The 184,279-nt window shown below is 73.2% G+C and carries 165 protein-coding genes and 3 pseudogenes; 91 read left to right on the top strand and 77 right to left on the bottom strand.

Annotated features, from left to right (window positions below):
- Positions 1 to 333 precede the first annotated feature (333 nt).
- From ACFYOJ_RS11105 to ACFYOJ_RS11130, 6 genes are all read left to right on the top strand, one after another.
- Entirely contained in the window at positions 334 to 1,545 is a 1,212-nt protein-coding gene (locus ACFYOJ_RS11105; protein WP_356551624.1) for an ROK family transcriptional regulator, read from the top strand.
- 133 nt (positions 1,546 to 1,678) lie between these two features.
- Positions 1,679 to 2,782: a sugar ABC transporter substrate-binding protein gene (locus ACFYOJ_RS11110; RefSeq protein WP_356551895.1), complete on the top strand. Its 1,104-nt coding sequence runs from the start codon at positions 1,679 to 1,681 to the stop codon at positions 2,780 to 2,782.
- A 160-nt stretch (positions 2,783 to 2,942) separates the two neighbouring features.
- On the top strand, positions 2,943 to 3,734 hold the full coding sequence (locus ACFYOJ_RS11115; RefSeq protein ID WP_356551626.1) for an ATP-binding cassette domain-containing protein: 792 nt from the start codon (positions 2,943 to 2,945) through the stop codon (positions 3,732 to 3,734).
- Complete coding sequence (locus ACFYOJ_RS11120) at positions 3,731 to 5,035, top strand: sugar ABC transporter permease (RefSeq protein ID WP_356551628.1); 1,305 nt, start codon at positions 3,731 to 3,733, stop codon at positions 5,033 to 5,035. Before ACFYOJ_RS11115 ends, ACFYOJ_RS11120 begins: the two co-directional genes overlap by 4 nt.
- Before the next feature lie 204 nt (positions 5,036 to 5,239).
- Complete coding sequence (gene dxs / locus ACFYOJ_RS11125) at positions 5,240 to 7,171, top strand: 1-deoxy-D-xylulose-5-phosphate synthase (protein WP_356551630.1); 1,932 nt, start codon at positions 5,240 to 5,242, stop codon at positions 7,169 to 7,171.
- Between the two features lie 136 nt (positions 7,172 to 7,307).
- Positions 7,308 to 8,831 (top strand): amino acid permease, encoded by a 1,524-nt coding sequence (locus ACFYOJ_RS11130; RefSeq protein ID WP_356551632.1) that lies wholly within the window; start codon positions 7,308 to 7,310, stop codon positions 8,829 to 8,831.
- 190 nt (positions 8,832 to 9,021) lie between these two features.
- Here ACFYOJ_RS11130 and ACFYOJ_RS11135 read toward each other — a convergent pair whose 3' ends face one another.
- Complete coding sequence (locus ACFYOJ_RS11135; RefSeq protein WP_388596726.1) at positions 9,022 to 9,432, bottom strand: NTP pyrophosphohydrolase; 411 nt, start codon at positions 9,430 to 9,432, stop codon at positions 9,022 to 9,024.
- Between the two features lie 86 nt (positions 9,433 to 9,518).
- Between ACFYOJ_RS11135 and ACFYOJ_RS11140 the strand changes: the two genes are divergently transcribed.
- The gene (locus ACFYOJ_RS11140; RefSeq protein WP_356551634.1) at positions 9,519 to 10,535 is read left to right on the top strand and encodes a hypothetical protein; all 1,017 of its coding nucleotides are present in this window, start codon (positions 9,519 to 9,521) and stop codon (positions 10,533 to 10,535) included.
- A 189-nt stretch (positions 10,536 to 10,724) separates the two neighbouring features.
- On the opposite strand, the gene ACFYOJ_RS11145 is transcribed toward ACFYOJ_RS11140, so the two are convergent.
- Positions 10,725 to 11,807, bottom strand: coding sequence for an LCP family protein (locus tag ACFYOJ_RS11145; protein ID WP_356551635.1), 1,083 nt, complete (start codon positions 11,805 to 11,807; stop codon positions 10,725 to 10,727).
- 315 nt (positions 11,808 to 12,122) lie between these two features.
- Between ACFYOJ_RS11145 and ACFYOJ_RS11150 the strand changes: the two genes are divergently transcribed.
- The 6 genes from ACFYOJ_RS11150 to ACFYOJ_RS11175 all read left to right on the top strand — a co-directional run bounded on the left by ACFYOJ_RS11150 (position 12,123) and on the right by ACFYOJ_RS11175 (position 22,687).
- Positions 12,123 to 13,238 (top strand): hypothetical protein, encoded by a 1,116-nt coding sequence (locus ACFYOJ_RS11150; RefSeq protein WP_356551899.1) that lies wholly within the window; start codon positions 12,123 to 12,125, stop codon positions 13,236 to 13,238.
- Positions 13,239 to 13,531: 293 nt separating this feature from the next.
- Positions 13,532 to 15,352 (top strand): stealth family protein, encoded by a 1,821-nt coding sequence (locus tag ACFYOJ_RS11155; RefSeq protein ID WP_356551900.1) that lies wholly within the window; start codon positions 13,532 to 13,534, stop codon positions 15,350 to 15,352.
- 95 nt (positions 15,353 to 15,447) lie between these two features.
- Complete coding sequence (locus ACFYOJ_RS11160; RefSeq protein ID WP_356551636.1) at positions 15,448 to 16,314, top strand: hypothetical protein; 867 nt, start codon at positions 15,448 to 15,450, stop codon at positions 16,312 to 16,314.
- A gap of 8 nt (positions 16,315 to 16,322) precedes the next feature.
- On the top strand, positions 16,323 to 19,199 hold the full coding sequence (locus tag ACFYOJ_RS11165; RefSeq protein WP_356551638.1) for a stealth conserved region 3 domain-containing protein: 2,877 nt from the start codon (positions 16,323 to 16,325) through the stop codon (positions 19,197 to 19,199).
- Between the two features lie 63 nt (positions 19,200 to 19,262).
- Positions 19,263 to 21,263 (top strand): PIG-L family deacetylase, encoded by a 2,001-nt coding sequence (locus ACFYOJ_RS11170; RefSeq protein ID WP_356551640.1) that lies wholly within the window; start codon positions 19,263 to 19,265, stop codon positions 21,261 to 21,263.
- Between the two features lie 35 nt (positions 21,264 to 21,298).
- Positions 21,299 to 22,687: a GDSL-type esterase/lipase family protein gene (locus tag ACFYOJ_RS11175; RefSeq protein WP_356551642.1), complete on the top strand. Its 1,389-nt coding sequence runs from the start codon at positions 21,299 to 21,301 to the stop codon at positions 22,685 to 22,687.
- Positions 22,688 to 22,741: 54 nt separating this feature from the next.
- On the opposite strand, the gene ACFYOJ_RS11180 is transcribed toward ACFYOJ_RS11175, so the two are convergent.
- Positions 22,742 to 24,871 carry a 3-hydroxyacyl-CoA dehydrogenase NAD-binding domain-containing protein gene (locus tag ACFYOJ_RS11180; protein WP_356551644.1) on the bottom strand — a complete coding sequence of 710 codons (2,130 nt, stop codon included), beginning with the start codon at positions 24,869 to 24,871 and terminating at the stop codon, positions 22,742 to 22,744.
- Positions 24,868 to 26,085, bottom strand: coding sequence for an acetyl-CoA C-acyltransferase (locus tag ACFYOJ_RS11185; protein ID WP_356551645.1), 1,218 nt, complete (start codon positions 26,083 to 26,085; stop codon positions 24,868 to 24,870). Before ACFYOJ_RS11185 ends, ACFYOJ_RS11180 begins: the two co-directional genes overlap by 4 nt.
- Before the next feature lie 263 nt (positions 26,086 to 26,348).
- Between ACFYOJ_RS11185 and ACFYOJ_RS11190 the strand changes: the two genes are divergently transcribed.
- Both ACFYOJ_RS11190 and ACFYOJ_RS11195 read left to right on the top strand, forming a co-directional pair.
- Complete coding sequence (locus tag ACFYOJ_RS11190; RefSeq protein WP_356551647.1) at positions 26,349 to 26,909, top strand: PadR family transcriptional regulator; 561 nt, start codon at positions 26,349 to 26,351, stop codon at positions 26,907 to 26,909.
- 60 nt (positions 26,910 to 26,969) lie between these two features.
- Positions 26,970 to 28,706, top strand: coding sequence for an acyl-CoA dehydrogenase family protein (locus ACFYOJ_RS11195; RefSeq protein ID WP_356551902.1), 1,737 nt, complete (start codon positions 26,970 to 26,972; stop codon positions 28,704 to 28,706).
- Between the two features lie 187 nt (positions 28,707 to 28,893).
- On the opposite strand, the gene ACFYOJ_RS11200 is transcribed toward ACFYOJ_RS11195, so the two are convergent.
- Positions 28,894 to 29,295, bottom strand: a complete 402-nt coding sequence (locus tag ACFYOJ_RS11200; protein WP_356551649.1) for a RidA family protein — start codon at positions 29,293 to 29,295, stop codon at positions 28,894 to 28,896.
- Between the two features lie 100 nt (positions 29,296 to 29,395).
- Between ACFYOJ_RS11200 and ACFYOJ_RS11205 the strand changes: the two genes are divergently transcribed.
- On the top strand, positions 29,396 to 29,779 hold the full coding sequence (locus tag ACFYOJ_RS11205) for a helix-turn-helix domain-containing protein (protein ID WP_356551651.1): 384 nt from the start codon (positions 29,396 to 29,398) through the stop codon (positions 29,777 to 29,779).
- Positions 29,780 to 29,959: 180 nt separating this feature from the next.
- Here ACFYOJ_RS11205 and ACFYOJ_RS11210 read toward each other — a convergent pair whose 3' ends face one another.
- From ACFYOJ_RS11210 to ACFYOJ_RS11220, 3 genes are all read right to left on the bottom strand, one after another.
- A complete protein-coding gene (locus ACFYOJ_RS11210; protein ID WP_356551652.1) occupies positions 29,960 to 31,252 on the bottom strand; it encodes a ribonuclease D in 1,293 nt (430 codons plus the stop codon).
- A 144-nt stretch (positions 31,253 to 31,396) separates the two neighbouring features.
- Complete coding sequence (locus tag ACFYOJ_RS11215; protein ID WP_030249151.1) at positions 31,397 to 32,059, bottom strand: response regulator transcription factor; 663 nt, start codon at positions 32,057 to 32,059, stop codon at positions 31,397 to 31,399.
- Between the two features lie 405 nt (positions 32,060 to 32,464).
- On the bottom strand, positions 32,465 to 33,142 hold the full coding sequence (locus ACFYOJ_RS11220) for a DUF3000 domain-containing protein (protein ID WP_356551655.1): 678 nt from the start codon (positions 33,140 to 33,142) through the stop codon (positions 32,465 to 32,467).
- Between the two features lie 182 nt (positions 33,143 to 33,324).
- On the opposite strand from ACFYOJ_RS11220, the gene hemE reads away from it, so the two are divergent.
- Complete coding sequence (gene hemE / locus ACFYOJ_RS11225) at positions 33,325 to 34,392, top strand: uroporphyrinogen decarboxylase (protein ID WP_356551656.1); 1,068 nt, start codon at positions 33,325 to 33,327, stop codon at positions 34,390 to 34,392.
- Between the two features lie 34 nt (positions 34,393 to 34,426).
- Here the strand turns inward: hemE and ACFYOJ_RS11230 are convergent, their stop codons facing one another.
- Positions 34,427 to 34,849: a hypothetical protein gene (locus ACFYOJ_RS11230; RefSeq protein WP_356551658.1), complete on the bottom strand. Its 423-nt coding sequence runs from the start codon at positions 34,847 to 34,849 to the stop codon at positions 34,427 to 34,429.
- A 96-nt stretch (positions 34,850 to 34,945) separates the two neighbouring features.
- Here ACFYOJ_RS11230 and rfbB point away from each other — a divergent pair, with 96 nt between their 5' ends.
- Entirely contained in the window at positions 34,946 to 35,944 is a 999-nt protein-coding gene (rfbB, locus tag ACFYOJ_RS11235; RefSeq protein ID WP_356551660.1) for a dTDP-glucose 4,6-dehydratase, read from the top strand.
- A gap of 7 nt (positions 35,945 to 35,951) precedes the next feature.
- On the opposite strand, the gene ACFYOJ_RS11240 is transcribed toward rfbB, so the two are convergent.
- The 3 genes from ACFYOJ_RS11240 to ACFYOJ_RS11250 all read right to left on the bottom strand — a co-directional run bounded on the left by ACFYOJ_RS11240 (position 35,952) and on the right by ACFYOJ_RS11250 (position 39,269).
- The gene (locus tag ACFYOJ_RS11240) at positions 35,952 to 36,770 is read right to left on the bottom strand and encodes a rhomboid family intramembrane serine protease (protein WP_356551661.1); all 819 of its coding nucleotides are present in this window, start codon (positions 36,768 to 36,770) and stop codon (positions 35,952 to 35,954) included.
- Between the two features lie 93 nt (positions 36,771 to 36,863).
- The gene (locus ACFYOJ_RS11245) at positions 36,864 to 38,270 is read right to left on the bottom strand and encodes an FAD-dependent oxidoreductase (RefSeq protein WP_356551662.1); all 1,407 of its coding nucleotides are present in this window, start codon (positions 38,268 to 38,270) and stop codon (positions 36,864 to 36,866) included.
- A 27-nt stretch (positions 38,271 to 38,297) separates the two neighbouring features.
- Positions 38,298 to 39,269 (bottom strand): DUF4349 domain-containing protein, encoded by a 972-nt coding sequence (locus tag ACFYOJ_RS11250; RefSeq protein ID WP_356551663.1) that lies wholly within the window; start codon positions 39,267 to 39,269, stop codon positions 38,298 to 38,300.
- 185 nt (positions 39,270 to 39,454) lie between these two features.
- On the opposite strand from ACFYOJ_RS11250, the gene hemG reads away from it, so the two are divergent.
- Together hemG and hemQ are read left to right on the top strand one after the other, a co-directional pair.
- A complete protein-coding gene (gene hemG / locus ACFYOJ_RS11255) occupies positions 39,455 to 40,933 on the top strand; it encodes a protoporphyrinogen oxidase (protein WP_356551664.1) in 1,479 nt (492 codons plus the stop codon).
- A 4-nt stretch (positions 40,934 to 40,937) separates the two neighbouring features.
- Complete coding sequence (gene hemQ / locus ACFYOJ_RS11260) at positions 40,938 to 41,669, top strand: hydrogen peroxide-dependent heme synthase (protein WP_356551665.1); 732 nt, start codon at positions 40,938 to 40,940, stop codon at positions 41,667 to 41,669.
- Positions 41,670 to 41,805: 136 nt separating this feature from the next.
- On the opposite strand, the gene ACFYOJ_RS11265 is transcribed toward hemQ, so the two are convergent.
- From ACFYOJ_RS11265 to zapE, 12 genes and pseudogenes are all read right to left on the bottom strand, one after another.
- The gene (locus ACFYOJ_RS11265) at positions 41,806 to 42,600 is read right to left on the bottom strand and encodes a TIGR04222 domain-containing membrane protein (protein ID WP_356551666.1); all 795 of its coding nucleotides are present in this window, start codon (positions 42,598 to 42,600) and stop codon (positions 41,806 to 41,808) included.
- 101 nt (positions 42,601 to 42,701) lie between these two features.
- Positions 42,702 to 44,009: a DUF692 domain-containing protein gene (locus tag ACFYOJ_RS11270; protein ID WP_356551668.1), complete on the bottom strand. Its 1,308-nt coding sequence runs from the start codon at positions 44,007 to 44,009 to the stop codon at positions 42,702 to 42,704.
- A gap of 128 nt (positions 44,010 to 44,137) precedes the next feature.
- Positions 44,138 to 44,887: a peptidyl-tRNA hydrolase gene (locus ACFYOJ_RS11275; protein WP_356551670.1), complete on the bottom strand. Its 750-nt coding sequence runs from the start codon at positions 44,885 to 44,887 to the stop codon at positions 44,138 to 44,140.
- Between the two features lie 28 nt (positions 44,888 to 44,915).
- Positions 44,916 to 45,113, bottom strand: a complete 198-nt coding sequence (locus ACFYOJ_RS11280; RefSeq protein ID WP_356551672.1) for a hypothetical protein — start codon at positions 45,111 to 45,113, stop codon at positions 44,916 to 44,918.
- A gap of 40 nt (positions 45,114 to 45,153) precedes the next feature.
- Positions 45,154 to 46,032 (bottom strand): polysaccharide deacetylase family protein, encoded by an 879-nt coding sequence (locus tag ACFYOJ_RS11285; RefSeq protein WP_356551674.1) that lies wholly within the window; start codon positions 46,030 to 46,032, stop codon positions 45,154 to 45,156.
- A gap of 76 nt (positions 46,033 to 46,108) precedes the next feature.
- Positions 46,109 to 47,632 (bottom strand): FAD-dependent oxidoreductase, encoded by a 1,524-nt coding sequence (locus ACFYOJ_RS11290; protein WP_356551676.1) that lies wholly within the window; start codon positions 47,630 to 47,632, stop codon positions 46,109 to 46,111.
- Positions 47,633 to 47,687: 55 nt separating this feature from the next.
- Positions 47,688 to 49,055, bottom strand: a complete 1,368-nt coding sequence (locus ACFYOJ_RS11295; RefSeq protein WP_356551678.1) for a PhoX family protein — start codon at positions 49,053 to 49,055, stop codon at positions 47,688 to 47,690.
- Between the two features lie 112 nt (positions 49,056 to 49,167).
- Positions 49,168 to 49,944, bottom strand: a complete 777-nt coding sequence (locus ACFYOJ_RS11300) for a slipin family protein (RefSeq protein WP_356551679.1) — start codon at positions 49,942 to 49,944, stop codon at positions 49,168 to 49,170.
- A 137-nt stretch (positions 49,945 to 50,081) separates the two neighbouring features.
- Positions 50,082 to 51,551, bottom strand: coding sequence for a SulP family inorganic anion transporter (locus ACFYOJ_RS11305; protein ID WP_356551903.1), 1,470 nt, complete (start codon positions 51,549 to 51,551; stop codon positions 50,082 to 50,084).
- A 68-nt stretch (positions 51,552 to 51,619) separates the two neighbouring features.
- A pseudogene (locus ACFYOJ_RS11310) lies at positions 51,620 to 51,937 on the bottom strand (carbonic anhydrase); the annotation flags it as partial.
- A gap of 75 nt (positions 51,938 to 52,012) precedes the next feature.
- Positions 52,013 to 52,423, bottom strand: a complete 411-nt coding sequence (locus tag ACFYOJ_RS11315; protein ID WP_356551683.1) for a hypothetical protein — start codon at positions 52,421 to 52,423, stop codon at positions 52,013 to 52,015.
- Between the two features lie 194 nt (positions 52,424 to 52,617).
- Positions 52,618 to 53,739: a cell division protein ZapE gene (zapE, locus tag ACFYOJ_RS11320; protein ID WP_356551685.1), complete on the bottom strand. Its 1,122-nt coding sequence runs from the start codon at positions 53,737 to 53,739 to the stop codon at positions 52,618 to 52,620.
- A 212-nt stretch (positions 53,740 to 53,951) separates the two neighbouring features.
- On the opposite strand from zapE, the gene ACFYOJ_RS11325 reads away from it, so the two are divergent.
- The 11 genes from ACFYOJ_RS11325 (at position 53,952) to ACFYOJ_RS11375 (ending at position 65,810) form a co-directional block, all read left to right on the top strand.
- On the top strand, positions 53,952 to 54,737 hold the full coding sequence (locus tag ACFYOJ_RS11325) for a pyrimidine reductase family protein (protein WP_356551686.1): 786 nt from the start codon (positions 53,952 to 53,954) through the stop codon (positions 54,735 to 54,737).
- Positions 54,738 to 55,000: 263 nt separating this feature from the next.
- On the top strand, positions 55,001 to 55,456 hold the full coding sequence (locus ACFYOJ_RS11330; RefSeq protein WP_356551687.1) for an indole-3-glycerol phosphate synthase: 456 nt from the start codon (positions 55,001 to 55,003) through the stop codon (positions 55,454 to 55,456).
- A 107-nt stretch (positions 55,457 to 55,563) separates the two neighbouring features.
- Positions 55,564 to 56,955 carry a UDP-N-acetylmuramate--L-alanine ligase gene (gene murC / locus ACFYOJ_RS11335; protein WP_356551688.1) on the top strand — a complete coding sequence of 464 codons (1,392 nt, stop codon included), beginning with the start codon at positions 55,564 to 55,566 and terminating at the stop codon, positions 56,953 to 56,955.
- 6 nt (positions 56,956 to 56,961) lie between these two features.
- On the top strand, positions 56,962 to 57,369 hold the full coding sequence (msrB, locus tag ACFYOJ_RS11340; RefSeq protein ID WP_356551690.1) for a peptide-methionine (R)-S-oxide reductase MsrB: 408 nt from the start codon (positions 56,962 to 56,964) through the stop codon (positions 57,367 to 57,369).
- 231 nt (positions 57,370 to 57,600) lie between these two features.
- On the top strand, positions 57,601 to 58,770 hold the full coding sequence (locus ACFYOJ_RS11345) for an ABC transporter ATP-binding protein (protein WP_356551692.1): 1,170 nt from the start codon (positions 57,601 to 57,603) through the stop codon (positions 58,768 to 58,770).
- Positions 58,767 to 59,501, top strand: a complete 735-nt coding sequence (locus tag ACFYOJ_RS11350; protein WP_356551694.1) for an ABC transporter permease subunit — start codon at positions 58,767 to 58,769, stop codon at positions 59,499 to 59,501. The genes ACFYOJ_RS11345 and ACFYOJ_RS11350 overlap by 4 nt, the downstream gene beginning before the upstream one ends.
- A complete protein-coding gene (locus ACFYOJ_RS11355) occupies positions 59,498 to 60,163 on the top strand; it encodes an ABC transporter permease (RefSeq protein WP_356551696.1) in 666 nt (221 codons plus the stop codon). The genes ACFYOJ_RS11350 and ACFYOJ_RS11355 overlap by 4 nt, the downstream gene beginning before the upstream one ends.
- 74 nt (positions 60,164 to 60,237) lie before the next feature.
- On the top strand, positions 60,238 to 61,197 hold the full coding sequence (locus ACFYOJ_RS11360; protein WP_356551697.1) for an ABC transporter substrate-binding protein: 960 nt from the start codon (positions 60,238 to 60,240) through the stop codon (positions 61,195 to 61,197).
- A gap of 186 nt (positions 61,198 to 61,383) precedes the next feature.
- On the top strand, positions 61,384 to 62,031 hold the full coding sequence (locus ACFYOJ_RS11365) for a ScbR family autoregulator-binding transcription factor (RefSeq protein WP_356551698.1): 648 nt from the start codon (positions 61,384 to 61,386) through the stop codon (positions 62,029 to 62,031).
- Positions 62,032 to 62,190: 159 nt separating this feature from the next.
- A complete protein-coding gene (gene cyc2 / locus ACFYOJ_RS11370) occupies positions 62,191 to 64,374 on the top strand; it encodes a germacradienol/geosmin synthase Cyc2 (protein WP_356551700.1) in 2,184 nt (727 codons plus the stop codon).
- 305 nt (positions 64,375 to 64,679) lie between these two features.
- Complete coding sequence (locus ACFYOJ_RS11375; RefSeq protein WP_356551701.1) at positions 64,680 to 65,810, top strand: aminopeptidase P family protein; 1,131 nt, start codon at positions 64,680 to 64,682, stop codon at positions 65,808 to 65,810.
- A gap of 30 nt (positions 65,811 to 65,840) precedes the next feature.
- On the opposite strand, the gene treZ is transcribed toward ACFYOJ_RS11375, so the two are convergent.
- Complete coding sequence (treZ, locus tag ACFYOJ_RS11380; protein ID WP_356551703.1) at positions 65,841 to 67,586, bottom strand: malto-oligosyltrehalose trehalohydrolase; 1,746 nt, start codon at positions 67,584 to 67,586, stop codon at positions 65,841 to 65,843.
- A 176-nt stretch (positions 67,587 to 67,762) separates the two neighbouring features.
- Here treZ and ACFYOJ_RS11385 point away from each other — a divergent pair, with 176 nt between their 5' ends.
- Together ACFYOJ_RS11385 and ACFYOJ_RS11390 are read left to right on the top strand one after the other, a co-directional pair.
- Positions 67,763 to 68,314 (top strand): DUF1707 and FHA domain-containing protein, encoded by a 552-nt coding sequence (locus ACFYOJ_RS11385; RefSeq protein WP_356551704.1) that lies wholly within the window; start codon positions 67,763 to 67,765, stop codon positions 68,312 to 68,314.
- Between the two features lie 203 nt (positions 68,315 to 68,517).
- Entirely contained in the window at positions 68,518 to 69,843 is a 1,326-nt protein-coding gene (locus ACFYOJ_RS11390; protein WP_356551706.1) for a M14 family zinc carboxypeptidase, read from the top strand.
- Positions 69,844 to 69,924: 81 nt separating this feature from the next.
- Here ACFYOJ_RS11390 and treY read toward each other — a convergent pair whose 3' ends face one another.
- Together treY and glgX are read right to left on the bottom strand one after the other, a co-directional pair.
- On the bottom strand, positions 69,925 to 72,306 hold the full coding sequence (gene treY / locus ACFYOJ_RS11395; RefSeq protein ID WP_356551708.1) for a malto-oligosyltrehalose synthase: 2,382 nt from the start codon (positions 72,304 to 72,306) through the stop codon (positions 69,925 to 69,927).
- Between the two features lie 127 nt (positions 72,307 to 72,433).
- Entirely contained in the window at positions 72,434 to 74,551 is a 2,118-nt protein-coding gene (gene glgX / locus ACFYOJ_RS11400) for a glycogen debranching protein GlgX (RefSeq protein ID WP_356551710.1), read from the bottom strand.
- A gap of 345 nt (positions 74,552 to 74,896) precedes the next feature.
- Between glgX and ACFYOJ_RS11405 the strand changes: the two genes are divergently transcribed.
- Together ACFYOJ_RS11405 and ACFYOJ_RS11410 are read left to right on the top strand one after the other, a co-directional pair.
- On the top strand, positions 74,897 to 76,144 hold the full coding sequence (locus ACFYOJ_RS11405) for an SAV2148 family HEPN domain-containing protein (protein WP_356551711.1): 1,248 nt from the start codon (positions 74,897 to 74,899) through the stop codon (positions 76,142 to 76,144).
- Positions 76,145 to 76,259: 115 nt separating this feature from the next.
- Complete coding sequence (locus tag ACFYOJ_RS11410; protein ID WP_356551713.1) at positions 76,260 to 76,982, top strand: 3'-5' exonuclease; 723 nt, start codon at positions 76,260 to 76,262, stop codon at positions 76,980 to 76,982.
- A 61-nt stretch (positions 76,983 to 77,043) separates the two neighbouring features.
- On the opposite strand, the gene ACFYOJ_RS11415 is transcribed toward ACFYOJ_RS11410, so the two are convergent.
- A complete protein-coding gene (locus ACFYOJ_RS11415; protein WP_356551715.1) occupies positions 77,044 to 77,907 on the bottom strand; it encodes an aminoglycoside phosphotransferase family protein in 864 nt (287 codons plus the stop codon).
- 311 nt (positions 77,908 to 78,218) lie between these two features.
- Between ACFYOJ_RS11415 and ACFYOJ_RS11420 the strand changes: the two genes are divergently transcribed.
- From ACFYOJ_RS11420 to ACFYOJ_RS11435, 4 genes are all read left to right on the top strand, one after another.
- A complete protein-coding gene (locus tag ACFYOJ_RS11420; RefSeq protein WP_356551716.1) occupies positions 78,219 to 79,154 on the top strand; it encodes a sugar ABC transporter permease in 936 nt (311 codons plus the stop codon).
- The gene (locus ACFYOJ_RS11425) at positions 79,151 to 79,984 is read left to right on the top strand and encodes a carbohydrate ABC transporter permease (protein ID WP_356551718.1); all 834 of its coding nucleotides are present in this window, start codon (positions 79,151 to 79,153) and stop codon (positions 79,982 to 79,984) included. Before ACFYOJ_RS11420 ends, ACFYOJ_RS11425 begins: the two co-directional genes overlap by 4 nt.
- Entirely contained in the window at positions 79,984 to 81,270 is a 1,287-nt protein-coding gene (locus ACFYOJ_RS11430; RefSeq protein ID WP_356551719.1) for a sugar ABC transporter substrate-binding protein, read from the top strand. Before ACFYOJ_RS11425 ends, ACFYOJ_RS11430 begins: the two co-directional genes overlap by 1 nt.
- Before the next feature lie 120 nt (positions 81,271 to 81,390).
- Positions 81,391 to 82,593: a glycosyltransferase gene (locus tag ACFYOJ_RS11435; RefSeq protein ID WP_356551721.1), complete on the top strand. Its 1,203-nt coding sequence runs from the start codon at positions 81,391 to 81,393 to the stop codon at positions 82,591 to 82,593.
- Positions 82,594 to 82,665: 72 nt separating this feature from the next.
- On the opposite strand, the gene ACFYOJ_RS11440 is transcribed toward ACFYOJ_RS11435, so the two are convergent.
- On the bottom strand, positions 82,666 to 84,912 hold the full coding sequence (locus ACFYOJ_RS11440; protein WP_356551723.1) for an MMPL family transporter: 2,247 nt from the start codon (positions 84,910 to 84,912) through the stop codon (positions 82,666 to 82,668).
- A 255-nt stretch (positions 84,913 to 85,167) separates the two neighbouring features.
- On the opposite strand from ACFYOJ_RS11440, the gene ACFYOJ_RS11445 reads away from it, so the two are divergent.
- On the top strand, positions 85,168 to 85,722 hold the full coding sequence (locus tag ACFYOJ_RS11445) for a DUF1697 domain-containing protein (RefSeq protein ID WP_356551724.1): 555 nt from the start codon (positions 85,168 to 85,170) through the stop codon (positions 85,720 to 85,722).
- 23 nt (positions 85,723 to 85,745) lie between these two features.
- On the opposite strand, the gene ACFYOJ_RS11450 is transcribed toward ACFYOJ_RS11445, so the two are convergent.
- The 15 genes from ACFYOJ_RS11450 to ACFYOJ_RS11520 form a co-directional block, all read right to left on the bottom strand.
- Positions 85,746 to 86,534 (bottom strand): sirohydrochlorin chelatase, encoded by a 789-nt coding sequence (locus tag ACFYOJ_RS11450; protein WP_356551725.1) that lies wholly within the window; start codon positions 86,532 to 86,534, stop codon positions 85,746 to 85,748.
- 8 nt (positions 86,535 to 86,542) lie between these two features.
- Positions 86,543 to 87,439, bottom strand: coding sequence for an ABC transporter permease (locus ACFYOJ_RS11455; protein ID WP_356551727.1), 897 nt, complete (start codon positions 87,437 to 87,439; stop codon positions 86,543 to 86,545).
- Positions 87,426 to 88,220 carry an ABC transporter ATP-binding protein gene (locus ACFYOJ_RS11460; protein WP_356551729.1) on the bottom strand — a complete coding sequence of 265 codons (795 nt, stop codon included), beginning with the start codon at positions 88,218 to 88,220 and terminating at the stop codon, positions 87,426 to 87,428. Before ACFYOJ_RS11460 ends, ACFYOJ_RS11455 begins: the two co-directional genes overlap by 14 nt.
- 36 nt (positions 88,221 to 88,256) lie before the next feature.
- On the bottom strand, positions 88,257 to 89,360 hold the full coding sequence (locus ACFYOJ_RS11465) for an aliphatic sulfonate ABC transporter substrate-binding protein (RefSeq protein ID WP_356551731.1): 1,104 nt from the start codon (positions 89,358 to 89,360) through the stop codon (positions 88,257 to 88,259).
- Positions 89,361 to 89,593: 233 nt separating this feature from the next.
- Entirely contained in the window at positions 89,594 to 90,949 is a 1,356-nt protein-coding gene (locus ACFYOJ_RS11470; RefSeq protein ID WP_356551732.1) for a GTP-binding protein, read from the bottom strand.
- 2 nt (positions 90,950 to 90,951) lie between these two features.
- Positions 90,952 to 91,890 carry a sulfate adenylyltransferase subunit CysD gene (cysD, locus tag ACFYOJ_RS11475; RefSeq protein ID WP_356551734.1) on the bottom strand — a complete coding sequence of 313 codons (939 nt, stop codon included), beginning with the start codon at positions 91,888 to 91,890 and terminating at the stop codon, positions 90,952 to 90,954.
- Positions 91,887 to 92,456: an adenylyl-sulfate kinase gene (gene cysC / locus ACFYOJ_RS11480; RefSeq protein WP_356551736.1), complete on the bottom strand. Its 570-nt coding sequence runs from the start codon at positions 92,454 to 92,456 to the stop codon at positions 91,887 to 91,889. The genes cysD and cysC overlap by 4 nt, the downstream gene beginning before the upstream one ends.
- A 1-nt stretch (position 92,457) precedes the next feature.
- Positions 92,458 to 93,168, bottom strand: a complete 711-nt coding sequence (locus ACFYOJ_RS11485; protein WP_356551738.1) for a phosphoadenylyl-sulfate reductase — start codon at positions 93,166 to 93,168, stop codon at positions 92,458 to 92,460.
- Positions 93,165 to 93,344, bottom strand: coding sequence for a hypothetical protein (locus ACFYOJ_RS11490; protein WP_356551740.1), 180 nt, complete (start codon positions 93,342 to 93,344; stop codon positions 93,165 to 93,167). The genes ACFYOJ_RS11485 and ACFYOJ_RS11490 overlap by 4 nt, the downstream gene beginning before the upstream one ends.
- Entirely contained in the window at positions 93,341 to 95,038 is a 1,698-nt protein-coding gene (gene sirA, locus ACFYOJ_RS11495; protein ID WP_356551742.1) for a sulfite reductase SirA, read from the bottom strand. Before sirA ends, ACFYOJ_RS11490 begins: the two co-directional genes overlap by 4 nt.
- Positions 95,039 to 95,218: 180 nt before the next feature.
- Positions 95,219 to 95,302 carry a putative leader peptide gene (locus tag ACFYOJ_RS11500; protein WP_310591794.1) on the bottom strand — a complete coding sequence of 28 codons (84 nt, stop codon included), beginning with the start codon at positions 95,300 to 95,302 and terminating at the stop codon, positions 95,219 to 95,221.
- Positions 95,303 to 95,429: 127 nt separating this feature from the next.
- On the bottom strand, positions 95,430 to 96,002 hold the full coding sequence (locus ACFYOJ_RS11505) for a GNAT family N-acetyltransferase (protein ID WP_356551743.1): 573 nt from the start codon (positions 96,000 to 96,002) through the stop codon (positions 95,430 to 95,432).
- Between the two features lie 137 nt (positions 96,003 to 96,139).
- A complete protein-coding gene (locus ACFYOJ_RS11510) occupies positions 96,140 to 97,465 on the bottom strand; it encodes a hypothetical protein (protein ID WP_356551745.1) in 1,326 nt (441 codons plus the stop codon).
- 181 nt (positions 97,466 to 97,646) lie between these two features.
- Entirely contained in the window at positions 97,647 to 98,951 is a 1,305-nt protein-coding gene (locus ACFYOJ_RS11515) for a GAF domain-containing protein (protein WP_356551746.1), read from the bottom strand.
- 367 nt (positions 98,952 to 99,318) lie between these two features.
- Positions 99,319 to 100,959, bottom strand: coding sequence for an acyl-CoA dehydrogenase family protein (locus ACFYOJ_RS11520; RefSeq protein ID WP_356551747.1), 1,641 nt, complete (start codon positions 100,957 to 100,959; stop codon positions 99,319 to 99,321).
- A gap of 99 nt (positions 100,960 to 101,058) precedes the next feature.
- Between ACFYOJ_RS11520 and ACFYOJ_RS11525 the strand changes: the two genes are divergently transcribed.
- Entirely contained in the window at positions 101,059 to 102,192 is a 1,134-nt protein-coding gene (locus tag ACFYOJ_RS11525) for a YihY/virulence factor BrkB family protein (RefSeq protein ID WP_356551749.1), read from the top strand.
- A 131-nt stretch (positions 102,193 to 102,323) separates the two neighbouring features.
- Positions 102,324 to 103,007, top strand: a pseudogene (locus tag ACFYOJ_RS11530) (helix-turn-helix domain-containing protein); the annotation flags it as partial.
- On the opposite strand, the gene ACFYOJ_RS11535 reads toward ACFYOJ_RS11530, so the two are convergent.
- Positions 102,993 to 103,397 (bottom strand): VOC family protein, encoded by a 405-nt coding sequence (locus ACFYOJ_RS11535; RefSeq protein WP_356551905.1) that lies wholly within the window; start codon positions 103,395 to 103,397, stop codon positions 102,993 to 102,995. The pseudogene ACFYOJ_RS11530 and the gene ACFYOJ_RS11535 overlap by 15 nt on opposite strands.
- Positions 103,398 to 103,572: 175 nt before the next feature.
- On the opposite strand from ACFYOJ_RS11535, the gene ACFYOJ_RS11540 reads away from it, so the two are divergent.
- From ACFYOJ_RS11540 to ACFYOJ_RS11550, 3 genes are all read left to right on the top strand, one after another.
- Positions 103,573 to 104,241 (top strand): hypothetical protein, encoded by a 669-nt coding sequence (locus ACFYOJ_RS11540; protein WP_356551750.1) that lies wholly within the window; start codon positions 103,573 to 103,575, stop codon positions 104,239 to 104,241.
- 189 nt (positions 104,242 to 104,430) lie between these two features.
- Positions 104,431 to 104,838 (top strand): YciI family protein, encoded by a 408-nt coding sequence (locus tag ACFYOJ_RS11545; protein ID WP_356551752.1) that lies wholly within the window; start codon positions 104,431 to 104,433, stop codon positions 104,836 to 104,838.
- Positions 104,839 to 104,846: 8 nt separating this feature from the next.
- Positions 104,847 to 105,986: a DUF6596 domain-containing protein gene (locus ACFYOJ_RS11550; RefSeq protein WP_356551906.1), complete on the top strand. Its 1,140-nt coding sequence runs from the start codon at positions 104,847 to 104,849 to the stop codon at positions 105,984 to 105,986.
- A 99-nt stretch (positions 105,987 to 106,085) separates the two neighbouring features.
- On the opposite strand, the gene ACFYOJ_RS11555 is transcribed toward ACFYOJ_RS11550, so the two are convergent.
- Positions 106,086 to 106,445, bottom strand: coding sequence for a hypothetical protein (locus tag ACFYOJ_RS11555; RefSeq protein WP_356551753.1), 360 nt, complete (start codon positions 106,443 to 106,445; stop codon positions 106,086 to 106,088).
- Positions 106,442 to 106,921, bottom strand: a complete 480-nt coding sequence (locus tag ACFYOJ_RS11560; protein WP_356551755.1) for a hypothetical protein — start codon at positions 106,919 to 106,921, stop codon at positions 106,442 to 106,444. The genes ACFYOJ_RS11555 and ACFYOJ_RS11560 overlap by 4 nt, the downstream gene beginning before the upstream one ends.
- 282 nt (positions 106,922 to 107,203) lie before the next feature.
- Here ACFYOJ_RS11560 and ACFYOJ_RS11565 point away from each other — a divergent pair, with 282 nt between their 5' ends.
- Positions 107,204 to 107,830, top strand: coding sequence for a hypothetical protein (locus ACFYOJ_RS11565; protein ID WP_356551756.1), 627 nt, complete (start codon positions 107,204 to 107,206; stop codon positions 107,828 to 107,830).
- 58 nt (positions 107,831 to 107,888) lie between these two features.
- Positions 107,889 to 108,431, top strand: coding sequence for a DUF1707 domain-containing protein (locus ACFYOJ_RS11570; protein ID WP_356551758.1), 543 nt, complete (start codon positions 107,889 to 107,891; stop codon positions 108,429 to 108,431).
- Positions 108,432 to 108,499: 68 nt separating this feature from the next.
- On the opposite strand, the gene mmuM is transcribed toward ACFYOJ_RS11570, so the two are convergent.
- Positions 108,500 to 109,408 (bottom strand): homocysteine S-methyltransferase, encoded by a 909-nt coding sequence (gene mmuM, locus ACFYOJ_RS11575; RefSeq protein WP_356551759.1) that lies wholly within the window; start codon positions 109,406 to 109,408, stop codon positions 108,500 to 108,502.
- Between the two features lie 162 nt (positions 109,409 to 109,570).
- Between mmuM and ACFYOJ_RS11580 the strand changes: the two genes are divergently transcribed.
- The 5 genes from ACFYOJ_RS11580 to ACFYOJ_RS11600 all read left to right on the top strand — a co-directional run bounded on the left by ACFYOJ_RS11580 (position 109,571) and on the right by ACFYOJ_RS11600 (position 114,491).
- Positions 109,571 to 110,410, top strand: a complete 840-nt coding sequence (locus ACFYOJ_RS11580) for a CPBP family intramembrane glutamic endopeptidase (protein ID WP_356551761.1) — start codon at positions 109,571 to 109,573, stop codon at positions 110,408 to 110,410.
- Positions 110,407 to 111,657 (top strand): histidine kinase, encoded by a 1,251-nt coding sequence (locus ACFYOJ_RS11585; protein ID WP_356551763.1) that lies wholly within the window; start codon positions 110,407 to 110,409, stop codon positions 111,655 to 111,657. The genes ACFYOJ_RS11580 and ACFYOJ_RS11585 overlap by 4 nt, the downstream gene beginning before the upstream one ends.
- Positions 111,654 to 112,313 carry a response regulator transcription factor gene (locus ACFYOJ_RS11590; protein WP_356551765.1) on the top strand — a complete coding sequence of 220 codons (660 nt, stop codon included), beginning with the start codon at positions 111,654 to 111,656 and terminating at the stop codon, positions 112,311 to 112,313. The genes ACFYOJ_RS11585 and ACFYOJ_RS11590 overlap by 4 nt, the downstream gene beginning before the upstream one ends.
- A gap of 143 nt (positions 112,314 to 112,456) precedes the next feature.
- Positions 112,457 to 113,455: a glycoside hydrolase family 43 protein gene (locus ACFYOJ_RS11595; RefSeq protein WP_356551767.1), complete on the top strand. Its 999-nt coding sequence runs from the start codon at positions 112,457 to 112,459 to the stop codon at positions 113,453 to 113,455.
- Position 113,456: 1 nt separating this feature from the next.
- Positions 113,457 to 114,491 carry a rhamnogalacturonan acetylesterase gene (locus tag ACFYOJ_RS11600; protein ID WP_356551768.1) on the top strand — a complete coding sequence of 345 codons (1,035 nt, stop codon included), beginning with the start codon at positions 113,457 to 113,459 and terminating at the stop codon, positions 114,489 to 114,491.
- Between the two features lie 10 nt (positions 114,492 to 114,501).
- Here ACFYOJ_RS11600 and ACFYOJ_RS11605 read toward each other — a convergent pair whose 3' ends face one another.
- The gene (locus ACFYOJ_RS11605) at positions 114,502 to 115,038 is read right to left on the bottom strand and encodes a hypothetical protein (RefSeq protein ID WP_356551770.1); all 537 of its coding nucleotides are present in this window, start codon (positions 115,036 to 115,038) and stop codon (positions 114,502 to 114,504) included.
- Positions 115,039 to 115,278: 240 nt separating this feature from the next.
- Between ACFYOJ_RS11605 and ACFYOJ_RS11610 the strand changes: the two genes are divergently transcribed.
- Genes ACFYOJ_RS11610 through ACFYOJ_RS11620 form a run of 3 tightly spaced genes read left to right on the top strand, consistent with a single transcriptional unit; the run spans position 115,279 to position 117,270 of the window.
- Positions 115,279 to 115,692 carry a hypothetical protein gene (locus tag ACFYOJ_RS11610; protein ID WP_356551908.1) on the top strand — a complete coding sequence of 138 codons (414 nt, stop codon included), beginning with the start codon at positions 115,279 to 115,281 and terminating at the stop codon, positions 115,690 to 115,692.
- Positions 115,689 to 116,438 carry an isocitrate lyase/phosphoenolpyruvate mutase family protein gene (locus ACFYOJ_RS11615; RefSeq protein WP_356551772.1) on the top strand — a complete coding sequence of 250 codons (750 nt, stop codon included), beginning with the start codon at positions 115,689 to 115,691 and terminating at the stop codon, positions 116,436 to 116,438. The genes ACFYOJ_RS11610 and ACFYOJ_RS11615 overlap by 4 nt, the downstream gene beginning before the upstream one ends.
- A gap of 34 nt (positions 116,439 to 116,472) precedes the next feature.
- A complete protein-coding gene (locus ACFYOJ_RS11620) occupies positions 116,473 to 117,270 on the top strand; it encodes an SAM-dependent methyltransferase (RefSeq protein ID WP_356551774.1) in 798 nt (265 codons plus the stop codon).
- A gap of 35 nt (positions 117,271 to 117,305) precedes the next feature.
- Here ACFYOJ_RS11620 and ACFYOJ_RS11625 read toward each other — a convergent pair whose 3' ends face one another.
- Positions 117,306 to 117,878: a TetR-like C-terminal domain-containing protein gene (locus tag ACFYOJ_RS11625; RefSeq protein WP_356551776.1), complete on the bottom strand. Its 573-nt coding sequence runs from the start codon at positions 117,876 to 117,878 to the stop codon at positions 117,306 to 117,308.
- Between the two features lie 150 nt (positions 117,879 to 118,028).
- Between ACFYOJ_RS11625 and ACFYOJ_RS11630 the strand changes: the two genes are divergently transcribed.
- The gene (locus ACFYOJ_RS11630; protein WP_356551778.1) at positions 118,029 to 119,750 is read left to right on the top strand and encodes a PHP domain-containing protein; all 1,722 of its coding nucleotides are present in this window, start codon (positions 118,029 to 118,031) and stop codon (positions 119,748 to 119,750) included.
- Entirely contained in the window at positions 119,747 to 120,274 is a 528-nt protein-coding gene (locus ACFYOJ_RS11635) for a hypothetical protein (protein ID WP_356551780.1), read from the top strand. The genes ACFYOJ_RS11630 and ACFYOJ_RS11635 overlap by 4 nt, the downstream gene beginning before the upstream one ends.
- 64 nt (positions 120,275 to 120,338) lie before the next feature.
- Here the strand turns inward: ACFYOJ_RS11635 and ACFYOJ_RS11640 are convergent, their stop codons facing one another.
- Positions 120,339 to 121,595, bottom strand: coding sequence for a D-arabinono-1,4-lactone oxidase (locus ACFYOJ_RS11640; RefSeq protein ID WP_356551782.1), 1,257 nt, complete (start codon positions 121,593 to 121,595; stop codon positions 120,339 to 120,341).
- Positions 121,596 to 121,743: 148 nt separating this feature from the next.
- Here ACFYOJ_RS11640 and ACFYOJ_RS11645 point away from each other — a divergent pair, with 148 nt between their 5' ends.
- Both ACFYOJ_RS11645 and rsgA read left to right on the top strand, forming a co-directional pair.
- Positions 121,744 to 123,063, top strand: a complete 1,320-nt coding sequence (locus ACFYOJ_RS11645; RefSeq protein ID WP_356551784.1) for a radical SAM protein — start codon at positions 121,744 to 121,746, stop codon at positions 123,061 to 123,063.
- 336 nt (positions 123,064 to 123,399) lie between these two features.
- The gene (rsgA, locus tag ACFYOJ_RS11650) at positions 123,400 to 124,503 is read left to right on the top strand and encodes a ribosome small subunit-dependent GTPase A (protein WP_356551786.1); all 1,104 of its coding nucleotides are present in this window, start codon (positions 123,400 to 123,402) and stop codon (positions 124,501 to 124,503) included.
- 231 nt (positions 124,504 to 124,734) lie between these two features.
- Here the strand turns inward: rsgA and ACFYOJ_RS11655 are convergent, their stop codons facing one another.
- Positions 124,735 to 125,217 carry a DUF456 domain-containing protein gene (locus ACFYOJ_RS11655; protein ID WP_356551788.1) on the bottom strand — a complete coding sequence of 161 codons (483 nt, stop codon included), beginning with the start codon at positions 125,215 to 125,217 and terminating at the stop codon, positions 124,735 to 124,737.
- A 99-nt stretch (positions 125,218 to 125,316) separates the two neighbouring features.
- Positions 125,317 to 126,300: a helix-turn-helix domain-containing protein gene (locus tag ACFYOJ_RS11660; protein WP_356551910.1), complete on the bottom strand. Its 984-nt coding sequence runs from the start codon at positions 126,298 to 126,300 to the stop codon at positions 125,317 to 125,319.
- Between the two features lie 294 nt (positions 126,301 to 126,594).
- Here ACFYOJ_RS11660 and ACFYOJ_RS11665 point away from each other — a divergent pair, with 294 nt between their 5' ends.
- The 3 genes from ACFYOJ_RS11665 to ACFYOJ_RS11675 all read left to right on the top strand — a co-directional run bounded on the left by ACFYOJ_RS11665 (position 126,595) and on the right by ACFYOJ_RS11675 (position 130,493).
- Positions 126,595 to 128,166 (top strand): protein phosphatase 2C domain-containing protein, encoded by a 1,572-nt coding sequence (locus ACFYOJ_RS11665; protein WP_356551790.1) that lies wholly within the window; start codon positions 126,595 to 126,597, stop codon positions 128,164 to 128,166.
- A gap of 27 nt (positions 128,167 to 128,193) precedes the next feature.
- Positions 128,194 to 129,936 carry a pyruvate dehydrogenase gene (locus ACFYOJ_RS11670; RefSeq protein ID WP_356551792.1) on the top strand — a complete coding sequence of 581 codons (1,743 nt, stop codon included), beginning with the start codon at positions 128,194 to 128,196 and terminating at the stop codon, positions 129,934 to 129,936.
- Between the two features lie 158 nt (positions 129,937 to 130,094).
- The gene (locus ACFYOJ_RS11675) at positions 130,095 to 130,493 is read left to right on the top strand and encodes an ATP-binding protein (protein ID WP_356551794.1); all 399 of its coding nucleotides are present in this window, start codon (positions 130,095 to 130,097) and stop codon (positions 130,491 to 130,493) included.
- A 68-nt stretch (positions 130,494 to 130,561) separates the two neighbouring features.
- Here ACFYOJ_RS11675 and ACFYOJ_RS11680 read toward each other — a convergent pair whose 3' ends face one another.
- On the bottom strand, positions 130,562 to 131,614 hold the full coding sequence (locus tag ACFYOJ_RS11680; protein WP_356551796.1) for a DUF2637 domain-containing protein: 1,053 nt from the start codon (positions 131,612 to 131,614) through the stop codon (positions 130,562 to 130,564).
- Between the two features lie 300 nt (positions 131,615 to 131,914).
- Positions 131,915 to 132,760, bottom strand: coding sequence for a (2Fe-2S)-binding protein (locus tag ACFYOJ_RS11685; protein ID WP_356551798.1), 846 nt, complete (start codon positions 132,758 to 132,760; stop codon positions 131,915 to 131,917).
- A gap of 167 nt (positions 132,761 to 132,927) precedes the next feature.
- Here ACFYOJ_RS11685 and ACFYOJ_RS11690 point away from each other — a divergent pair, with 167 nt between their 5' ends.
- Positions 132,928 to 133,764 (top strand): GntR family transcriptional regulator, encoded by an 837-nt coding sequence (locus ACFYOJ_RS11690; protein ID WP_356551800.1) that lies wholly within the window; start codon positions 132,928 to 132,930, stop codon positions 133,762 to 133,764.
- A 66-nt stretch (positions 133,765 to 133,830) separates the two neighbouring features.
- On the opposite strand, the gene secD is transcribed toward ACFYOJ_RS11690, so the two are convergent.
- From secD to ACFYOJ_RS11710, 4 genes are all read right to left on the bottom strand, one after another.
- Complete coding sequence (gene secD, locus ACFYOJ_RS11695; protein WP_356551802.1) at positions 133,831 to 136,218, bottom strand: protein translocase subunit SecD; 2,388 nt, start codon at positions 136,216 to 136,218, stop codon at positions 133,831 to 133,833.
- Between the two features lie 78 nt (positions 136,219 to 136,296).
- Positions 136,297 to 136,650 carry a hypothetical protein gene (locus tag ACFYOJ_RS11700; protein ID WP_356551804.1) on the bottom strand — a complete coding sequence of 118 codons (354 nt, stop codon included), beginning with the start codon at positions 136,648 to 136,650 and terminating at the stop codon, positions 136,297 to 136,299.
- Positions 136,651 to 136,941: 291 nt separating this feature from the next.
- On the bottom strand, positions 136,942 to 137,637 hold the full coding sequence (locus ACFYOJ_RS11705) for a response regulator transcription factor (protein WP_356551806.1): 696 nt from the start codon (positions 137,635 to 137,637) through the stop codon (positions 136,942 to 136,944).
- Between the two features lie 2 nt (positions 137,638 to 137,639).
- Entirely contained in the window at positions 137,640 to 138,605 is a 966-nt protein-coding gene (locus tag ACFYOJ_RS11710; protein WP_356551808.1) for a sensor histidine kinase, read from the bottom strand.
- Between the two features lie 373 nt (positions 138,606 to 138,978).
- Between ACFYOJ_RS11710 and ACFYOJ_RS11715 the strand changes: the two genes are divergently transcribed.
- From ACFYOJ_RS11715 to ACFYOJ_RS11730, 4 genes are all read left to right on the top strand, one after another.
- On the top strand, positions 138,979 to 139,308 hold the full coding sequence (locus ACFYOJ_RS11715) for a TraR/DksA C4-type zinc finger protein (RefSeq protein ID WP_356551810.1): 330 nt from the start codon (positions 138,979 to 138,981) through the stop codon (positions 139,306 to 139,308).
- A gap of 45 nt (positions 139,309 to 139,353) precedes the next feature.
- Positions 139,354 to 139,725: a TraR/DksA C4-type zinc finger protein gene (locus tag ACFYOJ_RS11720; RefSeq protein ID WP_356551812.1), complete on the top strand. Its 372-nt coding sequence runs from the start codon at positions 139,354 to 139,356 to the stop codon at positions 139,723 to 139,725.
- Positions 139,722 to 140,579 (top strand): hypothetical protein, encoded by an 858-nt coding sequence (locus ACFYOJ_RS11725; RefSeq protein WP_356551814.1) that lies wholly within the window; start codon positions 139,722 to 139,724, stop codon positions 140,577 to 140,579. The genes ACFYOJ_RS11720 and ACFYOJ_RS11725 overlap by 4 nt, the downstream gene beginning before the upstream one ends.
- A 285-nt stretch (positions 140,580 to 140,864) precedes the next feature.
- Positions 140,865 to 141,500, top strand: a complete 636-nt coding sequence (locus ACFYOJ_RS11730) for a hypothetical protein (RefSeq protein ID WP_356551816.1) — start codon at positions 140,865 to 140,867, stop codon at positions 141,498 to 141,500.
- 69 nt (positions 141,501 to 141,569) lie between these two features.
- Here ACFYOJ_RS11730 and ACFYOJ_RS11735 read toward each other — a convergent pair whose 3' ends face one another.
- On the bottom strand, positions 141,570 to 142,358 hold the full coding sequence (locus ACFYOJ_RS11735; protein WP_356551818.1) for a hypothetical protein: 789 nt from the start codon (positions 142,356 to 142,358) through the stop codon (positions 141,570 to 141,572).
- A 150-nt stretch (positions 142,359 to 142,508) separates the two neighbouring features.
- Positions 142,509 to 144,212, bottom strand: a complete 1,704-nt coding sequence (locus tag ACFYOJ_RS11740; protein ID WP_356551820.1) for a PucR family transcriptional regulator ligand-binding domain-containing protein — start codon at positions 144,210 to 144,212, stop codon at positions 142,509 to 142,511.
- Positions 144,213 to 144,581: 369 nt separating this feature from the next.
- On the opposite strand from ACFYOJ_RS11740, the gene ACFYOJ_RS11745 reads away from it, so the two are divergent.
- Positions 144,582 to 146,039: an NCS2 family permease gene (locus tag ACFYOJ_RS11745; RefSeq protein WP_356551822.1), complete on the top strand. Its 1,458-nt coding sequence runs from the start codon at positions 144,582 to 144,584 to the stop codon at positions 146,037 to 146,039.
- A gap of 61 nt (positions 146,040 to 146,100) precedes the next feature.
- Positions 146,101 to 147,252, top strand: coding sequence for an XdhC/CoxI family protein (locus tag ACFYOJ_RS11750; protein WP_356551824.1), 1,152 nt, complete (start codon positions 146,101 to 146,103; stop codon positions 147,250 to 147,252).
- A gap of 12 nt (positions 147,253 to 147,264) precedes the next feature.
- On the opposite strand, the gene ACFYOJ_RS11755 is transcribed toward ACFYOJ_RS11750, so the two are convergent.
- The 8 genes from ACFYOJ_RS11755 to ACFYOJ_RS11790 all read right to left on the bottom strand — a co-directional run bounded on the left by ACFYOJ_RS11755 (position 147,265) and on the right by ACFYOJ_RS11790 (position 155,389).
- Positions 147,265 to 147,810: a YciI family protein gene (locus ACFYOJ_RS11755; protein WP_356551825.1), complete on the bottom strand. Its 546-nt coding sequence runs from the start codon at positions 147,808 to 147,810 to the stop codon at positions 147,265 to 147,267.
- Between the two features lie 104 nt (positions 147,811 to 147,914).
- Positions 147,915 to 150,344, bottom strand: a complete 2,430-nt coding sequence (locus ACFYOJ_RS11760) for a glycoside hydrolase family 3 N-terminal domain-containing protein (RefSeq protein WP_356551827.1) — start codon at positions 150,342 to 150,344, stop codon at positions 147,915 to 147,917.
- Entirely contained in the window at positions 150,341 to 151,159 is an 819-nt protein-coding gene (locus ACFYOJ_RS11765) for a carbohydrate ABC transporter permease (protein WP_356551829.1), read from the bottom strand. The genes ACFYOJ_RS11760 and ACFYOJ_RS11765 overlap by 4 nt, the downstream gene beginning before the upstream one ends.
- Positions 151,156 to 152,112 carry a sugar ABC transporter permease gene (locus ACFYOJ_RS11770; protein ID WP_356551831.1) on the bottom strand — a complete coding sequence of 319 codons (957 nt, stop codon included), beginning with the start codon at positions 152,110 to 152,112 and terminating at the stop codon, positions 151,156 to 151,158. Before ACFYOJ_RS11770 ends, ACFYOJ_RS11765 begins: the two co-directional genes overlap by 4 nt.
- A 10-nt stretch (positions 152,113 to 152,122) precedes the next feature.
- Positions 152,123 to 153,427, bottom strand: a complete 1,305-nt coding sequence (locus ACFYOJ_RS11775; protein ID WP_356551833.1) for an extracellular solute-binding protein — start codon at positions 153,425 to 153,427, stop codon at positions 152,123 to 152,125.
- 306 nt (positions 153,428 to 153,733) lie between these two features.
- Entirely contained in the window at positions 153,734 to 153,994 is a 261-nt protein-coding gene (locus ACFYOJ_RS11780) for a hypothetical protein (protein WP_356551835.1), read from the bottom strand.
- 37 nt (positions 153,995 to 154,031) lie between these two features.
- Positions 154,032 to 154,472: an SRPBCC family protein gene (locus tag ACFYOJ_RS11785; RefSeq protein WP_356551837.1), complete on the bottom strand. Its 441-nt coding sequence runs from the start codon at positions 154,470 to 154,472 to the stop codon at positions 154,032 to 154,034.
- A 116-nt stretch (positions 154,473 to 154,588) separates the two neighbouring features.
- The gene (locus ACFYOJ_RS11790; RefSeq protein WP_356551839.1) at positions 154,589 to 155,389 is read right to left on the bottom strand and encodes a hypothetical protein; all 801 of its coding nucleotides are present in this window, start codon (positions 155,387 to 155,389) and stop codon (positions 154,589 to 154,591) included.
- 98 nt (positions 155,390 to 155,487) lie between these two features.
- Here ACFYOJ_RS11790 and ACFYOJ_RS11795 point away from each other — a divergent pair.
- Positions 155,488 to 155,694 (top strand): annotated as a pseudogene (locus tag ACFYOJ_RS11795) (transcriptional regulator); the annotation flags it as partial.
- Positions 155,695 to 155,737: 43 nt separating this feature from the next.
- Here ACFYOJ_RS11795 and ACFYOJ_RS11800 read toward each other — a convergent pair.
- Positions 155,738 to 156,571, bottom strand: a complete 834-nt coding sequence (locus ACFYOJ_RS11800; RefSeq protein WP_356551841.1) for a polysaccharide deacetylase family protein — start codon at positions 156,569 to 156,571, stop codon at positions 155,738 to 155,740.
- Positions 156,572 to 156,723: 152 nt separating this feature from the next.
- On the opposite strand from ACFYOJ_RS11800, the gene ACFYOJ_RS11805 reads away from it, so the two are divergent.
- From ACFYOJ_RS11805 to ACFYOJ_RS11860, 12 genes are all read left to right on the top strand, one after another.
- Complete coding sequence (locus ACFYOJ_RS11805) at positions 156,724 to 157,701, top strand: UDP-glucuronic acid decarboxylase family protein (protein WP_388596672.1); 978 nt, start codon at positions 156,724 to 156,726, stop codon at positions 157,699 to 157,701.
- Positions 157,702 to 157,966: 265 nt separating this feature from the next.
- Positions 157,967 to 159,607: a carbamoyltransferase C-terminal domain-containing protein gene (locus ACFYOJ_RS11810; protein ID WP_356551843.1), complete on the top strand. Its 1,641-nt coding sequence runs from the start codon at positions 157,967 to 157,969 to the stop codon at positions 159,605 to 159,607.
- Entirely contained in the window at positions 159,604 to 160,623 is a 1,020-nt protein-coding gene (locus ACFYOJ_RS11815) for a glycosyltransferase (protein WP_356551845.1), read from the top strand. Before ACFYOJ_RS11810 ends, ACFYOJ_RS11815 begins: the two co-directional genes overlap by 4 nt.
- A complete protein-coding gene (locus ACFYOJ_RS11820; RefSeq protein ID WP_356551847.1) occupies positions 160,620 to 161,240 on the top strand; it encodes an HAD family hydrolase in 621 nt (206 codons plus the stop codon). Before ACFYOJ_RS11815 ends, ACFYOJ_RS11820 begins: the two co-directional genes overlap by 4 nt.
- Positions 161,237 to 162,226, top strand: a complete 990-nt coding sequence (locus ACFYOJ_RS11825; RefSeq protein ID WP_356551849.1) for a glycosyltransferase family 9 protein — start codon at positions 161,237 to 161,239, stop codon at positions 162,224 to 162,226. Before ACFYOJ_RS11820 ends, ACFYOJ_RS11825 begins: the two co-directional genes overlap by 4 nt.
- Positions 162,223 to 163,173, top strand: a complete 951-nt coding sequence (locus ACFYOJ_RS11830; RefSeq protein WP_356551851.1) for a glycosyltransferase — start codon at positions 162,223 to 162,225, stop codon at positions 163,171 to 163,173. Before ACFYOJ_RS11825 ends, ACFYOJ_RS11830 begins: the two co-directional genes overlap by 4 nt.
- A complete protein-coding gene (locus ACFYOJ_RS11835) occupies positions 163,170 to 164,387 on the top strand; it encodes a glycosyltransferase (RefSeq protein ID WP_356551853.1) in 1,218 nt (405 codons plus the stop codon). The genes ACFYOJ_RS11830 and ACFYOJ_RS11835 overlap by 4 nt, the downstream gene beginning before the upstream one ends.
- The gene (locus tag ACFYOJ_RS11840; protein WP_356551855.1) at positions 164,387 to 164,986 is read left to right on the top strand and encodes an SIS domain-containing protein; all 600 of its coding nucleotides are present in this window, start codon (positions 164,387 to 164,389) and stop codon (positions 164,984 to 164,986) included. The genes ACFYOJ_RS11835 and ACFYOJ_RS11840 overlap by 1 nt, the downstream gene beginning before the upstream one ends.
- An 8-nt stretch (positions 164,987 to 164,994) precedes the next feature.
- On the top strand, positions 164,995 to 166,365 hold the full coding sequence (gene rfaE2 / locus ACFYOJ_RS11845; protein WP_356551857.1) for a D-glycero-beta-D-manno-heptose 1-phosphate adenylyltransferase: 1,371 nt from the start codon (positions 164,995 to 164,997) through the stop codon (positions 166,363 to 166,365).
- Entirely contained in the window at positions 166,362 to 167,486 is a 1,125-nt protein-coding gene (locus tag ACFYOJ_RS11850; protein ID WP_356551859.1) for a glycosyltransferase family 9 protein, read from the top strand. Before rfaE2 ends, ACFYOJ_RS11850 begins: the two co-directional genes overlap by 4 nt.
- Entirely contained in the window at positions 167,483 to 168,439 is a 957-nt protein-coding gene (locus ACFYOJ_RS11855; RefSeq protein WP_356551861.1) for a glycosyltransferase, read from the top strand. The genes ACFYOJ_RS11850 and ACFYOJ_RS11855 overlap by 4 nt, the downstream gene beginning before the upstream one ends.
- Positions 168,436 to 169,332, top strand: a complete 897-nt coding sequence (locus ACFYOJ_RS11860; RefSeq protein ID WP_356551863.1) for a glycosyltransferase — start codon at positions 168,436 to 168,438, stop codon at positions 169,330 to 169,332. The genes ACFYOJ_RS11855 and ACFYOJ_RS11860 overlap by 4 nt, the downstream gene beginning before the upstream one ends.
- Before the next feature lie 85 nt (positions 169,333 to 169,417).
- Here the strand turns inward: ACFYOJ_RS11860 and ACFYOJ_RS11865 are convergent, their stop codons facing one another.
- Entirely contained in the window at positions 169,418 to 169,726 is a 309-nt protein-coding gene (locus ACFYOJ_RS11865) for a DUF3040 domain-containing protein (RefSeq protein WP_356551864.1), read from the bottom strand.
- Between the two features lie 63 nt (positions 169,727 to 169,789).
- Positions 169,790 to 170,677 (bottom strand): polysaccharide pyruvyl transferase family protein, encoded by an 888-nt coding sequence (locus ACFYOJ_RS11870; protein ID WP_356551866.1) that lies wholly within the window; start codon positions 170,675 to 170,677, stop codon positions 169,790 to 169,792.
- 319 nt (positions 170,678 to 170,996) lie between these two features.
- Here ACFYOJ_RS11870 and ACFYOJ_RS11875 point away from each other — a divergent pair, with 319 nt between their 5' ends.
- The 3 genes from ACFYOJ_RS11875 (at position 170,997) to ACFYOJ_RS11885 (ending at position 173,926) form a co-directional block, all read left to right on the top strand.
- Positions 170,997 to 171,830 carry an alpha/beta hydrolase gene (locus ACFYOJ_RS11875; RefSeq protein ID WP_356551868.1) on the top strand — a complete coding sequence of 278 codons (834 nt, stop codon included), beginning with the start codon at positions 170,997 to 170,999 and terminating at the stop codon, positions 171,828 to 171,830.
- Between the two features lie 141 nt (positions 171,831 to 171,971).
- The gene (locus tag ACFYOJ_RS11880) at positions 171,972 to 173,642 is read left to right on the top strand and encodes an AMP-binding protein (RefSeq protein WP_356551870.1); all 1,671 of its coding nucleotides are present in this window, start codon (positions 171,972 to 171,974) and stop codon (positions 173,640 to 173,642) included.
- A gap of 89 nt (positions 173,643 to 173,731) precedes the next feature.
- Positions 173,732 to 173,926, top strand: a complete 195-nt coding sequence (locus tag ACFYOJ_RS11885) for a hypothetical protein (protein ID WP_356551872.1) — start codon at positions 173,732 to 173,734, stop codon at positions 173,924 to 173,926.
- A gap of 25 nt (positions 173,927 to 173,951) precedes the next feature.
- Here ACFYOJ_RS11885 and ACFYOJ_RS11890 read toward each other — a convergent pair whose 3' ends face one another.
- Entirely contained in the window at positions 173,952 to 174,644 is a 693-nt protein-coding gene (locus ACFYOJ_RS11890) for a hypothetical protein (RefSeq protein WP_356551874.1), read from the bottom strand.
- A 188-nt stretch (positions 174,645 to 174,832) separates the two neighbouring features.
- On the opposite strand from ACFYOJ_RS11890, the gene gcl reads away from it, so the two are divergent.
- The gene (gcl, locus tag ACFYOJ_RS11895) at positions 174,833 to 176,617 is read left to right on the top strand and encodes a glyoxylate carboligase (protein ID WP_356551876.1); all 1,785 of its coding nucleotides are present in this window, start codon (positions 174,833 to 174,835) and stop codon (positions 176,615 to 176,617) included.
- A 95-nt stretch (positions 176,618 to 176,712) separates the two neighbouring features.
- Here gcl and ACFYOJ_RS11900 read toward each other — a convergent pair whose 3' ends face one another.
- The 4 genes from ACFYOJ_RS11900 to ACFYOJ_RS11915 all read right to left on the bottom strand — a co-directional run bounded on the left by ACFYOJ_RS11900 (position 176,713) and on the right by ACFYOJ_RS11915 (position 181,308).
- Positions 176,713 to 177,342 carry a TIGR04222 domain-containing membrane protein gene (locus ACFYOJ_RS11900; RefSeq protein WP_356551878.1) on the bottom strand — a complete coding sequence of 210 codons (630 nt, stop codon included), beginning with the start codon at positions 177,340 to 177,342 and terminating at the stop codon, positions 176,713 to 176,715.
- A gap of 526 nt (positions 177,343 to 177,868) precedes the next feature.
- Entirely contained in the window at positions 177,869 to 179,332 is a 1,464-nt protein-coding gene (locus ACFYOJ_RS11905) for a catalase (RefSeq protein WP_356551880.1), read from the bottom strand.
- A gap of 197 nt (positions 179,333 to 179,529) precedes the next feature.
- Positions 179,530 to 180,420, bottom strand: a complete 891-nt coding sequence (locus ACFYOJ_RS11910) for a 2-hydroxy-3-oxopropionate reductase (RefSeq protein WP_356551882.1) — start codon at positions 180,418 to 180,420, stop codon at positions 179,530 to 179,532.
- Between the two features lie 48 nt (positions 180,421 to 180,468).
- Positions 180,469 to 181,308 (bottom strand): TIM barrel protein, encoded by an 840-nt coding sequence (locus tag ACFYOJ_RS11915; protein WP_356551884.1) that lies wholly within the window; start codon positions 181,306 to 181,308, stop codon positions 180,469 to 180,471.
- 140 nt (positions 181,309 to 181,448) lie between these two features.
- On the opposite strand from ACFYOJ_RS11915, the gene ACFYOJ_RS11920 reads away from it, so the two are divergent.
- The 5 genes from ACFYOJ_RS11920 (at position 181,449) to pucL (ending at position 184,199) form a co-directional block, all read left to right on the top strand.
- Entirely contained in the window at positions 181,449 to 181,700 is a 252-nt protein-coding gene (locus ACFYOJ_RS11920; RefSeq protein ID WP_356551886.1) for a hypothetical protein, read from the top strand.
- Positions 181,697 to 182,065, top strand: a complete 369-nt coding sequence (locus tag ACFYOJ_RS11925) for a helix-turn-helix domain-containing protein (protein ID WP_356551887.1) — start codon at positions 181,697 to 181,699, stop codon at positions 182,063 to 182,065. Before ACFYOJ_RS11920 ends, ACFYOJ_RS11925 begins: the two co-directional genes overlap by 4 nt.
- Positions 182,066 to 182,214: 149 nt before the next feature.
- A complete protein-coding gene (uraD, locus tag ACFYOJ_RS11930) occupies positions 182,215 to 182,721 on the top strand; it encodes a 2-oxo-4-hydroxy-4-carboxy-5-ureidoimidazoline decarboxylase (RefSeq protein ID WP_356551889.1) in 507 nt (168 codons plus the stop codon).
- A gap of 133 nt (positions 182,722 to 182,854) precedes the next feature.
- On the top strand, positions 182,855 to 183,256 hold the full coding sequence (gene uraH / locus ACFYOJ_RS11935; RefSeq protein WP_356551891.1) for a hydroxyisourate hydrolase: 402 nt from the start codon (positions 182,855 to 182,857) through the stop codon (positions 183,254 to 183,256).
- Positions 183,257 to 183,263: 7 nt separating this feature from the next.
- Positions 183,264 to 184,199: a factor-independent urate hydroxylase gene (gene pucL, locus ACFYOJ_RS11940; protein WP_356551892.1), complete on the top strand. Its 936-nt coding sequence runs from the start codon at positions 183,264 to 183,266 to the stop codon at positions 184,197 to 184,199.
- The last annotated feature ends 80 nt before the right edge of the window (positions 184,200 to 184,279 follow it).

A 184,279-nucleotide genomic window follows, 5' to 3' on the forward strand; every position in this document is an offset into this window, starting at 1 on the left:
CCGCGCCCCCCCCCCCCCCCCCCCCCCCCCCCGCCGCCCCCCCGCCCCGCCCCCCCCCCCCCCGCCCGGCGGCCGCCCCCCCCCCCCCCCCCCCCCCCCCCCCCCCCCCCCCCCCCCCCGCCCGGCGCCCGCGCCCCCCCCCCCCCCCCCCCCCCCCCCCCCCCCCCCCACCCCTGTGGTGTACCGCCGGTAGCCGGCCGTGGACACGGCCTGGAACCGATTTCTGTCAAGGTCTTGACGTCACTGGGCGATTCAGCGGAGCTTGGAGTTCATAACTTGTACAAGGCCCGGTCGCCCCAGGGTGACGTGGGCCAGGGATGAGGGTGAGAGTCAATGGAGACTCCGGGTTCGCAGTCGTCGCTGCACCGAGCCAACCTGGAAAGGGTCGTACGAGCGGTACGGCTCGCAGGGTCGCTCACGCAGGCGGAGATCGCGAGGACGACGGGTCTGTCGGCGGCGACGGTCTCCAACATCGTCCGGGAACTGAAGGAGGGCGGGACCGTCGAGGTCACGCCCACCTCGGCCGGCGGCCGCCGCGCGCGCAGCGTCTCCCTGAGCGGGGACGCCGGCATCGTCATCGGCGTCGACTTCGGGCACACGCACCTGCGCGTCGCGGTCGGGAACCTCGCCCACCAGGTGCTGGCCGAGGAGTCCGAGCCGCTCGACGTCGACGCGTCCTCGGCCCAGGGCTTCGACCGGGCGGAACAGCTGGTCAACCGGCTGATCGCGGCCACCGGCGTCGACCGCTCCAAGATCGCCGGCGTGGGTCTCGGCGTGCCGGGCCCGATCGACGTGGAGTCCGGGACGCTGGGCTCGACCGCCATCCTGCCCGGCTGGGGCGGCACCAGGCCCGCCGAGGAGCTGCGGGGGCGGCTCGGCGTGCCCGTGCACGTGGACAACGACGCCAACCTCGGCGCCCTCGGCGAGCTGGTCTGGGGCAGCGGCCGGGGGGTGCGCGACCTGGCGTACATCAAGGTCGCCAGCGGTGTCGGAGCCGGCCTGGTGATCAGCGGCAGGATCTACCGCGGACCCGGCGGTACGGCGGGTGAGATCGGACACATCACCCTCGACGAGGCCGGCCCCGTCTGCCGCTGCGGCAACCGCGGGTGCCTGGAGACCTTCGCCTCCGCCCGCTACGTGCTCCCGCTGCTCCAGCCGAGCCACGGCACCGACCTGACCATGGAGGGTGTCGTACGGCTGGCACGGGACGGAGACCCGGGCTGCCGCCGGGTGATCGCCGACGTCGGCCGCCACATCGGCAGCGGCGTCGCCCACCTCTGCAACCTGCTCAACCCCAGCCGCGTGGTCCTCGGCGGCGATCTCGCCGAGGCGGGCGAGCTGGTGCTCGGCCCCATAAGGGAGTCCGTCGGCCGCTACGCCATCCCCAGCGCGGCGCGTCAGCTCTCCGTGCTCCCCGGTGCCCTGGGAGGCCGTGCGGAGGTCCTCGGAGCGCTCGCCCTCGCCCTGAACGAGATGGGCGATTCGACACTCTTGGACGGAAGTGTGAACGGGTCTCTGTCCATGGCCGCTCCTGCCTTCACTTAGAGAACGGATGGCACCGTTGCCATCTCGTTAAGGATTTACTTCTTGACGTCGCACGTGTGGCCGAGTTGACTTCCAGCCACCTCGGCCGCAACGACGCGGCCACGTCAGGGAGGTTTCTGAAGTGAACACGCGTATGCGTCGTGCCGCCGTCGCCGTCGCCGCCACCGCGATGGCCGTCTCGCTCGCCGCTTGCGGCAGCGCCAAGGAGGCCGGCGACAAGGCCGACTCGTCCGAGCCCGCCGCCGAGAAGGGCGACGCGATCAAGATCGGTCTGCTCCTTCCGGAGAACCAGAACGCGCGGTACGAGAAGTTCGACAAGCCCTTGATCGAGAAGAAGGTCAAGGAGCTCACGGACAACAAGGGCGAGGTCGTCTACGCCAACGCCAAGCAGGACCCCACCCTGCAGGCGCAGCAGGTCGACACGATGGTGACCAACAAGGTCGACGTGCTGATCCTGGACGCGGTGGACTCCAAGGCCATCGCCGGCTCGGTCAAGAAGGCCAAGGACCAGGGCATCAAGGTCGTCGCCTACGACCGCCTCGCCGAGGGCCCGATCGACGCCTACACCTCGTTCGACAACGTGACCGTCGGCAAGACCCAGGGCGAGGCCCTGCTGAAGGCGCTGGGCGACAAGGCCAAGGACGGCCAGATCGTCATGATGAACGGCTCCTCCACCGACCCGAACGCCAAGCAGTTCAAGGAGGGCGCCCACTCCGTCCTCGACGGCAAGGTGAACATCGGCCGCGAGTACGACACCAAGGAGTGGAAGCCGGAGAACGCCAACGCCAACATGGAGGGCGCCATCTCCGCCCTCGGCAAGGACAAGATCATCGGCGTCTACTCCGCCAACGACGGCATGGCGGGCGGCATCATCACCGCCCTGAAGGCCGCCGGCATCGGCAACATCCCGGTCACCGGCCAGGACGCCGAACTCGCGGGCGTGCAGCGCATCCTCACCGGCGAGCAGTACATGAGCGTCTACAAGTCCTACCCGCAGGAGGCCACGGTCGCCGCCGAGATGGCCGTCGCCCTCGCCCAGGGCAAGAGCCTGGACTCCATCGCCAAGGACAAGGTCGACAGCGCGACCACCAAGGGCGTCCCGTCCGTCCTCGTCCCGGTCGTCTCGCTGACCAAGGACAACATCAAGGACACGGTCGTGAAGGAAGGCTTCTACACGATCGACGAGATCTGCGCCGGCAAGTACAAGGCCGCCTGCGACAAGGCCGGCCTGAAGTAGGCAGCCCCCGCTCCCGTACCGCCGCACGCGCGTACGGGACCGGCTGCACGCAGCGTCCTCCGGCGCACCGCACCATCAGCCCCGCAGGCCACGCGGGGCGCCGGACGGAACACCCCCCAAACTTCTGCACAACCTCCCGCCGGGTCAGGCGGCGAAGGAGATGGTTCACGTGTCCGCTACGCCCGTGCTGGCGTTGCGCGGGGTCTCCAAGCGATTCGGTGCCGTCCAGGCGCTCACCGATGTAGAGCTCGAGATCCACGCCGGTGAAGTGGTCGCCCTGGTCGGCGACAACGGTGCCGGAAAGTCCACGCTGGTCAAGACGATCGCCGGCGTGCACCCCATCGACGAGGGCGTCATCGAGTGGGACGGCAGGGCCGTCACCATCAACAAGCCGAACGACGCCCAGAACCTCGGCATCGCGACGGTCTACCAGGACCTCGCGCTGTGCGACAACATCGACGTCGTCGGCAACCTCTACCTCGGCCGGGAGATCCGCAAGCGCGGCGTCCTGGACGAGGTGGAGATGGAGCGCCGCTCCCGCGAACTGCTGGACACGCTGTCCATCCGCATCCCCAGCGTCCGCATCCCGATCGCCTCGCTCTCCGGCGGTCAGCGCCAGGTCGTGGCGATCGCCCGCTCCATGCTCGGCGACCCCAAGCTGGTCATCCTCGACGAGCCCACCGCCGCCCTCGGCGTCGAGCAGACCGCGCAGGTCCTCGACCTCGTGGAGCGGCTGCGCGAGCGCGGTCACGCCGTCATCCTCATCAGCCACAACATGGCCGACGTCAAGGCGGTCGCCGACAAGGTCGCCGTCCTGCGCCTCGGCCGCAACAACGGCGTCTTCGAGGTCAAGTCGACCTCGCAGGAAGAGATCATCTCCGCCATCACGGGCGCCACGGACAACGCCGTCACCCGTCGTGCGGCGCGCACCCACGGGGAGACGAAGAAGTGAGCATCGACAAGACCTCCACCCCCGCCGGGAACGACGCGGCCGGGAACGCGGCCGGGAACCCGGAGGCCGCGGCCGCCGCGGTCCCCACCGTGGACCCGCGCCTGCTGGTGCGCGAGCAGGGACTCGCGGGCTACGTCGGCGAGTTCAAGCGGAAGATGAAGGCGGGCGACCTCGGCTCCCTCCCGGTCGTCGTCGGCCTGCTGATCATCTGGGCCATCTTCACCAGCCTGAACTCCAACTTCCTCACCGCCGGCAACTTCTCCGACATGTCGGTCGCCATGGTCGGCACCGGCATGATCGCCGTCGGCATCGTCTTCGTGCTGCTGCTCGGCGAGATCGACCTGTCGGTCGGCTCGGTCAGCGGTGTCGCGGGCGCCGCCTTCGCGGTGCTCAGCGTCACGCACGGGATGAACGAGATACTCGCCCTGGTGCTGGCCGTCCTCACCGGCACCGTGGCCGGCGCCCTCCACGGCTTCGTCTTCGCGAAGATCGGTGTCCCGGCCTTCGCCGTGACCCTGGCCGGCCTGCTGTTCTGGCAGGGCTTCATGCTGCAGATCCTCGGCAGCAACGGCACCATCAACCTGCCCGCCGACGGCGTGGTCGCCAAGCTGACCAGCTACTACTTCAGCGACGTGGCCGCCGCCTACGGCCTGGCGGTCGTCGTGACCGCGGGATACTTCCTCACCGCGTTCTTCGACAACCGCCGCCGTGCGGCCGCCGGGGTGCCGTCCCGGCCGCTGAACGAGATCATCGTGCGCACGGTGCTGCTCGCCGTGCTGGCCTTCGCCGTGGCGATCGTCTTCAACCAGTACAAGGGCCTGCCCCTGGCCGTGGTGATCTTCCTGGCGTTCCTGGCGCTCACCGACTTCGTGCTGCGCCGCACCGCCTACGGCCGCAAGGTCTACGCGCTCGGCGGCAGCGTCGAGGCGTCCCGCCGGGCCGGTATCAACGTGGACCTGGTCCGCATCTCGGTCTTCGCGATCGCCGGCACCTTCGCGGCGATCGGCGGTCTCTTCGTCGCCTCGAAGATCGCCTCCGCCAACCAGGGCGCGGGCACCGGTGAGTTCCTGATGAACGTCATCGCCGCCGCCGTGATCGGCGGCACGTCCCTCTTCGGCGGCCGCGGCCGCACCTGGGACGCGCTGCTCGGCGTCATGGTCATCATCTCGATCCAGTACGGCCTCGCCCTGCAGGGCATCGCCTCGCCGGTCCAGTACATGATCACCGGTGGCGTCCTGCTGGCGACCGTCGTCATCGACGCGGTCACCCGCAGGACACAGAAGACGGCCGGCCGCGCCTAGCGCGCACCGACGGCCGACGACGGTCCGCCCGCCCCGCCCATCCGAGCCATGGGCGGGGCGGGCGGACCGCTGCGTGGGGTAGAACACGCCGATGCCGGGTACGGCCGAACGCGTGACGCACGACGCACAACCCGGACACGTTCCGCCGGAGCGGAACATTAGACTCGACGAGCCCGGCAACAGCTCTACTGCAAGGAGGCACGGGTGCCGCTGCTGACCCGCATCACGGGACCGCGCGATCTGGACCGGCTCAGCCTGGAAGAGCTGGACCGGCTGGCAGAGGAGATCCGGACCTTCCTCGTCGACGCGGTCTCCAAGACCGGCGGCCACCTCGGCCCCAACCTCGGCGTGGTGGAACTGACCCTCGCCCTGCACCGCGTCTTCGACTCCCCGACCGACAAGGTCCTGTGGGACACCGGCCACCAGTCCTACGTGCACAAGCTGCTCACCGGACGCCAGGACTTCTCCCGGCTGAAGATGAAGGGCGGCCTGTCCGGCTACCCCTCGCAGGCCGAGTCCGAGCACGACGTCATCGAGAACAGCCACGCCTCCACCGTCCTCGGCTGGGCCGACGGCATCGCCAAGGCCAACCAGGTCCTCGGCCGCGACGACCGGCACGTCGTCGCGGTCATCGGCGACGGCGCGCTGACCGGCGGCATGGCCTGGGAGGCGCTGAACAACATCGCCGCCGCCAAGGACCGCCCCCTCGTCATCGTCGTCAACGACAACGAGCGCTCCTACGCTCCCACCATCGGCGGCCTCGCCAACCACCTGGCGACCCTGCGCACCACCGACGGCTACGAGCGTTTCCTGGCCCGCACCAAGGAGGTCCTGGAGCGCACCCCGGTCGTCGGCCGCCCGCTCTACGACACCCTGCACGGCGCCAAGAAGGGCCTGAAGGACTTCATCGCCCCGCAGGGCATGTTCGAGGACCTCGGCCTCAAGTACGTCGGTCCCATCGACGGCCACGACATCGAGGCCCTGGAGTCCGCTCTCACCCGTGCCAAGCGCTTCGGCGGTCCGGTCATCGTGCACTGCCTCACCGAGAAGGGCCGCGGCTACCAGCCCGCCCTCGCCGACGAGGCCGACCGCTTCCACGCCGTCGGCAAGATCCACCCCGACACCGGCCTGCCCATCTCCACCTCCGGTGCCGACTGGACGTCCGTCTTCGGCGACGAGATGGTCAAGCTCGGCGAGGAGCGCGAGGACATCGTCGCCATCACCGCGGCCATGCTCCAGCCGGTCGGCCTCGACAAGTTCGCCAAGGCCTTCCCGGACCGCGTCTACGACGTCGGCATCGCCGAGCAGCACGGCGCCGTCTCCGCCGCAGGCCTCGCCCACGGCGGCGTCCACCCGGTCTTCGCCGTGTACGCCACCTTCCTCAACCGCGCCTTCGACCAGGTCCTGATGGACGTGGCCCTGCACAAGTGCGGCGTGACCTTCGTGCTGGACCGCGCCGGCGTCACCGGCACCGACGGCGCCTCCCACAACGGCATGTGGGACATGTCGATCCTCCAGGTCGTCCCCGGCCTGCGGCTCGCCGCCCCGCGCGACGCCGACCAGGTCCGCGCCCAGCTGCGCGAGGCCGTCGAGGTGGACGACGCGCCGACCGTGGTCCGCTTCTCCAAGGGCGCCGTCGGCCCCGCCGTACCGGCCGTCGGCCGCGTCGGCGGCATGGACGTGCTGCGCGCCCCCGGCACCGAGACCCCCGACGTCCTGCTGGTCTCCGTCGGCGCCCTCGCCCCGATGTGCCTGGAGGTCGCCGACCTGCTGACCCGGCAGGGCATCACCACCACCGTCGTCGACCCGCGCTGGGTCAAGCCCGTCGACGAGGCCATGGCCCCGCTCGCCGAGCGCCACCGCGTGGTCGTCACCGTCGAGGACAACTCCCGCGTCGGCGGCGTCGGCTCCGCCGTCGCCCAGGCCCTGCGCGACGCGGGCGTCGACGTACCGCTGCGCGACTTCGGCATCCCGCCGCGCTTCCTCGACCACGCCTCCCGCGCCGAGGTGCTCGCCGAGATCGGACTCACCGCGCCGGACATCGCCCGCCAGGTCACCGGCCTGGTCGCCAAGCTCGACGGCCGCTACGAGCGCACGGGCTCCGACGTGGACCCGGTGGAGGCCGCGCGCGACTGACGCAGGGCCGGATGGGCAGGTTCTCCACTCGTTGCAGTGGCGAAACCTGCCCATCCGCGTGAATCCGCTCACGCCCGGGCATACGCACTACGCCCCCTCACGATCATGTCGAGGCCGACAAGCGTCGGAGGTACCCGTGAGCAGCAGTATCTTCAGGACAAAGAACATCGAGCAGTCCATCCAGGACACGGAGGAACCGGAGCACGCGCTCAAGAAATCCCTGTCCGCGCTGGACCTGACGGTCTTCGGCGTCGGTGTCATCATCGGCACCGGCATCTTCGTGCTGACCGGCACGGTCGCCAAGAACAACGCCGGGCCCTCCGTGGCCCTGGCCTTCGTCGTCGCCGGCGTCGTGTGCGCGCTCGCCGCGCTCTGCTATGCGGAGTTCGCCTCCACCGTGCCGGTGGCCGGCTCCGCGTACACCTTCTCCTACGCCTCCCTCGGTGAACTGCCCGCCTGGATCATCGGCTGGGACCTGGTCCTGGAGTTCGCGCTCGGCACGGCGGTGGTCGCCGTCGGCTGGTCGGGCTACATCCGTTCGTTCATGGAGAACGCCGGCTGGAACTTCCCCGAGGCCCTCGGCGGCCGGGACGGGGCCGACGGCTTCGGCTTCGACATCCTCGCCGCCGCCCTGGTGCTGGTGCTCACCGGCATCCTCGTCCTCGGCATGAAGCTGTCGGCCCGCATCACCACCCTCGTCGTCGCCGTCAAGGTGACCGTCGTCCTCATCGTGATCATCGTGGGCGCCTTTTTCGTCAAGGGATCCAACTACGACCCGTTCGTGCCGAAGGCCCAGCCGGTGGAGGCCGGGGGCGGTCTGCACTCACCACTGATCCAGCTGCTGTTCGGATGGGCCCCGTCAAACTTCGGCGTGATGGGCATCTTCACCGCCGCGTCGGTCGTCTTCTTCGCCTTCATCGGCTTCGACATCGTCGCCACGGCCGCCGAGGAGACCAGGAACCCGCAGCGCGACATGCCCCGCGGCATCCTCGGCTCCCTGCTCATCTGCACCGCCCTGTACGTCGCCGTGTCGGTCGTCGTCACCGGCATGCAGCACTACACGAAGCTGTCCGTCGACGCCCCGCTCGCCGACGCGTTCAAATCCACCGGGCACCCCTTCTTCGCCGGCGTGATCAGCTTCGGCGCCGCCGTCGGCCTGACCACGGTCTGCATGATCCTGCTGCTCGGGCAGACCCGGGTGTTCTTCGCCATGAGCCGCGACGGGCTGCTGCCCCGCTTCTTCTCCCACGTCCACCCCAAGTACCGCACCCCGTACCGGCCGACGATCCTGCTCGGCGTGATCATCGCGATCGTCGCGGGCTTCACCAGCCTGAGCGAGCTGGCCGAGCTGGTGAACATCGGCACCCTGTTCGCCTTCGTCGTCGTCGCGATCAGCGTGATCATCCTGCGCCGCACCCGCCCCGACCTGCCGCGCGCGTTCCGCACCCCGCTGGTCCCGCTGCTGCCGATCGTGTCGGTGGCCGCCTCGCTGTGGCTGATGCTGAACCTGCCGGCCGAGACCTGGGTCCGGTTCGGCATCTGGATGGCGATCGGCTTCGCCCTCTACTTCCTCTACGGCCGCTCCCACAGCGGCCTGGCCCGGGGCAAGGAGGCTCCCGCCGGCACCCCGGCCGGGCCGACCGGCGGCGACACCCCGTAGCAGGCGCCACGCGCGCCGCCCGGCCCCGTACGCCCCCTTCGCCGGGGGCCGCGGGGCCGGGCGGCGTACGGTCCCGCCGCCTCCGCCCCGCGTGACGCCGTGCCCGGCCCGGCCGTATGCCGGGGCACCGCGCTGCAGCGGGGCCGGACCAGGAACGGGGCCGCCGGGACGGGGCCGCCTGCCGCGCCCCTCAGACCGGCCTGACCGACCGGGGGCCCGCCACCTCCGCTCCCCGCTCCGTCACCCGGCGGCGCAGCTCGCGGTCCGCCGTCACCACCAGGACGGGACGGCCACCGGCCCCGGCGACCAGCTCCACGATGTGGTCGTCCCCGCTGCCCGGCGCGGTCTCCACCCGTACACCGGGCACGGAGTCCACCCCGCGGGCCGCGCCCTCGACCACGAGCACGATCTCCACCGGCCCGGCTCTCCCCGGCACGCCGTCCGCCGCCAGCCGGTCGCGCAACCGCTCCGCGGCACCCCGCCGGTCCCGCCACCATCCGTCGGGCACGGACCCCACGACGTTCGCACCGTCGACGATCACGAGGAGGGGTGCGCTGCCGTCCAGGGGGCTGGGGTCGTCCAGGTGGCCGGGGCCGTTCATGGAGCCGGGGTCGTTCATGGGGCCAGGGTCGCACGCGGCCCCACCCGGCCGGAGCGGCCCGGCGGACCACGTCATAAAATGATCAGGTGAATGGCGAGTGGCTCATACGTGGCAGGGACGGCCGGCTCAGTGTCTACCTGGCCGCCCAGGACGCTGTCCTGTGCCGTGCGGAGCAGGTGCCCGGCGGGGCCTGGGACGTCCCGCGCAGGACGGGCGGGGAGCAGCGGCTGCACCCGGGCCTGGCGGTCGGTCAGGGGAGCGACTCCTACGCGCACCTGGTCGCCTGGCGGCCCACGACGCCCGGCGAGTCCGGACTGGTGCACTCCACCCATTTCCGGCCGTTGCTGGCCGCCCTGGACTGGGAGCCCGTCGGCCACCCGAACGGCAAGGGGGACCGCACCGGCAAGCCCGCCGTCGCGGTCGACGGCCAGGGCCGCGCGCATGTCTTCGTGCGCAACGGCGGTGGCGGACTCAGCATGCGGGCCCAGAAGCAGAAGGGCGGCTGGGGCCCGTGGCGCGACCTCAAGGGCGCCCAGATCCAGGACTCGCCCGTCGCGGTGGCGGGCAGGGCCGGCCACATCGAGGCGTACGCGTCCCGCCCCGGAAGGATCATGTACTGGCGCCAGGACGAACCCGGGGCCGATCCCCGGATGGCGGACACGGCGGACACCGAGGTCCGCCCGGGCACCCTGCGCGCCCTGGCCACCTCCGACGAGAACACCACGCTCTTCTTCACCGACACGTCCGGCACGCTGTGCGCCTGGCGCCCCGGCGCCGACCCGGTGCCCCTGCTCCCCGCGGCGGGCCCCGGCCCGGTCGCGGCCGTCCGCTGCGAACTCGACGGCCGGGACTGCACGCTGCTGGCCCAGCGCTCGTCCTCCGGCCGGGCCGCCTTCGCGGCGTATCCCGCCGAGCAGGAGACGGCGGGCGCCTGGTGGACCGAGTCCGGGCCGCAGCTGCCCGCCGACGCCGAGATCTCCCTCGCCCCGGACGCCGGGGGCCGGGTGGTCGCGGCGAGCCTGTCCCCGTCGACCGGACAACTGCTGCTGGCGCGGCAGACGGAGGAGGCAGGTCTGGCGCTGGGGGCGTGGCAGGAGGTGTGAGGGATCCCGCGGCGCGGCCCGGAGGCACTCGGCACGTGGTCCGCGCGGCTCGACTCGCCGGGCCGTGGTGCGGGAGTTCCGCAGAGCCTGTCAGTTCCCGGCACTCTCAGGTCCTGTCAGGTCCTGTGTCCTCACGGCGCGTCAGGCCGCGCTCCCCACGGTGAGTCAGGCCCCGCACCCCGCGGCGAGTCAGGAGCCGCCGCCCGCAGGGGACTTCTTGGCCGACTCCGGGATCTCCTGGTCGCTGCGGATCGCCTTCCACAGGGTCGACGCCTGCGGCTCCGCGGCCACGACCCGGTTCTTGTCGATCTTGTCGTACGCCACCGGCAGCATGATCGTCTCCATGGAGGCCGGGTCGACGCCGTTCAGGCTGCGGCCGAAGTCCGCGAGGGCGGTGAGCGAGGCCAGCTCGGAGTCGGTGGTGAGGGCCGCGGTGAGCGTGTCGGCGATCTTGTACGACTTGGCCGGGCTGCCCAGCAGGTCCTGCTTCTTGACCTCGCTCAGCAGGGCCATCATGAACTCCTGCTGCAGGCCGATGCGTCCGAGGTCGCTGCCGTCGCCGACGCCGTGGCGGGTCCGGACGAACTGGAGGGACTCCGTCCCGTTCAGCCGGTGCGTGCCGGCGGTCAGGTCGAGCCCGCTCGAGGGGTCCTTGATGGCCTGGTCGAGGGTGATGGTGACCCCGCCTATCGCGTCCACCAGGTCCTTGAAGCCGGCGAAGTCGATCTCGACGTAGTGGTCCATGCGGACCCCGGACATCTTCTCCACCGTCTTGACCACGCAGGCCGGTCCGGCTTGCGAGTAGACGGAGTTGAACATCACGCGCTCGGCCGAAGCCAGCTCGGAGCCGTCCGCCTTGGTGCACTCGGGACGCGTCACCAGGGTGTCGCGCGGGATGCTGACGGCGACGGCCTCGGTGCGGCCCTCGGGGATGTGCATCACCAGCGCGGTGTCGGACCGGGCTCCGGAGACCTGGCCGGTCTTCAGCTCGGCGTTGTCGCCCGCGCGCGAGTCGGAGCCGAGGATCAGGATGTTCTGCCCGGAGGTGGGCAGCTTCTCCGGCCGGTCCTTTCCGATGGCGTCGTTGATGTCGACGCCCTTGATGTTGCCGTTGAGGTCGGAGTAGAGCCAGTAGGCGGTACCGGCTCCGGCGGCGACGAGCACGGTCAGCGAGAGCAGGATCCACCGGCCGGTGCGCCGCCGTCGGCGGGGTGCCTCCCGCCGGCGGGATCGGTGCGATCTGCTCGGGCGGGCGTCGACTGGGGTCGTCATCGGGGCGGTGTCCTCGTCTTTTCTTGCCAGGTCTGCTCGTGCTGCGTACGGTCGGCCCCTGTGCCGAGGCCGTGGCGTGTTCGGGTGATCGGGGAGACCGGCGACCGGCTTCGGGCGTTGTACGACAGTGACTCACCTCACAACAGTGGCCAGAGGAAGTTCTGGTGACACGGTGTGAGGGAGAGGCGTTGCGTGCATGCGGTGTCGGCGTACCGACCCCTGGGGGCACGGGGAGTGTATGCAGTGTGCATATCATGTGATGATTTCAGTCCCGCGTCCAGATCGGGTGAGTTCTCCAGGGAGTCCGTCATGGTGATGCGGGACCGGTCCGCACGTGCCCTGCGGCGCCGCCGTTCCGGTGAGGCCGTCCCCGCCGGGCCGCGGCCGTCGGCGAGCGGTACCGCCGCGGGTTCCTGGCTGGTGCGCGGCAAGGACGGCCGGCTCACCGCGTACCTCCCCGGCGACGGCGGCCTCTTGCGCTGGACCGAGACCAGGCCGGGCGGTCCCGGCTGGTCCGGTCCCGATTTCTTCCCCGTGCCGGACCTGACCCACTTGAGTGTGGCTCAGGGCGCCGACTCCTACGTGCACTTCCTCGGGCGTCGTGAACGGCGGCGTGACGGCGGAGCCGTCGAGGTCGACGTCGTGCACGCGATCCAGTACCAGACCGGGCGGCCGGTCACGGAATGGCGTTCCCTGGGAAATCCGCACCGGGAGCCGGACCGGGCGGTGCGTCTCGGAGCGCCGAGGGCCGCGGTCGACGTGACGGGGACCGTCCACGTCTTCGCGCGCAACGCGGGCGGCGGGCTGATGATGCGCCGCGAGGACAGAAGCGGCAGGTGGGAACCCTGGGCCGACCTGAGGGGGTCCGGCCTCCTGGACGGCCTCGCCACCGCCGCCGCCTCCACGGGGCGGGTCGAGGTCTTCGCCCCGGCCGGCGGCGCGGCGCTGCACTGGGTCCAGTCGGAGCCGGGCGCCGTTCCGCAGCGCTCCCACGACGTGCGGCCGGGCCCGCTGCCCGGGTCGGTCGCCGCACTGGAGACCGCTCCCGGCCGGCTCACCTGGTTCTGGACGGACGCGGCCGGCGCGGGCCTGGTGTGCCGGCGGCTCGGCGGCTGGTCCGTCCCGCTGGGCGGCGCGCCCGGGGACGGGGCCAACGCGGTACTGCGCGCAGCCCTCGACGGGTACGACTGCACGGTGATCGCGCACCGCGGTGCGGCCGGAAACGTGCTGGTCGGTGTCTGCGGTACCGAGGGGGAGTCGTCCGGCCTGTGGTGGGCGGACACCGGGCAGCCGTGCGCGGGCGACCCGGCCCTGGCGCTGGACGCGAGGGGCCGGGTGGTGCTGGCCGCGTTGGCGTCCGACGGGTCGCTGCGCGTGGCGCGGCAGGAGCCCGGGCCGGGACTGGTCTTCGCGGACTGGACGTGGGTCTGACGGAGCGGTCGCGCACGCGGATCGCGCGGTTCCCGGAATGGTTGCCCGGATGTGGCATGTATGACAGACGTTTTCCGAAAACCGCTTACTTCTGGACACTTAGAGGTTGTGATGTAAACATTCTGTCTGGTCGGTGAGCGCCAGATGAATCTCGACTGTGGTTCAGGTGAAGGGGGAGGGTGGCGCGGGCCGGTTCCGGAACGGCTGCGCATGGGGGTGTGTGTGCCGACCAGGGTGGGGATTTTCAGTTGCCGGAGCCGTCGCTCCGGCCTTGATGCGGATGGTGCGGAAGTCTGGTGAGCCTCAACAATCCCGAGGCGAGCGCGCTCGTATCGACATATCGATCTTTGGTGCCGGCGGGGGCGCGGCGCAGGATCGTGCGGCGGGTTCCGGGAGTCCTGCGCACCTCGGTGAAGCGCTCACTCGCCTCCGCCGACGCCGTGCGGTCCGCGATGGTCGTCCGGGCCCTGGGCGGGCACCGGAAGCCGGGCAAGCACACGTCCGACCTGCCGGTGCGGGTCGTCCGCGTGGCCGGCAGGCATCTGCGCGCCGTCGAGGTGCCCGGAGCCACCGCCTGGGCCGCGCGCGCCCGCAACCTCCACATACTCGTCTCCCTGCTGGAGGAGGCGGGGATCGACCACTTCTGCGTCCGCGGCACCGGGTCCCCGGTGCCGTGCGTGGCCGTCCCCGAAGGGTGGCGCTCCGACGTCGAGGAGCTGCTGCAGCTCGCCTGCGCCCACACCCCCGGTTACCTCGGGGCCGACGCCCGGGGACAGGTGCGTCCCGGCGCCGCCCCCGCTGCATGGCGCGCCCTGCGCGGCGAGCGGGTGCTGAGGGTGACCTGGGTCGTGTGCGACCCCACCGGGAACCTGGTCTTCGGCCCCGAGTACGGCTGCGACATCGAGTTCTGGGCTGAGCGGGACGGCCGCCTGGCCGCGCCCCGGCCGAACAAGGTCGTGACCGAGATCCCGGTGGACGCGGGCCGCTGCTGGGCCGAGCAGAGCCGGTTCAGTCCCGTGCCGGCCGCCTACACCACCGGTCGCACCCGCACTCTTCCGGAGTTCGCCGCCGCACTGCCCGACGACCACCTCTTCCCGATCGACGTCGTCTACACCTGGGTGGACGACTCCGATCCGGTGTGGCGGGCGAGCAAGGACGCCGTACGCGGCCGGCTCACCGGCGCACCGGGCGGCGGCCTGCACGAACAGGCGGCCAACGACGCCCGCTACACCAGTCGTGACGAGCTGCGGTACTCGCTGCGCTCGATCCACCAGTACGCCCCGTGGGTGCGCAACATCTTCCTCGTCACCGCCGGTCAGGTGCCGTCCTGGCTCAACACCGACTTCCCCGGCCTCCGGGTGGTCGACCACCGCGAGATCTTCTCCGACCCCGGCGCGCTGCCGACGTTCAACTCCCACGCGATCGAGAGTCAGCTGCACCACATCCCCGAACTCGCGGAACACTTCCTCTACCTGAACGACGACGTCTTCTTCGGCCGTCCCGTGCAGCCGGGGCTGTTCTTCCACGCCAACGGACTGACCAAGTTCTTCCAGTCCAAGGCGCTGATCCCGTCGGGCCGGGCGAGCACCGAGGACCTGCCCGTCAACGCGGCCGGCAAGAACAGCCGCGGCCTGATCGCGCAGCAGTTCGGCACCGTCATCTCCCAGAAGATGAAGCACACCCCGCACGCCCTGCGGCGCAGTGTGCTCGCGGAGATCGAACAGGTCTACGCGAAGGCGCACTGGGTGACCCAGCACTCCAGGTTCCGGTCGCCCAACGACGTACCCATCACCTCCTCGCTGCACCACTACTACGCCTACCAGTCCGCCCGCGCGACGGCCGGCGACATCCGCTACGTCTACATCGACCTCGCCGACGACCTGGCGCAGCGCCGGCTGAACAACCTCCTGGCCCGGCGCAACTTCGACACCTTCTGCATGAACGACACCGTCACCGCCGCCGACCCGGCGGCCCAGGCCCGGATGGTCGCCGACTTCCTGGAGGCCTACCTTCCGGTGCCCAGTCCCTTCGAGACCGCTTCCGGTATCGTCGCGCCGCGCCGGCCCGCCGAGCCGGCCGATCGCCAGGCCGAACTGGGGTACGCCGGCATATGAGCCCCAGAACCAGGAGTTCCGTCACGGCAGGTGGCGGGACCGGCCGACGACGCTCCGGGCCGCGTGCCCGCGCCGCAGGGCTGCGCAACCGCCTCATGCAGCGCTTCTTCCTCCCCCTGCGCAAGGACCGCACCGTTCAGCTCCGCTACGCCGCCATCCTCGACGGCCAGACCGTCAACCTGCACGGCAGGCTGCCGGCTTCCGCGCGGCTGCCCGAGCGGGCCGAGGTGGTGCTGCGCCGCGGACGCCGGCACTTCACGGCCGAGGCCCACGTCTACGAAGGCCCCGACGGTGAACTCCTCGTCGATGCCGCCGTCCTGCTCGGCGCGGACATCGGTGGCGTACCCGTGGACAGCGGGCGCTGGCGGCTGCGCCTGCGCCTGGGGTCGGGGCGCCGCTCGCGCGTCCTCTCCTTCCTGCTGCTCCAGCCGCCGGTGCCGTACGAGGGGCCGACCAAGCCCATGACCATCTCGCCGGTGACCGGCGAACGCCACCGGATCGGCCGCTCCTTCCGGGGCAGCGCGCGCGTCATCAGCACCGGCGCCCGTCCCTCCGTCGAGGTGACCAAGGTCCATCTGACGCACGCCGGTGTCACCGTCGACGTCCGGCTCCTGGGCGTCCGGGTCGAGGAGCCGTGGGCCGAGTTCGTCGCCTCCGGACGCCGGATAGAACAGCCCGTCACCGCGCTGACGGAGGACGTTTTCCGGGTGGAGGTACCACTGGACCGGATGCCCCCGCGCGGCAGCCGGCCCGAGCACTGGGACGTCGTCCTGCACGACCGCACCGGGCGGTCGCTGCGCCCGGGACGCCGGCTGCACGACGTACGCAACCCCCTGCGCGTCTTCGCCATGCGCAGCCTTGCGATCACCCCGCAGGGCCTTCCCCCCATGATCGTCCAACCGCGCTACACCCCCGCAGGAAATCTCCGGGTCACCTGCACGCGCATGCCCGAGGCAGGCTGAACCGACCGATGAAGATCACTTTCCTGCTGACCACGGCCGACGCGGTCGGCGGCACCGAACGGGCGGTGTTCAACCAGGCGTCCGAACTGGCCGCCCGCCACGACGTGCGGGTGCTCAGCGTCTTCAAGAGCAAGACCGAACAGTTCTTCACCCCGCACGAACGGGTCCGGGTCGACTACCTGATCGACCTGACCTACGCCGCCCCCCGCCCCCTGCGCGCCGCCGGCATCGACGACTCGGTGTGGCCCGCTCTGGCCGCACAGCCCAGCCAGATCGTCGACCGGTCCTGGGAATCGGCCTTCAACCGGCTCTCCGACCTGGAACTCGAAATCGCCCTCCAGGACACGGACACCGACGTCCTGGTCACCACCACCCCGGCCCTGATGGCGCTGGCCGTCCAGCTGGCACCGGCGCACGTCATCACGGTCCACCAGGAACACCGGGTCTCCGAACTGCGCGGCACCAGCGGGGAACCGCTGCGCCGGTACGCGGCCCGGCTGGACGCGCTGGCCGTGCTCAGCGAACGCACCCGGGACTGGTTCGCCGAGACCCTCGGTGACGCCGCGCCCCGTCTCGAAGTCGTCCCCAACGCCCTGCCCAGCGGCTTCCGGCCCCGCTCCACCCTGCAGACCCGCACCGTGGTCATCGCCGGGCGGCTCGTCGCCGAGAAGCAGATCGACCACGCCGTGACCGCCTGGGCCACCGTCGCCCGCCACCACCCCGACTGGCAGCTGCGGATCTTCGGCGACGGACCGCTCAGCGGCGCCCTGCGCCGGCAGATCGACATGCTCGGACTGCACGACTGCGTCCAGCTCAACGGCAACTCCAGGCACCTGGCGGAGGAGTGGGCCAAGGCCAGCATCGCCACCCTCACCTCGCGCAACGAGGCGTTCGGCCTGGTGCTCGCCGAGGCGCACGCGGCCGGCGTGCCGGTGGTCTCCTACGACTCGCCCAACGGGCCCCGCGAAGTGGTCATCGACGGGCAGACCGGCATCCTCGTCCCGCCCGGTGACACCGACGCCCTCGCGTCGGCCCTGATGCACCTGATCCAGGACACCCACCTGCGGCAGCGGATGGGCGCCGCGGCCCTCGCGTCCGTCAACCGCTTCTCGCCCGGCGTGGTGACCGCCGCCTGGGAGCGGATCTTCCACGAACTGGTCGCCGAACGCGACAGCGGCCGCCGCACCGCGGCCAAGGCCGCGCGTCAGGCCATGCACGCCTACTACAGCGACGCCGATGGCATCGTCCCCGCCGCCGCGCCGGCACCCGCCACCACCGTGCGCACCTCGGACCAGCGGGCTCTGGAACAGCAGCTGCTCAAGCAGCGCGGGCTGGTGAAGTCCGGCGGACAGGTCTGCCGCCTGCTGGACTGGGAGTCCCCGTGGGACATCGTCCAGCGCAACCTGTCCCTGGTGGCGGACGCTCTCGAGGGCGCCGACATCCCCTACCTGGTCGTGCGCGACAACCTCGTGAGGCACACCGTGGCGGTGCACGCCGTGTACCGCGAGGCGGTGTTCAAGGCACTGTCCGACCGGTTCGCGCGGGAGGCGGTGTACGCCGCCGTACTGAACGAGGGGCAGCAGACGGTGGCCACCGTCCTGGCCGGCCTCGTGGCGCCGTACGCCGGCACCCCCTCCTCCGGAGTGCGGGTGTACCAGACCGTCGTCTCCCACTCGAACATCCTGCGCCTCGGGGCCGTCTACGGATGCACGGTCTCCTTCTGGGACGTCGACCCCGACGACGAGACCCAGTCCCATCTCAAGGCACCCGCCCGCACCCTGATCGGCGACCGGGTCCCCAGCAAGGCCCTCTACCGGGCCCCCCTCGTGCTCGGCAACCGTCAGTACCCGACGATCAGCGCCTTCCAGCAGGTGCTGCACGGAGACATCCCCTTCCCCGTGGACGCCGTCTACACGTGGGTGAACGGTGCCGACGTCGCATGGCTGGAACGCAAGAACGCCGTACTGGCCGCCATGGGCATGGAGACCGAGGACGCGGCGACCAGCGCGGCACGCTTCCGGGACCGGGACGAACTGCGGTACTCGCTGCGCTCCATCGACATGTACGCCCCCTGGATCCGCAACATCTACCTCGTCACCGACCAGCAGGTGCCGCACTGGCTGGACCTGTCCCACCCGCGGGTGCGGGTCGTGGACCACACGGAGATCTTCGGCAACCGTGGTGCGCTGCCCACCTACAACTCGCACGCCATCGAGAGCCAGCTGCACCACATCGACGGACTGGCCGAGCACTTCCTGTACTTCAACGACGACGTCTTCGTCGGACGGACGCTGACGCCCGGCATGTTCTTCCTCGGCAACGGTCAGGCCAAGCACTTCATGTCGCCCACCGCCGTGCCGATGGCCCCGCCCTCCTACGAGGACGAGTTCAACATCAGTGCCGCCAAGAACAACCGGACGCTGATCGAGCAGTCCTTCGGGCAGACGCTCGTGCACTCCTTCCTGCACGCTCCGCACCCGCTGCGGCGCAGCGTCCTGGCCGACATCGAGCAGCACTACCAGCACGCCGTGGCGACCACCGCGCACAACCGGCTGCGCAGCCACAGCGACGTCTCGGTGGCCTCCTCCCTGCACCACTACTTCGGCTTCCACACCCTGCGCAGCGTCCCCGGCAGCATCTCCTGCGGCTTCGTCAACGTCGGCCTGAGCGACCACGCCTCCCGCCTCAACCGCATCCTCAGCGTGCGTCCGCACGACGTGTTCTGCCTGAACGACTACCACGACGGAGACGTCCCCGAGGACGAGCAGGACGCCATTCTCTCCGCGTTCCTGCCCAGCTACTTCCCGGTGCCGAGCCAGTTCGAGACCGGCTCGCAGCGCAACCAGCTCGCCCACGCGGGCCGGTTGCCCGGCTGGCCGCTGTGACGCGGACAGCCGGGGACCCGCACCGGCGTCCGCACGCCCGTCCGCACCCGAGGGGAAACCGTCATGCACTCCGCTGAAGGCACCACGTCGCACGCATCACTGGTCCAGGTCCTCGCGCACCCGGACGACGACCTGTACTTCATCAACCCCGACCTGCAGCGCGCGCTGGAGGCGGGCCACCAGGTCACCAGCGTCTACCTGACGGCGGCGGAGGCCGACGGACGCAACATCGACACCCGCGATCCCCACCGGCTGGAGAGCCCGCCGGACTACGAGGGGTACGCGGAAGCACGGCAGCACGGGCTGCGCGCCGCCTACGCCGTCATGGTGACGGGCAAGCGCGACAGCGAGTGGGCCCGCGACGTCGTCTCCTTCTCCACCGGTGTGATCGCGGAGCGCTCCACCTTGCTGGCCGCGCCCCACGTGCAGCTGTTCTTCTTCGGACTGCGTATGGCCGACCCCGACCACGGTTTCCCCGCCGATGTGCCACCGGCCCGGCTGGCCACGCTGTGGACCGGCCAGGCGGTCGTCCAGCCCACCCTGATCGCCGCCGAGTCACCGCTGCGCACGCCCCAGGAGATCGGCCGGGACACACTGCTGCGCTCGCTGGCCGAGTTGCTCCACTACACACGGCCCACCCAGTTCTGGACCATGGACCCGGACCCGTGGCACACCGCCTGGGACGAGCAGCGCGGCCCCACCTCCAGCGACCACCAGGACCACACCGCGACGGCACAGTTCGCGCTGGCCGCCCTGGAGCAGTACGTCTCCGAGGGAGGCGTGCCCCCGCTCGTGGATCACTGCGTCGGCTACGGCAACAAGCTGTGGCCCAGCAACCTCACGGAACACGCCTGGGACGAGAAGAAGCGTGTCATCGAGGTGTACACGTCCGCCGACGGTCACGACTGCCACCACCGCTACTGCGGTGACAGGCAGTTGTCGGACGGCTCCGACATCCGCCGCTACGGCTGGAGCACCCGGCCCCGGTACGAGGGCGGTACCGACTGGCTCCACCTGCAGGCCGACGGCCGGCTCGCCGCCTACGCGGTGCTCGGCGGGAGACTGGCGGTCTGGACCGAGAACGAACCCGGCGGCGGGTGGGGCCGCCCGGCCCTCCTGCCCGGCACCGGGCTGACCCCGGCGCTGTCCGTGGCCCCGGACCGTACCGGCGGGGTGCACCTGGTCGGCATGCGCCGTACCTCCGGACCGGACGGCCGGGTGGATGTGGAGGCCGTGCGGATGTGGCGGCAGGCGCACACCGGCTCGGCGACCCCCTGGGAGAGCGTCGGCAACCCCAACGAGCGTTCCCAGGACTGGCGTCGCTGCCGGGAGGTCGGTGTTCCGGAGGCGGTGGTCGACCCCTCGGGCCGGCTGCACGTGTTCCTGCGCAATTTCGGGTCCGGTGTCAGCGCCCGCCGGGAGACCGGTGAGGGCTGGGGTGCCTGGGAGGATCTGGGCGGTCGGGGCATGCAGGACTGCCTGACCGCCGTGCTGAAGTCCACCGGACGCATCCAGCTGTTCGCCGCCAACCGCACCGGCGGCGTGCACTGGTACCAGGACGACGTCTACGGCCCTTACAAGCTGCAGGACGGTGTGACCGCGGCCGACCAGGACGCCTGGCGGCCTGTCGGCGGCCTGACCCCGCTGCAGATCGGCCGCTCCCGGATGGCGGTGTTCTACCGCGAGGAGGAGTCCGGCGAGGTGCTGTGCGTACGGCAGCGGCCGGACGGACGGTGGAACGAGCGCGTCGAACGGCTCGGCGGGCACGGGGGAACCGGCCGTGTCGCGGCGCTGCGGCAGCTCACCGACCGGCGCGACTCCGTCGTCCTCGCCCGCCGCGACGCGCGCAACCGCCTCAGCGTCGCCGTCTTCGACACCGCTGACCGGACGCCGGCACCGGAGTGGGTCGAGTACGACGTCCTCGCGGCCCGGCCGCCGGCCCTCGCCCTGGACCAGGCGGGCCGTGTCGTGGTGGCGGTGCTGGGCACGGACTCCCGGCTGAGGGTGATGCGGCAGAACGCACCGGACGTCACCAGCGGTTTCGGACCCATGACCGTGGTGTGATCCGGTCCCCGCCGACCGGGAGGAGTGAGGAAGACATGAAGAAGTTCTGCATCATCGGCAACTCGGTGGCCGCGTCGCGTACCGCGGAGGAAGCGCCGCTGGCGGGCTGGGGACAGTACCTCGGCGAGTTCCTGAACGGGGGGTACGAAGTACGCAACTACGCCCGTGACGCGATGACGCTGCGCGGCTACTACACCGAGCGGTTCGCCACCCTCCTCACCACGCTCGCCCCCGGCGACCTGGTGCTCGTCGCCTTCGGCACCGTCGAGCAGCGCATCAATCAGCTCAACCGCTACCACGGACCGCGCGAGTACAGGGAGTACCTGCGCCTGTACACCGACGCGATCCGCGCGGAGGGCGCCGTCCCGGTCCTGGTCACCCCGGCCGCCCGCTGCGCCTTCGACGAGGCGGGGAACGTACTCGACACCCACGACGGTTACCCGGAACTCACCCGGCAGGCCGCCGCGGAGACCGGCACCCCCCTGCTCGACATGACCGTCTTCACGACGGCCATGCTCGCCGAGCTCGGCCCCACACGGGCCCGCCGCCTCTACCGCTGGCTGGACCCGGGGGAGCACCCGAACCACCCGGAAGGCATCGTCGACGCCAGTCACTTCAACGAGGAGGGAGCCCGCGAGGTGGCCCGCCGGCTCGCGATGTGCCTCCTCGACACGGCGGAACTGCCCCGGGACCTGGTCGACTCGCAGAGTCTGGCGCCGGGCACGATGCCGTCGGTGCTCGCCGAGTTCACCGTGAGCAACCCCGAACTCGCCCTCACCATGGCACCGAGCGTGCCGGAAGCGCCCGTCTTCGCCTCGCCCGCCCCCGGCGAACTCGTCGGCGCCGCCCGCAGGATGACCGGGAAGGCACCCGCCGGTACCGATTACGTGCTCTTCTACGAACAGGGCAGGTACCTCGGGGGCACCACCGTCTCCGCCTCCGGCGGGTGGCAGTGGCGCCGGGTGGTGAACTGGCCGGCCGGTCCGCACACCGTCGAGGTGCTCGGCGTCATGGCGAACAACGTCTCGCAACGGTCGGTGACGGACTTCCACGTCCTCGACCGCCTCGACCCGCCCGAGGTGATCGGCCCGCGTCCGAACGCCTGGTGCGGTCCGCGCCCCCGTTTCTCCGGCAAGGCGTCCAGGGGAACGGAGAAGGTCATGGTTCTGGAGCAGGGCAGGCTGATCGCCGAGGCCCCGGTCCAGGAGGACGGCACCTGGCGGGTCACGCACGCCCACGACTGGCGGCCCGGCACCTACGAGGTCGAGTTCGTCGCGGTGTTCAGCGCCATCCGCTCGGCGTCCGTCTCCCTGACGCTGCGTGTCCACGGCATCCCCGAGGACAACTGGCTGCACACGTCGCTGGCGTCCCGTGAATCCTGCTCCGGTGCCTGCGACCACTATCCGGCGATGCCCGCCTGGTGACGCCGAAGAGGGCCCCCGCACCCCGCGGAGGCCCTCCTCACGTGTGCCGGAACACTACGCCGGAACCGACGCCACCCCCGGCTCGAGGAACCGCTTGCCGTTCACCCGCTCGGAGACGCCCTCGCGGTCCAGGTACGGCGTGATGCCGCCCAGGTGGAAGGGCCAGCCGGCGCCGGTGATCAGGCACAGGTCGATGTCCTGCGCCTCGGCGACGACGCCCTCGTCGAGCATCAGGCCGATCTCCTGGGCCACCGCGTCCAGGACGCGGGCGCGGACCTGCTCCTCCGTCAGGACGGTGTCGCCCTGCTTGAGGAGCGCGGCGACCTCCGGGTCCAGCTCGGGCTTGCCGCTGTCGTAGACGTAGAAGCCGCGCTTGCCCGCCTCGACGACCGCCTTGAGGTTCGGGGAGACCGTGAAGCGGTCCGGGAACGCCTTGTTGAGCGTCTCGGAGACGTGCAGGCCGATCGCCGGGCCGACCAGCTCCAGCAGGACCAGCGGCGACATCGGCAGGCCGAGCGGCTCGACCGCCTTCTCCGCCACCGCGACCGGCGTGCCCTCGTCGATGACGTTCTGGATCTCGCCCATGAAGCGGGTCAGGATGCGGTTCACGACGAACGCCGGGGCGTCCTTGACCAGGACCGCGGTCTTCTTCAGCTTCTTGGCGACGCCGAACGCCGTCGCGAGCGACGCGTCGTCGGTCTTCTCGCCGCGGACGATCTCCAGCAGCGGGAGGACCGCGACCGGGTTGAAGAAGTGGAAGCCGACGACCCGCTCGGGGTGCTTCAGCTTCGACGCCATCTCCGTCACGGAGAGGGACGAGGTGTTCGTCGCGAGGATCGCGTGCGCCGGGGCGACCGCCTCGACCTCCGCGAACACCTTCTGCTTGACGCCCATCTCCTCGAACACGGCCTCGATGACGAAGTCCGCGTCCGCGAAGCCCTCGGCCTTGTCCAGGACACCGGTCACCAGCGCCTTGAGGCGGTTGGCCTTGTCCTGGTTGATACGGCCCTTGCCGAGCAGCTTGTCGATCTCGGCGTGGACGTAGCCCACACCCTTGTCGACGCGCTCCTGGTCGATGTCGGTCAGGACGACCGGCACCTCCAGGCGGCGCAGGAAGAGCAGCGCGAGCTGGCTGGCCATCAGGCCGGCGCCGACGACGCCCACCTTGGTGACCGGGCGGGCCAGCGACTTGTCCGGGGCGCCGGCGGGACGCTTGGCGCGCTTCTGCACCAGGTTGAAGGCGTAGATGCCGGAGCGCAGCTCGCCGCCCATGATCAGGTCGGCCAGCGCCTGGTCCTCGGCGTCGTAGCCCTGCTGGAGGTCGCCGTTCTTGGCGGCGGCGATGATGTCCAGCGCGCGGTAGGCGGCCGGGGCCGCGCCGTGCACCTTGGAGTCGGCGACGAAGCGGCCGCGTGCGACCGCCTGGTCCCAGGCCTCGCCGCGGTCGATCACCGGGCGCTCGACGGCGATCTCGCCCTTGAGGACGGACGCCGTCCAGGCCAGCGACTGCTCCAGGAAGTCCGCGCCCTCGAAGATCGCGTCCGCGATGCCCAGCTCGTGGACCTGCTTGCCCTTGAGCTGCTTGTTCTGGTTGAGGCTGTTCTCGATGATGACCGAGACGGCCTTGTCGGCGCCGATCAGGTTCGGCAGCAGCGTGCAGCCGCCCCAGCCGGGGACCAGGCCGAGGAAGACCTCGGGCAGGGAGAAGGCGGGGAGCGCCGCGGACACCGTGCGGTAGGTGCAGTGCAGGCCGATCTCCACGCCGCCGCCCATGGCGGCGCCGTTGTAGTACGCGAAGGTCGGCACGGCCAGCTTCGCCAGGCGCTTGAAGACGTCGTGGCCGCCCTTGCCGATGGCCAGCGCGTCCTCGTGCCGCTTCAGCAGCTCGACGCCCTTGAGGTCGGCGCCGACCGCGAAGACGAACGGCTTGCCGGTGACGCCGACGCCGACGATGTCGCCGTCCGCGGCCTCCTTCTCGACCCGGTCGATCGCGGCGTCGATGTTCGCCAGCGACTGCGGGCCGAGCGTGGTCGGCTTGGTGTGGTCGTGGCCGTTGTCCAGGGTGATCAGGGCGAAGCGCCCCGCGCCCAGCGGCAGGTCGAAGTGGCGTACGTGCGCCTGCGTGACGACCTCGCCGGGGAACAGCTCGGCCGCACCCTTCAGCAGCTCTGCGGTGGTGCTCACTTGTCCCCCTCGAAGTTCGGGTTCTCCCAGATGACCGTCGCGCCCATGCCGAAGCCGACGCACATGGTGGTCAGGCCGTAGCGGACGTGCGGCTGCTCCTCGAACTGGCGGGCCAGCTGCGTCATCAGACGGACGCCGGAGGAGGCCAGCGGGTGGCCGAAGGCGATGGCGCCGCCGTACTGGTTGACGCGGGCGTCGTCGTCGGCGATGCCGTAGTGCTCCAGGAAGGCGAGGACCTGGACGGCGAAGGCCTCGTTGATCTCGAACAGGCCGATGTCGGAGATCGACAGGCCCGCCTGCGCGAGGGCCTTCTCCGTGGCGGGGATCGGGCCGTAGCCCATGACCTCCGGCTCGACGCCGGCGAAGGCGTACGAGACCAGACGCATCTTGACCGGCAGGCCGTTCTCGCGGGCGAAGTCCTCGCTCGCGATGATCGACGCGGTGGCGCCGTCGTTCAGACCGGCCGCGTTGCCCGCGGTGACCCGGCCGTGGACGCGGAACGGCGTCTTCAGGTTCGCCAGGTTCTCCAGCGTGGTGCCCGGGCGCATCGGCTCGTCGGCGGTGACCAGGCCCCAGCCCGTCTCGCCGCCCTCGGGGTTGGTGCGGCGCACCGAGACCGGCACCAGGTCGGCCTGGATCTTGCCGTCGGCGTACGCCTTGGCGGCCTTCTCCTGCGAGCGCACGGCGTACTCGTCGGCGCGCAGCTTGGTGATCGACGGGTAGCGGTCGTGCAGGTTCTCCGCGGTCATGCCCATGAACAGGGCGGACTCGTCGACCAGCTTCTCGCTGACGAACCGCGGGTTCGGGTCGACGCCCTCGCCCATCGGGTGGCGGCCCATGTGCTCGACACCGCCCGCGATGGCGACGTCGTACGCGCCGAAGGCGACCGAGCCGGCCACCGTGGTGACGGCGGTCAGGGCGCCCGCGCACATGCGGTCGATGGAGTAGCCCGGGACCGAGGTGGGCAGGCCCGCCAGGATGCCGGCGGTGCGGCCGATGGTCAGGCCCTGGTCGCCGATCTGCGTGGTCGCGGCGACGGCGACCTCGTCGATCTTCTTCGGGTCGAGACCGGGATTGCGGCGCAGCAGCTCCCGGATCGCCTTCACGACCAGGTCGTCGGCGCGGGTCTCGTGGTAGATGCCCTTCGGGCCCGCCTTGCCGAACGGGGTGCGGACGCCGTCTACGAAGACGACGTCCCTGACGGTACGAGGCACGATGGCTCTCCTCCAGGTACGGGATGCTGAGCGCTTGCTTAAGCACCATGCTACTTATGGGTAACGTAGCTGCCCAGCCCTGGGGCGGCGAGCGGCGAAGGTCACACGGAAGGCGCCGGTCCGGTGCGGGCCCCGAAGGGGGCGCCGGGCCGTACCGGTGTGCGGCTCCTGCGTGGATCCGCGGGGTGTCACTGCGGGTGAGCCGTGTCTCACCGGGAAAGACATTCTTGCCTATGCAACGAGTTGCATAGCAGCATCGGCGCATGGCCCTCGACCACGCGATCCTCGTCTCCCTGCTGGAGAAGCCGGGCTCCGGCTATGAGCTGTCCCGGCGCTTCGAGCGGTCCATCGGATACTTCTGGACCGCCACCCACCAGCAGATCTACCGCGTGCTCAAACGCATGGAGAGCGACGGCTGGGTCGATGTGCGCGAGGTGCCGCAGGAGGGCCGCCCGGACAAGAAGGAGTACTCCGTCTCCGCCGCCGGACGCGACGCCCTGGCCCGGTGGCTGCACGAGCCGATCGAGCCGGAGAGCATCCGGCACGACCTCGCCGTGAAGATCCGCGGCGCCGCGTTCGACGACCCGGCCGCACTGATCGCCGAGGTCGAGCGTCATCACACGGTGCACAGCGAACGGCTCGCGCACTACCTCGCCGGGGAGCACCGCGACTTCACCGGCCCACAGGCGCCGGCCGGGCCCGACGCCGGACGCGAACTCCAGCACGTCGTGCTGCGCGGCGGCATCGCCTACGAGCGGATGACCCTCGCCTGGCTCGACGACGTCCTGGCCACGCTCCGCCGCCTCGGCCCCACCGGGCGCTGACCCGCCCGCCTGTTCTCCACCCTCACCCTCGACCCCCACGCCGGAAAGGCGATGACGACGATGACGGACCCGCTGGTGTTCAACCCGCGCACCTACGACCCGGCCCACTTCGACCCCGAGACCCGGCGGCTGCTGCGCGCCACCGTCGACTGGTTCGAGGACCGCGGCAAGCGCAGGCTGATCGAGGACTACCGCTCCCGTGCCTGGCCGGCGGACTTCCTCGCCTTCGCCGCGAAGGAGGGCCTCTTCGCGACCTTCCTCACCCCGGCCTCCGCCGCCGCTGGACAGGACGGCGGGCAGAGCGGGGACAAGCGCTGGGACACCGCCCGGATCGCCGCCCTCAACGAGATCCTCGGCTTCTACGGCCTCGACTACTGGTACGCCTGGCAGGTCACCATCCTCGGCCTCGGCCCGGTCTGGCAGAGCGACAACGCCGCCGCCCGCACCCGCGCCGCCGAACTCCTCGACCAGGGCGAGGTGTTCGCCTTCGGCCTGTCCGAGAAGGCGCACGGCGCCGACATCTACTCCACCGACATGCTGCTGGAGCCCGACGGCGACGGCGGCTTTCGCGCGACCGGCTCCAAGTACTACATCGGCAACGGCAACGCGGCCGGCCTCGTCTCCGTCTTCGGCCGCCGCACCGACATCGAGGGCCCCGACGGCTACGTCTTCTTCGCCGCCGACAGCCGCCACCCGTCGTACCACCTGGTGAAGAACGTCGTCGACTCCTCCAAGTACGTCAGCGAGTTCCGCCTGGAGAACTACCCGGTCCGCCCCGAGGACGTCCTGCACACCGGCCGCGCCGCCTTCGACGCCGCGCTCAACACCGTCAACGTCGGCAAGTTCAACCTGTGCACCGCCTCCATCGGCATCTGCGAGCACGCGATGTACGAGGCGGTCACCCACGCCCACAACCGCATCCTCTACGGGCGCCCCGTCACCGCCTTCCCGCACGTGCGCCGGGAGCTGACCGACGCGTACGTCAGGCTCGTCGGCATGAAGCTGTTCAGCGACCGCGCCGTCGACTACTTCCGCTCCGCCGGGCCCGACGACCGCCGCTACCTGCTCTTCAACCCGATGACGAAGATGAAGGTGACCACCGAGGGCGAGAAGGTCATCGACCTGATGTGGGACGTCATCGCCGCCAAGGGCTTCGAGAAGGACAACTACTTCGCGCAGGCCGCCGTCGAGATCCGGAGCCTGCCGAAGCTGGAGGGAACGGTCCACGTCAATCTCGCGCTGATCCTCAAGTTCATGCGCAACCATCTGCTGGCCCCGGCCGAGTACGCGCCCGTGCCGGCCCGCCTCGACGCGGCCGACGACGCGTTCCTCTTCCGGCAGGGACCGGCCCGCGGCCTGGGCTCCGTACGCTTCCACGACTGGCGCACCGCCTACGACGCCTTCGCCCACCTGCCGAACGTCGCCCGCTTCCGCGAACAGGCGGACGCCCTGTGCGAGTTCGTCACCACGGCCGCCCCCGGCGAGGAGCAGAGCCGCGACCTCGACCTGCTGCTCGCCGTCGGCCAGCTGTTCGCCCTGGTGGTGCACGGCCAGCTGATCCTGGAGCAGGCGCGCCTGACCGCCCTCGACGAGGACGTGCTGGACGAACTCTTCGCCGTCCTGATCCGCGACTTCTCCGCCCACGCGGTGGAGCTGCACGGCAAGGACTCGGCGACCGAGGCCCAGCAGACGTGGGCCCTGGGCGCCCTCCGCCGCCCGTCCGCCGACGAGTCCCGCTCGCAGCGGGTGTGGGAGCGCGTCGAGGCGCTGTCGGGCGCATACGAGATGAAGCCGTAGTTCCGGCTTCTGCGGCCCGCCCGAGGGGCGCGGGGAACGTGCGACCGGCCACGACGGAGCCGCACCCGCCCGGCAGCCTTCCCCGCCCCCGACGGCCTCACCGCCCCTTTCCTCCCCGACGCACCGGGCGCTCGATCGCCGAGCGGTCAGCGCCCGGTGGGGGATCAGCCTCCTGCCGGGGGGTGGTTCAGGCGGGCAGCTTCGTGTCGACGACGAGGCTGATCTCGACGAGCTGGCCGGGGAAGGTCAGCGCGGTGACACCGACGACCGTGCTGGCCGGACGGTGGTCGCCGAAGTACGCGAGATTGCCCTTCGCCGTCGCCGCGGCGTTCTGCCGCAGGTCCACCACGTACAAGGTCTGCGAGACGACCTGGTTCCGGGTGGCGCCGTAGTGGTCCAGGATCTTGTCCATGTTGGCGTAGGTCCGCTCCAGCTGGGCGGTGAAGTCGCCCGCGTGGAGGAACTCGCCCGCGTCGTCGAGCGAGAGCTGTCCGGAGACGTGGATCAGCTCGCCGGACTTGATCGCCTGCGAATAGCCGAAGTCGTCCTCGGCCGGCACGCCGTGGTGGAAGACATCGATGACGGTCATGGGAGCGCCTTTCTGATCTGCTCTCTTGTGGTTACTCAGGAACTGTAGGAGAGTGACGCCTGACCTGGAAGAACGCACTTTTCGGTGACTGGGGAACCTTATGGTGACCAAGCAACTGCTCAAGAACCTGCCCGAGGACGCCGATCTGAGGCGCGCGGACTCGCTGGCACGGGAGATCTTCTCGGACGTCGCCAACAAGTGGGCGTTGCTGATCATCGAGGCGCTCGGTGAGCGCACCCTGCGCTTCGGCGAACTGCGGGGCGAGGTCGAGGGCATCAGCCACAAGATGCTCACCCAGAATCTGCGCATGCTGGAACGCAACGGCCTGGTCGACCGGAAGGTGCACCCCACCGTGCCGCCGAAGGTGGAGTACACCCTCACCGAGCCGGGCCGGGCACTGCGGACCACGGTCGACGCCATCTGCGGCTGGACCCACCAGTACCTCGGTCACATCGAGAGCGCGCGCCGCCGCTTCGACGACTGACCGGCACACGGCAACGCGCTTTCCGCCGTGTGCGGGGCACGCGGACGCGGGACATCACCGTTCGGCGGGTTCTCCCGGGAGGGCACCCCCTCACACGCCCGGCGGCGTGCCGGTGAGCCCGCACGGCCGTGGGGCCGGGGGCGCCGTCGGTGTCCGGTGCCGTCGGGACGGCACCGGAGATCACTTCCCGGGTGCCGTCGCCGACAGCGCCTCCACCAGCACCGGGGTGACCTGTTCCACCTGCCACGCCCGAGCCCCGTACGCCGCGAGCGCGGAGGCCACGGACTCCGGGCCCACGACCGCGGGAGGCTCCCAGCACACCCTGCGAACCGTGTCCGGAGTGATCAGATTCTCCTGGGGCATGTTCAGTCGCTCGGCGAGCTCGCCCACGCCCGCCTTCGCCGCCGCGAGGCGGGCCGCGGCGGCCGGGTCCTTGTCCGCCCAGGCGCGCGGCGGCGGGGGACCGGTCACCGGCTGGCCCGGCTGCGGCAGCTGCGACTCGGGCAGGGCCTTCGCCCGGTCGACCGCGGCCTGCCACTGCTCCAGCTGACGGCGGTTCACCCGCCCGAAGCCGCTGAGCGCGGCGAGCGCGTGCGCGTTGGGCGGCAGCGCGAGCGCCGCCTCGACGATGGCGGCGTCACCGAGCACCTTGCCCGGCGAGACGTCCCGGCGCTGCGCGATGCGGTCCCGGGTCTGCCACAGCTCCCGCACGACGGCGAGCTGCCGGCGCCGCCGCACCTTGTGCATGCCGGAGGTGCGGCGCCAGGGGTCCTTGCGGGGCTCGGGCGGCGGGGCCGAGGCGATCGCGTCGAACTCCTGCCGGGCCCAGTCCAGCTTGCCCTGCCGGTCCAGCTCCTTCTCCAGCGCGTCGCGCAGGTCGACCAGGAGCTCGACGTCGAGCGCGGCGTAGCGCAGCCAGGGCTCGGGCAGCGGGCGGGTGGACCAGTCGACGGCGGAGTGGCCCTTCTCCAGGACGAAGCCCAGCACGTTCTCGACCATCGCGCCGAGGCCGACCCGGGGGAAACCGGCGAGCCGGCCGGCCAGCTCGGTGTCGAAGATGCGGGCGGGCACCATCCCTATGTCCCGCAGACAGGGCAGGTCCTGGGTGGCGGCGTGCAGCACCCATTCGGCGTCGGCGATCGCCGCGCCCAGCTCCGAGAGGTCGGGGCAGGCCACGGGGTCGACGAGCGCGGTGCCCGCGCCCTGGCGGCGCAGCTGCACCAGGTAGGCACGCTGGCCGTAGCGGTAACCGGAGGCGCGCTCGGCGTCGACGGCGACGGGGCCGCGGCCGGCGGCGAAGGCGGCGGTCACCTCGGCGAGGGCGGCGGCGTCGGCGATCACCGGCGGAACGCCTTCGCGTGGTTCGAGCAAGGGGGTCGGCGCCTGCATCGCAGAAGATCCGGCGTCGTCCGGAGGAGCGCCTCCGGTGGTTCGCAGGGGACGGTCTGCTGCGGTTTCGTGGGCGTCGGTCACCGGACAAGGGTATCGGTGTATGCGCCGCGCCCGCCGACGGAACGTTCCGTCGGCGGGCGCGGGTGGGTCGTGCACCGGTCGGGTCAGGGAGGGACGGAGTGCACGGCGGGGGAGGGGGGCGGGGGAGCGGTCGGGTACGAGTGGTCAGTGGATGATGCCGGTCCGCAGGGCCACCGCCACCATCCCGGCGCGGTCGCCCGTGCCGAGCTTGCGGGCGATGCGGGCCAGGTGGCTCTTGACGGTCAGTGCGGACAGGCCCATGGAGACGCCGATCGCCTTGTTCGACTGGCCCTCCGCGACCAGCCGCAGCACCTCGACCTCGCGGCCGGAGAGCTCGCGGTAGCCGCCCGGGTGGCTCGGGGCACCCGGGGGGCGGCGGTGCAGTCGGGCGGCGGCGGCGCCGATGGGGGCGGCACCGGGCCGGGTGGGGAGCCCGATGTTGGTGCGGGTGCCGGTGACGACGTAGCCCTTGACTCCGCCGGCGAGGGCGTTGCGTACGGCGCCGATGTCGTCGGCGGCGGACAGGGCGAGGCCGTTGGGCCAGCCCGCCGCGCGGGTCTCCGACAGGAGGGTCAGACCGGAGCCGTCGGGGAGGTGGACGTCTGCGACGCAGATGTCGCGGGGGTTGCCGATGCGGGGACGAGCCTCCGCGACGGACGAGGCCTCGATGACATCGCGCACACCGAGCGCCCACAGATGGCGGGTGACGGTGGATCGGACGCGCGGGTCGGCCACGACCACCATGGCGGTCGGCTTGTTCGGGCGGTAGGCGACCAGGCTTGCGGGCTGCTCGAGGAGAACGGACACCAGGCCTCCTGGGGTGCGGGACGGGACCGGCTCCTGGGGGCGAAGCCGGGACGAACCGTGCTTTCAAGGTCACAGTCGTCTTCGGCACCGGGTGCGTCCGCCTTTAGAGGATGATCACGATCTAGTGAGTAACAATCCGAGCAATTCGGACACGCGGTCGATCATTCGAAGATCGAACGGTTTCAGTCTGTGTCGATACGGGGCCGAAAGTGGCCGTATCGACAAAGTGACCGACGGAGTCCGTGCGTACCGTCCGATGATCCTGCACGCGTGGAGAGAGGTGTGGCCGCGGACGTGGTGGACACCGGGGCGGGGCATGAGAAAAGGGGCCCGGCGCTCCCGCCCCGGGAAGGGGAGGGGAGCGCCGGGCCCCGTGTCAGGGGTGCGGCCCGGCGGACGGAGCCGCTAGCGCGACTGCGGGCCGCGCCGCTGCGGCAGCGTGACGATCGAGGCGTCGCCCGGGCCGGCCGGGGGCAGACCCGCGACCTGGGCCAGCAGATCGCACCACGAGGCGAGATGGGCCGCGGTGTCGGGCACCCCGCCCAGGCCCTCGCGGGGCGTCCAGGACGCCCGGATCTCGATCTGCGAGGCCGGCGGGCGCGCCGACAGCCCGCCGAAGTAGTGGGAACTCGCCCGCGTGACCGTGCCGCTGGGCTCGCCGTAGGCCAGGCCGCGGGCCTGGAGGGCGCCGGTGAGCCAGGACCAGCACACGTCCGGCAGCAGCGGGTCCGCCGCCATCTCCGGTTCCAGTTCGGCCCGGACCAGCGTCACCAGACGGAAGGTGCCCCGCCAGGCGTCGTGACCCGCCGGGTCGTGCAGCAGCACCAGACGCCCGTCGGCCAGGTCCTCCTCGCCGTCGACGACCGCGGCCTCCAGCGCGTAGGCGTACGGGGCGAGCCGCTGCGGCGCGCGCGTCGCCTCCACCTCGACCTGCGGGCGCAGCCGCGCGGCCCGCAGCGCGTCGACGGCGGCCGTGAACGCGGGCGGTGCCCCGCCGCCCGGTTGCCGCACGCCCTCCCCGGCACCCTTCGGTTCGTCCATTCCGCCAGCGTCGTCCGACAGTCGTCCCTGAGCCGCAGCCATGCCGGGAAGATTAAGCGGAACGGCGCCGCGACGCAGGGAGAGACACCCGCGCGCGGGTGCGATGTCCGGATCACGCCGTGCCGAGGGGGCGCGCCGGGGCTCGGGAACGGGGTGCGCGCCCCGCTCCGAGGTGCCCGCACCCGAGGTCGGGGCCCGTTCGGAGGGCATGCGAGACTTGCCGTGTGAGTGCCAACCAGAGCCCCGCGGGCAAGCAGCCGACCGCCACGTACGACTCCGCCTTCCTCAAGGCGTGCCGGCGTGAGCCGGTGCCGCACACGCCCGTGTGGTTCATGCGACAGGCCGGCCGCTCCCTGCCGGAGTACCGCAAGGTGCGCGAGGGCATCCCGATGCTCGAGTCCTGCATGCGGCCGGAACTGGTCGCCGAGATCACCCTCCAGCCGGTGCGCCGGCACGGTGTGGACGCGGCGATCTTCTTCAGCGACATCGTCGTCCCGCTCAAGGCCATCGGCATCGACCTCGACATCAAGCCGGGCGTCGGCCCGGTCGTCGAGCAGCCGGTCCGCACCCGCGAGGACCTCGCCCGGCTGCGCGACCTGACCCCCGAGGACGTCTCCTACGTCACCGAGGCGTACGGCCTGCTCACCCGCGAGCTCGGCGCCACCCCGCTGATCGGCTTCGCGGGCGCCCCCTTCACCCTCGCCAGCTACCTCGTGGAGGGCGGCCCGTCCCGCAACCACGAGCACACCAAGGCGCTCATGTACGGCGACCCCGGGCTGTGGGCCGACCTGCTGGACCGGCTCGCCGACATCACGGCCGCCTTCCTGAAGGTGCAGATCGAGGCGGGCGCGAGCGCCGTCCAGCTCTTCGACTCCTGGGTCGGCGCCCTCGCCCCCGCGGACTACCGCCGCTTCGTGCAGCCCGCCTCCCGCAAGGTCTTCGACGCCGTCGCCGGGTACGGCGTGCCGCGCATCCACTTCGGCGTCGGCACCGGCGAGCTCCTCGGCGACCTGGGCGAGGCCGGCGCGGACGTCGTCGGCGTCGACTGGCGCGTCCCGCTGGACGAGGCCGCCCGCCGCGTCGGCCCCGGCAAGGCGCTCCAGGGCAACCTGGACCCCGCCGTCCTCTTCGCGCCGGCCGAGGCGGTCGAGGCCAAGGCGCGCGAGGTCCTGGACGCGGCGGCCGGCCTGGAGGGCCACGTGTTCAACCTCGGCCACGGCGTCCTGCCGTCCACCGACCCGGACGCGCTGACCCGGCTCGTGGAGTACGTCCACACGCAGACCGCGCGCTGAGTCCGGACGCCCCGCGCCGCCTCCCGGTCAGGCGTCAGGCGGCGAGCAGCTGGGCGAACACCTGGGCCAGCAGCAGACCCCCGTAGAAGCACGCGGGAGTGGGGGAGAGCGCCGCTCTCACCACTCCCGCGCGCTCCCGGCCCGGCTCCACGTCCATGGCGAACGGCTCCACCGCCGCCTCCGGGCGCCGCACCCGGTCGTACAGGCGCCGGTAGAGGCGCTCCCGGTACATGAAGTAGGCGTCCAGGAGCCAGAACGCCAGGACCGGCAGCAGGCCGACCAGGGCGACGGCCCGGTCGTTGCTGCGGACGGCGAACGCGAGCAGCGCGCCGGTGACGGTCAGCGACCAGCCCTTGATCAGGAACGAGTTGTTGCCCATCCGGGCCACGATCATCTGGATCAGTTCCAGATGCTTGATCCGGCCCTCGTCCAGCACCGCGCCGTCCCCCGCCGTCATCGTCCCCCCAGCCCGTCGACATGTCCGCCCCGGAGCCTACCCACCGGCGACCGCCGCCCGGGAGAGCACGTCGGGGCACTGGTTAGCGTGGATGCCATGACCTCTCTCCTCGTGACCGGCGCCGCGGGCTTCATCGGCTCGCACTTCGTGCGGTACTGGCTCGGGCAGCACCCCGGGGACACCGTGGTGGCACTGGACGCCCTGACCTACGCGGGCACCCTCACCAGCCTCGCCGACGTACGCGACGACATCGTCTTCGTGCACGGCGACATCGGTGACGCCCCGCTGGTGCGGCGGCTCCTCGAGGAGCACCGGGTGGAGACGGTGGTCAACTTCGCCGCGGAGTCCCACAACAGCCTCGCCGTGCTCGACCCCGGGCGGTTCTTCCGCACCAACGTGCTCGGCACGCAGACCCTCCTGGAGGCCTGCCGGCGGGCGGGGGTGGAACGCTTCCACCACATATCGACCTGTGAGGTCTACGGCGACCTGTCGCTGCGCTCCACGGAGAGCTTCACCGAGGCCAGCCCCTACCGGCCCCGCACCCCCTACAACGCCAGCAAGGCCGCGGCCGACCACGCCGTACGCGCCTACCACGAGACGTTCGGCCTGCCCGTCACCCTCACCAACTGCGCCAACAACTACGGCAGCCACCAGTTCCCGGAGAAGGTGCTGCCCCTGTTCACCACCCGTGCGCTGGACGGCCGGCCGCTGCCGCTGTACGAGTCGAGCGAGAACCGGCGCGAGTGGATCCACGTCCTCGACCACTGCCGGGCCGTGGAGACGGTGCTGCTCGAGGGCCGGGTGGGGGAGACCTACCACGTCGGAACGGGCGTCGAGGCCAGCGTGGAGCAGCTGGCCGACCTCGTACTGGACGAACTGGGACTGCCGCACACGCTGAAGCGGCGGGTCCCCGACCGGCCGGGCCACGACCGCCGTTACCTGCTGGACTCCGGGCGGATCGGCCGCGAACTGGGATGGCGGCCGCGGATCCCCTTCGAGGAGGGCGTGCGGAAGACGATCCGCTGGTACGCCGACAACCGCGACTGGTGGGAACCGCTCAGGGAACGCAGTCCCGTGGCCGAGGAAGCCTGGTGAGAGGCGGTCACCAGCCCGGCCGCGCGCGGCGGCCGAAGAGGAGACCGGGTGGCTCCGGCGGGGGAGGGGTGCCGGGCCGCAGCGGCAGGGCGATCAGCATGCCGGCCAGGAAACCGACCACGTGCGCCGCATAGGCCACGGTACCCGCGTCGGAGACGGCCGCGCCGGACGAGTAGACCGCCTGCAGCCCGAACCAGAAGCCCAGCACGATCCAGGCCGGCAGCCGCAGGGGCAGGAAGATCAGGAAGGGGACGAGGACCCAGACACGGGCCCTCGGGTACAGCACCAGGTAGGCGCCGAGCACCCCGGCGATCGCGCCCGACGCGCCGATCAGAGGGGAGCCGGAGTCGCTGTCGAGGAGGGCGAAGCCGTACGTCGCCGCGTAGCCGCACACGCCGTAGAAGAGCAGGTAGCGCAGGTGGCCCAGGCGGTCCTCGACGTTGTTGCCGAAGATCCACAGGAAGAGCATGTTGCCCAGCAGGTGCAGCCAGCCGCCGTGCAGGAACATCGCCGTCAGGACACTCAGCTCGGGGGACTTGTCGTAGTCCGGCGGACCGATCACGCAGCCCGGCCCCTGCGGGCCGATCCCGGTCTCGCCGGTCGGCACCAGCCTGGGCATCCTGTGGTGCAGCAGCTCCTGCGGCACCGCCGCGTACTGGTCCAGGAAGGCCTGGAGACGGCACATCTGCGCGAGACCGCCCTCGCCCGTCACCGAACCGGTCATGCCGGGGGTGAACAGGAAGACCAGGACGTTCGCGAGGATCAGGGCGTACGTCACCCAGGGCGTGCGGCGCGCCGGGTTCACGTCATGGACGGGGATGACCACGGGTCACTACTGCCCGCCTGACGGACGGTGAATCGGCGCGCCCGCCGAACGCCCCCCGTCCGGGTCTGCGGGACGGCGCGGGGCAAGCGGGCCTCAGCGGTGCTGCTCCACCGCCCTCGCCGCCTTGCGGGCCGCCACCAGCACGGGGTCCCACACCGGGGAGAACGGCGGCGCGTAGCCCAGGTCCAGGGCCGTCATCCGCTCCACCGTCATCCCGGCCGTGAGGGCCACCGCGGCGACGTCGACCCGCTTGCCCGCGCCCTCGCGGCCGACGATCTGCACCCCGAGCAGCCGCCCGGTGCGCCGCTCGGCCAGCATCTTCACCGTCATGGGCGAGGCGCCCGGGTAGTAACCGGCGCGGCTGGTCGACTCCACGGTGACGGACACGAACCGCAGCCCCGCCCGCAGCGCGTCCTTCTCGCGCAGCCCGGTCCGCGCGATCTCCAGGTCGCACACCTTGCTGACCGCGGTGCCGACCACGCCCGGGAAGGTGGCGTAACCGCCGCCCGCGTTGGTGCCGATGACCTGCCCGTGCTTGTTGGCGTGCGTGCCGAGCGGGATGTGGCGCTCCTGCCCGGAGACCAGGTCGAGCACCTCCACGCAGTCGCCGCCGGCCCAGATGTTCTCGTGGCCGCGCACCCGCATGGCCAGGTCGGTCAGCAGCCCGCCGTGGGCGCCGAGCGGCAGGCCGGCCGCGGCGGCGAGCGAGGTCTCGGGGCGCACACCGATGCCGAGCACCACCACGTCCGCCGGGTACTCGGCGTCCGCGGTGGCCACCGCCCGGACCCGGCCGTCGTCCCCGGTGAGCACCCCGGTGACCTCGGCGTCGTTCACCATGGTGATGCCGAGGCCCTCCATCGCCTCGTGCACCAGGCGGCCCATGTCCGGGTCGAGCGTGGACATCGGCTCCCGGCCGCGGTTGACGACCGTCACCCCGTAGCCGCGCCTGATGAGCGCCTCGGCCATCTCCACGCCGATGTACCCGGCGCCGACGACCACCGCGTGCCGGCCCCGGGTGCGGTCCAGCGTGTCGAGCAGCGCCTGCCCGTCGTCGAGGGTCTGCACCCCGTGCACGCCGGGCGCGTCGATCCCCGGCATGCCGGGGCGGACCGGCCGGGCGCCGGTCGCGATCACGAGCTTGTCGTACGGCGTCCAGCTCTCGGCCCCCGAGTCGACGTCGCGGGCGCGCACCCGGCCGCCGTCGACGTCGATCTCCGTCACCTCGGTGCGCATCCGCAGGTCGATGCCGCGCGCCCGGTGCTCCTCGGGGGTACGGGCGACGAGGTCGTCCCGTCCGGCGACGTCGCCGCCGACCCAGTACGGGATGCCGCACGCCGAGAACGAGCTGAAGTGGCCGCGTTCGAACGCCACGATCTCCAGCTCGTCCGGGCCCCGCAGCCGGCGTGCCTGCGAGGCCGCGGACATCCCGGCGGCGTCGCCGCCGATCACGACCAGCCGCTCCCGCGTTCCGCCCGCCCTGTTCGCGCCGCTCATGCTCATGGGGACACGCTACGCGGGCGCCGCGGGTCAGTTCCGCTCGCCCGTCCCTCCGGCGGGCGGGTGCTCCGGGACCGGCCGGGCCGCCGGCAGCGGGCCGACCGCCGTCGGCACCGGCGGGGTCTTCGGGCGGCGCGGCAGCCGGGGCCGTACGACCCGCAGCCACAGCAGCGCGAGCAGCGCCGCCACCGCGGCGAACGGCAGGATCGCGCCGCACACGACCGCGACCCAGCGCAGCATCGTCACGAACGCGTGCCAGCCGCCCGCCAGCGCGTCCAGGAACCCCGGGTCGTCGTCCCCGGCGGCCTCCTGCCTCACCGGTGTCTCGGACAGGGAGAGGGTGATGGTGGCCAGGCCGGTGCGATCCTTCAGCGACGCCTGCCGGGCGAGCAGCGCCTCCAGCTCGGCCTGACGGGAGCTCAGTTCGCCCTCCAGCGTCACCACGTCGCTCAGCTTCTCGGCCCGGTCCATCAGCTCGCGGACGCGGGCCACGCTGGCGCGCTGCGAGGCGATGCGGCTCTCCACGTCCACGACCTGGTCGGTGACGTCCTCGGCCTTCGCGTTGCGCTCCAGGAGTTCGCCTGCGCCCTCCAGTTCGGCCAGGACGCCCTCGTAGGCGCCTACGGGCACGCGCAGGACCAGCCGGGTCCGTTCGTGGCCGTCCTCGTCCCGGCTGGTGGTCTCGTCGCCGACGTAGCCGCCCGCCTTCTCGGCCGCGTCGCGTGCCTCCTGAAGGGCTTCGGGGACGTTCTTCACCCGCACCGTCAGGGAGGCGGTGCGGATGACGTGGCTCGCCGCGGTCTTCGGCGGCGCGGTCTTCCCGGCGCGGTCCGCGCCCGCGCCCGCCGCGCCCTTGCCGTCGCTCACCGGGGCTTCCGCCTTGGCTCCGTTCGCGGCGCCGGAGTCGTCGGCGCCGGAACTGCATCCGGTCAGTGCGAGGGCCGCGGCCAGCAGGACGGCGGCCGCGGCCGGAACGGCTCGCGGAGAAGGTGGTGTACGCACGGGGCCCCCGGGGCGGTGTCGGCTGTCGTTCCCTGTCGTTGTCCTGTCGTCCCTAGGACGCCGCGGAGGGCCCGGGCGACGGCGCGGAACGGTCCCGAAGAGGTCACGGTCCGGACTCACCGGCCGGGCACCCGGCGCCCGGCCCGGCAGCCGCGCCGACGACGGTGTCTGAGAGGCTTGGGGGCATGTGCGCAAGCAGGATTTCCGCGGACGGGACCGGCGCGGACACGGGTCATGTCGTCGTCATCGGGGCCGGCATCGCCGGACTGGCCGCCGCCCACCGGCTGCTGGAGCGCGGGGCCCGCGTGACCGTGCTGGAGGCCTCGGACCGGGTCGGCGGCAAGCTGCTGCCGGGCGAGATCGCCGGGGCCCGTGCCGACCTCGGCGCCGAGTCGGTGCTGGCCCGCCGCCCCGAGGCCGTCGGCCTGGCCCGTGAGGCCGGTCTGGGCGACCGGCTCCAGCCGCCGGCCACCGCCTCGGCCTCCCTGTGGACCCGCGGCGCGCTGCGCCCCATGCCCAAGGGCCACGTCATGGGCGTCCCCGGCACCGCCGCCGCCCTGTCCGGCGTCCTCTCCGACGAGGGTCTCGCCCGCATCGAGCGCGACGCCGAGCTGCCCCGCACCGAGATCGGCGACGACGTGGCCGTCGGCGAGTACGTGGCGGCCCGTCTCGGCCGCGAGGTCGTCGACCGGCTCGTCGAACCGCTGCTGGGCGGCGTCTACGCGGGCGACGCCTACCGCATCTCGCTGCGCTCGGCCGTGCCCCAGCTCTTCGAGGCCGCCCGCGCGCACACGTCCCTGACCGAGGCGGTGCGCGCCGTCCAGGGCCGTACGGCCGCCGCGCCGCAGCACGGCCCCGTCTTCATGGGCATCGACGGCGGCATCGGCACCCTCCCGCTCGCGGTCGCCGACTCGGTGCGCGCCCGGGGCGGCGAGATCGTCACCCGGGCGCCCGTCACCGAGCTGCGCCGCACCGCGCCGGACGGCTGGCGGGTCGTCGCCGGCGACCGGGTGCTGCACGCCGGCGCGGTCGTCGTCGCCGTCCCCGCGCCCGCCGCCGCCGCGCTGCTGCGCGCCGAGGCCCCGGCCGCCGCCGCCGAGCTGGCCGCCGTCGAGTACGCCTCGATGGCCCTGGTCACCCTCGCCTACCGGCGCTCGGACGCCGCCGTGCTCCCCGAGGGCAGCGGCTTCCTCGTACCGCCGGTCGACGGGCGCACGATCAAGGCGGCCACCTTCGCCTCCCGCAAGTGGGGCTGGATCGCCGACGGGGCGCCGGACCTGGTCGTCGTGCGCACCTCCGTGGGCCGGTACGGCGAGACGGAGATCCTCGGCCGTGACGACGGGGACCTCGTCGCCGTGTCCCGGCACGACCTGGCGGAGGCCACCGGCCTGAGCGCCGCGCCGGTCGCCACCCGGGTCACCCGCTGGCAGGACGGCCTGCCCCAGTACCCCGTAGGCCACCACGCGCGCGTGGCCCGCGTCCGCGAGCACGTCGCGAAGCTCCCCGGCCTCGCCGTGTGCGGCGCCGCCTACGACGGCGTCGGCATCCCGGCGAGCATCGCCAGCGCGTACGCGGCCGTCGACCGGATCCACGGGGACCCGCGCGGTGTGGAGCGGCTCACCGCCCACCCGGTGCAGAGCCTGCACGGCGGAGCGGGAGAATAGGGCCATGAGTGACGAAGCCTCCACCCCCGCCGCCCAGCGGATCCCCAACAAGGGCAAGCTGGCCAAGGACCTCAACGAGGTCATCCGCTACACCCTCTGGTCCGTCTTCAAGCTCAAGGACGTGCTGCCCGAGGACCGCGCGGGCTACGCCGAAGAGGTCCAGGAGCTGTTCGACCAGCTCGCCGCCAAGGACGTGACGATCCGCGGCACCTACGACATCTCCGGGATGCGCGCCGACGCCGACCTGATGATCTGGTGGCACGCCGAGACCAGTGACCAGCTGCAGGAGGCGTACAACCTCTTCCGCCGCACCAAGCTGGGCCGCGCGCTGGAGCCGGTGTGGTCGAACATGGCGCTGCACCGCCCCGCCGAGTTCAACCGCTCGCACATCCCGGCCTTCCTCGCCGACGAGACGCCGCGCAACTACGTCAGCGTCTACCCGTTCGTGCGCTCCTACGACTGGTACCTGCTGCCCGACGAGGACCGCCGCCGCATGCTCGCCGACCACGGCAAGATGGCCCGCGGCTACCCGGACGTGCGCGCCAACACGGTCGCCTCCTTCTCGCTCGGCGACTACGAGTGGATCCTCGCCTTCGAGGCCGACGAGCTGGACCGCATCGTCGACCTCATGCGCCACCTGCGCGGCTCCGAGGCCCGCATGCACGTCCGCGAGGAGATCCCCTTCTACACGGGGCGCCGCAAGGACATCGCGGAGCTGGTGGCGGGGCTCGCCTGAACGACGGGGCGGGTGTCGGACCGGCCGGGGGTCCGGGGGTTGTCCCCCGGGGGATGCGGCACGGGGCGCCGCAAGGACATCGCGGAGCTGGTGGCGGGGCTCGCCTGAACGGCCGGGCGACGGGGGCGGCACGGGTTCAGCCCTGCCGCTCCCGGTGCTCCCCGAAGTGCTCCTCCCGGTGGGCGAAGGCCGCCCGCAGGTCCGGCCCGCCCGCCGCACGGACGCCGCGCACGGCGACGGAGGTGAGGTAGGAACGCTCGTCCGCCGCCTCGCCGGCCTGCCGGACGAGGGCGCCGAGCAGCCGCTGCCCGGCCGGTGAGGCCCAGCGCGCGTACGGGTGGACCTCCATCCGCGAGATGACGAGGCAGCCGAGGGTGAGCATGAGCGGCAGGGAGAACCACAGGGCGATCAGGTGACGCGGCACGCCGGCCGGCGCGGGCAGCGCCAGTGCGGCGGCGCCCAGCGCGCACACGGTCACCGCGGCGAGCCGTACGCGCCGCACCCCGGCCGCGACGCTGCGGGTGTCGTCCGCGACGGCGAGGCCCGCGCCGACCAGCCGGTCGGCCAGCCCTCGCACCGAGTCGGCGGCGGCAGCGGCGGCGCGCACGGGGGCTATCCGGGACTGCCCGCCGGGGCCTATCGCCCCGATGACCGTCCGCTCCATCTCGTCCCGCCCGTGCGGATCGACCACGGTCGCCCAGCCGGTGTGGGCGAGCAGCAGGCGGCGCTGGCGTGCCATGGACACCAGCGTGAGGTCGGCGACCCGCCGGGGACCGCCGGACAGGAACGCCGCCTCGTACAACGTCAGCGTGTGCCCGCGGTCGGCGGTGCTCGCCTCGGCGGTCGCCGCGCGCACGGCGGCCAGGCACAGCCGTGTGCACGCGAGGCCCGCGACGAGCCAGGCCAGCAGCAGGAGGAGGACCCAGAGCATGCCCGTACTTCTATGCCAGAGGGTCACTCCGGCGCCATGCCCTTTTCACATACCGGGACGCGCTGTCGCGGACATGTGACGTTCCGTGCCCCGAGGGGCGTTCAGCGGCGCGTCAGCACCCGCCGCGCCGCACGCGTCAGCGGTCCCCCGGACCGCCCCGGGGGCGGCGTCGGCCCGGACCGCTCCCGCCACCACTTCCGCAACTCCCGGCGTACGGCGGTGTCCTGGAGCCGGCCGTCCCGCAGCAGCCGCTCGGCGAAGTCCAGGGCGTCCCGCCGGTGGCCGCCGGTCATCGGGTGCCCCTTGGCGTACGCGAGGAAGGCGGGCCGGTACCGCGCGCCGAGGATCAGCGGCAGCTCCGGGGCGACCTTCGCGACGACGTCCGCCCGCTTCGCGGCCAGCGACCGCGCCTGCACGCCGAGCCGTACCCGGTCGAATCCCTCCGGCGCGGGCGTGCCGGCGACCAGGGCGGACAGCAACGCGGTCTGCGCGAGGGCGAGACGCTGCCGTACGGTGCCGGGGACGGCGGGGACCGCTTCCCCCGGCGGCGCGGGTGCGGTACCGGCCGGCACCGTGCCCGGCGCCCGCCCCTCGGCGACCGCCGCCCGGATCGCCTCCACCTCGCCCTCCAGCTCGGCGCCGTCGGGGAAGTTCTCGTCGCGTTCCAGCAGCACCCCGGGCGGGGCGACGAGCGAGGCGAGGTCGGCCAGGATGTCCAGCACCGGCCGCGGCACCGGGTGGGCGTGACTGTCGTGCCAGACGCCGTCCCGCTCGAAGCCGCCCGCGACATGGACGTAGGCGATGGCCTCCACGGGCAGTTCGCGCAGCGCCTTCGCGGGGTCCTCGCCGCGGTTGACGTGGTTGGTGTGCAGGTTCGCCACGTCGATCAGCAGCCGTACGCCGGTCCGCTCGACCAGCTCGTACAGGAACTGTCCCTCCGTCATCTCCTCGCCGGGCCAGGAGAGGAGCGCGGCGATGTTCTCCACGGCGAGGGGCACGGGCAGCGCGTCCTGGGCGATGCGCACGTTCTCGCACAGCACGTCGAGGGCGTCCCGGGTGCGCGGCACGGGCAGCAGGTGGCCCGCCTCCAGGCGTGGGGAGGCGGTGAGCGGCCCGCCGGCCCGGACGAACGCGATGTGCTCGGTGACCAGCGGCGAGCCCAGCGCCTCGGCCCGCTCGGCCAGCGCGGCGAGCCGTCCCGCGTCGGGCCGGCCGGCGTCGCCGAGGCCGAGGGAGACGCCGTGCGGCACGACGGTCACGCCGCGCTCGCGCAGCCGCAGCAGCGAGTCGGGCAGGTGGCCGGGGCACAGGTTCTCGGCCACGGCCTCGACCCAGTCGATGCCGGGCATGCGCTCCACGACGTCCGCGATCTCCGGCCGCCACCCGATGCCGGTCCCCAGTCGCTCCATGGCCGTCCGTCCTTCCCCCGTCGGTTCGACGGGGTTATGGCCTCCGGGGCCCGGCCCGAACCCCGGTCAGGCCATGTTCAGAGCACTATCTGAGGTTTCGCGGTGACGGCGGTGACGACGAGCCCCGTCTACGCGGGGGCGGGGCGGCCCGGGACGTCCGGGCGCAACGCCGGATGGTCCGCGACCACGGTGCAGGAGCCCGGCGCGATCTCCGTGAAGCCGGCGTCGCGGACGACCGGAAGGCCGCTCGTCGTCAGGCCGGCCCAGCGGGCGGGGTCCGCGGTGCGCACCGCCAGCGGGAAGCCCGCGTCGCGCCAGGCGGCGCGCTCCTCGCCGGTCAGCTCCCACCAGGCGAGCTGGGCGCCGTGGCCGGCCTGGGCCATCGCCTTGCCGGCCGACATGTCCAGGCCGGGGTTCAGCCACAGGACGGGGGCCGCCGGGCCGGCGCCGGCCGGGGGTTCCGGGTCGTCGAGGTCGGTGCCGGAGACCTGGAGGCGGGCCAGGTCCTTGGGCCAGCCGTCCAGCGGGACCGGCGGGAAGACCCGCACCTCGGCCGTCCTCCCGGTCACCGTGATGCCGGGCAGCGCCCCGGCCCGCCGCCACTCGGCGCCGCGCGCCCGCCGCACGACCTTGCGGATGCGGGTGTCCTGCCAGTCGCGCATCGCCTGCGCCCACTCGCCGTCGCCGGCCGACCGGTCGTCGCCGAGCATCACCAGCACCGCGCGGGCCGCGGTCTCCAGCGCGTCCGTGCGGGCCGGGGGATCGGCCCGTTCGATGCGGACGACCAGCGGCAGCACGAACTGCGGTGCCAGGTCGCGGTCGCCGGGCTCGGGGCGGAAGGGGCTGTCGGGGGCGGGCGTCGTCACGTCGTTGCTCACGCCCCCAGTCTGCCAATCCGCCCGCGGGTCACCCCGAGCAGGCCGTGCGCTGGGCCTCCTGCCATTCGCACCGGGGGCACAGGGTGATCCCCTTGTACGACTCGGGGTGCTCCGTCGGCTCCCGGCACAGCACGCACTCGGCGTACGGCGGGCCGTCGGCCAGGGGTGGCCGGGTCGCGTCGATCAGACAGTAGTCGTCGGTGCCCCGGTCGTCGTCGCTGCTCATGTCTCCAGCGTAGGACGGCGCGTGCCGTCCCGCGGAAGGGTCAGTGCCGTCCGTTCGCGGCGCCGATCAGCTCGGAGACCTTGACGAAGCGGTAGCCGCGTTCGCGCAGCTCGGGCACGATCGTGCGCACCGCCCGCTCGGTCGCCGGGGCGGCGCTGAGGGTGCAGTGCATGACGACGACCGACCCCGGGCGGACGCCGTCCAGGACCTGCCGGGCCACCGCGTCGGCGTCCGTCGCGAACGCGTCCCCGCTCACCACGTCCCACTGCACGGCGGTGACGCCCGCGGGGGTCAGCGCCTTCAGGGCCGCCTTGTCGTAGCAGCCGCCGGGGAAGCGGAAGTACGGCATCGGGTCCGGCACCCCGGCCTTCCTGAACGCCGTGTAGGCCCGTTCCACGTCCGTGCGCATCCGCTCCGGGGACACGGTGGGCAGGCCGTAGCAGCCGGACCGGTAGGCGTAGTGGCTGTAGGAGTGGTTGGCGATCTCGAAGCCGGGGTCGCGGCCGATGGCGCGGGCCTGTTCCGGGTACTCCTCGGCCCAGCGTCCGGTCATGAAGACGGTGGCCGGCACCTTCAGTTTCCGCAGGGTCGCGATCAGTCCGGGGTTGTCGAAGCGTTCGCCCGCCGCGGCCCGGGGGCCCTCGTCGGCGGTCATGTCGGCGTCGAAGGTCAGGGCGACGGTCCTGTCCCCGGTGCGCGGGCCGTGCTCGAAGACGGGGGTGTGGCCCGCCGGCCCGGGAGCGAGGGTGGGCGCCCCGGCGGGCTCGGCGGGCGCGGCGGGGCGGGACGCGGCGGCGGAGGGTGCGGACGGTGACGGTCGGGGCGTCTTCCCGGCCTCGGTCGTCCCGCAGGCGGCGAGGGCGACGGAGGCGGCGGTCAGGGCGCAGAGTGCGGTGGCGCGGCGTACGAGAGTGGTCACCGCACGAACGTATGAGCATGATGTTCGGCTTGTATGAATATGTGTCGTGTCGTGTCCGGGGGGTCACCCTCCCGGGTCAGATGTCCCGCCGCTCCAGCGGCTTGGTCGCCGGGCCCTGGATCACCGTGCCGTCCGTGGCGAAGCGGGACCCGTGGCAGGGGCACTCCCAGGCGCGCTCCGCCGCGTCGAAGGCGACCAGGCAGCCCAGGTGGGTGCAGCGCGGCGACAGCGCGTGCAGCGCGCCCGCCTCGTCCCGGTAGACCGCCAGCCGCTCGTCGCCGGTCCGGACGACGGCGCCCTCGCCGGGCGGCAGGGCGTCCACCGGCGGCGCGGGACGCAGCCGGTCCCCGACGAAGTGCCGGGCGACCTGTGCCTGCGCCTTGAGGAACGCCGGCGCCTCACGCACCGCCGTGCGCAGCCGCCGCGGGTCGTACAGTTCGCTCCACGCGCACTCCTCGCCGGTGATCAGCGCGGTCAGCAGCCGGCCCGCCATCATGCCGCCGCTCAGTCCCCAGCCGCCGAAGCCGGTCGCCACGTACGCGTGGCGCGCACCCTGGTGCAGCGGCCCCACCAGCGGCACGGTGTCCGTCGGGTCGATGTCCTGGGTGGCCCAGGACCAGGTGAGATCGACGCCCGGGAAGTGCTCGCCGGCCCAGGCGGACAGGCGCGCGAAACGCTCCCGGGTGTCGCCCGTGCCGGGGGTGAAGTGCTCACCGGTGACGATCAGCAGCCGGCGGCCCGTCTCGTCCAGCGGCGCCGTGCGCACCGAGCGGGTGTTCTCGTCCGGCGTGATGTACATGCCGTCCACGTCCCGGTCCGCCTCGACGCTCCCGGCGACGACCAGCTCGCGGCGCGGGGTGAGCCGGGTGAACAGCAGGGCCCGGTCGAAGATCGGGTAGTGGGTGGCGACCACGACGTCCCGGGCGGTGACCGTCGCCCCCGTGCCGGTGGACACGCGGCACGGCTCGCCCTCCTCCAGACCGTGCACGGTGGTGTTCTCGAAGATCCGCCCGCCGCGCCTCTCCAGGTCCGCGGCGAGGGCCAGCAGGTACTTGCGCGGATGGAACTGGGCCTGCCCGGTCACCCTGACGGCGCCCGCGACCGGGAACGGCAGCCCGGTCTCCGTCACGAACGACGCCGGCAGCCCCGCCTCCTTCGCGGCGGCGGCCTCGGCCCGCAGCTCGTCCACGCGGCCCGCGTCACGGACGTAGGTGTAGGCGTCGCGGGTCTCCCAGTCGCAGTCGACGCCCAGTTCCGCCGCCACCTCGGCGGCGTGCTCGATCGCCTCGGACTGCGAACGGGCGTACAGCCGGGCGGCCTTCGGGCCGCGGGTGCGGCGCAGCCTGTCGTAGACCAGCGTGTGCTGGGCGGTCAGCTTGGCGCTGGTGCGGCCGGTGACGCCGGCCGCGATCCGCCCCGCCTCCAGCACCGCCACGCTGCGCCCCGCGCGGGCCAGTTCCCAGGCGGTGCTCAGCCCGGCGACGCCGGCGCCGATCACGGCCACGTCGACGCCGAGGTCCTCCGTCAGGGCGGGGCGCGGCGCACCGCCCGGTGCCGTCCGAAGCCAGTACGAGCCGTCGGCCTGCGCTTTCTCCGTCATGCGGCCTCGGGTACCCCGTCGCCGGCGCTTCAGTGACCGGGCGGTGCGCCCTCGGCTACCTGCGCCAGGGGCCGGTCACCGCGAAGGTGGTGCCCGGGGTGTAGCAGTTGACGTACATGGTGTCGCCGTCGGGGGAGAAGGCGACACCGGCGAACTCGCCCCACTCGGGCTCGTCCTCCGTCCCGATGTTCTGCCGGCCGCGGGCCATCGCGTACACCTCGCCGCGCCGGGTCACGCCGTAGACGTGCTGGGCGCCGTCGCCGTCCTCGCAGACCATGAGGCCGCCGCTGGGCGCCAGGCAGATGTTGTCCGGGGACTCGCCGGGCAGCCGGACGTCGGTGTCGGGGCCGAAGACGATCACCAGGGTCAGGCGGCACCGGTCCGGGTCGTAGCGCCAGATCTGCCCGTAGTGGTCGCCCGCCGAGCCCTCGGCGCTGCGCGCGAAGGACGACACGAAGTACACGCTGCGCCCGCCCCAGTAGCAGCCCTCCAGCTTCTGCGCGTGGGTGACGCCGCCGCGGCCGAAGTCCTGGTGGCGGATCGGCGTCGTGGTGGCCAGCGGGTCGGGTACGTCGACCCACTCGACGCCGTCGAACCCGGTGCCCGTCTCCTGGATCGAGGACAGGTCGGGCACGCCGGGCACGCGCATCGCCTGGAGCCGGCCGCCCGCGCGCAGCGAGCCGGTGCCGCCCAGCGGCTTCTCGGGCAGGAAGCGGTAGAAGAGCCCGAAGGGCCGCTGGAAGGCGTCCTCCGTCTCGTAGACGACGCCCCGCTTCGGGTCCACGGCGACCGCCTCGTGCTGGAAGCGGCCCATCGCGGTCAGCGGCACCGCGCCGGTGCGGCGCGGGTCCGCCGGGTCGACCTCGAAGATGAAGCCGTGGTCCTTGGCGTAGCCGTTGGTGCCCGCCTTGTCCTCGGTCTCCTCGCAGGTCAGCCAGGTGTGCCAAGGGGTGGGGCCGCCCGCGCAGTTGACGGCCGTACCGGCGATCGCCACCCGCTCGTCGAGGACGCGGTTGCGGGAGTCCAGGGTCAGCGCCGTACAGCCGCCCTTGCCCGCCGGGTCGTACGTCAGTCCCTCGACCGTGGGGACGGGGATTCTGCCGGTGGCGCGGTTCTCGTGGTTGCGGACGAGGTGGACGCGGCCGCGGCTGCCGGGGAAGGCCGCCATGCCGTCGTGGTTGGACGGGACCAAGCCCTCGCCGGAGCGCATCCGCTCGCCCTCGCGGGACAGGACCCGGTAGCGGAATCCTTTCGGCAGGTCGAGCAGGCCGTCGGGGTCGGGGACCAGGGGGCCGTAGCCGGAGTGGCCGAGCGGCTGCGCGGCGGCGGTGCCCGCGAAGAGTTCGGAGAGGGCTCCGGTGAAGGCGATGCCGGCTCCGAGCGCACCGGAACGGGCCAGTACCTGACGTCGTGTTGCGGACATGGGGCAACCTTCCTGCTGGCGGACAGGACAGTGACCCCGCTGTGTCTATCACCTGGCAGGAGTCCCGGGAACCACGCGCGTAAGCACATGTCACCGCTTCCGCCGACGGCCCTCACCGCGCGACGGGCCGTTCCTGCGCCTTCTCCAGGAACCGCAGCAGCTCCACCGGGAAGGGCAGCACCAGCGTCGAGTTCTTCTCGGCGGCCACGGCCACCACCGTCTGCAGCAGCCGCAGTTGCAGCGCCGCGGGCTGCTCGGACATCTGCTCCGCCGCCTCGGCGAGCTTCCTCGACGCCTGCAGTTCGGCGTCGGCGTTGATGATCCGGGCCCGCCGCTCCCGGTCGGCCTCGGCCTGCCGCGCCATCGACCGCTTCATCGTGTCGGGCAGTGAGACGTCCTTGATCTCGACCCGGTCGATCTGCACGCCCCAGCCGACCGCCGGGCTGTCGATCATCAGCTCCAGGCCCTGGTTGAGTTTCTCCCGGTCGGAGAGCAGGTCGTCCAGGTCGCTCTTGCCGATGATCGACCGCAGCGAGGTCTGCGCCATCTGCGAGACGGCGAACCGGTAGTCCTCGACCTTGACGAGGGCGCTGGCCGCGTCGACCACCCGGAAGTACACGACCGCGTCGACCCGCACGGTCACGTTGTCGCGGGTGATGCCCTCCTGCGCGGGCACCGGCAGCGTGACGATCTGCATGTTGACCTTGTGCAGCCGGTCCACGAACGGGACCACCGTCGTGAACCCGGGCGGGCGCACGTCCCCCGCGAGCCGCCCGAGCCGGAAGACCACCCCGCGCTCGTACTGCTTGACGATCCGCGCCGCCGCGGCGACGTAGAGCACCCCGGCGCTTCCGGTGGCGGCCAGCGCGGTCAGCAGCTCCTGGAGCATGGCGGCCTCCTCGCCCAGAGGTCCGAATCAGCCGGAAGCCTGATTCGCCTGCTTATGCAACGATATGCCCGGTGTCCGTCCCGGGGCCATGCCCGGAACGGGCACCGGTCACATGCGCCGGGGGCGCCGGACAGGCGCTACGCCGGGACCCCGGCCCGCGCCGTGACCTTCACCGGGTCGGTGCCGGCCGCGCTGTGCCGCTCGGCCCAGTTCTCCAGCGCCGTACGGCAGGCGTGGTCCAGGTGGTGCAGACGGGACAGGTCCAGCTCGACCGGGCGGTCCTGCGGGAGCGCCTCCAGGTCCTCCAGTATCTTCGGCAGCCGCAGGAAGGTCGCGTTGCCCACCAGGTACGCCTGGACGGGACCGGCGCCCTTGTCGACGACCTCCAGCCGGAGGTGCGAGGTCTCCCACGCGGTCTTGGCCACGGACAGCGCCAGACCGATCAGCACGCCCTCGAACATGTTCACCGCGACGATCGACACGGCCGTGACCACCAGGATCAGCGCCTCGCCCCGGTGCCCGCGCCACAGCGACACGATGCCCCGGAACGGGATCAGCTTCCAGCCCGCGTGGACCAGGAGCCCGGCCAGCGCGGGCAGCGGGATCAGGGCCAGCGCGGACGGCAGCAGCGCGGCGAACAGCAGCAGCCACACGCCGTGCAGCACCCGGGACGCCTTGGTGCGCGCGCCGGCGCTCACGTTCGCGGAGCTGCGCACGATGACCGCGGTCATCGGCAGCGCGCCGAGCAGACCGCACACCGTGTTGCCCGCCCCCTGCGCCATCAGCTCCTTGTCGTACTCGGTGCGCGGGCCGGTGTGCAGCCGGTCCACCGCGGCGGCGCTGAACAGGCTCTCCGCCGAGGCGATCAGGGTGAAGGCGACGATCGTGCCGAGCAGGCCCACGTTCGCCAGCTCGCCGAAGGCGTCGGCGCCGGGCGGCTGGATCACGTCCAGCAGGCCGCTCACCTCGACGGTCGCGACCGACAGCCCGGACACCGCCGTGACGGCCGTCGCCAGGCCGACCGCGGCCAGTGCGCCCGGCACGGCCCGTGCCCGCTCCGGCAGCCGTTTCCACAGCACCATCACCGCGACGGTGCCCGCGCCGAGGGCGAGCGAGGTGAGCGCCTCGGTGCTGCCCAGCGCGTCGGCGGCGGCCCCGGGCAGCCCGATGATCTTGTCGATGCCGGAGGCGGGCGCCTCCAGCCCGGCCGCCGAGTACAGCTGGCCCGCGATCAGCACGAGGCCGATGCCGGCCAGCATGCCCTCGACGACCGAGAGCGAGATCGCCCGGAACCAGCGGCCCATCCTCAGGGCGCCCATCGCGAGCTGGATCAGCCCGGTGACCAGCACGATCACCCCGAGGGCGGCCAGTCCGTACGAGTCGACCGCGCCGAAGACCAGCACGGTCAGACCGGCGGCCGGACCGGACACCTGCAGACTGCTGCCCGGCAGGAGACCGGTGACCAGACCGCCCACGATGCCGGTGACCAGGCCGAGCTCGGCCGGCACCCCGGAGGCGACGGCGACGCCCACGCACAGCGGGAGGGCGACCAGGAACACGACGAGCGAGGCGGTGAGGTCCTGCCGCCAGTACGGGAACTTGGACATCGCGTTCACGGCGCTCCTCGCAGGGTCTCGAACGCGTCGGTGTCCGCGCGGTGCCCGCGCACGGTCCCGGCGTGGGCCGGCCAGTCGCGCACGGCGGGTACGGCAGGCACGGCGCTCAGGCCGTCGCCGCGCACCAGCGCGCCGACGGCGTACTCGGCGGTCGCCGGCTCGCCGCTGGGGCGTCCGGTGCCGTACGGCGGGACGATGCCGCCCGCGGTGCGCGGCTCGAAGAGCCGGCCGGGCCGGGCGCCCGTGATCAGGGCCGGGACGACCCGGGAGTCGGAGCAGGTGAGGAACAGGACTTCGGGCGACCGGCCTTCGGCGTGCCCGGCGAACTCCTCGGGGCGCCGGCCGAACGTGCGGGCATGGTCGATGAGGGACTGCATGATCAGGTCATTCCTCCTGGCGCGCAGTGGGGGCGCGTCGGACCGGTGTGGACGGAGCGGGGGGTGCTCCGTCGGTCAGCAGCGGAAGACCTGGAGGGCCGCGCGGGAGTGGTCCGCGGCGGATCTCGAGCGGCGCTCGTGCGCGCGGCCGGGCGGCACCGGACCGGGGGCGGTGGAGGCGTGCTGCGGGGACAGCGGACGCTCGGGAGCTCCGGGCTCGGGCGCCGTGGTGGCGCGGTGCCGGTCGCGGACGCGGGCGGGGCCGTGCGTGTTCCCGGAGTGTCCGGGCTCGTGACAGTCGACGGTCTCGTCGTACCGCGCCGTACCGGAGGGGACGGGGCCGGTGAACCCGGACTGGGTATTGGCCACGACGTCACGGCTCGTGTGCGCGGATGCGAAGGAAGGCGCGGGTGCGAAGAACTGGAGGGCGAACAGGACGGCGGCGAGGAACGGGAGCAGGGCACGGGCCGTCGTACCTCGGAACATGCGCCCCCCTCCTGGCGGTTCCCGCCTCACGCGCACATCAAGACTTGGTCAACGCCTGGTCAAGAAACACGTTAACCCCGCAAATGGATTTGCAGGGTCAACGGGGCGTCACGAGGCGAAGAGAGCCCGAAAATCGAGGGTCGGACGGCGAGAAACGGACGGTGCTCCGGGGCGCCGGGGGTGTCGGCGGTGCGTCAGTCCGCGTCGACGAGGCGCGCCGCGTCCCGGGCCAGGGCGGTGAGCCGGGAGATCGCCCGGAAGTACTTCTTGCGGTAGCCGCCCTTCAGCATCTCCTCGCTGAACAGCCGGTCGAAGGGCAGCCCCGAGGCCAGGACGGGCACCTCACGGTCGTAGAGCCGGTCGGCGAGGACGACGAGCCGCAGGGCCGTCGACTGGTCCGGCACCGGGCGGACGCCGGTGAGGCACACGGCCGAGACGCCGTCGGTCAGGGCGCCGTAGCGGCTGGGGTGGACGCGGGCCAGGTGGTCGAGGAGCGCGGGGAACGCGTCCAGGGACGCGCCGTCCGTCTGCCGCGCCGCCCGGGTCACCTGCTCGTCGGAGTAGGGCGCCGGGGCCTCGGGCAGGCCGCGGTGGCGGTAGTCCTCGCCGTCGATGCGCAGGGCGCGGAAGTGGGCCGACAGGCCCTGGATCTCGCGCAGGAAGTCGGCCGCCGCGAAGCGGCCCTCGCCGAGCTTGCCCGGCAGTGTGTTGGAGGTGGCGGCCAGCGCGACGCCGGCCTCCACGAGCCGGGCGAGCAGGGTGGAGACGAGGACCGTGTCACCCGGGTCGTCGAGCTCGAACTCGTCGATGCACAGGAGACGGTGCCCGGAGAGGGTCTGCACGGTCTGCTGGAAGCCGAGGGCGCCGACGAGGTTGGTCAGCTCGACGAAGGTGCCGAAGGCCTTGCGGGAGGGCTCGGCGGGGGTGGCGTGCCACAGGGAGGCCAGCAGGTGCGTCTTGCCGACGCCGTAACCGCCGTCGAGGTAGACGCCGCGGGGGCCGGCGGGGGGTTTGGGCGCCTTGCTCCGGCCGAAGCCGAGGAAGCCGCGCCTGCCGCCGCCCGTGCCGGGGGCCTCGCCCAGCCCGGCGGCGAAGCCCTCCAGGACCCGGACGGCCTCGCTCTGGCTGGGCTGGTTCGGGTCCGGGATGTACGTGCTGAAGCGCACCGAGTCGAAGCGCGGGGGCGGCACCATCTCGGCGACCAGGCGGTCGGCGGGGACGTGCGGCTCACGGGCGCACAGCGACAGCGGGGCCGCGCCGGCTATCGGGGTGGAGCCGGAGGGGGTGGAACCGGGGGCGGGGGAGGAGGACGACACGGTGGTCCATGGTAGGGCCTGTGCGGTGAGTGTCTGTGCCTGTGCCTGTGCCTGTGCCTGCAGCTGCGGGTGCCGGGTGCCGGGTGCGGTGCGGTGCGGTGGGGTGGGTGCCCGGTGTTTGCCGGGTGCCCGGTGCGGGGGTGGGGCGCGCGCTCGGCGCCGGCGGGGGGAGGGCGGGGTTTGCAGGGAGGCGGCGTGGAACACTGCTCGGCATGCGACGTCTGTTCCCTGTGACCGATCGGACAGCAGAGCGGGACTTTGCCGGGGCCGGCCGGGAGTGGAGCCTCGCCGAGCTGGCCGCCGCCTACGCGTACCCGGAGCCGGACGGCCGGACGGGGGCGTGGCTGCGGGCCAACATGGTCTCCACCCTCGACGGGGCCGCCCAGCACGACGGCCGCTCGCAGCCCATCTCCAGCGCGGCCGACATGCGGATCTTCGGCACCCTGCGCGCGCTCGCCGACGTGGTGATCGCCGGCGCCGAGACCGTACGGCAGGAGGGGTACCGGCCCGCACGCGCGCGTGCGGAGTTCGCGGAGCTGCGGCGGGCGGCCGGGCAGGGGCCGGCGCCGGCGATCGCGGTGGTCAGCGCGAGCCTGGAGCTGGACTTCTCCCTGCCGCTGTTCACCTCGCCGCTGGTCCCCACTCTCGTCCTGACCGGCGCCGCGGCGGCCCCGGACCGGGTGGCGGCCGCCGAGCGGTCCGGGGCCCGCGTCGTGATCGCCGGGGACGGCGTCGGGATCGACCCGGCCCGTGCCGTCGAGGCGCTCGCCGGGCTGGGGCACACCCGGCTGCTGACCGAGGGCGGTCCGCGGCTGCTGGGCCAGTTCGTGGCGGCCGGGGTCCTGGACGAGCTGTGCCTGACCGTCTCCCCGATGCTCACCGCGGGGGACGCGCAGCGGATCGCGGGCGGGCCCGCGGTCGAGGTGCCCCGGCGGTTCGCGCTGGCGTCCCTGCTGGAGGAGGAAGGTTTCCTCTTCAGCCGTTACCGGCGCGACTGAGGCGCGGCCGGGACGGGCCCGGGGCGCGGCCGGGGCGCGGCCGGGACGGTCCGGCGCGGGCCGTACAGAGGTTCGAGCGTTAGCGCGCAGCCGGGAACCATATGCGGAATCAATCGTTCCGTTCCGGCCGTGCCGGGCAGACTGAATCCGGCAGTACCCGTGCGATCACGGGGAAGGATGGTTTCTGCAGGTTCCGGCAAGCCTGCGGAGGGCGGGCCCGCGGGCCCCCGAGGAAAGGGCGCCTGGTGTTCACGAGCGTTTTGATGATTGAGAAGGCACTGACGTCCGCCGACGTGGAGTTCGTCACCACCCTGCACGGCGACGAGGAGGTCGCCTTCCACGTGCTGCTCCAGCCGCGCGGCGACCAGGCCGACCGGCTGCTGCGGGCCATCGACGACATCGCGCTCGGCGAGCTCGACGACGCCGTGCGCGAGGGGGAGACCCCGGAGGGCGAGGAGGCGCTCAGCGTCGGGCAGCGGGCACTGGAGGTGTCCCTGGCGGCCCTGCGCGCCTCCGGCGCCTCGGCCGTGGGCAGCCTGATCGAGGACCACCCGCTGGACGCGCTCAAGTCCCTCGTCCAGGAGACCGGCGCCGACGAGGTGATCGTCCTGACCGACCCGCACTACGTGGAGGAGTTCTTCCACCGGGACTGGGCCTCCCGGGCACGGCACAAGGTCGGCGTACCGGTCCTGAAACTGTTCTCCCACAGCAAGGCATAGGCTGGGGCCGCGCCCCCGGCGGGGGCGCGCTCACCGCCGTACCGGACGCCGGCGTCCGCCGGCATCCACGTCGTACCCACCCGTGACACCTCTGGGGAGAACAGCGCATGGCACCCGGCCTTCCTACCGCCATGGACCGACCGCACTTCATCGGCATCGGCGGCGCCGGGATGTCGGGCATCGCCAAGATCCTCGCCCAGCGCGGGGCCGCGGTGGCGGGCAGCGACGCCAGGGACTCCGCCACCGCCGAGGCGCTGCGCGCCCTGGGCGCCACCGTGCACATCGGGCACGCCGCGGAGCACCTCGCCGACGACGCGAGCTGTGTCGTCGTCTCCTCGGCGATCCGCGAGGACAACCCGGAGCTGGCCCGCGCGGCCGAGCTCGGGATCCCGGTCGTGCACCGTTCCGACGCCCTCGCCGCCCTGATGGAGGGCCTGCGCCCGCTCGCGGTGGCCGGCACCCACGGCAAGACCACCACCACCTCCATGCTGGCGGTCTCGCTGTCCGAGCTGGGCCTGGCCCCGTCGTACGCGATCGGCGGCGACCTGGACGCGCCCGGCTCCAACGCCCTGCACGGCGACGGCGAGATCTTCGTCGCCGAGGCCGACGAGAGCGACCGCAGCTTCCACAAGTACGCCCCCGAGGTCGCCATCGTCCTCAACGTGGAGCTGGACCACCACGCCAACTACGCGTCGATGGACGAGATCTACGAGTCCTTCGAGACCTTCGCCGGGAAGATCGTGCCCGGCGGCACGCTGGTGATCTCCGCCGACCACGAGGGCGCCCGGGAGCTGACGCGCCGGCTGGCCGGCTCGGTGCGGACGGTGACGTACGGCGAGGCCGAGGACGCCGACGTACGCGTCCTGTCGGTCGTCCCGCAGGGCCTGAAGAGCGAGGTCACCGTGGTGATGGACGGCACCGAGCTGACCTTCGCCGTCTCCGTCCCCGGCCGCCACTACGCCCACAACGCCGTCGCCGCCCTCGCCGCCGGCGCCGCCCTCGGCGTCCCCGCCGCCGAGCTGGCCCCCGCCCTCGCCGCGTACACCGGCGTCAAGCGGCGCCTCCAGCTCAAGGGCGAGGCGGCGGGCGTGCAGGTCGTCGACTCCTACGCCCACCACCCCACCGAGATGACGGCCGACCTGGAGGCCATGCGCGCCGCGGTCGGCGACGCCCGCATCCTGGTCCTCTTCCAGCCGCACCTGTTCTCCCGCACCCAGGAGCTCGGCAAGGAGATGGGCCAGGCGCTCGCCCTGGCCGACGCGTCGGTGGTCCTCGACATCTACCCGGCCCGCGAGGACCCGATCCCCGGTGTCACCAGCGAGCTGATCATCGAGGCCGCCCGGGCGGCGGGCGCGGACGTCACGCCGGTCCACGACAAGGAGACGGCGCCGGCGGTGGTCGCGGGAATGGCGAAGGCCGGTGATCTCGTTCTCACCATGGGCGCGGGCGACGTCACCGACCTCGGACCGCGCATCCTGACCGAACTCGCGAAGGACTGAGAACTCATGGCGTACGACGTCGAGAAGCCGGACGAGCAGTGGCGGGCGGAACTGGCACCGGCCGAGTACGCCGTGCTGCGCCAGGCCGCCACGGAGCCCGCCTTCACCGGTGAGTACACCGACACCACGACCAGAGGTGTCTACTCCTGCCGTGCCTGCGGCGCCGAGCTGTTCACCTCGGAGACGAAGTTCGCCTCGCACTGCGGCTGGCCGTCCTTCTTCGACCCGAAGGACACCGACGCGGTCGAGCTGATCGAGGACCGCTCCCACGGGATGGTGCGCACCGAGGTGCGCTGCGCCCGCTGCGGTTCGCACCTCGGGCACGTCTTCGAGGGCGAGGGGTATCCGACCCCGACCGACCAGCGGTACTGCATCAACAGCATCGCGCTGCGGCTGACGCCCGCGGAGGGCTGACGCCGCACGCCGGGGAACGCCCGGGCGGGGCTCACGGTGAATTCCGTGGGCCCCGCCGCCGTGTTCGCGAAGGGGCCGGGCGGAACGCCGGTGTGAACTCCCGGGCCGGGGGAAGGAGTCGCCCGAACCGGAGGGCCTCGCGAAGCCGCCGTCTACACTCGACCGGCGACGGCCCCACCGACCGTGGCCGGAGCGGGCAGCTTCTGCCAGACCCGAAGGGCATTCGGCGCTTTGATACGGATGGAATCAGTCACCAAGCGGTATCCGGACGGCACGGTGGCGGTCGACCGGCTGTCGCTGGAGATCCCGGACCGCTCGATCACCGTCCTCGTCGGCCCCTCGGGCTGCGGCAAGACGACGACCCTCCGCATGATCAACAGGATGGTCGAGCCGACCGAGGGCACCATCCTCCTCGACGGCACGGACATCCAGCGCCGGCCGGTCACCGAACTGCGCCGGTCCATGGGGTACGTCATCCAGAACGCCGGTCTCTTCCCGCACCGGACGATCCTCGACAACATCGCCACCGTGCCCCGCATGCTCGGCTGGGGCAAGCAGAAGTCCCGTGCGCGGGCGGCCGAGCTGATGGAACGGGTCGGACTCGACACCTCCCTCGGCAAGCGGTACCCGTACCAGCTCTCCGGCGGCCAGCAGCAGCGCGTCGGTGTGGCACGGGCCCTCGCCGCCGACCCGCCGGTACTCCTCATGGACGAGCCCTTCTCGGCCGTCGACCCCGTGGTGCGCAAGGGGCTGCAGGACGAACTCCTCCGGATCCAGGAGGAATTGGGCAAGACCATCGTCTTCGTCACGCACGACATCGACGAGGCCGTCAAGCTCGGCACCATGGTCGCGGTGATGCGCACCGGCGGCCGGCTCGCCCAGTACGCGACACCCGCCGATCTGCTCTCCGACCCCGCGGACGCCTTCGTCGAGGACTTCCTCGGCGCCGACCGCGGCATCCGCCGGCTGTCCTTCTTCCCTTCCGCCGCGCTGGAGCTGACGACCGACGCCGTCGTCCCGGTCGACGCCGGCGCCGAACGCCTCGCCGTGCCGGACGTCCCCTACCTCCTCGTCACCGACGCCGACGGAAGGCCCCTCGGCTGGGGCGAGCCGCACGACCTGACCGCCGGGAGCATCACGCCGGACGTCCTCCTGCCGTACGGGCGGCCGTTCGTCCCCGGCACCGACTCGCTGCGGGCCGCCCTCGACTGCGCGGTGCTCTCGCCCACCGGCTGGGCCGTCGCCGTGGACACCGACGGACGGGTGACCGGCGTCGTCTCCCAGCAGACCATCGGCGAGGCCATCCGCAGCGCCCACGCCGCGGGCCGCTCCGGCGCCGTGCCGGAGGGCGACGCGGAGACCGGCGACGTGAAGGCCGATGACGTGAAGGCCGCCTCGTGAACGGCTTCTTCGACATCCCGAGCGACCTGCAGAACACGTACGCCGGACTGATCGGCCTGCACCTGCGCGAGGCGCTGCTGCCGGTCCTGGCCGGGCTGCTGCTCGCGCTGCCCCTCGCCCAGCTCTGCGTGCGCTTCCGCTGGCTGTACCCGCCCGTGCTCGGCGTGACCACCGTGTTCTACGCCGTCCCGTCGCTGGCCGTCTTCGTCGTCCTCATCGACTACACCGGCCAGACCGAGCTGACGGTGATGATCCCGCTGGCCGTCTACAGCCTGGTCGTACTCGTCCCGGCCATCGTCGACGGCGTGCGGTCCGTGCCCCGGGAGACCCTGGCCGCCGCCACCGCCATGGGCTTCGGACCCGTACGGCGCTACCTCCAGGTGCAGTTGCCGATCGCCGTGCCCGCGATCCTCGCCGGGCTCCGGGTGGCCACCGCCTCCAGCATCTCCCTGGTCAGCGTCGGCGCCCTGATCGGCAACCAGGGCGCCCTCGGCAACCTGCTCGCGGACGCCCAGAAGTACGGCCGGCCCGAACTCGCCGTCAACTCGGTCCTCACGACGGCCGTCCTGGCCATCGCGTGCGACGCGGCCCTGGTCCTCGCCCGCACGTTGCTGACCCCGTGGATGCCGCGCGGCACCCGCCCGCGGCGCGCCGCCGAAGCCGCCGCGGGTCCGGCCGATCCGGCCGATCCGGCCGGACGGCCCGCGGTGAAGAAGGAGGCGGCCCGGTGAACGTGCTGGACTTCGCCCACGCCTTCTTCAGCGACAGCGCCCACTGGCACGGCTACGACGGCATCCCGCAACGCCTGCTGGAACACGTCCGGTACACGCTCCTCGCACTCGCCCTCGCCGCCGCGATCGGCCTGCCCGCCGGACTGCTCACCGGGCACACCGGCCGGGGCGGCAACGCCGTCGCCTTCATCGCCACCGCCGCCCGCGCCCTGCCGAGCTTCGGCCTGCTGGTGCTGATCGCGGTCGTGGTGGGCATCGGCCTGCTGCCCGTGATGATCCCGCTGGTGGTGCTCGCCGTCCCGCCGATCCTGGTCACCACCTACGAGGCGGTCCGCTCCGTCGACCCCGCCCCGGTGGACGCCGCGCGGGGCCTGGGCATGCACGAGACGCGCATCCTGTTCCAGGTCGAACTGCCGGTCGCCCTGCCGCTGGTGCTCAGCGGACTGCGCTCGGCGGCCGTCCAGGTCGTCTCGACGGCGACCATCGCCGCGTACGTCAGCCTGGGCGGGATCGGCCGGTACATCATCGACGGGCTCTACCAGCGCGACTACGAGAAGGTGGTCGGCGGCGCCACTCTGGTGGCCCTCCTGGCGCTGGCCACGCTCGCCCTGTTCTGGGCGGCGGGCCGGCTCGTGGTGTCGCCGGGGGTACGACGGCGCTGACGTCCCCGGCCGGACGGGAAACCGTGACCCGGCCGTTGTTGACGGACCGACAGACGGCTCGTTTGGATCGGTGGATGACTTCTACCGTGAAGAGCAGCAGGACCAGGACGAGGCACACCGGCGCGACGGCCGTCGCGCTCACCGCCGCAGTGGCGCTCCTCGCGGGCTGCGGTTCCTCCGGCGACACCTCCGACAACCCGCTGGCCGGGGAGAAGGCCGAGGCCGGCACCGTCGTCGTCGGCTCCAACAACTTCGCCGAGAGCACCCTGCTCGCCGACATCTACGGCGAGGCGCTCAAGGCCAAGGGGATCGAGGTCACCTACCAGCACAACATCGGCAGCCGCGAGACGACGTACGGCCTGATGAAGAACGGCTCGGTCACGGTGCTGCCCGAGTACAACGGCTCGCTGCTCGCCTATCTCGACCCGAAGGCCGGACAGACCTCGCCCGACGCCGTGAACGCCGCGGTGAAGGCCGAGCTCGACAAGAACCTCACGCTGCTGAAGTCGTCACCGGCCGAGAACAAGGACTCGGTCAGCGTCAACGCCGAGACCGCGAAGAAGTACGGCCTCACCGCCGAGTCCACCCTCGCCGACCTCAAGGACATCGCGCCGGACCTGGTGATCGGCGGCTCGCCCGAGTTCCAGACCCGGCAGCAGGGACTGAAGGGACTGGAGTCCGTCTACGGCCTGAAGTTCAAGTCCTTCAAGGCGCTCGACGCGGGCGGCCCGCTGACCCAGTCGGCGCTGACCAGGAACACCGTGCAGGCGGCGGACATCTTCACCACCGACCCGACCATCGTGAAGGAGAAGTTCGTCGTCCTGAAGGACCCGGAGAACCTCTTCGGATTCGCCAACGTGACACCACTGGTCAACAAGGAGGGCCTGACCCCGGAGGGAGTCGCCGCGCTCGACGCGGTCTCCGCCGCGCTGGACACACAGACCCTCCTCGACCTGGACGCCCAGGTCCAGCTGGACAAGAAGGACCCGCTGGACGTGGCGAAGGCCTGGCTGAAGTCCGCGGGACTCGCCTGACGTCCGCGGCGCCCGTCCCGCGCGGCACACGCCGTCGGTCCACAACTCTGCAGACCCGTCGGCCCGCTCACCTGCCCGCCTGCCCTTCGCGGGCCGGAGGGCGGGCGCCGGCCGTGAGTTATCGTGTACAGAGGGTCGAGGAAGACGGCATGGCCTGTTGAGTTCCGTCCCAGGAGTGTTCAGCCGATGGCGAGGCAGTTACGCGCCGAGCGGACCCGCGCGACCATCCTCGGGGCCGCAGCCGACCTGTTCGACCGTCACGGCTACGAGTCGACCACCCTGAGCGAGATCGTGGCGCACGCCGGCGTGACCAAGGGCGCTCTCTACTTCCACTTCGCGGCCAAGGACGACCTGGCCCACGCCATCATGGAGATCCAGTCCCGCACCTGGCGCCGGCTGGCGACGGAGCTGGACGGCCGGGGCCACACCGCCCTGGAGGCTCTGATGCGTCTGACGTTCGTCATGGCCCGGCTCTCCGCCGAGGGGCCGCTGCTGCGGGCCGGGCTGCGGCTCGCCACCGCGGGAGTGCCCGTGCGCCCCCCGCTGCCGCACCCGTTCACGGAATGGATGGACATCGCCACCACCCGGCTCCTCGAAGCCGTCCGGCAGGCCGACCTCCGTCCGGAGGCCGACGCCGAGTCCGTCGCCCACACCATCGTCTGCTCGTTCGTCGGCGCCCGCGTCGTGGGCCGCACCCTCGATCCCCCCTCCCGGCAGCCCCGCCGGATGGCCGAGATGTGGCACGTACTGATCCGGGGCACCGTGCCGGTGACCCGGCGCGCCCGCTACCTCGGTCTCGCCGCGCGTCTGGAGAAGGAAGCCGGCGCGGCCTGACCGGCCCCGTCCCGCCGCTGTCCCGCCGCCGTCCTGCGGAAGCGCGTCCAGGGGACACCGGACCGGCGAAAGTTCCCGGATTCCGCTCCGTTTCACGCGATGGTGTGGTCGTGCACCGCCCCGTGGATGCCCCGAAAGGCCCATGGGTAGTGCCCGGCCATGACGCAACAGCCCTTCGAACTGCCGCACTTCTACATGCCGCACCCCGCGCGGCTCAACCCGCATCTCGACGAGGCCCGCGCCCACTCGTCGGTGTGGGCGCGGGAGATGGGCATGCTGGAGGGCTCCGGGGTCTGGGAGCAGGCCGACCTCGACGCGCACGACTACGGCCTGCTCTGCGCCTACACCCACCCCGACTGCGACGGACCGGCGCTCTCCCTCATCACCGACTGGTACGTGTGGGTCTTCTTCTTCGACGACCACTTCCTGGAGAAGTTCAAACGCAGCCAGGACCGGGACGGCGGCAAGGCCCACCTGGACCGGCTGCCCCTGTTCATGCCGCTCGACCTCGCCGCCGGCATGCCGGAACCGGAGAACCCGGTCGAGGCCGGCCTCGCCGACCTGTGGGCGCGCACGGTGCCGGCCATGTCGGCCGGCTGGCGCCGCCGCTTCGCCGTCGCCACCGAGCACCTGCTCAACGAGTCCCTGTGGGAGCTGTCCAACATCAACGAGGGGCGGATCGCCAACCCCGTCGAGTACATCGAGATGCGCCGCAAGGTCGGCGGCGCCCCCTGGTCGGCCGGGCTCGTGGAGTACGCGACCGCCGAGGTGCCCGCCGCCGTCGCCGGCACCAGGCCGCTCAGGGTCCTGATGGAGACGTTCTCCGACGCCGTGCACCTGCGCAACGACCTGTTCTCCTACCAGCGGGAGGTCGAGGACGAGGGCGAGCTGAGCAACGGGGTGCTGGTCCTGGAGACCTTCTTCGGCTGCACCACCCAGCAGGCCGCCGACATGGTCAACGACGTCCTCACCTCCCGGCTCCACCAGTTCGAGCACACCGCGTTCACCGAGGTGCCCGCGGTGGCCCTGGAGAAGGGACTCACCCCGTCCGAGGTCGCGGCCGTCGGGGCTTACGCGAAGGGCCTGCAGGACTGGCAGTCCGGCGGCCACGAATGGCACATGCGCTCCAGCCGCTACATGAACAAGAGAGCCCGGCACACAGCCCCCTGGCAGGCGCCGACCGGGCCCGGCACCTCCGCCGCGGACGTCGGCGCGCTGCTCGCCGCGGCCGCCGCCGAGCGGGCCCGCCCCTACACGTACGTGCCCTTCCGGAAGGTCGGCCCCTCGATCATCCCGGACATCCGCATGCCGTTCCCGCTGGAGCTGAGCCCCGCCCTGGACGGCGCCCGGCGGCACCTGTCCGAGTGGGCGCGGGAGATCGGCTTCCTCGGCGAGGGCGTCTGGGACGAGGACAAGCTCGAGAGCTGCGACCTGCCCCTGTGCGCCGCCGGCCTCGACCCGGACGCCACCCAGGAGCAGCTGGACCTCGCCTCCGACTGGCTGGCCTTCGGCACCTACGGCGACGACTACTACCCGCTCGTCTACGGACACCGGCGCGATCTGGCCGCCGCCCGGCTGACCACGGCCCGCCTCTCGGCCTGCATGCCGCTCGACGACGAACCCGTCCCGCCACCGGCCAACGCCATGGAACGCGCCCTGGCCGACCTGTGGGCCCGCACCACGGCCGGCATGACACCCGAGCAGCGGCGCCCGATGAAGTCGGCCGTCGACACGATGACCGAGGCATGGGTGTGGGAGCTCTCCAACCAGATCCAGAACCGCGTCCCCGACCCGGTGGACTACCTGGAGATGCGGCGCGCCACGTTCGGCTCCGACCTGACCCTGAGCCTGTGCCGCGCCGGTCACGGCCCCGCGGTGCCCCCGGAGATCTACCGCAGCGGTCCCGTCCGTTCCCTGGAGAACGCGGCGATCGACTACGCGTGCCTGCTCAACGACGTCTTCTCGTACCAGAAGGAGATCGAGTACGAGGGGGAGATCCACAACGCGATCCTCGTCGTGCAGAACTTCTTCGGCGTCGACTACCCCTCCGCCCTCGGTGTCGTCCAGGACCTGATGAACCAGCGCATGCGCCAGTTCGAGCACGTCGTCGCCCACGAACTGCCCATCGTCTACGACGACTTCCGGCTGTCCGGCGAGGGCCGCGAGATCATGCAGGGTTATGTGACCGACCTGCAGAACTGGATGGCCGGCATCCTCAACTGGCACCGGAACGTCCCGCGCTACAAGGCCGAGTACCTGGCCGGCCGCACCCACGGTTTCCTCCCCGGCCGGAGCCCGGCCGTGCCCTTCCCGAGGAACGCCGCTCTGCCGGCACCCGCCTGACCCGCACGCCGCCACCGGCCGGGCCCGCCGCACGCCCCGGGAGCGGGAACCGCCGCGACCGGCGGCCGCAGCGGGCGGTGGTGATCCCGGCCGGAGGTGACGCGAGGGGTGTCCCGGCAGGGAGGTGACCCCGGCAGGGAGGCGAGGCGAGCGGTGGGCGGTCGCCGTGGGGCGGTCCTAGGATCGGTGCCGGTGGGGCGGTGCCCGCCGGAGCGGGCCCGAGCGGCCCGCGGCCCGGCCCGCGTCGCCTCCCCGCCGCGGGCAGGACGCTGCCCGTGCCCCCTTCGCCCGCCCAGGAGGACCGGATGACCGGCAGCACCCCCGCCGCTCCCTTCACCGCCGACGACTACCGGGCCCGTATGGAGCGCGCCGCGCGTACCGCCGCCGAGGCCGGACTGGCCGGGCTGCTGGTCGCGCCCGGCCCCGACCTCGTGTGGCTCACCGGCTACGCGCCCACCGCGGACACCGAACGCCTCACCCTGCTCGTCCTCGCCGCGGGCCGGGCCCCCGTCCTCGTCGTGCCGACGCTCGAGGCCCCCGACGCCGAGAAGGCCGCCGGCGCGCCCGCCCTGACCCTGCGCGACTGGACCGACGCCAAGGACCCCTACGCCGTCACCGCCGCACTCCTCGACGGCTCCGGCCGCTTCGGCGTCAGCGACAACACCTGGGCGATGCACCTGCTCGCCCTCCAGCGGGCGCTGCCCGGCACCTCGTACGCCTCCCTCACCGAGGCGCTGCCGATGCTGCGCGCCGTGAAGGACGCGGCGGAGCTGGAGCTGCTCGCGGCGGCCGGCGCGGCGGCGGACGCGGCGTTCGAGGAGATCCGCAACGTCACCTTCGGCGGGCGCCGCGAGTCCGAGGTCGCCGCGGACCTCGCCGGCCTGCTGCGGCGTTTCGGCCACTCCCAGGTCGACTTCACGATCGTGGCCTCCGGGCCGAACGGTGCCAACCCGCACCACGAGGCCGGCGACCGCGTCATCGAGGACGGCGACATGATCGTCCTCGACTTCGGCGGGCTGAAGGACGGCTACGGCTCCGACACCTCCCGCACGGTCCACGTCGGCGAGCCCACCGACGAGGAGCGCCGGGTGCACGACCTGGTCCGCGAGGCGCAGGAGGCCGGTTTCCGGGCGGTGCGGCCCGGCGCCGCCTGCCAGGACGTCGACCGGGCCGCCCGCGCGGTCATCACCGACGCCGGGTACGGGGAGTACTTCATCCACCGCACCGGACACGGCATCGGCGTCACCACGCACGAACCGCCCTACATGATCGAGGGCGAGGAACAGCCGCTCGTGCCCGGCATGTGCTTCTCCGTCGAGCCCGGCGTCTATCTGCCCGGCCGGTTCGGCGTGCGCATCGAGGACATCGTCACCGTCACCGAGGACGGCGGCCGGCGACTCAACGACACGACCCGGGAGATGGTCGTCGTGCGGTGAGCCCCGGCTTCCCCGCCCCGCGGCCGCCGTTCATTCCTGCAGGAGCACCACGCTCGACTCGCCCGGCACCCGCAGCACCCCGTCCTCGCCAGGCCCCTGGACGGGCTCCCAGGCCGCGAGCACCCGCGCGGGCCGGGAACCCAGCGGGATCGCCACCGGCCCGGGACCCAGGTTGACGGCCACCCGGATGTCCCCGCGCCGGAAGGCGAGCCACCGCGCCTCCCCGTCGTACGCCACCCTGATGTCGGCCAGGTCGGGGTCGGTCAGGTCCGGCTGCTCGTGCCGCAGGGCGATCAGCCGGCGGTACCAGGCCAGCACGCGCGCGTGCGGCTCACGCTCCGGCTCCGACCAGTCGAGGCAGGAACGGTCCCGCGTCGCCGGGTCCTGCGGGTCGGGGACGTCCTCCTCCTTCCAGCCGTGCGCCGCGAACTCCCGCCGCCTGCCACGCCGTACGGCCTCGGCGAGGTCCGGGTCGGTGTGGTCGGTGAAGAACTGCCACGGCGTGCCCGCCGCCCACTCCTCGCCCATGAACAGCATCGGCGTGAACGGAGCCGTCAGCGTCAGCGTGGCCGCGCACGCCGCCAGGCCGGGGGAGACCAGGGAGCACAGCCGGTCTCCCAGGGCGCGGTTGCCGACCTGGTCGTGGGTCTGGCTGTAGCCGGTCAGCCGGTGCGCGGCCGTGCGCTGCCGGTCCAGGGGCCGGCCGTGCCCGCGGCCCCGGAAACTGGACCAGGTGCCGTCGTGGAAGTACCCCCGCGTGAGGGTCTTGGCCAGTGCCGCCAGCGGGTCGCGCGCGAAGTCGGCGTAGTAGCCCTGCGACTCCCCGGTCAGCGCGGTGTGCAGGGCGTGGTGGAAGTCGTCGTTCCACTGTGCGTGCACGCCCAGGCCGCCCTCCTCGCGCGGGGTGATGATCCGCGGGTCGTTCAGATCGGACTCGGCGATCAGGAACAGCGGCCGGTCCAGCTCGGCGGCCAGGTGGTCCACGGCCGCCGACAGCTGTTCCAGGAAGTGGCAGGCGCGCGTGTCCACCAGGGCGTGCACCGCGTCCAGGCGCAGACCGTCGATCCGGTAGTCGCGCAGCCACGCCAGCGCGCTGTCCACCAGGTACGCCCGCACCTCGTCGGAGCCGGGCGCGTCCAGGTTGACCGCGGCGCCCCAGGGCGTGTGGTGGGTGTCGGTGAAGTACGGGCCGAAGACGGGCAGGTAGTTGCCGGACGGGCCCAGGTGGTTGTGCACCACGTCCAGCACGACGCCCAGGCCGAGTTCATGGGCCCGGTCGACGAACCGCTTCAGCGCCTCCGGCCCGCCGTACGGCTCGTGCACCGCCCACAGCGACACGCCCTCGTACCCCCAGCCGTGCCGGCCCGGGAAGGGGCACAGCGGCATCAACTCGACGTGGGTGACGCCCAGTTCCGCCAGGTGCTCCAGGCGCGCGGCGGCGGCGTCGAGCGTGCCCTCGGGCGTGTACGTGCCCACGTGCAGCTCGTACAGCACCGCGCCGGGCAGCGGCCGCCCGGCCCACTCGACGCGCCACGCGTACCTCCCGTGGTCGACGACCGCGCTCAGCCCGTCCGGGCCGTCCGGCTGCCGCCGCGAGCGGGGGTCCGGCCGCACCGGCCCGTCGTCCACCGCGAAACCGTAGCGCGAGCCCTCCCGGGCCTCGGCCGCACCGCACCACCACCCCGGCCGCTCCGGATCGCGCTCCATCGCGTGCGTGACGCCGTCGCACTCCAGTGTCACGCGGCCGGCCTGCGGTGCCCACACCTCGAACTGCACGGACGGTTCCCCTTCGTCTGCTCACCGTGACGTAGTCCGTCCATCGTCCTGCAAAAGTGATCGATCCGCCGGGGAACGCCGCTGTTCGCGGCGGGTGTCGTGACAACACGCGGGTGCGGGGCGGCCGTTTCGCGGATTTCTGGACACTCCGGCGCCGCTGACCGACAATCACGAGCGTGACGTCGTCCTTCGAGTTCCCCGTACACCCCGCGCGGCTGTCCGACGCGGAGCGCGACAAGGCGCTGAAGGCGCTCCGGGACGGCGTCGCCCTGGGCCGGCTGTCGCACGACACCTTCCTCCGCCGCATGGAACTGGCGCTGGCCGCCCACCACTCCCACGAACTCGCCGCGCTCACCGCCGACCTGCCGACGGAGGGCCGGGTCTCGCGCCTGGTGTTCGGCACCGTCGAGGCGGTGTCCGGCTTCGGTGTCCGGCTGCGCAGGGCCTGGCAGGCCGAGCGGCTGCCCAAACTGCTGCTGCCGCATCCCGGCACCGGCCACCCGCTGCGCATAGGGCGCGACCCGGTGAACGGGCTGCGGCTGACCCACGAGACGGTGTCCCGGGTGCACGCCGAACTCAGCCGCCAGGGCGGCATGTGGGTGCTGCGCGACCTCGGCTCGACCAACGGCACCACGGTCAACGGACGGCGGGTCATCGGCGCGGCCGTCGTCCGCGAGGGCGACCAGATCGGCTTCGGGCAGATGACGTTCCGCCTCTCCGCCGGCTGACCCGCCCACGACCCCGCCGCACAGCCCTGGCCTGGGCATCACGTCGTGTCGCCCGCCTCGAAGCGGGGCAAACGCCTTTGCCCTTCCCGGTGTTGACGTACCCCTGAAGTCGTGACTGACTGTGCGTACACCGCTCACGACAGGTGAACCGACGGGCCCCACCGAGGAGGTGTGTCCTGCCGCCCCTCCTGCGCTATCCGACCGTGGACGAACTGGCCGTCCGGGCCGCCGCGCTCGTCGCCCGCCACCCCCGCGACGCCCGGCTGCGCCGCGTCGGCGCCTCCCGCGCGGGCACCCCCCTGCTGCTGCTCTCCGTCGGCCACGGCTCCCGGCAGGCCCTGGTCGTCGCCGGACCGCACGCCAACGAGCCCGTGGGCGGCGCCACCGTCCTGCGGCTGGCCGAGCGGGCCCTGGCCGACCCCCGGCTCACCGAGGGCACCGACGCCACCTGGAACCTGCTGCTGTGCGCCGACCCCGACGGCCTGCGCCGCAACGAGGGCTGGCTGTCCGGCCCGTACACCCTCGGCCGCTACGCCCGGAACTTCTTCCGCCCCGGCTTCCTGGAACAGCCCGAGTGGCTGCCCGACGGCCCCGACCGCGCCACGCTGCCGGAGACCCGCGCCCTGCTCGGCCTCCAGGACGAGCTGCGCCCCTTCCTGCACTGCTCCCTGCACGGCGTCGACGTCGGCGGCGGCTTCGCCGAACTCACCCACGACCTGCCCGGCCTCGCCCAGCACATGGCCCGCGCCGCGGCCCGCCTCGGCATCCCCCGCGAACTCGGTGCCTACGACGCCCTGTACTGGCCCGCCCTCGGCCCCGCCCTCTACCGGATACCGCCGCCCCGCCCCGGTGACCTGACCCGCGCCATCACCGAGGCCGCCGTCGACTCGACCTGGTGCCACCCGCGGCGGTACGGCACCGTCACCGCGGTCGTCGAGGCACCCATGTGGGGCGTGGCCGCCGTGGCGGACGACTCGCCCCCGGCCGACCGGGACGCCGCCCTGCGCTCCGCCAGCCGCACCCTGCGCGACGACACCCGCCGCCTGCACCGCGTCCTCGCCCGGCTCCGCCCCCACGCCACGGGCCCGGACGCGGCCCGCCTGCTCGCGCCGGTCGACGACTACCTGCTGGTCTGCCCCGCCCTCGCCGACGCCTGGGACCCCGACACCGACGACGGGACCGGCCGCCCCCTGCCGCCGATGAGCACCGCCCACCTCGTCGCCGTGCGCATCGCCGGCCGGCGTCTCGCCCTGCGCACCGCGGGGCTGCTGCACCAGCTGGTGACCCGCGGCGGAAACGATCCGGCAGGGGTGCTGCCCGAGCTGGACCACCTCGTCGACGAGTGGTGCGCCGACTACCGCGACGGCTGCGGCGCCCGCTGGATACCGGTCGAACGCCAGGTCGAGTACCAGACCCGGGTCGTACTGGCCGCCCTGGAACTGGCGGGACGGAACCCGGCCGCGTCCTCCCGCCCCACCGAGCCGGACCGGGACACCGAACCCGCCGCCGTACCGATGCACCAGGACTGACCCGTCCCCCCTCGCCCCTCGGGGGACGAGGGGACTTCTCGGCGCGCCGGCGCCCGGGAGGGTGCGCGGCGCGGCCCTCCGTCAGCCGCCGTCCCCCTCCGTCGCCACCCGCTCCAGCAGCGCCACCGGCAGGTTCGTGAAGAGTTCCGCCACGCGGACGTGGCCCTGGAACTCGCGGCCGGGGGCGAGCGCGTCGGTCCAGCGGCCCGGGGGCAGGGGGAGGACCGTGTCGCGCCAGCCGCCCGACTCGGACAGCCGCAGCGACAGCCGGGTCACGGCCGTGACGACCTCGCCGGAACGGACGAACGCCACGCAGTGCGCCGCGGCGGGCCCCTCGGCGGGCAGCGCCTCGTACGTCGCCGTGCGGCCGAAGGCGGCGGGGCGGCGCCCACGTACGGCCAGCGCCGCCCGGGTCACCGCGTCCTTGTCGCCGGCGGCCGCGGGCGGGAAGGCGGCGGGGCGCCGGTTGTCCGGGTCCACCAGCGCCCGGTACTCGCCCTCCGTGCCCTGGTAGAGGTCCGGCACGCCCGGCATCGTCAGATGGACCAGGGCCGTGCCCAGGACGTTCGCCCGGATGTGCGGCTCCAGACCGGCCCGGAAGGCGGCCACCCGCTCGCCCGGCGCCCCGCAGGGCCCCGCCGTCACGAACCGGTCCACCGCCTCCTCGTACGACGGGTCCTGCTCGGTCCAGCCGGTGTGCGTCCCCGCCTCGCGCACGTGCTTCAGCATCGCCTCCCGCACGCGTCCGCCGTCCGCCGGTCCGAGGCCGAACACCGTCTGCCAGGCCGCCCACGCCAGCTGCCCGTCGGGCGCCTTCCCGCAGTCGCCGGACACCTCCGTGACCAGGTCCGCCCAGCGGTCCGGGCACTCGGTGAGCACCGCCAGGGCGGCCCGCACGTCGGCGCTGCGCTTGGTGTCGTGGGTCGACACGACGGTGCCGGTCACGGGCCGGTCGCGCTGCACGCGCGCGCAGTGGGCGTGGAACTCCCCGGGCGACAGCGCGGGCCTTCCCGGGTCACCGCCCACCTCGGTCGCCGACAGCAGCGGCACGTAGCGGTAGAACGCCTTGTCCTCGACCGACTTGGCGCGCAGCGCCGACGCCGTCTGGGCGAACCGCGTCCGCAGCTCCACGTGGTCCGGCCCCTCCCCGTACCGCCCCAGCAGCAGATCCCGTACGACGTCCACCGCACCGGCCTCCTCCGGCACCGTGAAGGCGCGCCGCGCCTCGGCGGCCGCCTCCTCGGTGACGACCGACGCCACGTCCGCCGAGGTGTACGGCCGGTACACCTCCAGCCGCACCAGCAGCTCCCGCAGGGCCGTGCGCAGCGCCCACGGGGCCCGGTCGCGCAGCGCGGCGTCGGGGGAGGCGACGCACAGGCGGTGCGCCACCCGGGTCAGCCGGTCCGTCTCGGCGGCCAGCTCGTGCGTGAGCACCTCGTACGCCGCCCGCCGCACCGTCGCCTCCCAGTCGCCGCCCCGGTCCGGCGGCGGGGCGGCGAACACGCGGTACCGGCCGACGAGTTGTTCGTGGCCCGCGGGGTCGGTGAACAGTCCGTCGATGTGCCGCAGGGCGTCGTAGCCGGTCGTGCCGGCGACGGGCCAGACGTCCGGCAGCCGCTCCCCGTCGGCGAGGATCTTCTCCACGACCGTCCACCGCCCGCCGCTCGCCCCGTCCAGCCGCCGCAGATAGGTGCCGGGGTCGGCGAGTCCGTCGGGGTGGTCGACGCGCAGCCCGTCGAGCACGCCCTCGCGCAGCAGCCGCAGGACCGTGGCGTGCGTGGCCTCGAACACCTCCGGGTCCTCCACCCGCACCCCGATCAGCTCGGAGATGCTGAAGAAGCGCCGGTAGTTCAGCTCGGTGCGGGCCAGCCGCCACCACACCGGCCGGTACCACTGGGCGTCCAGCAGCTGCGGCAGCGGCAGGTCCCCGGTGCCCTCCCGCAGGGGGAAGGCGTGGTCGTGGTAGCGCAGCACCTCGCCGTCGACGCGGAGGTCGTCCAGCACCTCGCCGACGGGGGCGCCGAGCACCGGCAGCAGCACCTGCCCGCCCTGCGCCTCCCAGTCGATGTCGAACCACCGCGCGTACGGCGACTTCGGTCCCTCCCGCAGCACCTCCCACAGGGCGTGGTTGTGGCGGGGGGACATCGCCATGTGATTGGGCACGATGTCGGCCACCAGACCGAGCCCGTGCTCCCGGGCGGTACGGGACAGGTCGCGCAGTCCCTCCTCGCCGCCCAGTTCCGCGCGCACCCGGGTGGGGTCGGTGACGTCGTAGCCGTGGAGCGAGCCCGGGACCGCCTCCAGGACGGGGGACAGGTGCAGATGGCTCACACCGAGCGAGGCCAGGTAGGGCACGGCCGCCGCCGCGGCGCGGAAGGGGAACGCCGGCTGCAGCTGCAGCCGGTACGTGGCGAGAGGAGCGGAGGGGGACGCGGGCACCGGGTCGGGTCGCTCAGGTGTCATGGAAACCTACGTACCCGCCCCGCCGCCTTTCCTGACATCGGGACCCGGGCCGGACGGGGGGGTCCCCCGGACGGGTGAACGGCGGGCGCGTGCCGGATGCGCGCGCCCGCGCCTTCCCGTACCGCCGCTACACGGGCCGCTGCAGCACCGTCAGGCTGCGGTCGACCAGCGTCAGCCGGTCGCCCGCCTGCACCTTCGTCCCGGACGGGGGAGGTGCGCCCCCGGGGAGGGCGGTGTCGACCACCACCTCCCACTGCCGTCCGTGGTCGACCGGCACCACGAAGTCCAGCGTCCTCGGCGAGGCGTTGAACATCAGCAGGAAGGAGTCGTCGGTGATGCGCTCGCCGCGCGGGCCCGGCTCGGAGATCGCGTTGCCGTTGAGGAACACCGTCAGCGCCGAGGCGCGCGCCGAGTTCCAGTCCCGCTGGGTCATCTCCGCGCCCTCCGGGGTGAACCAGGCGATGTCCGACAGCTCGTCGTGGGTGCCCTCCACGGGACGGCCGTGGAAGAAGCGGCGTCTGCGGAAGACCGGGTGGTTCCTGCGCAGCCACACCATCGCGCGGGTGAACTCCAGCAGCGTGGTGTCGGCGTCCTCGTCCTCGGGCCAGGACAGCCAGGCCAGCTCGTTGTCCTGGCAGTAGGCGTTGTTGTTGCCCCGCTGGGTGCGGGCGAACTCGTCGCCGTGGCTGATCATCGGCACGCCCTGGGAGAGCAGCAGCGTGGCGATGAAGTTCCGCATCTGCCGCGCCCGCAGCTCCAGCACCGCCGGGTCGTCGGTGTCGCCCTCGGCGCCGCAGTTCCAGGACCGGTTGTGGCTCTCGCCGTCCCGGTTGTCCTCGCCGTTGGCCTCGTTGTGCTTGCCGTTGTAGGAGACCAGGTCGTGCAGGGTGAAGCCGTCGTGGCAGGTGACGAAGTTGATGGAGGCCAGCGGGCGGCGGCCGTCGTCCTGGTAGAGGTCGGACGAGCCGGTCAGCCGGGACGCGAACTCCGCCAGGGTGCGCGGCTCGCCGCGCCACAGGTCGCGCACCGTGTCCCGGTACTTGCCGTTCCACTCGGTCCACAGCGGCGGGAAGTTGCCCACCTGGTAGCCGCCCTCGCCCACGTCCCACGGCTCGGCGATCAGCTTCACCTGCGAGACCACCGGGTCCTGCTGCACCAGGTCGAAGAAGGACGACAGCCGGTCCACCTCGTGGAACTGGCGCGCCAGGGTGGCCGCGAGGTCGAAGCGGAACCCGTCGACGTGCATCTCGGTGACCCAGTACCGCAGCGAGTCCATGATCATCTGAAGGACGTGCGGGGACCGCATGAGCAGCGAGTTCCCCGTGCCCGTGGTGTCCATGTAGTACCGGGGGTCGTCGGTCAGCCGGTAGTACGACGGGTTGTCGAGGCCCTTGAAGGACAGCGTCGGACCCAGGTGGTTGCCCTCGGCGGTGTGGTTGTAGACCACGTCGAGGATGACCTCGATGCCCGCCTCGTGCAGCGCCTTCACCGCCGACTTGAACTCCAGCACCTGCTGGCCGCGGTCGCCCCAGGAGGCGTACGCGTTGTGCGGGGCGAAGAAGCCGATCGTGTTGTAGCCCCAGTAGTTGTTCAGCCCCATGTCGACCAGGCGGTGGTCGTTGACGAACTGGTGCACGGGCATCAGCTCCAGCGCCGTCACCCCCAGTTCCGTCAGGTGTTCGACGATCGCCGGGTGCGCGAGGCCCGCGTAGGTGCCGCGCAGCTCCTCGGGGAGCCCCGGGTGACGCATGGTGAGGCCCTTGACGTGGGCCTCGTAGATCACCGTGTGGTGGTACTCCGTCCGGGGGCGCCGGTCGTCGCCCCAGTCGAAGTACGGGTTGACCACGACCGACGACATCATGTGCGGCGCCGAGTCCAGGTCGTTGCGCCGTTCCGGGTCGTCGAAGTGGTAGCCGTACACCTCCTCGCCCCACTGGACCGAGCCGCTGATCGCGCGCGCGTACGGGTCGAGGAGCAGCTTCGCGGAGTTGCAGCGCAGCCCGCGCTCCGGCGCGTAGGGGCCGTGCACGCGGTAGCCGTACCGCTGCCCCGGCATCACGCCCGGCACATAGGCGTGCCGTACGAACGCGTCGCTCTCCCGCAGTTCCACCGCCGTCTCCGAGCCGTCGTCGTGCAGCAGACACAGCTCTACTCGGTCCGCGGCCTCCGTGAAGACCGCGAAGTTGGTACCGGCGCCGTCGTACGTGGCGCCGAGCGGATACGCCTCTCCAGGCCAGACCTGCATGGGCACGACTCTTTCAGGTGTGCGGCGCCGGTGCGGGCGCCTTGGCTCCGAGTCTCCCCGAAAGTGAGGCGACCACATAGCACTCACGTGCCTCTTACCCGCCTCACGCCGATCCGTTCCCGGCGGAGTCCGGGCCGCCGGTGCCGCGCCGTACCACGTCATCGCTATGAAACCGCTCACTCCCCGGGGGAGGGAGGCCCGGAACGTCCCCGCGGCCAAGGGCCGTTGACGAAACCAGCCTGCCCATCGGGCTGCACCGCACACCCCTCGCGGAGTACCCTTCCTTGATCGTTGGGACGGGGTCTCCCCGGTGGTGCTCCGGGGGAGCTGGAAGGCGGTGCGCGGGTGGGCTCGGGAGGGCTGGAGCTGCCCCCTGGTGACGAGGGTCACGAGGGAACCTCCACGGACGTCCCGCCCGGTGCGGTGTCGCTGGCGCGGCCCATGAACGCGGGCGCGATCGGTCCGGAACTGGACTGGGACGCCGACGCCTGGCACGAGGTGCGCACGCGTGCGCAGCGGGCCGGCCGGGCCTACATCTGGCTGAACCTCGTCGAACAGCGGCTGCGCGCCGTCGTCGCCGCCGTGCTGCGGCCGGTCTACGAGCCCGTCCACGGCGACGACTGGGTGGTCGCCGCGGCCGGGCCCGCCGGGCAGGAGTGGGTGCAGCGCGCCGTCGCCGTCCGCGAGGTCAGCCGCCGCAAGGGCTACCTCCTCGACCCCGCGGACGACAACGTCCTCAGCTTCCTCACACTGCCGCAGCTGCGCGAGCTGATGGTCCAGCACTGGCCCTGCTTCGAGCCCTACGTCGACGAACGCCGCGACGTGGAACTCGCCCTGGACGAGCTGGAGGTCACCCGCAACGTCGTCTCCCGCAACCGGGCGCTGTCCGAGGCCGTTCTGAACCAGGCCGAGCGGGCCTCGGCGCGGCTGCTGGAGGTCCTCGGCACGGGCAGCGACCTGCCGTCCACGCGCCGGCTGCCGGTCGACGCGGTGGAGGACCTGGTCGGCGACCGGTACGCCGACGTGGTCGCCGTGCACCCGGACCGGGTCCGGCTGCTGCGCCAGTTCCCCGCGGAGGACATCTTCGGCAGCGCGCGCCGCGTGGACGCCGTCGGCATCGGCCTCAACCTGCTCGTGCAGAACTTCTCCGGCCGCCGCCTGCTGCGGCTGGCCGAGTCCGGCGGACGGGTGCGGCTGCTGTTCCTGAACCCGGCCTCCGGCGCCATCAAGCGCCGCGAGAAGGAACTGGGCATCAAGCGGGGCGAGCTGAGCCGCGCCGTCGAGACGAACATCCTGCACATGCGCCGGGTGCGCTCCCGGCTGCGGGACCCGGGCGCCTTCGAGATCCAGGTCTTCGACGACACCCCCCGCTTCACGGCCTACTTGGTGGACGGGGACGGCGCCGACGGCATCGCGGTCGTGCAGTCCTACCTGCGCCGGACACGGGGGATGGAGGCGCCGGTGCTCGTCCTGCGCAACGGGCGCAACGGCGGGAAAGTGGTGAAGTCGGACCAGGTGGAAGAAGGCGGTCTTTTCCCCACCTACCGTGAGGAGTTCGAGCTGATGTGGGCGGATTCACGACCGGTCTCCTGAGCGCCCGCGCGGTGCCGGGGCCCGGTACGAGCGGAAGGCGACCCTCCGGTTGTCAGTGGCCCGTGCGAAGGTGGGAACCACTGGGGGAACGCACCACCGAGGAGGGGGACCGCCCATGGGCTGGCACCGGGAGCTGCTGATCGGCTTCGACCTGGAGACGACGGGCACCGACCCGCTCGACGCGCGCATCGTCACGGGCGCTGTGATCGAGGTCAGGGACGGGGAGCCGCTGGGCCGCCGGGAGTGGCTGGCCGACCCCGGCGTGGAGATCCCGGCGGACGCGGTCGCGGTGCACGGCATCAGCAACGAGCGCGCGTCCGCCGAGGGCCGCCCCGCCGACCGGGTCGCCGACGCCATCGCCCGCGTCCTCGCGGACCACTGGAGGGCGGGTGTCCCGGTCGTCGCCTACAACGCGGCCTTCGACCTCACCCTGCTCAGCGCCGAACTGCGGCGCCACGGGCTGCCGTCCCTGCGCGAGCGCCTGGACGGCCTGGACCCGGGGCCCGTCATAGACCCGTACACCATCGACCGCTCCGTGGACCGCTACCGGCGCGGCAAGCGCAATCTGGAGGCGGTCTGCCGGGAGTACGGCGTCCCGCTCGACGACGCCCACGACGCCGCGGCCGACGCCCTCGCCGCGGCCCGGCTGGCCTCGGCGATAGCCGGCCGCCACCCCACGGTCGCGTCCCTCGCGCCGGCGGAGCTGCACCGCCGCCAGATCGCGTGGTACGCCGAGTGGGCGGCGGACTTCCAGAGCTTCCTGCGCCGCAAGGGCGACGCCACGGCGGTCGTCGACGGGACCTGGCCGGTGCGTGTGCCGGCCGGCGAGCGGGTCTGACCGTCCCGTCCTGGTCCGCCGTGCCCTGTCCCACCCGTCGCGTCGGGGGCGGGGGCCCGGATCAGAAGGGGTGCCAGCGCACGGTCGGGTCCCCGTCGCGCAGTGACGCCACCCGGCGTTCGAACTCGGCCAGGGCCTTCGGGTTGCCCGGGGCGTGCTGGGCCACCCAGGCGCAGCTCGCCGTCTCCCGCGCCCCGCGCAGCACCGCGCAGCCGTCCCAGTCGCGCACGTCCCAGCCGTAGGTGGCGGCGAAGGCGTCGTACGCCTCGGCGGGCAGCCCGTACCGGTCGCGGCTGAGTGCCATCACCACCAGGTCGTGCTCGCGCAGGTCGGCGGAGAAGGTCTCCAGGTCGACCAGGACCGGCCCGTCGGGACCGACGTGGACGTTGCGGGGCAGCGCGTCGCCGTGGATGGGGCCCGGCGGCAGATGAGGGGTGAGTGCCGCGGCCGCCGCCGCGAAGCCGTCCCGGCGCTCGCGCAGATACGCCGCGTCCGCGGGGTCGATCACGTCGCCCGCGAGCCGCAGCCAGCGTTCCACCCCGCCCAGCAGCTCGCGGGGCGGCAGCTCGAAGGAGGGGGAGGGCAGCGCGTGGACGAGCCGGAGCAGTTCCGCCACGTCCCGGGGCTCGGTGGGCCGCACCGCCTCGGGCAGCCGGTGCCACACGGTCACGGGATGACCGTCGACCGTCAGGGCCTCCGCCCGGGCCGCCCGCACCGCCGGTACACCGGCCTCCTCCAGCCACACCGCGACGGCCAGTTCCCGGCGCGCCCGGGCGAGGAGGCCTGCGTCCCGGCCCACCTTGACCGCCAGGTCACCGGCGGCGAAGACCGCGTTCTCGCCGAGGGCGAGCAGCCGCGCCTCCTCCGCCGGGCCGGGCAGCACCCCCGCCGCGGCCAGCACCTCCCGCGCCCGTGCCTCGTCCATCGTCCGCCCTCCGTGTCCGTCCTGAAGCGTTGTCGCCGATCCCGCCGCCCGGACCACCCGGGTCACCCGGGTCACCCGGACCGGCCTGGGCCGCTCGGGTCGCTCCGGCCGCCGGGGACGGCCGGACCGCCCGGCGCCCGTCCGCGCCGCGTCGTCCGCGCGCGTCCACCGTCGGGATCCGGCCACCCGTGGGCCAGTGTCGCATTCCCACAGGTGGAGGCGTGTGCGAGGTGTCTTGACGGGGCACAGCGCCTTGACGACCATGACCGGGCCCGTCCGAGCCGTCCGAGCCGCGCGAAGGGGCCGCCCACGTGACATCGGTGACCGAGGTGAGAGAACCGGCGCGTCGCGCGCCCGGCGGGGAGCGGCCCCGGCACGGCCCCGGTCACGGCGCCTGGTTCCTGGTGCTGCCCGCGCTGATCCCCATCCTGGTGCTCAGCGTCGGACCGCTGCTCCACGGCGTCCTGCTGGCGTTCACCGACGCCCAGTCGGGCCGTACCGAGCCCACCCGCTGGATCGGCGCGCTGAACTTCCGGGACCTGATGCACGACACCCTGTTCTGGGAGTCGTTCCGGATCGGGCTGGTGTGGGCCGTCGGCGTGACCGTGCCGCAGTTCCTGCTCGCCCTCGGCCTCGCCCTGCTGCTGAACCAGAACCTGCGGTTGCGCTGGCTGGCCCGTGCCCTGGCGATCGTTCCCTGGGCGATGCCCGAGGTCGTCGTCGGCATCATGTGGCGGCTGGTCTACAACCCGGACGCGGGCATCCTCAACGAGACGCTGCGCGACCTCGGCCTCGGCGACGGCCGCGACTGGCTCAGCGGCCTCGCCACCGCGCTGCCCGCCGTCATCGTCGTCGGCGTCTGGGCCGGCATGCCGACGACGACGGTCGCGCTGCTCGCCGGCCTGCAGAACACCCCGCGCGAGCTGCACGAGGCCGCCGCCGTCGACGGAGCCGGGGCCTGGCGCCGTTTCCGCACCGTCACCTGGCCCGCGCTGAAACCGGTCGCGCTCGCCGTCACCGCGCTCAACCTCATCTGGAACTTCAACTCCTTCGCCCTGGTCTACGTGCTGACCAGCGGCGGTCCCGGTGGCCGGACCCGGCTGCCCATGCTCTTCGCCTACGAGGAGGCCTTCCGCTACGGGCAGTTCGGCTACGCGGCGGCGATGGGCTGCGTCATGGTCGCCGTGATCGCGGTCCTGCTGGCCGTCTTCCTCGTCGGCCGGCTCAGGGGAGGTGACGAGTCGTGAGGACCTCGACCGGGGCCCGCGCCGGCCAGTACGCCGCGCTGCTCGCCTACCTCGTCTTCCTGGCCTTCCCGTTCCTCTGGCTGATCTCCACCGCGTTCAAACCGCCGCGCGAGCTGGGGAGCCTGCACCCCACCTGGATCCCGAAGGACCCCACCCTCGACAACTTCCGGCAGGCCTTCGACGAGCAGCCCCTGCTGCAGGCCGCCCTCAACTCGCTGGTGGCGGCGCTCGGCGCCGCGGTGATCGCCGTGCTGATCGCGACGCCGATGGCGTACGTCATGGCCCGCCACCGCGGCCGGCTCGCGCGGGCGGCCACCGGATGGGTCGTGGTCAGCCAGGCCTTCCCCTTCGTCCTGCTGATCATCCCGCTCTTCCTGGTCCTGAAGAACCTGCGGCTGATCAACTCCGTGCCCGGACTGGTGATGGTGTACGTCGTGTGGTCGCTGCCGTTCGCCCTGTGGATGCTCGCCGGGTACGTCCGCGCCGTGCCGGCCGAGCTGGAGGAGGCCGCGGCGGTGGACGGGGCCGGGCGGCTGCGCACCCTCGTCTCGGTGACGGCGCCGCTGCTCGCGCCGGGGATCGTGGCGACGGCGCTGTTCGCGTTCGTCACCGCGTGGAACGAGTTCTTCTTCGCGCTGGTGCTGCTGAAGACACCGGAGAAACAGACCCTGCCCGTGATCCTCACCCACTTCATCGGCGCCGAGGGCGTCGCCGACCTCGGCCCGCTCGCCGCGGCGGCGTTCCTCGCGACCCTGCCCTCGCTGGTGGTCTTCGCGATCGTCCAGCGGCGGATCACGGGCGGCATGCTCGCCGGGGCGGTGAAGAGCTGATGCGGACCAGGACCCTCACCACCCTGCTCGTCTCCCTCGCCCTGCTGCTCGCGGGCTGCGCGGGCGGCGGCGACGGCTCCGACGACGGCCGGATCGTCCTGCGCTTCCAGTCCCTGGCCTGGCAGGAGGAGTCCGTGAAGGCCAACAGGGAACTGGTGGAGGAGTGGAACGCCGCCCACCCGGACGTGCGCGTCGAGTACGTCCAGGGCAGCTGGGACAGCGTCCACGACCAGCTCCTCACCTCCTTCGAGGGCGGCGAGGCACCGGACGTCATCCACGACGCCTCCGACGACCTCGCGGACTTCGCCCACGGCGGCTATCTCGCCGACCTGACCGGCCTGCTGCCCGAGCGGCTGAAGCAGGACATCCCGCGGCACAGCTGGGAGACGGTCACCTTCGGCGACGGCGTCTACGGCGTTCCCTTCCTCCAGGAACCACGCGTCCTGATCGCCAACGCGACCCTGCTGAAGGAGTCGGGCGTCCGCGTCCCCACCCCCGGGCACCCGTGGACCTGGGACGAGTTCCGGCAGGTGACCGAGCGGCTGAGCGGCGACGGGAGGTACGGGGTGGCCTGGCCGCTGAAGGAACCCGTCTCCGCCACGCTCAACCTCTCCCTGTCCGCCGGCGGGCGGCTGTTCCACCGCGGCGCGGACGGCAAGGTCACCGTCCGCTTCGAAGAGGCCGACGAGGTGGTGCCGCGCACCGTCCGCGACCAGGTCGGCAGCGACCGCAGCGCCCCGGCCTCCACCCTGGGCAGCGGCGGCTCCGACACCCTGCCCGGCTTCTTCGCGGGCAAGTACGCCATGGTGCCGCTCGGTTTCTCCTACCGGCAGCAGATCGAGCAGCAGGCCCCCGAGGGCTTCGACTGGCAGGTGCTGCCCGCGCCGGCCGGGGCCGAGGGGCTCGCCCAGGGCGTCAGCCCCCAGACGCTGTCGGTCGCCGAGGACAGCCCGCACAAGAAGGAGGCCGTCGCGTTCGTCGACTTCCTCCTGAGGCCGGACAACATGGTGCGCCTCGCCCTCGGCGACTGGATGCTGCCCACCGGCACCCGGGCCCTCCAGGACCCCGCCCTGCGCACCCCCGAGCGCGGCTGGGCCGTCGGCACCGCGCTCGCCGCCCATCTGCGCCCGGCCCCGGCCCAGTCCGTCCGGGGTTATCCCGAGTGGAAGGACAAGGTGGCGACCCCCGCGTTCCAGGAGTACTACAGCGGGGCGATCGGCACGGACGAGCTGCGCAGACGGCTGGAGGAGGACGGGAACCTCGTCCTCGCCCGCTACCAGCGCTGACGTCGCCGCGCCGCCGCCGCCGGCGGCGACGCGGCCTCGCGGTTCCGCGACGGCACGGCGGCGCGGAACCGCACCGGAAAAAAGTTGCACGAGACGTCTCGTCTCGCCTATGGTCGTGGCATGACCTCTCCCGCGCACATCGCCATGTTCTCCATCGCCGCGCACGGCCACGTGAACCCCAGCCTGGAGGTGATCCGCGAGCTCGTCGCCCGGGGACACCGGGTGACGTACGCGATCCCGCCGCTCCTCGCGGAGAAGGTGGCCGAGGCGGGCGCCGAACCCAGGCTGTGGAACAGCACCCTGCCCGGCCCCGACGCCGACCCGGAGGCGTGGGGCACCACCCTGCTGGACAACGTCGAGCCCTTCCTCGACGACGCGATCCAGGCACTGCCCCAGCTCGCCGAGGCGTACGAGGGCGACGAACCGGACCTCGTCCTGCACGACATCGCCTCCTACCCGGCCCGGGTCCTCGGCCACCGCTGGGGCGTGCCCGTGATCTCCCTCTCGCCCTGCATGGTCGCCTGGGAGGGGTACGAGCAGGAGGTCGCCGAGCCGATGTGGGAGGAGCCGCGGAGAACCGAGCGCGGGCGGGCGTACTACGCCCGTTTCCAGGCCTGGCTGGAGGAGAACGGGATCACGATGCATCCCGACCCGTTCGCCGGCCGCCCCGACCGCTCCCTGGTGCTGATCCCCAGAGCGCTCCAGCCCCACGCCGACCGGGTCGACGAGACCACGTACACCTTCGTCGGCGCCTGCCAGGGCGACCGCACCGCCGAGGGGGAATGGCGGCGACCCGAGGGCGCCGGGAAGGTCGTCCTGGTCTCCCTCGGCTCCGCCTTCACCAAGCAGCCCGCCTTCTACCGGGAGTGCGTCGAGGCCTTCGGCGGCCTGCCCGGCTGGCACGTGGTGCTCCAGATCGGCCGGCACGTCGACGCCACCGAGCTGGGCGACGTACCGGACAACGTGGAAGTGCGGTCGTGGGTGCCGCAGTTGGCGGTGCTCCAGCAGGCCGACCTGTTCGTCACCCATGCGGGCGCCGGCGGCAGCCAGGAGGGTCTGGCCACCGCCACGCCGATGATCGCCGTACCGCAGGCCGCGGACCAGTTCGGCAACGCCGAGATGCTGCAGGCGCTCGGTGTCGCCCGGCACCTGCCCGCCGAGGAGGCCACCGCCGAGGCGCTGCGCACCGCCGCCCTAGCCCTGGTCGACGACCCGGAGGTGGCCCGGCGTCTGGAGGAGGTCCAGGCAGGCATGGCAGCGGAGGGCGGTACCCGGCGCGCCGCCGACCTCATCGAGGCCGAGCTGGCGGCGGCCAGGACCTGACCGCGCCCCGGTCACGACGAGGGCCCGTCGGTTCCCCCGAACCGACGGGCCCTCTGGCTCTCCCGGGACCGCTCAGACCCCGACCCGCTCGCCCTCGTCGTCCCGCACCGGCGCGTCGACCGCCCGCGGACTCTCGTCGTGGGTGAGGTCGGGCAGCCGGTGCAGCCACTTCGGCAGGTACCAGTTCCGTTCGCCGAGCAGCGCCATCACGGCCGGCAGCAGCACGCCCCGGATGACCGTCGCGTCGATCAGCACCGCCGCCGCCAGACCCACGCCCATCTGCTTCATCGACTGCATGGAGAGCGTGCCGAAGATGGCGAACACGGCGACCATGATGACCGCGGCACTGGTGACGACGCCGGCCGTGGTGACCACGCCGTGCTGGATGGCGTCCCTGGTCGGCCGGCCGCGCAGCCGCGCCTCACGGATCCGCGAGACCACGAACACGTGGTAGTCCATCGACAGGCCGAAGAGGATCACGAAGAGGAACAGCGGCAGCCAGGTGACGATGGCGCCGACCCCCTCCGCGCCCACCAGCGAGGCGCCCCAGCCGTGCTGGAAGACGGCGACGAGGATGCCGTACGCCGCGCCCACCGACAGCAGGTTCAGCACGATCGAGGTGGCCGCGATCGTCAGGGAGCGGAACGACAGCAGCATCAGCAGGAAGGCGAAGACCACGACGAAGGCGAAGACCGGCACGACCGAACCGACGAGCTGGTCGTTGAAGTCCTTGTTGCCGGCCACCTGCCCGGTGATCGGCGCCTCGACGCCGTCGACCTTGCCGAGCGTGGCGGGCCGTACGTCGTCGCGCAGCTTGTCCAGGCTCTCGCCCGCCTTGTCCTGGTCGGAGCCGCCGACCAGCGGGACGTGGATCAGGGCGACGTTCCGCTCGTCGTGCACCGTGATGTCCACCGGGCCGCGCGAGGCACCCGAACCGACCGCCCGCTCCCGGAACTCGGCGAGCGCGGACCGCACCTCGGGCGCGTTGATGTCGTCGGCCCTGACCACCACCTGGGCCGGGTCGGAACCGCCGGGGAAGGCCTCGTTGAGCCGGTTGTACGTCTGCACGATGGGCAGCGAGTCGCCGAACTCCTGGTCCAGCGTGAGGTTCTGCGTCTTCATGCCGAGCGCGGGCGCGGCGACGGCCAGCAGCGCGCCGGCCGCGACCACGGCGGCGAGCACCGGCCTGGCGAGCACGCGCCGCAGGACCGCCGTCCAGAACCGGCTGCCCTCCTGCCCGGTGCGCGGCCGGCGGCGCAGGAACGGGACGCGGCCCTTCTCCACCCGCTCGCCCAGCAGGGACAGCAGCGCCGGCAGCACCGTCACCGAGCCGACCATGGCGACCGCGACCACCATCAGCGAGGCCAGGCCCATCGCCTCGAACTCGGCGATGCCGGTGAACAGCATGCCCGCCATCGCCACGCACACCGTCACACCGGAGACGACGATCGCCCGGCCGCTGGTGGCGGCGGCGATCCGCAGCGCCGTCTGCGCGTCCCGGCCCGCGGCCCGCTCCTCGCGCTCGCGGCGCAGGTAGAACAGGCAGTAGTCGACGCCGACGGCCAGTCCGACCAGCAGCATCACGGAGTTGGCGGTGTCGCTCATCGGCTGGAAGTGGCTGACGAGGCCCATCAGGCCCATCGTCGCCATGATCGCGGTGATCGCCAGCGCCACCGGGACCAGCGCGGCCACCAGCGCGCCGAACGCGACGAGCAGGATGCCGAGGGCCACCGGCACCGCGGAGTACTCGGCCTTCTTGAAGTCGTCGCCGAACGCGTCGTCGTACGTCTTCGACATGCTGGCGCCGCCGATCTCCTCGATCCGCAGCGACGTGTGCTCCTTCTGGACCTCCTCGACGGCCTTCAGGACCGGCTCGACCCGCTCGCTCGCGGTGTCGGCCTCGCCGCGCATGTCGAACTGGACCAGCGCGCTGCGGCCGTCCTTCGAGACCGTCCCCGCGTCGTACGGCGAGACCACGCCCGTGACCTCACCGGTGCCCTCCACCGCCCTCACGACCGCAAAGACGGCGGCGCGGAACTCGGCGTCGGTGGCCTTCGGCCCGCCGTCCTTCGCCTGGATCAGGACGGTCTCGCCGGCGGGTTCGTCGATCCCCGCGTCCTCGATGATCCGGGCGGCGGTGCGCGTCTCGCCGCCCATCTGCTCGCTGTCCTTGACGTCGACCCGGCCGGCCGCCGAACCGAGCCCCATCGCCAGGGCGACGAACAGTACCCAGATACCGACGGCGGCCCATCGGTGCCGGGCGCTCCAGCCGCCGGCCCGCGCGGCTATGCCCCGCACCCGTGTGTCTCCGTTCCCCATGACGGGCCTGCCCCCTCGTTCTCGGCGCCGGCCCCCTGCCGCCACCTACCGAATCGACGGTATGGCCCGGACGGGGCGGTCTCCTCGTACTGACCGGTGAAGTGCCACCGGCCCCGCTCATCCCCTCGTACGCCCGGCCTCACCGCTGGGGAGGACAACGGTCCCTTACATCTATCCCGGTCCCTCGGGGGCGGTGATCAGGGTCCGTCGCCGTACCAGCCCCCAGGAGAGCGACGGCCGTTCTATGGTGTGGGCATGGCGAAGACGTATGCGGCGCTGCTGCGCGGGATCAATGTGGGCGGCTCCAGGAAGGTCCCGATGGCCGAGCTGCGCGCGCTCCTGGAGAGCCTCGGCCACGACGCCGTACGCACCCATCTGCAGAGCGGGCAGGCCGTGTTCACCTCCGGACACGGCGACGAGGACTCCCTGGCCGCCGAGTTGGCGCAGGCGGTCGGGGAACACTTCGGTTTCCCGGTGGACGTGATCGTGCGCGACCACGCCTACCTCCGGTCGGTCGTCGAGGACTGCCCCTTCCCCGCCGCCGACCTCGAGGCCAGACAGCTCCACGTCACCTACTTCTCCGCACCGGTCACCGAGGACCGCTTCGCGACGGTCGACCGGGCCGCCTTCCTCCCCGAGGAGTTCCGGCTCGGCGACCGCGCCTTGTACCTGTACGCGCCGGACGGCCTGGGCCGCTCCAGGCTCGCCGAGGCCCTCTCCCGGCCCCGCGTCAACAAGGGCGTGATCGCCACCAGCCGCAACTGGAACACGGTCGTCAAGCTGAGGGAACTGACCGCGCCCCAGGCCTGAGCCGGCCCGGTGGGGCGGCGGCCTCAGGCCCCGGCCGCCACCAGCGTCCGCTCGGGTGCCCGCACCTCGTCGTACCGCCGCAGCAGCAGGCGGGCCACCTCCGGTGCCGGGCCCAGGACGTCGGCCAGGACGTCCGCCCCGGCCGCACCCCGCGCGATGCGGTCCGGCAGGAAGCCGGGGGCCAGGACGTACGGGGCGACGGCGACGCGGGCGCAGCCGGCGGCGCGCAGCTCCCGCACCGCGTCCTCGGTGCGGGGAAGGGATGCGGAGGCGAACGCGGGCCGCACGGCGCACCAACCGGTGTGCCGCCACTCCCGCGCGATTTCTGCGATCACCGCGATCGCCTCCGGGTCGGAGGACCCCGCCGAGGCCAGCACGACCCCGGTCGAGGACTTGTCGGCGGGCGTCAGGCCCGCCTCGTACAGGCGCCGCTCCAGCGCCGACAGCAGCAGCGGGGAGGGGCCGAGCACCTCCGCCTGCCGGATCCTGAGCCGGGCCGGCGCGTCCGCGAGGACGGCCGGGATGTCGGCCTTGGCGTGGAAGGCGCGGGTCAGCAGCAGCGGCAGCGCCACCACGTCCCGCACCCCCTCCGCCGCCAGCCCCTCCAGCACTCCTTGCACGGAGGGGACGTTGAAGTCCAGGAAGCCGGTCTCCACCCGTACGTCCGGGCGCATCGCCCTGACCCGGCGGACCAGGGCGTGCACGGCCTGGGCGTGCCGCGGATCGCGGCTGCCGTGGGCGACGACCAGCAGGACGGGACGGGCGGCACGGGCCGCGCGGACGTGGCGGGCGGGGCGGAGCGGACGGCGCATGAGGTGTCTCAGCTCCTCACCAGCAGGCCGCGGCTGCGCAGCACCCACCGCTCCAGCGGGCTGAAGATCAGCAGGTCGATGGCGATGCCGACGATCAGGATCAGCAGGATGGCCTCGAAGACCATCGCCATGTCGCTGGCGTTGCGGCCGTTCTCCAGCAGCTGGCCGAGGCCCACGCCGAGGTCGGGGAAGGACGCGATGATCTCCGCGGCCATCAGGGAGCGCCAGGAGAACGCCCAGCCCTGCTTCAGCCCGGCCACGTAGCCCGGCAGCGCGGCCGGCAGCACGATGTGCCAGGTGCCCTTCAGCCCCGTCGCGCCCAGCGTGCGGCCCGCCCGCAGGAACAGCGGGGACACCTGGTCCACGCCGGACACCAGACCGTTGGCGATGGACGGCACCGCGCCCAGCAGGATGACGGCGTACATCATCGTGTTGTTCAGGCCCAGCCAGATCACGGCCGGCGGCACCCAGGCCACCGACGGCAGCGACTGGAGGCCGGACAGGATCGGGCCGATCGCCGCCCGCACGAACTTCACCCGCGCCACCAGCAGCCCCAGCGGGGTGCCGATCAGCAGCGCCAGCAGGAAGCCGGACAGGCCGCGCGAGACGCTGGTCCAGATGTAGCCGAGCAACTCGCCCTGCAGCCACGCCTGGTGGACGACGTCCCACACGTCGGAGGGGGCGGGCAGCTTGGTCGGGTCGTCGACGACGCCGAAGGAGACCAGTCCCTGCCAGACCGCCAGCACCAGCAGCACCGCGACGGTGGGCGGCATGATCTTCTCGACGAGGGTCTGCCGGAAGGGCGTGCGGCCCTGCGGCACCGTCTCCAGCGCGTCGAGGCCCGCCTCCAGGCCGGCGAGGTCGCCGCCGTCCTTCGCGGGACTGGTCGTCTCAGTGCTGGCCATGGCGGCGGATCTCCCCACGCAGTTCTTCGGTGATCTCGACGGACAGTTCCGCCACGGCGGTGTCCTCGATGCGGCGCGGGTGCCCGATGCCCACCGTCCACTCGCGCGCGATGCGCCCGGGGCGGGAGGACAGCAGCACCACGCGCTCGGCGAGCCGCACGGCCTCGCGCACGTTGTGCGTGACGAACAGGACGGACAGCCTCGTCTCCCGCCAGATCCGGGTCAGCTCGTCGTGCAGCACGTCCCGCGTGATCGCGTCCAGTGCCGCGAACGGCTCGTCCATCAGCAGCAGTCTGCTCTCCTGCGCGAGGGCGCGCGCCATGGCGACGCGCTGGCGCATGCCGCCCGACAGTTCGTGCACCCGCTTGCCGTACGCGCCCTTCAGCCGGACGAGCTCGAGCAGTTCCTCGGCCTTGTCGCGGCGCTCGGGCCTGGGCACGCCCCGCAGTTTCAGGGCGAGTTCGATGTTCTTGCCGGCGGTCAGCCACGGGAACAGGGCGTGTTCCTGGAACATCAGGGCCGGGCGTCCGTCCGTGGTGATGGTGCCGGAGCTCGGCCTGTCCAGGCCCGCCACCAGGTTCAGCAGCGTGGACTTGCCGCAGCCGGAGGCCCCCAGGAGGGTGACGAACTCGCCGGGCGCGACATCGAGGGTGATGTCGTCCAGCACGAGCTGCTGTCCGGCGGGGCCGGAGAACGACTTCGAGACGTGTGCGATCCGGGCGGCGTGCGCGGCCGCCTCGGTGCCCTCGTCGGCCTTGGCGAGAGTCGTGGTCGTGGCCATGGTCGTCACCTCCTGGGAGTGGTCGGGGATCCGGGCTTACTTGACGCCGAGGCCGGCGTCGTCGACCGTGGGCTCGCCCCTGGCCGCGAGGACCTTGTTGAGCAGCGTGAGGTCGTAGATGCCCTCGAGGTCGGGCTTCTTCAGCAGGCCGGCCTTCACGGCGTGCTCCGCCTGGGCGCCGAGGGTGGCGGCCAGCGGGTCGTCGGTGAGCCGGATCGACTTCCACGCCGGGTCCAGGACGTCGGCGGGCAGCGCCTTGCCGGTGTCCTTCTCCAGCTGCCTGTTGGCCGCGGCCTTCGCCTCGTCCGGGTGGGCCTCGATCCACTCGTTGGTCTCGACCGAGGCCTTCAGGACGGCTTCGACGGCCTTCGGGTGCTCCTTCAGGAACTTCTGCGACACGATGATGTTCGTGATCACGAACTTCTTGTCCGGCCACAGGTCGGCCTCGTCCAGCAGCACCTTGCCGCCCTCGGCGACCAGCCTGGACGCGGTCGGCTCCGGCACCCACGCGCCGTCCAGGGAGCCCGACTTGTAGGCGCCCGGGGTGACCTTGTTGTCGCTGCGGACGACCGTGACGTCGCCCTTGCCGCTCTGCGCGTCGACCTTCCAGCCCTGCTCGGCGATCCAGTTGAGGAACGCCACGTCCTGCGTGTTGCCGAGCTGCGGGGTCGCGATGCGCTTGCCCTTGACGTCCTGCAGGGACTTGATCCGGTCGGGGTTCACCACCAGTTTCACGCCGCCGGAGGCCGAACCGCCGATGATCCGCAGGTTCTTGCCGCCCGACTTGGTGTAGCCGTTGATCGCGGGGGAGGGGCCGATCCAGCCGATGTCGATGGAGCCGGAGTTCAGCGCCTCGATCTCGGACGGGCCGGCGTTGAAGGTGGCGTACGTGGCCCTGGTGGCGCCCAGCGCCTTCTGGAAGAAGCCCTTCTGGTTGGCGACCAGGGGCGTGGCGTGAGTGATGTTGCCGAAGTAGCCGATGCGGACGGTGTCGAGTCCGTCGGTCTTCTCGGCGCCCGCGGCGACCTCGACCGTGTCGTCCTTCTTGGCCTGGGAGCCGTAACCGCAGGCGGCCAGGGTCAGGAGGGGGAGCGCGGCTATGACCGCCAGGGTGCGGCGCAGGGCGGTGGTGGCAGGCACGGGAGGGGTTCCTCTCGTCGGCCCGGCTCTCACGCCTGTCGGTTGGTCCGAGGTGTCAGGTCGTGGCCGGGGGGTCGGCAGGTCTTCGGCTGTGGGGGGTGTGGGCGCGCATGCGGTGCGCGTACGTCAGCGCGCACATCGCGCGACCCCGCCCTGCCCGCAGCCGAGGGAGCCGCTGCCGACGCGGCCGCCCTCCTTCGCGAACGTGGAGTAGAAATCGGGGGAGTTCATGTTCAGAAGTCCCAGCCGTCCTCGTCGTCCGCGTCCTTGACCGGCTCGGGCGCGGCGAAGGACTCGCCGACCATGCCGGCGGTGAGCGTGGTGCCGTCGCTCGGGTCGATCAGGATGAACGAGCCGGTGCGCCGCGAGTCCGCGTAGGAGTCGGCGGGCAGCGGCTCGGCGGTACGGATCTTCACGCGGCCGATGTCGTTGGCGGTGAGCCGGCCGGGGTGCGGGTGCAGGGACAGGTCGTCCAGCGTCAGCCGGGACGGGATGTCCTTCACGATCGCCTTGACGGTGCGGGTGCCGTGCTTGAGCAGCACCCGGTGGCCGACGGTCAGCGGCTGGTCGGCGACGTGGCAGACGGTGGCCTCGACGTCCTGCGAGGTGGCCGGCGCGTCCTTGCTGGGGACGATCAGGTCGCCGCGGGAGATGTCGATGTCGTCGGCGAGCAGCAGCGTCACCGACTGCGGCGTCCAGGCGGCGTCGACCGGCTCGCCCAGCAGGTCGATGCCCGTGACGGTCGTCGTCCGTCCGGACGGCAGCACGGTGATCTCGTCGCCGACGCGGAAGGTGCCCGCGGCGATCTGGCCGGCGTAGCCCCGGTAGTCGGGGTGCTCGGCGCTCTGCGGCCGGATCACGTACTGCACGGGCAGCCGGGCGTGGCAGTGCGCCAGGTCGTGGCTGACCGGGACGGTCTCCAGGTGCTCCAGCACCGTGGGGCCGCCGTACCAGTCCATGTGCGCGGAGGGCTCCACCACGTTGTCGCCGACCAGTGCCGAGATCGGGATCGCGGTGACCTCGGGGACGCCCAGCTCGGTCGCGTACGCCGTGAACTCCTCGGCGATGGCGGCGAACACGGACTCCCGGTACTCGACCAGGTCCATCTTGTTGACGGCGAGCACGACGTGCGGCACCCGCAGCAGCGCGGCGATCGCGGCGTGCCGGCGGGTCTGCTCGACGACCCCGTTGCGGGCGTCGACCAGGATGACCGTCAGCTCGGCCGTGGAGGCGCCGGTGACCATGTTCCGGGTGTACTGCACGTGGCCCGGGGTGTCGGCGAGGATGAACCGGCGCCGGGGAGTTGCGAAGTAGCGGTAGGCCACGTCGATGGTGATGCCCTGCTCGCGCTCGGCGCGCAGGCCGTCGGTGAGCAGCGCGAGGTCCGGGGTGTCCTGGCCGCGGTCGGCGGAGACGCGCTCCACGGCCTCCAGCTGGTCCACGAGGACCGACTTGGAGTCGTGCAGCAGTCGGCCCACCAGGGTGGACTTGCCGTCGTCGACGGAGCCGGCGGTGGCGAAGCGCAGCAGGGTGGTCTCCGACAGCTGCGCGGCCGACAGCGGCTCTGCGGGTTCGGTGGTGCTGGTCATGTCTAGAAGTACCCCTCGCGCTTGCGGTCTTCCATCGCGGCCTCGGAGAGCTTGTCGTCGGCTCGCGTGGCGCCGCGCTCGGTGAGCCGGGAGGCGGCGATCTCGGCGATCACCTTCTCGATGGTGTCGGCGTCGGAGTCGACCGCGCCGGTGCAGGACATGTCGCCGACGGTGCGGTAGCGCACCCGCCGCTTCTGGACCGTCTCGCCGTCCTTGGGGCCGCCCCACTCGCCGGCGGTCAGCCACATGCCGTTGCGGGAGAAGACCTCGCGCTCGTGGGCGTAGTAGATCTCGGGCAGTTCGATGTTCTCGCGGGCGATGTACTGCCACACGTCCAGCTCGGTCCAGTTGGACAGCGGGAAGACGCGGACGTGCTCGCCGGGGGCGTGCCGGCCGTTGTACAGGTTCCACAGCTCGGGGCGCTGGCGGCGCGGGTCCCACTGGGAGAACTCGTCGCGCAGCGAGAACACCCGCTCCTTGGCGCGGGCCTTCTCCTCGTCGCGGCGACCGCCGCCGAAGACGGCGTCGAACCTCTCCGCCCGGATCTTCTCGGTCAGCGGCAGCGTCTGCAGCGGGTTGCGGGTGCCGTCCGGGCGCTCCTTGAGCACCCCGCGGTCGATGTAGTCCTGCACGGAGGCGACGTGCAGGCGCAGCCCGTGCTTCTCCACCGTGCGGTCGCGGTAGTCGAGGACCTCGGGGAAGTTGTGCCCGGTGTCGACGTGCAGCAGGGAGAAGGGCACGGCGGCGGGGGCGAACGCCTTCAGCGCCAGGTGCAGCATCAGGATGGAGTCCTTGCCGCCGGAGAACAGGAGCACCGGCCGCTCGAACTCGCCCGCCACCTCGCGGAAGATGTGCACCGCCTCGGACTCGAGGGCGTCGAGGTGGGAGAGGGTGTACGGGCCGGCCGTACCCTCCGCCACGGTGGCCACGGACGTCGTCATGCCAGTCCCCTTTCGGTGAGCAGGGCGTGGACCGCCGCGGCGGACTCCTGGACTGTCTGGTGCTGCGACTCGATGCGCAGGTCGGGCTTGGCGGGCTCCTCGTACGGGTCGTCGACGCCGGTGAGCCCCGTCAGCTCGCCCGCGGCCTGCTTGGCGTACAGGCCCTTCACGTCGCGCTCCGAGCACACCTCGACCGGCGTGGCGACGTGCACCTCCACGTACGGGGTGCCGTTCGCCTCGTGGCGCCCCCGCACGGCGTCCCGGCTGTCCGCGTACGGCGCGATCACCGGGACCAGCACGGTGACGCCGTTGCGGGCGAGCAGTTCGGCGACGAAGCCGATGCGCTGCACGTTGGTGTGCCGGTCCTCGCGGCCGAAGCCGAGGCCCGCCGAGAGGAACTCGCGGATCTCGTCGCCGTCGAGCACCTCGACGCGCCGGCCCGCCTCGCGCAGCCGGCCGGCCAGCTCGTACGCGATGGTGGTCTTGCCGGCGCTCGGCAGACCCGTGAGCCAGACGGTGGCTCCGGTCGTCACGTGGTTCTCCTGGTTCTCGGTGGTCGTCGTCATGTCAGCCGTGCAGCCCGCACTCGGTCTTGGAACGGCCCGCCCAGCGGCCGGCGCGCGCGTCCTCGCCCTCCAGCACCCGGCGGGTGCAGGGCGCGCAGCCCACGGAGGCGTAGCCGTCCATCAGCAACGGGTTGGTGAGGACGCCGTGTTCGGCGACGTACGCCTCCACGTCCTGCTGGGTCCACCGGGCGATGGGGGAGATCTTCACCTTCCGGCGCCTGTCGTCCCAGCCGACCACGGGGGTGTTCGCCCGGGTCTCGGACTCGTCGCGGCGCAGCCCGGTCGCCCAGGCCTGGTAGCCCTTCAGGCCCTCCTCCAGCGGCTTCACCTTGCGCAGCGCGCAGCACAGGTCGGGGTCGCGGTCGTGCAGCCGGGGGCCGTACTCGGCGTCCTGCTCGGCGACGGTCTGGCGCGGGGTGAGCGTGATGACGTTGACGTCCATCACGGCCTCCACGGCGTCCCGGGTGCCGATGGTCTCCGGGAAGTGGTAGCCGGTGTCGAGGAAGACCACGTCCACGCCGGGCAGGACGCGGGAGGCGAGGTGGGCGACGACCGCGTCCTCCATGGAGGAGGTCACGCAGAAGCGGTCGCCGAAGGTGTCCGCCGCCCACCGGAGGATCTCCAGCGCGGAGGCGTCCTCCAGCTCGCGGCCCGCCCGCTCGGCGAGCGCCTTCAGCTCGTCGGCGGTCTGCTCTTTCTGAATAACCGTCATATCGCTTCGCCTCCCGAGGACTTGGGGTGAAGACCCCGGGCCATCAGCCCGAGGAACTTCAACTGGAATGCGCGGTTGCACGCCGCGCATTCCCACGCCCCGTGGCCTTCCTCGTGCGGACGCAGGTCCTCGTCGCCGCAGTAGGGGCAGTGGAACGGCACGGCGCGCTCGCTCATGACAGGGCCTCCTCGGAGGCGCGGGCCGCCCAGGCGGCGAAGCGCTCGCCGTCCTCGCGCTCGGCCTGGTAGCGCTTGAGCACGCGCTCCACGTAGTCCGGCAGCTCCTCCGCCGTCACCTTCAGGCCGCGCACCTTGCGGCCGAAGCCGGCCTCCAGGCCGAGCGCCCCGCCCAGGTGCACCTGGTAGCCCTCGACCTGTTCGCCCCGGTCGTTCAGGACCAGCTGGCCCTTGAGGCCGATGTCCGCGGTCTGGATCCGGGCGCAGGCGTTCGGGCAGCCGTTGAGGTTGATGGTGAGCGGCTCGTCGAACTCGGGGAGCCTGCGCTCCAGTTCGTCGATGAGCGAGGCGCCGCGCGCCTTGGTCTCGACGATGGCGAGCTTGCAGAACTCGATGCCGGTGCAGGCCATGGTGCCGCGCCGGAAGGTGGAGGGCCGCGCGGTGAGGTCCAGCGCCTCCAGGGACTCCACCAGGGACTCGACCCGGTCCTGCTCGACGTCGAGGATGATCATCTTCTGTTCGACCGTGGTGCGCACGCGGCCCGAGCCGTGCGCCTCCGCGAGGTCGGCGACCTTCGTCAGGGTGGTGCCGTCGACGCGGCCGACGCGCGGGGCGAAGCCGACGTAGTAGCGGCCGTCCTTCTGCCGGTGCACGCCGACGTGGTCGCGCCAGCGGCTCGCCGGCTGGTCGGGCGCCGGACCGTCGGTCAGCTTCCGCTTCAGGTACTCGTCCTCCAGCACCTGGCGGAACTTCTCCGCGCCCCAGTCGGCGACCAGGAACTTCAGGCGGGCGCGGTTGCGCAGGCGCCGGTAGCCGTAGTCGCGGAAGATCGAGATGACGCCCTCGTAGACGTCCGGCACGTCCTCGATCGGCACCCAGGCGCCGAGGCGCACGCCGAGCTTGGGGTTGGTGGACAGGCCACCGCCGACCCACACGTCGAAGCCCGGCCCGTGCTCGGGGTGGCGCACGCCGACGAACGCGACGTCGTTGATCTCGTGCACGACGTCCTGCACCGGCGAACCGGAGATCGCCGTCTTGAACTTGCGCGGCAGGTTCGAGTACGCCGGGTTGTTCAGGACCCGGCGCTTCATCTCCTCCAGGGCCGGCGTGCCGTCGATGATCTCGTCCTCGGCGATGCCCGCCACCGGGGAGCCGATCATCACGCGGGGCGTGTCGCCGCAGGCGGTGACGGTGGACAGGCCGACGGCCTCCAGGCGGTTCCAGATCTCGGGCACGTCCTCGATCCGGATCCAGTGGTACTGGACGTTCTGCCGGTCGGTGATGTCGGCCGTGCCGCGCGCGAACTCCTGGGAGATCTCGCCGATGACCCGCAGCTGAGCGGTGGTCAGCGCGCCGCCGTCGATGCGCACGCGCAGCATGAAGTAGCTGTCGTCCAGCTCCTCGGGCTCCAGGATCGCGGTCTTGCCGCCGTCGATGCCCTGCCTGCGCTGGGTGTACAGGCCCCACCAGCGCATCCGTCCGCGAAGGTCGCCGGGGTCGATGGAGTCGAACCCCCGCTTGGAGTAGATCGTCTCAATACGTGTCCGTACGTTGAGACCGTCGTCGTCCTTCTTGGTCTGCTCGTTGCCGTTGAGGGGGGTGAAGTGACCCATAGCCCACTGACCCTCGCCACGGTGACGGCTCACCTTGCGGCGGGGAGTCGTGGCGGCAGGCTTCGGCGGGGTGGCGGCCATGGTTGACACGTCCTTCGGGACAGCGATGGATTGGGCCGGCGCGGGGCGCCGTCGGTGAGGAGCGGTGGTCGGGTGGCGGGAGGGCGGCTCTGACCTGTGCTTACGGGCACATGGACATACCCGCGCGTCATTGCGCAGGAGGAGGGGCGAGCGAAGAACCGGTGGTGCTGGAGGGGTCTCTCAGCGGGCCGGACAGATGGCGCTGGACATGCGGCCGAGGTCGACGTGACGTCGACTCACCAAGGCGATTCCAGTTCCGGACATGGCGGAAGCGTGGCACGGCGTTCTGGACACAGTCCAGCTTTATCCAGAATGCGGACACCCCTGTCCCGTAGAGCGAGACAGGGGTGTCGTGGGTCACACAGTCCGAAAACGGGCGCTTCGGAGCAGGTCAGGACGGGAAGGCGCCGGGCCAGGGCCCCGGGGTGGCCACCTCCGGCTCCTTCTCCACCTTGGTGTCGAAGAGGCGGAAGCCGCGGCGCCGGTAGTTGTCCATCGCGAACTCGCCGTCCTTGCTGCACGTGTGCAGCCACACCCGCTTCGTCGTGGCCAGCCCCGGCCAGCGGTCCGCGAGGTCCCAGGCGCGTGCGGTGCCGTACGACAGCAGATGACCGCCGATGCGCCGGCCGCGGAAGGCCGGGATCAGGCCGAAGTACTCGATCTCCACCACGCCGTCGTCCCCGGGCGACAGCTCCACGTACCCGGCGGGCGTGCCGCGGTCGTAGGCCACCCAGGTCTCCACGCCGGGCCGTTCCAGATGCTCCCGCCACCGCGCGTACGTCCAGCCCAGCCGGTCCGTCCAGCGGATGTCGCCGCCCACGGAGGTGTACAGGAAACGGCTGAACTCGGGGGAGGGCACCTCGGAGCGGACGATCCGGACGTCTCCCTGCGGGGCGGCGGCCGGCAGCAGATCGGACGGCGAGGTCTGCTCCAGGGACCAGGTGGTCACGGCGATGTCGGTCATGGCGGTCAGGGAATCATCAGGCTCCGGGATCTGTCGATCCCGGGGCCCGCCCACCGGCACCCGCGCCCGTACCGGCGCACGCACCGGCGCACGCGCCGGCCGTGTGCCGCGGACGCGCGGGCGCCGGCCGGCGGGCCTCAGCCGAGTGCGTCCTCCACCGACGTCAGCGGCAGCGCGAAGAGCATCCGGCCCGACTGGGACCAGACTTCGCCGGTGCGCGCCGGGTGGGACAGGGCGCCCGACGGCGCGCTCCAGCACTGGCGGGACCGGTCGGCTCCGCACTGCGCGGCCCGCGCGCCCTCCGCGTCCTGCCGCCACAGCATCCCGCGGCCCGTCGTCCCGTCTCCGGCCGTCCGTCCCAGGTACCAGTCGGCGTGCCCGGACCCGGCCGGGCGGTGCGACAGCACGCCCGTCACCTCGGTCACCGTGGTCTCGTACGCCTCCCGCGCGTCCACGTGCCCCGCGGAGTCCGTGACCGGCAGCCCGGCGCGTTCCTGGTCCGGGGCCGAGCCCGGGCCCGGGGCCCGGTCCGTGCCGAGCGCGTAGCGCCACAGGCGGGTGGGCCGGTCGGCGCCGGCGGGCACGTACTCGCTCGCCACCAGGCCGGCGGGCACCGTGCCGCGGTCCAGGGAGAGCGCGGCGGGCCGCGCGGCGTCCGGCGTGCCGGCCGGCCGGTAGGAGGCGACGGCGGTCAGGACGTACGGGTGGCCGTGCGCCGCCCAGCCGCCGGGCACCCGGCCGACCGCGTCGGCGTCGGCGGTGGCCCGCTGGACGCGGTCCAGGTCGTACACGTACAGCGCGTCGCGCTCGCCGGCGCCGGCGGTGACCAGCAGCTTGTCCCGGTACCAGACCATCCCGGAGACGGGGGAGGCCAGCGCCCGGTAGTCGCGTCCGCCGTCGACCGGGACGGTGAGCAGCGCGGAGGTGTGGCGGAGCCGGCCGGGGTCGTCGGCGTCGACGAAGGAGACCCGGGCGAGCCCGCCCCCGGGGGTGCCGTCGTCGTGGCTCCAGGCGGACAGGACGACCCGGTGGGAGGCCCAGCGGCCGTCGGCGTCGGCGGAGGTGGTCACCGCGCCCGGCCGCCAGCCGTGGGTGTCCCGGGCGTCCCAGCAGTAGGCGCGGGCGGCCGCGGGGGAGACCGGCAGGGCCTCGCGCTCCTCGTCCGCGCAGTCGGCGGCGTCGCGCAGGGGACGGTCGGCGGAGCCGAGGACGGTGTCGGCGCCCACCGGTTCGCCCATCGAGGCGGAGAGCCGGTCGAGCCAGGGCCGCGGCACCCGGTGTTCCGTCAGCCGCAGGGCGTCGGACACGGCGAGCCGCCTCAACGCCCCGGGGCCGTCGGCTACCTCGGCCTGGGAGGCGCTGATCATCGTGGCGGCGCCGGTCAGCGCGAGGGCCGCTCCGGTCAGGGCCGCACGCAACGCTCTGCCCCGTCTGCGCCGGCGGTGTCTGCCGCGCTGCTTCATCGCACCTCCACGGGCCCCGCTTCCCGCCTCGCCCGACATCCGTGCGGTGACCGGGAGCGGATGGGGGCGGTCCGTGGAGGATGCTACGACAGCCGGAGGGGCCCGCGGCGGTGGACGCTGCAAATATGCGGAAACGCGCCACCATCGGGGGTGCCGGAACGCGCCGGTCCGGAACGCCCGTTCAAGGCGCCGGAGCCGGGACGGGGGCCGGTGAGCGGCGCTGCTCCGCCACCGCCGGCGCGGTCGAGTGGGGCAGCAGGTCGCGCGGGTCGTCCGGCAGGACCACCTCGACCCCGACGTCCTCGCGGAAACGATACGGCTGGTGTCTCAGGTAGGCCCCCAGATACCGGCGGACCCGGGACATCTCGGCCCGCACCGTCACCGTCCGCGCCGGGTCGCCGAACATGTCCCCGGCCAGTCCCGCGGCGCTGCGGCCGGCCCGGTGGACGGCCAGCAGGTACAGCAACTCGGCGTGTCGCGGACTCAGTTCCCGCTCCCAGTTCTCGGCCGCGCCCAGCACCCGGACCGACCAGCGGCGCGCCCGGCCCAGGTCGAGCACGATCCGGGTGTCGCCGCGGGGCGCCGGATCCCCGGCGGCCCGTATCAGCCAGCCCTCGGCCAGCGGCTCCACGACGCACTCCCCGAGCGCCGGTACCCATCCCCGGCCCTCCGCCGGGGACCTGGGCAGCACGATCCGCTCCGTGTACGGCATCCCCGTCACCGCGGCCGTCCAGCCGTCCCGGTCGACCACCAGGGCGCGTCCGTCGAGCCGGGCCAGCACCGGGGCCGCCACCGCCCGCAGCCGCTCCAGCGACCGCTGGTGCATCTCGCGCAGCCGGGCCTCGGCGAGTTTGGCCACCGAGTCGACCCAGGCGAGCGTGGCCGGGTGCATCGTCTCCAGCGGCCCGCTCACGTCGACCACGCCGAGCAGCCGGCCGTCGCGCGGGTCGGTGATGGGCGCCCCGGCGCACGTCCACGACGCCTGGGACCGTACGAAGTGCTCGGAGGCGAAGACCTGGACGGGGCGCCGGGCGACCGCCGGCGTGCCCACCCCGTTGGTGCCGACCACGTCCTCCCGCCAGTCCGCGCCGAGCAGGAAACCGAGCCCGTCGGCCTTGCGCAGCACCGGCACGCTGCCCTCCCGCCACAGCACGCGGCCCTCGTCGTCGGCGACCACCATGATGTGCCGGGCGACGTCCGCGACCGACACCAGTCCCTCCCTCAGCACCGGCAGCACGTGCCGCAGCCGCGAGGTCTCCCGCCGCCGCTGCACCTCCTCCCGGGACAGCAGCCCGGAGCGGAAGTCGTGGTCCGGGTCGACGCCGCTGCGCAGCATCCGCTCCCAGGACTGCTCGATCACCGGGCGCGGGGCCACCGGGGCGCGTCCGCCGGAGAGTTTCGCGGCGCGGACCTCGCTGAGCAGCCGCGCCGCACGTGCCGTGTCGACGGCGGCGAACCGCGTCACGTCCATCGGCGAGAGCGGCACTGTTCCTCGTCCTTCTTCCGGAGTCAGGGGCGGCCGGGACCGGGGCCGTGACCGTCCCGGGGTGTCGTCCCATACTGCCCGTCTGCCCTTGACCGCCTTGCACAGTCCGCACACGTGCGGCAGCGCGTTGCAACCCCCTGCAACCCTGGAGGGCGGCCGTGGCGGTGACCACACTTGAACCACGCCGCCCCGAGCGGCGTACGCGGCTCGAACGGGCCGGCGTGGCGGGGGTGGTGCCGTGTCGGCGCAGCACCACCCCCGCGCCACCCCGACGGGACCAGGGCCGCCGGCCGCATCCGCACCCCCCGGCGGGGTCGGACCACCGGCGAGCGCAGGACACCGGCCGGGTTCAGACCACCGGCCGGGATCAGACCACCGGGCGGGCCCGTTCCACCACCGAGCCCAGGTCCAGGGTGGGCGGCAGCGTTCCGAAGGCCGCGCCCCCGTCACCGCCCAGCCGCGAGGCGCAGAACGCGTCGGCGACCTCCGGCGGCGCGTACCGCACCAGCAGTGATCCCTGGAGCACCAGCGCCAGCCGTTCCACCAGCCGCCGCGCCCGCCCCTCGGCGGCCTCCAGATCGGCCAGTTCCGTCAGCAGGCCCCGGATCGCCGCGTCCAGCCGGTGGTCGGCGCCCCGGGCCAGGCCCACCTCCGTCAGATACGCGTCCAGCGCGAGCGGCTCCCGCCCCAGCGCCCGCAGCACGTCCAGCGCCTGCACGTTGCCGGCGCCCTCCCAGATCGAGTTCAGCGGCGACTCGCGCACCAGCCGGGGCAGCCCGGACTCCTCGACGTACCCGTTGCCGCCCAGGCACTCGGCGGCCTCCACCGTCACCGGAGCGCACCGCTTGGTCACCCAGTACTTCGCCGCCGGCACCGCCAGCCTGAGCAGCGCCCGTTCCCCCTCGTCGCCGTCGGCGGCGTCCTGGGCCGCCGCCAGCCGCAGTCCCAGCGTGGTGGCCGCCTCCGACTCGACGGCGAGGTCCGCGAGGACGTTGCGCATCAGCGGCTTGTCGATCAGCTTCCCGCCGAACGCCTCCCGGTACGCGCAGTGGTGCACCGCCTGCGCGACGGCCTGCCGCATGATGCCCGCCGAGCCCAGCACGCAGTCCAGCCGGGTCGCCGCCACCATGCCGATGATGGTGCGCACCCCGCGCCCCTCCTCGCCGACCCGGCGCGCCCAGGTACCGGCGAACTCGACCTCGGCGGAGGCGTTGGACCGGTTGCCCAGTTTGTCCTTGAGGCGCTGGATCAGGAACACGTTGCGGGTGCCGTCCGCCAGCACGCGCGGCACCAGGAAGCAGGTCGGCCCTCCCGGGGCCTGCGCCAGCACCAGGAAACCGTCCGACATGGGCGCCGAGCAGAACCACTTGTGCCCGGTCAGCTCGTACGCGCCGTCCTCGGCGAGCGGCCTGGCGGTGGTCGTGTTCGCCCGTACGTCGCTGCCGCCCTGCTTCTCCGTCATGCCCATCCCGAACAGCACGCCGGCCTTGAGGTGGGCCGGCCGCAGCTCCCGGTCGTAGACGTGGGAGGTCAGCCGGGGTACCCACTCGGCGGCGAGGTCCGGGTCGGTGCGCAGGGCGGGCACGGCCGCGTGGGTCATCGACAGCGGGCAGCAGTTGCCCGCCTCGGCCTGTGTCCACAGCAGGAACCCGGCGGCCCGCCGCACGTGCCCGCCCGGCCGGGTCCAGGCCGAGGTCAGGCCGGCCGAGACGCCCTTGCCCAGCAGCCGGTGCCAGGCCGGGTGGAAGGCGACCTCGTCGACGCGGTGGCCGTAGCGGTCGTGGGTGCGCAGGACCGGCGGGTTCTCGTTGGCCTGCGCGCCCCACTCCAGCACCTGCGCGGAGCCGCAGCTGCGGCCGAGGCCCGACAGCTCGGCCAGCGCCTCCTCGCGCAGCTCCGGTGCCAGGTGCCGTTCGACCGCGGCCACGAGCGCCCGGTCGGCGGAGAAGACGTCGTACCCGGCCAGCGGCGGGGCCTGGTTCGTCACGGTGTGGGTGCTGCCTGCCATGACGGCGAACCTACCGCGCCCGGTACCGCGCCGGGCACCCCCCGTCCCCACGGGCCTCCGCGGATGAGTGCCGGTTCCCGCTGCGGATACCTTTAGGGCGTGCAGCCAGCAAGTGAATCCCCCGACCGGCCCTCCGGCCGCCTCCACCGCGCCCGGGTCCTGTACCGGAACGTCTCCAAACGCAGGACCGCCTGGCTGCTGCTGAAGGACACCGTCAACTCGTGCATGGAGTACCGCATCCTCGGTCTCGCCGCCGAGGCCGCGTTCTTCACCCTGCTGTCGGTGCCGCCGCTGCTGCTGAGCGTCCTCGGGCTGATCGGCTACGTCGACCTGTGGATCGGCGCCGACACCACCGAGAGCCTGCGCGCCAACATCCTGGACGCCTCCCGCGCGGTGCTCTCCGAGCGGGGCGTCAAGCAGATCACCGAGCCGATCCTGGACGACGTGACGAAGGGCGGCCGGCCCGACGTCATCTCCATCGGCTTCCTGTTCGCCCTGTGGTCCGGCTCCCGCGCGGTCAACGTCTTCATCGACACCATCACCGTGATGTACGGTCTCGACGGCGTCCGCGGCATCGTCAAGACCCGCCTGATGGCCTTCCTGCTGTTCATCGTGGCCCTGCTGATCGGGTCGGTGGCGCTGCCGCTGATGGTGGCCGGACCGGACGCCGTGGTGCGGGTCGTGCCCTGGTCGACGACGGTGGTGCAGGTCCTGTACTGGCCGGTCGTCATCGTCCTGTCCATCGCCTTCCTGACCACGCTGTACCACGTGTCGGTGCCGGTGCGCTCCCCGTGGATCGAGGACGTGCCCGGCGCGCTGGTCGCCCTCGCCATGTGGGTGCTGGGCAGCTTCCTGCTGCGCATCTACCTCACCAGCACCGTCGAGGGCCCCACCATCTACGGCTCCCTCGCCGCGCCCGTGGCCGTACTGCTGTGGATCGGCGTGTCCGCGTTCGCCGTGCTCGTCGGCGCCGCGGTCAACGCGGCCATCGACCGGGTCTGGCCGGCCGCCGCCACCGCCGCCGCCCGCGAGGCCAACGAGCGGCTGCGACAGGCCCAGGTCGCCGAGTACGTCGCCCGTGCCGTCGCGAACGGCGAGGCGGACCCCGACATGCCGTCCGAGTTCCCCGAGCGCTGGTCCCGGTTCCTGCCCCCGGAGGACGTCACGGCCCGCCTGCGCACCTACCCGAAGCCCGCCCCCCACGACCACAAGGACCGGCCGGAGGCCTCCTGACCTCCGTCCGCCGCCGCGCCCCTTCCGCTGCCCGCGCCCCTTCCGCCGCCCGCCCGGCCCGCCGCCCGTGAGCGGGTGCCCGGCACCGGGCGGCGGACGCGGCGGACCCCGGGCGGCCTATCCTGGCCCGCGTGTACGCGGAGCGGGCGTCCCGGCTGACCGGCGCGGTGGTGTGGACCAGCACCCCCACCACGGCCGGCCCCGGACGCGTCCTGCCCGACGGCTGCATGGACCTGCTGTGGCACGAGGGCCGGCTGCTGATAGCGGGCCCCGACACCCGCGCGCACCTCACCGACGGCACCCCCGGCCGCTGGGCGGGCGTCCGCTTCCACCCCGGCACCGCGCCCGCCCTCCTCGGCGTCCCCGCCCACGAACTGCGCGACCGGCGCGTCGACCTGGCCGACCTGTGGCCGGCAGCCGAGGTACGGCGCCTGACGGCGCGGGTGAACGCCGCCCCCGACCCGGCGAGCGGACTGGAGGAGACCGCGCTGAGGTGGGCGGCCGCCGCCGGACCCCCCGACCCCCTGATCCTCGGGATCGTGGCCGCCCTCGACGCGGGCCGCCCGGTCGCCGCCACCGCCGACGAACTCGGCATCGGAGCGCGCCGGCTGCACCGCCGCTCGCTGGCCGCCTTCGGGTACGGCCCCAAGACGCTGGCCCGCGTACTGCGGCTGCGGCGCGCCCTCGCCCTGGCCCGCGCCGGCACGCCCCTCGCCGAGACGGCCGCCCGGTCCGGCTACGCCGACCAGGCGCACCTGGCGCGGGACGTGAGGGAGCTGACGGGACTGCCGCCGGGTGAGCTACTCGCCGGGCGCGGCCAGCGGCGCGAACAGGTCGATCCCGTGGCCGTCCGGGTCGTTGACGACGGCGTACCGCTGTCCCCAGGGCGCGTCCCAGGGCTTGCGCTCACCCAGGCAGCCGGCGCCGGTCAGCTCCTCGTAGAGGGCGTCCACCTCCGCGGGCGTGTCGCACAGCAGGGCGAGCGAGTGCCGTCCGCCACCGGCGGGCGGCTCCCATCCGGGCATGAAGGAACGGACGGACTCCTCGGTGTCGAGCATCAGCCGGATCCCGCCCGGCAGCTCGGCCTCGGCGTGCGGCCCGTGCTCGGATCCCTCGGGGAAGGCGAAACCGAGCCGGCGGTAGAAGGTCACGGAAGCGGCCATGTCGGAGACGACGAGGCCGATGGCGTTGAATCGTGCGGTCATGGCGCCACCGTAGGCGGGGCGGCCGGCGCCCGTCTTGAAGAAATCGGACACCTCCGGCCGCCGGGCTGAGAACACCTCCGGGCCCTGCGGCGGGGCACAGGCGGGCACCTGCCGGGGACGGCCGGCGGGGCCGCGACCGTACGGCAGGGCCGCAGCCGTACGGCAGGATGACCGCATGATTCGTCATGTACGCGCCCTGCCGCTGTTGTTGCTGACCCCGCTGCTGCTCACCGCCTGCGGTACGGAGAAGCACACCGACGGCCCTATGGCCACCGCGTCCGCCGAGTCCGCTTCCGCCGCGGCCGAGGAGCCCGTGCTCACCCCCGGTGAACTGGAGAACCGGGCGGAGGCGCTCGGCATCGCACCCGAACTGGTGTACGTCACCAGGGTCACCGGTCTCACCCTGGCCCGGCAGTCCGTCGGCGTGCTCGGCGACGACGGCTTCTCCGCCGTCTACCTGACCGGCTCGGGGGCCCAGGTCCGCCTCTCCGTCGAGCGGGGCTCGATGACCGAGGACACCTGCCCGGACCTGCCGGCCGGCGACGGCACCGGCGGGCGGGCCACGTGCGAGCGCGACGCGGAGGCCTGGTACCGCACCGGCGGCGGACAGCACGAGTACGCCCTGCCGAAGAACGGGCACGTGGTCCGTCTCTCCGCCGAGGCCGGCGCCGTACCGCGCGACGTCCTGCGCGAGGCCGCCGTGTCCGTCCACCGGCCCGACGCCGCCGAGGCCGCGGCCACCCTGCCCTCGCCCCGGCCCGCCGCCACCGCACCCGTGGAACGCGGCGACCTGCCCCCGGAGGGCGACGGGGCACCCGACAACAGCGTGGGCATCGGCGGCTGAACACCGGCCGCGCGGGACCGGCGGGACCGGGCAGGAGGCGGGACCGGCGGGGCATCCGGCCGCCCACCCGGAAGAGCCGGAAAATCCGCCGGAAAAAAATCCCGCGCCGATGTCGAGAACCCGTGTCCGGCTCCGTCCCCGGGATGAACGCGCCCACAATGGGCCGCACCGCACCGAGGAGAAGACATCATGGCCAAGTACCTGCTGCTCAAGCACTACCGAGGCGCCCCGGCGGCCGTCAACGACGTCCCCATGGACCGGTGGACGCCGGAGGAGATCTCGGCGCACATGCAGTACATGAGCGACTTCGCGGCCCGGCTCGAGAAGAGCGGAGAGTTCGTCGACGGCCAGGCGCTCGCCCCCGAGGGGACGTGGGTCCGCTACGACGGCGAGGGACGCCCGCCGGTCACCGACGGCCCGTTCGCCGAGACCAAGGACCTCATCGCCGGCTGGATGGTGATCGACGTCGACAGCTACGAGCGCGCCGTCGAACTGGCCGGGGAACTCTCCGCGGCCCCCGGGGCCGGCGGGAAGCCGATCCACGAGTGGCTCGAACTGCGCCCGTTCCTGTCGGCCCCGCCCACCGTCACCGAGTGAGCACACCCGTGGACGAGACGCTGCTCCGCAGTCTCACGCCGAGCGTCCTGACCGTCCTCGTCCGCCGCGGAGCCGACTTCGCGGCGGCCGAGGACGCCGTGCAGGACGCCCTCGTCGAGGCGATCCGCGTCTGGCCGGCCGACCCTCCACGGGACCCGAAGGGCTGGCTGGTCACCGTGGCCTGGCGCCGCTTCCTCGACGCCACCCGCGCCGCCGCCGCCCGTCGCCGGCGCGAGAACCTCGTCGAGGAGGAGCCGGCGCCCGGGCCCGCGCCCGCGGTGGACGACACGCTCCAGCTCTACTTCCTGTGCGCCCACCCGTCCCTGACCCCGGCGTCCGCGGTCGCGCTCACGCTGCGCGCCGTCGGCGGACTCACCACCCGCCAGATCGCCGACGCCTACCTGGTGCCCGAGGCGACGATGGCGCAGAGAATCAGCCGCGCCAAGCGCACCGTCTCCGGCGTCCGCTTCGACCGGCCCGGCGACGTCGCCACCGTGCTGCGCGTCCTCTACCTGGTCTTCAACGAGGGCTACTCCGGCGACGTCGACCTCGCCGCCGAGGCCATCCGCCTCACCCGGCAGCTCGCGGCCCACGTCGACCACCCCGAGGCGGCCGGGCTGCTCGCCCTCATGCTGCTCCACCACGCCCGCCGCGCCTCCCGGACCGCGCCCGACGGCAGCCTGGTGCCGCTCGCCGAGCAGGACCGGTCCCGGTGGGACACCGCGTCGATCGCCGAGGGCGTCGGGATTCTCCAGGCGGCCCTCGCCCGCGACCGCCTCGGCGAGTTCCAGGCCCAGGCCGCCATCGCGGCCCTCCACGCCGACGCGCCCACCGCCGAGGAGACCGACTGGGTGCAGATCGTCGAGTGGTACGACGAGCTCCTCCGCCTGACCGACAGCCCCGTCGTCCGGCTCAACCGCGCCGTGGCCGTCGGCGAGGCGGACGGACCGCGCGCCGGCCTCGCGGCGCTCGCGGAGGTGGACGCCTCCCTGCCCCGCCACACCGCCGCGGCCGCCTACCTCCACGAGCGCGACGGCGACCGGACGACGGCGGCCCGGCTGTACGCCGAGGCGGCCCGCAAGGCCACCAGCCTCGCCGAACGCGACCACCTGACCCGCCGCGCCGCCCGCCTCAACACCGCCCGGTGACGCCCCGGCCGCGACGCGTCACGAGAAACGCGGTCCAGGCGCCCGGCGCGACGGTGATGCGGGGGTGGCGGGGTCGTCGGCCGTCTGTGCGGGCTCGGCTCAGCGTCGGTCTGTGGCTCGTGGGTGCCCCGTACCGGCGAAGGTGATCCAGCAGGTCTTCCGGTCCGTGTCCAGGAGGTACCAGATGCGACCGCCGCCGGTTACTTCGATCTGCCACTGCTCGCAGGTCTGCCCACGGTGGGTGCCGTGCGCCAGTCCACCCTTGAGCCGGTGGTGCCGGGGAGTCTCGGTGATCGGTCTGGGGGTGGTGCGCATGGTGATCCAGGCACGGTAGGTGTTCTCGCGGGCCTGCCGGGAGAGGCTTTCCCAGCCTTTGGCCGAGGCCGCGTCGGCGAATCGGACTTCCCAGTGACCGTCCGGTGCCGGAGGCGCGGCGCGGTCGCCGCGGCCCGCGGTCATGCGACTTCCCGGGGGTCCGGTGCGGGGCCGTAGTCCTCGCCCTGGTCGCGGGTCAGTGCGGCCAGCAGTTCCGGGTCGGAGTAGACCTCGGCGGTGTGCTGCCAGGCGATGAGCAGCTGGGCGACGGACGCACTGTTGCCGAGCGAGTCGGCGGCGCGCATGGTGTCGACCAGTTCGACGGCGAAGGCGTGGAGGTCGGGCTCGGGGAGGAAGCGGACCCAGGGGAAGGCGTCCGGCAGGATGTCGAGGAGCAGCTCTGTGCTGCCGGGTTCCTTGCGTGCCATCGCGGCCAGCATCCGGGTCGCGGCCGACACCACGGTCTGGTCCTGCTCGGCCCGCGTCGCGGTGGTGAGGACCAGGTCCTCACCGTCCCTGCGGTGCAGCAGCAGACGCGACGAGTGCTTGAGCCGGGCGAGAGTCTGTTTGTTCTTGTTGACCAGTTCGGAGAAGTTCACGGCGGCATTCTCGGTACCCATGACTTTGAAATTACTTCGAAACTCCCCGGGTGTCATCACCTGGAAGAGGGACGTGAGCAGAGACTGTGCACGCGCACCGCGCACCCGGAAGGACCGTCGGTGACGGCCCACGTCATCGACTGCCGACGGGCCGGCGGCACAGGCTTCGGCTGCTGGTGATCAGTTGTCTGTCGCGGGGAACGAGGAGTGGGAGCCCGCCCTGTGGCCGGATCGCCCTCTTGTGCCCCCCTTCATGGGCGTGTCACACAGATGGGGGCGGGTGTGACCGGCAGAGGGGGACGCATGTCTGTACCGGATGTTCATGCGGTGGGGCCATCGGCCTGGGCCGTCGAGCGGTTCGGGCGCCATGCCGGCGCGGTCGCCGCTGCTGTCCCGGTGCAACTGGCCAGGGCACACGCGAAGGCTCATGCCGCGCACCTCGCGGCGGGGCTGAAGAAGCGGGGACCCTACGGCGTCGCCCTGGCCGGAGTGGTGCGCGAGAACCTGGCGGAGACGGCGCGGGAACTGGGGGAATCCGTACGGGACGTACGCGGGTACGAGTACGCGGTGATCAATGATCACGCGCTCTTCCCGTTCCGGTACGCCGACCGGCCGAGGCCCCTGGACCGGGCCAGGCTGCCCGCCAACGCGTCGCCCACTCGCCGGCGGCTGTTCCGGGCACACGGGCCGCAGTCCCCGGACGGCCTGTTCGAGGTCGACGGCGGCCTGGCGACGGAGGAGTACCTCGGATTGCACGAAGCCTTCGAGGAGTTGGGAGCCACGACAAAGCTCGTCTGCGTGTTCTTCACCGCCGACGCCGAGAACGGCATCCACCTCATCCACTGGGGAGAGGCCCGCCTCGAACCGGACCGGACCTTCACCTGGCCCTACAGGGAACAGCTTCCGGTCGCTCCCGTGCCGCTCGAATGACGGAAACGGCGCTGTCGCCGGGGCGTTGGGCGACCCGCGTCCCGAGTAGGGTGAAACGGTGACCTCCTTACCGGAAGACCGGCCGTCGCTGATCGGCGAAGAGGACCGTGACGCGGCCGTGCGGCGCCTGCAGGAGGCGTATGCCGAAGGGCTCCTGTCGCACGAGGAATTGGACGAGCGCCTGCACCGGGTGCTCACCGCCGAGGCACAGGGCGAGCTCGCGTCGGCTCTGGCCTCGCTCCCGGAGGAGCACCCGGGGAGCACGGCGACGATCGCCGCCGCCGGCGGACGGATCCGGCGGCGCGGCGCCTGGCGGGTACCCCGGGTCCTCAAGGTCGGGTCGGCGTACGGAAGGGTGAGTCTGAACCTGTCCCGGGCGGTCATCGCGCACCCGGTCGTCGACATCGAGCTGCAGCTCGGAACCGGCGGGGCCCGTATCACGGTGCCCCGTGACGCCGTGGTCGACGTCGAGGGGCTGAGCACCGGGTGGAAGGACCTGCGTTACAGGGCCCCGCGGCGGTCCCGGTCCGGCGGGCCGACGATCCGCATCACCGGAGCCATGGGGTACGGACGGCTGCGGATCCGCCACGCCTGGCGTTGAGGACCCGTCCGGCTCCTCGGCCGAACGGGCTCCTCGGCCGAACGGGCGCCGCGGCCGGTCCGGGCCGGTCACGGACGTGACAGCAGCCGGGCGACCGACCTGATCGTCTCCGGCCCCACCCGGCAGCAGCCGCCGATCAGGCGGGCTCCGGCGGCCCGCCAGTCCCGTACCCGGTCCGCGGTGAACGACGAGCGGCCGGTCCAGGTGCGGGCCCGCGCGTCCCAGGCCTCGCCGCTGTTGGGGTAGACGACGACCGGCTTGCCGGTGACGCGGGCGGCGGTCTTGGCCGCGTCCGTGACGTCCTCGGGCGCGCAGCAGTTCACGCCGACCGCGACGATCTCCTCCGCGTCCGCCAGCAGCCCGAACGCCTCCTCCAGCGGCTGGCCGGCGCGGGTGCGGGCGCCGTCGACGGTGTACGTCAGCCAGGCCGGCACGCCCAGTCCGCGCACCGCCCGCAGCAGCGCCGTCGCCTCGTCGGCGTCGGGGACGGTCTCCAGGGCGAGGACGTCGGGGCGGGCGGCGGCCAGGACCTCCAGGCGGGGCCGGTGGAAGCGTTCCAGCTCGGCGACGGTGAGGCCGTACCGGCCCCGGTACTCGGAGCCGTCCGCGAGCATCGCCCCGTACGGTCCGGCCGACGCCGCCACCCACAGCGGCCGGGCGGCTCCGGACCGGCGGGCGGCCTCGCGCGCCAGTCCCACGCCGAGCGCCATCAGCGCGGCGGCCCGCTCCCGGCCGACGCCGCGTGCCGCGAACCCCTCGAAGGTCGCCTGGTAGGTCGCCGTGATCGCCACGTCCGCGCCCGCCCCGAAGTAGGCGAGGTGCGCCTCGGTGACCGCCCCCGGTCGCTCGGCGAGCAGCCGCGCCGACCACAGGTCGTCGCTCAGGTCGTGGCCCGCCGACTCCAGCTGGTTGGACATGCCGCCGTCGAGCACGAGGGGCCGTCCGGAGGCGAGGGCGTCGGTGAAGTCGCTGGTCATGGGGCGAGGTTAGTCAGTGCGCCGGGTGGCCCCGGGGGGCTTGTCCCCCGTGCGAGCTACGGGCAGGTGTCCACTGGGAGGTGACGATCTCCGGCCGCCGGATCCGTAGCGTCCGGTACAGCGCGCGGCACTCGGCCGCGGGCCCGAGGAAGGGGATCCCCCGTGAGGTTTGTCTGGCAGTTCCTGGCCGTGTTGGCGATGTACGCCCTCACCGGCAACGCCCTCACCGCGGTGAAGGACGACGACTGGCTCGCCCTGGTCCTCGGTTTCGTGGCGGCCGGGCTGATGCTGCTGGTGTACGCGTGGGTGGTCCGGCGGACCGAGCACCGGCCCGCCCCGGACGTGGCCCGGAAGGACGCCGTGTCCAGGACCGCCTGGGGCGTTCTGATCGGCGTCGGGATGTTCGGCGCCGTCGTCGCGAACCTCGTCGCCGCCGGGCACTACGAGATCGACGGCCTCGGCTCGGTGACGGGCGCGCTGGGGCTGGCCGGCTTCATGGCCGGTGCCGCCGTGGCGGAGGAAGTGGTGTTCCGGGGGGTGCTGTTCCGGATCGTCGAGGAGCACATCGGCACCTATCTCGCGCTGGTGCTGACCGGCCTCGTGTTCGGCCTCTCCCACCTGCTGAACGAGCACGCGACCCTGTGGGGCGCCCTCGCCATCGCCGTCGAGGCCGGCTTCATGCTCGCCGCCGCGTACGCCGCCACCCGCAGCCTCTGGCTGGTGATCGGTGTGCACTTCGGCTGGAACTTCGCGCTGGGCGGCATCTTCAGCTCGGAGGTCTCCGGCAACGACGCCAACGACGGACTGCTGGAGACCACGTTGTCGGGCCCGAAGCTGCTCACCGGCGGCTCGTTCGGCCCGGAGGGCAGCGTGTACGCGGTGGCCTTCGGAGCGCTGCTGACCCTGGTGTTCCTGTGGCTGGCCCACCGGCGCGGGAACGTCGTGCGGTTCGGCGCCCGGCGTGCCGCCAAGGCCGACTCCCTCGCTACACTGCCCCGGTGATCGCTCGTCGACGGTTCCTGGAGTCGTGGCGCCGCCTCGACGTCACGGTCAGGGACCTGCCGCTCGGGGTGCTGCTCCTGATCGCGTCGCTCCTTCCCGCCCTCCACGGCAGCGGTACGGAGATCGGCGGCCTGCCCACCCGGCCCGCCGACGCGACGGCGGTCCTCGCGGCGGTCCTGCAGTGCCTCCCGCTGGCCGTGCGCCGGCGGTGGCCGCTCGTCTGCCTCGTCCTGGTGTCGGCCGGCTTCGCCCTGGACCAGCTGCGCGGCTACCACCTCGTCGCGGGCACCGCGCTGCCCTTCGCGCTGCTGAGCGCGGGCTCCTGGCTGGAGCGGTACCGGCGCGCCGCCCCGGTCGCCTGCTCCGTCGCGTTCGCGGCCTTGGCGGTGGCGCTCCACCGGCTCGGGTCGGACGAGCCGGTGGCCGGGTTCGTGACGTTCTACCTGGTGCTGGCCCTCGTCTGGGGCGCCGGCGCGTGGATGCGGTCCGTCCGTGCCGCGGAGGCGGAACGCCGTGCCCGTGCCGCCGAGGACGCCCGCAACGCCGAACGCACCCGCATCGCCCGCGAACTCCACGACGTCGTGACCCACCATGTGACGGCGATGGTCGTGCAGTCCGAGGCGGCCCGGTACCTGACCGCCTCGCCCGACCGTCTCGACCAGGCCCTGGCCGCCGTCAGCGACACCGGCCGGCGTGCCATCACCGACCTGCGCCACCTGCTGGACCTGCTCAACCCCGACCACGGCACCCGTCACGGCGCCGGCCACGACGGTGAGGACCGGACCCCGCACGGCGACCGGACCCCGCACGGCGACCGGACCCCGCACGGCGACCGGACGCCGGCCGGCGACCGGACCCCGGCCGTCGGCAGGGTGCTCACGCTCGTCGAGCAGACGCGGCTGGCCGGACAGCCGGTGGAGTTCACCGAGGAGGGCACGCCGCCGGCCTCCACCGGCAGCGCCGACCTCGTGGCCTACCGGGTCGTGCAGGAGGCCCTGACGAACGCGCTCAAGTACGACCACGGCGGCCGGACCTCGGTCCTGGTGCGCCACGGCGAGAGGGAGATCACCGTGGAGGTCGGCACGGACGGCACCGGATCGCGGGACGCCTCCCCGGGCGGCGGCGGGCGCGGCCTGGAGGGCCTGCGTGAACGCGTCGACGTGCTGGGCGGCGACTTCAGCGCCGGCCGCCGCGAGGACGGGGGCTTCCTGGTCCGGGCGCGGATACCCGCCGGGAGCCCGGCGTGAGCGCGCCGGTCCGGGTCCTGGTCTGCGACGACCAGGTGCTGATCCGCACCGGACTGGCGACGATCATCGGCGCGCAGCCCGACATGGAGGTGGCGGGCGAGTGCGGGGACGGGCGGACCGCGGTCGAACTGGCCGGCCGGCTGCGCCCGGACGTCGTGGTGATGGACGTACGCATGCCGGTGCTCGACGGCATCGAGGCCACCCGGCTGCTGGCCGGTGCCGGTGTGGAGCACCCGGTGAAGGTGCTCGTGGTGACGACGTTCAACCTGGACGAGTACGTCTACGAGGCGCTGCGGGCGGGAGCGAGCGGATTCCTGCTGAAGGACGCGCCGCCGGACCGGCTGCTGCACGGCATCCGGACCGTGGCCCTGGGCGCGGCGCTGCTGGACCCCGAGGTGACGCGCCGGCTCGTGGGCCGGTACGCCGCCCGCATCCGGCCCGCGAAGGGAAGCGCGCAGGACATCCCGCTGACGCCCCGCGAACTGGAGGTCCTGCGGCTCATCGCGGACGGCCTGTCCAACAGCGAGATCGCCGCGGCGCTCGTCATCAGCCACGAGACCGTCAAGACCTTCGTCTCCCGCATCCTCGCCAAGCTCGGTCTGCGCGACCGCGTCCAGGCCGTCGTCTACGCCTACCGGCACGGCCTGGTCACCTGAGGATCCCCCGCGGACTTCCGGGCGCCGGGCCCGTTGACCTTCTCCCGCCACGCGCTAACCTTTTCGGTGTTCGTCATTTCAGATGACGTTCGACATGCCGAACCTCCTGGGTGTGTCGAACTCCCCGTCGAGAGGCAGCCCGCATGAGCCGCGCCGACGACGCGCCCGCCTCGACCACACTCCGGAAGGTCACCCCGCACGTGAACCCGCTCGTCCCGAACCGCGCCGACCCGCACATCCACCGCCACACCGACGGCCACTACTACTTCACGGCGACCGTCCCCGAGTACGACCGGATCGTCCTGCGCCGCTCCCGCACGATCGGCGGCCTGGCGACCGCCGACGAGGCCGTCGTCTGGCGCAAGCACGCCACCGGCGAGATGGGCGCGCACATCTGGGCGCCGGAGATCCACCGCATCGGCGGCAAGTGGTACATCTACTTCGCCGCCGCGCCCGCCGAGAGCGTGTGGGACATCCGCATGTGGGTGCTGGAGAACTCCCACCCGGACCCCCTGCAGGGCACCTGGGTGGAGCGCGGCCAGGTGAAGACGGCGTGGGAGACCTTCTCCCTGGACGCCACCACCTTCACCCACCGGGGCACCCGCTACCTGGCCTGGGCGCAGCACGAGCCCGGCATGGACAACAACACCGCCCTGTGGCTCTCCGAGATGGAGAACCCCTGGACGCTGAAGGGCCCCCAGATACGGCTCTCCACCCCCGAGTACGACTGGGAGTGCGTCGGCTTCAAGGTCAACGAGGGCGCCTCCGTCATCGCCCGCAACGGCCGGCTGTTCATGACCTACTCGGCCGCCGCGACCGACGCCAACTACTGCATGGGTCTGCTGACGGCCGACGCGGACGCCGACCTCATGAACCCCGCCAGCTGGACGAAGTCGCCGACACCCGTCTTCACCAGCAACGACGCCACCGGGCAGTACGGCCCCGGCCACAACAGCTTCACCGTCGCCGAGGACGGCCGCACCGACGTCCTCGTCTACCACGCCCGCCAGTACCGGGAGATCACCGGCGACCCGCTCGACGACCCCAACCGCCACACCCGCGTCCAGGAACTCGGCTGGAACCCGGACGGCACCCCGGACTTCGGCGTCCCGGTCGCCGACACGGCGGAGGCGGGCGTCTGAGATGCGACGACGCGCGTACGCGGCCGCCGCCGCCCTCTGCCTGGCCGTTCCCGGCGCCGTCACCACCGCCGGAGCGGCCCACGCCGCACCCGGCGTCCCGGGCGACTGCACCGCCACCGCCTGCCACTTCGACGTCCCGCCGGGCACGTACGACGTGAAGGTGCTGCTCGGCGGCGACAGCGCGGCCGCCACCGCCGTCAGCGGCGAGTCCGGGCGGTCCCTGCTGCCCGAGACGGCCACCGGGGCCGGTGAGCGGGTCGCCCGCAGCTTCACCGTGAACGTGCGCACCCCCGAGGGCGAACCCACCGGGCCTGACGGCACCCCCGGCCTCGACCTGACGATCGGCGGCTCCGCGCCCGCCCTCGCGGACATCCGGGTCACGCCGACCCGGCACGCCCGCCAGATCCTCCTCGTCGGCGACTCCACCGTCTGCGACCAGCCCGCCGCCCCGTACTCCGGCTGGGGCCAGCAACTGCCCCGCTACCTGCGCAAGGGACTCTCCGTCGCCAACTACGCCGACTCCGGCGAGAGCACGGTCAGTTACCTGGCCGACCGGAGGCTGTGGGGGACCGTACGGCCGCTGATCCGGCCCGGGGACCTGGTGCTCGTCCAGCTCGCGCACAACGACAAGACGACCGACGCGGCGACCTACCGGGCCAACCTGGAGACCCTCGTCACCGGAGTGCGGGAGCAGGGCGGACAGCCGGTCCTCGTCACGCCGGTCGTGCGGCGCTGGTTCAACGCCGACGGCACGCTGGACAACGGCACCGCGCTGCTCGTCAACGGCCTCGGCGTGGATCACCCGGCCGTCGTCCGCTCGGTCGCCGCCGAGGCGGGGGTGCCCCTGATCGACCTCACGGCGAGGACCAAGGCGCTCGTGGAATCCCTCGGGGTGGAGGGCTCCAAGGCGCTCTACCTCACCAACGAGAAACGGGACAACACCCACACCTCCGTTTACGGCGCCACCGTCTTCGCGGGACTGGTGCGGGACGAGCTCGTCGCCCGGCACCTGGTGCCCCCGGGCAGCGCGAGGTGAGACGCGCGGCTCAGCCCTGAAGACGGCGGCGCATCTGCGACAGGCGGCGGTCGTAACGGAAGTGGAACCAGACGATCCACGTCATGGAGACGACCGCGGCCGCGAGCATCCAGCCGCCCGCCACCACCGCGCCGGAGGCGAACCACAGGGCCGCGGTCCCGAAGAAGAACATGGTGAGGAGGGGGAGCGACCACCAGCGGTGGCGCCGCAGCCGCTGCTGCCGGGAGTCGACCAGCGCCGCCATCGCCCGCCGCCGCCCGGGATCCTCGGGCGGCGGCGCGCCCTTGAGGATCTGCCGTTCCAACGCGGGCACGTCGTCCGGATCGGTGCCGGTGGTCCGCGCGTCGTGCCGCCGCCGGCGGCGTACCAGCCACACGATGCAGAGGCTCATCAGCGCGGCGCTCACCAGGGCCGACAGCAACCCCGAAGTCCCGTCGAGGGCCAGGCGGGTCAGGAACCCGGCGGCCAGGGCGAACAGCCCTATCACCCATAACCTGTCCTGCCGACGCCGCTCGGGGCGGCCGTCGTGTCTCCCGATGCCTGCCATGTCCACCTTCCGGTCGGTCGAGGAGGTCGATGACCCGGGGTGACCGTCCGGGTACCCGCCCACGGGTCCGGGACACTTCGGCGGGGACCGAAGCGACCCGCCCCTACCGTCGGGGACATGAGCGACACGAACACCGCCACTCCCACCGCGACCGTTCCGAACACCGCCACCCCCACCGCGACCGTTCCGAACACCGCCACCCCCACCGCGGCCGTCACGCCCGCCGACGCCGTGACCGCCATGGTCGACCACGTTCTCGCCCTGGCCGCCACCTGGACCGCCTGGGACGGGGAACCCGCCCACGTCGACGGCCGGATCTACACCCCGCACAAGGCCGTCCGGCGCGTCGCCGACCACCTGATCGACCATCTCGCGGAACTGGAGGCGCGGCTGGCGGGGGAGGAGCCGCAGCCCGACCACTGGCACGCCTCCACGATCACGACCGAGGCGGACCGCGCGCCGTTCACCGGGGAGGACCTCGACGAGGCCCGCAGCCGGCTCACCCGGCTCGCCCGGATCTGGGCGGTCCGCCTCGACGCCCTCACCGAGGAACAGCTCGACGACTCACCCGGCGAGGGCTGGAGCTTCCGCGAACTCGCCCACCACGTCACCGAGTCCGCGTACTACGCCGACGCCGTGGGCGACCTGTCGTGACCGCCTTCGCCGCCCTGCACCGCGCGGGAGAGCCCCTGCTGCTGCCGTGCGCCTGGGACCACGCCTCGGGCCTCGCCCTCGCCGGCCGGGGCTTCGCCGCGGTCGGTACGACCAGCCTGGGGGTCGCGGCGGCGGCCGGGCTGCCCGACGGGGCGTCGGCGACCCGCGACGAGACGCTCCGGCTGGCCCTCGCGCTGGGTTCGCACCCCTTCCTCCTCTCCGTCGACGCGGAGGGCGGCTTCAGCGACGACCCCGACGAAGTCGCGGAGTTCGCCCGGGAACTGGCGGCCGCCGGGGCCGCCGGCATCAACCTGGAGGACGGGCTCGGCCCCGCCGACCGGCACGCCGCGAAGATCGCCGCGGTGAGATCGGCGGCCCCCGGCCTCTTCGTCAACGCCCGCACCGACACGTACTGGCTCGGTGACGGCGGGGGAACGGCACGGCGCGTCGACGCCTACCGGGAGGCGGGGGCCCACGGCGTCTTCGTACCCGGCCTGAGCGACCCCCGCCTGATCGGGGCCCTGGTACAGGAGTTGGGCGACGTCCCCCTCAACATCCTCTACACACCGGCCGGTCCCTCCCTGTCCCACCTCGCCGGCCTCGGTGTGCGCCGGGTCAGCGTCGGCTCCCTGCTGTACCGGCGCGCACTGGGCGCCGCGCTGGACGCCGCGGACGGCATCCGGGCCGGGCGGGCCCCCGGAGGAACGGTTCCGGCCTACGAAACCGTTCAGGGACTGGGTAGTTGACCCCTGAAGCACCGCCCTGTGTGAAGCTGTTCCCATGGATCACCCCAGTGACGAAGTCAGGGCCAGGCTGCAGACCGACCGCCCGCACTCCGCCCGTGTCTGGAACTACCTGCTGGGCGGCAAGGACAACTACCCCGTCGACAGCCAGGCCGGTGACGTCATCCTGTCCACCTTCCCGGAGTTCGCGGCGGTCGCGCGGCTGCAGCGGAAGTTCCTCGCCCGCGCCGTGCGCTTCCTGGCCGGGGAGGCGGGCATCCGCCAGTTCCTGGACATCGGCACCGGCCTGCCCACCGCCGACAACACGCACGAGCTGGCCCAGCGCATCGCCCCGGAGAGCCGGATCGTGTACGTCGACAACGACCCCCTGGTCCTGACGCACGCACAGGCGCTGCTGACCAGCAGCGCCGAGGGGGCGTGCGCCTACATCGACGCCGATGTGCGCGACCCCGGCCGGATCCTCGCCGAGGCCGCCAGGACCCTGGACCTCGACCGGCCGGTCGCGCTGACCATGCTGGGGATCATGGGGCAGATCCCCGACGCCGACCGGCCCGCGGAGCTGGTGAGCACGCTCATGTCGGCGCTGCCCCCGGGCAGTCACCTGGCGCTGAGCGACGGCATCGACACCAACGAGGCGCTCAACGCGGCGGTCGGGGCGTACAACCGGCAGTCCGCCAACACCTATCACCTGCGCTCGCCGGAGCGGATCGCCGCCTTCTTCGACGGGCTGGACCTCGTGGAGCCCGGCGTCGTGACCACCGCCGACTGGCGTCCGGACGCCGCCCCGGAGGACACCGCCGACGTCGCGGTCTGCGGCGTCGCACGCAAACGCTGAACCCTCGCCCCTCGCCCCTGCCCCGGCCCCGCCGGTCAGTCCCCGGTGGGCCAGTGTTCCAGCGCCACGTGCAGCGCGTCGACGGCCTTGTCCCAGGACGCCTGGACGTCCCGCGGGGCGCCGAAGCCGCCGCCCGCCTCCAGGAGGCAGTAGCCGTGGAAGGTGCTGCGCAGCAGGCGCACCGCGTCGGTGAGATCGGGCTCGGCGAGTCCGTAGGCGCGGAGCATGCCGTGGGTGATCTCGGCGGTGCGGCGCAGGGCGGGGGATTCGGCGGCGAGGGACGGGGCGATACGGATCTGGGTGGCGGCGTAACGGCCGGGACGGCGCAGGGCGTACGCCCGGTAGGCGCCGGCGAAGGCGGCCAGCGCGTCCTTGCCGGCCCGTCCGGCGATCGCCGCCTCGATCTCGGCGATCAGCTCGCCGCCGGCCAGCAGCGCGAGGCGGACGCGCAGGTCCTGGAGACTCTTGACGTGCGTGTACAGGCTGGCGTCCCGCACGCCGAGGCGCCGGGCCAGCGCGGAGACGGTGACGTTCTCGAATCCGGCCTCGTCGGCGAGTTCGGCGGCGGCGGCCACGACACGCTCGGTCGTGAGGCCGGCTCGGGGCATGGACCACCCTCCTGTTTCCTAGGGGTTCTAGGTTTCATGCTAGGGCAGACGGGGCGGCAGGCGGGGCTCACCTCCGAGTCGTTCAACGTTCACCTTCTTCCGGGGCGCTCCTCCCAGCCGCGCACCGCGGCGGGATCCAGGAGGCGTTTCATGGGGCACGGGCACGGGCACGGACACGGGCATCACCACCACGGACACACGCACGAGCACGACCACGAGCACGGAGCCGCGCCGGCCGCCCTGCCCGCCGCCTTCGACACCAGCGTCCCCGACGAGGCCCTGAGCCCCGAACAGCAGTCCCGCCGCGGCCTGTTGCGCCGCGCGGGCCTGCTCGGCGCCGGACTGGCCGCCGGATCGGTGCTCGCCCAGACCGCGACCGCCGCCCCCGCGCGGGCCGCGGGCAACGGCCGCCGGGGGAAGGGCTTCCTCTGGCTGGCCGGCGACCACCACATCCACACCCAGTACAGCAGCGACGGCAAGTACCGCGTCATCGACCAGGTCCGCCAGGGCGCCCGGCACGGCATGGACTGGCTGGTCATCACCGACCACGGCAGCGCCACCCACGCCAGGATCGGCGTGGAGAAGGTCAACCCGGACATCCGCGAGGCCCGCGCCGCCCACAAGGACACCCTCGTCTTCCAGGGCCTGGAGTGGAACATCCCGGCCGCCGAGCACGGCACCGTCTTCGTCCACCCCGGCGACAACGAGGTCTCCGTCCTCAAGCAGTTCGAGACCGGCTACGACGGCGCCGTCAAGGCCGCCACCGGCTCCTCGCCCGCCAACGAGGCGCTCGCCGTCGCCGGCCTCACCTTCCTCGCCGACCAGGTCAGGCGGCGCAAGGTCAAGGACGCGCTGATGCTCGCCAACCACCCGGCGCGCAAGGGCATCGACTCCCCGCACGAGCTGCGCGCCTGGCGCGACGCCACCTCCGGGAGCCACCGCATCGCGGTCGGCATGGAGGGCGCCCCCGGCCACCAGGCCGGCGGCCTGCCCGAGCCGCTCGGCCCCGGCGGCGCCCGCGGCATCTACGACAACAGCCCCGGCCCCGCCTCCTTCGCCGCCTACCCGCTGGAGTCCTACCGCACCTGGGGCGGCTTCGACTGGATGACCGCCACCGTCGGCGGCCTGTGGGACAGCCTCCTCGCCGAGGGCAAGCCCTGGTGGATCACCGCCAACTCCGACTCCCACCAGGTCTACGGCGACACCGCCGCCCGCGGCGGCGGCGACTTCCACGCCGACGGCCGCTACGCCGACCCGGTCTACGGCGGCTCGATCGACATCACCGAGAACGACTACTGGCCCGGCCACTACAGCCGCACCCACGTCGGCGCCGAGGGCTTCTCCTACGCCGCCGTCATGGACGGCATCCGCGCCGGCCGGATCTGGGTCGACCACGGCCGGCTCATCAGCGGCCTCGACGTCCGCGTCACCGGCGGCGGCCGCTGGGCCACCCTCGGCGGCGCCCTCCACGTCAGGAAGGGCACCCGCGTCACCCTCACCGCGGACGTGGCCCTGGCCGGCGGCCCCAACTGGGCCGGCTTCCAGCCCACCCTCGCCCGCGTCGACGTCATCCAGGGCGACGTCACCGGCGAGGTGAAGGACAAGGACACATTCACCGCCCCGACCGCCAAGGTCGCGAAGTCCTACGAGGTGAACAGGAACACCGGCACGGTCACCCTCTCCTACGACCTCGGCCGCGTCGACCGCCCCGTGTACCTGCGCCTGCGCGGCACCGACGGCAACCGCTCCGCCGTCGGCGCCATGGGCGCGTCCGTCGACCCGCACGGCCCCGCCATCGACGTCATCGGCGACGCCGACCCCTGGCGCGACCTGTGGTTCTACTCCAACCCCGTCTGGATCCTGCCCTCGTGACCCCACCGCCGTACGCCATCGGCGTCGACACCGACACGACGACGCTGCGCGACGCCGACCGCCTGCTCCAGGAGCTCGCGGCCGGACTCGCCCTCCCCGAGGGCGTCTTCGGCTGCACGCACCTGGTGCGGGACGGCCGCCCGCGCGTCGCGCTGTCCCTGACGGCGGACACGGCGGCGACGGAGCCGGTCCTGCGTGCCGCCCGGGACCGGCTCACCGCCCGGGGGTACGACGTCCGCGACGGTGCCTGGGACGCGGCCGGCCGTGCCGTCCGCTACCCGGGCGCCGACGCCCTCACCGGCACGCTCACGATCGCCGAACTGCTGGCGCGCTCGGCGATCGACCGCGTGACGGTCCTCGGCACCCCCGGCGAACCGCCCCCGGACACCCTGCTGGTGACCCGGAACCACGTCCGCCCGCAGTGGCAGGACGGCCGCCTGGTCCTGGCCGCCATGCCCGCCGCCGGCGGCACCCTCGTCCCCTTCGAGCACCCGGACCCGACGCCCTGCTGCGCGGTCCACTGACCGCCGGCCGGCCGGGCCGGCGCCTCCGCGGCACCGGCCCGGCCGGCTCGGTGGCGGGCCCGGTTCAGCCGGCCAGCACGCGGCCGACGAACGCGTTGGTGAACGTACCCTCGGGGTCCAGCTCCCGTACCAGGGCGGCGAAGTCGCCGAGCCGCGGATACAGCCCGCGCAGCGCCTCCGGCTCCGTCGTGAACACCTTCCCCCAGTGCGGCCGGGCCTCGAAGGAGTCCAGCGCCTCCTCCACCCGCCGCACCGCCGGCAGCACCGCCGCCGTGTCCTCGACCCAGGTGAAGTGCACGGCCACCGTGTCCCGCCCGTACGACGGGCTCAGCCACTGCTCGTCCGCGGCGACCGTGCGCACCTCGCAGGCCTGCAGCACCGGCGCGACCACCTCCCGTACCGCGTCCAGCGCGCGCAGCGCGTCCACGGCGTGCCCGCGCGGCATCAGGTACTCCGACTGCAGCTCGGCACCGCTGCTGGGCAGGAAGTCGGCACGGAAGTGCGGCAGCCGCTCGTGCCAGGGCCCCGCCACCCCCAGCTGCTCGGTGCAGTTCACCGCGGGCATGCCCGGCACCGGGTGCATCTTCTCCGTCGCCGGGGCGGCGTACGGGAAGTCGCGCAGCGGCTGGTCGGTGCGCCGCTTGAGCCACACCTGCCGGAAGCCCGGCTCCCGCCAGTCGGTGAACAGGCTCACGCTGTACGCCGCCGCCATCACCGTCTCGAACACCGCCGGGTCCAGCACGGCCGGCGGCAGCTCGGTGAAGACGTACTGCTCGACCTCGTAGGCGGGCTCCAGGTCGAGGGTGAGCGCCGTCACGACGCCGAGCGCGCCGAGCGAGGTGACCGCGCCGCCGAACCGCGCGTCCCCCCGCCCGAGGGTCACCGTCGAGCCGTCGGCGGTGACCAGCTCCACCTCACGCACCACGGACGCCAGCGAACCGTTGCCCACCCCGGAACCGTGCGTGCCGGTCGCCACCGACCCGGCGACCGAGATGTGCGGCAACGACGCCATGTTGGGCAGCGCCAGCCCCCGCGCGTGCACCAGCCGGGCCAGCTCCGCGTACCGGACACCGCCGCCCACCCGCACGGTACGGGCCGCCGTGTCCACGTCCACCTCGGCGGGCAGCCCGGCCAGCGACAGCAGCACGCCCTCGGGCCCCGGCTCGGCTATCTCGTTGAACGAGTGCCCGCTGCCCAGCACCCGCACCCTCCGGCTCCGCGCCACGACATCCCGCAGCGCGGCCGTCGAGTGCGGCCGCTGCACCTCCTTGGCCGTGTAGGTGATGTTGCCGGCCCAGTTGGTCACGGTGGTGTCGCTCATGCCCTACCCCTCCCTGATATCCGTGAGGACCAGGAGTCCTCCGCCGGAAAACCTACCTGGCGCGCCGCAGGGGGCCCCGGGCGGGAAGCCGCGAGGGCGGGGGCATACCGTGAGAAGTCGAACGTCCGAGCCGGGAGGAGACAACGGGATGGACAGCCGTACCGCGCTGGTCGAGGATCTGATGGAGCGGTTCCCGCACGTGCCGCGCGAGGCCGTCTTCAAGGAGGACCTCCTGCGGGGCGGCGTCGCCTTCGACCCCTCCGCGCTCAGCGACAACGAGGACGGCGAGGTCAAGCCGAAGTCGTACTTCATCTTCTCCTTCGACCACGGCACCCTGCCCGAGCTGGGCGAGGCCGCGCTGCGCCGCCCGCCCGAGGAGATCATCCTCACCGGCGGCCCCTACGACCTGCGCCGCACCGTCGTCTCGGTGCGCGTGAACCCGGCCTCCCCCTACCGGGTCGCCGCGAACGAGGACGGTGTCCTCGGCCTCTACCTGGACGGCAGGCGGATCGCCGACGTCGGCGTGCCGCCCATGCCCGAGTACTACCGGCACAAGCTCTCCAACGGGAAGTCGGTCATGGAGGTGGCCCCCACCATCCAGTGGGGCTACCTGATCTACCTGACCGCGTTCCGCGTCTGCCAGTACTTCGGCGCCAAGGAGGAGTGCCAGTACTGCGACATCAACCACAACTGGCGCCAGCACAAGGCCGCCGGGCGGCCGTACACGGGCGTCAAGGACGTCGACGAGGTCCTCGAGGCGCTGGAGATCATCAACAAGTACGACACCGCCAGGATCTCCACCGCGTACACCCTCACCGGCGGCGCGATCACGTCGAAGGTCCAGGGCCTGGACGAGGCCGACTTCTACGGACGGTACGCCAAGGCCATCGAGGAGCACTTCCCCGGCCGCTGGATCGGCAAGGTCGTCGCCCAGGCCCTGCCCAAGCCGGACGTCCAGCGCTTCAAGGACTACGGCGTGCAGATCTACCACCCCAACTTCGAGGTGTGGGACGAGTACCTGTTCAAGATGTACTGCCCCGGCAAGGAGCGCTACGTCGGCCGCGACGAGTGGCACCGGCGCATCCTGGACTCCACCGAGGTCTTCGGCGCCCGCAACGTCATCCCCAACTTCGTCGCGGGCGTGGAGATGGCCGAGCCGTTCGGCTTCAAGACCGTCGACGAGGCCATCGACTCCACCACCGAGGGCCTGCGCTTCTTCATGTCGCACGGCATCACGCCCCGCTTCACCACCTGGTGCCCCGAGCCCACCACCCCGCTCGGCAAGGCCAACCCGCAGGGCGCGCCGCTGGAGTACCACATCCGCCTCCTCCAGGCCTACCGCCAGACCATGGAGGACTTCGGCCTCTCCTCGCCCCCCGGCTACGGCCCGCCCGGCGCCGGCAACGCGGTCTTCTCCGTCAGCTCCTTCATGGACAGCCTGCCGGCGGACGAGCCCGTGGAGGTGTGAGCCGACGCGTCACGAGGTGGGACGTTCCGGCCCGGCTCCCGCACGGATCCAGCGGGGCCGGGCCGCGGCCGTGCCGACGGCGCCGCGGAGGTGCCGGGAAAACCCGTTGACGGGCCGCACGGCCGACCGGCTACTGTGAGCCCACGTCACGCGGAGAACGCCGTGGGACGAAGGAAGCAGACGTGAGGAGGTGTCGACCGATGGCTGTCGTCGTGACGGGCGCTGCCCGCATCCCGGAAACCATCACGTCCACCTCCGTGGCCGCCGGCTGACACCTCTTTCCCGCACGCGTCCGTGAACGCGTGCCGCCGCGGCCGCCCTTGTGAAGGGTCACCGTTGACTTCCCGTTCCGTCTTCACCGCTCACTCCGCCCTCGCTCCCTACGGCTGGGACGAGGAGTGGGCCGACGCGTTCACCCCCTACGACGCCGAAGGGCTCCTGCCGGGCCGCGTGGTCCGCGTCGACCGCGGCCAGTGCGACGTGGTCACCGCCGGCGGCGTGCTGCGCGCCGACACCGCGTTCGTCACCCCGCACGACCCGCTGCGCGTCGTCTGCACCGGCGACTGGGTAGCCGTCGAACCGGCGGGCGACCCGCGGTACGTCCGGACGTACCTGCCGCGCCGTACCGCCTTCGTGCGCTCCACCTCCTCCAAGCGGTCCGAGGGGCAGATCCTCGCCGCCAACGTCGACCACGCCGTCGTCGCCGTCTCCCTGGCCGCCGAGCTCGATCTCGCCCGGATCGAACGCTTCCTCGCGCTCGCCTGGGAGTCCGGGGCGCAGCCCGTGGTCGTGCTCACCAAGGCCGACCTGGTCCCCGACCCGGTGACCCTGGCGCACCTCGTCCAGGACGTGGAGACGGCCGCGCCCGGAGTGCCGGTGCTGTCCGTCAGCGCCGAGCGGGGCGAGGGCCTCGACGTCCTCGCCGCCGTCGTCGGCGGTGGCACGACCGTGCTGCTCGGCCAGTCCGGCGCCGGCAAGTCCACCCTCGCCAACGCGCTGCTCGGCGAGGACGTCATGGGCGTCCGGGCCGTCCGGGACGTCGACGGCAAGGGGCGGCACACCACCACCACCCGCAACCTCCTCGCCCTGCCCGGCGGGGGAGTGCTGATCGACACCCCGGGGCTGCGGGGCGTCGGGCTCTTCGACGCCGGAGAGGGGGTCGGGCAGGTCTTCGCCGAGATCGAGGAGCTGGCACGGCGGTGCCGCTTCCACGACTGCGCCCACGAGAGCGAGCCGGGCTGCGCCGTCCTCGCCGCCGTCGACGACGGCGGACTGCCCGAGCGGCGGCTGGAGAGCTACCGCAAGCTCCTGCGGGAGAACCAGCGCATCGTCGCCAAGACCGACGCCCGGGTGCGGGCCGAGATCCGCAAGGAGTGGAAGCGCCGGGGCGCCATCGGCAAGGCGGCGATGGAGGCCAAGCGCGGCCGCGGCGTGCGGTAGCGGGCCCGCCTCGGCGTGATGCCGTGAGGTCCGGTGTCCGCCGGCCCGGCCCCCGGGCCGGCGGACACCGGCCGACGTGGCGGAGGCGGCGAGGAGAGGAGCGGAGTACGGTCCGGTCCGCGGCGCGGCGCGGGCCGACGGCGGTGCGATCGGCGCCGGCGCCACCCCGGCCGGGTACGCGGGCGGACCCGTACGCGGGACGCGGCCGCCCGCGCCGGAGGGCGTCCGGCTCTAACCGGCCAGCACCGCGCCGAGCCACGCCCCGGTGATCATCAGGCAGGCCAGGAGCTCGGTCAGCACGCCGGAGCCGCCCGAGCGCATCGTGGTGCGCAGGGCCGCCGTCGCCGCGCCGTGGCCGCCCAGCCGCAGCCGCTCGGCGAGGTAGACGCCGCCCATGAAGCCGGGGACCGCCCCGACCACCGGGAGCAGCACGAAGCCGAGGAGGGCCCCGGCACCCGCGTACACCGTGAGCCGGCGGGTGACGCCCTCCGGGCGGGAGCGGCGGGACGGCAGCGTCCAGCGCACCGCGTAGGACAGGAGCAGTACGACCGTCGCCCCCACGAGCACGAACCACGCGAGGGGCCGCGGATCCTTCAGCGACCACCACAGGACCCCGGCCCACACCAGCCAGGACCCTGGTACGCCGGGCAGCAGCACGCCGCACAGCCCGAGCAGGATGACCAGGCCCGACAGGAGGAGGTCCCACGCTCCCATCAGTCCAGGGTGCCGGAGGCCCGCGCGGAACGCAGAACTCCGCGAGGAGCGCGGCCCGCCGGGGGCCGGGGCGGCAGGCACGGGCCCGGCAGGGCCGGGTCAGCGGGTACGGGCCACCCAGCCCCGCTCGTACACGTGCCAGCCCAGCTGCAGCCGGGTCGTCACCCCGGTCAGCTCCATCAGGCGCTTCACCCGGCGCTGCACGGTCCGCAGACCCAGGTCGAGCTGCTTGGCGACGCTCGCGTCGGTCAGGCCGGCCAGCAGCAGGGAGAGGATCTCCAGATCGGTGCCGTCCGGCCCGTCCGGCTCCTGCTCCGTCACGCCGGAGGTGCCGAGCCGCAGCGGCAGCGCGTCCCGCCACACCGATTCGAACAGGCCCGACAGCAGTTCCAGCAGTCCGCTGGCGTGCACGACCAGCGCGGCGGGCTCCGCGGACCGGGTGGTGAGCGGCACCAGGGCCAGCGTCCGGTCGGCGACCACCAGCTTGGTCGGCACCCGGTCCACCACCCGCACCTGCTCCTCGCGGCCCAGCGCGGCGGTCAGCTCGGTGATGCCGTTCGGCAGGTCCAGCACCGAGCGCTCCACCACGACGCGGTAGCGGACCCCGCGTTCGGCGGCCTGCTCCTCCGCGTCGTTCTCCATGCCGGTGACGGCGATCGGATTGCCGGTGACCAGCGCGCACACCTCCTCGCTCGCGCCGAGCTGGAGCTGCAGGAAGCGCCGTGCGACGGCCGCAGCGCCGGTCACCACCTCCACCAGGTCGTGCACCGCAGGCTCACCGGCCGTGGCCCGGTACTCCTCGGCCAGCAGCGCCGCCGCCAGTTCCGCCTTCTCCAGCTCGTGCCGCTGCTGGGTGAGCAGCGCGCCGAGCGCCACCCCCGGCGGCGCGGCGACCCAGCGGCCGGGCCGCGCCGAGGACTGGGCCGCCAGCCCGTTCTGTTCCAGCCGCCGCAGCGCCCGGTCGGTGGCCTCCTCCCCGAGACCCAGCCGCCGCGCCAGATCGGGCACGTCGGCCGCGCCCACGGACACCAGCGTCCGGTAGGCCGACTCGTCCGTCTCCTCGAGCCCCAGCGCTCCCAGCACTCCCGACATCAGGTGCCGCCCCTCCCAAGATCATCCGATCGTCGCACGATGCCACATGTGGCGGGAAACAGCCACGGCGCAAACCCGCCTCCGGCCGTCGTCGCCGTACCGCCGGTCACTCTGTCAGGGTGGCGTCGCCGAGCGGTTCTCCCGTGGGGGGTGGGACCGCTCGGCCATCTCGTCCGTCACCCTGTTCGGCGGCGTCACTCGACGCGCCGTGCGGTGCCCCGGGGTCCGGCGGAAATTTCCGGATGCCCCGTTTTCATCCGGCTGCCGCGGTGGACAATCAGGAGCATGAGCCAGCAGGGGGGAAGGCCCACCGGTTCCGAGGACGACTGGTGGGGGCAGCTGTACGACGACACCGGCGACACCGGCCCCGCGGCCGCGGCCGATTCCCTGGACGACCGGTTCGCGTCGGCGGCGAACACCGTGTCAGGCCCGCCGGACGCCGGGCCGGACGCCATGCCGGAAGTCGTGCCGGACGAGGGGAAACCGCCTTCCTCCGACGTCCGGCCGCCCTGGTGGGAGCCACCGGCGCCGTCCGGCTTCCCGGGGCAGCGCGGCGATCCCGGCCTCCCCGGCCCGCGCACCGAGGACGCCCGCGCGCCCCGGCCCCCGGTCACGCCGCCCCCCGAGCCCCCGACCGCCCCCGACCCCCGGCCCGCCGAGGCACCGGCCCCGCCGCCTCCGCCGCCTCCGCCGCCCCCGGCCTCTTCCGGCTCCCTGCCCCCGCCTCCGCCGCCGTTCCTCCCCGCACAGCCGCCACAGCCGCCTCCGCCGCCGCAATCGTCACAGCCGTCACAGCCGCCGCCCCCGCAGGAGGCCGCGGACGGGGACCGGCACCGCGTCGACGAACCCCGGACCGCCGTGGCAGCCTCCGTCCGCGACTACGTCGGCTCGGGACCGCCCACCTACGAGGCCGAACCGACCGCGCTGCCGCCCGCCGACCCCGACGAACTGGACGGCCTGGTCCCGGACACCGTGCTGGAGGGCGCCCGGTACGGGACCTGCACGCTGCGCGCCGCCTCCGTCCGCGGCGACTCCGCGCGCTACCGGGGGGACCCGCGCCGCGACGCGCTGCTCGTCGCCCGCTTCGGCGCGGGGGAGCGGGCGCTGATCCTGGTGGCGGCGGCGACCGGCGCCCGCGGCACGGCGGAGGCCCACCGTGCCGCCGCGGAACTCTGCCGGTGGATCGGCGGGGCCGTGGGCCGCAGCCACGCCCGGCTCGGCGAGGACCTGCGCGCCGCCCGGCGCGATGACCTCAAGTCCGGTCTGCACCGCCTCACCGACCGAGGGCTCGGCAAGCTGCGCGCCGAGGCCGCCGACCGGGGCCTCGCCCCGCACGAGTACGCGGCCACCCTGCGCTGCCTGCTGATCCCCGCCGCCCCACAGTGCCGCACCCGCGTGTTCTTCGGCGTCGGCGCGGGCGGGCTGTTCCGCCTGCGGGACGGCGTCTGGCAGGACATGGAGCCGGACCACGGCCCCGGCGCCGGGGCCGGTCCCGCCACCGGCCGGGCGCCCGGCGGGGCTCCCGAGGGCGACCGGCTCACCCTGGACCTGGGCGTCACGGCCCCGGGCCCGGTCCTGATCCCGGGCCCGGTCCTGACCCCGGGCCCGGAGCCCGCCGGGCCGGCCCCCGAGCCGTTCCGGTTCCGTGCCTCCGTAGCCCGCCCGGGTGATGTCCTCCTGCTGTGCAGCACGGGCCTGGCCGAACCCCTGCGCGGCGAACCGGAGCTGCGTGAACTCCTCGCACGGCGATGGTCCGACGCGGACCCGCCCGGACTCACCGCGTTCCTCGACGACAGCCGGGTCCGGGTCAAGGGGTACGCCGACGACCGTACGGCCGCCGCCCTTTGGGAGGCGTGACGTCCGGCGCTGTGCCTCCATGGAGCCATGGCCAAACAGAACGTCGCGGAACAGTTCGTCGACATCCTCACCCGTGCCGGAGTGGAACGCCTCTACGGAGTCGTCGGTGACAGCCTCAACCCGGTCGTGGACGCGGTGCGCCGCCACTCCGGCATCGACTGGGTGCATGTGCGGCACGAGGAGACCGCCGCCTTCGCCGCGAGCGCGGAGGCCCAGATCACCGGCAAGCTGGCCGCCTGCGCCGGCTCCTGCGGCCCCGGCAACCTCCACCTCATCAACGGGCTCTACGACGCCCACCGCTCCATGGCCCCCGTCCTCGCCCTCGCCTCGCAGATCCCCTCCAGCGAGATCGGGCTCGGCTACTTCCAGGAGACCCACCCCGAACAGCTCTTCCGCGAGTGCAGTCACTACTGCGAGCTGATCTCCAGCCCCCAGCAGATGCCGCGTCTGCTGAACACCGCCGTCCAGAACGCCGTAGGCCGCTCGGGCGTCAGCGTGGTCGCGCTGCCCGGCGACATCGCCGGCGAGCCCGCCCCGGAGAAGGCCGCCGAGACCGCCCTGGTCACCTCCCGGCCGACCGTCCGGCCCGGCGACGAGGAGATCGACCGGCTGGCGCGGCTGATCGACGACGCCGACAAGGTCACCCTGTTCTGCGGCAGCGGCACGGCGGGCGCGCACGCCGAGGTCATGGAGTTCGCCGGGAAGATCAAGGCCCCGGTGGGCCACGCGCTGCGCGGCAAGGAGTGGATCCAGTACGACAACCCGTACGACGTCGGCATGAGCGGACTGCTCGGCTACGGCGCCGCCTACGAGGCCACCCACGAGTGCGACCTGCTGATCCTGCTCGGCACCGACTTCCCGTACAACGCCTTCCTGCCCGACGACGTGAAGATCGCCCAGATCGACGTGCGGCCCGAGAACCTCGGCCGGCGCTCCAAGCTGGACCTCGCGGTGTGGGGCGACACCAAGGAGACGCTGCGCTGCCTGATCCCCCGGGTGAAGGAGAAGAAGAGCCGCCGCTTCCTCGACCGGATGCTGAAGAAGCACGCCGACGCGCTGGAGGGCGTCGTCAAGGCCTACACCCGCAAGGTCGACAAGCACGTCCCGATCCACCCCGAGTACGTGGCGTCCGTCCTCGACGAGATGGCCGACGACGACGCCGTCTTCACCGTCGACACCGGGATGTGCAACGTCTGGGCCGCCCGCTACATCTCGCCCAACGGCCGCCGCCGCATCATCGGTTCCTTCTCGCACGGCTCCATGGCCAACGCGCTGCCGATGGCGATCGGCGCCCAGTTCACCGACCGGCGCCGGCAGGTCGTCTCGATGTCCGGTGACGGCGGATTCACCATGCTGATGGGCGACTTCCTCACCCTCGTCCAGTACGACCTGCCGGTGAAGGTCGTCCTGTTCAACAACTCCTCGCTCGGCATGGTCGAGTTGGAGATGATGGTCGCGGGCCTGCCCTCGCACGGCGTGGCCAACACCAACCCCGACTTCGCCGCCGTCGCCGAGGCGTGCGGAGCCTTCGGGACGCGGGTGGAGAAGCCGAAGGACCTCGCCAAGGCGCTGAAGGCCGCCTTCAGGCACAAGGGGCCGGCCCTGGTCGACGTGGTCACCGATCCCAACGCCCTGTCCATCCCGCCGAAGATCAGCGCCGACATGGTCACCGGGTTCGCCCTGTCCGCCTCGAAGATCGTCCTGGACGGAGGCGTGGGCCGGATGCTCCAGATGGCCCGCTCGAACCTGCGCAACGTACCGCGGCCATAGGGACGTACCGCGTCCTCCGGGGCGTCACCGGCCGGTTCCCGCGACGGGAACCGGCGGCCGGCGCCCCGGGATGACTGGCCGGGGGCCGATCGGGCAAGGATTCCCCGTGAGAGCGTTCGAGTGGAAGGGGAACCGACATCGGCACGCGGGCGGGGGACATGGGGAGGCAGACGGTGCCACAGCTCAGACGCAGGCTCGGCCGGGCGGACCTGCGGGCGGTGCCCGAGGCGCGCCGGGCGCTGCGTGAGCTGCTGCGGCACTGGGGCAGGCCCGGGCGGTCGGAGGTGGCGGAACTGCTCACCAGCGAGCTGGTGACCAACGCGCTGGTCCACACCGACGACGACGCGGTGCTGACCGCGACGGTCTCGAAGAGCGCGCTGCGGGTGGAGGTGCGGGACCGCGCGGCCCGGATGCCCGGACGGCGCGCTCCCGTACCGGACGAGAGCACCAACGGCAGGGGGCTCGTCCTGGTGGAGTCCCTGGCGGACGCGTGGGGCGTGCGGTCGCACGGCGAGGGCAAGTCGGTCTGGTTCGAGCTGGACGCCGAGGCCGCGTGACCGCGAAGGACGCGAGAGGGGCGTGACACGCGGCCACGCCCCTCTCGCCGGGAGCGGTCGGGCCGCTCCTAGCCGAACTGCTGCTCCAGGTCCTTGAGTTTGCGCTCCAGGGAGTCCAGGCGCGGCAGGGTCTGGGTGTCGTCCTCCGCGGTGAGGTCGACGGTGACCGGGTCAGCTCCGTGGGGCACGGGCTGCAGGGAGGGGCGCCGGCGTACGGGCAGGGACTCCGGTGCCGGTATGGCGGGCTCCGCGGCGGTCCGGTCCGAGCCGCGCTCCATCTGCTCCACCTCCACCTCGACCCGCCGGCCGCCGCGGCCGGGGAAACCCCGGTGGCCGTGTCCGCGGCTGATCGCCTTCAACCGCGCGCGCTCCAGGCGCTCCTGCTCGCGGCGGCGCCGACGGGCCTCCTCCTTCTGGCGCTTGTCCTCGCGCACCTCCTCGACCGCCTCGTCGAGGCTGCGCACGCCCTCCAGGAGCATCAGCGACCAGGCGCGGTAGGTCTCCCGGGGCGCCCGCAGCCAGCGGACCATGCGGATCTGCGGCAGCGGACGCGGCACCAGGCCCTGCTCGCGCAGCGCGGCCCGGCGGGTCTGCTTCAGGGCCCGGTCGAACAGCACCGCGGCCGACAGGGACATGCCCGCGAAGAAGTGCGGGGCGCCCGCGTGGCCGGCGCCCCGGGGCGCGTGCACCCAGTTGAACCAGGCGGCCGCGAAGGCGAAGGCCCAGACGAGTATCCGGGAGCCGAGCGCCGCGTCACCGTGGCTGGCCTCGCGCACCGCGAGCACGGAGCAGAACATCGCCGCCCCGTCGAGGCCGAACGGGACCAGGTACTGCCAGCCGCCGCTCAGGCCGAGGTTCTGCTCGCCGAAGCCGACCAGGCCGTGGAAGGAGAGCGCCGCGGCGACCGCGGCACAGCAGAAGAGCAGGACGTAGGAGACGCTGCCGTAGACGGCCTCCTTGCGCCTGCGGCGCTCCTCGGCACGCTCCCACGAATCGTCCGCGCCCGCGTCCTTCACCGAGGATCGCTTGCCGCGCGCGAGCACCGCCACCGCCGCCAGCATGCCCAGGAGCAGTACGGCGCCCGGAAGCAGCCAGTTCAGCGATATGTCGGTCAATCTCATCTGGGGTCCCTTGCCTTGGGAGAGGGCGTAACTGCCCGCCATGGTGGCCCAGACCCGTCGGCCCTCAGGGGGTTTCGGGGCAAGAGGCAGCCCAGGGAGTGAGGAGGGAGGGGCCAGGGCGGCATTCAGTTCGAACTACCGCGCGGGAAGCGGGAGTTGTGTACGAATAAGGGGGCTCGTACGGGTGGTTGCGCGGAAACTTCCCGCAAGGCACGGGGGAGTCGGGGAACGCCGCGCGGGACGCCGGACGGTCTTCACGCGGGCGGGGTGAGAGCCCGTCGGGCGGTGGGAGGGGGGACCTCAGCCCGCGGTGGCGAGCAGCTTGCCGACGCGGTCGGCGTCGCAGGTGCGCGGGCAGGTGGCGCAGGTGTCCTCGGGGCGCAGGGTGTAGAACATGCAGCAGCTCGCCCGGTCCCGGGTGTGCAGCGGCTCGCCGTCCGGCCCGGTCAGCTCCCGGAACGCGGCCGTGCCGACGTACGGCTTGGTGGCGCCCGGCAGCAGCGCCTCCAGCTCCCGCCGTCCCCGCTCCTGCTCGCCGAGCAGGTGGGCGACGTACCACAGCCCCTCGACGACCTCGTCGGTCGCCATGCCCCACAGGGCGCGGCCGCGCCGCCGCATGCGCGGCCCGAATCCGCCGAGCACCGGTTCCATGTGCTCGGCGACCGCGGCCCGCACCTCGGCCCGCAGGGCCTCCTCGTCGGCGACCACGCGGGCGCCGGGCAGGGCGGCGGCCGGGTCGCCGGGCAGACAGGCGAAGCCGGCGGGCCGCACCGCCATGCGGCCCAGCGGCAGTCCCGCGGCGGCGCGGTCGAAGGCGACGTGCGTCACCGGGTAGCGGGGCACCCTGCGGTGCAGGAACCACGGCACCGTGATCAGCAGGCAGGCGGGCCACGCGTACCGGTGCAGGCCGAAGCTGGCGATCACGTCCGGCCGGGCCCGCCGGCCGTAGTCCCGGAGTACCTGCGCGTCGTCCCAGGCGAGGAAGGAGTCCAGCGCGTCGCCGCCGGCCGCGAGCGAGGCGGCGCCGACCCAGCCGCCGCCGGCGGGCAGCTCCCCGCCCGCGGGCGTCTCGGTGATGCCCAGTCCCGGCAGGACCTCCGACAGGCGCGCGTAGGAATCCGCGACGGCCGAGGGGGAGACAGGCATGCGGGACCACCGATCCACATCAGGACAACGGGTGCTTCAGGTAAGCCTTACCTTACCGAAGATCCGGAAAATGGGAACCGACGGGTTGTGCCCTTAGGGTGCTTGACGGGCCGGACGGCAAACGGCCGTAATGACCTCAAGTGCCGACACGTCCCGGAGGAAGAACCGTGGAACAGAGCGCACACGGTTCCACCAGGACGGGGGACCCGCGCGACCGCGCCGCGAAGCCGCCGCGGGTGCCGGCCCAGCCCGCGCCCGCGGACCGGGAGCGCACCCGGGACCGCGCCGGCGCGCCGGGGCGGTCCGACGCCGCGCCGGGACCCGCAGGCACGGCGCGCGGCGAGCACACGCACGGCGAGCCGCCCGGCAGCCCCCGCGCCCCGGTCCGGCGTTCCTCCGTGCGCGGGCAGATCCTCGACGCCCTGCGCACCGCGCTGACCTCCGGTGAGCTGCGCCCCGGCGAGGTGTACTCGGCCCCCGTGCTCGGCGAACGGTTCGGCGTCTCCGCCACCCCCGTGCGCGAGGCGATGCAGCAGCTCGCCCTGGAGGGCGCCGTCGAGGTCGTCCCCAACCGGGGTTTCCGCGTCGTCGAGCGCGACGCCCGGGAGCTGGCCGAGCTGGCCGAGGTCCGGGCCCTGATCGAGGTCCCGGTGCTGCTGCGGCTGGCCCGCACGGTGCCCGCCGCACGCTGGGCCCGGCTGCGCCCCGTCGCCGAGGCCACCGTCCGGGCCGCGTCCTCGGGCTGCCCGGTCACCTACGCCGAGGCCGACCGCGCCTTCCACCGCGAGGTCCTCGCGCTCGCCGGCAACAACCAGCTCCTGCGGGTCGCCGCCGACCTGCACCGCCGCGCGCAGTGGCCGCCGGCGGCCGTCCCCGCGGTGCGGGGACGGCCCGACCTGGTCGCCGACGCGCACCAGCACACGGCCCTGCTGGACGCGCTGATCGCCGGTGACCAGGACGCCGTGCGGGCACTGGTGACGGAGCACTTCGCCGCGGTGTCCTGAGCGGGCCCGGCACGGTCCACGTCCACGTCGCCGCCGTGGCCGATCCGGGCCCGCCCGTCCGGTCCGCTAAGGGACCTCCTGCGACACCTCCCGCGTCGTGCTGTCCCGCGGCTCGCTCTCCCGCGTGCGCTGCCGCACCGTCCGCTTCCCGCCGGCGCCCGTGCGGCGCTGGGAGCGGGGCCCGTTCTCGCGGCCGTGCAGCTCGATGGCCATCGGCGCGGCGGCGAACACCGAGGAGTACGTGCCGACCCCGACGCCGATCAGCAGCGCGAGGGCGAAGTCGGTCAGCGAGTCCTGGGCGAGCACCGCCAGCGAGGCCAGGATGAGCACGGCGCCCATGCCGGTGTTGACGGTACGGGGCAGGGTCTGCAGGATCGCCCGGTTGGTGAGCCGGGCGAACGGGGTCTTGCGGTCCTTGCCGAGCAGTTCCCGGATGCGGTCGAACAGGACCACCGAGTCGTTGACCGAGTAACCGATCACCGTCAGCAGCGCCGCCAGGAACACCCCGTCGATCGGCTTGCCGAGCCAGGCGAACACCCCGACGAGGATCACCACGTCGTGTGCCAGCGCGGCGACCGCGGCGGCGCCGAACAGCAGGCGGAAGCGGACGGCCAGATAGAGCAGCTGGGCGCCGAGGGCCAGGCCGAGGGCGATGAGGGCGTCCCGGCGCAGTTCCGCGCCCAGGCTGGGACCGATCAGCTCGTCGCGGACCTTCTCCGTCCTGCCGCCGAGTTCGCTGATCGTCTCGGTGACGGTGACCGCCTCCGTGTTGGTCAGCTCCTCGGTGCGCACCGTGAGCCCGCTGTCGCCGGAGGACTGGACGACCGCGCGCGGGAAGCCGGCGTCGGCGAGGGCGGTGCGGGCCCGGTCGGGGTCGACCTCGTTGGCGGTGGAGTACTCGATGAGCCGTCCGCCGGTGAACTCGATGCCGAAGTCGAGGCCGCGGGCCACGATGCCCGAGCCGGCCAGCACCAGCACGATGCCGGAGGCCGCCAGCCAGCGGCGCGGACGGCGCATCAGGAACGGGTCGCGGCGCGTCAGGGCGTCGCGCACCGGGCCCGTGGTGGAGATGCCGGTGAGGTGCGGGCGGCGGAAGACCGCGGGACGGCCCGCGGCGAACTCGGCGAGCGCCCGGGTGATCACCAGGGCGCTGACCATGGAGGCGAGGACACCGATGCCCAGGGTCACGCCGAAGCCCTTCACCGGACCGGAGGCCAGGAAGAACAGCAGGGCGGCGGCGATCAGCGTGGTGATGTTGGAGTCGGCGATCGCGCTGAAGGCGCTGCGGAAACCGGTCGTCAGCGCCGAGCGCGTACTGGGGCGCGTCCGCAGGGCCTGTTCCTCGCGGGCGCGTTCGAACACGAGGACGTTGGCGTCCACCGCCATGCCGATCGCCAGGACGAAACCGGCGAGGCCCGGCAGGGTCAGCGTCGCGCCGACGGCGGCCAGGGCGGCGTAGGAGATGAGGCCGTAGCAGAGCAGCGCCACGGTCGCCAGGGCGCCCATGAGCCGGTAGACGACGATGATGAACAGCGCGGTCAGCGCGGTGCCGATGACGGCGGCCCAGGCGCCGGCCGAGATCGCCTCGTCGCCGAGGGTGGCGCCGATGGTGCGCTGCTCCACCGTCTCCACGGGCACGGGCAGGGCGCCGCCCTTGATCAGCAGGGCCAGTTCGCGGGCCTCGGCGTCGTCGAAGGAGCCGGTGATCTGCGTGGAGCCGCCGGCGATGCCCGCCCCGCAGGTCACCGACGGGTCGACCTGCGGCGAAGAGATGATCTTGTTGTCGAGCACGATGGCGACACGGCGCTTCGGGTCGCCGGCCGGGTGACAGGCGGCCTCGCCGGTCACCTTGGTCCACCGGTCGGAGCCCTTGTCTTTGAAGTCCACGGTGACGTGCCAGCCGGCACCGTTCTGCTGGTCGAAGAGGGCGTCGGCGCCCTCGACGTCCTGACCGGTCAGGTCGGCCGCCTTCAGCCGCAGCGGCTGTCCGGACTCGTCCGGCAGCACCCGCTCCTTGGCCGGGTCGGTCTGCTTCGCGTCGGCGCCCTCGGCGGACTCGGCCGCGCCGAGCACCGCGTGCACGGTGAGCTGCGCGGTGCGGCCGAGCACGTCGGCCGCCTTCCTCGGGTCCTGTACGCCCGGCAGCTCGACGACGACGCGGTTGTCGCCGGAGCGGACGATGGTCGGCTCGGCGACGCCCAGCGCGTCGATCCGGCCGCGCAGCACCTCGACGGTGCGGTCGGTGGCCGCCCGGTCGGCCTTGGTGGTGGATGTGGACCTGGTCTCCAGCACGATCTGGGTGCCGCCGCGCAGATCGAGGCCGAGGCGGATCGGCATGGTGAGGGTGATGGCCACCGCGGCGGCCATCACGGCCAGGGCGATGAGCGCGCGCAGGCGCAGGGCCTGTGTCTGCGCGCGGGATCGGGTACGGGTACGGGGACGTGAACGTTTCACACGGACCTCCGGCCGGCACGCCGCGGCGGCGGTCTGCGCGGCCGCGACGGGAGAGGGAAGAGAAGAAGGACGGGATCGTCAGGTGCCGGAGGGCGCGGGAGGCGCTCGCCCGCGGTCGTGGCTGGTGCGGCCGGGGGAGACGGAGAGCGGGCGGGACGCCATGGTGGTCCGCCCGCCGCGGGCGGCCGGGACGACGCCGGCCCCGTGCCCGGTGGTGACGTGGTGCTCCGGCGGGGCCGGACGTTCGCCGAGGTGGTCGTGGCGGGACCTGGCCTGGGCGGCGCAGGCCGACGGGCAGCCGTCTTCGCCGTGGAAGCCGGTGTCCGGATGCGGTACGGCCGTGGCCGAGTGGACCGGCAGCGGCCCGCCGGCGGCGACGCGTGCGCCGGGCGCGGGCCACGCCGGGAGCAGGGTCAGCAGCACGGCCAGCACGGCGGTGACCGTCCCCGCGGGACGGCGCCCCGGCCGTCGGCCCTTCCCGCGGCCGGACCGGGGGGCGGGGGTGGGTGCGACCGGGACGGGGGAGTGCACGCCGGACCGCGGTGTCCCGGTGGGGGCCGGGGGGCGGGGCCAGGGTGCGGGGCGCATGCGCCGGTCCCTTTCGTGGTGGGGGAGCGGGTGGGCCCGGAGCCCCGGCCGGGGAGTAGGCGGCCGGGGCCCCGGGTGGTTCGGGGACGGGGTGGTGCGGGGGAGGTGCGTGGCGGGACGGTTCGGGACGGGGCGTCAGGGTTCGATGAGGCCCGCGCGGATCGCGTACCGGGTCAGTTCCAGGCGGTCGCGCAGACCGAGTTTCTGCAGCAGGTTCGCCCGGTGCCGCTGGACCGTCTTGATGCTGATGAACAGCATCTCGGCGATCTCCTTCGACGAGTGGCCCTCGGCGACCAGCTTGAGGACCTCTTCCTCGCGGGGGGTGAGGATGTGGTCGGCGGTCTCCTCGCCGTGCCTGACCCGGTCGAGGTAGTTGCGGATGAGGGCGGTGACCGCGCCGGGGTACAGGAACGGCTCGTCCCGCACCGCGGCCCGGCAGGCGGCGACCAGGTCACGGTCGGCGACGGACTTCAGGACGTACCCGCAGGCACCCGACTTCAGCGCCTGGAACAGGTACTGCTCGTTGTCGTGCATCGTCAGCATCAGGATCCGCAGACCCGGCTTCAGCGCGGCCAGCTCCCGGGCCGCCTGCAGACCGGTCAGCCTGGGCATCGCGATGTCCAGCACGGCGAGGTCCACGGTGTGGGCGCGGGCCATGTCGATGGCCTCGGCGCCGTCCCCGGCCTCGGCGACCACCTCGAGGTCCGGCTCCCGGTCCAGGATGAGGCGCACCCCCCGGCGCACCAGCGCGTGGTCGTCGGCGAGCAGGATCCGGATCGGGGACGTGGAGGGTCCCGACGGGGAGGAGCCGGGCAGGGACGGGTCGGACATGGTCAGGGCTGCTTCCTGGGTGCGGGTGCGGGTACGGGTGCGGTGAGCCGGATGCGGGTGCCGGCCCCGGGGGCCGAGGTGATGTCGAGGGCGGCGCCGATCAGCAGCGCCCGCTCGCGCATGCCGCGGATCCCGGCGCCCTCGCGCGCCGCCTCGATGCCGCGGCCGTCGTCGGTGATGGTGAGCACCACCGCCCCGTCGGCGTGGTCCAGGCTCACCTCCAGGCGTTCGGCGTCCGCGTGGCGGGCGGCGTTGGTCAGGCTCTCCTGCGCGACGCGGTAGAGGACCAGCTCCGTCTCGTGGTCCAGCGTGGGCAGGTCGGACGCGAAGCGGCGCGTGACCCTGAGGCCGGTGTGCGTGGCGAAGTCGTGCGTGAGCGAGGTCAGCGCGCTGATCAGCCCCAGGTCGTCCAGGACCCCGGGCCGCAGCCGGCGCACCAGGCGCCGGACCTCGTCCAGGCTCTCCCGGGTGATCTCCTGCGCCTGGTGCAGTTCGTCGCGCAGCGGCGGATCGGCGTCGTCCGCGGCACGCCCCAGCACCAGCAGGATCGCCGTCATGCTCTGCCCGACCTCGTCGTGCAGCTCCTGGGCGATACGGCGCCGCTCCGCCTCCTGCGCGAGCAGGACCCGGGCGCTGCTGGTGGCCCGCTCGTGCTCCAGGCGGTCGAGCATGGCGTTGAAGGTGCGGATCAGCTCGGGCACCTCACCGCCGCCGGACACCGGGAGCCGCTGGCCGGGGCGCAGCAGGTCGACCGTGGTCATCAGCTTGGTGAGCCGGTCCAGCGGTGACAGACCCCAGCGCAGCAGGGCGCCGTTGGCGACCAGCATGACGGCGAGGCCGACCACGAGGATGACGGCCTCGGTCAGCAGGACCGGGACGGAGACGGTCACCGGGGCCCACAGCAGCAGTGCCGTGGCAAAGCCCAGCACCACCGCGTTGAGTCCGAAGATCCGCCAGAACAGGGACACCGGGGGTACGCCTCCTTGTGCGACATGACAGGCAACTGCGTCGGTCATCGCGCACCCGGGTGGGAGCTGCGGCCCTTGATCACGACCGAGCCTGAGCACAGCCTGCCTCCTGCGCCCCGCCGAGTCGATGGGGTGTGACCCCCATTTCCTGGCGCCCTCCACTCGTACGGCCGTCCCCGGACAGGGCGCAGTGGTTGCTCCGCCCCCGGTCAAATGGGGTCTGCGCCCGATGGGCAGGCGCCGGCCGAGCGGCCAGGGTAGGGGGAGGCCGGGACTTCCCCCTGCTTCCGGCACCCGTACTCCCGGTACCCGCCGACCCGGCCGGCCGGGCCGGCAGCCGTACCCCGCGGTACGCGAGAGAAAAGGATTCATCGTGTCGCTCGACTCCTCCCGCATCGAACCCCGCCCCGAACGGCTGACCGCTCACGAGGCACGCCAGCGTCTCGAACACGCGCGCAACACCCGGCTGACCCAGCTGCAGGCTCTCGGCGAGAGCGGCCAGAGCGCGGAGGACCAGCTGATGTCCGCGCAGAAGGCGGCCATCGAGCGGGTCCTCAAGGAGATCGACGAGGCCTTCGCGCGCGTCGAGAACGGCACCTACGGCGCCTGCCTCGGCTGCGGCAAGCCCGTCCCCGGCGAGCGCCTGGAGATCCTCCCCTACACGCGGTACTGCGTCGCCTGCCAGCGCCGTGCCGCCGCCTGAGCACCGTCCGTCCAGCCTTTCTCTCCCGCCCTGCCGAGGGGTGAAGTGGTGAATCACCGGATCATCGACGACCACGCAACACGTCTGTCGCCCGAGGACCTCGCCGCGCTCCGGGACAGCCTCCTCGAGCAGCGGCTCTTCCGCGAGGAGCAGCTGCGTCAGATCACGGCCGTCCCGTCCCCCCGGGACGGGCGGCCCCCGCGGCACTCCGCCGAGCGGGCCGAGGTCCGGGCCGAGCTCGCGGCCTCCGCGCGCATGGTCCTGGCCGACGTGGAGGCGGCCCTCGGCCGGATGGACGAGGGCTGCTACGGCTCGTGCCATCTGTGCCGGCGGCCCATAGCCCGCGAACGGCTGGTCATCGTGCCGCAGGCCCGTTTCTGCGCCCGCTGCCAGCAGGTGCGGGAGGCCGGACGATGACCGTCGTCCGGCGGCCCCGTGCCGCCCCGGCCCGGCACCGGCCGTGGCCGCTGTGCCGGCACTGCAGCGGGGTCGCCCTCGACATGGGCAGCGCCCGCACCCGCGCCTGGGTCGCCGGCCGGGGCGTGATCCTCGACGTGCCGACGGTCACCTTCCCCGGCGCCGGCGCCGTCTATCCCATCCAGCGGGGCACCATCGTCGACACCCCGGGCACGGCCCGGATGCTCGACCGGCTGCTCGGCAACCGCCTGCCCCGTTTCGGCCGCCCGCTGGTCGTGGTGAGCGCGCCCGTCCTGGACGGCTACGCCTACCGCGCCGAGGCCCGTACGGCGGTGGAGATACTGCGTCCGCGCAGCGTGCTGACCATCCCCAGCGCACGGGCCGTCGCGCTGGCGGCCGGGGCCGACCTGTCCCGGCCGCTGCTGGTGGTGGACCTCGGCGCCCATCTGACCGAGGTGGTGCTGCTGGTGGACGGCGCCGTCTTCGACGCGCGCCGCACCGCGCTGGGCACCGGCGACCTGGACGCCGCCACCCCGGCGACCGAGATCGCGGACGCGGTGGCCGGCATGGTGACCTCGATGCTGCGCCAGGACCGTACGTCCCTCACCGTCGACGCCCTGGGCAGGGGGCCGCTGCTGGCCGGCGGGGGCGCCCTGCGGCCCGAGATCACCTGCCGGCTCACCGACAGGCTGCACGCGCCCCTGCGGGCCGTGCCCGCGCCGCACACCGCCGCCGTGCGCGGCGCCGCCAAGCTCCTGGAGGCCGTGCACGCGCACCCGTCGACCATGGACCCCGGTACGGACCCGCCCACCCCGGACCCGTACGCCGGGCCGGGGGACCGGCACTCCCACTGACCACGGCCGCACGGCCCTACCCCCGGCGCCGGCCGCGGCGGCGACCCCCCTTCCCCCCGCCGTCGCGGCCGGCACCGGACCCGCCCACCACGCACGCGCGGACGGGGGCCGGCGGCACGGCGCACCGGGACGCCCAGGCGGCCCGGTGCGCCGTGCCGCCGGGACGCAGTCGCCCCGTACCACCCCGTACCGCGCCGTGCCGTACCGCCCGTCCCGCACCCTGTTCCGGCTGCCCGGGCCTCGGACTCAGGGCCCGGGGCCCCGGACCCTGGAAGGAGGCACACCGTGGCCGGCGAGACGCCGCAAGCCCAGCGGCCCCCGGATCGCGCGCCCCGACGACACCCCCACCTCCTGTTGTGGCGGTGGCGGAGCAACGCCCTGCGGCGCCGCACCGACCGGGCGCAGGCGTGGGTCTCGTGCGGGCTGCTGCTCACCGTGCTGCTGGCGGCCCCGACGGTGCTGGTCATGGTCGGCGACAGCGCGTACCGGCACTACCGTCAGACCGCCGCGCACCAGGAACGGACCCGGGACCACGTGCCCGCGGTCCTCGTCCACGACGCCCCGCGCCATCCGGAACCCGGGTCGGAGGAGGCGAGGAGGACCCGCTACCCGGCCGAGGTCCGCTTCACCGGACCCGACGGCACGCCCCGCACCGGGAAGGCCGAGGTCGAGCCCGGGCTGTCCGCGGGCAGCACCGTCCTGGTCTGGGTGGATCGGACGGGGGCGATCACCGGGCCGCCGCTGGGCGCCGAAGAGATCCGCAGCCGCAGCCTGGGCTGGGCGATCCTCGCCTTCCTCGGCGTCGTCCTCGCCGGCCTCGCCGCGCACGCGGTCACCGCCCTGGTCCTGCACCGGCGCAACCTCGCCGCGTGGGACAGGGCCTGGGCCGCGACGTCCCCGCGCTGGAGCGGCTTTCCGTAGCCGACGTGCCCCGGAACGCCCGGCGGCCCCGGGACGCTCTTCGGGGTGCCCGCCCGGCGTGACCCCCCGTCAGGCCGTCGCCGCGTCCGCCTCCGGCGGGGTCAGCCGGCGGGCCAGCCACGTCGGTACGCCGCCGAGCAGCCGCAGGAGCCGCCGCGCCTCCTCCCGCAGCCGGGACGCCTCCGGCTCCGACTCCGCCTCGGCGAGCGACACCAGCGCCGGGGCCGTACCGACGAGGTAGCCCAGCTCCTCGCGGATGCGGAGCGACTCGGCGAACCCGTGCCGGGCCTCCGTCAACTCCCCCTCCCGCAGGGCGAGTCCGGCCAGATGCCGCCAGGTGGACGACAGCAGCAGCGGATCCCCCTGCGCCGTGGCCCCGGCGTGCGCCCGCCGGTACGCCGCGCGGGCGGCCTGCGGTGAGCGGGTCAGGTTCTCCGCGACCAGCCCGCGCCGGAAGTCCAGCAGCGCCCGCCCCGGCGCCCCCGGCGCGATCAGCGCCGCCGCCCGGCCCAGCGCGGCCCGCGCCTCGTCGGCCCGGTCGCGCACCCCGTGCACGGTGGCGGCGTAGGCGAGCTGTCCGCGTTCGCAGGCGGCGGCCCCGCGCTCGTCGTCCGTGTGGGCCAGCGCCTCCGCGGTGCGCAGGGCGTCCTCCGCCTCCGCCCAGCCCTGCTCGGCGTACAGGCACCGCTCCACCAGCAGGGCCGCGCGCTGCAGGGCGACGGCCGGGGTGACCGGCTGCAGCAGGGCCGCCGCGTCGGCCCAGCAGGCGCGCGAGCGCAGCCGCCACACCGCGGTCTGGAGCGGATCGTCACCCTCGGTCGTTCCCCAACCAGAACCAGCCATGGCGGAATGCGCCACGTCGCCCTCCCCAAAGCACGCCATCGAGCCGTCGAGTGGTGGCGGCATCTCAGCACGGATCGGGGGCCCGGCCAAGAGGTTGGGTGAAAAATTTCACAAAGTCGTGGGACTTCCGGGCGCCGAGGTTCGGGGCACCGCGCGCCCCGTGCCTCAGCTCATCCGCAGCGCCAGGAAGAAATCGAGCTTGTCCTCGAGCCGCGACAGGTCACGCCCCGTCAACTGCTCGATCCGCCCGACGCGGTAGCGCAGCGTGTTGACGTGCAGGTGGAGCCGGGTGGCGCAGCGCGTCCAGGAGCCGTCGCAGTCGAGGAAGGCCTCCAGCGTCGGGATCAGCTCGGCGCGGTGGCGGCGGTCGTAGTCCCGCAGCGGGTCCAGCAGCCGGGCGGTGAAGGCGCGGCGCACGTCGTCCGGGACGAAGGGGAGGAGCAGGACGTGCGAGGCGAGTTCCTGGTGGCCGGCCGCGCAGACCCGGCCGGGGCGGGCGGCCGCCACCCGGCGTGCGTGCCGGGCCTCCTCCAGCGCGCCGCGCAGCCCCTCCGCCGAGTGCACGGCCGCGCTGACGCCGAGGGTGATCCGCCCGTCGTCGCCCAGACCGGCCGTCAGCGGACCCCGTACGGCGCTGAGCAGGGCGTCGGCGAGGATGCCGGTCTCGGAGCCGTCGTGCTCGGCGGAGACGGCCGGCAGCGGGACCAGCGCCACGGCCTCCCCGCCGGTGTGCGCCACGGCGATGCGGTCGGAGTGCTCGGGGCCGGTGGCCAGCGGGTCGACGAGGATCTCCTCCAGCAGCCGCTGGGCGACCGGCCCGCTCTCGTCGTCCCCGCCGTCCGCCCACTCGACGCGGGCCACGACCACCTGCCAGTGCGGAGCGGCACCGAGGCCCGGCAGCAGCACCGGCGCCGCGACCCGCAGCCGGGCCGCGATCTCCGCGGGCACCGCGCCCGTCTGCACCAGCTCCAGCACCTCCTGCGCGAGCCTCCGGCGCACCGTGCGCGCCGCCTCCCGCCGGTCCCGTTCGACCGCTATCAGCTGGGTGACGCCGTGCAGCAGGTCGAGGCGTTCCTCGGCCCATTCCCCGGCGTCCGCCTCCACGGCCAGCAGCCAGTCGGACAGCGCGGACTCGCGCGCCTCCCGGGCGGTCCGCGGGACACGGTCCGCCCCGTCCACCGCCGGGCGGGGCCCCGTGCCGCGCACCGGGAAGAGGCTGTACGTCGTCGTGCCCAGCGTCACCCGGTGCGGCGCCCGCCGGCCCGCGCGGGTCGCGGCCAGGTGCTCGGCCGCCAGCTTCGCACACACCTCCGGGGGCAGCGCGGGGCCCGAGTCCTCGGGGCTCGCGACCGGCCGCCCGGTCGGCGACAGCACCCACGCCCGCAGGTCGAGGTCGGAGCCGAGCAGGTCCAGGACCACGTCGGGGCCGCCGCCCGCGGGGCCGGAGGTCATCATCCTGCGGTGCCGGTCCACCACGGCCGCGAGGTCCCCGGCGCGTTCGCCGGACACCTGCCGCACCACGTGCTCGGTGATGGTCGCGAACGCCACCGACTCGTTGACCGCGAACAGCGGCAGCCGGTGCCGGGCGCAGGCCACCACCAGGTCCTCCGGTACGCTCCCCAGCTCCGCCTCGCCGGCGGCGAGGGCGGCGACCTGGGCCTGCACCAGGATCCGGACGAACGGCTCGGAGTCGGCGGCGTCCCGGCGCCAGGCCAGGCCGGACAGGACCAGTTCCCCGCCCGAGAGGTAGCGGCTGGGGTCCCGCAGGTCGGTGGTCATCACGCCCCGGACCGCGCGGTCCAGCTCGTCCTCGCCGCCGAGCAGCTTGAGGCCCAGCGCGTCGGTGTCCAGCAGTGCGCGCAGCCGCATTCTCGTCGCCGCCGTTCTATGTCTCGAAGTGGTCCAGGTCACGCGGCCGTGTCGCCCGTTTCCGGAGGTGAGCGAGGAGACCCCGGAGGGCCTCCATTCATACGAATCTACAAGATGCCCGCCGTGGCCAGCTAACTCCTTCATGGTTTCTGCGACTGACCCGGCCCGAGCGGCGGACGGTGTACTGAGCCCGCCCCCCGCCGCACCCGGCCCGTTCCGCTCGCGGGCCCGGCGCACCGCACACCACGCACCACGCACCACCATCCACGCGTTCGCCTCGGGCCGTCCCCCGGGGTCGTGCACACCCACCATCCCGCGGCCGCCGCGGCGGCCGAGACGGGTGCCCTAGGAAATTCGGGAGACGGCCCCATGACCCAGCAGTCGGCGGATCCCGGGACCACCGCAAAGGACGCGGGCGCGGGTTCCCGCGTCCCCTCCGGACGGTCCTGGCTCGACCGGTACTTCCACATATCCCACCGGGGATCGACGGTCGCGCGTGAGGTGCGCGGCGGCGTCACCACCTTCATGGCGATGGCGTACATCCTCCTGCTCAACCCCGTCATCCTGTCCGGCGAGGACGCGGCGGGGGACACCCTCGGGCAGAAGGCCCTGATCACCGCGACCGCGTTCGCCGCGGCGCTCACCACGCTCCTGATGGGCTTCGTCGGCAAGGTGCCGCTCGCCCTGGCCGCCGGGCTCTCGGTGTCCGGGGTGGTCGCCGGCCAGGTCGTGCCCCAGATGACCTGGCCGCAGGCGATGGCCATGTGCGTGATGTACGGCGTGGTGATCATGCTGCTCGTGGTCACCGGCCTCCGCGAGATGATCATGAACGCGATCCCGCTCGCCCTCAAGCACGGCATCACCATGGGCATCGGCCTGTTCATCGCCATCATCGGCCTGGTCAAGGGCGGTTTCGTCCACAAGGGCGAGGCCACCCCGCTCACCCTCGGCCCGGCCGGCGAGCTGGCCGGCTGGCCCGTCCTGCTCTTCGCCGGCACCCTGCTGCTGATCTTCATGCTGCAGGCGCGCGACACCCCCGGCGCCATCCTGATCGGCATCGTCACCGGCACGGTCGTCGCGGCCCTGCTGAACGCCGCCGGCGTCATCGACCCGAAGCAGTGGGCCAACGGCGCCCCCGAACTGCACGGCAGCGCGGTCTCCATGCCCGACTTCTCCCTCTTCGGCGAGCTGGAGTTCGGCGGCTGGGGCGAGGTCGGCGCGATGACCGTCGGCATGATCGTCTTCACGCTGGTGCTGGCCGGGTTCTTCGACGCGATGGCCACCATCATCGGCGTCGGCACCGAGGCGAAGCTCACCGACGACAAGGGCCGGATGCCGGGCCTGTCGAAGGCGCTGTTCGTCGACGGCGCCGGCGGCGTCGTCGGCGGTGTGGCGGGCGGCTCCGGCCAGACCGTCTTCGTCGAGTCCGCGACCGGCGTCGGCGAGGGCGCCCGCACCGGACTCGCCTCCGTCGTCACCGGCCTGTTCTTCGCCGCCTGCCTCTTCTTCACGCCGATCACCGCGATCGTGCCGCAGGAGGTCGCCTCCGCCGCGCTCGTCGTCATCGGCGCCATGATGATGATGAACGCCCGGCACGTGGACTGGGCCGACCGCGCCACCGCGATCCCGGTCTTCCTGACCGTCGTCCTGATGCCGTTCACGTACTCCATCACGGCCGGTGTCGCCGCCGGCGTCATCTCCTACGTCGCCATCAAGGCGGCCCAGGGCAGGGCCCGGGAGACCGGCGCGTTCATGTGGGCGCTGACGGTGGTCTTCGTCGTCTACTTCGCCCTCAACCCGATCGAGAGCTGGCTGGGCGTGCACTAGCCGTCCCCGGGGGAACCCCGTCCGTACCACTTGCCGGACGAGGGGACCGGGAGACCGACAGATGCTGGACATCGCCGAGGAACTGCACCGGTGGCTCGGGCAGGGGCGCGACGTCGCGGTGGCCACCGTCGTGGCCGTCGACGGCAGCGCGCCCCGCCGGCCCGGCGCCGCCCTCGCGGTGGACGCCGGGGGCACGGCGATCGGCTCCGTCTCCGGCGGCTGCGTGGAAGGGGCCGTGTACGAGCTGTGCCGGCAGGCGCTGCGGGACGGGCGGACCGTGGTGGAACGCTTCGGCCACAGCGACGAGGACGCCTTCGCCATGGGCCTGACCTGCGGCGGAACCATCGACGTCCTGGTCGCGCCGGTACGGGCGGACGACCCCGCCCGGCCGGTCGTCGCCGCCGCCCTCGCCGCCGCCGCGCGCGGGGAGGCGGCGGCGCTGGCGCGGGTCGTGCGCGGCCCGGCCGGACTGCGGGGCGGCGCGCTCCTCGTCCGCCCGGACGGCTCCTACGAGGGCGACCTCGGCGGTCGTCCCGGACTGGACCGCACGGTGGCCGCGGAGGCGGTCGCCTTCCTGGCCGCCGGCCGCACCGGCACCCTGGAGGCCGGTGAGCGGGGCGCGCGCTGCGGAGCACCGCTCACCCTGCTCGTCGAGACGTCCGTCCCGCCCCCGCGCATGATCGTCTTCGGTGCGGTCGACTTCGCCTCCGCGCTGGTCCGCGCCGGCAAGTTCCTCGGCCACCACGTCACGGTGTGCGACGCCCGCCCCGTCTTCGCGACGCGCACCCGCTTCCCGGACGCGGACGACATCGTCGTCGAGTGGCCCCACGAATACCTGAAACGCACGGACGTCGACGCCCGCACGGCGCTGTGCGTCCTCACCCACGACGCCAAGTTCGACGTACCCCTGCTCGAACTGGCGCTGCGCCTGCCGGTCGCCTACGTCGGCGCGATGGGCTCCCGCCGCACCCACCTGGACCGCGTCGGGCGCCTGCGCGAGGCCGGCGTCACCGACCAGGAGCTGGCCCGCCTGCGGTCCCCCATCGGCCTCGACCTCGGCGCCCGCACGCCCGAGGAGACGGCCCTGTCGATCGCGGCCGAGATCGTCGCCACCCGCCACGGCGGCACCGGCACCCCCCTGACGGGCGCCCGCACCCCGATCCACCACGACGGCGCCCGGGCCGGGGCGGGACAGGCCGGCTCCGTGGTGTGAGCGGGGCTCCGGTCACCGGCGGCCGCCGGGCTCCCATTCGTGGACCTCGACGGTGGCGTAACGGTCCGGGGTCAGGACCGCGCGGGCCGCCTCCCGGTCCGGGGCCCTCAGCAGGACGGCCGTGCCCAGCCAGGCGGCGCCGTCGTCGGACAGCAGAGGGCCGTAGGCGATGAGTTCGTCCCGGTCGGCCGGTTCGAGGTCGGCCGGTTCTCCCGCGCCGAGGCCGAGCACGAGGTAGCGGTCGCCACCGGTGCGGCCGCCGGGGAAGTCCCACATCGTGCGGCCGAGCACGTTGCGCCACCGGCGCAGCAGCACGTCCCGGTAGACGCCCGCCTGGTGGTTCGGCTCGTCGAAGGCGAACGCGCGGGCGGCCTCGGGACCCGGCAGATCGACGATGTGCACGCTGCCGGAGGGCGTCTCCCCGTCGTCCGCGAAGGTGGGGCCGCGGGCGATCAGCTCCGCGGCGAATCCGTCCATGTAGGACCAGTGGGCCTCCGACAGCCGCTCGCGCAGGGGGAGGGAACCGGGGCGGTCGCGGTGGTAGCAGAAGAACTCCATGACCACAGACCCTTGCCGACGCGCGGCGCCGTTTCAAGGCCTTTCCGAAGCGGCCCGCTTCCCCTGCTGGGCAGGAGGAAGCGGGCCACGGCGTCGTACGCGGGTCAGGCGGCCGTCCGTGCCCCCGTCTCCGCGCTCCCGCCCGGCTCCTCGGTGAAGGCGGCGTGGAAGCGGCGGGTGTGGTCCAGCCGGTGTTCCGGGCCGGTGAGGGTGACCGTCGCCGTCAGGCGGACGTCGGTGCTGGAGGCCGCCAGCCGCAGGTGCAGCTCGCCTGGTTCGACCACCCGGTGCCCGTCGCGGCCGGTGAACGAGGCGACGTCGGCCGGGACGGTCACGCGCAGGCGGCGGGACTCGCCCGGCTCCAGCGTCACCCTGGTGTAGCCGACGAGGCGCTGCACCGGCTGGACGACGGAGGCGACGGGGTCGTGCAGATAGAGCTGGACGACCTCGGTGCCGTGCCGCCGCCCGGTGTTGGTCACGGTGAAGGCGAGGGAGAACTCGCCCGCGGTGTCCGCATCCGTCCTGTCGAGCGTCAGGTCGCTCCACTCGAAGGACGTGTAGGACAGTCCGTGCCCGAACGCGAACGCCGGGGTGGGGTCGATGCTGGAGACGTCGCTGGACTGCGCCAGCCGGGCGGCCAGGTAGCCGGCGGGCTGGGCGCCCGGCCCGCGCGGCACGCTGACGGGCAGCCGCCCGGACGGGTTGGTCCGGCCGCTGAGCACCCCCGCGACCGCGCGCGTCCCCTCCACACCGGGGAAGAAGCACTGCACGATCGCGGCGGCCTCCTCCACGGCCCGGCCGAGCGCGTAGGGCCGGCCGGCGAGCATGACCACCACCACCGGCCTGCCCGTGTCGAGCAGCGCGTCCAGCAGCTCCTGCTGGGCCCCCGGCAGGGCCAGCGACTCGGTGTCGCAGCCCTCCCCGCTGGTCCCGCGCCCGAACAGGCCCGCCCGGTCGCCGAGGGCCACGACGACGACGTCGGCCTCCCGCGCGACGGAGACCGCCTCCGGCAGGCCGCTCACGTCACCGTCGTCGACGCCGGTGCCGCGTGCCGCGGTCAGCTCCGCGCCGGGGAACTCGGCGCGCAGCGCGTCGTGCAGCGTGGGCAGGTCGATGCCCGGCGGGGTCCGCGGGTGGTGCACGCCGACGTGCTGGGGGAAGGAGTAGCAGCCCAGCACGGCCGTCGGCTCGGCGGCGTTCGGGCCGATCAGCGCGATGCGGTACGGCCGGTCCGAGGACCCCTCCAGCGGCCGGTCCAGGGGGAGGGTGCCGTCGTTGGCGAGCAGGACGACCGCCTCGTCGGCGACGGCCCGGGCCAGCTCCCGGTTGGCGGGGGAGTCCAGGTCCACGGTGCCGCGCAGCGCGTCCGGGTCGTCCACCGCGGCCCCCCGCAGGGCGTCCGGGACCGGGTCCCAGCCGGGGTCGAGCAGACCGAGGCGGATCTTCTGGGCGAGGACGCGGCGCAGGGCGCGGTCGACCAGCGCCTCCGGCACGCGGCCCGCGGCGACGGCCTCGGCGAGGGGCGCGCCGAACGTCTTGACGGTGGGCAGCTCCACGTCGACCCCCGCGCGCAGCGCCGCGCCCGCCGCCTCGGCCCAGTCCCCGGCGATCCCGTGCAGGATCTTGAGGAAGGCGATGCCGAAGTAGTCGGCGACGACCGTGCCGTCGAAACCCCAGGTGTCGCGCAGCAGTCCGGTGAGGAGTTCCTCGTCGGCGGCCGAGGGGATGCCGTCGGTGTCGGTGTAGGCGTGCATGACGGAGCCCGCCCCGCCCTCGCGCAGCGCCATCTCGAAGGGCGGCAGGAGGACGTCCGCCCGCTCGCGCGGGCCCATGCCGACGGGGGCGAGATTGCGGCCGGCGCGGGAGGCTGAGTAGCCGGCGAAGTGCTTGAGGGTGGCGACGACGCCCGCGGACTGCAGGCCCTGCACATAGGCGGTGCCGATGCTGCCGACGAGGTAGGGGTCCTCGCCGATGGTCTCCTCGACGCGGCCCCAGCGGGCGTCGCGCACCACGTCCAGGACGGGCGCGAGACCCTGGTGGACGCCGACGGAACGCATGTCGCGGCCGATGGCGGCGGCCATCCGGCGGACCAGGTCCGGGTCGAAGGTGGCGCCCCAGGACAGGGGCACGGGGTAGGCGGTGGCGCCCCAGGTGGCGAAGCCGGCCAGGCACTCCTCGTGCGCGAGGGCGGGGATGCCGAAGCGGTTCGCCGCGGTGATCCGCTTCTGGGTGCGCAGCAGGGACAGCGCGCCGAGCGCCGGGTCGACGGGGGCGGTGCCGAAGGGGCGGGTCAGCTGGCCCAGTCCGGCGGGAAGGAGGGCGTCGAGGTCGACGGCCTCCTCCATGTCGTGCTGATGGGGGGCCACGTCGCCGCCCTCGTCGGACGCGCCGACCCACACGCCGTACAGCTGGGCGATCTTCTCCTCCAGGGTCATCGCCTCGATCAGCGCGGACACCCTGGCGGGGACGGGGCGGGCGGGGTCGTTCCAGAGGGGGACTTCGGGGGTGGTCTCAACGGCCACGTCGGCGATCACTTTCCTCCGACGCCCATCAGACCCTGGACCAGGGCACGACGGGCGAACAGGTAGACGAGCAGGATGGGCACCATGGACAGCACCACGGCTCCCAGCAGACCGGGGATGTCGATGCCGTGCGCGGTCTGGAAGTTGTACAGACCCAGGGTGACCACCTTGGTGGACTCGGACTGGGTCAGCACGAGCGGGAACAGGAAGCCGTTCCAGGCCTGGAGCGCGGAGAACACCACGATGGTGGAGAGTCCGCCGCGGGACAGCGGCACGACGAGCTGGAAGAACACGCGCCGCGGGCTCGCGCCGTCCATCGCCATGGCCTCGTACAGCTCCGGGGAGATGTCGCGCATCGCGCCGCTGAGGATCAGGGCGGACATCGGCAGGCAGAACGCGGCCGTGGGCAGGATGACGCCGAGCAGGTTGTCGTACAGCCCGGCTTCGCTGATCAGGTAGAACATCGGCACGATCACGGCCTGGGCCGGGATGGCGAGGCCGAGCAGGAACAGCCGGAAGACCGCCGACGTGGCCCGGCCGCGGCTGCGGACGATCGCGTAGGCGAGCGGCGGGACCAGCAGCAGGACGATGCCGATCACACAGGCGGTGACGACCAGCGTGTTGAAGAAGTACCGGCCGAAGCCGGAGTCGAAGGCACCGGTGTAGTTGTCCAGCGTGAAGTCGTCCGGGAACGAGACCGGGCCGTTGTCGGCGTAGTCCTGACGGGTGCGCAGGGTCGCGGCGAGCATCACGTACAGCGGCAGGCCCACCAGGACGAGCCAGACGAGCGAGCCGACGCCGGCCACGTAGTTGGGTCGGCGCCTCATGACACACCCTCCATGGAGCCGCGCATCTTGTCGTAGCCGGAGACCCGGACGACGACCAGCGAGATGATCGTGGCCGCGACGACCAGGGCCAGGGCGATCGCGGAACCGGTGCCGTAGTCGAAGCTCTTGAACGCCTTGTCGTACATGTAGTAGGCGCTGATGGTGGTGTCGGTGCCGGGACCGCCCTGGGTCAGGATGAGGACCGTCTCGAACGTGGTCAGACCACCGACGATCATCAGGATCATCGAGGTGATCATGGAGGTGCGCAGCTGCGGCAGGGTGATGTGGAAGAACTGCCGGTAGCGCCCCGCCCCGTCGATCTCCGCGGCCTGGTACAGCACCGGCGGGATCGCGCGGGCCGCGCCCTGGTAGATCAGGGTGTGGAACGGGGTGAACTGCCAGGTGCTGACGAACGCCAGCACCCCGATGGCGGTGGCCTGTTCACCGAACAGGTTGCCGTCGCCGAACAGCCAGGCGGCGTCGGCGGGAATGCCGAAGTTCGGGTCGAGCAGCGCCCGCCACAGCACGGACACGGCCGTCGCGGACAGCAGCAGCGGAATGAAGTAGATGACCGACAGGACGGCGCGGTTGCGCTGGTGACCGGCGGCCCAGACGCCGAGCAGGATGCTCAGCGGGGTCTGCAGGACCACGCCGAGCGCGGTCAGCAGCAGGGTCAGCCAGATGCTCTTGAGCATGACCGGGTCGTCGATGAGGCGCGACCAGTTGTCCGTGCCGACGAACTCGGGCGAGCTGATCCCGTCCCAGCTCATGAAGGACAGCACCGCCACCATGATCAGCGGCACGATCGCGAAGAGGGTGAAGAACACTGCGGCGGGCAGCGCCCAGACGAAGCCGGGGCGGCCCACCTGCGTCGCGGACGAGGCGGGCGGCCGCCGCCGGGACTCCTTGCGGGGTCCGGCGGCGGGCCGGGCGCTCGTGATCTGTGTCGTCATGAGCCGTTCGTCACTCGGTCGGGAGGGCCTGCATGGCCTTGATGAAGCCGTCCGCGTCGAGCTGTCCGTTGAAGAACTGCTGGACGGCCTTGTGCATGTCCGAGCTCGCCTTCTGCGGGTACGCCTGGTCCCAGGAGAGCTGGAACGACGGGGCGTCGGCGACGAGGTCGTACTGGAAGCGCGAGTACTCGGGAGTGCCCGAACCGTCGATGAACCTGCCGGTGTCGGTCGTGGTCGGCAGGTTGCCGATTTCCAGGTGCGCCTTGACGAACTCGTCGGAGTACATGAGCTTCAGGAACTCGGCGACCGCCTCGGGGTGCTTGGTCTTCTTCATCACCGAGAAGTAGTTGTTGGGGTTGCCGGCGACGTTGGCCGGATCGCCCTTGCCGCCCGTGACGGTCGGGAAGGCGGAGTAGCCGAGGTCCTTCTCGGCGAAGTCCGGGTGGTCCGTCAGCTGCTGGGAGTAGTACCAGGAGCCCATCAGCTCGAAGCCGGCCTTGCCGGAGGCCAGCAGCTGGACCGAGCCGCCGTTGGTGTACTTGACGGAGTCGTAGTTCTTGCCGAAGGCGCCGGCGTCGACGAGTTCCTTGACCATGTCCAGGGCCTTCCTGCTGTCCGGGCTGTCCCAGGCGCTCTTGTCGCCCTTGACGGCCTTCGCGAACAGCTCCGGTCCGGCAATGCGGTCGAGGAGGTACTGGAACCACATCTGGGTGGGCCAGATGTCGCCGCCGCCGAGCGCGATCGGCGTGACGCCCTCGTCCTTGAGCTTCTTCACCGCGGCGAGCAGCTCGTCCCACGTCTTCGGCGGCTGGACGCCCGCCTCCTGGAGGACCTTCTTGTTGTGGAAGAGCAGGACCGGCTGGGTGCCGCGCATCGGGATGCCGTACGGCTTGCCGTCGACGACGGAGTTCTGGAAGACGGACGGCAGGAACTTCTTCTCCAGGTCCGGGTTCTTCTTGATGAAGTCGTCGAGCGGCAGCAGCAGGTCCGCCTTGACGAACGGCTTGATGCTGCCGCCGCCCCAGTGGAAGAAGACGTCCGGCGCCTGGGGGGTGTTGATGATCGTCTGGAGCTTCTTCTGGTAGTCGGCACCGGGGATGGTGTCGAGGACCACCTTGACGTCGGACGTCTTGTTGAAGGTGTCGACGATCTGCTGCTCGACCTTGTTGCTGGCGTCGCCGTAGACCAGGACGCGGATCTTCCCGTCGTCCGAGGAGCCCCCGCCGCTGCCGTCTCCGCAGGCAGCGAGAGTCGCCGCCAGGGCGAGCGCCGTACCGCAGGCGATCGCCCGGGCCAACCGTGTACGCATGCTCATCCAGCCTTCCGAAAGTTTCGATGCACTGACCGAAAGTCCTGCGGCTGGACAGTAGGCGCAAAGTGAAGAGTCGGTCAACGGTCGTGCGGGCAAGCGTCCAAACCGTTACGGCGGTTACCTGGCTCATGGGCGTGGCTGTAGGGAGGCAGGGCGAGTTGGGAGGCATGGGCACTGTCGCGACCGTGGGCGGAGGGGGCGGCGTACCGGCTTCCGACAGTTTCGAAGATCTGTTACGGACGTTCGGGCGTGGCCCGACGGGAAACCTGCCGTCGCGTCGGCCTCCCGGCGGACGGCCGGGCCGGGGCGTCAGCGGTGAGGTGTCTCCGACGGCGGTTCGGTGCCGTCGAGTCGCCGACGGCCGGCCCGGGAGTTCCGCGGGGTACGCGCGTCGCCCGGGCGGTTGCCCGCGAGCATGTCCGGACGGTGGCCCGTGAGCAGCGCGGGAGCGTCGACGACCAGGCTCTCGTCCCCGCCTCGGTTGCGGTGGAGCCAGGTGGTTCCGGGCGCGACGTCCGGCCGCTCGCCGGTCTCGAAGGCGACGGCCACGAGGCCGGGCCGGGTCGGCACGGCGGCGCTCCGAAGAGGACCTGACGCCCCGTGAAGGTCAGGGGTGTCGCAGGAGTCGGTTCACCGCTCGTCCGAACACGTACCGGCCCGACCGCTCCAGTACGCCGTCGAAGAGGGACGGCAGCGGGCGGACGCGCAGCTCCTCGCGCCAGCGGACACGTGCACGGCCGCCGGGTCCCGGACCGACCTCGATCTCGGCCCAACCCCTGATCACCCGCCCCCGTTTGACCAGCCGGCACCGGCCGGGTGCGTCCTCCTCCGGTGGCTGCCAGACGGTCACCTCCATGGTGTCGTCGAAGGCGAGGGGGCCGACCCCCGTGCGGGCGACGACCAGGGTGCCCACGGCCGTGGGCGGGGGAGGGGAGACGGTGACCCGGGTCAGCGGCACCGCGTCGCCGTGGCGGTGCCACGTGGTGAGCCGTCGCCATGCCTCGTCCGGAGGGAGCGGGGCGGTGCGTTCGAGCGAGAAGGTGACCACGTCACGATCGTATGCGGGCGAGGCGGTGCGAGGCGGTGCGGTGCGAGGCGGCGGCCCGGGGCTCCGGCGGGGGCGGGCGGGGACGCGGGCGGCCGGCACCCGTGAGACCGACGGTGTCATGAGGACGCCAGCGAGGCGGTCACCACCGCCCGCTCCGCGCAACCGGCCGCGCGCAGCCCGTCACCCACGGCCTCGGTCAGCCACACCGCGGCGTCCACCGACCACTCCGGCACACGGCACGCGAGCCGCAGCACGCCGCGTTCACGGGCCTTGTCGTAGCCGTGTTCACCGTCCACGTCCGCCAAGCCGGACACGTCGAGGTGCCCGGTGGCGATCTCGGCGGCGGCGATGTCGCCGAGCCGCTCCGAGACGGCGCCGGGCACCGCCGCCTCCCTTCCCCGCAGCGCCGGTCCGGCGGCGACGGTGACGCTCACGGGGACGGAGGCGGCCGGGTCGGCGAGGGCGAACCATCTCCGCATCGCCCGGAAGTCGTCGGAAGCGTCTCCGACGAGCTCCTGCAGCGGGAGGACGGCATGCAGCCCGGTGAAGCGGACGTGCCCGATCCGGTTCACCGCGTCCGACAGGATGCGCGCCAGGTGGAGGAGGGGGAGGCGCGGCTCACGGACGTCGTCCGGGATCTCCGCCGACATCCACGCCAGCTCCCGGACCTTCCCGTCCTGCGTCCAGTCCCCGCCGGCCAGGGCGTCGGCCCAGCGCCCCGGGTCCTGGACGATCCGGGCCTCGCCCCATCCCCGGTACTCGTAGGTCCAGCCGCCGGTGGAGTACCAGCCGTAGGCTTCCGCCCTGCGCATGGCGAGGTCGTACAGCTCGCTGCCGTGGGCGTCGCATGTGACGTGCGACGCCCACGGGTACCGGTCGAGTACGCCATGCAGGGCGGCAAGCGTTTCGTAGTGCACACGATGACCTTTCCGTACGTACGTGACCGGCGTCCGGCGTCCGGGGCGGTGGACCCGGACGCCGGAGACGGCGTGAGACGCCGCTGTACAGCTTCGGCGGCACCGTCGGCCGCCATGAGGCCGCACGCAAGACCATCGACCACCCGCACGCAGGAGCTCTGACACTGGACTGCGACGTACTCGCCGTGGCGGGCAGCGACCTCCGGATCATGGTCTACACGGCCGAGCCCGGCACCGAGGACGCCGAACGCCTCGCCCTGCCGACCGTGCTCGGCACCCGGACGCCGGCGGAGCCCGCCGGCTGACAGGCTCCGTCGCCGTCCTGCGGCCTCTTCCGAACGGCAGGCCCTAGCGGTACACCTTGCCCGGTTCCGCCTTCCCGGGGGCGAGGAGCTGGGACACCGTGACGAAGACGTAGCCCCGCTTCTTGAGCGCGTCGATGATGCCGGGGACGGCGGGGACGGTGCCGTCGTAGAGGTCGTGCAGCAGGATGATGCCGTCCCGGGAGGACTGCTCCAGGACGCGCTTCGTGATCAGGGCGGAGTCGTTCGTCTTGTAGTCCTTGGCGGTCACGGTCCACAGCACCTCCGCCAGGCCCAGTTCGCGGCAGATGTCGTGCACCGTGTCGTCGGTGCGGCCCTGCGGCGGGCGCATCAGGGTGGGGCGCCGCCCGGTCAGACGCTCTATCTCCTTGTTGGGGCGCTCCAGTTCCTCGCGTATCTCGTCCGGCTCGGCGTCCGTGAGGATCTTGTGCGTCCAGGTGTGGTTGGCGAGTTCGTGCCCCTCGTCGGCCATGCGCCTGACCAGCTCGGGGTAGGTGTCGATGTGCCGCCTGCCCAGCAGGAAGAAGGTCGCCGGGACCTGCTCCTCCTTCAGGATGTCGAGCAGCCGGGCGGAGTGCTCGCTCGGGCCGGCGTCGAAGGTCAGCGCGATGCACTTGGCGTCGCGGCAGTCGACCGTGCCGGAACCGGCCCGTGCCCGGGCGCCGGCCGCGCCCTTCGCGTCCCCGCCCTTCGCGTCCCCGCCCTTCGCTTCCGCCGCCTCGCGGACGGAGGCGGGCGAGGTCGTCTCGAGCTTGGTACAGCCGCTCAGTGCCAGTGTCAGCGAGGCGGCCGCCGCGAGAATCGCGGCTCCGCGCAACCTGGTCCCCGTTTTTGTCATCTTGCTGGTCAGCGAAGGCATACGGGGACTATACACAGAGTGTATAAACGCCGTTCATACTGCCCCCTCACCTCCTTCCGGGCGGGCTTCTCGAATCGCCGTTCGAGGTAGGAGGGGCTCCGTCCGGGTTACTCAGCCGGCACGCACGTGTAGGCGAGAGTGAGGAGCACCCCGTGAGCGAGAGCCCTCTGAGCGGACGCGTCTGGCGACGGGCCCTGGTGACCGGCGGCGCCGGGTTCGTGGGATCCCACCTGTGCGGCCGGCTGCTGGAGGCCGGCACCGACGTCGTCTGCCTCGACAATCTGGCCACCGGCTCCCGGAGCAACGTGGCCGAGCTGGAACGCCACCGCGGCTTCCGCTTCGTCCGGGCCGACGCGACCGACCCGAGGGCCCTGCGCGCACTGCCCGGCAGCTTCGACCTCGTCCTGCACTTCGCCTGCCCGGCCTCGCCCGCCGACTACCTCCGGCTGCCCCTGGAGACCCTCGACGTCGGCTCCACCGGCACCCGCAACGCCCTCGAGCGGGCCCGTGCCGACGGCGCCCGCTTCCTGCTCGCTTCCACCTCCGAGGTCTACGGCGACCCGCTCGAGCACCCGCAGCGCGAGAGCTACTGGGGCAACGTCAACCCGATCGGCCCGCGCAGCGTCTACGACGAGTCCAAGCGCTTCGCCGAGGCCCTGGTCACCGCCCACCGTCAGGTGCACGGCACCGACACCGCCATCGTCCGCATCTTCAACACCTACGGCCCCCGCATGCGCACCGGCGACGGCCGCGCCGTGCCGACCTTCATCGCGCAGGCCCTGGACGGCATGCCCCTCACCGTCGCCGGCGACGGCGGACAGACCCGCTCCCTGTGCTACGTCGACGACACCGTCGACGGCGTCCTCGCGCTCGCCGCCTCCGACGAGAGCGGCCCGGTCAACATCGGCGGCACCGACGAGATCACCATGCTGGAACTGGCCCGGCGCATCGTCGAGCTCACCGGTTCCGGCTCCCGCATCCGCTTCGTCGAACGTCCCGTGGACGACCCCGGCCGGCGCAGGCCCGACACCACCCTGGCCCGGGAACGGCTCGGCTGGCAGCCGCGCGTCGGCTGGAGCGAGGGGCTGGAACGGACCATCGGCTGGTTCGCCCACGCGGTCGCCGCGTAGGCCTCCGGCGGTCGCCGCGTAGGCCTCCGGCGGAGGACGCGTGCAGACTCCCGGCGGGACGGTACGTGCAGGCCCCCGGCGGGACGGTGCGCGTAGGTCTCCGGCGGGGGGCGGGTCGCGTGTCGTCACGCCCGTGGGAGTCGCACTCCGTAACAGATCCGCTCATTTCTGGAATTGAGTTGTCTTCAAGTGTTTGAGGCAGCCGCCTCGCGGCACCCGCCACGCCAGCAGGACCCCAGCAGTCGCCCGGGACGGAGCACACCCCATGCGCATCCTCGGTATCAACGCCCTGTTCCACGATCCGGCCGCCGCCCTCGTCGTCGACGGCCGGACCGTCGCGGCCGCCGAGGAGGAGCGCTTCAGCCGCCGCAAGCACGGCAAGCGCCCGGTGCCCTTCTCCGCGTGGGAGGTGCCGGAGCTGTCGGCGCGGTGGTGCCTGGAACACGCCGGGGTGCGGCCGGAGGAGCTGGACGCCGTCGCGTACTCCTTCGACCCCAAGCTCGCCCGGCCCGCCCGTGACATGGGCCTGAACGACCCGTGGGACCCGCTGCGCCTCGAATACGCCCGCCGCGCACCGGAGTTCCTCGCCGAGGCGCTGCCCGGCCTCGACCCCGACCAGGTCGTCTTCGTCCCGCACCACGTGGCGCACGCCGCCTCCGCCGGACCGGCCTCGCCGCACCCCGACAACGACGTCCTCGTCCTCGACGGGCGTGGCGAGTGCGCCTCCCACCTGGCCGGCCGCTACCGCGACGGCAAGCTCGACACCCTCGCCACCCAGGCGCTGCCGCACTCGCTGGGCCTGGTCTACGAGGAGCTGACCGAGCACCTCGGCTTCCTGCGCAGCAGCGACGAGTACAAGGTGATGGCCCTCGCCTCCTACGGCACCCCCCGCCACCTGGACCGGCTGCGCGAGCACATCCACGCCACCGGCGACGGCGGCTTCCGCGCCCACGGCGTCGACTGGGCGGCCCTCGCCCCGGCCCGCGCCAAGGGCGAGGACTGGACGAAGGACCACGCCGACCTGGCCGCCAGTACCCAGGCGGCGCTGGAGGAACTCCTCCTCGACCTCGTCCACTGGCTGCACCGCGAGGCCGGCGGCGAGGCCCTCACCATGGCGGGCGGCGTCGCGCTGAACTGCGTCGCCAACTCGAAGATCGCCGCGCGCGGCCCGTACCGGCACGTGTGGGTGCAGCCCGCCGCCGGTGACGCGGGCACCGCCCTCGGCGGCGCGCTGCACGTGGCCGCCGCCCAGGAGGGCACCGCCCCCGAGCCGATGCCCGGCGCCGACCTCGGCCGCGGCTGGAGCGACGAGGAGATCCGCGCCTGGCTGGAGACGGCCGCGATCCCCTACGAGGAGCCGGACGACATCGCCGAGACGGTCGCCGAGGAACTCGCCCGGGACGGCATCGTCGCCTGGTTCCAGGGCCGCAGCGAGTTCGGGCCGCGCGCCCTCGGACACCGCTCCCTGATGGCCCACCCGGGCCGCGCGGAGAACCTGGAACGCCTCAACCACGTCAAGGGCCGCGAGGAGTTCCGCCCCGTCGCGCCGATGGTGCTGGCCGACCGCGCCGCCGAGATCTTCGACGGGCCGATCCCCAGCCCGTACATGCTCTTCGTGCACGACGTCGCCCCCGCCTGGCGCGACCGCGTCCCGGCCGTCGTCCACGTCGACGGCACCGCCCGCATCCAGACCGTCGAGGAGCGCCGCGAACCGCTCGTCGCGCGGATGCTGGCCGCCTTCGAGCGGCGCACCGGGCTGCCCGTCGTCGTCAACACCAGCCTCAACACCGCCGGACGGCCCATGGTCGACGACCCGCGCGACGCGCTGGAGTGCTTCGGCTCCGCGCCCGTGGACCTGCTGGCCATCGGCCCGTTCGCGGTGCGCCGGGGGAAGGCGTTCGCATGACCGGCGCCACCATGACCGGCTACGCCGTCGTCGTCCCCACCCTCGCCCGCGGCACGCTGGCCGACTGCCTGGCCGCGCTGGCCGCCGCGACCGGCCCCGGTCCCGACGAGATCGTCCTCGTCGACGACCGGCCCGGCCCCGACGCCGACCCGGCGGCGCTGGAGCACGCGCTGAGCGTCCTCGGCGACCTGCGCGAGCGCACCGTCGTGCTGCGCAGCGGCGGCCGGGGACCCGCCGCCGCCCGCAACACCGGCCTGCGCGCCGTCACCTCGCCGTGGACCGCCTTCCTCGACGACGACGTCCAGGTCGGCCCGCACTGGTGCGACCAGCTCGTCCAGGACCTCGCCGAGGCCGCCCCCGACACCGGCGCCGTCCAGGGCGTCATCGCCGTCCCCCTGCCCGGCGAACGCCGCCCCACCGACTGGGAACGCGGCACCGCGGGTCTCGCGCAGGCCCGGTGGATCACCGCCGACATGGCCTACCGCACCGACGTGCTCAAGCAGGTCCACGGCTTCGACGAACGCTTCCCGCGCGCCTTCCGCGAGGACGCCGACCTCGCGCTGCGCGTCCTCGACGCCGGCTGGCGCATCCAGCGGGGCCGCCGCACCACCCGCCACCCCGTGCGCCCCGCCTCCCGCTGGGTGTCGCTCGCACAGCAGCGCGGCAACGCCGACGACGCCCTGATGCGGCGCCTGCACGGCCCCGACTGGTGGTCCAGGGCGATGGCACCCCGGGGGCGTATCCGCCGGCACGCCGCGGTCACCGCCGCCGGTGCCGCCGCCCTCGTCCTCGCGGTCGCCCGCCGGCCCCGGGCCGCCGCCCTCGCCGGGCTCGGCTGGGCCGCCGGCACCGCCGAGTTCGCGTGGGCGCGCATCGCGCCCGGACCGCGCACCCGCGACGAGGTGACGACCATGCTGGTCACCAGCGTGCTCATCCCGCCCGCCGCGACCTGGCACCGGCTGAACGGACTGTGGCGGCACCGCGCCGCCCGCCCGTGGCGGGAGGTGGCCGTATGAGCCCCGTCGAGGCGGTGTTCTTCGACCGCGACGGCACCCTCGTCCACGACGTCCCCTACAACGGCGACCCCGCACGGGTCCGGCCCGTCGACGGCGCCCGCGAGGCGGTCGCGCTGCTGCGCGGCCACGGCATCCGCGTCGGCGTCGTCACCAACCAGTCCGGCGTCGCCCGCGGCCTCGTCAGCGACACCGACGTCCGCCGTGTCAACCGGCGCGTCGACGAGCTGATCGGCCCCTTCGACGTCTGGGCGGTCTGCCCGCACGGCCCCGACGACGGCTGCCACTGCCGCAAGCCGCGGCCCGGACTGGTGCTGTGGGCGGCCGGACGCGTCTGCGCCGCGCCCGCCGACTGCGTCGTCGTCGGCGACATCGGCGCCGACGTCGAGGCCGCGCAGCGGGCCGGCGCCCACGGCATCCTCGTCCCCAACGAGCGGACCCGCCCCGAGGAGATCGCCGCCGCCCCCCACGTCGCCCCCGACCTGCCGACCGCCGTGCGCGCCGTCCTCGACGGGCCGCCCAAGGGCCGGATCCTGGCGGACGAACGGCCCCTCAGGGAGGCGTACAAGGGGGCGTACGGCACGGGCGACGCCGTCGGCACCCGAGGGAGGCCGCGATGAGAGCCCTGGTCACCCGGCTCGACAGCTTCGGCGACGTCCTGCTCGCCGGACCCGCCGTGCGTGCCGTCGCCGCCCGCGCCGACCACGTCACCCTGCTGTGCGGGCCGCGCGGCGCGCCCGCCGCCCGGCTGCTGCCCGGCGTCGACGAGATCCTGGTGTGGGACGCGCCGTGGGGCGGGTTCGAGCCGCCCGACGTCAGCCGGGAGGACATCGACGCCCTGGTGGAGCGGATCGACGCCGACACGGCGCTGGTCCTCACCTCCTTCCACCAGTCCCCGCTGCCCACCGCCCTGGTGCTGCGCCTGGCCGGCGTCCGGTACATCGCCGCGGACAGCGTGGACTACCCCGGCTCCCTCCTCGACCTGCGCCACCGGCGCGCCCCGCACGCCCACGAGGCGGAGGCCGCCCTCGACCTCGCCGAGGCGGCCGGCTTCCCCCGGCCCGACGACGGACGGCTGCGCGTCCACCCGCCGCCCTCCGTCGACGCGCTCACCGGCCCCGGCCCGTACGTCGTCCTGCACCCCGGCGCCAGCGTCCCCGCCCGCGCCTGGAGCCCCGAGCGCAGCGCCGAGGCGGTGCGCGAACTGGCCGCCGCCGGACACCGCGTGCTGGTCACCGGCGGCCCCGGCGAACGCGACCTCACCGCCTACGTCGCCGGCGGGCACGGCACCGACCTCGGCGGCCGCACCGAGGCCCCCGAACTGGCCGGCGTCCTCGCGGGCGCGTCCGTCGTCGTCACCGGCAACACCGCGCCCGCCCACCTCGCCGCCGCCGTCGGCACCCCCGTGGTGTCCCTGTTCGCCCCGGTCGTACCGGCCGGACGCTGGCGGCCCTACGGCGTTCCCTACGTCCTGCTCGGCGACCAGGACGCGCCCTGCGCCGACAGCAGGGCCCGGGACTGTCCCGTCCCCGGCCACCCCTGCCTGAACACCGTCACCGGCACCGACGTGGCGGCCGCCGTCGAGAAACTCCTGGGGGAGGCATGAGGATCCTCATCTGGCACGTGCACGGGTCGTGGACCACGGCCTTCGTGCAGGGCCCCCACACCTACCTCGTCCCCGTCACCCCGGACCGCGGACCCGACGGCCTCGGCCGCGCCCGCACCTGGGACTGGCCCGAGTCGGTGATCGAGGTCCCGCCGGAGCGGCTGCGGGACGAGGACGTCGACCTCGTCATCCTCCAGCGTCCGCACGAACTCGCCCTGGTCGACCGGTGGCTGGGCCGCCGCCCGCCCCTGGTCTACCTGGAGCACAACGCCCCCGACGGCGACGTGCCCGACACCCGCCACCCGGCCGCGGACATCCCGGGCGTCACCCTCGTCCACGTCACCCACTTCAACCGGCTGATGTGGGACTCCGGCACGACGCCCGCCACCGTCGTCGAGCACGGCATCGTCGACCCCGGCCACCGCTGGACCGGCGAACTCGAACGGGCCGCCGTCGTCGTCAACGAACCCGTCCGGCGCGGCCGTACGACCGGCACCGACCTGCTGCCCGAGTTCGCCCGCGCCGCCCCGCTCGACGTGTTCGGCATGCGCACCGAGGGACTCGCCGCACACATCGGCGTCGCCCCCGAGCGCTGCCGCACCCGGGACGTCCCCCAGAGCGACCTGCACACCGAACTGGCCCGCCGCCGCGTCTACGTCCACCCCGTGCGCTGGACCTCGCTGGGTCTGTCCCTGCTGGAGGCCATGCACCTGGGCATGCCCGTGGTCGCGCTCGCCACCACCGAGGTGACCGAGGCCGTCCCCCCGGGCGCCGGCGTGGTCTCCAACCGCATCGACGTACTGACCGACGCCGTGCGCGACTTCCTCGCCGACCCGCCGTACGCGCGGGCCGTCGGCGAGGCGGCCCGCGCGGCGGCCCTGTCCCGCTACGGGCTGTCCCGCTTCCTGGACGACTGGGAGCGGCTGCTGAAGGAGGTGACCCGATGAGGATCGCCATGGTGTCCGAGCACGCGAGTCCGCTCGCCGCGCTCGGCGGCGTCGACGCCGGTGGACAGAACGTCTACGTGGCCCGTCTCACCGAGGAGTTGGCCCGGCGCGGCCACGCCGTCACGGTCTACACCCGCCGTGACTCGCTGGACCTGCCCGACCGGGTGCCGTTGCCCGGCGGCGGCATCGTCGAGCACGTGCCCGCCGGACCGGCCGAGACCGTGCCCAAGGACGGCCTGTTCCCCCACATGCCGGCCTTCGGCGCGTACCTGGCGCGCGCCTGGAGCCGCGAGCGGCCCGACGTGGTCCACGCCCACTTCTGGATGTCCGGCATGGCCTCCCAGATCGGCGCCGCGCCCTACGGCATCCCCCTCGTGCAGACCTTCCACGCCCTGGGCACCGTCAAGCGGCGCCACCAGGGCCTGCGGGACACCAGCCCGTACGAGCGCATCGGCATCGAGCGGCAGCTCGGCCTCAGCTGCGCGCGGGTGCTGGCCACCTGCACCGACGAGGTCGTCGAACTCGGTGACATGGGCGTACCGCCCCGCCAGGTGTCCGTCGTGCCCTGCGGCGTGGACGCCGGGCACTTCCGCCCCGGTGCCGCCTCCGGCCGCACCCCCGCCCGGCGGCAGCGGCACCGTCTGCTGGCCTGCGGCCGGCTGGTGCCCCGCAAGGGCTACGACCAGGCGATCCAGGCCCTCGCCGTCATCCCCGACACCGAACTGCTCATCGCGGGCGGACCGCCGTCCGGCGCCGTCGACGCCGACCCCGAGGCGCGGCGCCTGACCGAGCTCGCCCACCGCGCCGGCGTCGCCGACCGGGTCCGGCTGCTCGGCGCGGTCGACCCGGGCGACATGCCCGCCCTGCTCGGCAGCGCCGACCTGGTGCTGTGCACCCCGCTCTACGAGCCCTTCGGCATCGTCCCGCTGGAGGCCATGGCGTGCGGCGTGCCCGTCCTCGCCACCGACGTCGGCGGCCACCGCGACTCCGTCGCCGACGGCATCACCGGCCGGCTCGTCGCCCCGCAGGACCCGGACGCGATCGCCGAGGCCGCCTGTGAACTCCTCGCGGACGACGCCCTGCGCCGCCGGTACGGCGCGGCCGGCCGCGACCGCGTCCTCAAGCATTACACGTGGCGGCGCGTCGCCGACGGCGCGGAACAGGTGTACCGCCTGACGCTCGCCGACCACGCGCCGGCGAAGGAGGTGGCGTGATGACCGTGCATCCGCCCGTCGTCGGGCACTGTGACGAACTCCAGGTCGCGCTGCGGGCGTTCCGCGCCTCCGCGCACATCACCGAACGCTGGGGCGAACGTCTCGCCGGCGTCCTGTCCGGCGGCGGCCGGCTGCTGGCCGCCGGCAACGGCGGCAGCGCCGCCCAGGCCCAGCACCTGACCGCCGAACTCGTCGGCCGCTACCGCGACGACCGGCCGCCGTTCTCCGCGATCGCCCTGCACGCCGACACCTCCTCCACCACCGCGATCGCCAACGACTACGGCGTCGACGAGGTCTTCGCCCGCCAGGTGCGCGCCCACGGCCGCGCGGGCGACGTGCTGATGCTGCTGTCCACCTCCGGCGCCAGCGCCAACCTGCTGTCCGCCGCCGACGCCGCCCGCGCGATCGGCATGCGGGTGTGGGCCCTCACCGGCTGCGAACCCAACCCGCTGATGGCGGGCAGCGACGAGTCCCTGTGCGTGGACGCCCCCTCGACGGCCACCGTCCAGGAGATCCACCTGGTCGCCGTCCACATGATCTGCGCGGCCTTCGACGCCGCCCTGGACCGGGGCACGCCGGGCGGGAGGACGCGGAGGTGAGGCGACGCATGACGGACAGGACCCCGCTGACCGTGGTCGGCGACGCCCTGCTCGACCGCGATCTGACCGGCTCCGCCGACCGGCTCGCGCCCGACGCGCCCGTACCGGTGGTCGCGGAGTGCGCCGAACGCGTACGGCCCGGCGGTGCCGCGCTCGCCGCCTACCTCGCCGCCCGCGACGGCCGCGAGGTCACCCTGATCGCCGGCGTCGGCGACGACCCCGCGAGCCGTGCCCTGCGCGAACTGCTGGAACCCTGGCTGACGTTGGTGCCGCTCCCCCTGACCGGCACCCTGCCGGAGAAGACCCGGGTCCTCGCCCACGACCATCCCGTCGTCCGCCTCGACCGCGGCGGCGGACGCGCCCGCGAGGCCACCGAGGAGGCCCGCGCCGCGCTGCGCTCCGCCCGGGCCGTCCTCGTCTCCGACTACGGCCGCGGCGCGGCGGACGCCCTGCGGGACGTGCTGGCCGCCCGCCCGCCGCTGGTCTGGGACCCGCACCCGCGCGGAGGAGCCCCGGTATCCGGTACCCGGCTGGTGACGCCCGCCGAGAAGGAGGCGCACGGCTTCGCCCACCGGGACGCCCGCCCGGGCGGGGGCCTGCGCGCCGCCGCGCAGCACGCCGCCGCCCTGGTGCGCGACTGGCGGGTCGCCGCGGTCACGGTCACCCTCGGCGCGCGCGGCGCGCTGCTGTCGTACGGGGAGCACCCGCTGCTGGTGCCCGCGCCCGCCTCCCACCACGGGGACTCCTGCGGCGCCGGCGACCGCTTCGCCGCGACCGCCGCCGGGCTGCTCGCCGACGGCGCGCTGGTCGGGGAGGCCGTGGAGGGCGCGGTGGGCGCCGCCACGGCGTTCGTCGCCGCGGGCGGCGCGGGCGCCCTGCCGCCCGCGGGGACCGGCCCGGCACCCGCCCCGCCGTCCGACACCGACGACCCGCACGCCCTGGCCGCCCGCGTCCGCGCCCAGCACGGCACCGTCGTCGCCGCGGGCGGCTGCTTCGACCTGCTGCACGCCGGACACGTCGGCCTCCTCCAGGCCGCCCGCCGGCTCGGCGACTGCCTCGTCGTCTGCGTCAACTCCGACGCCTCGGTACGGCGCCGCAAGGGCGACGGCCGCCCCGTCAACCCCCTCGCCGACCGCGTCCGCGTCCTGCGCGCCCTCGCCTGCGTCGACGCCGTCGCCGTCTTCGACGAGGACACCCCCGAACGCCTCCTCGCCGACCTGCGCCCCGACGTGTGGGTCAAGGGCGGCGACTACGCGGGCGCCGACCTGCCCGAGGCGGCGCTGCTCCAGGAGTGGGGCGGCCAGGCCGTTCTGCTGCCCTACCTCGACGGCCGCTCCTCCACGGCCCTGATGGCACGCGCGGCGGAGGGCGTCCGATGACCGGCGGCACCCCGCGCGGACCCCGGCCGCCGGCCGTGCCCTCGGCGGGCGGGCCGGTGACGGGGGATCCGGTGCACCCGCCGTCCCCGGCCGCGCACCCGCGGTCCGCCGCTTCCGCCTCCGCCCCCGTCCCGGCGTCCCGTGACGGGGCCGGGGACGAGGAGGGACGGCCCCGTCTCCTCGTCCTGCGCGCCCTCGGTCTCGGGGATCTCCTCGCCGGTGTGCCCGCGCTGCGCGCCCTGCGCCGGGCGTACCCCGGTCACGAACTCGTGCTGGCCTGCCCGGCCGGGCTGGCGCCGCTCGTCGCGGCGACCGGCGCCGTCGACCGGCTGCTGCCCGCCGCCGCACCCGGCCGGGCCGTGCCGCGCACCCTCGACTGGACCGGCCCGCCCCCCGACGTCGCCGTCGACCTGCACGGCAACGGCCCGCCCAGCCACCGCCTGCTGGCCTCCCTGCGCCCGCGCAGACTGCTGGCGTTCGCCCACCCCGCCACCCCGGAGATCGACGGCCCGCCCTGGTACGCCGACGAGCACGAACGCGACCGCTGGTGCCGGCTCCTGAGGGCCTACGGCATCGACGCCGACCCCACCGACCTGCGCCTGCCCCGCCCGGACACGCCCTCCCCGGCGCCGGGCGCGGTCGTCCTGCACCCCGGCGCGGGCGCTCCCTCCCGCTGCTGGCCCGTCGAGCGGTACGCCGCCGTCGCCGAGGCCCTGCGCGCCCGCGGCCGGCGGGTCGTGGTGACCGGGGGAGCGGACGAGGGCGACCTCGTGGCCCGCCTCGCCAAGCTCGCCGCCCTGCCCGACACGGACGTGTTCTCCGGCGGCCTGCCCTACGACCGGCTCTCCGCCCTGGTCGCCGACGCCCGCGCCGTCGTCAGCGGCGACACCGGCATCGCGCACCTCGCCGTCGCCCACGCCGCCCCCTCCGTCACCCTCTTCGGCCCCGTCCCGCCCAGCCGCTGGGGCCCGCCGGACCATCCCCGCCACCGCGCCCTGTGGCACCCCGGTCCCGACGGCGACCCGCACGGCCACCAGACCGATCCCGCGCTGCTGCGGATCGGCACCGACGACGTCCTCGAGGCGCTCGACGCCCTGGACGCCCCCTGCGAGGCACCATGAACCACCGCACCACTCCCCACGATCCCGGCGCCCACAGCCCCGGCCGCACCGCGTCCGCCACCCGGGAACGGCCGCGCACCGGCCCCACCGGGCACGCCCCCGTCGGCATCGTCATCGCCACCCGCAACCGCTCCGCGAGCCTCGCCGTCACCCTGCGCCGCCTGCTCGCCCTGCCCGAACGCCCCGAGATCCTCGTCGCCGACAACGCCTCCACCGACGACACCCGCGCGATGCTCGCCCGCGACTTCCCCAAGGTCCGCGTCCTCGCACTGCCCTTCAACCGCGGCGCCCTCGCCCGCACCCACGGCGTCCGCGCGCTGGACACCCCGTACGTGGCGTTCAGCGACGACGACTCCTGGTGGGCACCCGGCGCCCTCGCCGCGGCGGCCCGCCTGTTCGACGCGCACCCCCGGCTCGGCCTGATCTCCGCCCGCACCCTCGTCGGCCCCGCCGAGGACGCCGACCCCCTCAACGACCTCCTCGCCGGCTCACCGCTCGGCCGCGCCCCCGACCTGCCCGGCACCCAGGTCCTCGGCTTCCTCGGCTGCGCCGCCGTGGCCCGCCGCGAGGCCTACCTCGACACCGGCGGCTACCACCCCCTGCTGTTCTTCGGCGCCGAGGAGACCCTCCTCGCCTACGACCTCGCCGCCCGCGGCTGGGGCGTCACCCACTGCCCCGAGGTCGTCGCCCACCACCACCCGGACCCCGGCCCCCGCACCGGCCGCCCGGCCGTCGTCCGCCGCAACGAACTCCTCACCGCCTGGCTGCGCCGCCCCCTGCCGCACGCCCTCGCCCGCACCCGCGCCCTCGCCGCCGACGCCCGGCACGACCCGCACGCCCGCCGCGCCCTGCGCGAGACGCTCACCCGCCTGCCCTCCGCCCTGCGCGCCCGCCGCCCCCTGCCCCCGCACGTGGAACGCGCCGCCCGCCTCCTGGAGGGAACGACCTCGTGACGGACCCCCGCACCACAGTCGTCGTCATCACCCACAACCGGCGCCCCGAACTCCTGCGCACCCTGGACCGCCTCGCCGAACTCCCCGAGAAACCCCCGGTGATCGTCACCGACAACGCCTCCACCGACGGCACCGCCGAAGCCGTCACCCGCCACCACCCGGACGTACGGCTGCTGCGCCCCGGCCGCAACCTCGGAGCCGTGGGACGCAACCTGGCGGTCCGTCAGGTCACCACGCCGTACGTGGCGTTCTGCGACGACGACTCCTGGTGGGCGCCGGGCTCGCTGTCCGGCGCCGCCGACCTGCTCGACCGGTACCCGGCGGTCGGCACCGTCACCGCCCGCATCGTCGTCGAACCGGACGGCACCGAGGACCCGATCGTCGCGGAACTGCGCGACTCGCCCGTGCCCCGCCCCGACTGGCTGCCGGGACCGGCCCTCGGTTCGTTCCTGGCCGCCGCGACCGTCCTGCGCACCGACGCCTTCCGCGCCGCGGGCGGCTTCCACCCCCGGCTGTGGCTGGGCGGCGAGGAGGAGCTGCTCGCCGCGGACCTGGCCGCCGACGGCTGGTGGCTGACGTACGACGACAGCCTGACGATCCATCACCACCCGTCCACGGTCCGCGACTCGACGCTGCGGCGGACGCACGGCATCCGCAACACCCTGTGGTTCACCTGGCTGCGCCGCCCGGCCGGCCACGCCCTGCGCCGCACCCTGCACCTGGCCCGGACCGTCCCCCGCGACACCGCGTCCCTGCGTGCCTTCGCCGAGGCGACGGCCGCCCTGCCGTGGATCCTGCGCGAACGACGGGTCCTGCCCGCGGAGGTCGAGGCACGCCTGCGCGCCCTGGAACCGGCCCAGCGCACCTCCACGGCGCGCAGCTACACGGGCTGAGGGACCACGCGCTCCCGGCCCCCGCCGAGGGGACGGGGTGCCGGGAGCGCGTGCGACGGCGTACGAGGCGGCGGGGGTGCCGGTGTCAGCCGCCCGACCACCGGCACAGCAGCCGGAACACCGCGAACAGCGTGGGCGGCCACGCCGCGGCGAAGGCCCAGATCACACCGGGTTCGGAGGTGACGATGCCGGTCACCATGAGGGTGACGGACAGGGCGAGCAGCAGCAGGACCGTCAGGGTGCGTGGTCGGTAGGCCGCCACCCGCGTCAGGTCGGGACGGCGGCCGGTCCGGAAGGTGCGCAGCTGCCGGTCGAGCCGACGGTCGCGGCGCAACGCCCGTTCCACCTCGTCGAGTATGCGCTGCTCGTGATCGGGGAGCCGGTCGATGGACACGATGATTCCTCCTGGGCGAGGACGAGGACCGACCACCTCCGAGTGCCCCGCGCGCCTGCGGGACTAACCGGCCGGCCGCGTCCGGAGCGCCGCCACGAGACCGTCCGCGCCGTCCGGGTCCGCGCCCGCGCGGAACCCGGCGCCGATACGCCGCGCGGCCTCGCGCCCGTCGGCCAGGCACCACGCCCACCAGCGTTCGAGCACCCCCGTCTCCAGCCGCTCGGCGGCCACCAGCGCGGGCCAGCCGCACGCACGGGCCTGCGCCGTCACCTTCGCGCCGCCCGCGACCGGGTCCACCGCCAGTGCCGGCGTCCCGGCCCGCAACGCCAGCACCAGCCCGTGCAGCCGGTCGGTGACGACCAGGTCCAGCCGGGACAGTACGGACTCCAGCTGGGCCGGCGTACCGCACAGCCGCCAGTCGTGCGCGTCCAGCCGCGTCTCCAGCTCCAGGCGCGCGCAGTCCTTGCCGGCCAGCCAGCGCGTCACGTCCTCGGCGACCTCGGCGTGCCGTCGCCGCGCCCCGTACTCGTGCTGCCCGTGGGTGAGGACCACCCCGACGACCGGCCGGGCCGGGAGGGCGGGGGCGCGCGCGGCGAGATCGAGGGCCGGCGCGCTGCCGGCGGCGTCCCGGGCGAGGACGCGGTCGAAGCCGGTGACGGCAGGGGAGGCGGGGTCGACGACGGAGACGCCGACGGCGATCCGCACACAGTGCGCGAACCGCCGGTGCAACTCCTCGACCTGCGGCCCGTGCACGGGCCCGCACACGAACACCAGATGCGAGTACGCCGCCGGGTCCACGTCCGCGAAGTGCAGCGCGTCCGTCCGGAAACCCGGGCTCCACACGACGTCGTGGGCGATGCCCGCGCCCCGCAGCTCCTCCTCGGCCCGGTGAAGCGCGAGCACGTCCCCGGCGGTCGCCTCCCCGTCCAGGAAACTGAACCACCCGGTCACCAGCACCCGCCCCGGCCCACCGCGCCCGCGGTGTCCCTGTCGGCCGTTCTCCTGCCCGCCGCGCCCGCCGTGGCCCTGCCCGTCGTGTCCCTGAGGTCCGTGCACAGTGGCCATGGGTGCCCGCCCGGCCGGAGGGCAATCACCGCGTCCCCCGTTCGGCCACGCCCGCGCACCCCACGCGACGATGCGCCCCGATGAGACGTACGGCATCCGCTTCGGCACGGTGCGGGGCTGAACGGCCACCGCGCACCGCTCCGTTGACAGGGGAGGCTAACGGCATTAGCTTGAAGCTAACAACGTTAGCCACCTGGGGGATGTCATGACCGAGTACCTCGCCGTCGCCGGCGGCACGATCGCCTACGAGGTGGCCGGCTCCGGCCCGCTGATCGTCCTCGCGCACGGCATGGGCGACAGCCGAGCCGCCTACCGGCACCTGACCGGCCCCCTCGTGGCGGCGGGGTACCGGGTCGCCTCGGTCGACCTGCGCGGCTGCGGCGAGTCCAGCACGGACTGGACGCAGTGGAGCCGTACCGCCATCGCCGGGGACCTGCTCGCCGTGATCCGGCACCTGGGCGGCCCCGCCGTGCTCGTCGGCCACTCCGTCTCCGGCGGCGCCGCCACCATCGCCGCGGCCCGGGAACCCTCCCTGGTCAGCGCCGTCGTCGAACTGACACCCTTCACCCGCAAGCAGTCGGTACGCCTCGGCGACCTGCGGGTGAGGCGCTTCCGGCGCGGCATGCTGCGCCTGCTCGGCACGGGCGTCCTCGGCAGCCGGTCCCTCTGGCGCTCGTACCTCGACCTCGCCTACCCGGGCGTCAAGCCGGCCGACTGGGCCGCACGGCTGGACCGCGTCGACGCCCTGCTGCGCGAGCCCGGCCGCATGAAGGCGCTGCGGAACATGGGCCGCAGCGCCCCCACCGACGCCGGCGCCCGGCTCGGCGACGTCCGCTGCCCGGTCCTGGTGGTGATGGGCACCCTCGACCCCGACTGGGCCGACCCGCACGCCGAGGGCACCGCGATCGTCGACGCCCTGCCGCCCGGCCTCGGCCGCCTCGAGATGATCGAGGGCGCCGGCCACTACCCCCACGACCAGTACCCCGACCGGGTGCTCTCCCTCACCCTCGCCTTCCTCTCGGACACCGCCCGCCCATGACGCCCGCACCACCGGCGCGACGCCCGCCACGGACGGCGCGTCCGGACGCGAACCGCCGGCGGCCCCTGGTGAGATCTGCGCCACGGAGGGCACGATGGCCCGGAGCCGCACGGCAAGGGGCCGGCACCGAGGAGGTCGCAGATGACGACGGCGACGGAGAGCTTCCGCAGGGCACGGGATTTCCTGCTGGAGCACCGCGAGGACTACACAGCCGCCTACGAGGGCTTCACCTGGCCCCGCCCCGAGCACTTCAACTGGGCCCTGGACTGGTTCGACGTCATCGCCGAGGGCAACGAGCGCACGGCGCTGCACCTCGTGGAGGAGGACGGCTCCGAGACCCGCGTCTCCTTCGCGCGGATGTCCGACCGCTCCGACCGCGTCGCGAACTGGCTGCGCGAGCACGGCGTCCGCGCCGGGGACCGCGTCCTCGTCATGCTCGGCAACCAGGCCGAGCTGTGGGAGACCGCCCTGGCGGCGATGAAACTGCGCGCCGTGGTCATCCCGGCCACCACCCTGCTCGGCCCCGCCGACCTGCGCGACCGCGTCGACCGCGGCCGGGTGCGGCACGTCGTCGCCCGCGCCGAGGACACCGGCAAGTTCGACGACGTGCCCGGCGACTACACGCGCATCGCGGTCGGCGGGACGGACCGGGCCGGCTGGCTGCCCTACGAGGACACCGCCACCGCCCCGGCCGGCTTCACCCCCGACGGCCCCACCGCCGCCGGCGACCCGCTGATGCTGTACTTCACCTCGGGCACCACCGCCCGCCCCAAGCTGGTCGAGCACACCCACACCTCGTACCCCGTCGGGCACCTGGCGACCATGTACTGGATCGGCCTCAGGCCCGGCGACGTGCACCTGAACATCTCCTCACCCGGCTGGGCCAAGCACGCCTGGTCGAACCTGTTCGCGCCGTGGAACGCCGAGGCGACGGTCTTCGTGCACAACTACACCCGCTTCGACGCCGCCCGGCTGATGCGGGAGATGGACCGGGCCGGCGTCACCACCTTCTGCGCCCCGCCCACCGTGTGGCGGATGCTCATCCAGGCCGACCTCACCCAGCTCACCACCCCGCCGCGCGAGGTCGTCGCCGCCGGCGAACCGCTGAACCCGGAGGTCATCGAGCAGGTCCGACGGGCCTGGGGCAGGACCATCAGGGACGGCTTCGGCCAGACCGAGACCGCCGTCCAGGTCTCCAACAGCCCCGGCCAGGTGCTGAAGACGGGCTCGATGGGCCGCCCCAGCCCCGGCTACCGCGTCGTGCTCCTCGACCCCGTCACCGGCGCCCCCGCCGACGAGGGCGAGATCGCCCTCGACCTGTCCGAACGCCCCGTCGGCCTGATGACCGGCTACCACGGCGACCCCGACCGCACCGCCGAGGCCATGGCCGGCGGCTACTACCGCACCGGCGACATCGGCACCCGCGACGCCGACGGCTACCTCACCTACGTGGGCCGGGCCGACGACGTCTTCAAGGCCAGCGACTACAAGATCAGCCCCTTCGAGCTGGAGAGCGCCCTGCTGGAGCACGAGGCGGTCGCCGAGGCGGCGGTCGTCCCGGCCCCGGACGAACTGCGCCTCGCCGTCCCCAAGGCGTACGTCGTCCTGGCCGCGGGCTGGGAACCGGGCCCCGACACCGCCAAGGTCCTCTTCGAGCACTCCCGCGAGGTCCTCGCCCCCTACAAGCGCATCCGGCGCCTGGAGTTCGGCGAACTGCCCAAGACCGTCTCCGGCAAGATCCGCCGCATCGAACTGCGCGAGGCCACCGCCGCCGGCTCCGCGGACGAGTACCGCGAGGAGGACTTCCGGTGACCTCCGCCGCAGGCGGCGCCGTCACCTGACCGGCACGGGGAGCGTCCCGGAGCCGTCCGGCTGTCAGGCCCCCGGACTACTGTCCCCGCATGGACATGAACGACCCGCAAGACGTGGGCGCCGCCTTCGGCGCCCTCGTCCTCGGCGGCACGCCGAGCGAGGAACCGCCCCCGCCGGACTCCCCCCTCGGCCGCGTGCGCGCGTTCACCGCCCGGTACGGCGAGGAGGCGCTGAGACCCGAACACATCAGGGCCGCCCGGGAGGGCCGCCCGCTGCGTCCGTGAGAAGGAGACGCCGGGCGCGGCCGGGTCAGCCGGCCGCCGTGTCCAGCGCCACGGCCGGCGCGTTGACGGGGCGGGCCGTGCCCGTGGGGGCGAGGGCGAACAGGGGGAGCCGCAGGAGGTCGGCGCGGGTGCGGGCGTCGTCGGTGTATCCGGCGAGGGAGAAGTAGAGGCCCTGCGCGGACTCCGCCAGGGCCGACAGCCACAGGCACTCCACGTCCCGCACGGACGCCGGGTGCGCCGTCGGGTCCACCAGGACCACGATCCCCGGCGCGGCCAGCCCGATCCCCGAGGAAGGCTGCCGGCAGGCGCGGCGCACGTCCCGGTGGCCGAGGCCGCGCAGGTACAGGACGGCGGCGGTGACCGCGTCGCGGGCGGTGCGGATCGGGACGGCCCGGTGGGCGGGGACCCGCGAGCCGGGAGCGCGCCCGGTGCGCCCCGCGGCCGTCAGGTCCACCGGTACGCACAGCATCGTCCCGCACGGGCAGCCCAGTTCCGGGCGCGGCCACTGGTTCTCGGTGCCGCAGGCCGCGCAGCGCACGCCGATCCACTCCTCGTCCCAGTCGCGGTGGGTGATCACCGTCGGGGTCCCGCCGGGGTCCAGTGCCGGGGCGACGGGCGTGCCGCAGACGCACGGGTAGGCCGGTGCCGTGTAGCGGTGCCGGCGTCCGCAGGAGACGCAGCGCACCGGGAGGAACTCTGTCTCGGGCATGCGTCCCATCGTCCTCCGAACGCCCCCTTTCTGTCCGGCCGTCGGCGGCACCGGACTCTTGACGGCCCCCGGCGCTCCACCTACATTACTTCCAGATCGTAGAAAGCTAATTTCGCTATACGGAAAACGCTACGGAAGAAGCTCACCGCGGGGCGCGACGGGAGTGCGAATCCGACAGCCGACAGCAGGAGTACTCGATGGCTCGTATGACCGCTGCCCGAGCGGCAGTTGAGATTCTCAAGCGCGAGGGCGTCACGGACGCGTTCGGCGTGCCGGGCGCGGCGATCAACCCCTTCTACGCGGCGCTCAAGGCATCGGGCGGCGTGAACCACACCCTCGCCCGCCACGTCGAGGGCGCCTCGCACATGGCCGAGGGCTACACCCGCACCCACCCGGGCAACATCGGTGTCTGCATCGGCACCTCCGGGCCGGCCGGCACCGACATGATCACCGGTCTGTACTCGGCGATCGGCGACTCGATCCCGATCCTGTGCATCACCGGCCAGGCGCCGACCGCGGTGATCCACAAGGAGGACTTCCAGGCCGTCGACATCGCCTCGATCGCCAAGCCGGTGACCAAGATGGCGGTCACCGTCCTGGAGGCCGCGCAGGTCCCCGGCGTCTTCCAGCAGGCGTTCCACCTGATGCGCTCCGGCCGCCCGGGTCCCGTCCTGATCGACCTGCCGATCGACGTCCAGATGACGGAGATCGAGTTCGACCCGGACACCTACGAGCCGCTGCCGGTCTACAAGCCGGCCGCGTCCCGCGCCCAGATCGAGAAGGCGATCGGCATGCTCAACGCCGCCGAGCGCCCGCTGATCGTGGCCGGCGGCGGTGTCATCAACGCCGACGCCGCCGACCTCCTCGTGGAGTTCGCCGAGCTGACCGGCACCCCGGTCGTCCCGACCCTGATGGGCTGGGGCCTGCTCCCCGACGACCACGAGCTGAACGCCGGCATGGTCGGCCTGCAGACCTCGCACCGCTACGGCAACGCGACGTTCCTGGAGTCCGACTTCGTCCTCGGCATCGGCAACCGCTGGGCCAACCGCCACACCGGCAAGCTGGACGTCTACACGGCCGGCCGCAAGTTCGTCCACGTCGACGTCGAGCCGACCCAGATCGGCAAGATCTTCGCCCCGGACTACGGCATCGCCTCCGACGCCAAGGCCGCCCTGGAGCTGTTCGTCGAGGTCGCCAAGGAGCTGAAGGCGGCCGGCAAGCTGCCCGACCGCTCCGCGTGGGCCGCATCCGCGCAGGAGCGCAAGGCCACCCTCCAGCGCCGTACGCACTTCGACGACATCCCGATCAAGCCGCAGCGCGTCTACGAGGAGATGAACAAGGCCTTCGGCCCGGAGACCCGGTACGTCTCCACCATCGGCCTCTCCCAGATCGCCGGCGCCCAGATGCTGCACGTCTACCGGCCGCGGCACTGGATCAACTGCGGCCAGGCCGGCCCGCTCGGCTGGACCGTCCCGGCCGCGCTCGGCGTCGCCAAGGCCGACCCCGAGGCGCAGGTCGTGGCGCTCTCCGGCGACTACGACTTCCAGTTCATGATCGAGGAACTGGCCGTCGGCGCGCAGCACAAGATCCCCTACGTGCACGTCCTGGTCAACAACTCCTACCTGGGCCTGATCCGCCAGGCGCAGCGGGCGTTCGACATCGACTTCCAGGTCAAGCTGGAGTTCGAGAACATCAACTCGCCCGAGCTGGGCGTCTACGGCGTCGACCACGTCAAGGTCGCCGAGGGCCTGGGCTGCAAGGCCATCCGCGTCACCGACCCGAACGAGCTGGGCGCCGCCCTGGAGCAGGCCAAGAAGCTGGCCGCCGAGTTCCAGGTGCCGGTGATCGTCGAGGCGATCCTGGAGCGCGTCACCAACATCTCCATGTCGGGGACGAACGACATCAGCAACGTCGTGGAGTTCGAGGAGCTGGCGACCGAGCCGGGGCACGCCCCCACGGCGATCCGGCCGCTGAAGGCCTGACCCGCACCACCGCACCACCCGTGCGATCCGCACGGCCTTCGCACCTGGGCGGCCCGTCATCCGGACGGGCCGCCCGTACGCATGTCCGGGACCGTTCAGTCTCCGCCGCCCCCGCTCCCTCCGCCGCCCCCGCGGCCCGTGTCCCGGTCGCCCGGGGCCGGGTCCCCGTGCGCGAAGCGCCGCCTCGGGAACCTGCCCCGGCCCAGGGAGAAGCGCACGCCGTCGGCCGGGGCGTTCGGGGCCGTCAGCCCGGCCCGCAGCGCGAAACGCGGCAGGAGCACGTTCAGGGCGGCGTCACCGTGCAGGGCGACCGCGAGCAGGGTGTCCTCGTCCGTCAGCCCGTGCCCGGCCACCGGCAGCGGATGCCGCTCGCGCCAGAACTCCACGCGCCGGCGGGCGCCGCGGGTCGGCCCGAGGAAGGGGTAGCGCAGCAGCCCCTCCTCCGCGAGGGGGATGCGCGTCAGGGCCAGCGCCAGGCGCACGTCGGGGTGCCGGACCAGTTCGCGCGCGGTGAGCGGCTCGCGCAGACAGTCCAGGACCGTCCCCTCGAAGTGCCCCAGTCCCTCCGGTTCCGGTCCCGTCGCGCACAGCGTCCCGCGCGGGCCGGTCTCGACGGCGCCCCGCAGGTGCAGGGCGACCACCGCCACCGTGACGGCGGCCCGCGGCCCGCCGTTCAGCAGCGCGATCTCGTGCGGCTCCCACCCGGTCTCCGTACCGGCGTCCATCGCCTCACCCCCCGTGTGTCCGGGGATGTGCCCGCTCCAGGGGGTGGTTCAAGCACGCGGCGGACGGCCGGGCCCGCCTCCCGTGGGCGCAGGCACCCGGGCACGTGGAAGCGCCGGACACGGGACCGTCCGTGTCCGGCGCTTCGCTCGGTGCCCGGGGATGGGGGACCCGGGCGGTGAGGGTTTTTTCGGGGAGTGGTGCCCGTCCGGCGGTGCGAGCTGGGCGCGACAGGTCTTTCGCGCCGCCGGACGGAGTCTGGAGGCGCCTCCGGCGTGTCAGGTCGCCGGAGGCGGGAGGGTGGCTGGGACCGCGGCGGTGTCGCGACGGGCCGGGCGGCCTCTCCCCTCAGGTCGTAGGAGAGACTCCCGGGCCCTTGACCACCGCACTGGCTCGCAGGCCGCCGCGGTCCTCGCCCTGCCCGCGCCGGCGCCGGGCGGCCACCCCTCATCCGGGCCGGTCCGGTGCCTGCGCGGGCCGCGTGCGGGTCTTGACCTCCCCGTCAAGTCCCGTACGCGAGCCGGTGGTTCAGTCCTCGCGCAGGGCGCGGACCGCCTCCTCCACGCGCTTGCCGTACTCCGTGTCGGCGGCGTGGAAGTGCGCGAGGTTCTTCTCGACCACATCGTTGCGGGAGACCTGGGACAGGCCGCCGGCGATGTTGGCGATCAGGCGCTTCTTCTCGTCCTCGGACATCAGCCGGTACAGCTCGCCGGCCTGGAAGAAGTCGTCGTCCTTGGTGTGCAGCGGCGCCTCGTGGGTGCCGGTGTGGCCGGAGACGGGCAGCGGCGCGGCCAGCGGGCGGCCGGTCTCGACGGGGCCGTCGTACGAGTTGGGCTCGTAGTTCTTGGCGTGGCGGCCCTGCGAGTTGGAGGCCATGAAGCCGTCGCGGCCGTAGTTGTCCGCGCCGCCGGGCACCGCCTTCGGGGCGTTCACGGCGAGCTGGGTGTGGTTGACGCCCAGGCGGTAGCGGTGCGCGTCCGCGTAGGCGAACAGGCGGCCCTGGAGCATCTTGTCGGGGGAGGGGCCGATGCCCGGAACGAAGTTGTTCGGGGAGAACGCGGCCTGCTCGACCTCGGCGAAGATGTTGTCCGGGTTGCGGTCCAGCACCAGCCGGCCCACGCGGCGCAGCGGGTAGTCGGCGTGCGGCCACACCTTGGTCAGGTCGAACGGGTTGAAGCGGTAGTTCGCCGCCTCGGCGACCGGCATGAGCTGCACGTACAGGGTCCAGGACGGGAGCACGCCCCGCTCGATGGCCTGCACCAGGTCCGTCTGGTGCGAGGTCGGGTCCTGGCCCGCGAGCTCGGCCGCCTGCTCGGCGGTCAGGCAGCGGATGCCCTGGTCCGTCTTGAAGTGGTACTTGACGAAGTAGGAGTCGCCCTTGGCGTTCGTCCACTGGTAGGTGTGCGAGCCGTAGCCGTTCATGTGACGGTAGGACGCCGGGATGCCGCGGTCGCCCATCAGCCAGGTCACCTGGTGCGTGGCCTCGGGGGAGTGCGCCCAGAAGTCCCAGACGTTGTCCGGCTCCTGGCGGCCCGTGAACGGGTCGCGCTTCTGGGAGTGGATGAAGTCGGGGAACTTGATCGGGTCCTTGATGAAGAACACCGGGGTGTTGTTGCCGACGAGGTCGTAGTTGCCCTCCTCGGTGTAGAACTTGACCGCGAAGCCGCGCGGGTCGCGGACCGCGTCCGCGCCGCCGAGCGAGTCGGCCACGGTGGAGAAGCGCACGAACACCTCGGTGCGCTTGCCGACCTCGCTCAGGAAGGCGGCGTGCGTGGCGTCGGTGACGTCGTCGGTCACCTCGAAGTGGCCGTAGGCGCCGGAGCCGCGGGCGTGCACCACGCGCTCCGGGATGCGCTCGCGGTTGAAGCGCGCGAGCTTCTCCAGCAGGTGCTGGTCCTGGATGAGGAGCGGGCCGCCGATGCCGGCGGAGGCGGAGTTCTGGTTGTCGGCGACCGGGGCGCCGGACTCTGTCGTGAGCACGCGCTGCGACATCGTGGACCTTCCGTGCGAGGGGTCAGCGGAAAACCTTTTCCGCTTCGTGGAGCCTAGATTTGGGCGTCGGGCACGTCAACAGTTTGTTGAAGTGGGTTCCGGACGGCGCCGCCGCTCGGGCGCGACAGGACAGGTGTCAGCGGCGGCGCCACCCGGAGGTATCGGGGGTGCCGGGCCGGACGTGCCGGCCCGGCGGGTCAGACCTGGGCGCCGGAGAGGCGCTCCACGGCCCGCAGCAGGGCCGAGTGGTCCAGGCCGCCGTCGCCCTGGGCGCGCAGGGAGGCGACCAGCTGGGCGACCACGGCGCCGACCGGCAGCGCGGCGCCGACGTTGCGGGCGGCGTCGGTGACGATGCCCATGTCCTTGTGGTGCAGGTCGATGCGGAAGCCCGGCTTGAAGTCGCGGTTGAGGAAGTTGTCCTTCTTCCGCGTCAGCACGGTCGAGCCGGCCAGGCCGCCGTTGAGGACGTCGAGCGCGGCCTTCAGGTCCACGCCGGACTTCTCCAGGAAGACCACGGCCTCGGCGCACGCCTGGATGTTCACGGCGACGATGAGCTGGTTGGCGGCCTTCACGGTCTGGCCCGAGCCGTGCGGACCGCACAGCACGATGGTCTTGCCGAGGGCCTCCAGGATCGGCTTGGCCTCGTCGAAGTCGGCCTGCTCGCCGCCGACCATGATGGACAGCACGGCCTCGATCGCGCCGGCCTCGCCGCCGGAGACGGGGGCGTCCAGGACGCGGATGCCCTTCTCCTTGCCGGCCTTCGCGAGGTCCACGGAGGTCTGCGGGGTGATCGAGGACATGTCGATCAGCAGCGCGCCGGACTTCGCGTTCTCCAGGATGCCCTCGGGGCCGTAGGCGATGGCCTCGACCTGCGGCGACGCGGGAACCATGGTGATGACGACGTCGGCGTCGCGCACGGCCTCGGCGATCGAGCCGGCCGCGGTGCCGCCGGCGGCGGCCAGGCGGTCCAGCTTCTCCTTCTCCAGGGTGTAGCCGGTGACCTGGTAACCCGCCTTGATCAGGTTCTCGGACATGGGGGAGCCCATGATGCCGAGGCCGATCCAGGCGATCTTGGGAAGCGTGCTCATGATGGGTGCCTCTCTGAAAATCTGTGAAGAGTTCCTGCGGGGTGGCGCTCAGCGGGCCGCGCGGGCCTCGGCCGGCAGCCAGGAGAAGGACTCGGCGCTGGGGCTGTCGCCCGGCTTGTACTCCAGGCCGACCCAGCCGTCGTAACCGGCCTTCCTCAGGCGGTCGAGCAGGTCCTCCAGCGGGAGGGAGCCGGTGCCGGGGGCGCCGCGGCCCGGGTTGTCGGCGATCTGCACGTGGCCGGTCTTCGCGGCGTACGCGTCGATCACCTGCGGCAGGTCCTCGCCGTTCATGGACAGGTGGTAGAGGTCCATGAGGAACCTGGCGTTGCCGAGCCCGGTGGCCTCGTTGACCTTGTCGACGACCTCGATCGCGGCCGGCGCCGACACCAGCGGGTACAGCGGCGACTCGGGCTTGTTCAGCGCCTCGATCAGCAGGATCGCGCCGATCCGGTCGGCCGCGCGGGCGGCCAGGACCAGGTTCTCCAGGGCGAGCCTGTCCTGCTCGGCCGGGTCCACGCCCTCGACGCGGTTGCCGTACAGGGCGTTGAGCGCCTTGCAGCCCAGCGACTTCGCGAAGTCGGCGGCCACGTCGATGTTGGCGCGGAAGCGGTCCGACTCCTCGCCGGGCACCGACAGGGCGCCGCGGTCGGGGCCCGGGAGCTGTCCCGCGTAGAAGTTCAGCCCGGTGAGCTGGACGCCCGCGTCCTCGATCGCCTTCTTCAGGGCGTCGAGCTCGGACTGCTCGGGGGTGGGGGAGTCGATCCAGGGCCACCACAGCTCGACCGCGGTGAAGCCGGCCGCGGCGGCGGCCGCGGGGCGCTCCAGGAGCGGGAGTTCCGTGAAGAGGATCGACAGGTTGACGTTGAAGCGCTGATCTGCGAAGCCCATCGGGTGCCGCGCTCCCTTCCGGTTCGTCGGCATTCCGTATTACGGAAGTTCATTTCTGCTTGATGGAAGGTTGCCGTCGGTCGGTGGGGGTTGTCAAGAGGGGTCGGCGGAAAACGGGCACCGCGCGTTAGGTTGACCGGGTGCGATTGAGAGTGGAGTTCACGACCGAGCCCTTCGACCTCGACGAGGCGCCCGCCCACGCGGTCGTCGCCCGGGAGGTGATCGAGGCCGCGGAGCTGGACGACGTCGACGTCGGCCCCTTCGGCAACACCGCGGAAGGGGACGCCGGCACGGTGCTCACCGCCGTGGACGCGCTGCTGCGCCGCTCCCTTCAGGCCGGCGCCACCCGCATCTCGCTCCAGGTCAACGTCCTTGCGGAGGACGGGCGGTGACCGGCCCCGGGGAGGAGCCCTTCATCGCTGCCGTGAAGCCCCTGGTCGACGCCATCGGCGGCGAGATGCTCCCGCCGGACGAGGCCGGCCAGGACGACGTCGTCCTCGCCTGGGAGGGCGCCGACGTCGTCGCCGTGCGCCTGCCCCAGCTCGCCGACTCCCTGGACCACATCCTCGCCGCGATGGAGCGCCGGCAGGGCAGACCGCTGGCCGAACTGGACCGCAGGGCCAAGCAGGAGGTCGTACGGACCCTGGAGGCGCGCGGCGCCTTCTCCGTGCGGCACGGCGTGGAGACCGTCGCGAGCGCCCTGGGCGTCAGCCGCTTCACGGTCTACAACTACCTCAACCGCGAGAAGGACACCTGACCTCCACAACAGCCCCGTACGACGAGCCGCCGTCCCCCGAGGGGACGGCGGCTTTCGTCATCCCGAATTTTCAACAAAGTGTTGACGCCTTGTTTCCGAGGGCGTTAGCTATCGGCACGCCCGTCCAGCACAAGGCCACGGAGGCTCCCGTGACGTCCACTTCCGCGTCGGGCCTGGCCCGTTTCAACGCTCTCGAGGAGACCGCGGCACTCGCGGAACTCCACGAGGCGTGTGCCTCCACGGCGTGGGCCCGGCAACTGCTCACCGCCCGGCCCTTCGCCACCGCCGAGGACCTGTACGCAGCCAGCGACGCCGCCATGGCCGAGCTGACCGCGGCGGACCTCGAGGAGGCGATGGCCGGTCACCCGCCGATCGGCCGCCCCAAGCCCGGCGACCCCACCTCCTCCCGCGAGCAGGCGGGGATGGCCGGCGCCTCCGCCGAACTCAAGGCGGAGATGCTCGAACTGAACCTGGCCTACCAGGAGAAGTTCGGCCACGTGTTCCTCATCTGCGCCACCGGCCGGACCGGCGAGCAGATGCGGGACGCGGTCAAGGAGCGGATCGGCAACTCGCCCGAACAGGAGCGGGAGATCGTCCGCACCGAACTGGGGAAGATCAACCGTATCCGGCTGGCCCGGCTGCTCGACGCCGCCTGACCGGCCACCGCACGCCACCCGGCCCGGCACACCGACGCCAGGCCGGCACGGCACCGGGGGCCCGCCCGGCACGGCACCGAGGGCCCCGCCGGCACCGCCCACCTGCCGCCTGCACACCGCACGAGGACATCGCATGAGCACCGAGACCACCGCTTCCGTGTCCACGCACATCCTGGACACCAGCGCCGGCCGCCCCGCCGAGGGCGTCGCCGTCCACCTCTCCGCCCGCGGCGGATCCGAGGCGGACTGGCAGACGCTCGGCGGTTCCGCGACCGACGCGGACGGACGGTGCAAGGACCTGCCGGCACTGCCGGAGGGCACCACCCACGTACGGCTCGACTTCGACACCGAGACGTACTTCGCCAAGAAACAAGCCGCGGCCCAGCAGGACGCCCCCGCGCTCCGGGACAGCGAGAACGGCCGGCCCGTGTTCTTCCCCGAGGTCACCATCACCTTCGCGGTGGTGCCCGGGGAGCACTACCACGTTCCGCTGCTGCTCAACCCGTTCGGCTACTCCGTTTACCGAGGGAGCTGACCGACACATGACCCGTTTCGTCCTGGGACAGAACCAGTACGGCAAGGCCGAGAACCGCGTCGTCAAGATCACGCGTGACGGCGACACGCACCACATCAAGGACCTGAACGTCTCCGTCGCCCTGTCCGGCGACATGGAGGAGGTCCACCGCAGCGGTTCCAACGCGAACGTCCTGCCCACCGACACCACCAAGAACACGGTGTACGCCTTCGCCAAGGAGCACGGCATCGAGAGCGCCGAGGACCTCGGCGTCAAGCTCGCCCGCCACTTCGTGGACGACACCGAGCCGATCCACCGGGCCCGCATCCGCATCGAGGAGTACTCCTGGGAGCGGATCGAGACCTCGAAGGGCGGCGCCCGCTTCGTCGGCTCCGACGAGATCGCCCACTCCTTCGTCCGCAAGGGCCAGGAGACCCGCGTCGCGCAGATCACCTACGACGGCCACGGCATCCAGGTGCTCTCCGGATTCAAGGACCTCACCGTCCTGAACTCGACCAACTCCGAGTTCTTCGGCTTCCTCAAGGACAAGTACACCACCCTCCAGGAGGACCACGACCGCATCCTCGCCACCACCGTCTCCACCTGGTGGCGGCACAACTGGGACGGCATCGACTCGCACGCCCCCGACTGGGACCGCTCGTACGCCGGCGTCCGCAAGCACGCGCTGCAGGCGTTCGCCGAGACCTACTCGTACTCGCTCCAGCAGACCCTCTTCGAGATGGGTGTGCGGGTGCTCAACTCCCGCGACGAGGTCGACGAGATCCGCTTCTCGATGCCCAACAAGCACCACTTCCGCTCGGACCTGTCGCCCTTCGGGATCGACAACGAGGCCAAGGACGGCGCCGTCTACTACGCCGCCGACCGCCCCTACGGCCTGATCGAGGCCACCATCCTGCGCGACGGCGCCGAGCAACTCATCCCGGTCGACATGACCAACCTCTGACGCGGGAAGCGGGGGGGGGGGGGGGGGGGGGGGGGGGGGGGGGGGGCGGGCCCCGCGGGGGGGGGCCCGCCCCCCGCCCG

Origin of the sequence: Streptomyces sp. NPDC006384 (genome assembly GCF_042870695.1) — a bacterium.
Taxonomy (GTDB): domain Bacteria; phylum Actinomycetota; class Actinomycetes; order Streptomycetales; family Streptomycetaceae; genus Streptomyces.

Excerpts from the sequence above, each read along its gene's own strand:
- ACFYOJ_RS11105 (WP_356551624.1), top strand. The coding sequence starts at position 334 with ATGGAGACTCCGGGTTCGCAGTCGTCGCTGCACCGAGCCAACCTGGAA.
- ACFYOJ_RS11110 (WP_356551895.1), top strand. The coding sequence starts at position 1,679 with ATGCGTCGTGCCGCCGTCGCCGTCGCCGCCACCGCGATGGCCGTCTCG.
- ACFYOJ_RS11115 (WP_356551626.1), top strand. The coding sequence starts at position 2,943 with ATGGTTCACGTGTCCGCTACGCCCGTGCTGGCGTTGCGCGGGGTCTCC.
- ACFYOJ_RS11135 (WP_388596726.1), bottom strand. The coding sequence starts at position 9,432 with ATGAACGGCCCCGGCCACCTGGACGACCCCAGCCCCCTGGACGGCAGC.
- ACFYOJ_RS11145 (WP_356551635.1), bottom strand. The coding sequence starts at position 11,807 with ATGACGACCCCAGTCGACGCCCGCCCGAGCAGATCGCACCGATCCCGC.
- ACFYOJ_RS11150 (WP_356551899.1), top strand. The coding sequence starts at position 12,123 with ATGCGGGACCGGTCCGCACGTGCCCTGCGGCGCCGCCGTTCCGGTGAG.
- ACFYOJ_RS11160 (WP_356551636.1), top strand. The coding sequence starts at position 15,448 with ATGCAGCGCTTCTTCCTCCCCCTGCGCAAGGACCGCACCGTTCAGCTC.
- ACFYOJ_RS11165 (WP_356551638.1), top strand. The coding sequence starts at position 16,323 with ATGAAGATCACTTTCCTGCTGACCACGGCCGACGCGGTCGGCGGCACC.
- ACFYOJ_RS11170 (WP_356551640.1), top strand. The coding sequence starts at position 19,263 with ATGCACTCCGCTGAAGGCACCACGTCGCACGCATCACTGGTCCAGGTC.
- ACFYOJ_RS11175 (WP_356551642.1), top strand. The coding sequence starts at position 21,299 with ATGAAGAAGTTCTGCATCATCGGCAACTCGGTGGCCGCGTCGCGTACC.
- ACFYOJ_RS11190 (WP_356551647.1), top strand. The coding sequence starts at position 26,349 with ATGGCCCTCGACCACGCGATCCTCGTCTCCCTGCTGGAGAAGCCGGGC.
- ACFYOJ_RS11195 (WP_356551902.1), top strand. The coding sequence starts at position 26,970 with ATGACGGACCCGCTGGTGTTCAACCCGCGCACCTACGACCCGGCCCAC.
- ACFYOJ_RS11200 (WP_356551649.1), bottom strand. The coding sequence starts at position 29,295 with ATGACCGTCATCGATGTCTTCCACCACGGCGTGCCGGCCGAGGACGAC.
- ACFYOJ_RS11205 (WP_356551651.1), top strand. The coding sequence starts at position 29,396 with ATGGTGACCAAGCAACTGCTCAAGAACCTGCCCGAGGACGCCGATCTG.
- ACFYOJ_RS11220 (WP_356551655.1), bottom strand. The coding sequence starts at position 33,142 with ATGGCTGCGGCTCAGGGACGACTGTCGGACGACGCTGGCGGAATGGAC.
- ACFYOJ_RS11230 (WP_356551658.1), bottom strand. The coding sequence starts at position 34,849 with ATGACGGCGGGGGACGGCGCGGTGCTGGACGAGGGCCGGATCAAGCAT.
- rfbB (WP_356551660.1), top strand. The coding sequence starts at position 34,946 with ATGACCTCTCTCCTCGTGACCGGCGCCGCGGGCTTCATCGGCTCGCAC.
- ACFYOJ_RS11245 (WP_356551662.1), bottom strand. The coding sequence starts at position 38,270 with ATGAGCATGAGCGGCGCGAACAGGGCGGGCGGAACGCGGGAGCGGCTG.
- hemG (WP_356551664.1), top strand. The coding sequence starts at position 39,455 with ATGTGCGCAAGCAGGATTTCCGCGGACGGGACCGGCGCGGACACGGGT.
- hemQ (WP_356551665.1), top strand. The coding sequence starts at position 40,938 with ATGAGTGACGAAGCCTCCACCCCCGCCGCCCAGCGGATCCCCAACAAG.
- ACFYOJ_RS11265 (WP_356551666.1), bottom strand. The coding sequence starts at position 42,600 with ATGCTCTGGGTCCTCCTCCTGCTGCTGGCCTGGCTCGTCGCGGGCCTC.
- ACFYOJ_RS11270 (WP_356551668.1), bottom strand. The coding sequence starts at position 44,009 with ATGGAGCGACTGGGGACCGGCATCGGGTGGCGGCCGGAGATCGCGGAC.
- ACFYOJ_RS11280 (WP_356551672.1), bottom strand. The coding sequence starts at position 45,113 with ATGAGCAGCGACGACGACCGGGGCACCGACGACTACTGTCTGATCGAC.
- ACFYOJ_RS11290 (WP_356551676.1), bottom strand. The coding sequence starts at position 47,632 with ATGACGGAGAAAGCGCAGGCCGACGGCTCGTACTGGCTTCGGACGGCA.
- ACFYOJ_RS11295 (WP_356551678.1), bottom strand. The coding sequence starts at position 49,055 with ATGTCCGCAACACGACGTCAGGTACTGGCCCGTTCCGGTGCGCTCGGA.
- ACFYOJ_RS11300 (WP_356551679.1), bottom strand. The coding sequence starts at position 49,944 with ATGCTCCAGGAGCTGCTGACCGCGCTGGCCGCCACCGGAAGCGCCGGG.
- ACFYOJ_RS11305 (WP_356551903.1), bottom strand. The coding sequence starts at position 51,551 with ATGTCCAAGTTCCCGTACTGGCGGCAGGACCTCACCGCCTCGCTCGTC.
- ACFYOJ_RS11315 (WP_356551683.1), bottom strand. The coding sequence starts at position 52,423 with ATGTTCCGAGGTACGACGGCCCGTGCCCTGCTCCCGTTCCTCGCCGCC.
- ACFYOJ_RS11325 (WP_356551686.1), top strand. The coding sequence starts at position 53,952 with ATGCGACGTCTGTTCCCTGTGACCGATCGGACAGCAGAGCGGGACTTT.
- ACFYOJ_RS11330 (WP_356551687.1), top strand. The coding sequence starts at position 55,001 with ATGATTGAGAAGGCACTGACGTCCGCCGACGTGGAGTTCGTCACCACC.
- murC (WP_356551688.1), top strand. The coding sequence starts at position 55,564 with ATGGCACCCGGCCTTCCTACCGCCATGGACCGACCGCACTTCATCGGC.
- msrB (WP_356551690.1), top strand. The coding sequence starts at position 56,962 with ATGGCGTACGACGTCGAGAAGCCGGACGAGCAGTGGCGGGCGGAACTG.
- ACFYOJ_RS11360 (WP_356551697.1), top strand. The coding sequence starts at position 60,238 with ATGACTTCTACCGTGAAGAGCAGCAGGACCAGGACGAGGCACACCGGC.
- ACFYOJ_RS11365 (WP_356551698.1), top strand. The coding sequence starts at position 61,384 with ATGGCGAGGCAGTTACGCGCCGAGCGGACCCGCGCGACCATCCTCGGG.
- cyc2 (WP_356551700.1), top strand. The coding sequence starts at position 62,191 with ATGACGCAACAGCCCTTCGAACTGCCGCACTTCTACATGCCGCACCCC.
- ACFYOJ_RS11375 (WP_356551701.1), top strand. The coding sequence starts at position 64,680 with ATGACCGGCAGCACCCCCGCCGCTCCCTTCACCGCCGACGACTACCGG.
- treY (WP_356551708.1), bottom strand. The coding sequence starts at position 72,306 with ATGACACCTGAGCGACCCGACCCGGTGCCCGCGTCCCCCTCCGCTCCT.
- glgX (WP_356551710.1), bottom strand. The coding sequence starts at position 74,551 with ATGCAGGTCTGGCCTGGAGAGGCGTATCCGCTCGGCGCCACGTACGAC.
- ACFYOJ_RS11410 (WP_356551713.1), top strand. The coding sequence starts at position 76,260 with ATGGGCTGGCACCGGGAGCTGCTGATCGGCTTCGACCTGGAGACGACG.
- ACFYOJ_RS11415 (WP_356551715.1), bottom strand. The coding sequence starts at position 77,907 with ATGGACGAGGCACGGGCGCGGGAGGTGCTGGCCGCGGCGGGGGTGCTG.
- ACFYOJ_RS11430 (WP_356551719.1), top strand. The coding sequence starts at position 79,984 with ATGCGGACCAGGACCCTCACCACCCTGCTCGTCTCCCTCGCCCTGCTG.
- ACFYOJ_RS11435 (WP_356551721.1), top strand. The coding sequence starts at position 81,391 with ATGACCTCTCCCGCGCACATCGCCATGTTCTCCATCGCCGCGCACGGC.
- ACFYOJ_RS11440 (WP_356551723.1), bottom strand. The coding sequence starts at position 84,912 with ATGGGGAACGGAGACACACGGGTGCGGGGCATAGCCGCGCGGGCCGGC.
- ACFYOJ_RS11445 (WP_356551724.1), top strand. The coding sequence starts at position 85,168 with ATGGCGAAGACGTATGCGGCGCTGCTGCGCGGGATCAATGTGGGCGGC.
- ACFYOJ_RS11450 (WP_356551725.1), bottom strand. The coding sequence starts at position 86,534 with ATGCGCCGTCCGCTCCGCCCCGCCCGCCACGTCCGCGCGGCCCGTGCC.
- ACFYOJ_RS11455 (WP_356551727.1), bottom strand. The coding sequence starts at position 87,439 with ATGGCCAGCACTGAGACGACCAGTCCCGCGAAGGACGGCGGCGACCTC.
- ACFYOJ_RS11460 (WP_356551729.1), bottom strand. The coding sequence starts at position 88,220 with ATGGCCACGACCACGACTCTCGCCAAGGCCGACGAGGGCACCGAGGCG.
- ACFYOJ_RS11470 (WP_356551732.1), bottom strand. The coding sequence starts at position 90,949 with ATGACCAGCACCACCGAACCCGCAGAGCCGCTGTCGGCCGCGCAGCTG.
- cysD (WP_356551734.1), bottom strand. The coding sequence starts at position 91,890 with ATGACGACGTCCGTGGCCACCGTGGCGGAGGGTACGGCCGGCCCGTAC.
- cysC (WP_356551736.1), bottom strand. The coding sequence starts at position 92,456 with ATGACGACGACCACCGAGAACCAGGAGAACCACGTGACGACCGGAGCC.
- ACFYOJ_RS11485 (WP_356551738.1), bottom strand. The coding sequence starts at position 93,168 with ATGACGGTTATTCAGAAAGAGCAGACCGCCGACGAGCTGAAGGCGCTC.
- ACFYOJ_RS11490 (WP_356551740.1), bottom strand. The coding sequence starts at position 93,344 with ATGAGCGAGCGCGCCGTGCCGTTCCACTGCCCCTACTGCGGCGACGAG.
- sirA (WP_356551742.1), bottom strand. The coding sequence starts at position 95,038 with ATGGCCGCCACCCCGCCGAAGCCTGCCGCCACGACTCCCCGCCGCAAG.
- ACFYOJ_RS11500 (WP_310591794.1), bottom strand. The coding sequence starts at position 95,302 with ATGTCCGGAACTGGAATCGCCTTGGTGAGTCGACGTCACGTCGACCTC.
- ACFYOJ_RS11505 (WP_356551743.1), bottom strand. The coding sequence starts at position 96,002 with ATGACCGACATCGCCGTGACCACCTGGTCCCTGGAGCAGACCTCGCCG.
- ACFYOJ_RS11510 (WP_356551745.1), bottom strand. The coding sequence starts at position 97,465 with ATGAAGCAGCGCGGCAGACACCGCCGGCGCAGACGGGGCAGAGCGTTG.
- ACFYOJ_RS11520 (WP_356551747.1), bottom strand. The coding sequence starts at position 100,959 with ATGGCAGGCAGCACCCACACCGTGACGAACCAGGCCCCGCCGCTGGCC.
- ACFYOJ_RS11535 (WP_356551905.1), bottom strand. The coding sequence starts at position 103,397 with ATGACCGCACGATTCAACGCCATCGGCCTCGTCGTCTCCGACATGGCC.
- ACFYOJ_RS11540 (WP_356551750.1), top strand. The coding sequence starts at position 103,573 with ATGATTCGTCATGTACGCGCCCTGCCGCTGTTGTTGCTGACCCCGCTG.
- ACFYOJ_RS11545 (WP_356551752.1), top strand. The coding sequence starts at position 104,431 with ATGGCCAAGTACCTGCTGCTCAAGCACTACCGAGGCGCCCCGGCGGCC.
- ACFYOJ_RS11555 (WP_356551753.1), bottom strand. The coding sequence starts at position 106,445 with ATGACCGCGGGCCGCGGCGACCGCGCCGCGCCTCCGGCACCGGACGGT.
- ACFYOJ_RS11560 (WP_356551755.1), bottom strand. The coding sequence starts at position 106,921 with ATGGGTACCGAGAATGCCGCCGTGAACTTCTCCGAACTGGTCAACAAG.
- ACFYOJ_RS11565 (WP_356551756.1), top strand. The coding sequence starts at position 107,204 with ATGTCTGTACCGGATGTTCATGCGGTGGGGCCATCGGCCTGGGCCGTC.
- mmuM (WP_356551759.1), bottom strand. The coding sequence starts at position 109,408 with ATGACCAGCGACTTCACCGACGCCCTCGCCTCCGGACGGCCCCTCGTG.
- ACFYOJ_RS11595 (WP_356551767.1), top strand. The coding sequence starts at position 112,457 with ATGAGCCGCGCCGACGACGCGCCCGCCTCGACCACACTCCGGAAGGTC.
- ACFYOJ_RS11600 (WP_356551768.1), top strand. The coding sequence starts at position 113,457 with ATGCGACGACGCGCGTACGCGGCCGCCGCCGCCCTCTGCCTGGCCGTT.
- ACFYOJ_RS11605 (WP_356551770.1), bottom strand. The coding sequence starts at position 115,038 with ATGGCAGGCATCGGGAGACACGACGGCCGCCCCGAGCGGCGTCGGCAG.
- ACFYOJ_RS11610 (WP_356551908.1), top strand. The coding sequence starts at position 115,279 with ATGGTCGACCACGTTCTCGCCCTGGCCGCCACCTGGACCGCCTGGGAC.
- ACFYOJ_RS11620 (WP_356551774.1), top strand. The coding sequence starts at position 116,473 with ATGGATCACCCCAGTGACGAAGTCAGGGCCAGGCTGCAGACCGACCGC.
- ACFYOJ_RS11625 (WP_356551776.1), bottom strand. The coding sequence starts at position 117,878 with ATGCCCCGAGCCGGCCTCACGACCGAGCGTGTCGTGGCCGCCGCCGCC.
- ACFYOJ_RS11630 (WP_356551778.1), top strand. The coding sequence starts at position 118,029 with ATGGGGCACGGGCACGGGCACGGACACGGGCATCACCACCACGGACAC.
- ACFYOJ_RS11640 (WP_356551782.1), bottom strand. The coding sequence starts at position 121,595 with ATGAGCGACACCACCGTGACCAACTGGGCCGGCAACATCACCTACACG.
- ACFYOJ_RS11645 (WP_356551784.1), top strand. The coding sequence starts at position 121,744 with ATGGACAGCCGTACCGCGCTGGTCGAGGATCTGATGGAGCGGTTCCCG.
- ACFYOJ_RS11655 (WP_356551788.1), bottom strand. The coding sequence starts at position 125,217 with ATGGGAGCGTGGGACCTCCTCCTGTCGGGCCTGGTCATCCTGCTCGGG.
- ACFYOJ_RS11665 (WP_356551790.1), top strand. The coding sequence starts at position 126,595 with ATGAGCCAGCAGGGGGGAAGGCCCACCGGTTCCGAGGACGACTGGTGG.
- ACFYOJ_RS11670 (WP_356551792.1), top strand. The coding sequence starts at position 128,194 with ATGGCCAAACAGAACGTCGCGGAACAGTTCGTCGACATCCTCACCCGT.
- ACFYOJ_RS11675 (WP_356551794.1), top strand. The coding sequence starts at position 130,095 with ATGGGGAGGCAGACGGTGCCACAGCTCAGACGCAGGCTCGGCCGGGCG.
- ACFYOJ_RS11680 (WP_356551796.1), bottom strand. The coding sequence starts at position 131,614 with ATGAGATTGACCGACATATCGCTGAACTGGCTGCTTCCGGGCGCCGTA.
- ACFYOJ_RS11685 (WP_356551798.1), bottom strand. The coding sequence starts at position 132,760 with ATGCCTGTCTCCCCCTCGGCCGTCGCGGATTCCTACGCGCGCCTGTCG.
- ACFYOJ_RS11705 (WP_356551806.1), bottom strand. The coding sequence starts at position 137,637 with ATGTCCGACCCGTCCCTGCCCGGCTCCTCCCCGTCGGGACCCTCCACG.
- ACFYOJ_RS11725 (WP_356551814.1), top strand. The coding sequence starts at position 139,722 with ATGACCGTCGTCCGGCGGCCCCGTGCCGCCCCGGCCCGGCACCGGCCG.
- ACFYOJ_RS11740 (WP_356551820.1), bottom strand. The coding sequence starts at position 144,212 with ATGCGGCTGCGCGCACTGCTGGACACCGACGCGCTGGGCCTCAAGCTG.
- ACFYOJ_RS11745 (WP_356551822.1), top strand. The coding sequence starts at position 144,582 with ATGACCCAGCAGTCGGCGGATCCCGGGACCACCGCAAAGGACGCGGGC.
- ACFYOJ_RS11750 (WP_356551824.1), top strand. The coding sequence starts at position 146,101 with ATGCTGGACATCGCCGAGGAACTGCACCGGTGGCTCGGGCAGGGGCGC.
- ACFYOJ_RS11755 (WP_356551825.1), bottom strand. The coding sequence starts at position 147,810 with ATGGAGTTCTTCTGCTACCACCGCGACCGCCCCGGTTCCCTCCCCCTG.
- ACFYOJ_RS11765 (WP_356551829.1), bottom strand. The coding sequence starts at position 151,159 with ATGAGGCGCCGACCCAACTACGTGGCCGGCGTCGGCTCGCTCGTCTGG.
- ACFYOJ_RS11770 (WP_356551831.1), bottom strand. The coding sequence starts at position 152,112 with ATGACGACACAGATCACGAGCGCCCGGCCCGCCGCCGGACCCCGCAAG.
- ACFYOJ_RS11775 (WP_356551833.1), bottom strand. The coding sequence starts at position 153,427 with ATGAGCATGCGTACACGGTTGGCCCGGGCGATCGCCTGCGGTACGGCG.
- ACFYOJ_RS11800 (WP_356551841.1), bottom strand. The coding sequence starts at position 156,571 with ATGCCTTCGCTGACCAGCAAGATGACAAAAACGGGGACCAGGTTGCGC.
- ACFYOJ_RS11810 (WP_356551843.1), top strand. The coding sequence starts at position 157,967 with ATGCGCATCCTCGGTATCAACGCCCTGTTCCACGATCCGGCCGCCGCC.
- ACFYOJ_RS11815 (WP_356551845.1), top strand. The coding sequence starts at position 159,604 with ATGACCGGCGCCACCATGACCGGCTACGCCGTCGTCGTCCCCACCCTC.
- ACFYOJ_RS11820 (WP_356551847.1), top strand. The coding sequence starts at position 160,620 with ATGAGCCCCGTCGAGGCGGTGTTCTTCGACCGCGACGGCACCCTCGTC.
- ACFYOJ_RS11825 (WP_356551849.1), top strand. The coding sequence starts at position 161,237 with ATGAGAGCCCTGGTCACCCGGCTCGACAGCTTCGGCGACGTCCTGCTC.
- ACFYOJ_RS11830 (WP_356551851.1), top strand. The coding sequence starts at position 162,223 with ATGAGGATCCTCATCTGGCACGTGCACGGGTCGTGGACCACGGCCTTC.
- ACFYOJ_RS11835 (WP_356551853.1), top strand. The coding sequence starts at position 163,170 with ATGAGGATCGCCATGGTGTCCGAGCACGCGAGTCCGCTCGCCGCGCTC.
- ACFYOJ_RS11840 (WP_356551855.1), top strand. The coding sequence starts at position 164,387 with ATGACCGTGCATCCGCCCGTCGTCGGGCACTGTGACGAACTCCAGGTC.
- rfaE2 (WP_356551857.1), top strand. The coding sequence starts at position 164,995 with ATGACGGACAGGACCCCGCTGACCGTGGTCGGCGACGCCCTGCTCGAC.
- ACFYOJ_RS11850 (WP_356551859.1), top strand. The coding sequence starts at position 166,362 with ATGACCGGCGGCACCCCGCGCGGACCCCGGCCGCCGGCCGTGCCCTCG.
- ACFYOJ_RS11855 (WP_356551861.1), top strand. The coding sequence starts at position 167,483 with ATGAACCACCGCACCACTCCCCACGATCCCGGCGCCCACAGCCCCGGC.
- ACFYOJ_RS11875 (WP_356551868.1), top strand. The coding sequence starts at position 170,997 with ATGACCGAGTACCTCGCCGTCGCCGGCGGCACGATCGCCTACGAGGTG.
- ACFYOJ_RS11880 (WP_356551870.1), top strand. The coding sequence starts at position 171,972 with ATGACGACGGCGACGGAGAGCTTCCGCAGGGCACGGGATTTCCTGCTG.
- ACFYOJ_RS11885 (WP_356551872.1), top strand. The coding sequence starts at position 173,732 with ATGGACATGAACGACCCGCAAGACGTGGGCGCCGCCTTCGGCGCCCTC.
- ACFYOJ_RS11890 (WP_356551874.1), bottom strand. The coding sequence starts at position 174,644 with ATGGGACGCATGCCCGAGACAGAGTTCCTCCCGGTGCGCTGCGTCTCC.
- gcl (WP_356551876.1), top strand. The coding sequence starts at position 174,833 with ATGGCTCGTATGACCGCTGCCCGAGCGGCAGTTGAGATTCTCAAGCGC.
- ACFYOJ_RS11900 (WP_356551878.1), bottom strand. The coding sequence starts at position 177,342 with ATGGACGCCGGTACGGAGACCGGGTGGGAGCCGCACGAGATCGCGCTG.
- ACFYOJ_RS11905 (WP_356551880.1), bottom strand. The coding sequence starts at position 179,332 with ATGTCGCAGCGCGTGCTCACGACAGAGTCCGGCGCCCCGGTCGCCGAC.
- ACFYOJ_RS11910 (WP_356551882.1), bottom strand. The coding sequence starts at position 180,420 with ATGAGCACGCTTCCCAAGATCGCCTGGATCGGCCTCGGCATCATGGGC.
- ACFYOJ_RS11915 (WP_356551884.1), bottom strand. The coding sequence starts at position 181,308 with ATGGGCTTCGCAGATCAGCGCTTCAACGTCAACCTGTCGATCCTCTTC.
- uraH (WP_356551891.1), top strand. The coding sequence starts at position 182,855 with ATGAGCACCGAGACCACCGCTTCCGTGTCCACGCACATCCTGGACACC.
- pucL (WP_356551892.1), top strand. The coding sequence starts at position 183,264 with ATGACCCGTTTCGTCCTGGGACAGAACCAGTACGGCAAGGCCGAGAAC.